General features: G+C 75.5%; 193 protein-coding genes and 4 tRNA genes (2 of these 197 cut by a window edge). 91 read left to right on the plus strand and 106 right to left on the minus strand.

The genetic code is table 11. From position 1 onward, the window contains the following. Window positions 1–116 carry the beginning of an ABC transporter ATP-binding protein gene (locus E4A51_RS13550; RefSeq protein ID WP_134852093.1) on the minus strand. The gene continues 577 nt to the left of window position 1, outside the view, so the window shows 116 of its 693 coding nt (coding positions 1–116); the start codon lies at window positions 114–116; its stop codon lies beyond the left edge, outside the window. Between the two features lie 17 nt (window positions 117–133). Next, window positions 134–1,228 (minus strand): FtsX-like permease family protein, encoded by a 1,095-nt coding sequence (locus E4A51_RS13555; protein WP_070318554.1) that lies wholly within the window; start codon window positions 1,226–1,228, stop codon window positions 134–136. A 151-nt stretch (window positions 1,229–1,379) separates the two neighbouring features. On the opposite strand from E4A51_RS13555, the gene E4A51_RS13560 reads away from it, so the two are divergent. The 12 genes from E4A51_RS13560 (at window position 1,380) to E4A51_RS13615 (ending at window position 13,942) form a co-directional block, all read left to right on the plus strand. Beyond that, window positions 1,380–2,690 carry a sensor histidine kinase gene (locus E4A51_RS13560; protein WP_070318555.1) on the plus strand — a complete coding sequence of 437 codons (1,311 nt, stop codon included), beginning with the start codon at window positions 1,380–1,382 and terminating at the stop codon, window positions 2,688–2,690. After that, window positions 2,687–3,313: a response regulator transcription factor gene (locus E4A51_RS13565; RefSeq protein WP_070318556.1), complete on the plus strand. Its 627-nt coding sequence runs from the start codon at window positions 2,687–2,689 to the stop codon at window positions 3,311–3,313. The genes E4A51_RS13560 and E4A51_RS13565 overlap by 4 nt, the downstream gene beginning before the upstream one ends. Before the next feature lie 321 nt (window positions 3,314–3,634). Then, entirely contained in the window at window positions 3,635–3,910 is a 276-nt protein-coding gene (locus E4A51_RS13570) for a type II toxin-antitoxin system Phd/YefM family antitoxin (protein ID WP_070318557.1), read from the plus strand. Continuing rightward, entirely contained in the window at window positions 3,907–4,173 is a 267-nt protein-coding gene (locus tag E4A51_RS13575) for a type II toxin-antitoxin system RelE/ParE family toxin (RefSeq protein WP_070318558.1), read from the plus strand. The genes E4A51_RS13570 and E4A51_RS13575 overlap by 4 nt, the downstream gene beginning before the upstream one ends. 500 nt (window positions 4,174–4,673) lie before the next feature. Next, window positions 4,674–6,533, plus strand: coding sequence for a molecular chaperone DnaK (gene dnaK, locus E4A51_RS13580; RefSeq protein ID WP_134852094.1), 1,860 nt, complete (start codon window positions 4,674–4,676; stop codon window positions 6,531–6,533). After that, window positions 6,530–7,165, plus strand: a complete 636-nt coding sequence (locus E4A51_RS13585) for a nucleotide exchange factor GrpE (protein ID WP_134852095.1) — start codon at window positions 6,530–6,532, stop codon at window positions 7,163–7,165. Before dnaK ends, E4A51_RS13585 begins: the two co-directional genes overlap by 4 nt. A gap of 150 nt (window positions 7,166–7,315) precedes the next feature. Then, window positions 7,316–8,299, plus strand: coding sequence for a DnaJ C-terminal domain-containing protein (locus E4A51_RS13590; protein ID WP_134852096.1), 984 nt, complete (start codon window positions 7,316–7,318; stop codon window positions 8,297–8,299). A gap of 43 nt (window positions 8,300–8,342) precedes the next feature. Beyond that, window positions 8,343–8,771, plus strand: a complete 429-nt coding sequence (locus E4A51_RS13595; RefSeq protein ID WP_070318562.1) for a heat shock protein transcriptional repressor HspR — start codon at window positions 8,343–8,345, stop codon at window positions 8,769–8,771. Between the two features lie 300 nt (window positions 8,772–9,071). Further along, window positions 9,072–10,457 (plus strand): hypothetical protein, encoded by a 1,386-nt coding sequence (locus E4A51_RS13600; protein ID WP_134852097.1) that lies wholly within the window; start codon window positions 9,072–9,074, stop codon window positions 10,455–10,457. 55 nt (window positions 10,458–10,512) lie between these two features. After that, entirely contained in the window at window positions 10,513–12,024 is a 1,512-nt protein-coding gene (locus E4A51_RS13605) for a hypothetical protein (protein WP_070318564.1), read from the plus strand. A 125-nt stretch (window positions 12,025–12,149) separates the two neighbouring features. Next, window positions 12,150–13,115 (plus strand): ATP-binding cassette domain-containing protein, encoded by a 966-nt coding sequence (locus E4A51_RS13610; protein ID WP_070318565.1) that lies wholly within the window; start codon window positions 12,150–12,152, stop codon window positions 13,113–13,115. Next, window positions 13,112–13,942 (plus strand): ABC transporter permease, encoded by an 831-nt coding sequence (locus tag E4A51_RS13615; protein WP_070318566.1) that lies wholly within the window; start codon window positions 13,112–13,114, stop codon window positions 13,940–13,942. Before E4A51_RS13610 ends, E4A51_RS13615 begins: the two co-directional genes overlap by 4 nt. On the opposite strand, the gene E4A51_RS13620 is transcribed toward E4A51_RS13615, so the two are convergent. Then, entirely contained in the window at window positions 13,924–17,367 is a 3,444-nt protein-coding gene (locus tag E4A51_RS13620; RefSeq protein WP_167748921.1) for an AAA family ATPase, read from the minus strand. The two genes, E4A51_RS13615 and E4A51_RS13620, sit on opposite strands and share 19 nt — an antisense overlap. A gap of 275 nt (window positions 17,368–17,642) precedes the next feature. Between E4A51_RS13620 and E4A51_RS13625 the strand changes: the two genes are divergently transcribed. Both E4A51_RS13625 and E4A51_RS13630 read left to right on the plus strand, forming a co-directional pair. Beyond that, the gene (locus E4A51_RS13625) at window positions 17,643–19,499 is read left to right on the plus strand and encodes an AAA family ATPase (RefSeq protein ID WP_134852099.1); all 1,857 of its coding nucleotides are present in this window, start codon (window positions 17,643–17,645) and stop codon (window positions 19,497–19,499) included. Window positions 19,500–19,629: 130 nt separating this feature from the next. Continuing rightward, window positions 19,630–19,851, plus strand: coding sequence for a chemotaxis protein CheW (locus tag E4A51_RS13630; protein ID WP_134852100.1), 222 nt, complete (start codon window positions 19,630–19,632; stop codon window positions 19,849–19,851). Window positions 19,852–19,930: 79 nt separating this feature from the next. Here the strand turns inward: E4A51_RS13630 and E4A51_RS13635 are convergent, their stop codons facing one another. Then, complete coding sequence (locus tag E4A51_RS13635; RefSeq protein WP_134852101.1) at window positions 19,931–22,249, minus strand: serine protease; 2,319 nt, start codon at window positions 22,247–22,249, stop codon at window positions 19,931–19,933. 65 nt (window positions 22,250–22,314) lie between these two features. After that, a complete protein-coding gene (locus E4A51_RS13640; protein ID WP_070320214.1) occupies window positions 22,315–23,007 on the minus strand; it encodes a response regulator transcription factor in 693 nt (230 codons plus the stop codon). A gap of 418 nt (window positions 23,008–23,425) precedes the next feature. On the opposite strand from E4A51_RS13640, the gene nrdH reads away from it, so the two are divergent. The 4 genes from nrdH (at window position 23,426) to nrdF (ending at window position 27,433) form a co-directional block, all read left to right on the plus strand. Further along, entirely contained in the window at window positions 23,426–23,671 is a 246-nt protein-coding gene (gene nrdH, locus E4A51_RS13645; protein ID WP_046529924.1) for a glutaredoxin-like protein NrdH, read from the plus strand. Between the two features lie 198 nt (window positions 23,672–23,869). After that, window positions 23,870–24,286 (plus strand): class Ib ribonucleoside-diphosphate reductase assembly flavoprotein NrdI, encoded by a 417-nt coding sequence (gene nrdI / locus E4A51_RS13650; RefSeq protein ID WP_046529925.1) that lies wholly within the window; start codon window positions 23,870–23,872, stop codon window positions 24,284–24,286. Continuing rightward, a complete protein-coding gene (gene nrdE / locus E4A51_RS13655; RefSeq protein WP_134852102.1) occupies window positions 24,256–26,403 on the plus strand; it encodes a class 1b ribonucleoside-diphosphate reductase subunit alpha in 2,148 nt (715 codons plus the stop codon). Before nrdI ends, nrdE begins: the two co-directional genes overlap by 31 nt. A gap of 49 nt (window positions 26,404–26,452) precedes the next feature. Beyond that, window positions 26,453–27,433 carry a class 1b ribonucleoside-diphosphate reductase subunit beta gene (gene nrdF, locus E4A51_RS13660; RefSeq protein WP_046531059.1) on the plus strand — a complete coding sequence of 327 codons (981 nt, stop codon included), beginning with the start codon at window positions 26,453–26,455 and terminating at the stop codon, window positions 27,431–27,433. 85 nt (window positions 27,434–27,518) lie between these two features. Here nrdF and E4A51_RS13665 read toward each other — a convergent pair whose 3' ends face one another. Beyond that, window positions 27,519–29,000, minus strand: coding sequence for a hypothetical protein (locus E4A51_RS13665; RefSeq protein ID WP_134852103.1), 1,482 nt, complete (start codon window positions 28,998–29,000; stop codon window positions 27,519–27,521). A gap of 428 nt (window positions 29,001–29,428) precedes the next feature. Here E4A51_RS13665 and E4A51_RS18875 point away from each other — a divergent pair, with 428 nt between their 5' ends. Continuing rightward, window positions 29,429–29,560, plus strand: coding sequence for a hypothetical protein (locus E4A51_RS18875; protein ID WP_255430650.1), 132 nt, complete (start codon window positions 29,429–29,431; stop codon window positions 29,558–29,560). A 429-nt stretch (window positions 29,561–29,989) separates the two neighbouring features. Here E4A51_RS18875 and E4A51_RS13670 read toward each other — a convergent pair whose 3' ends face one another. From E4A51_RS13670 to E4A51_RS13690, 5 genes are all read right to left on the minus strand, one after another. Further along, window positions 29,990–31,003: an aminoglycoside phosphotransferase family protein gene (locus E4A51_RS13670; protein ID WP_134852104.1), complete on the minus strand. Its 1,014-nt coding sequence runs from the start codon at window positions 31,001–31,003 to the stop codon at window positions 29,990–29,992. A gap of 94 nt (window positions 31,004–31,097) precedes the next feature. Then, window positions 31,098–33,239 (minus strand): RNA polymerase recycling motor ATPase HelR, encoded by a 2,142-nt coding sequence (helR, locus tag E4A51_RS13675; RefSeq protein ID WP_134852105.1) that lies wholly within the window; start codon window positions 33,237–33,239, stop codon window positions 31,098–31,100. A gap of 196 nt (window positions 33,240–33,435) precedes the next feature. Next, window positions 33,436–33,807, minus strand: coding sequence for a carboxymuconolactone decarboxylase family protein (locus tag E4A51_RS13680; protein WP_134852106.1), 372 nt, complete (start codon window positions 33,805–33,807; stop codon window positions 33,436–33,438). A gap of 185 nt (window positions 33,808–33,992) precedes the next feature. Beyond that, window positions 33,993–35,813, minus strand: coding sequence for a family 43 glycosylhydrolase (locus E4A51_RS13685; protein ID WP_134852107.1), 1,821 nt, complete (start codon window positions 35,811–35,813; stop codon window positions 33,993–33,995). Then, on the minus strand, window positions 35,810–37,501 hold the full coding sequence (locus tag E4A51_RS13690; RefSeq protein WP_134852108.1) for a ricin-type beta-trefoil lectin domain protein: 1,692 nt from the start codon (window positions 37,499–37,501) through the stop codon (window positions 35,810–35,812). Before E4A51_RS13690 ends, E4A51_RS13685 begins: the two co-directional genes overlap by 4 nt. Window positions 37,502–37,877: 376 nt before the next feature. On the opposite strand from E4A51_RS13690, the gene E4A51_RS13695 reads away from it, so the two are divergent. Beyond that, window positions 37,878–39,839 (plus strand): right-handed parallel beta-helix repeat-containing protein, encoded by a 1,962-nt coding sequence (locus E4A51_RS13695; RefSeq protein WP_070320220.1) that lies wholly within the window; start codon window positions 37,878–37,880, stop codon window positions 39,837–39,839. A 133-nt stretch (window positions 39,840–39,972) separates the two neighbouring features. Here E4A51_RS13695 and E4A51_RS13700 read toward each other — a convergent pair whose 3' ends face one another. The 4 genes from E4A51_RS13700 to E4A51_RS13715 all read right to left on the minus strand — a co-directional run bounded on the left by E4A51_RS13700 (window position 39,973) and on the right by E4A51_RS13715 (window position 43,010). After that, a complete protein-coding gene (locus E4A51_RS13700) occupies window positions 39,973–40,770 on the minus strand; it encodes an anti-sigma factor (RefSeq protein WP_240696491.1) in 798 nt (265 codons plus the stop codon). A 7-nt stretch (window positions 40,771–40,777) separates the two neighbouring features. Then, the gene (locus tag E4A51_RS13705; protein ID WP_240696504.1) at window positions 40,778–41,344 is read right to left on the minus strand and encodes a sigma-70 family RNA polymerase sigma factor; all 567 of its coding nucleotides are present in this window, start codon (window positions 41,342–41,344) and stop codon (window positions 40,778–40,780) included. Window positions 41,345–41,406: 62 nt separating this feature from the next. Continuing rightward, window positions 41,407–42,144: a class F sortase gene (locus E4A51_RS13710; RefSeq protein WP_240696492.1), complete on the minus strand. Its 738-nt coding sequence runs from the start codon at window positions 42,142–42,144 to the stop codon at window positions 41,407–41,409. A gap of 17 nt (window positions 42,145–42,161) precedes the next feature. Beyond that, window positions 42,162–43,010, minus strand: a complete 849-nt coding sequence (locus E4A51_RS13715) for a DUF4397 domain-containing protein (protein ID WP_134852111.1) — start codon at window positions 43,008–43,010, stop codon at window positions 42,162–42,164. A gap of 330 nt (window positions 43,011–43,340) precedes the next feature. Here E4A51_RS13715 and E4A51_RS13720 point away from each other — a divergent pair, with 330 nt between their 5' ends. Then, window positions 43,341–43,637: a DUF1540 domain-containing protein gene (locus E4A51_RS13720; protein ID WP_046529937.1), complete on the plus strand. Its 297-nt coding sequence runs from the start codon at window positions 43,341–43,343 to the stop codon at window positions 43,635–43,637. Window positions 43,638–43,826: 189 nt separating this feature from the next. Here the strand turns inward: E4A51_RS13720 and E4A51_RS13725 are convergent, their stop codons facing one another. Both E4A51_RS13725 and E4A51_RS13730 read right to left on the minus strand, forming a co-directional pair. After that, window positions 43,827–44,576, minus strand: a complete 750-nt coding sequence (locus E4A51_RS13725) for a phosphotransferase (protein ID WP_070320987.1) — start codon at window positions 44,574–44,576, stop codon at window positions 43,827–43,829. 120 nt (window positions 44,577–44,696) lie between these two features. After that, complete coding sequence (locus E4A51_RS13730) at window positions 44,697–45,770, minus strand: hypothetical protein (protein WP_240696493.1); 1,074 nt, start codon at window positions 45,768–45,770, stop codon at window positions 44,697–44,699. Window positions 45,771–45,987: 217 nt separating this feature from the next. Here E4A51_RS13730 and E4A51_RS13735 point away from each other — a divergent pair, with 217 nt between their 5' ends. Beyond that, window positions 45,988–50,052 carry a sigma-70 family RNA polymerase sigma factor gene (locus E4A51_RS13735; protein ID WP_134852112.1) on the plus strand — a complete coding sequence of 1,355 codons (4,065 nt, stop codon included), beginning with the start codon at window positions 45,988–45,990 and terminating at the stop codon, window positions 50,050–50,052. A 168-nt stretch (window positions 50,053–50,220) separates the two neighbouring features. On the opposite strand, the gene E4A51_RS13740 is transcribed toward E4A51_RS13735, so the two are convergent. Then, window positions 50,221–50,553 carry a hypothetical protein gene (locus E4A51_RS13740; RefSeq protein WP_046529940.1) on the minus strand — a complete coding sequence of 111 codons (333 nt, stop codon included), beginning with the start codon at window positions 50,551–50,553 and terminating at the stop codon, window positions 50,221–50,223. A gap of 380 nt (window positions 50,554–50,933) precedes the next feature. Beyond that, window positions 50,934–51,569, minus strand: coding sequence for a uracil phosphoribosyltransferase (gene upp, locus E4A51_RS13745; RefSeq protein ID WP_087510596.1), 636 nt, complete (start codon window positions 51,567–51,569; stop codon window positions 50,934–50,936). A 297-nt stretch (window positions 51,570–51,866) separates the two neighbouring features. Here upp and E4A51_RS13750 point away from each other — a divergent pair, with 297 nt between their 5' ends. After that, window positions 51,867–52,289, plus strand: coding sequence for a nucleoside deaminase (locus tag E4A51_RS13750; protein WP_134852245.1), 423 nt, complete (start codon window positions 51,867–51,869; stop codon window positions 52,287–52,289). A 120-nt stretch (window positions 52,290–52,409) separates the two neighbouring features. Here E4A51_RS13750 and E4A51_RS13755 read toward each other — a convergent pair whose 3' ends face one another. Then, window positions 52,410–53,279 carry a Sir2 family NAD-dependent protein deacetylase gene (locus E4A51_RS13755; protein ID WP_134852113.1) on the minus strand — a complete coding sequence of 290 codons (870 nt, stop codon included), beginning with the start codon at window positions 53,277–53,279 and terminating at the stop codon, window positions 52,410–52,412. A gap of 117 nt (window positions 53,280–53,396) precedes the next feature. Between E4A51_RS13755 and E4A51_RS13760 the strand changes: the two genes are divergently transcribed. Further along, window positions 53,397–53,486 (plus strand) — tRNA-Ser (locus tag E4A51_RS13760). Window positions 53,487–53,581: 95 nt separating this feature from the next. Here the strand turns inward: E4A51_RS13760 and E4A51_RS13765 are convergent. From E4A51_RS13765 to E4A51_RS13790, 6 genes are all read right to left on the minus strand, one after another. Beyond that, the gene (locus E4A51_RS13765) at window positions 53,582–55,105 is read right to left on the minus strand and encodes an FAD-dependent oxidoreductase (protein ID WP_134852114.1); all 1,524 of its coding nucleotides are present in this window, start codon (window positions 55,103–55,105) and stop codon (window positions 53,582–53,584) included. 100 nt (window positions 55,106–55,205) lie between these two features. Then, entirely contained in the window at window positions 55,206–56,504 is a 1,299-nt protein-coding gene (locus E4A51_RS13770; protein WP_062101187.1) for an ABC transporter substrate-binding protein, read from the minus strand. 86 nt (window positions 56,505–56,590) lie between these two features. Then, window positions 56,591–57,487 carry a carbohydrate ABC transporter permease gene (locus E4A51_RS13775; protein WP_134852115.1) on the minus strand — a complete coding sequence of 299 codons (897 nt, stop codon included), beginning with the start codon at window positions 57,485–57,487 and terminating at the stop codon, window positions 56,591–56,593. Then, on the minus strand, window positions 57,480–58,421 hold the full coding sequence (locus E4A51_RS13780; RefSeq protein ID WP_046531067.1) for a carbohydrate ABC transporter permease: 942 nt from the start codon (window positions 58,419–58,421) through the stop codon (window positions 57,480–57,482). The genes E4A51_RS13775 and E4A51_RS13780 overlap by 8 nt, the downstream gene beginning before the upstream one ends. A gap of 21 nt (window positions 58,422–58,442) precedes the next feature. After that, on the minus strand, window positions 58,443–59,309 hold the full coding sequence (locus E4A51_RS13785; protein WP_134852116.1) for a dihydrodipicolinate synthase family protein: 867 nt from the start codon (window positions 59,307–59,309) through the stop codon (window positions 58,443–58,445). Next, window positions 59,306–60,013: a GntR family transcriptional regulator gene (locus E4A51_RS13790; RefSeq protein ID WP_070320592.1), complete on the minus strand. Its 708-nt coding sequence runs from the start codon at window positions 60,011–60,013 to the stop codon at window positions 59,306–59,308. The genes E4A51_RS13785 and E4A51_RS13790 overlap by 4 nt, the downstream gene beginning before the upstream one ends. Window positions 60,014–60,181: 168 nt before the next feature. Between E4A51_RS13790 and E4A51_RS13795 the strand changes: the two genes are divergently transcribed. Further along, window positions 60,182–61,219 carry a LacI family DNA-binding transcriptional regulator gene (locus tag E4A51_RS13795; RefSeq protein ID WP_134852117.1) on the plus strand — a complete coding sequence of 346 codons (1,038 nt, stop codon included), beginning with the start codon at window positions 60,182–60,184 and terminating at the stop codon, window positions 61,217–61,219. A 155-nt stretch (window positions 61,220–61,374) separates the two neighbouring features. After that, a complete protein-coding gene (locus E4A51_RS13800) occupies window positions 61,375–63,012 on the plus strand; it encodes a fucose isomerase (RefSeq protein WP_134852118.1) in 1,638 nt (545 codons plus the stop codon). A gap of 114 nt (window positions 63,013–63,126) precedes the next feature. On the opposite strand, the gene E4A51_RS13805 is transcribed toward E4A51_RS13800, so the two are convergent. Further along, window positions 63,127–64,152 (minus strand): 5'-nucleotidase, encoded by a 1,026-nt coding sequence (locus E4A51_RS13805; RefSeq protein ID WP_134852119.1) that lies wholly within the window; start codon window positions 64,150–64,152, stop codon window positions 63,127–63,129. Between the two features lie 344 nt (window positions 64,153–64,496). Continuing rightward, window positions 64,497–65,489, minus strand: a complete 993-nt coding sequence (locus E4A51_RS13810; RefSeq protein ID WP_240696494.1) for a LacI family DNA-binding transcriptional regulator — start codon at window positions 65,487–65,489, stop codon at window positions 64,497–64,499. Between the two features lie 121 nt (window positions 65,490–65,610). Here E4A51_RS13810 and E4A51_RS13815 point away from each other — a divergent pair, with 121 nt between their 5' ends. From E4A51_RS13815 to E4A51_RS13845, 7 genes are all read left to right on the plus strand, one after another. After that, window positions 65,611–66,834: a Gfo/Idh/MocA family protein gene (locus E4A51_RS13815; RefSeq protein WP_134852121.1), complete on the plus strand. Its 1,224-nt coding sequence runs from the start codon at window positions 65,611–65,613 to the stop codon at window positions 66,832–66,834. Next, window positions 66,831–67,523 carry a ThuA domain-containing protein gene (locus E4A51_RS13820; protein WP_070320619.1) on the plus strand — a complete coding sequence of 231 codons (693 nt, stop codon included), beginning with the start codon at window positions 66,831–66,833 and terminating at the stop codon, window positions 67,521–67,523. Before E4A51_RS13815 ends, E4A51_RS13820 begins: the two co-directional genes overlap by 4 nt. After that, a complete protein-coding gene (locus tag E4A51_RS13825; RefSeq protein WP_134852122.1) occupies window positions 67,520–68,653 on the plus strand; it encodes a Gfo/Idh/MocA family protein in 1,134 nt (377 codons plus the stop codon). The genes E4A51_RS13820 and E4A51_RS13825 overlap by 4 nt, the downstream gene beginning before the upstream one ends. Window positions 68,654–68,968: 315 nt before the next feature. After that, window positions 68,969–70,645 (plus strand): extracellular solute-binding protein, encoded by a 1,677-nt coding sequence (locus E4A51_RS13830; protein WP_070320621.1) that lies wholly within the window; start codon window positions 68,969–68,971, stop codon window positions 70,643–70,645. Between the two features lie 83 nt (window positions 70,646–70,728). Further along, on the plus strand, window positions 70,729–71,757 hold the full coding sequence (locus tag E4A51_RS13835; RefSeq protein WP_082131587.1) for a sugar ABC transporter permease: 1,029 nt from the start codon (window positions 70,729–70,731) through the stop codon (window positions 71,755–71,757). Continuing rightward, window positions 71,751–72,686: a carbohydrate ABC transporter permease gene (locus E4A51_RS13840; RefSeq protein ID WP_370297504.1), complete on the plus strand. Its 936-nt coding sequence runs from the start codon at window positions 71,751–71,753 to the stop codon at window positions 72,684–72,686. Before E4A51_RS13835 ends, E4A51_RS13840 begins: the two co-directional genes overlap by 7 nt. A gap of 226 nt (window positions 72,687–72,912) precedes the next feature. Beyond that, window positions 72,913–77,265, plus strand: coding sequence for an Ig-like domain-containing protein (locus E4A51_RS13845; protein ID WP_134852123.1), 4,353 nt, complete (start codon window positions 72,913–72,915; stop codon window positions 77,263–77,265). A gap of 117 nt (window positions 77,266–77,382) precedes the next feature. Here E4A51_RS13845 and E4A51_RS13850 read toward each other — a convergent pair whose 3' ends face one another. After that, window positions 77,383–78,378: a pirin family protein gene (locus E4A51_RS13850; RefSeq protein WP_070320624.1), complete on the minus strand. Its 996-nt coding sequence runs from the start codon at window positions 78,376–78,378 to the stop codon at window positions 77,383–77,385. Between the two features lie 83 nt (window positions 78,379–78,461). On the opposite strand from E4A51_RS13850, the gene E4A51_RS13855 reads away from it, so the two are divergent. Next, on the plus strand, window positions 78,462–78,683 hold the full coding sequence (locus E4A51_RS13855; protein ID WP_134852124.1) for an SCO4848 family membrane protein: 222 nt from the start codon (window positions 78,462–78,464) through the stop codon (window positions 78,681–78,683). Here E4A51_RS13855 and nrdG read toward each other — a convergent pair. Continuing rightward, complete coding sequence (gene nrdG / locus E4A51_RS13860; RefSeq protein WP_134852125.1) at window positions 78,667–79,317, minus strand: anaerobic ribonucleoside-triphosphate reductase activating protein; 651 nt, start codon at window positions 79,315–79,317, stop codon at window positions 78,667–78,669. The two genes, E4A51_RS13855 and nrdG, sit on opposite strands and share 17 nt — an antisense overlap. A gap of 8 nt (window positions 79,318–79,325) precedes the next feature. Next, the gene (nrdD, locus tag E4A51_RS13865) at window positions 79,326–81,611 is read right to left on the minus strand and encodes an anaerobic ribonucleoside-triphosphate reductase (RefSeq protein WP_240696495.1); all 2,286 of its coding nucleotides are present in this window, start codon (window positions 81,609–81,611) and stop codon (window positions 79,326–79,328) included. Window positions 81,612–82,008: 397 nt separating this feature from the next. On the opposite strand from nrdD, the gene E4A51_RS13870 reads away from it, so the two are divergent. After that, complete coding sequence (locus E4A51_RS13870; protein WP_134852126.1) at window positions 82,009–82,614, plus strand: dihydrofolate reductase family protein; 606 nt, start codon at window positions 82,009–82,011, stop codon at window positions 82,612–82,614. Between the two features lie 174 nt (window positions 82,615–82,788). Here E4A51_RS13870 and E4A51_RS13875 read toward each other — a convergent pair whose 3' ends face one another. Genes E4A51_RS13875 through E4A51_RS13885 form a run of 3 tightly spaced genes read right to left on the minus strand, consistent with a single transcriptional unit; the run spans window position 82,789 to window position 86,008 of the window. Next, window positions 82,789–83,553, minus strand: a complete 765-nt coding sequence (locus E4A51_RS13875; RefSeq protein ID WP_240696496.1) for a glycosyltransferase family 2 protein — start codon at window positions 83,551–83,553, stop codon at window positions 82,789–82,791. Next, window positions 83,550–84,983, minus strand: coding sequence for a PIG-L family deacetylase (locus E4A51_RS13880; protein ID WP_134852127.1), 1,434 nt, complete (start codon window positions 84,981–84,983; stop codon window positions 83,550–83,552). Before E4A51_RS13880 ends, E4A51_RS13875 begins: the two co-directional genes overlap by 4 nt. Beyond that, complete coding sequence (locus E4A51_RS13885) at window positions 84,977–86,008, minus strand: acyl-CoA dehydrogenase (protein ID WP_134852128.1); 1,032 nt, start codon at window positions 86,006–86,008, stop codon at window positions 84,977–84,979. The genes E4A51_RS13880 and E4A51_RS13885 overlap by 7 nt, the downstream gene beginning before the upstream one ends. Before the next feature lie 120 nt (window positions 86,009–86,128). Here E4A51_RS13885 and E4A51_RS13890 point away from each other — a divergent pair, with 120 nt between their 5' ends. The 4 genes from E4A51_RS13890 (at window position 86,129) to E4A51_RS13905 (ending at window position 89,731) form a co-directional block, all read left to right on the plus strand. Beyond that, window positions 86,129–86,551, plus strand: coding sequence for an NUDIX hydrolase (locus E4A51_RS13890; protein ID WP_046529957.1), 423 nt, complete (start codon window positions 86,129–86,131; stop codon window positions 86,549–86,551). A 255-nt stretch (window positions 86,552–86,806) separates the two neighbouring features. Then, window positions 86,807–87,115, plus strand: coding sequence for a hypothetical protein (locus E4A51_RS13895; RefSeq protein ID WP_046529960.1), 309 nt, complete (start codon window positions 86,807–86,809; stop codon window positions 87,113–87,115). Window positions 87,116–87,175: 60 nt separating this feature from the next. Continuing rightward, window positions 87,176–88,258 carry a hypothetical protein gene (locus E4A51_RS13900; protein WP_134852129.1) on the plus strand — a complete coding sequence of 361 codons (1,083 nt, stop codon included), beginning with the start codon at window positions 87,176–87,178 and terminating at the stop codon, window positions 88,256–88,258. A 195-nt stretch (window positions 88,259–88,453) separates the two neighbouring features. Continuing rightward, a complete protein-coding gene (locus E4A51_RS13905) occupies window positions 88,454–89,731 on the plus strand; it encodes a threonine/serine exporter ThrE family protein (protein ID WP_370297509.1) in 1,278 nt (425 codons plus the stop codon). A gap of 10 nt (window positions 89,732–89,741) precedes the next feature. On the opposite strand, the gene E4A51_RS13910 is transcribed toward E4A51_RS13905, so the two are convergent. After that, window positions 89,742–90,500 (minus strand): TetR/AcrR family transcriptional regulator, encoded by a 759-nt coding sequence (locus E4A51_RS13910; RefSeq protein WP_167748922.1) that lies wholly within the window; start codon window positions 90,498–90,500, stop codon window positions 89,742–89,744. 266 nt (window positions 90,501–90,766) lie between these two features. On the opposite strand from E4A51_RS13910, the gene E4A51_RS13915 reads away from it, so the two are divergent. Together E4A51_RS13915 and E4A51_RS13920 are read left to right on the plus strand one after the other, a co-directional pair. Then, window positions 90,767–90,859 (plus strand) — tRNA-Ser (locus E4A51_RS13915). 199 nt (window positions 90,860–91,058) lie between these two features. Further along, window positions 91,059–91,787, plus strand: coding sequence for a M15 family metallopeptidase (locus E4A51_RS13920; RefSeq protein ID WP_134852131.1), 729 nt, complete (start codon window positions 91,059–91,061; stop codon window positions 91,785–91,787). A gap of 45 nt (window positions 91,788–91,832) precedes the next feature. Here the strand turns inward: E4A51_RS13920 and E4A51_RS18880 are convergent, their stop codons facing one another. The 6 genes from E4A51_RS18880 to E4A51_RS13945 all read right to left on the minus strand — a co-directional run bounded on the left by E4A51_RS18880 (window position 91,833) and on the right by E4A51_RS13945 (window position 98,775). After that, on the minus strand, window positions 91,833–91,961 hold the full coding sequence (locus E4A51_RS18880; RefSeq protein ID WP_255430660.1) for a hypothetical protein: 129 nt from the start codon (window positions 91,959–91,961) through the stop codon (window positions 91,833–91,835). Further along, window positions 91,958–92,224, minus strand: a complete 267-nt coding sequence (locus E4A51_RS13925) for a helix-turn-helix transcriptional regulator (protein WP_046531080.1) — start codon at window positions 92,222–92,224, stop codon at window positions 91,958–91,960. The genes E4A51_RS18880 and E4A51_RS13925 overlap by 4 nt, the downstream gene beginning before the upstream one ends. 60 nt (window positions 92,225–92,284) lie before the next feature. After that, complete coding sequence (locus E4A51_RS13930) at window positions 92,285–93,370, minus strand: 5'-3' exonuclease H3TH domain-containing protein (protein ID WP_134852132.1); 1,086 nt, start codon at window positions 93,368–93,370, stop codon at window positions 92,285–92,287. Between the two features lie 45 nt (window positions 93,371–93,415). Then, the gene (locus E4A51_RS13935) at window positions 93,416–96,781 is read right to left on the minus strand and encodes a hypothetical protein (RefSeq protein ID WP_134852133.1); all 3,366 of its coding nucleotides are present in this window, start codon (window positions 96,779–96,781) and stop codon (window positions 93,416–93,418) included. Further along, window positions 96,778–98,103: an SWIM zinc finger family protein gene (locus E4A51_RS13940; protein ID WP_134852134.1), complete on the minus strand. Its 1,326-nt coding sequence runs from the start codon at window positions 98,101–98,103 to the stop codon at window positions 96,778–96,780. The genes E4A51_RS13935 and E4A51_RS13940 overlap by 4 nt, the downstream gene beginning before the upstream one ends. 96 nt (window positions 98,104–98,199) lie before the next feature. Next, complete coding sequence (locus E4A51_RS13945) at window positions 98,200–98,775, minus strand: hypothetical protein (RefSeq protein WP_070320895.1); 576 nt, start codon at window positions 98,773–98,775, stop codon at window positions 98,200–98,202. Window positions 98,776–99,141: 366 nt separating this feature from the next. Between E4A51_RS13945 and E4A51_RS13950 the strand changes: the two genes are divergently transcribed. Further along, a tRNA-Arg gene (locus E4A51_RS13950) sits at window positions 99,142–99,214 on the plus strand. Between the two features lie 246 nt (window positions 99,215–99,460). Next, window positions 99,461–99,775, plus strand: a complete 315-nt coding sequence (locus E4A51_RS13955; protein WP_134852135.1) for a MarR family transcriptional regulator — start codon at window positions 99,461–99,463, stop codon at window positions 99,773–99,775. A 43-nt stretch (window positions 99,776–99,818) separates the two neighbouring features. On the opposite strand, the gene E4A51_RS13960 is transcribed toward E4A51_RS13955, so the two are convergent. From E4A51_RS13960 to E4A51_RS13990, 7 genes are all read right to left on the minus strand, one after another. Then, window positions 99,819–100,724 carry a CPBP family intramembrane glutamic endopeptidase gene (locus tag E4A51_RS13960; protein WP_134852136.1) on the minus strand — a complete coding sequence of 302 codons (906 nt, stop codon included), beginning with the start codon at window positions 100,722–100,724 and terminating at the stop codon, window positions 99,819–99,821. A gap of 94 nt (window positions 100,725–100,818) precedes the next feature. Continuing rightward, entirely contained in the window at window positions 100,819–101,484 is a 666-nt protein-coding gene (locus E4A51_RS13965) for a response regulator transcription factor (RefSeq protein ID WP_046529968.1), read from the minus strand. After that, the gene (locus E4A51_RS13970) at window positions 101,481–102,707 is read right to left on the minus strand and encodes a sensor histidine kinase (protein ID WP_134852137.1); all 1,227 of its coding nucleotides are present in this window, start codon (window positions 102,705–102,707) and stop codon (window positions 101,481–101,483) included. The genes E4A51_RS13965 and E4A51_RS13970 overlap by 4 nt, the downstream gene beginning before the upstream one ends. An 80-nt stretch (window positions 102,708–102,787) precedes the next feature. Beyond that, on the minus strand, window positions 102,788–103,891 hold the full coding sequence (locus E4A51_RS13975) for an acyltransferase (protein WP_240696497.1): 1,104 nt from the start codon (window positions 103,889–103,891) through the stop codon (window positions 102,788–102,790). Next, entirely contained in the window at window positions 103,888–104,889 is a 1,002-nt protein-coding gene (locus tag E4A51_RS13980) for a D-alanine--D-alanine ligase (RefSeq protein ID WP_134852138.1), read from the minus strand. Before E4A51_RS13980 ends, E4A51_RS13975 begins: the two co-directional genes overlap by 4 nt. Beyond that, window positions 104,886–106,118 carry an alanine racemase gene (alr, locus tag E4A51_RS13985; RefSeq protein ID WP_206120058.1) on the minus strand — a complete coding sequence of 411 codons (1,233 nt, stop codon included), beginning with the start codon at window positions 106,116–106,118 and terminating at the stop codon, window positions 104,886–104,888. The genes E4A51_RS13980 and alr overlap by 4 nt, the downstream gene beginning before the upstream one ends. Then, window positions 106,115–106,756, minus strand: a complete 642-nt coding sequence (locus tag E4A51_RS13990) for a M15 family metallopeptidase (protein ID WP_070320960.1) — start codon at window positions 106,754–106,756, stop codon at window positions 106,115–106,117. Before E4A51_RS13990 ends, alr begins: the two co-directional genes overlap by 4 nt. A 361-nt stretch (window positions 106,757–107,117) precedes the next feature. Between E4A51_RS13990 and E4A51_RS13995 the strand changes: the two genes are divergently transcribed. Further along, window positions 107,118–108,458, plus strand: a complete 1,341-nt coding sequence (locus tag E4A51_RS13995; RefSeq protein WP_134852139.1) for a lectin — start codon at window positions 107,118–107,120, stop codon at window positions 108,456–108,458. A 95-nt stretch (window positions 108,459–108,553) separates the two neighbouring features. On the opposite strand, the gene E4A51_RS14000 is transcribed toward E4A51_RS13995, so the two are convergent. Beyond that, window positions 108,554–108,937, minus strand: coding sequence for a hypothetical protein (locus E4A51_RS14000; RefSeq protein WP_134852140.1), 384 nt, complete (start codon window positions 108,935–108,937; stop codon window positions 108,554–108,556). 285 nt (window positions 108,938–109,222) lie between these two features. On the opposite strand from E4A51_RS14000, the gene E4A51_RS14005 reads away from it, so the two are divergent. After that, window positions 109,223–109,951, plus strand: a complete 729-nt coding sequence (locus tag E4A51_RS14005) for a GAF and ANTAR domain-containing protein (RefSeq protein ID WP_070320132.1) — start codon at window positions 109,223–109,225, stop codon at window positions 109,949–109,951. A 33-nt stretch (window positions 109,952–109,984) separates the two neighbouring features. On the opposite strand, the gene E4A51_RS14010 is transcribed toward E4A51_RS14005, so the two are convergent. The 5 genes from E4A51_RS14010 to E4A51_RS14030 all read right to left on the minus strand — a co-directional run bounded on the left by E4A51_RS14010 (window position 109,985) and on the right by E4A51_RS14030 (window position 113,126). After that, the gene (locus E4A51_RS14010) at window positions 109,985–110,629 is read right to left on the minus strand and encodes a PAS and ANTAR domain-containing protein (RefSeq protein ID WP_070320133.1); all 645 of its coding nucleotides are present in this window, start codon (window positions 110,627–110,629) and stop codon (window positions 109,985–109,987) included. A gap of 154 nt (window positions 110,630–110,783) precedes the next feature. Then, window positions 110,784–111,035 (minus strand): CDGSH iron-sulfur domain-containing protein, encoded by a 252-nt coding sequence (locus E4A51_RS14015; RefSeq protein ID WP_134852141.1) that lies wholly within the window; start codon window positions 111,033–111,035, stop codon window positions 110,784–110,786. Beyond that, window positions 111,032–112,102: an iron-containing redox enzyme family protein gene (locus tag E4A51_RS14020; RefSeq protein ID WP_082740177.1), complete on the minus strand. Its 1,071-nt coding sequence runs from the start codon at window positions 112,100–112,102 to the stop codon at window positions 111,032–111,034. Before E4A51_RS14020 ends, E4A51_RS14015 begins: the two co-directional genes overlap by 4 nt. Before the next feature lie 85 nt (window positions 112,103–112,187). Continuing rightward, on the minus strand, window positions 112,188–112,481 hold the full coding sequence (locus E4A51_RS14025; RefSeq protein WP_167748923.1) for an STAS domain-containing protein: 294 nt from the start codon (window positions 112,479–112,481) through the stop codon (window positions 112,188–112,190). A 192-nt stretch (window positions 112,482–112,673) separates the two neighbouring features. Then, complete coding sequence (locus E4A51_RS14030) at window positions 112,674–113,126, minus strand: MarR family winged helix-turn-helix transcriptional regulator (RefSeq protein ID WP_070320137.1); 453 nt, start codon at window positions 113,124–113,126, stop codon at window positions 112,674–112,676. A gap of 64 nt (window positions 113,127–113,190) precedes the next feature. On the opposite strand from E4A51_RS14030, the gene E4A51_RS14035 reads away from it, so the two are divergent. The 6 genes from E4A51_RS14035 to E4A51_RS14060 all read left to right on the plus strand — a co-directional run bounded on the left by E4A51_RS14035 (window position 113,191) and on the right by E4A51_RS14060 (window position 119,197). Continuing rightward, entirely contained in the window at window positions 113,191–113,559 is a 369-nt protein-coding gene (locus E4A51_RS14035; protein WP_134852142.1) for a VOC family protein, read from the plus strand. 148 nt (window positions 113,560–113,707) lie between these two features. Then, window positions 113,708–115,381, plus strand: coding sequence for an FAD-dependent oxidoreductase (locus E4A51_RS14040; protein ID WP_134852143.1), 1,674 nt, complete (start codon window positions 113,708–113,710; stop codon window positions 115,379–115,381). After that, entirely contained in the window at window positions 115,378–116,901 is a 1,524-nt protein-coding gene (locus E4A51_RS14045; RefSeq protein WP_240696498.1) for an ATP-binding protein, read from the plus strand. Before E4A51_RS14040 ends, E4A51_RS14045 begins: the two co-directional genes overlap by 4 nt. Further along, window positions 116,898–117,245, plus strand: a complete 348-nt coding sequence (locus E4A51_RS14050; RefSeq protein ID WP_134852144.1) for a UBP-type zinc finger domain-containing protein — start codon at window positions 116,898–116,900, stop codon at window positions 117,243–117,245. The genes E4A51_RS14045 and E4A51_RS14050 overlap by 4 nt, the downstream gene beginning before the upstream one ends. A 254-nt stretch (window positions 117,246–117,499) precedes the next feature. Further along, window positions 117,500–118,672 carry an iron-containing alcohol dehydrogenase gene (locus E4A51_RS14055; protein ID WP_070320140.1) on the plus strand — a complete coding sequence of 391 codons (1,173 nt, stop codon included), beginning with the start codon at window positions 117,500–117,502 and terminating at the stop codon, window positions 118,670–118,672. A gap of 72 nt (window positions 118,673–118,744) precedes the next feature. Further along, window positions 118,745–119,197 (plus strand): GatB/YqeY domain-containing protein, encoded by a 453-nt coding sequence (locus E4A51_RS14060; RefSeq protein WP_087510520.1) that lies wholly within the window; start codon window positions 118,745–118,747, stop codon window positions 119,195–119,197. Window positions 119,198–119,296: 99 nt separating this feature from the next. Here the strand turns inward: E4A51_RS14060 and E4A51_RS14065 are convergent, their stop codons facing one another. Beyond that, complete coding sequence (locus E4A51_RS14065) at window positions 119,297–120,721, minus strand: MFS transporter (protein ID WP_134852145.1); 1,425 nt, start codon at window positions 120,719–120,721, stop codon at window positions 119,297–119,299. 346 nt (window positions 120,722–121,067) lie between these two features. Here E4A51_RS14065 and E4A51_RS14070 point away from each other — a divergent pair, with 346 nt between their 5' ends. Both E4A51_RS14070 and E4A51_RS14075 read left to right on the plus strand, forming a co-directional pair. After that, on the plus strand, window positions 121,068–122,036 hold the full coding sequence (locus E4A51_RS14070; RefSeq protein ID WP_070320143.1) for an ATP-binding cassette domain-containing protein: 969 nt from the start codon (window positions 121,068–121,070) through the stop codon (window positions 122,034–122,036). Next, complete coding sequence (locus E4A51_RS14075) at window positions 122,033–122,836, plus strand: ABC transporter permease (RefSeq protein WP_046529981.1); 804 nt, start codon at window positions 122,033–122,035, stop codon at window positions 122,834–122,836. The genes E4A51_RS14070 and E4A51_RS14075 overlap by 4 nt, the downstream gene beginning before the upstream one ends. A 39-nt stretch (window positions 122,837–122,875) precedes the next feature. Here E4A51_RS14075 and E4A51_RS14080 read toward each other — a convergent pair whose 3' ends face one another. Genes E4A51_RS14080 through lysX form a run of 3 tightly spaced genes read right to left on the minus strand, consistent with a single transcriptional unit; the run spans window position 122,876 to window position 128,373 of the window. After that, complete coding sequence (locus tag E4A51_RS14080) at window positions 122,876–124,018, minus strand: esterase family protein (protein ID WP_167748924.1); 1,143 nt, start codon at window positions 124,016–124,018, stop codon at window positions 122,876–122,878. Between the two features lie 46 nt (window positions 124,019–124,064). Continuing rightward, window positions 124,065–124,922, minus strand: coding sequence for a hypothetical protein (locus tag E4A51_RS18415; protein WP_167748925.1), 858 nt, complete (start codon window positions 124,920–124,922; stop codon window positions 124,065–124,067). A gap of 25 nt (window positions 124,923–124,947) precedes the next feature. Next, entirely contained in the window at window positions 124,948–128,373 is a 3,426-nt protein-coding gene (lysX, locus tag E4A51_RS14085; RefSeq protein ID WP_206120059.1) for a bifunctional lysylphosphatidylglycerol synthetase/lysine--tRNA ligase LysX, read from the minus strand. 303 nt (window positions 128,374–128,676) lie between these two features. On the opposite strand from lysX, the gene E4A51_RS14090 reads away from it, so the two are divergent. Continuing rightward, window positions 128,677–131,157 (plus strand): glycogen/starch/alpha-glucan phosphorylase, encoded by a 2,481-nt coding sequence (locus tag E4A51_RS14090; RefSeq protein ID WP_046529982.1) that lies wholly within the window; start codon window positions 128,677–128,679, stop codon window positions 131,155–131,157. Window positions 131,158–131,370: 213 nt separating this feature from the next. Here E4A51_RS14090 and E4A51_RS14095 read toward each other — a convergent pair whose 3' ends face one another. The 5 genes from E4A51_RS14095 to E4A51_RS14115 form a co-directional block, all read right to left on the minus strand. Next, complete coding sequence (locus tag E4A51_RS14095) at window positions 131,371–132,942, minus strand: methyl-accepting chemotaxis protein (RefSeq protein WP_134852147.1); 1,572 nt, start codon at window positions 132,940–132,942, stop codon at window positions 131,371–131,373. Between the two features lie 155 nt (window positions 132,943–133,097). Then, window positions 133,098–134,882: a choice-of-anchor G family protein gene (locus tag E4A51_RS14100; protein ID WP_134852148.1), complete on the minus strand. Its 1,785-nt coding sequence runs from the start codon at window positions 134,880–134,882 to the stop codon at window positions 133,098–133,100. Window position 134,883: 1 nt separating this feature from the next. Next, window positions 134,884–135,660 (minus strand): hypothetical protein, encoded by a 777-nt coding sequence (locus tag E4A51_RS14105; RefSeq protein WP_134852149.1) that lies wholly within the window; start codon window positions 135,658–135,660, stop codon window positions 134,884–134,886. Between the two features lie 44 nt (window positions 135,661–135,704). Beyond that, the gene (locus E4A51_RS14110; protein WP_070320968.1) at window positions 135,705–136,358 is read right to left on the minus strand and encodes a hypothetical protein; all 654 of its coding nucleotides are present in this window, start codon (window positions 136,356–136,358) and stop codon (window positions 135,705–135,707) included. Next, window positions 136,355–137,074 carry a SipW-dependent-type signal peptide-containing protein gene (locus E4A51_RS14115; RefSeq protein WP_134852150.1) on the minus strand — a complete coding sequence of 240 codons (720 nt, stop codon included), beginning with the start codon at window positions 137,072–137,074 and terminating at the stop codon, window positions 136,355–136,357. The genes E4A51_RS14110 and E4A51_RS14115 overlap by 4 nt, the downstream gene beginning before the upstream one ends. A gap of 267 nt (window positions 137,075–137,341) precedes the next feature. On the opposite strand from E4A51_RS14115, the gene E4A51_RS18770 reads away from it, so the two are divergent. After that, window positions 137,342–139,723: a LuxR C-terminal-related transcriptional regulator gene (locus E4A51_RS18770; protein WP_240696499.1), complete on the plus strand. Its 2,382-nt coding sequence runs from the start codon at window positions 137,342–137,344 to the stop codon at window positions 139,721–139,723. A gap of 34 nt (window positions 139,724–139,757) precedes the next feature. Here the strand turns inward: E4A51_RS18770 and E4A51_RS14125 are convergent, their stop codons facing one another. The 12 genes from E4A51_RS14125 to E4A51_RS14180 all read right to left on the minus strand — a co-directional run bounded on the left by E4A51_RS14125 (window position 139,758) and on the right by E4A51_RS14180 (window position 151,817). Further along, entirely contained in the window at window positions 139,758–140,549 is a 792-nt protein-coding gene (locus tag E4A51_RS14125) for a LysR substrate-binding domain-containing protein (protein WP_240696500.1), read from the minus strand. Between the two features lie 11 nt (window positions 140,550–140,560). Further along, on the minus strand, window positions 140,561–141,286 hold the full coding sequence (gene trmB, locus E4A51_RS14130; protein ID WP_134852152.1) for a tRNA (guanosine(46)-N7)-methyltransferase TrmB: 726 nt from the start codon (window positions 141,284–141,286) through the stop codon (window positions 140,561–140,563). Between the two features lie 137 nt (window positions 141,287–141,423). Next, window positions 141,424–142,005 carry a hypothetical protein gene (locus E4A51_RS14135; protein WP_134852153.1) on the minus strand — a complete coding sequence of 194 codons (582 nt, stop codon included), beginning with the start codon at window positions 142,003–142,005 and terminating at the stop codon, window positions 141,424–141,426. Continuing rightward, entirely contained in the window at window positions 142,002–146,444 is a 4,443-nt protein-coding gene (locus tag E4A51_RS14140) for an FtsK/SpoIIIE domain-containing protein (RefSeq protein WP_134852154.1), read from the minus strand. Before E4A51_RS14140 ends, E4A51_RS14135 begins: the two co-directional genes overlap by 4 nt. Window position 146,445: 1 nt before the next feature. After that, a complete protein-coding gene (locus E4A51_RS14145) occupies window positions 146,446–147,084 on the minus strand; it encodes a hypothetical protein (RefSeq protein ID WP_134852155.1) in 639 nt (212 codons plus the stop codon). Continuing rightward, window positions 147,081–147,653 carry a hypothetical protein gene (locus E4A51_RS14150; RefSeq protein ID WP_134852156.1) on the minus strand — a complete coding sequence of 191 codons (573 nt, stop codon included), beginning with the start codon at window positions 147,651–147,653 and terminating at the stop codon, window positions 147,081–147,083. The genes E4A51_RS14145 and E4A51_RS14150 overlap by 4 nt, the downstream gene beginning before the upstream one ends. Next, entirely contained in the window at window positions 147,650–148,180 is a 531-nt protein-coding gene (locus E4A51_RS14155) for a hypothetical protein (protein ID WP_134852157.1), read from the minus strand. The genes E4A51_RS14150 and E4A51_RS14155 overlap by 4 nt, the downstream gene beginning before the upstream one ends. Beyond that, window positions 148,177–148,779 carry a hypothetical protein gene (locus E4A51_RS14160; RefSeq protein ID WP_134852158.1) on the minus strand — a complete coding sequence of 201 codons (603 nt, stop codon included), beginning with the start codon at window positions 148,777–148,779 and terminating at the stop codon, window positions 148,177–148,179. Before E4A51_RS14160 ends, E4A51_RS14155 begins: the two co-directional genes overlap by 4 nt. After that, on the minus strand, window positions 148,776–150,050 hold the full coding sequence (locus tag E4A51_RS14165) for a hypothetical protein (protein WP_134852159.1): 1,275 nt from the start codon (window positions 150,048–150,050) through the stop codon (window positions 148,776–148,778). The genes E4A51_RS14160 and E4A51_RS14165 overlap by 4 nt, the downstream gene beginning before the upstream one ends. 95 nt (window positions 150,051–150,145) lie before the next feature. Then, window positions 150,146–150,436, minus strand: coding sequence for a hypothetical protein (locus E4A51_RS14170; RefSeq protein WP_134852160.1), 291 nt, complete (start codon window positions 150,434–150,436; stop codon window positions 150,146–150,148). 84 nt (window positions 150,437–150,520) lie between these two features. Next, window positions 150,521–150,814, minus strand: coding sequence for a WXG100 family type VII secretion target (locus tag E4A51_RS14175; RefSeq protein ID WP_070320292.1), 294 nt, complete (start codon window positions 150,812–150,814; stop codon window positions 150,521–150,523). A 226-nt stretch (window positions 150,815–151,040) separates the two neighbouring features. Beyond that, a complete protein-coding gene (locus E4A51_RS14180; RefSeq protein WP_134852161.1) occupies window positions 151,041–151,817 on the minus strand; it encodes a VOC family protein in 777 nt (258 codons plus the stop codon). A gap of 109 nt (window positions 151,818–151,926) precedes the next feature. Between E4A51_RS14180 and E4A51_RS14185 the strand changes: the two genes are divergently transcribed. Then, entirely contained in the window at window positions 151,927–152,982 is a 1,056-nt protein-coding gene (locus E4A51_RS14185; RefSeq protein ID WP_134852162.1) for a cation diffusion facilitator family transporter, read from the plus strand. A 19-nt stretch (window positions 152,983–153,001) separates the two neighbouring features. Here the strand turns inward: E4A51_RS14185 and E4A51_RS14190 are convergent, their stop codons facing one another. Then, window positions 153,002–154,000, minus strand: a complete 999-nt coding sequence (locus tag E4A51_RS14190; protein ID WP_226237239.1) for an alpha/beta hydrolase — start codon at window positions 153,998–154,000, stop codon at window positions 153,002–153,004. Between the two features lie 206 nt (window positions 154,001–154,206). Here E4A51_RS14190 and E4A51_RS14195 point away from each other — a divergent pair, with 206 nt between their 5' ends. Further along, complete coding sequence (locus tag E4A51_RS14195; protein ID WP_370297505.1) at window positions 154,207–154,737, plus strand: PAS domain-containing protein; 531 nt, start codon at window positions 154,207–154,209, stop codon at window positions 154,735–154,737. A 1-nt stretch (window position 154,738) separates the two neighbouring features. Further along, on the plus strand, window positions 154,739–155,620 hold the full coding sequence (locus E4A51_RS14200) for a methyl-accepting chemotaxis protein (RefSeq protein ID WP_070320290.1): 882 nt from the start codon (window positions 154,739–154,741) through the stop codon (window positions 155,618–155,620). A 98-nt stretch (window positions 155,621–155,718) separates the two neighbouring features. On the opposite strand, the gene E4A51_RS14205 is transcribed toward E4A51_RS14200, so the two are convergent. From E4A51_RS14205 to E4A51_RS14215, 3 genes are all read right to left on the minus strand, one after another. Beyond that, a complete protein-coding gene (locus E4A51_RS14205; RefSeq protein WP_134852164.1) occupies window positions 155,719–156,375 on the minus strand; it encodes a histidine phosphatase family protein in 657 nt (218 codons plus the stop codon). 117 nt (window positions 156,376–156,492) lie between these two features. Further along, on the minus strand, window positions 156,493–156,894 hold the full coding sequence (locus tag E4A51_RS14210) for a type II toxin-antitoxin system VapC family toxin (protein ID WP_134852165.1): 402 nt from the start codon (window positions 156,892–156,894) through the stop codon (window positions 156,493–156,495). Then, window positions 156,891–157,163, minus strand: a complete 273-nt coding sequence (locus E4A51_RS14215; protein WP_070320287.1) for a type II toxin-antitoxin system VapB family antitoxin — start codon at window positions 157,161–157,163, stop codon at window positions 156,891–156,893. The genes E4A51_RS14210 and E4A51_RS14215 overlap by 4 nt, the downstream gene beginning before the upstream one ends. A gap of 170 nt (window positions 157,164–157,333) precedes the next feature. Here E4A51_RS14215 and clpB point away from each other — a divergent pair, with 170 nt between their 5' ends. Both clpB and E4A51_RS14225 read left to right on the plus strand, forming a co-directional pair. Further along, window positions 157,334–159,937 (plus strand): ATP-dependent chaperone ClpB, encoded by a 2,604-nt coding sequence (gene clpB / locus E4A51_RS14220; RefSeq protein ID WP_134852166.1) that lies wholly within the window; start codon window positions 157,334–157,336, stop codon window positions 159,935–159,937. A 57-nt stretch (window positions 159,938–159,994) separates the two neighbouring features. Then, entirely contained in the window at window positions 159,995–160,717 is a 723-nt protein-coding gene (locus E4A51_RS14225) for a DedA family protein (protein WP_370297506.1), read from the plus strand. Between the two features lie 31 nt (window positions 160,718–160,748). On the opposite strand, the gene E4A51_RS14230 is transcribed toward E4A51_RS14225, so the two are convergent. The 7 genes from E4A51_RS14230 to E4A51_RS14260 all read right to left on the minus strand — a co-directional run bounded on the left by E4A51_RS14230 (window position 160,749) and on the right by E4A51_RS14260 (window position 171,222). Further along, window positions 160,749–161,222 (minus strand): septum formation family protein, encoded by a 474-nt coding sequence (locus E4A51_RS14230; RefSeq protein WP_226237237.1) that lies wholly within the window; start codon window positions 161,220–161,222, stop codon window positions 160,749–160,751. A 113-nt stretch (window positions 161,223–161,335) separates the two neighbouring features. Then, a complete protein-coding gene (locus tag E4A51_RS14235; RefSeq protein ID WP_134852167.1) occupies window positions 161,336–162,679 on the minus strand; it encodes a DUF4190 domain-containing protein in 1,344 nt (447 codons plus the stop codon). A 105-nt stretch (window positions 162,680–162,784) separates the two neighbouring features. Then, window positions 162,785–163,579, minus strand: coding sequence for an exodeoxyribonuclease III (locus tag E4A51_RS14240; RefSeq protein WP_046529996.1), 795 nt, complete (start codon window positions 163,577–163,579; stop codon window positions 162,785–162,787). A 105-nt stretch (window positions 163,580–163,684) separates the two neighbouring features. Then, window positions 163,685–166,747, minus strand: a complete 3,063-nt coding sequence (locus E4A51_RS14245) for a fibronectin type III domain-containing protein (protein WP_134852168.1) — start codon at window positions 166,745–166,747, stop codon at window positions 163,685–163,687. 240 nt (window positions 166,748–166,987) lie between these two features. Continuing rightward, entirely contained in the window at window positions 166,988–168,508 is a 1,521-nt protein-coding gene (gene glpK, locus E4A51_RS14250) for a glycerol kinase GlpK (RefSeq protein ID WP_134852169.1), read from the minus strand. A gap of 45 nt (window positions 168,509–168,553) precedes the next feature. Continuing rightward, the gene (locus E4A51_RS14255; protein WP_134852170.1) at window positions 168,554–169,291 is read right to left on the minus strand and encodes an MIP/aquaporin family protein; all 738 of its coding nucleotides are present in this window, start codon (window positions 169,289–169,291) and stop codon (window positions 168,554–168,556) included. A 116-nt stretch (window positions 169,292–169,407) separates the two neighbouring features. Next, window positions 169,408–171,222, minus strand: coding sequence for a glycerol-3-phosphate dehydrogenase/oxidase (locus E4A51_RS14260; RefSeq protein WP_134852171.1), 1,815 nt, complete (start codon window positions 171,220–171,222; stop codon window positions 169,408–169,410). Window positions 171,223–171,397: 175 nt separating this feature from the next. On the opposite strand from E4A51_RS14260, the gene E4A51_RS14265 reads away from it, so the two are divergent. After that, a complete protein-coding gene (locus tag E4A51_RS14265; RefSeq protein ID WP_082131594.1) occupies window positions 171,398–172,384 on the plus strand; it encodes a sugar-binding transcriptional regulator in 987 nt (328 codons plus the stop codon). A gap of 221 nt (window positions 172,385–172,605) precedes the next feature. Continuing rightward, entirely contained in the window at window positions 172,606–173,121 is a 516-nt protein-coding gene (locus E4A51_RS14270) for an amino-acid N-acetyltransferase (protein WP_046530001.1), read from the plus strand. 184 nt (window positions 173,122–173,305) lie between these two features. Here E4A51_RS14270 and E4A51_RS14275 read toward each other — a convergent pair whose 3' ends face one another. Continuing rightward, window positions 173,306–174,235 carry an A/G-specific adenine glycosylase gene (locus tag E4A51_RS14275; protein WP_134852172.1) on the minus strand — a complete coding sequence of 310 codons (930 nt, stop codon included), beginning with the start codon at window positions 174,233–174,235 and terminating at the stop codon, window positions 173,306–173,308. 338 nt (window positions 174,236–174,573) lie between these two features. Between E4A51_RS14275 and E4A51_RS14280 the strand changes: the two genes are divergently transcribed. Continuing rightward, entirely contained in the window at window positions 174,574–175,215 is a 642-nt protein-coding gene (locus E4A51_RS14280) for a hypothetical protein (protein WP_134852173.1), read from the plus strand. 58 nt (window positions 175,216–175,273) lie between these two features. Here E4A51_RS14280 and disA read toward each other — a convergent pair whose 3' ends face one another. Together disA and radA are read right to left on the minus strand one after the other, a co-directional pair. Further along, window positions 175,274–176,350, minus strand: a complete 1,077-nt coding sequence (disA, locus tag E4A51_RS14285; RefSeq protein ID WP_046530004.1) for a DNA integrity scanning diadenylate cyclase DisA — start codon at window positions 176,348–176,350, stop codon at window positions 175,274–175,276. Between the two features lie 87 nt (window positions 176,351–176,437). After that, window positions 176,438–177,868 (minus strand): DNA repair protein RadA, encoded by a 1,431-nt coding sequence (radA, locus tag E4A51_RS14290; protein ID WP_087509323.1) that lies wholly within the window; start codon window positions 177,866–177,868, stop codon window positions 176,438–176,440. Between the two features lie 93 nt (window positions 177,869–177,961). On the opposite strand from radA, the gene E4A51_RS14295 reads away from it, so the two are divergent. From E4A51_RS14295 to E4A51_RS14310, 4 genes are all read left to right on the plus strand, one after another. Continuing rightward, window positions 177,962–178,642: a TetR/AcrR family transcriptional regulator gene (locus E4A51_RS14295; RefSeq protein WP_240696501.1), complete on the plus strand. Its 681-nt coding sequence runs from the start codon at window positions 177,962–177,964 to the stop codon at window positions 178,640–178,642. Beyond that, entirely contained in the window at window positions 178,639–179,559 is a 921-nt protein-coding gene (locus E4A51_RS14300; protein WP_070319771.1) for an ABC transporter ATP-binding protein, read from the plus strand. Before E4A51_RS14295 ends, E4A51_RS14300 begins: the two co-directional genes overlap by 4 nt. Continuing rightward, the gene (locus tag E4A51_RS14305; RefSeq protein ID WP_167748926.1) at window positions 179,556–181,193 is read left to right on the plus strand and encodes an ABC transporter permease; all 1,638 of its coding nucleotides are present in this window, start codon (window positions 179,556–179,558) and stop codon (window positions 181,191–181,193) included. Before E4A51_RS14300 ends, E4A51_RS14305 begins: the two co-directional genes overlap by 4 nt. A gap of 79 nt (window positions 181,194–181,272) precedes the next feature. Continuing rightward, window positions 181,273–182,073 carry a hypothetical protein gene (locus E4A51_RS14310; RefSeq protein WP_070319769.1) on the plus strand — a complete coding sequence of 267 codons (801 nt, stop codon included), beginning with the start codon at window positions 181,273–181,275 and terminating at the stop codon, window positions 182,071–182,073. 31 nt (window positions 182,074–182,104) lie between these two features. Here the strand turns inward: E4A51_RS14310 and E4A51_RS14315 are convergent, their stop codons facing one another. The 4 genes from E4A51_RS14315 to E4A51_RS14330 form a co-directional block, all read right to left on the minus strand. Further along, window positions 182,105–182,503: a VOC family protein gene (locus E4A51_RS14315; protein ID WP_070319768.1), complete on the minus strand. Its 399-nt coding sequence runs from the start codon at window positions 182,501–182,503 to the stop codon at window positions 182,105–182,107. 44 nt (window positions 182,504–182,547) lie between these two features. Next, on the minus strand, window positions 182,548–184,137 hold the full coding sequence (locus E4A51_RS14320; RefSeq protein WP_134852175.1) for a cell wall metabolism sensor histidine kinase WalK: 1,590 nt from the start codon (window positions 184,135–184,137) through the stop codon (window positions 182,548–182,550). Then, window positions 184,134–184,886 carry a response regulator transcription factor gene (locus E4A51_RS14325; protein WP_046530012.1) on the minus strand — a complete coding sequence of 251 codons (753 nt, stop codon included), beginning with the start codon at window positions 184,884–184,886 and terminating at the stop codon, window positions 184,134–184,136. Before E4A51_RS14325 ends, E4A51_RS14320 begins: the two co-directional genes overlap by 4 nt. Window positions 184,887–184,979: 93 nt before the next feature. Then, window positions 184,980–185,627 carry a TetR/AcrR family transcriptional regulator gene (locus E4A51_RS14330; protein WP_070319766.1) on the minus strand — a complete coding sequence of 216 codons (648 nt, stop codon included), beginning with the start codon at window positions 185,625–185,627 and terminating at the stop codon, window positions 184,980–184,982. A gap of 100 nt (window positions 185,628–185,727) precedes the next feature. Here E4A51_RS14330 and E4A51_RS14335 point away from each other — a divergent pair, with 100 nt between their 5' ends. The 8 genes from E4A51_RS14335 (at window position 185,728) to E4A51_RS14370 (ending at window position 196,005) form a co-directional block, all read left to right on the plus strand. Next, window positions 185,728–186,681 (plus strand): phosphatase PAP2 family protein, encoded by a 954-nt coding sequence (locus E4A51_RS14335; RefSeq protein WP_233421132.1) that lies wholly within the window; start codon window positions 185,728–185,730, stop codon window positions 186,679–186,681. Between the two features lie 80 nt (window positions 186,682–186,761). After that, window positions 186,762–189,491: a type I DNA topoisomerase gene (gene topA, locus E4A51_RS14340; RefSeq protein WP_134852177.1), complete on the plus strand. Its 2,730-nt coding sequence runs from the start codon at window positions 186,762–186,764 to the stop codon at window positions 189,489–189,491. Window positions 189,492–190,233: 742 nt separating this feature from the next. Further along, window positions 190,234–191,238 (plus strand): hypothetical protein, encoded by a 1,005-nt coding sequence (locus tag E4A51_RS14345; protein WP_134852178.1) that lies wholly within the window; start codon window positions 190,234–190,236, stop codon window positions 191,236–191,238. A gap of 156 nt (window positions 191,239–191,394) precedes the next feature. After that, window positions 191,395–192,408: a Gfo/Idh/MocA family protein gene (locus E4A51_RS14350; protein WP_070319763.1), complete on the plus strand. Its 1,014-nt coding sequence runs from the start codon at window positions 191,395–191,397 to the stop codon at window positions 192,406–192,408. 61 nt (window positions 192,409–192,469) lie between these two features. After that, the gene (gene tmk / locus E4A51_RS14355) at window positions 192,470–193,144 is read left to right on the plus strand and encodes a dTMP kinase (protein WP_370297507.1); all 675 of its coding nucleotides are present in this window, start codon (window positions 192,470–192,472) and stop codon (window positions 193,142–193,144) included. Then, on the plus strand, window positions 193,141–194,277 hold the full coding sequence (locus E4A51_RS14360; protein WP_070319761.1) for a DNA polymerase III subunit delta': 1,137 nt from the start codon (window positions 193,141–193,143) through the stop codon (window positions 194,275–194,277). The genes tmk and E4A51_RS14360 overlap by 4 nt, the downstream gene beginning before the upstream one ends. 56 nt (window positions 194,278–194,333) lie before the next feature. After that, window positions 194,334–195,854 (plus strand): alpha/beta hydrolase, encoded by a 1,521-nt coding sequence (locus E4A51_RS14365; protein WP_134852179.1) that lies wholly within the window; start codon window positions 194,334–194,336, stop codon window positions 195,852–195,854. A gap of 78 nt (window positions 195,855–195,932) precedes the next feature. After that, window positions 195,933–196,005: transfer RNA gene (locus E4A51_RS14370), tRNA-Thr, on the plus strand. Between the two features lie 96 nt (window positions 196,006–196,101). On the opposite strand, the gene E4A51_RS14375 is transcribed toward E4A51_RS14370, so the two are convergent. The 3 genes from E4A51_RS14375 to E4A51_RS14385 form a co-directional block, all read right to left on the minus strand. Next, window positions 196,102–196,443 (minus strand): helix-turn-helix transcriptional regulator, encoded by a 342-nt coding sequence (locus E4A51_RS14375; RefSeq protein WP_046530018.1) that lies wholly within the window; start codon window positions 196,441–196,443, stop codon window positions 196,102–196,104. A gap of 46 nt (window positions 196,444–196,489) precedes the next feature. Next, a complete protein-coding gene (locus E4A51_RS14380) occupies window positions 196,490–197,794 on the minus strand; it encodes a hypothetical protein (protein WP_134852180.1) in 1,305 nt (434 codons plus the stop codon). A gap of 448 nt (window positions 197,795–198,242) precedes the next feature. Then, on the minus strand, window positions 198,243–199,490 hold the full coding sequence (locus E4A51_RS14385) for an MFS transporter (protein ID WP_134852181.1): 1,248 nt from the start codon (window positions 199,488–199,490) through the stop codon (window positions 198,243–198,245). A gap of 357 nt (window positions 199,491–199,847) precedes the next feature. Between E4A51_RS14385 and E4A51_RS14390 the strand changes: the two genes are divergently transcribed. Both E4A51_RS14390 and E4A51_RS14395 read left to right on the plus strand, forming a co-directional pair. Then, window positions 199,848–200,045: a hypothetical protein gene (locus E4A51_RS14390; protein WP_134852182.1), complete on the plus strand. Its 198-nt coding sequence runs from the start codon at window positions 199,848–199,850 to the stop codon at window positions 200,043–200,045. 51 nt (window positions 200,046–200,096) lie between these two features. Beyond that, the gene (locus tag E4A51_RS14395) at window positions 200,097–200,807 is read left to right on the plus strand and encodes a LiaI-LiaF-like domain-containing protein (RefSeq protein WP_046530023.1); all 711 of its coding nucleotides are present in this window, start codon (window positions 200,097–200,099) and stop codon (window positions 200,805–200,807) included. 23 nt (window positions 200,808–200,830) lie between these two features. Here E4A51_RS14395 and E4A51_RS14400 read toward each other — a convergent pair whose 3' ends face one another. Next, complete coding sequence (locus tag E4A51_RS14400) at window positions 200,831–201,169, minus strand: hypothetical protein (RefSeq protein WP_070319756.1); 339 nt, start codon at window positions 201,167–201,169, stop codon at window positions 200,831–200,833. Between the two features lie 32 nt (window positions 201,170–201,201). Further along, on the minus strand, window positions 201,202–202,557 hold the full coding sequence (locus E4A51_RS14405) for a hypothetical protein (RefSeq protein ID WP_134852183.1): 1,356 nt from the start codon (window positions 202,555–202,557) through the stop codon (window positions 201,202–201,204). Between the two features lie 218 nt (window positions 202,558–202,775). On the opposite strand from E4A51_RS14405, the gene E4A51_RS14410 reads away from it, so the two are divergent. Next, window positions 202,776–203,798 (plus strand): D-alanyl-D-alanine carboxypeptidase family protein, encoded by a 1,023-nt coding sequence (locus tag E4A51_RS14410; RefSeq protein ID WP_134852184.1) that lies wholly within the window; start codon window positions 202,776–202,778, stop codon window positions 203,796–203,798. Window positions 203,799–203,810: 12 nt separating this feature from the next. Here the strand turns inward: E4A51_RS14410 and E4A51_RS14415 are convergent, their stop codons facing one another. Genes E4A51_RS14415 through E4A51_RS14430 form a run of 4 tightly spaced genes read right to left on the minus strand, consistent with a single transcriptional unit; the run spans window position 203,811 to window position 209,528 of the window. Continuing rightward, the gene (locus E4A51_RS14415) at window positions 203,811–205,277 is read right to left on the minus strand and encodes an MFS transporter (protein ID WP_134852185.1); all 1,467 of its coding nucleotides are present in this window, start codon (window positions 205,275–205,277) and stop codon (window positions 203,811–203,813) included. Window positions 205,278–205,299: 22 nt separating this feature from the next. Then, window positions 205,300–206,364, minus strand: coding sequence for a non-homologous end-joining DNA ligase (gene ligD, locus E4A51_RS14420; protein WP_134852186.1), 1,065 nt, complete (start codon window positions 206,362–206,364; stop codon window positions 205,300–205,302). Window positions 206,365–206,367: 3 nt separating this feature from the next. Beyond that, the gene (locus E4A51_RS14425; RefSeq protein ID WP_134852187.1) at window positions 206,368–209,319 is read right to left on the minus strand and encodes a helix-turn-helix transcriptional regulator; all 2,952 of its coding nucleotides are present in this window, start codon (window positions 209,317–209,319) and stop codon (window positions 206,368–206,370) included. After that, window positions 209,316–209,528, minus strand: coding sequence for a hypothetical protein (locus E4A51_RS14430; RefSeq protein ID WP_134852188.1), 213 nt, complete (start codon window positions 209,526–209,528; stop codon window positions 209,316–209,318). The genes E4A51_RS14425 and E4A51_RS14430 overlap by 4 nt, the downstream gene beginning before the upstream one ends. 265 nt (window positions 209,529–209,793) lie before the next feature. Here E4A51_RS14430 and E4A51_RS14435 point away from each other — a divergent pair, with 265 nt between their 5' ends. The 6 genes from E4A51_RS14435 to E4A51_RS14460 all read left to right on the plus strand — a co-directional run bounded on the left by E4A51_RS14435 (window position 209,794) and on the right by E4A51_RS14460 (window position 215,685). After that, window positions 209,794–210,027, plus strand: coding sequence for a PspC domain-containing protein (locus tag E4A51_RS14435; protein WP_046530029.1), 234 nt, complete (start codon window positions 209,794–209,796; stop codon window positions 210,025–210,027). A gap of 85 nt (window positions 210,028–210,112) precedes the next feature. Next, window positions 210,113–210,547, plus strand: coding sequence for an ATP-binding protein (locus E4A51_RS14440; protein WP_046531105.1), 435 nt, complete (start codon window positions 210,113–210,115; stop codon window positions 210,545–210,547). A gap of 177 nt (window positions 210,548–210,724) precedes the next feature. Continuing rightward, the gene (locus tag E4A51_RS14445; RefSeq protein ID WP_134852189.1) at window positions 210,725–212,206 is read left to right on the plus strand and encodes a chromosome partitioning protein; all 1,482 of its coding nucleotides are present in this window, start codon (window positions 210,725–210,727) and stop codon (window positions 212,204–212,206) included. Window positions 212,207–212,366: 160 nt separating this feature from the next. Beyond that, window positions 212,367–212,981, plus strand: coding sequence for an RNA polymerase sigma factor (locus tag E4A51_RS14450; protein WP_370297508.1), 615 nt, complete (start codon window positions 212,367–212,369; stop codon window positions 212,979–212,981). 119 nt (window positions 212,982–213,100) lie between these two features. Beyond that, window positions 213,101–214,555 carry a hypothetical protein gene (locus E4A51_RS14455; RefSeq protein ID WP_134852190.1) on the plus strand — a complete coding sequence of 485 codons (1,455 nt, stop codon included), beginning with the start codon at window positions 213,101–213,103 and terminating at the stop codon, window positions 214,553–214,555. A gap of 152 nt (window positions 214,556–214,707) precedes the next feature. Beyond that, entirely contained in the window at window positions 214,708–215,685 is a 978-nt protein-coding gene (locus E4A51_RS14460) for a 5'-3' exonuclease (RefSeq protein WP_134852191.1), read from the plus strand. 39 nt (window positions 215,686–215,724) lie between these two features. Here E4A51_RS14460 and E4A51_RS14465 read toward each other — a convergent pair whose 3' ends face one another. The 4 genes from E4A51_RS14465 to E4A51_RS14485 all read right to left on the minus strand — a co-directional run bounded on the left by E4A51_RS14465 (window position 215,725) and on the right by E4A51_RS14485 (window position 222,340). After that, window positions 215,725–216,279 carry a hypothetical protein gene (locus E4A51_RS14465; protein WP_046530032.1) on the minus strand — a complete coding sequence of 185 codons (555 nt, stop codon included), beginning with the start codon at window positions 216,277–216,279 and terminating at the stop codon, window positions 215,725–215,727. A gap of 115 nt (window positions 216,280–216,394) precedes the next feature. Continuing rightward, window positions 216,395–217,093, minus strand: coding sequence for a DUF3806 domain-containing protein (locus tag E4A51_RS14470; protein WP_134852192.1), 699 nt, complete (start codon window positions 217,091–217,093; stop codon window positions 216,395–216,397). A 136-nt stretch (window positions 217,094–217,229) separates the two neighbouring features. After that, window positions 217,230–221,357, minus strand: a complete 4,128-nt coding sequence (locus E4A51_RS18930; protein WP_134852193.1) for a S8 family serine peptidase — start codon at window positions 221,355–221,357, stop codon at window positions 217,230–217,232. Between the two features lie 401 nt (window positions 221,358–221,758). Then, window positions 221,759–222,340 carry a hypothetical protein gene (locus E4A51_RS14485; protein WP_070320001.1) on the minus strand — a complete coding sequence of 194 codons (582 nt, stop codon included), beginning with the start codon at window positions 222,338–222,340 and terminating at the stop codon, window positions 221,759–221,761. A gap of 228 nt (window positions 222,341–222,568) precedes the next feature. On the opposite strand from E4A51_RS14485, the gene E4A51_RS14490 reads away from it, so the two are divergent. The 7 genes from E4A51_RS14490 to E4A51_RS14520 form a co-directional block, all read left to right on the plus strand. Then, the gene (locus tag E4A51_RS14490; protein ID WP_134852194.1) at window positions 222,569–223,795 is read left to right on the plus strand and encodes a D-alanyl-D-alanine carboxypeptidase family protein; all 1,227 of its coding nucleotides are present in this window, start codon (window positions 222,569–222,571) and stop codon (window positions 223,793–223,795) included. Window positions 223,796–223,812: 17 nt separating this feature from the next. After that, window positions 223,813–224,967, plus strand: a complete 1,155-nt coding sequence (locus E4A51_RS14495) for an AAA family ATPase (protein ID WP_070319999.1) — start codon at window positions 223,813–223,815, stop codon at window positions 224,965–224,967. 94 nt (window positions 224,968–225,061) lie between these two features. After that, complete coding sequence (locus E4A51_RS14500) at window positions 225,062–225,502, plus strand: OsmC family protein (RefSeq protein WP_046531109.1); 441 nt, start codon at window positions 225,062–225,064, stop codon at window positions 225,500–225,502. A gap of 109 nt (window positions 225,503–225,611) precedes the next feature. Continuing rightward, window positions 225,612–225,881, plus strand: coding sequence for a FeoA family protein (locus E4A51_RS14505; RefSeq protein ID WP_087509987.1), 270 nt, complete (start codon window positions 225,612–225,614; stop codon window positions 225,879–225,881). Beyond that, window positions 225,878–227,839, plus strand: a complete 1,962-nt coding sequence (locus tag E4A51_RS14510) for a ferrous iron transporter B (protein WP_134852195.1) — start codon at window positions 225,878–225,880, stop codon at window positions 227,837–227,839. Before E4A51_RS14505 ends, E4A51_RS14510 begins: the two co-directional genes overlap by 4 nt. Further along, complete coding sequence (locus E4A51_RS14515; RefSeq protein ID WP_134852196.1) at window positions 227,836–228,066, plus strand: hypothetical protein; 231 nt, start codon at window positions 227,836–227,838, stop codon at window positions 228,064–228,066. Before E4A51_RS14510 ends, E4A51_RS14515 begins: the two co-directional genes overlap by 4 nt. A 70-nt stretch (window positions 228,067–228,136) precedes the next feature. Next, window positions 228,137–230,686, plus strand: the 5' portion of a protein-coding gene (locus E4A51_RS14520) for an FAD-binding and (Fe-S)-binding domain-containing protein (protein WP_134852197.1). It continues 456 nt past the right edge of the window; only the first 2,550 of its 3,006 coding nucleotides appear in the window; the start codon lies at window positions 228,137–228,139; its stop codon lies beyond the right edge, outside the window.

The following is a 230,686-nucleotide window of genomic DNA, read 5'->3' on the forward strand; positions in this document are numbered from 1 at the left end:
CCCAGCAGGGCAGTCGTGGTGCCCGACGGGATGGTCAGGTCGAGGTCCTCGACGGCGGTGAGGGTCGAGTCGCCGTCCGGGTAGACGAGGGTGACGGCGTCCAGGTGCAGGTCCATGGTGTGTCCTCCGGTGCTCAGCGCGCGGCGAGAGCGGCGTGGGGGTCGATGGTGGTGATGCGGGCGATGGCCATGACTGCGCCGATCAGACCGAGGGAGATCAGGGCCGCCGCCGGGATCAGCGTCGTCGTGGTGGTGACGACCACGGGGACGACCCCGGACAGCAGGGTGGCGCCGACGGTGGCCAGCCCGGTGCCCAGGCCGACCCCGAGCAGCAGGACGACCAGCGCTTGGCCGATGGCGTCGCGCAGCAGGTAGCGGGTGGAGGCGCCGAGCGCCTTGAGGACGGCGATGTCGCCGAATCGGCTGATGGTCCAGACGGTGAAGAACGCGCCGACCACCAGCGCCGAGATCGCGATCAGGAACGCCTGCATGGTCAGCAGCGAGCCGTTCTCGGACGAGAACGAGCTGATCGCGGCGCGTGCCTCGCCGACACCCAGCGTCGTGGTGCCCGCGCCGGCGTCGGTGCGGCGGACGGTGTCGTCGTCGACGGCCCCGGTCACCGCGACGACGGTCGCGGTGTCCCCCTCGTCGGACGCGGGTGCTCGCCCGCCGATCGTCTGCCAGTCGGCCAGCGCGACCCACACGACGGGGGTGTGGGCGTAGGAGGCGTCGACGTCCAGGACCCTCTCCACGCGCAGGTCATGGCCCCCCAGGCTCACCGTGTCGCCGGCGGCCACCGACAGGGTGTCGGCAGCGCCCCGGGACACGGTCACCGTCGCACCGGTCGGCGCGGGCGTGTCGGCGGGCAGCAGGGTCGATCCCGGCTCGACGCCGAACGCGGTGACGGCGGCCGTCGTGGCCGCCGACTGCGCGCGTGTGGTCGCCACGCCGAGGAGCTCGGCGCCCTCGACACCGGCCGCTGCGGACCAGACGTCCCTCTGGGCGGAGGTGACGGTGGACGCGGTGAAGTCCGGGCTGCCGTCCGCCTCGGGCGTCGTGAACGCGAGGTGGTCGACCGGCAGGTCTGTGACGGCCGACGTCGACTCCCGAGCGAGGCCGGCGGTCAGCGAGGAGAGGAACGTGACGAGGAACGTGATCAGCGTGATCACGACGAGCATGAGGGCGAAGCGGCCACGGGCGTGGCGCAGGTCGCGCAGCGCGACGAACATGGGACCTCCTGGTCTGCGGGCTGCCACCAGCCTGCGCGGATCGGCGGTCCGGTCCATCGGCCCCCGGGGCGCACGTCCGCCGACGAAGGGTGGCCGCCCGGCTCCACCTTTCGGCCGATGCCTCACGCCTGGCCGTGGCTACCGTGGGGAGATGCGTGCGCAGACCCTGCCGTCGGTGACCCGGCGCCTGCTCGTCGGGCTCGACGTCCTGGTGGCCGGCCTGCTCGTCGTCGCGGTGCTGCGGACCTCCGACCCGGTCCCGCCGTGGGTCACCGTGCTGCCCATCGCGGTGTTCGCGGCCCTGTACGGGACGGGACGCGCCACGATCCGGGTCCACGACACCCCCCTGGACGCAGCTCGGGGCCGCTGGTGGCCGGCGGGCGCCTGGATCACCGCGCTGATCGTCTCCTGGGCCCTCCTGCTGCAGCTGAGCGAGGGTGCCCTGTGGATCGCCTTCCCCCTGATGCTGCTGCAGATGCACGTCCTCGGACCGCGCCGCGGGGTGCTCGCGGTGGTCGTCACCACCGTCGTCGCGGGCATCGACGGCATGCTGCAGCGCGCGCCCACGGACGCCTCCGTCGCCCCGGTGATCGGCCCCGTCGTCGGGGCGGGCGTCGCCGTGGCCGTCGTCCTGGGCCTTGAGGCGCTCGTGCGCGAGTCCCAGGAACGGCAGCGGATGCTCGAGGAGCTCGCCCGCGCCCGCGACGACGTCGCCGCCGCCGAGCGGGAGGCCGCGGTCGCGACCGAGCGGGAACGCCTGGCACGCGAGATCCACGACACCCTCGCGCAGGGCTACTCCGCGATCGAGCTCCTCCTGCGGGCAGCAGGGGGGAGCGTGGGGCACGACGCGACCCGCGCGCGCGCCTACATCGACCAGGCGCGCAGCACCGCACAGGAGAACCTCGCCGAGGCCCGCCGGTTCGTCCGCGCGCTCGCCCCGGCGGACCTGGACGGCACGACACTCCTCGCGGCGCTGCACCGCATCGCGGACAGGACCCGGGCGGCGGCGGTCACGTCCCCGGCCGCCGAGCACGAGCCTGCGGGGGCGGCGCCGGGATCGCTGATCGTGCGTGTCCGGACCTCGGGCAGGCCCCGGCCCCTTCCGGTGCAGGTCGAGGCCGCGCTGGTGCGCGTCGCCCAGTCGGCCCTGGCCAACGTCGTCCAGCACGCCGCCGCCCGGCACGCCACCCTCACTCTCAGCTTCCTGCCCGACGAGGTCATCCTGGACGTGGTCGACGACGGGCGCGGCTTCGACCCGGACCGGCAGGCCCCACCCGACCGGCCCGGCGGGTTCGGCCTCACCGCGATGCACTCCCGGGCGCGCGAGCTCGGCGGCTCCCTCACGGTCGAGGCCGGCCCGGGTGACGGCACCGCCGTCGCCGTCCGCATCCCCGTCCACGACGAGGACGACGCCGATACGGCCGCACCCACCCGCGCGACGCAGCACCAGGGGGACCGGTGATCGACGTCGTGCTCACGGACGACCACCCGGTCGTGCGCGCCGGCCTGCGGGCGGTCATCGAGAGCGAGCCCGACATGCACGTCGTCGAGGAGTTCAGCACCGCCGAAGCGCTCCTGGCCCACATCCGCAGCGGCGGACGGGCCGACGTGCTCCTCCTCGACCTCCAGTTCGGCCCGGGCCACCTCGGCGGCGCGGACGCCACCCGGCAGATCGTCCAGGCCGGCGGCCCACCCGTGCTGATCCTGACGACCTACGGCTCCGACACCGACATCCTCACCGCCGTCGAAGCGGGAGCGACCGGGTACCTCCTCAAGGACGCCCCCACCGACGAGCTCACCTCCGCCGTCAGGGCCGCCGCCGCCGGATCCGTGACGCTCGGCCCGGCCGTCCAGGCGCGGCTCGTGGACCGCATGCGCCGCCCTGGCGTCTCCCTCACGCTGCGCGAGCTCGAGATCCTCCGCATGGTCGCGCTCGGCCGCTCCAACGACGCCATCGCGCGGGAGCTCTTCATCTCCCGTGCGACCGTGAAGTCCCACCTCGCCCACACCTACGACAAGCTCGGCGTCCAGTCGCGGACCGAGGCGGTCGCTCGTGCTCGCGAACGCGGCATGCTCCCGGGCTGACGCGGGCACGCAGCGTCTGGGGTCCCCTCGGCGTCGGGGCCATGACCTTCGCCCTGACACGGAGGTGAGACGGCGGCACGATCACCCTGGTGATCCTCAACCGCTCGACCAGCGCGGTGAACGGCGCCGTCGTCCAGGTGCCGCAGCTGGTCAGGTCGGCGCTCCACACGATGACGTCGTAGTGCTCCAGCCGGGCGCCCCGCACCACGGCCGTCAAAGGCAGCCAGGTGACGGTCGACGTCCACGACGGCTCGACGTGGAGCATCGTCGCCGGGTCGGGCGTCTTGCCGCCCGCCCTCGATCAGACTAAATTCTTGGTCTATGGATCAGGTCTCGCTCTCGGACGCCAAGGTCCACCTGAGCGCATACGCGCTTGATGTCGTGAACACGCACAACAGGCTCTCGATCACACGTCACGGACGCCGGGAGCTCGTTCTCATCAGCGCAGACGACCTGGACGCGCTCGAGGACACCCTCGAGATCCTGGCGTCCGAGCGGCTCATGGCGGACGTGGACCGCGCGCGTCAGGAGCTTGCGCGCGGCGAGGTCGACTTCGAGCGCCCGGACTGGTCCGACGTCTCCGACGACGCCACGTGAGCTACCGCGTCGGGTGGACGCCGACGGCGAAGAAGGGCATGAGGGGGTTGCCGCCGAAGATCAGGGACGCGGTGGACTCCTTCATCTACGGGCCGCTGGCAGACAACCCGCAACGTGTCGGCAAGCGCCTGCGTTCACCGCTGGAGGATCAGCACAGCGCCCGGCGTGGTGAGTACCGCGTGCGGTACGTCATCCACGAGGACGAGCGCACGGTCACCATCATGGGGGTCGACCACCGACGCGACGCGTACCGCCCGCACTGACCCGAGTCACGCGAGAAGGTGCGCCTCTGACCACTGGCCGGCCGATCGACATGGGTCCCCGTTGCTCACGCCCCCACGGGAGAACCGCCTCGACCTCGCAGTGACCAGCGCATGGGCCTGATGCACGAGTGGGCGACAGGCGGTCTCAGGCGGCGAGTGCGACCTGAGTGGTCATGATGGTCTCGAGCTCGATGGGTGCCAGCCGTCCGAGTAGGCGTTGTCGCCGGCGGAGGCGACGTGGCCCATCGATCCGATCAGGTCGTGGCCGCCCAGGACGCGGGCCACCTTGCGGCTGCGGAACTGGCTGCGGCCTTGGTCCCGGGATCCGACCGAGCGGGAACAACGACAAGTGCGTCAAGGTTGAGCCCAGCAGACTCAACTTTTCCCGCCTCGACTTGTCGAACGACGCGACGCCGTCGCAGACTTGAGCCAGGCGGGCTCAAGACGTCGAGCACTCCACGCAGCAGGAGCCCGCGAGGTTCCGGAAGGAAGGCACGCACATGGCACGAGCAGTCGGCATCGACCTCGGCACCACCAACTCCGTGGTCGCCACCCTCGAGGGCGGCGAGCCCACGGTCATCGCGAACGCGGAGGGGTCGCGCACGACTCCGTCCGTGGTGGCGTTCTCCAAGACCGGCGAGGTGCTGGTCGGCGAGGTCGCCAAGCGTCAGGCGGTCACCAACGTCGACCGCACCATCTCGTCCGTCAAGCGCCACATGGGCACGGACTGGACGACCACGATCGACGACAAGAAGTACACCGCGCAGGAGATCAGCGCCCGCATCCTCGGCAAGCTCAAGCGTGACGCGGAGGCGTACCTGGGCGAGCCCGTCACCGACGCGGTCATCACGGTCCCGGCGTACTTCAACGACGCCGAGCGCCAGGCCACCAAGGACGCGGGCACCATCGCGGGCCTCAACGTCCTGCGCATCATCAACGAGCCCACGGCCGCCGCGCTCGCGTACGGCCTGGAGCGCGGCAAGGAGGATGAGAACATCCTCGTCTTCGACCTCGGCGGCGGCACGTTCGACGTGTCCCTCCTGGAGGTCGGCAAGGACGACGACGGCTTCTCGACCATCGAGGTCCGCGCGACCGCCGGCGACAACCGCCTCGGCGGCGACGACTGGGACGCCGCGATCGTGGCGCACCTGGTCACCGAGGTGAAGAACACCACGGGCGTCGACCTGTCGAAGGACAAGATCGCGCTGCAGCGTCTGCGCGAGGCCGCCGAGCAGGCCAAGAAGGAGCTGTCGTCCGCGACCAGCACCAACATCTCGCTGCAGTACCTCTCGATGAGCGAGAACGGCCCCATCCACCTCGACACCAAGTTGACGCGCGCGCAGTTCCAGCAGATGACGCAGTCGCTGCTCGACCGCGTGAAGGCGCCGTTCCACCAGGTCATCCGCGACGCGGGCATCTCCGTGAAGGACATCGACCACGTGGTCCTCGTCGGCGGCTCGACCCGCATGCCCGCCGTGTCCGAGGTCGTCACCGAGCTCACGGGCGGCAAGGAGCCCAACAAGGGCGTCAACCCGGACGAGGTCGTGGCCGTCGGCGCCGCGCTGCAGGCCGGCGTCATGAAGGGCGACCGCAAGGACGTCCTGCTCATCGACGTCACCCCGCTGTCGCTCGGCATCGAGACCAAGGGCGGCGTGATGACCAAGCTCATCGAGCGCAACACGGCCATCCCCACCAAGCGGTCCGAGATCTTCTCGACGGCCGAGGACAACCAGCCGTCCGTGCTGATCCAGGTGTTCCAGGGCGAGCGCGAGTTCGCGCGGGACAACAAGCCGCTCGGCACGTTCGAGCTCACCGGCATCGCGCCCGCGCCGCGCGGCGTCCCGCAGATCGAGGTCACGTTCGACATCGACGCGAACGGCATCGTGCACGTGTCCGCCAAGGACCGCGGCACGGGCAAGGAGCAGTCGATGACGATCACCGGCGGCTCGGCCCTCCCCAAGGAGGACATCGACCGCATGGTCAAGGACGCCGAGGAGCACGCCGCCGAGGACAAGAAGCGCCGCGAGGAGGCCGAGACCCGCAACTCCGCGGAGCAGCTCGTCTACCAGACGGAGAAGCTGCTGGCCGACAACGGCGACAAGCTGTCCGACGACGTCAAGGGCGAGGTCTCCGGTGCGGTGACCGCCCTCAAGACGGCGCTCGAGGGCACCGACCTCGACGACGTCAAGGCCAAGCACTCGGCCCTGCTGACCGCGAGCCAGAAGATCGGCGAGGCGCTCTACGCCCAGCAGGACGCCCCCGCCGCCGACGCCCCCGCGGGTGACGCGGCCGGGTCGACGGCGTCCGACGAGGACGTGGTCGACGCCGAGATCGTGGACGACGAGGACGACAAGAAGTGACCGACGACAAGCACACCTCGGGGTCGGGCGCGCCCGACCCCGAGGAGGCCCCCCGCGTGACCGACAAGCGCCGCATCGACCCGGAGACCGGGCAGCTGCGCGAGCCGACCCCCGAGGAGGCGGTCCTGGCCGAGGCCGAGCAGGCCGCGGCCGCCGCCGAGGAGGAGGTCGTGCTCGAGGGTCTCGTCGAGGCGCAGAAGCTCGCCGCCGAGCGGCTCGACGACCTGCAGCGCGCCCAGGCGGCGCACTACAACCTCGAGCAGCAGTACAACGCGTACGTGAAGCGGTCGAAGGCCGAGGCCCTGGCCTCGCACGACCGCGGCGTCGCGGCGGTCGCCGAGGCGCTCATCCCGGTGCTCGACGACATCGAGCTGGCCCGCCAGCACGGCGACCTCACGGGGCCGTTCGCGTCGATCGCCGAGAAGCTCGAGGGCACGCTGCAGCGGTTCGGCGTCGAGCGCTACGGCGCCGCCGGCGAGCCGTTCGACCCCGAGGTGCACGAGGCGCTCATGCACGCGCACTCGGCCGACGTCACGGAGCCGACCGTGCAGCAGGTGCTGCAGCCCGGCTACCGCACGCCCGACCGGATCCTGCGCGCGGCGCGCGTCGCCGTGGTGGACCCCGAGGGCTGACGGCACCATCATCGTCACCACGCCCGGGGCGGCGGCCGGTCCGCCGGCCGCCGCCCCCGCAGCACCACGACGGAGCACCACCACGCACACCGCACGCACCACGCACCGACCGCCGCGCGGCGGTCCGCACCACGTCAGGAGGGAGGCGCCGTGACCGGCCAGGACTGGCTCGAGAAGGACTTCTACGCCGTGCTCGGCGTCCCCAAGGACGCCGACGCGGCCGCGATCAAGAAGGCGTACCGCAAGCTCGCGCGCCAGCTGCACCCCGACCAGAACCCCGGGGACGCGGCCGCCGAGGCGCGGTTCAAGGACATCGGCGAGGCGTACGCGGTCCTGTCGGACCCCGAGCAGCGCCAGCAGTACGACCAGCTGCGCGCCATGGCCGGCGGGGCCCGCTTCACGGCGGGCGGCCGTCCCGGCGCGGGCGGCGCGCAGGGCTTCGAGGACGTCTTCGGCGGCATGTTCGGCGGCGCCAACGGCCCCGGCGGGCGCGTCCGCTACTCCACCGGCGGTGGTGGTGGCGGGTTCGAGGACATCCTCGGCGGGCTGTTCGGCGGCGGCGGGTTCGGCGCGCAGCGCGGCCCGCAGCCCGGCGCCGACCTGACCGCCACCACGACCCTGCCGTTCCGCACCGCTGCCGAGGGCTCGACGATCTCGCTGTCCGTCGAGGGCCGCACCGTCAACGCGCGCATCCCCGCGGGCGTGCGCGACGGGCAGAAGATCCGGCTGCGCGGCAAGGGCCGCCCCGGCGACCCCGGTGCACCCGCCGGCGACCTCGTCATCACGGTGCACGTCGAGCCGCACCCCGTGTTCACGCTCGACGGCAGCAACCTGCGCGTCACCGTGCCCGTCGCGTTCGACGAAGCCGCGCTCGGCGCGACCATCGACGTCCCGACGCTCGACGGCTCGACCGTGCGCGTCAAGGTGCCCGCCGGCACGCCGTCGGGCCGCACGCTGCGCGTCAAGGGCAAGGGCGTCACGACGTCGTCCGGCACGGGCGACCTGCTGGTGACCGTGCAGGTCGTCGTGCCGCAGAAGCTGTCCGCCGCCGCCAAGGAGGCCGTGCAGGCGTTCGGCATCGCGACGTCCGGCGAGGACGTGCGCGCCGACCTCATGGCGCAGGCACGCCGCTGACCGCAGGAGACACCAGGGGGAGAGGAGCGAGGGGAGGAGGACGATGGACGAGGACGCCAAGGTCTACGTGATCTCGGTCGCCGCGCAGCTCGCGGGCATGCACCCGCAGACGCTGCGGCAGTACGACCGCCTCGGACTCGTCCAGCCCGCTCGCACGCGCGGCCGCGGCCGTCGGTACTCGATGCGCGACATCCAGGTGCTGCGCGAGGTGCAGCGGCTCTCGCAGGACGAGGGCGTGAACCTCGCGGGCATCAAGCGCATCCTCGAGCTCGAGGCCGAGGTGCGCGCCGCGCGCCGCCAGGTCGAGTTCCTGCGCACGCTCGTCGACCCCGGGCGCCGCGTGTTCCGCGCCGACCCCACGGGCAACGTCGTCGCCGACCGCCTCCACCCCCTCGCCGAGGCGGCCCCGAACCGTCGCACCGTGCGCTGGGCGCCCCGCCAGCTCACGCGCGGCCCGTCCCGCGCCGACTGACCCTCCCGCCGTCACGCCGCTGCCGGCCGTGGTGCTCGGGCGGCCCCGGTGGTCAGGGCGTCGGCTCACCCGCTACGCCTACCGGGTGACACCCGCACGGACGGTCCCTGCCGGGCGTGCCCCGGCGGTACTGTCGGCCCGGCGCGAGCCCGTCGCGTCGTGGTCTGCCACGAAGAGGTGCCCGTGCGCGCTGCCCGAGCTGTGCCGACCGTGCTCGCGGTCACCCTCCTGCTGACTGCGCTCGGGGTCGCGCCCGCGACGGCGGGCCGTCCGTGCGTCGTCACGTTCCACGGTGAGACCGTGGAGGGCACGATCTCGTCGCCACCGCTGCCCGGCATGACCGTCGACGTGGTCGGGACGTACGACGACGCCGACCTCGGCGTGGTGGCCACGACGACCTCCGACGCCGGGGGCGGGTTCGCATTCGCGTTCCCGTGCGTCGCCGCCTCCGCGGTGGTCCGCGTCACCGATCCCACGGGCTACTACCCGGTGACGTACGGCACGGCGAGCTCGGACGTCGAGCACGCCGAGGGCATGTGGCTCGGGGAGGGCGTCGACCTCGGCGCGAGGAGCGTGCGGCTCACCCCTCCCGGGCGCTTCGTCCCCGTCGAGCCCACCCGGGTCATCGACACGCGGGACGACGCCGAAGGGCCCCTCGGCCCGGGGGAGCGGGCGCGGTTCCTGCTCGACGACCTCCCCGACGACGTCAACGCCGTCGTCCTCAACCTCACCGCCACACGGGGCACCGCGCCGACGAGCTTCGTCTCCGCGCTCTGGTACGAGCACGCCGAGCCCGACACGAGCGTCCTCAACCCGTCGGCGGGCCGCGACGTCGCCAACCTCGTGACGCTCCCCGTGAGCAGGTACAGCGAGTCCGGCCAGTACGAGGTGATCCTCTACAACAACGCCGGATTCACGCACGTGGTCGCCGACCTCGCCGGCTTCTACTCCATGGTCGAGGGTGCGGGCTTCGAGCCGGTCTCCCCGCAGCGGGTGCTCGACACGCGGTCGACGACGCCGCTGGGTCCTCGCACCACGCGCGACCTCGTGCTCGCCGGCCCGGGTGGGCACGCCCCGCCAGGCGCCGTCGCCGTCGCGGTCACGATCACGAGCACGCGTGCGACAGCGCGCACGTCGTACGTGTCCGCCTACCCCAGCGACGCCCTGCACGGCACCTCGACGAGCGTCCTCAACGCCTACCGCGGCGACGACGTGCCCAACCTCGCCGTCGTCCCGCTCGGCGCGGACGGCGCGATCACCCTCTACAACGACCAGGGGACGACCCACCTGGTGGTCGACGTCGTGGGCTGGTTCGTCGAGACGGGCGGAGCCGACTACTACCCGATCATCGCGCGCCGGGCGGACGGCTCGGGGCCCGCGGGGCCCGGTTCCACCCTGAGGTTCTCGGTGCAGGACGTCGGGGCGACCGTCCGCGACGACGCGGTGGCCATGGCGCTCACGCTGACGACCACACGGGCGCGCACGCCCTCGTTCCTGACGGTCCACCCCACGGGACAGGCGCGGCCGTGGGCCAGCAACGCCAACGCCCGGCCGGGCGCCGACGTGGCGACCGGCGTCCTGACGGCGCTCGGGCCGGGATTCTCCGTGTACAACGACCGGGGGCCGCTCGTGGCGCTCGTCGACGTCAGCGGCTACTTCGCCGTGAACGGGCCAGCCGGTGACTGACACGGCCCCGTCGCCGCGTCCACGCGGCGCACCAGCGGGTGACGAGAGGTGCGACGTGCGTGCGCGGCGGTGGTGGGCGAGATGCCTCACGGTCCTGCTGGTCACCGCGGCCGGCGTCTCGGGTGCGTCGACGGCCACGGCGGCGGGCTGCGTGGTGACCGTCACGGGGACCCTCACCGATGCCATCACCGGCGCGCCCGTCAGCCGCGGTCACGCCTGGATCGTGAACGCGGACGGCTCCGGCTACTTCGGGCCGGGCCCCGAGTTCGCGTCCGCCGAGGCGGACGCCTCCGGCCGGTACAGCGTGACCCTGCCGTGCCGTCCCGGGGACGCGGTCGTCGCCGCAGCCGGCGGGTACGAGAAGGCGGGGTACTACTCGACGCACTACGGGCGCAACGCCACCGACATCGCGCACGCGCAGCTGTTCTCCCTGCGGACGAGTCGCACGATCGAGGGTCAGGACGTACTGCTGACCCCTCCGGGCTGGTTCGTCCCGAAGACGCCCACCCGTGTCGTCGACACCCGACGTGACGCGTCCGGTCCTCTCGGTCCGGCGAGCTCCCGGAGCTTCCCGCTCCCCGGGCTGCCCGCCGACACCACGGCCGTCGTGCTGAACGTGACCGCCACCCGCGGCACCGCCCGGACGTCGTTCGTCTCGGTCGTCGACGAGGGCAGCCGTACGGTCCCGACGCAGAGCGCCCTGAACACGGTGGCGGGCCGAGACGTCGCCAACCAGGTCACCGCACGGGTCGTGCCGCCCCGGATCAGCGGCCGGACGGAACCCCGCGTGACGCTCTACAACAACGCGGGCTCGACCCACCTCGTCGCCGACCTCGTGGGCTACTACGCGACGTCGGCGGGAGCGGGCCTGGTCACGGTCGACCCCCGGCGTGCGCTCGACACCCGCAGCACCACGCCGCTGCGTGCGGGCGAGACCCGAACGCTGCCGCTGGCGCCGCCGCCCGGCGCGGTCGCCGCGGCGGTCACCGTGACGTCGACACGGGCCACGGCGCCGACCTCCTACGTCTCCGTCTTCCCCGCCGGTGATCCCGGCGGCCCGTCGACCAGCACGCTCAACGCCTATCGCGGTGACGACGTCTCCAACCTCGCCGTCGTCCCGCTCGGGGACGACGGCGCGATCGCCCTGCGCAACGACCAGGGCACCACCCACCTCGTGGTCGACGTCGTCGGCTGGTTCGTCGAGGGCGAGGGGGCCGCGTACTACCCGATCAACCCCAAACGGGCCGACCAGCCGATGGGGGTGGGGCCCGCCCGCTTCGTCATCACCAACCCGGACGTCGAGATCAGCAAGTTCCCGGCGGCGCTGCTGCTGAACCTGACGAGCTCCAGGACGACCCTGCCCACCTACGTGGCGGCGTGGGACGACACGTACCCCCGACCCGCGACGAGCGTCGCCAACGCCCGTCCGGGCGCCGACGTCGGCACCGCTGTGCTGCTGCGGTCGAGCAGCGCGACGAACGCCACGGTGACCGTGGGCAGGGGGTACTCGCTCGTCATGATCGACGTCACCGGCTACTTCGCGGTCCCCGGCGGGGAGCCGTCGTAGCGGCCGGCCCGGCGGGCCTGAGAGGGCGCCGACGCGTGTGACCTCGCGCGCGCCGCCGGACGGGCCGGGCGGCCGTGTCAGCGGCGTGTCGGCGCCGTGTCGGCGACCCCGCGCACGGTGGGGCCATGACCACAGACCTGGTGATCGAGGCCGAGGGCCTCACCAAGCGATTCGGGTCGACGCAGGCGCTCGCCGGTGTCGACCTCGTCGTGCCGCGCGGCACCGTGCACGGCGTGCTCGGGCCCAACGGTGCCGGCAAGACGACCGCCGTGCGCATCCTGTCCACCCTGCTCACGCCCGACACCGGCACGGCGCGCGTCAACGGGCTCGACGTCGTCCGCGACGCCGCGCGCGTGCGACGCAGCATCGGCCTGACCGGCCAGTACGCGTCCGTCGACGAGGACCTCACCGGCCGGCAGAACCTCGTGCTGTTCGGCACGCTGCTCGACCTGGGGCGCACCGGCGCCCGCGCCCGCGCCGCCGAGCTGCTCGCGTGGTTCGACCTGGCCGACGCCGCCGACCGTCCCGCCAAGACGTACTCGGGCGGCATGCGCCGCCGCCTCGACCTCGCGGCGTCGCTCGTCGGCCGGCCCGACGTGATCTTCCTCGACGAGCCCACGACGGGCCTCGACCCCGCGAAGCGCGAGGACATGTGGGACGTCGTGCGGCAGCTCGTGGCCGACGGCTCGACCGTGCTGCTCACGACGCAGTACCTCGAGGAGGCCGACGCGCTGGCCGACGAGATCACGGTCGTCGACCACGGGCGCGTCATCGCGCACGACACCCCCGACGGGCTCAAGCGCGTCGTCGGCGGGCAGACCCTCGAGGTGCGGCCCGCGGACCCCGCGCGGCTCGCCGACACCGCCGCGGTGCTCGCGCACGTCACGACCGGCGCCCGCCCGGACGAGATCCGCAAGGGCGTGCTCGCCGTGCCCGTCGCGGACGACGCCGCGCTCACGGCGACGGTCGAGCGGCTCGCCGCCGCGGGCGTCGCCGTCACCGAGCTGTCCCTGCACCTGCCGAGCCTCGACGAGGTGTTCTTCACGCTGACCGGCCGCACCACCGCGGCCACCGAGGAGGTGGCCGCATGAGCGCCACGACCCTGACGCCCGCTCCCCGCACCGCCGGCCCCGACGCCGCCGCGGCGCCCCACCACCGGCCGTTCGCGCTGGTACGCCACTCGGCGGCGCTCGCGAAGCGCTCGCTCATCAAGACGTGGCGCACGCCCGAGGCGCTCATCGACGTCACGCTGCAACCGATCATCTTCCTGCTGATCTTCGTGACGATCTTCGGCAACGCGGTGGCCGGCAGCACGAGCGACTACCTGCAGTTCCTGCTCCCCGGGATCCTCGCGCAGACCATCGCGCAGGGCGCCATCGCGATCGGCGTGAACCTCAACGTCGACCGCGAGAAGGGCATCTTCGACCGCTTCAAGTCGCTGCCGGTGCCGCGCAGCGCACCGCTCATCGGTGCCGTGCTGGGCGACGTCGTGCGGTACGTCATCGTCGCCGTGGTGACCCTCGCGACCGGGTACGCGATGGGCTTCCGCATCGGGACCGACGTGTGGCACGCGGCCGCCGGGTGCCTGCTCGCGGTGCTGTTCGCGCTGTCGCTCAGCTGGGTGTCGGTGTGGGTCGGCATGCTGGCCCGCACGTCCGGCTCGGTGCAGGGGATCATGTTCCTGCTGGTCATGCCGTTGACGTTCGGGTCGAACGTGTTCGTGCAGACCGGTGACCTGCCCGGCTGGATGCAGGGGTTCGTCGACGTCAACCCGTTGACGCACCTCGTGGAGTCGATGCGCGGGCTGTTCCTCGGCGCGCCCCTGGGCGACCACGTGTGGTGGACGCTCGCGTGGTGCGTCGCCATGGTCGCGGTGTTCATGCCGCTCGCGCTGCGGGCCTACCGCCGGCGCGTCTGAGGCGGCTCGGCGGCGGGCGGCGCCGCGGTCGGCACCCAGGGGGCCGTGAGCTCCCGGAGGCGGGCCGCGGTCGCCGTCGCCGTCGTCCCGGCCAGCGCGCGCTCGCGGGCCGCGACGGCGTCGCCGTCGCCGAGCGCGCGCGCCAGGGCGGGGCTCGGTGCGCGCGGCAGCAGCATCCGCGCGCCCGCGCCGAGCCGCCGTCCGAGCGCCACGAGCTCGACGGCCGTCGCCGGGTCGCCGTCGGCGGCTGCGAGCTCGGCGCACGCGAGGCCGAACGTGCCCAGCACCGGCATGTCGGACGTCGCACCGACGTCGTCGAACGCCTCCGCGAGCAGCAGCCGCGCCCGTGCGAGGTGCGCCGCGCGGGCGTCGCCCGCCGCAGCGCCGGCACCCCCGCCGGTCTGCGCACCTGCGGCACCCGCGCCTGCCTCCGCACCCGCGCCGTCCGCCCCGGCGACCTCGCCCGCGGCTCCCGCGTGCAGCACCACGGCCGCGAGGCGGAACAGCGCGCGCGCCTGCGGGGGCGCGACGAGCTCGGGCACGGCGGCGCGCACGGCGGCCTCGGCGTGCGCCACGGCCTCGGCCGCGCGGCCGCCCACCCACGCGACGTGCGCGAGCCCCACCGACGCCTGCGCCGCGAGGGTCGGCTCGGACTGCTCGGACCCGGCCGCGTCGGCGAGCCGCGCGAGCGCGTCGGCGTCGCCCGTGGTCGCGAGCTCGATGTCGAGCAGCAGCCGCGACGAGCGCGCGTCGAGCGTCGCGCCGACCCGCTCCAGGTGGTCGGCGCTGCGCGCGAGCCAGCGCGCGGTCTCGTCGTCCTCGTCGGACGCCCACTGGCCGACGCCCTGCGCGGCGGTGCCCATGAGCCACTCGTCGCCGGCCTCCTCGAACGCGGCGTACGCGGCGCGCGCGTCGGCGTCCGAGCGGCAGCCGTCGCCCGCGTTCTCGTCGACCGCACCGCGCAGGAACAGCCCGATGCCGCGCACGTACGGGTCGTCGTGGCCGACGAGCGCCTCGATCGCCCCGCGTGGCGGGACGGGGTTCGTGAAGAGCGCCGGCAGCACGCCGACGAGCGCGCGCATGCGCGGCGAGAGCGCGTCGGCGCGCTCTGCGGTGAGCCTCGTCGCGGCGCGCAGCGCGACGGCCGTCAGGCGCTGCGGCTCGACGACCGTGCTGGTCAGCGCCCCGAGCACCGTGACCGTCGCGGTCGCGTCCGGCGGCGGGAGCGGGCGCCCGGCGGCGTGGCCCCGCACGGCGCCCGAGCGCAGCCGTGCCGCGGGGTCGTGGACGTGCAGCACGCGCTCCGCCCAGGTGACGACCTCGAGGTGCGCGCCGCGCACCGACCACAGCCACCCGAGCGCCGCGAGCACCTCGACGGCCGCGGGCTCGTCGTCGGTGCGCAGCGCGTGCCGCAGCGCCTCGACCAGCAGGTCCTGGTCCCGCGCGAGGGCGTGCAGCGCCCCGACCTGGCCGGGGCCGACGAGGTCGGGCAGCAGCCCGCGCGCGAGCCGCGCGCCCCAGGCGACGAGGCCGCGCACGGCGTCCGCGCGCCCGCCGACCGCGTCGAGCCGTGCCTCGCCGTACTCCCGGACCGTCTCGAGCATGCGGTACCGCGGGCCGTCGGCCTGGTCGTCGAGCGCGAGCAGCGAGTGCTCGACGAGCGCCGCGAGCCCGCGCCGCACGTCGTCGACCCCCGCGACGGCGGCGGCCGCGTCGGCGCCGAACGGGCCCGGCAGCACCGCGACCCTCTCGAGCAGGTGCTGCTCGGCGGGGGCCAGCAGCGCGCGGCTCCAGTCGACCAGCGCCCACAGGCTCGCGTGCCGTTCGGGCAGGCCGCGCAGCGCGTCGTCGAGCAGCCCGAACCGGTCGTCGAGGCCCGCGAGCACGTCGGCGACCGGCATCGACCGCAGGCGCGCCGCCGCGAGCTCGAGCGCGAGCGGCAGGTGGTCGAGGCGCCGGCACAGCTCGCGCGCGACCGCGTCGTCCCACGCCAGGCCCGGCCGCGCCGCGTGCGCGCGGGCGTGCAGCAGCGCGACGGCGTCGTCCTCGGCGAGCGTGTCGATCCGGTGCACGACCTCGCCCACGAGGCCCAGCGGCGCCCGGCTCGTCGCGAGCACCGTGACGTCGTCGGGTGCGGCCTGCAGCAGGTCGGCCACGGTCTGCGCGGCGGCGTCGAGCACGTGCTCGCAGTTGTCGAGCACGAGCAGGCCCTCGAGGTCCTGGCCCGCGACGCGCAGCCGGTCGACGGGGTCGAGCGCGCGCCGCTCGGTGGTCACCTCGACGCCCGACGGCGCGAGGTCGGCGCCGCCGACGGCGTGCAGCACGGCGGGCAGCACCTCGTCGGGTGCGCGCAGGCCCGCGAGCTCGACGACGCGCACCGTGCGGCCCTCGGCCTCGGCGCGCGCGACCTCGGCGGCCAGCCGCGTCTTGCCGCTGCCGCCGGGTGCGACGAGCGTGACGACCGGCGCGGTGCGCAGCGCGGCGCGGACGGCGGCGACGTCGTCGTCGCGACCCAGCAGGGGGGTGGTGGAGCGTCGCCACGACGCCGGGAGGGTGACGGCGCGGGGCGCGGCGGTGTGCGGCGCACCGCCCGGGGCCGCGGGCGACGTCGTGGCGTCGGGTCCCGGGGGCGGGACGACGGGCGACGCGACCCGGGCGGTCGTGCCGGTCGCGGCGCGGGCCGCGGTCGCCGACGGCGCCGTGCCGCCCGGAGCGGTGGTCGGGGGCGTGTCCGCCGGTGCGGGCCGCAGCTCGCCCCGCAGCAGCGCGAGGTGCGCGGCGACGACGACGGGCGACGGGTCCGCGCCGTACCGGTCCGCGAGCTCGGTCCGCAGGTCCTCGACCAGCGCGAGCGCCTCGGCGTCGCGGCCCTGCGCCGCGAGCACGCGCACGAGCAGCGCCGCGGCGGGCTCGTCGGGCGGCACGCGCGCGGCCAGCAGCCGCAGGTCGGCGGTGTCGAGCGGACCGCCGCCCGCGAGCGCCGCCTCGGCCGCCGTGCGCGCGATCTCCGAGAGCAGGCGTGCCGTGGTCGGGTCGGCGAGGTCGGGCGCGGCGGGCAGCAGCGCGCGGGCCGCCGCGGCGGCGGCCCGCGCGTCGTCGGGGCGCCCGGCGGCCAGCGCGGCGGCCGCGGCGGCCGCGAGGTCGTGCGCACGGGCGGTGTCGACCTCGAGGTCGTCGAGGGGCAGGCGGTACCCCCCGGTCGTGCCCTGCACGGGCAGCCCGGTGCGCCGCAGCCGTGACACGAGGGCCTGGACGGCACCCGTCGTGTCGGCCGGCGGGGCGTCGGGCCACACCGCGTCGACGAGCGCGGCGACGGACACGACGCGGCCCCGGGCGTCGAGCAGCTCGCGCAGGACCGCGCCCAGCCGCTCGCCGCGCACGGGCCGCCCGTCCACCGCGAGCTCGCCCAGCGTCGTGATCCGCACGCCCCCAGCATCCCGCACCGACGCCCCGCCCCGCCGCCCCGCCCCGCCCTTCCGCCGAGTGCGCCGGCACGCGCTCGAGCGCACCCGTTGCTCGTGGCGCACTCGACGGCGTCGGGGTGCACTCGGCGAGCGGGGGCCGGGTGCGCCACGTTGGGCCGGACGGGTGACAGCGGGCGTCACCCGTTGTCCGATTCGGACAATCCGGACGACGATGGGCTGACCACCGCGGCCGCGGCGGTCGCCCGCGCGGCCGTCGCCCGACGAAGGGGACGCCCGTGACCGACGCACCCGCGCCCGCCCGTCCGCTGGCCAGCCACGACATCGCGGTCGACCGCGAGCGCGTGCGGCGTCGTCGCGTGGTCCGCCTGTGCCTCGTCGTGCTCGCGCTCGAGGCGTACGTGGTGTGGGCCGCGGTGACCGGGCGGCCGCTCGTGGTGCTGCCGTCGGTCGACCCGATGGTCGTCGCGCCCGTGCTGTTCTTCGTCGCCCTCATCGCGCTGCTCGTCGGCACGCAGGTGGGGGCGGGGCGCTCGCCGCACGTCACGTACCGGCCCGAGCAGGTCGACGTGACGCTCGACGACGTGGTCGGCATCGACCCGATCGTCGACGACGTGCGCCGCTCGATCGACCTGTTCCAGACGCACCGGCGGTTCGCCGACCAGATGGGCGGCACGCCGCGCCGCGGCCTGCTGTTCGAGGGTCCGCCGGGGACGGGCAAGACGCTCACGGCCAAGGCGATGGCGGCCGAGGCGGGCGTGCCGTTCCTGTTCGTGTCCGCGACGAGCTTCCAGTCGATGTACTACGGCGCGACGGCCCGCAAGATCCGCACGTACTTCCGTGCGCTGCGCACCGCGGCCCGCAAGGAGGGCGGCGCGATCGGCTTCATCGAGGAGATCGACGCGATCGCGCTGCGCCGCGGCGGGCTGCTCGCGGCGGAGCCGACGGCCGCGTTCGTCGGGCTGCCGTCGCCGTCCGCGGTGCTCGCGGGGCAGGGCGCCGGGGTGGTGCGCAACGCGATGATCTCGGAGGGCACGGGCGGCGTCGTCAACGAGCTGCTGGTGCAGATGCAGTCGTTCGACGAGCCCGTGGGCGGCGACCGGCTGTACAACCGGCTCGTCGCGGCGGTGAACCTGCTGCTGCCCGCGCACCGGCAGCTCAAGCAGCGGCGCCCCACGCGTGCGCCGATCCTGCTGATCGCCGCGACCAACCGCGCCGACCACCTCGACCCGGCGCTGCTGCGCCCGGGCCGGTTCGACCGCCGTCTCACGTTCAACCCGCCGGACGCGCACGGGCGGCGTGCGCTCGTCGACCACTTCCTCGCGCGGCGCGCGCACCACGCCGAGCTCGACGAGCCCGCGACGCGGGACCGGCTCGCGGCCGCGACCAGCGGGTGGACGCCCGTGATGGTCGAGCACCTGCTCGACGAGGCGCTGGTCAACGCGCTGCGCCGCGGCGACGACGCGATGCGGTACGTCGACGTCGAGCAGGCGCGCATCACCGAGCTCGTCGGCATCGGCCACCCCGTGACCTACACGAGGACCGAGCGGACGCTCATCGCGACGCACGAGGCGGGGCACGCGGTGACCGCGTGGCTCGTCGCGCCCAACCGCACGCTCGAGGTGCTGACGATCGTCAAGCGCGGCTCGGCGCTGGGGCTGCTCGCGCACGGCGACTGCGAGGAGGTCTACACGCACACGAGCGGCGACCTGCGCGCGCTCGTGCAGATCGCGATGGGCGGCTGGGTCGCCGAGGAGCTGTTCTTCGGCCAGACGACGACGGGCCCGGCCTCCGACCTCGCGGCGGCGACCCGCACGGCCGCGCAGATGGTCGGTGCGGCGGGCATGGCGGGGTCGCTCGTGTCGTTCGCGGCGACGGACAAGGACCTGGTCTCGGCGGTGATCGCCGACCCGCGGGCGCGCGTGCAGCTCGAGGACGTGCTGGACAGCGCGCGGGCGACCGTGCGGCGGCTGCTCGCGAGCAACCGGGACCTCGTCGAGGCGCTGCGCGACGCGCTGCTCGACCGGCACGAGCTCGTGGGTGAGGAGATCACGTCGGTGCTGGAGAAGGCCGTCGCGCAGCGGCCCGACGGCGCGCGGCCCGAGCCGCCGGCGGAGCACCTGCGCATCGCGTGAGCCGCGCGGGCGGCGCCCGTGGTCAACGGCGTCGACGGGGCCCTTCGTCCCCGTCCCGCCATCCACATCGTGAGACGATGGTGGGGCCGGAGACCCCGGCCGCATCGCCGTCACCCGTAGGAGCGTCCCCGTGTCCGCCGTCACCTACCGCCGTCCCGCCGTCGCCCTCCCCGTCCGTGCGCGCGTGCGCCACGTGGTCCACGCCGTGCGCTGGGCGCCCGCCCCGTACTTCGAGGGCACCGCACGTCAGCGCCTCGGCTACGTCGCCTACGTGCTGGGCTCGATGCTCGCCTGGACGGCCGTGAGCCTCGGCGTGCTGGCGCTCGTCGGGCGCGCGCTCGCCGCGGTCTGACGGCCCGTCGCACGGCACGTGCCGGGCGCGCGACGAGGCGCACCCGGCACGTGCCCGCCCGCTGGGGGACGGACGGCTCTCAGGCGGGGAACGCGCGGTGGTAGAAGGCGCCGACCCACGCGGCGAACTCGGGCCCGACGTTCGTCCGCGCCTCCGGTGCCTCGCTCCAGCTCTGCAGGCCGTTGACGACGGGCGTCCCGGGCTCGAACCACGGGCTGCCGCTCGCGCCGCCCGTCATGTCGCCCTCCTTCGCGATCGTCGAGACCGCGTGCCACGGCACCCGCGCGCCGGCTGACGACCAGGGTCGTGCGCCGTCGAACGGGAACTGCGGGGTCGGCTGCGCCGGGTAGCCGACGTCGTCCCACGACCCCGCGACGGCGCCCCACCGCAGGGCGGCCCAGCCCACGACGTCGCCGACGCCGCGCCCCTGGCCGTCGGCGCGGACGAGCCCGACGCCGACGTCCCACGCGGGCACCTGCTGCGCCGCCCACGCGTCGGGCCAGCCCACCGCGTCGACGGCCCACGCCCCGAACGGGGCCTGCCCGTCCTGGTACGCGGGCACGAACACGATCTGCGTGGACCGGTGGCCGTCCATCAGCAGGCAGTGCGCGGCCGTCATGATCCCCGACGTGTGCACGACGAAGGCCGAGCCGGTGCGGGGCTGCCCGTCCTGCAGGAAGAAGAGCCGCCCGACCGTGCGGTACGGGAAGTCCTGCGGCTGCGCGACGGGCTGCGTCCGCGGCGCCCACAGGTCTCCCTGGGAGCCGGGTGTGCCGCCCGCGACCACGCCCGGGCCGCCGACCAGCGACCGTGAGCCCTCGTGCGTCGGCGGTGCCGGGAACGTCGGCTCCACGGGCACCGCCGCGGCCATCCGCTCGGGCGTCCAGTAGGCGACCGGGTCGTCGTCGACGGCGAGGACCTGCAGCGCGGGCGCCTGCGCGCCCGTGCCCACGTGCACGCCCGTGGCCGTCCAGGGGCCGGGCGGGTACTGGCTCGCGTCGACCGAGTACCAGGTGATCGACCAGTCGTAGCCGCGGTCGTAGTCGCTCTTGACGTACACGTCCCCGCCGCTGCGGCCGATGATCGTGTCGCTCACCTTGTGCCAGTCGCCGCCGGTGCCGTCCGACCAGTTGCACACGACGTCCCAGCCCACGAGCACGCGGGAGGAGTTGCGGTACGAGAACACGTGCTCGCGCCAGCCGATGTGCCAGTCCTGACGGACCCGGTCGGACTCGGCGGTGACGACGACGCCGGGCGCGGTGCCCTGCTGGAAGCCGTAGCCCCACCGCACCTGCCCCGTGTCGGCGTCGAAGTTCTGCCCGGCGGGCGGCTCGGTCTTGGCGGCGCTCATCACGCGCGAGTAGAACGCCTGCCGGTTCTGCACCTGGTGCAGCGAGTCGAGCAGCTCGAGCGTCTGCGCCGTCAGCTCCTCGATCTTCGGCACGTCGGTCGCCAGCGAGGCCTGGTTGGCCTCGACGGTCTTCTGGAGCTTGGCGTAGGTGTCCTCGACCGGCCTGCGGCCGAAGTCGGGGCACGTCCGCACGTACGCGCGCGCGAGCCAGAACCGGCCGTACAGGTACCCGAGCTGCGCGAACACGTCGGGGCTGACGGGCACCTCGCCCGACAGCGACGGGTCGATCAGGCGATAGGCCATGAGGTAGCTCTCGAGCGGTTCGTACGCGAGCGAGGAGTTGAACCACGGCACGAGCACCGACACGACCGACGCGGCCGTCCAGCCGGACGCGGGCGGGTCGGGGATGACGCTCGAGACGCCCTGCGCGCGGATCCGGACGCTCACGCTCGCGCTGCTCTCCTTGGCGATCCGCTCGAAGCTCGAGCTGCCCTCGGCGCTCAGCACCTGCGGGACGTCGGCCGCGAGCGAGGCCGAGAACTTGGTGCGCTGCTCGCTGCTGGTGAACCGGCACTGGTAGACGACGTACAGCGACGAGCCACCGCGGTAGCCGGCGACGAAGTAGTCGCCGTACTTCGTCCGGAAGTCCTCGCCCGGCGTGAGCGCGAGCTCGTAGGACGGTGCGAGCGCGTAGCGGCTCTCCTGCACGGCGACCCGCGCGACGAGCGTCACGGCGAGGTCGGACACCGCGATCTCCTCGAGGTACGACGTGCTGCCGGACACCGTGACGCCCTCGAGGTTGTACGACGCCTTGAGCGAGGCGCTGATGAGGCTCTGCACGTCGCTCTCGGACTGCACGAACGAGTACTCGTACTCGGGCTGCAGCGACGGGCTCGGGGTGACGGTGAACGGCTTGACCGCGGTCGCGCGCAGCTGGCCCGTGACGGCGTCGACGCCCGCGCCGAGCGTCAGGTGCGGCTGCCAGGGCTGCCCGACCACGGTGGTGTCGAGCAGCGTCGTGAGCGTGTCGCTGGATGTCTGTCTCATGGTGCGCCCCCTCGTGAGGCCCGGGCGTTGTCGCCGCGGGCGGTGGCCGGAACGTCCGGTCCCTCTCACTGTGGGCCACCGCGGCGCGCCGCGGCCTCACCAGGATTGGTGAGGTCCGGGTCGGTGAAGTCGGGTGCGGTCCCGGCGACGTCCCGCGCCGACCGGTGCGCGACGGCGACCGCCTCGAGCTGCGAGCGTGCGCCGAGCTTGCCGAGGATCGCGCGGATGTGGCTGCGGACCGTGTTCATCGACAGGTGCCGCAGCGCGCCGATCCGGTCCGGCCCGACGCCGGCGACGAGGAGCGTGAGCACGGCCCGCTCGGTGGCGGTCAGGCGCGCGAGGCCGACCGCCTCGGCCTGCCGCCGCGCCAGTGCGGCGTCGACGAGCGCGGCGGGCGGTGCGTGGGGCGGGGGTCCCAGGCGACGTTCGATCGCCGGCACGAGCACGAGCAGGGGGACGTCCTGGTCGAGCACGCCGGCCCCGCGGCGCAGCAGGTCGCGCAGCTCGTGCGCGGACCGCGCCGACGCGACGACGACGCACGCGTGCAGCGCGAGGCGCGGCGGGACGTGGACGGTGGGGCGCCCGGTGTCGTCCTCGAGCAGCAGCACCACGCCCGTGCGCAGCAGCTCGCGGGTGGCGCGGGCCACCCGGACGTCGTGCACGTGCCAGCCGCGCTCGCTCAGCGCGGCGCTCACGGCCGCCCCGAGGGTCGCGCCCGGGGGCGCGACGACCGTCACGTCGCCCCCGCGCGCCCCCATGTCCGATGTCTGGCACAGGGCGACCGGCTCCGCAACGCTCCGTGCGTCCAGGTCGGGTGCCGCGCGCCCGAGGATGCGGACAACCCGGGCGCGGGCCCTGTGGACGGGGGTGGGGACGGCGCGGCGCGCCCTGTGCACGGACGTGTGGGCGACGGCTCCGGGCACCGCCCAGGCCGCGCATCGCTGCACGTCAGGGGCCGTCGGAGCCGTCCACAGGCGGGGGACGGGCGGGTCCCCAGGGTGAAGAACGACACACCTGTAACACAACACCTAGTGGTGGGTTGCGTTGTCAGACCCCAGGTGTAGTGTCTTCCCGGACGGCTCGCCCCGACTTGCTCGGGTGCCTCGACGGCACCCGCCCCCGGGTGTCTCGGCCGTCCAGGGGATACACGAACCACGAGCTCGGGGGAGCAGACGAATGACCATCACGGTGTACAGCAAGCCGGCCTGCGTGCAGTGCACGGCGACGTACCGCGCCCTCGACAAGCTCGGCCACGACTACACCGTGGTCGACATCTCCGAGGACGCCGACGCGCGCGACTACGTCATGTCGCTCGGCCACCTGCAGGCGCCGGTCGTCGTCGCCGGCGGTGAGAACTGGTCGGGCTACCGCCCCGACCGCATCAAGGCCCTGGCCGAGAAGCTGGCGACGCAGGTCGCCTGACCCACGGGCGGGCCGCGTCCCGCCCCGCAGACGCCCCGGGTCGGCGCCGGCACCGACCGCTCCGACCCGGCGGGCACTCGAGAACACAGGCCGGCCGGCATCCACGGGTGCCGGTCGGTCTGCACCCGGCACCCGTGGCCGGGCCTCGGCATGCCCGGGGTCCGGTGCGGCACGCGACACGAGAGGGAGGGGTCGACCATGGCTGGCCTCGTCTACTTCTCCTCGGTCTCGGGCAACACCCACCGGTTCGTCCAGAAGCTCGGCCTGCCGGCGCAGCGCATCCCGCTGCGCGCGACCGACGAGCCCCTGCACGTGACCGAGCCGTACGTGCTCGTGCTGCCGACCTACGGCGGCGGCAACGAGGGCGGCGCGGTGCCCAAGCAGGTCATCCGGTTCCTCAACGACGAGACCAACCGGTCGCACGTCCGCGGCGTCATCGCCGCGGGGAACACGAACTTCAACGAGGCGTACTGCATCGCGGGCGACATCGTGGCGCTCAAGTGCCGCGTACCGCTGCTGTACCGCTTCGAGCTCATGGGAACCAACGAGGACGTCACGCGCGTGCGTGAGGGATTGGGGCAGTTTTGGCAGCGACGGTCGCAGATACCCGCGTAGAGCTGACGGGGCTGGACTACCACGCCCTGAACGCGATGCTCAACCTGTACGACGCCGACGGGAAGATCCAGTTCGACGCCGACCGGCAGGCCGCGCGCGAGTACTTCCTGCAGCACGTGAACCAGAACACGGTGTTCTTCCACGACCTCGACGAGAAGCTCGACTACCTCGTCGAGAACAAGTACTACGACCCGGCGGTGCTCGCGCAGTACGACCGTGCGTTCATCAAGTCGCTGTTCCAGTACGCGTACACCAAGAAGTTCCGGTTCCAGACGTTCCTGGGCGCGTTCAAGTACTACACGTCGTACACGCTCAAGACGTTCGACGGCAAGCGGTACCTGGAGCGCTTCGAGGACCGCGTGTGCATGGTCGCGCTCGCGCTCGCCGAGGGCGACCAGGACTTCGCCATGAGCCTGGTCGACGAGATCGTGTCGGGGCGCTTCCAGCCCGCGACGCCCACGTTCCTCAACCTCGGCAAGGCGCAGCGCGGCGAGCCCGTGTCCTGCTTCCTGCTGCGCATCGAGGACAACATGGAGTCCATCGCGCGCGGCATCAACTCGGCGCTGCAGCTGTCGAAGCGCGGCGGCGGAGTGGCCCTGCTGCTGTCGAACATCCGCGAGCACGGCGCGCCCATCAAGCACATCGAGAACCAGAGCTCGGGCGTCATCCCCGTCATGAAGCTCCTCGAGGACTCGTTCAGCTACGCCAACCAGCTCGGCGCGCGCCAGGGCGCCGGCGCCGTGTACCTGCACGCGCACCACCCGGACATCTACCGGTTCCTCGACACCAAGCGCGAGAACGCGGACGAGAAGATCCGCATCAAGACGCTGTCGCTGGGCGTGGTCATCCCCGACATCACGTTCGAGCTCGCCAAGAAGAACGAGCCGATGTACCTCTTCTCGCCGTACGACGTCGAGCGCGTCTACGGTGTGCCGTTCGCCGACGTGAACGTCACCGAGAAGTACTACGAGATGGTCGACGACAAGCGCATCCGCAAGACGAAGATCAGCGCGCGCGAGTTCTTCCAGACCCTCGCCGAGATCCAGTTCGAGTCCGGGTACCCGTACGTCATGTTCGAGGACACGGTGAACCGGGCCAACCCGATCGAGGGCAAGATCACGCACTCGAACCTGTGCTCGGAGATCCTGCAGGTCTCGACGCCGTCGACGTTCAACGAGGACCTGTCGTACGCCGAGGTCGGCCGCGACATCTCCTGCAACCTCGGGTCGATGAACATCGCGCTGTCGATGGACTCGCCCGACCTGGGCAAGACCGTCGAGACCGCGATCCGCGCCCTGACGGCCGTCTCCGACCAGACGAGCATCGAGTCGGTGCCGTCGATCAAGAAGGCCAACGCCGGCGGGCACGCGATCGGCCTGGGGCAGATGAACCTGCACGGGTACCTGGCGCGCGAGCGGATCTTCTACGGCTCCGACGAGGGCCTCGACTTCACGAACATGTACTTCTACACGGTCGCGTACCACGCGATCCGTGCGTCGAACCTGCTCGCGCAGGAGCGCAAGGCGTCGTTCTACGGCTTCGAGCGCTCGACGTACGCGACGGGCGAGTACTTCACGAAGTACGTCGAGAAGGAGTGGAAGCCGCGCACCGAGCGCGTCGCCGCGCTGTTCGCCGACGCGGGCGTGCACATCCCCACGCAGGACGACTGGCGCGAGCTGGCCGCCCTGGTGGCCGAGCACGGCCTGTACAACCAGAACCTGCAGGCGGTCCCGCCGACCGGCTCGATCTCGTACATCAACCACTCGACGAGCTCGATCCACCCGATCGCGTCGAAGATCGAGATCCGCAAGGAGGGCAAGATCGGGCGCGTCTACTACCCGGCGCCCTTCATGACGAACGACAACCTGGAGTACTACCAGGACGCGTACGAGATCGGCTTCGAGAAGATCATCGACACGTACGCCGAGGCGACGCAGCACGTCGACCAGGGCCTGTCGCTCACGCTCTTCTTCAAGGACACCGCGACGACGCGTGACCTCAACCGCGCGCAGATCTACGCGTGGAAGAAGGGCATCAAGACCATCTACTACATCCGCCTGCGGCAGATGGCGCTCGAGGGCACCGAGGTCGAGGGCTGCGTCAGCTGCATGCTGTGACGCCCCGACACCGCGACGCCCTCCGACGAGACCAAGGACGAACGACATGATGAGCCCCACGGGCAAGCTGAAGCTGGTCGACCGCGTGTCGGCGATCAACTGGAACCGCCTCCAGGACGAGAAGGACCTCGAGGTCTGGGACCGCCTGGTCGGCAACTTCTGGCTGCCGGAGAAGGTGCCGGTCTCCAACGACATCCAGTCCTGGGCGACCCTCACCGACGCCGAGAAGCTCATGACGAGCCGCGTGTTCACCGGCCTCACGCTCCTGGACACCATCCAGGGCACGGTCGGCGCGGTCAGCCTCATCCCCGACGCGCTGACCCCGCACGAGGAGGCCGTCTACACGAACATCGCGTTCATGGAGTCGGTGCACGCCAAGTCGTACTCCTCGATCTTCTCGACGCTCATGTCGACCAAGGAGATCGACGAGGCGTTCCGCTGGTCGGAGGAGAACCCGAACCTGCAGCGCAAGGCCGAGATCGTCCTCAACTACTACCGGGGTGACGAGCCGCTCAAGCGCAAGGTCGCCTCGACGATGCTCGAGTCGTTCCTGTTCTACTCGGGCTTCTACGCGCCCATGTACTGGGCGTCGCGCGCCAAGCTCACGAACACGGCCGACCTGATCCGCCTCATCATCCGCGACGAGGCCGTGCACGGGTACTACATCGGCTACAAGTTCCAGAAGGGCCTCGAGCTGGTGTCCCCGGCCGAGCGCGCCGAGCTCAAGGACTACACGTTCGAGCTGCTCTTCGAGCTGTACGACAACGAGGTGGAGTACACGCAGGACCTCTACGACGAGCTCGGCCTCACCGAGGACGTCAAGAAGTTCCTGCGCTACAACGCCAACAAGGCCCTCATGAACCTCGGCTACGAGGCCCTGTTCCCGCGCGACGAGACGGACGTCAACCCGGCGATCCTCTCGGCGCTGAGCCCCAACGCCGACGAGAACCACGACTTCTTCTCCGGGTCGGGCTCGTCGTACGTCATCGGCAAGGCCGTCAACACCGAGGACGAGGACTGGGACTTCTGATCCCACGCGCCGGCAGGGGCCCGACGGCTGTCGGACCCCTGCCGGCGGCATGATGCCCGGCGGTGCGACACCGCTCCGGGCGGGGTCAGCTCAGATCGACGGCCGCTGACCCGCTCGTGACCGTGGTCCACTGGGCGCCGAGCGAGCCCTCCTTCACGACGAGGTTCCCGTTGGCCGTCACGACGCCGATGCGGTCGTTCGTGACCGACAGCGATGTCGTCGGCCCCGTGAGGACGGTCGTCCACTGGGCGCCCAGCGGGCCTTCCTTCACGATGACCTTGTCGGCCGTCCGGACGGCGACGCGTCCGCCGCCCAGCTCGGCGTCGATCGCCCCCGCCCCCAGCACCGTGGTCCAGCCGGCACCGAGCGAGCCCTCCTTGACGTGGACGGCCCCGTTCTTGCGGACGGCGAGCCGGTCGCCGTCGAGAACGAGCTCGTCGACGTTGCTCGAGACCGTCGTGAACATCGCACCCACCGGTCCCTCCTTCACCAGTGCGTCCCCGTTGACGAGCACACCGATGCGGTTGTCCGTGAGCTCGATCGCGGAGGCGCCCCCCGCGGCGACCGTCGTCCACGCGGCGTCGAAGGGTCCCTCCTTGATGCTGGCCTGACCCGTCGACCAGACGACTCCGATCCGGTCCTCGCCGAGCGCGATGTCGACGACTCCCGTGGCCACCTCCATCCAGGGCGCTCCGACCGGTCCGTCCTTCAGCAGCAGCCTCCCATCGCCGGTGAGGACTCCGACGCGGGTCGGCGTGGTGATCGCCTCGACCACCTCGACGCCGTCGATCAGGCGTGACCACCCCGCGTTCAGGGGCCCCTCCTTGAGGTCGACGTCACCCGTGCGCACCGCGAGCAGTCGCGACGGGAGCGCGGGTACGGGTGTCGTCTCAGCCACTCCGGTGGGGCTGTCACGGTGACCGTCCATCGCCGGCTGCCACCACGAGGTGGCGCGCTGCCCGCCCGCGTCGCTCAGCGAGATGTGCATGTGTCGCACGTGCCTGCAGTCGGCGGTGGAGTACTTCGCGAAGCAGCTCGCGGAGTCGTAGTTGCGCCACGTGCTCACGTTGGACGAGACGCGTCCACGGTCCGTCGCGTTGCTCGCGCTCCAGATCTTGTTGTCCCAGATGATGTACGAGATGCCCAGGCGTCGAAGGCGGACGTGGGCGTTGCCGCCGCCGTCCGACTCGAACAGCCAGTCCAGGACCTGCTGGCCTGCCGCAGAACCGGCGGGCGCGCTCCAGTCGATGGCGAGACCGCGGCTGTGGTCGCTGATGTACTGGTCGGTCGTGCACGAACGGATCGATGTGCTCGCGGGGATCACCGGGTAGGAGCGGCGCAGGATGTCCGCGAGGCCGGACGTCCCGGGGCGCGTGACGGTCGCGCACGGCGCGCCGGACAGCGGGGCGTAGCCGTCGACGCCGCCGACGGACAGCGGCGACGCGGTCGCCGCCGTCGGCAGGACCAGCGCCAGCGCGGTCAGCGCGACCGCCAGCGCACGGCCGGCGACCGTCGCCCTGCTGGGCGAGCGAGGGGCCCCTCGCGACGTGACTCGATTCTCTGGCATGACGGAGCCTCCTGCGTGTGCGAGTAATGCTGACTCGATGAGCAGCGAGCGACCGGTGAATTCCTGTCGCAAGTGGTCCGAACCTAATGGAGGGATCCGTGCACGCGTGGGACCTGTGTCGCGAGGTCTTTTGGCAGAGATGTGCCGCGTCGTCCTGCTGGTTTTTCGGCCGGGCGACGCGTACCCGGTGGTTGCGTCTTCCCGCGCCGCCTCAAATCATGGGAATGCGCGGGGGCAAGGGGCAAAAGTCTGTCGTCGATGGGCGGTTCACGTGTCGGCCCTCGGTCGGTCTCGGCCGGAGGCGTGGCGGGTCGGGCGGCCGACGGGTGGGGTCAGGGGGGAGGTCTGCTCGTCCGCGTGCGGGACCCGGTGGGCGCTGGCAGCGTCAGGGCGACCAGACCATTCGACGACGCGATCGTGGAGGACGCATGAGCGAGCAGCACCCTGAGCCCGTCGACGGCACGCCGGACGTGCTCGAGCGACTCACCGACCCGGAACCCGAGCCCACCGACGGCGAGGACAGCCGCCCCGACGACGCGGGCGACGCAGTGGTTCCCTGAGGCGCAGGCGAAGGATCGGGTCAACGGCGACGCAGCCGATCCACATCCGCACGCCTCCGTCTAGGGTGGGGCCATGGCCATGGCCACGGCGCGGAACCGGGACGTCGGGCGGAGTCCCCGGGCGGTGCGGCGCCCGGTCCTGGACTCTGGCAGGCCCGCCGAGGGGACGAGCCTTGGGCGACCAACCGCCGCCGCACTCGTGCCTCCTGCTTCAGATCGGCACCCGTGGGTGCGCGGGGCAGAGCTGGCGGCCATCACTCCGCTGACGGCCGACGCGGCACAGCGGCTGCACGAGGACCTCGCCGCGATCGACCAGGGCTCGGCGCCACCGTCCTGACGGCGAACCTCGACGACTTCCTGCCGTTCGCGCACGTCGTCCAGGTCGCGGCGCCGGTCCGCCGTTGACGCGGCGGCGGCGGCCGGAGCGCGTCAGACCAGCGACGCCCGCAGCGTCTTCAGCTCGCGCTTGAGCTTCTTGCGCACGTACACCGCTGTCGCGACGGCCTCGGCGCCGCTGTAGCCGCGGGGTGCGGCCTCGATCGTCATGATCAGGTACAGGTAGGTGCGGTAGAGCGCGAGCCGCAGCCGCGCCCGGTCGTCGAGCACGAGCGGCTCGCCCGCGGCCTGCGCGTACCCGTCGAGGAAGTCGAAGTCCTTGGCGGGGTTCGCGAACAGCGCGGTCGACGCGAGCTCGGCCAACGGGTCGCCCCAGAACGCGCGCTCGCCGTCGATGAGCGCCTCGAGGCGCGCGGTGCCGCCCGACCGGGCGACGAACACGTTGCCCGCCCACAGGTCGAAGTGCGTGAGCACGGGCACCTCGACGGTGTCGAGCTCGGGCGCGGACGCCGCGACCCGCTCTGACAGCCCGGCCGCCGAGCGCGGCAGGCGCACGCCGTACCGGTCGGCGTCGGCCAGCAGCGCGTCGACCATCGCCGCGAACGCGGCCGACCAGCGGTCGGCCGACAGCGCACCGTCGGGCCGGTCGTACCCGAACCGCGTGCCCGTGACCGTGCGCAGCCGCGCGACGGCACCGCCGAGCTCGCGCCGCACGGCGGCCGTCTGCTCGGGGCTCAGGTCGCGGCGCAGGTTGTGCAGCGGCGCCCCGTCGAGGTGCTGCAGCACCAGCACGTCGCGATCCACGTGCCGGCGGGTCAGGTCGACGCCCAGCACCTGCGGCACCGGCACGACGCCCGCCGCGCGGCGGAAGAAGTCGACCTCCGCCGGCATGAGGTCCTGCTCGTACGTGAGCAGCGGCGTGCCCGCGGGCGGCGCGACCTTGACGACCGCGCGCGACCCGTCCGCCAGCGTGACCGCGTACGCGGCGTTGAACATGCCGTCGGTCAGCGGCCGGACGTCCGCGACGGGTGACTCCGTGCCCAGGACCTCGCGCACGAGCGTCTCGAGGGTGGGGCGGTCGACCTCGACCTTGGTGGCGCTGCGCATCGGGGGGAGTCCTCGCGTCTGTCCTGGGCCGGGGGCCGGCCACGTGTCCTCGTCACCCTAGCCAGCGTCGCGGCCGCCCCCGGCACGCGGGTGCTCACGCCGCACCCAGCACCACGAGCTCGGACGTCGCGCGCGTCATCGCGACGTACCGGTCGACCGTCGCCGCGACGTCGTCGCCCCACGCGCCCGGGTCGACGAGCACGACGAGGTCGAACTCCAGCCCCTTGGCGAGCGTCGGCGTGAGCGGCCGCACGCGGTCCCGCTCGACGGTCGCGTCCGCCCCGATGACGCACGCGACGCCCGTGGCGTGCGCCGCGAGCCACGCGTCGAGCACCGCGTCGAGGTCCGCCACGGCCCCGTGCCGCACGGGCACGCCAGTCGCGCGGATCGACGTCGGCACGTTCGCGTCCGGCACGGCCGCGCGGATCACGGGCTCGGCGGCGGCCATGACCTCGGCGGGCGTCCGGTAGTTGACCGTGAGCGTCGCGACGTCGACGTCCCGCAGGCCCACGCGCGTCAGCCGCTCGGCCCACGGCTCGACGAACCCCGCGCGCGCCTGCGCACGGTCGCCCACCACGGTGAATGACCGCGACGGGCACCGCGCGAGGAGCATCTGCCACTGCGCGTCGGTGAGCTCCTGCGCCTCGTCGACCACGACGTGCGCGAACGGCCCCGCGAGCCGGTCGGGCGCCGGCCGCTCGACCGTCTCGTGGTCGACCAGCGCGTCGCGCAGGTCGCCCTGCGCGAGCGACTTCATGAGTCCCAGCTCCGAGTCGTCGTTCGACGCGAGGTAGTCCACGACGTCCGCCATGTACTCACGGTCGGCGGCCTCCGCGGCGTCCCGCTCGCGCGCGCGGCGCGGTGCCTCGGGGTCGCCCACGCGGCGGCGCGCGGCGTCGAGCAGCGGCAGGTCGGCGTCGGTCCACGCGTGCGGGTCGTCGCGCTGCAGCGCGCGCACCTCGTCCGGGATCAGCCACGGCGCGCACAGCTGCAGGTAGGCGGGCACCGACCACAGGTCGGCGACGACGTCCGGGCCGTCGAGCAGCGGCCAGTGCCGCCCGAACGTGCGGGTCAGTCCGCGGTCGCGGGTCAGCGCGCGGCGCAGCTCGGCGGTCGGCACGTCGGCGTCGTGCCGCTCGATCACGAGCGTGGCGAGCGTCTCCCACACCTGGTCGCGCGCCTCGTCGTGCGGCGTGCCCGGCTCGACCGACGCGAACGCGTCCGCCCAGTCGGCGGCGGTCAGCACGACGTCCGCCCACGGGGTCTCGACCACCAGGTCGGTCGTCGGCGGGCGCTCCGAGAACGCGACGGCGGGCTCGACCGCGTCGACCATCGCGACGGTCGACTTCAGCGCCGCGACGCGCGGGTCCGGCTCGGGCCGCGCGTCCGCGCCCTCGGGCACGAGGTCCCGCAGCGTGCACGTCACCACGCCGTCCTCGCCGAGGCTCGGCAGCACGTCCGCCACGTAGTCGAGGTACGGCCGGTGCGGGCCGACCACGAGCACGCCGCCGCGCCGCGCGAGGTGCGGGTCGGCGTGCAGCAGATACGCCGCGCGGTGCAGCGCGACGACGGTCTTGCCGGTGCCCGGCCCGCCGTCGACCACGAGCGTGCCGCGCGCGTCGGCGCGGATCGCGGCGTCCTGGTCCGCCGCGATCGTCGTGAGCACGTCCCGCATGCGGTCCGAGCGGTCCTCGCCGAGGCTCGCGAGGAACGCCGACTGGTCGTCGGGCGCGACGCCGTCGGCGTGCGCGTCGGGCGTCAGCACCTCGTCCCAGTAGTCGACGACCCGCCCGCCCGACCAGCGGTAGCGGCGCCGGCTCACCAGCTCGAGGGGGTGCGCGACCGTGGCCGCGAAGAACGGCGCCGCGAGCGGCGAGCGCCAGTCCACGAGCAGGCGCGTGCCGTCGAGGTCGGTCAGGCCGATGCGGCCGACGTACGTGCGCGTGCCGTCGGCCGCGACCGTGCGGCCCAGGCAGACGTCGGGCCCGAACCGGCGCAGCAGCCGCACCCGCGCGGTGAGCCGGTGCACCTCCTGGTCGCGCTCGAGCGCGGCCGTGCCCGTGCGGGTCGGCGTGCGGCGCGCGGCGTCGAGGCGGGCGCTCGCGTCGGCGAGCTGCGCGCGCAGCGCGTCGGCCACCGCGGCGAGGTGTGCCGCGTCCTGCGCGACGAGCGCGGGGTCGGCCTTGGCGGACAGGGTCGTGGGCAGGGCGAAAGGGCTGGTCACGGGCGTGTTCACGGCATCGTCTCCGCAGGGTCGGCCGCTCCGCGCGCGGGTCGGGGCGCGGGCACGGGCGGACGATCCTGCGCCCTGCAGGGGGCCTTGCCGCAAGCCCCCCACCCGGACGTATGGTGGACGTGGCGGGGAGCTCGACGAGCACGGCACGGGTCGGTGCCGCAGCCGCCCACGTGAGTCCCGGGCGGGCGTGCGGGCCTCAGGCGGGCGAGGGCTCCGTCGTGCCGTCGCGTCCCGCCGTGCCGTCGGAGCCAGTCGTGTCGTCGCGCGCGGGGCACGCGGCGAGCACGGACGGCAGCGCCGACGTCACGCGGTTGCCCGCCGCGGGCAGCCCGACGAGCACGGCCGACAGCACCTCGTCCCGGCTGGCGCCGAGCTCGAGCGCGCGCCGCGTGTGGAAGTCCAGCCCCGAGTGCAGACCCGTCGCCGCGAGCACCGCCAGGTAGGCGAGCTCCTGCGTGCGCTCGTCGAGCGCGCTCGCGTCGCCGAGCTCGCCGACCGCGCGCACCCACACGCCGAACTGCTCGGGGGTCTCGCGCGCGAACGCCTGGAAAGCCTCGGACACGCTCATGACGCCGTCCCTCCGTGGTGTCGGGCGGCGTGCTGCCGGCCCGCTGCACCGCGAACGTACGACCGGCCGCCCGTGGCGGCGGCGGACGTAGGTCCCCGGCGACCTGCCCGCGACCCGCGAGGCCGCCGGGAGGGCGGGTCGCGGCGCCACCGCCACGACCCGCCCGCGGAGTCACCCGGGCCGCCTCACGACGCGCGGCTCCACTGGAACGTCGCGGCCGACGTGCACGTGCGCTGCTCGAGCGCCGCACCGTCCGCGGTCGACGCGCCGACGACGCCGACGCACCGGCCGCTCGCCCGGTTGACGAGCTGGTCGTACCCGTCGCCCGTCGACCGCCAGGAGAACTGCTGGTTGGTGCGGCCGTGGCACGTGTACTGGATGAGCCGGGCGCCGTCGGCGGTCGACGCGCCGGTCACGTCGAGGCACTTGCCGCTGTTCACGGACCGCAGCGACACGTACCCGCCGCCGGCGTCCACCACCTGCCAGCGCTGCCACGGCTGCCCGTTGCTCGCCCACTGGCCGACCACCGCGGCGTCGTCGCGGTTGGGCTGCTGCACGTCCATGACCTTGCCGCTCGCGCGGTTGACGACCCGCACGTCACCGGCCCCGGGCGTGGGCGTCGGGGTGGGGGTCGGCGTCGTGCCCCCGCCGCGCGTGAACTGCCAGCTCCCCACGTTGAACAGCTCGCCGCTGCCGCCCGCGAACCGCAGCACGAGGTCGCGCGTGCCGGTCGCGCCGCTGACGGGGCACGTGACGGTCGTCCACGTCTGCCACCCGCCCGTGCCGGGCACCGTGCACGTGCCCACCACCGGCCCCGACGCGCCGTCGAGCCGCACCTCGATGCGTCCGCCGCTCGTGGCCGACGCGACGCGTGCGCTGAACGACGCTGCCCCGGACCCGAACGCGACGCCCTTGACGCGCACCCAGTCGCCGTTCCCGATGAACGCGAGGTTGAGGCCGCCCTCGGTCGCGCGCTCGGTCTCGACGCCGCTCGCCCAGGCCACGGTCTCGGCCTGCTGCGTGACGTACGGGTCGAGCGGCTCGATCTGCGGCGGCCCCGCGGTGGTCATGTTCATGAGCGGGATCGACCCGTCGGCGCCGTACGTGAACTGCTCGACCGCCACGGACCGCGTGAACCCGCCCCCGCCCGGCAGTGCGCCGTTGTGGTAGAAGAAGTACGACCTGCCCCGGTAGTCCACGACCCCCGGGTGGTTGGTGAAGCTGCTGCCCTGCTTCGGCATGACGGTGCCGCGGTACGTCCACGGGCCGGTCGGCCCGGGCGCCGTCGAGTAGCCGATGAACTCGCTGCAGCACTCGGCCGCGAACACGTTGTAGTAGGTGCCGTTGCGCTTGTAGACCCACGGCCCCTCCTCGTAGAGCGTGGGCCGGTTGGCGACGTTCCCCGGGCGGGTGCCGAACCCGGCCGTCGTGAGCGGGATCCGGGTGGGGCTGCCGGAGTACGACACCATGTCGCGGTTGAGCTTGACGTACCAGAGGTTCGGGTTGCCCCAGTAGAGGTACGCCTGCCCGTCGTCGTCGATCATCACGGTCGGGTCGATCTCGCCGTTGCCGACCAGGGGACGCCCGATCGCGTCCCGGAACGGCCCCGTCGGGCTGTCGGACACGCCGACGCCGATGACCATGCCGCCGCCGCGCTGCTTGACGGGCACGTAGAAGAAGAACTTCCCGTCGCGCTCGACGACCTGACCGGCCCACGCGTCGGCCTCGGCCCACGCGAACGTCGCCAGCCCCATGGGGGAGCCGTGGTCGGTCCAGTTGGCCATGTCGGTCGTCGAGAAGACGCGCCAGTCCTTCATCGTGAAGTACGTCGAGCCGTCCTCGTCGTGGCTCGTGTAGACGTACAGGCGCCCGTCGTGGACGAGCGGCGCGGGGTCGGCCGTGTACACGGTCTGGACGATCGGGTTGTCGGCCGCCGCGGGTGACGTGAGGGCCACGGGCAGCAGCAGCGCGACCGCGGCCAGCGCCGCGGCCCGCCAGCGCCTCATCGCCGGCTCCACACCTGGTTGGCCGCGCCGGTGCACGTCCACAGCAGCACGCCCGTGCCGTTGGCGGTGAGGTTGCGGTCGACGTCGAGGCACAGCCCGGACGCGACGCCGCGGATCGTGCCGTTCGCCTGGGTGGTCCACTGCTGGTTGGTGCCGCCGTGGCAGTCGTACAGCTGCACGGCCGTCCCGGCGGTGGCCCCGGGCGGGGCGTCGAGGCACCGGCCGAGCACGCGCAGCGTCGCGCCGTCGGCCGTCCACCGCTGGTTGGTGCCGCCGTTGCAGTCCCAGATCACCGGGCGCGTCCCGTTGGCGGTCGCGCCGTTCGGGGCGTCGAGGCAGCGGCCCGACGCGGCGCTGACCAGGGTCGTCGTCGACGTGCCGGGCGACGTCGTGCCGGGCGTGACGCGGTAGAGCGCGACGCCGTGCGCGGGGACCGTCGCGGTGATCCGGTCGGACGTCTGGCCCGCCGCGCCGGTCCACAGCTCGCGGTAGGACGCGGTGCCCGCGCCCAGACCCGCCTCGGCGAGCGTCGCCGAGATCGAGCGCTGGCCGTTGCCGCGGTTGAGCAGCGCGACCGCCGCCGAGCCGTCGGCGAGCGGCTTGACCCACACCTCGGCGTCGCCGTCGTCGCGCACGCGGTCGGCCTGCCGCACGAGCGGGTCCTGGTCGATCGCGAGCACGTCGCGGTTGGTGAGGGCCGACCGCACGTCGGCGGTCATGTTGCGGATGTCGTTGCCGGCGATGAGCGGCGCCGAGAGCATCGCCCACATGCTCATGTGCGCGCGGTTCTCGGTGGCGTCGAGGCTGTTGCGCACGCCGACCATGAGCATGTCGGGGTCGTTGTACTGCCCCGGCTTCGTCCACTCGCGCATCGGCTCGATGATGTCGAGAGCCTCGGTGATGCCGACGAAGCACCACTGGTCGGACGGCGGGCAGCCGGTCGACCACGCGTCCTTGAGGTCCTCGGACGTGCGCCACATGTCGGCGAACGCGCCCCAGCCGGAGTAGGTCGGTGCGGTGTTGTCGTGCGCGCTGTTGGGGTTGATCGAGTAGACGATGGGCCGCCCGGTGGCCTTGAGCGCGTCGCCGAACTTCTTGAACAGCGCCGCCTGCTCCTGCACGGTGCCGCGCGGGTCGCACCAGTCGTGCTTGACGTAGTCGACGCCCCACGACGCGAACAGCTGCGCGTCGCGCGTCTCGTTGCCGTTGGAGGACGTGCCGGGGCGGTTGTTGAAGTACTGGTCGCACGTCTTCTCGCGCGGTGCGTGGTACAGGCCGAACTTCAGGCCCTTGGAGTGGATGTAGTCGCCGAGCGCCTTCATGCCGGACGGGAACCGCGTGGTGTTGGGGCGCAGGTTGCCGTCGGGGCCGCGCGTGTCCTGCATCCAGCAGTCGTCGACCACGACGTACTGGTAGCCCGCGGCGGCCATGCCGGAGCTGACCATCGCGTCGGCCGCCTGACGGATCATCTGCTCGTTGATGTTGCAGTAGAACGTGTTCCACGAGTTCCACCCGAGCGGCGGCAGCGGGGCCGGCTCGTCGACGGTGGGGGCGGGTGCCGCGGCCACGGCGGCGGGTGCCGCGGCCGCGGGGGCGGGCGGGGCCGCGAGGCCCGCGAGGGGTGCCGCGAGCAGCGCGAGCGTGAGGGCGAGCGCGCGGGCGCGGGCGCGTGGGCGGGTGCGGGACACGGGCGTCTCCTGGGCGGACGGGGCCCGCGCGCGGGCCGGACCGACCCGGCGGACGTCGGTGTCCGTCGGGCGTCACGGCGGCGACGGGTGCCCGGGCTCCGTCGCCCGGGACGCCGCTCACCGACCGTGAACGTTCACAACCACGCCTGACGATGCTGCTCCGGCGGGGCGCCGTCGAGGGGTTGAAACGCTTCGAGCGGCGTCGGACGCGTGGCCGGCGGGGTGTGCGGGCAGCGCCGTGGCGGGCCGCGCGTGGGTGCCTGGGCCGGACGCGCCGCGCGGGTCCCGGGTCGCGCGGCGCGCGCGTCGCTACAGTGGTGAAGCGGTTCGCCGACGACCTCTGGGAAGTGGCCGTGCGCGCAGGTAGTGTCAGCGCATGGCAAACGTTCTCCACGTCTCCATCGACGGCTCCGACGACGCAGCCGGCACGCACGACGCGCCGCTGCGGACCATCGACCGCGCCGCGCAGCTCGCGCGGCCCGGCGACACGGTGACGGTCCACGCCGGCACGTACCGCGAGTGGGTCCGCCCGCGCCGCGGCGGCACCGGCGAGCACCGTCGCATCACCTACCAGGCCGCACCCGGCGAGCACGTGCGCATCACCGGCGCCGAGCAGGTCACCGGCTGGCAGCCGCTCGGCGGCGGCGTGTGGCGGGTCGAGATCCCGAACGCGCTGTTCGGCGACCTCAACCCGTTCGCCGTCGAGATCGACGGCGACTGGATCGTGCGCCCCGGGCGCGACGACCCCAAGCAGCACCTGGGCGCCGTCTACCTCGACGGCCGCCGCCTGCACGAGGTCGCGACGGCCGACGCCGTCGCGGACGCCCCGCGCCGCACCGAGCAGGTCGACGACTGGACCGGCACCGTCGTGCCCGTCCCGGACCCCGACTGGACGCCGCGCGTCTGGCACGCCGAGGTCGGCGCCGACGTCACGACCGTCACCGCGAGCTTCGGCGACGCCGACCCGAACGCGTCGCTCGTCGAGGTCAACGTGCGCCCCGCGGTGTTCTTCCCCGCCGACCACCACGTCGACTTCATCACCGTGCGCGGGTTCGAGCTGTGCCAGGCCGCGACGCAGTGGGCCCCGCCCACCGCGAACCAGCCCGGCCTCGTCGGCCCCAACTGGGCGCGCGGCTGGGTCATCGAGGACAACGACATCCACGACGCGACGTGCTCGGCGGTCTCGCTGGGCAAGGAGGCGTCCACGGGTGACAACTACGCGACCGACCGCGGCGACAAGCCCGGCTACCAGTACCAGCTCGAGTCCGTGTTCTCGGCGCGGCAGATCGGCTGGGACCGCGAGCACATCGGCTCGCACGTCGTGCGCAACAACCACATCCACCACTGCGGGCAGAACGCCGTGGTCGGGCACCTGGGCTGCGTGTTCTCGCGCATCGAGGGCAACCACATCCACGACATCGCGAACGGCCGCGCGTTCTACGGGCACGAGATCGCGGGCATCAAGCTGCACGCGCCCATCGACGTCGTCATCGCCGACAACCGCATCCACGACTGCTCGCTCGGCATCTGGCTCGACTGGCAGACGCAGGGCACGCGCATCACGCGCAACGTGCTGTGGCACAACAGCCGCGACCTGTTCGTCGAGGTCAGCCACGGCCCCTACGTCGTCGACCACAACGTGCTGACCTCGCCCGTCTCGGTCGAGAACCACAGCCAGGGCGGCGCGTACGTCAACAACCTGCTCGCGGGCACGGTCGGCCTCAAGCAGATGCTCGACCGTGCGACCCCGTACCACCGGCCGCACTCCACGCAGGTCGCGGGTTACGCGATCATCGTGTGCGGCGACGACCGCTGGGTCGGCAACGTGTTCGTCGGCGGCGACCTCGACGCCGCGTACTCCGACGAGTCCTGGGGTCGCATCGGCGCCGGTGCCGGCACGGTGGCCTACGACGGCTACCCGACGTCGCTCGAGCAGTACCTCACCGAGATGGGCGACCGCTGGGACGGCGACCACACGCGCTTCACGGGCCGCGTGCAGCCGTACCTCGCGCGCGGCAACGTGTACGCGGGCGGCACGCGCCCGGCCGACGTCGAGAGCGACGCGGTCGTGCTCGACGGGCCCGCGCGTCTCGAGGTCGTCACGTCGGGCGACGAGGTCTGGCTCGAGGTCGACGTGCCCGGCGCCGACGCCGCCGTGCTCGACGTCGTCACGGGCGCGGACCTGCCGCCCGTGCGGTTCGTGGGCGCCGAGTTCGAGGACCCGGACGGCTCGCCCGTCCGCCTCGGCACCGACCTCGAGGGCACCGAGGTCACCGGCCCCACGCCGGCCGGCCCGCTCGCGGGCGGTCTGAGCGGAGCGCGCGTCCGCGTGCTCTGACCGCCCCCACCCGCCCCGCCCCCCGGGGTGACGGTGCGGTCCGGCCGCCGCCGGACCGGCGGGAGTGCGACCCGGTCCCTCGATCCCGACCGGGTCGCACTCCCGTGCCCGGGCGTCCTCCGGCGCGGCGGCGTCAGACGTCGAGCGCGCCGCGGACCACCGAGACGCCCGAGTGCGCCGGGTCCCCGTCCAGCGGCTCGTCGCTCACGTCGACCACCGGGAACTGCGCGAGGTCCAGGTCCGCCGGCAGCGCGAACGTGCCGCTCGTGCCGTCGAGCGTGCCCAGGCTGACCAGCCCCGACACGTCGGGCTTGAGCAGCCAGACCTCGAGGTAGCCCTCGACGCCGGGCTCGTCGTCGAGGTCGACGACGAGCGAGCGCGTGCCGTCGGGCGCGGTGCGGACCTGCGCGCTGCCGGTCTCCGACCAGCCGGGCAGCGGCTCGAGCGTCGCGCTCGCGAGCACGGTCTCGGGCGCCGACGCGCGCCACCACATCGTCGCACCCGCGCCGCCCAGCACGAGGCCCGCGGCCGCAGCGACCGCGAGCCAGCGCCCGCGCACGCCGCGCGAGCGCGGTCGCAGCGGGACGACGACGGCCGGGCCACCGGCCGCGGCGGGTGCCGCGTCCGCGGGGGCGGTCGCACCTGAGCGCACGGCGGCGGTCGCACCCTCGTCCGCGGCGTCGGTCGCACCCGCGTGCGCCGCGGCGTGCGCACGCTCACCGAGCCCGAGCTCGGCCGCGACGCGGTCCCAGACGTCCGGTGCCGGCGCCACGAGCTCCGCGGCCGGGCCCGCCTCGCGGGCGAGGTCGGCCACGTCGCGCAGGTCCGCGAGCTCGTGCGCGCAGCGCTCGCACGCGGTCAGGTGGGCGGCGTCGTCGGGCGTGCCCGCCTGCTCGCCGAGCGCGAGGAGGGCGAGGGTCTCGTCGTCCACGTGCAGGTCATCGGACGGCACCATCCACCTCCCATCGCGTGCGCAGGCGTGCCAGGCTACGCCGCACGTGGCTCTTCACCGTGCCCAGCGGCAGGCCCAGCCGGGCGGCGATCTGGTCGTGCGTCAGGTCGTCGAAGAACGCGAGCCGCAGGATCGTGCCCTGCGGGTCGCCGAGCCCCGCGAGCGCGTCGGCGACCACCACGCGGTCCACGACGCGCTGGTCCACGCCGGGCGCCGGGGCGGGGTCGGCGTCGGCCGTGACCGCGGGCGTCTCGGCCAGCCGCCGGTCGCGCGCGCGGCGCTCGTGCGCGTCCGCCACCGCGTGCCGCGTGATGCCGACGAGCCACGCGGGCAGCCGTGCGCGGTCGGGGTCGAACCGGTGCCGGCCGCGCAACGCCTCGACGAACACCTGCTGCGTGACGTCCTCGGCCTCGGTGCGGTCGCCCAGCGAGCGCAGCGCGACCGTGTGCACGAGCGCCGACCAGCGGCGGTACGCCTCGCCGACGGCCGCCTCGTCGCCCGCGGCGAAGGCCCGCCCCACGGCGTCGACGTCGTCAGGCGCGGCGGTGGGCACGCTCACCCCGTCTCCCTCCGACGTCGCGGCGACGCCGGTCGGCCTCGCCTGCAGCACGACGCTCATCCACCCGGTGCGGGCACGGCGGTGACGGCGACGTTGTCGGCATAGTGCCCTACCTCGCGGTCGAACGCCCCTCCGCACGTCACGAGCACCAGGCGGGGCGACCCGGCGCGGTCGAACCACTGCTCGACCGGCGCGTCGCCCTTGGGCACCTGCGCGACGTCCTGCACGACGTACGCGTGCACCGTGCCGTCGGCCGTCGTGACCTCGACGCGCGCGCCGACCGCGACGTCCCGCAGCCGCGAGAACGGCCCGATGCCCGTGGTCCACGAGTCGACGTGCGCCGCGACGACCGTCGCACCCGCGGGGTCGGCGGGCGCGGGGCCGAACCGGTACCAGCCGGCGCGGTCCGCGCCGTCGGGGATCTCCATGGTGCCGTCGTCCTCGACCCCGACCGGGTCGACCGGCATGTCGATCGCGAGGTCCGGCACCGCGACGCGCGTGGGCGCCGGGGCCTGGACCGGGGCGGGCTGCGCACCGAGCGCGGCGTCCTGCACCGGCACCGTCGGCCCGGGGGCCGGGGTCGGCTCGGGGGTCGGTGCCGGTGCGGAGACCGACGGGGTCGCGGCCGACGTCGCCGCCGCGCCCGCGTCGGCCGGGCCGCCGCACCCCGCCAGGACGGCGACCGTGACCAGCGCCGCCGCGTGCCGGGGGAGCACGCGGCGGCGCCGGGGGGCCGCCGCCCCCGGCGCCCGGCCGGCGGGGGCGGGCCGGGCGCCGAGGACGTCGGTGGTCACGGTGCGCGTCGCCCGGGTCAGCGGTGCGTGGCCGCGCGGCGCGCGACCACCTGACGACCCGCGAGCGTCGCACCGGCGACGCCGAGCGCGACGAGCATCGTCAGCGCGACCGGCACGGCCGGCGACGGCCGGTCCGCGGCGAGGCCGACCTGACCCGCCTGCACGCCCGACGGACCGGAGTGCAGCCCGCCGATGGTCTGCGTCGCGAGCGCGAGGTTGCCCGCCTCGGCCGAGCCCCACGCGTAGACGATCGTGCTCGTGCCCTCGGTCACCGGGACGTCGGCCGGGCCGAGCAGCGCGGGCTCCGTGGTGCCGGTCGCGACGACCGACGCCGAGACCGTGCCGGCCGGCAGGTCGAGCGACTTCTCGTTCGGGTTGGTCAGGTTCGAGATCACGGCCTGACCGCCCGCGAGGACGTCGACGCCCGGTGCGGCGGCGACGTGGCGGACCGTGAGACGGCCCTGCCCGGCGGCCGTGGCCGACGTGTCGTTGGTGAACAGGGTCGCGGTGGGCTGGCCCGACGCGTCGAGGTGCGCGACGGCGGTGTAGTTCTTGCCGCCCTCCAGCGGGAGGTCCACGGGGCCGATCGCGGGCGAGGACGCGTCGGCCGCGTCGGCCGCCGTGATCGCGACGCTGTACGTGCCCGCGGGCAGGTCGAGCGGGCCCGCGAGCGTGCCGGGCGTGAAGTCGTCGAGCGTGCGCTCGCCGTTGACCCACACGTCGACCGTGAGGTCGGGGACGCCGTGCAGCACCGAGAGCTTCGCGGTGCTGCCGGTCGCGGCGCTCGCGGGCAGGGCGGTCAGGGTCGCGGTCAGGCCGAGGGCCAGCGCGCCGGCAGCGGTGCCGGCCAGGAGTCGTGCGCGCATCGGTGGGGTCCTTCCGTTCGGCCCGCCAGGGCGGGCGAGGACGTGCTGACACGACTACTTCCCCCGGGGGTGCGCGCGCGGATGCACCTCGTGCGGACTTTCTTCCCGGACCGTCCGCGCGCGGGGGCGTCGCGGGTCGGCACGCGCCGTCCGCCCGACCTGCGGCGACGTGCTTTCCGCAACACGCTCCTTGCGTAAAAAGGGCCTCTGACCTGCGGCTTAGCCAGGCCTGGCTTGGTGGCGGGATGCCGTGGGCGGGTCTAGCGTCGAGGAGAGGGCGCAGCCGCCAGGTCGTGCCCGACAGGTTGTCCCGACCTACCGGAGGTACCGATGAGCACGCTCGCAGAGCTCCCCGCCGTGGCCGAGTGCTCGGTCGCCGGCTGCTCGTACAACGACCACTCGTCCTGCCACGCCGCGGCCGTCACCATCGGCGGCGCCGGCGACGCGCAGTGCGCGACGTTCATCCCCCTGAGCGTCAAGGGCGGTCTCGACCGCGTCGTGTCGCACGTCGGCGCGTGCCAGCGGCAGGACTGCACCCACAACGAGCACCTCGAGTGCGGCGCCCCCGCGGTGCGGATCGGCGCCGGGCACGACGTCGCCGACTGCCTCACCTTCGCCGCGCGCTGAGGCGCCGGCCCCCGGGCCCGACGGCCGCACCCCGACTCGCCGGGGTGCGGCCGTCGTCGTGCAGGGGTCGCGGTGGAGCGGGTCGTGGCTCCGCCGTGCTCGTCGGCGGCGCCGGTGCCGGTGCTGTCGACGTCGGTGTGCGTCGTTGCGGCCGCTGGGCAGCCGGAACGCCGCACGGGCCGCCCCGGGTCAGCCGGCCGTGAGCTCCAGCAGCGTGCGCACCAGCCCCGCGGCGTCGGGGACCAGCTCGCGCTCGCCCGGGACGAGCGCCGGGTCGACCGCACGCATCGCCGACGCGTCGTCGAGCGCCGCCAGCGGCGACACGTCGGACGCGTGCAGGAACGCCGCGAGCAGCGCGCGCGCCGCCTGCGAGTAGTCGCCACCCGCGTCGACCGCGACCTCCGCGAGCATCACCGCCGTCACCGCGACGTCGAGCTCGGGCGTCCCGGAGCGCGCGGTCGCCCAGTCGACCAGCGCGGGGCCGGGCTCGGCGAGGATGACGTTGCCCGGGTGCAGCCCCAGGTGCACGACCACGGGCCCGCCGGTCAGCACCGGCCAGTCGCGGTCCGACGGCGCGACCCACGCGGGCGGCGCGGGGATCGCGTGCAGCCGCGCGTGCAGGTCGGCCAGCACGCGCGCCGCGTCGGAGATCGACACCTCGCCCGCACCGAGCGCCTGCAGCAGCGTCGGCCCGTGCACACGCTCCATGACGATGTCCGAGCCGGACGCGCCGAGCACCGCCGGCGCCGGGAAGCCGTGCGCCGTCACGTGCTGCAGCAGCGCGACCTCGGGGGTCGCGTCGCGGCCCTCGCGGTACCGGCGCAGCACGCGGGCGTCGTCGAGCGCGTAGACGTCCGCCGACGTCCCAGACGTCAGCAGCGGTCCGGGGTCGTCCGCGGGCACCTCCGACTCGGGTGGGAGCACGTCGGCGGGAGGCATACCGTCGACCGTAGCGCCGCGCCCGGGCACTGTCGCGGCGACGGGTGAGGTCCGTCCGCGCCCGGGCGCGCGGGCGTGCGGCGCGGCTTCGGATGCGGTCCGCGCGGTCGGTCGGTCCGGTCAGTCGGTCGTCGTCGCGGGGTCGTCGGGCGTCCCGCGGTCGCGTGGGTCGTCGGGCGCCGCGCGGTCGCGCGCGTCGTCGTCAGGGGCCGCGGGTGCGGGCGGGGTGTCGCGCACGGGCGGCCCGTCGGGCCACAGCGCCGCGAGCAGGCCGGGCGGCAGCGCCGACCCGGGCCCCGCGAGGCCGAACCCGCCCGGGTGGCGCGGCGGACCGGCGGACGCGGAGGGCTGCGGTCCGGTGGTCGGGCCACCCGGCTCGTCGTGCAACGCGTGGTCGCGCGGCACGGACGGCGGCGCGGGCCGGGGGATGCCCACCCACGGCTCGGGACGCGCGAGCTGCGCGAGCCGCTGCACGGCGGCCGCGTGCGTCGCGGGCAGCGGCTCGACCCACACCCGAACGGGCTGGCGCGTCGACACCCGGACGTCGACGTCCTCGCAGCGCCGCGCGACCTCCGCCCGCAGCACCGCGATGCGCGCGTCGGTGTCGTCGCCCGCACGCGTCAGCACCGCGAACACGCCGCCGCCGAGCGTCGCCGCGGGGTACCCGGCGCCGAACGCGTCGCGCAGCGCGGCGCCCACCGCCGCCGACCGCGCCGCCCGCAGCAGGCCCGTGACGTGGCCCGCCGCGACGTCGACCAGCACGAGGCCGTGCCGCACGGCGTCCAGGTACGCCTCCTCGAGCCGGACGGCGAGGTACTGCCGCGTCGGCAGGCCCGTCTCGGGGTCGGTGCACGCACCCGTCACGAGCAGCGCGGCCTGCGCGTCCGACCAGCCCTCGGTCAGCGCGCGCACCGCGTCGACCGGCGGCGCGGGGACGCCCGTCGAGCGGTACAGGCACACGAGGTCGTCGAGCGCCTCGCCCACGCCCACGCCGTGCTCGCCGCGCGCCCGCCCCAGGTCCCACGCGGCGGCCGTCGGGTCGCCGTGGTCGAGCACCGCCGCGGCGAGCGCGTCCACCGCGGGGTGGTACCAGTCGGACGGTCGACGCCAGACCGACGTGACGCTCTCGTGGCGCCACCGCTCGCGCAGCCCTGCGGGGAGGGCGCGCCCGTCGTTGCCGAAGTCGGTCGTCACACCGGGTGAGAGTGCGTTGCACACGGGTCATGACGGCGGTCCGGGTGGTTTTCACCCACTCGTTCGTGGGGGCGTCCGGAAGGTCGCGTGCGTCCCGACCTGGGCGGAGACGTCCTGACTGCGGTTCCTGGGGCTCGACGCACCGTTCATCCCTTCGGTCTGATATGGCACCCTGTCGAGGCGAGATCGTGCGGACGAGGACCTGACGGGAAGACGCGTGGCTGCAGGCACGGAGGTCGACGGGGTCATCGAGGATGACGCCGCGCTGCTGCGCGCCACCCGGGCGGGGGACGCGCAGGCGTTCGGGCACCTGTACGAGCGGCACGCGGGCGCCGCGCTCGTGGTCGCGCGGCAGTACACGGACGGCCCGGCGGACGCCGAGGACGTGGTGGCCGACGCGTTCGCGAACGTGCACCGCGCGATCCTGCGCGGCGGCGGGCCCGAGGTCGCGTTCCGTGCCTACCTCTTCACGGTCGTGCGTCGCGTCGCCGCGGTGCACCGCACGGCGGGCCGGCGCACGCAGCCGACCGACGACGTCGCGACGCTCGAGACCGCCTCGACCCCCGTGGAGGCCGCCGAGGAACCGACGCTCGCCGGGTTCGAGCGCGGCGTCGTCGCGCGCGCGTTCCGCTCGCTGCCCGAGCGCTGGCAGGCCGTGCTGTGGCACAGCGAGGTCGAGGGCCTGACGCCCGCGCAGATCGCGCCGCTGCTCGGCCTGACCGCCAACAGCGCGGCCGCGCTGGCCTACCGGGCACGCGAGGGCCTGCGCCAGGCGTACCTGCAGATGCACCTGCAGGACCCGCTCGACGACGGCTGCCGCGGCGCGTCCGGCAAGCTCGGCGCGTACGTGCGCGGCGGCCTCGGCGCGCGCGACACGCGTGCCGTCGAGCAGCACCTCGACGCGTGCGGCGAGTGCCGTGCGCTCGTCCTCGAGCTCGGGGACGTGAACCACGGCATGCGCGCCGTCGTGGCGCCGCTCGTGCTGGGGCTCCTGGGGCTCGGTGCGCTCGCGCACCGGTTGCCGGTCGGCGGCGGGCTGGCCGCGGGTGCGGCGACGCTCGGGCAGGGCGTGGGCGCCGGGGCTGCGGGCGGGTCGTCCGCCGGCACGTCGTCCGGCGCGTCGTCCACCGGCGGTGCGGGTGGCACGGGGGCGGCGGCCGGGGGCTCGGCGGTCGGCGGGACGGGCGTCGGCGGCGCAGCGGCGGCGGGCAGCGCGGCGGCGGTCACGGCGGCCGGCGGCAGCGCCGCCGTCTCGACCGCGGGTGCGGCCTCGGCGGGCGGCGTGGCGGCGACCACGGGGCTGGCCGGGCTGCTGGCCGGTGCGTCGACCACGGCGATCGCGGCCGTCGCCGCGGCCGTGGTGGTCGTCGCGGTGGCCGTGGTGGGGGCGACGCAGCTGCTCCAGGGGCGGGACGAGGCGGGGGCCCCGGGCGCGCAGGTGTCGGGCGCGACCGGTGACGCGACGCCCCGGGCGACGCCGCGTGCCACGGGCACGGCGACGCCGACCGACGTCCCCTCCGCGACCCCGTCGGACGCGCCCACGGCCACGCCGACCCCGGACGCGTCGGCCACGCCCGGCTCGAGCACGCCCGACACGGCGACGGCCGAGCCGCGCCCCGCCCCGACCGGCGTCCCCGTGATCGACCCGGGGCCGGACCCCGACCCGACGGCCGACCCGCCGCCCACGGCCGAGCCGACCTCCGAGCCCACGCCCGAGCCGACCTCCGAGCCCACACCCGAGCCGACCGCCGGGCCGACACCGACCCCCACGCCGCCGGGCCCCGCCCAGGTCGTGGTCGGCGGCCCGACCGGTGGCTTCTCGCTCGCGGCCGGCGCCGACGGGCAGGAGCTGTCGTTCACGGTCGAGAACACGGGCGGCGTGCCCACGGCGGGTCTGACCGCGCAGGTGGACGTGCCCGCGGGGGTGTCGCTCGTCATCGGCGGCGGGCCCGGCGCGGTGGCCTTCGGGTTCGGGCCGGCGACGGGGTGGCTGTGCGTGGTCGGCGACGCCGAGACCACGGCGACGTGCACGCTCGAGGGCCTCGCGCCGGGCGCGTCCGCGACGCTCGACATGGGCGTGCGGATCGACGAGGCGTTCCGGCCGTCCCCGGGCGACGCGGTGCGCGTCGCGGTGACCGGCGACGGCGGTGCGTGGGACCCGGTCGCGATCCCGCTGGTCGTCGCGGCGTCGCCCGCGCGCGTCGTCCCCGGCGCCGGCATGCCGACGGCCGTGCAGCTCGTGGCCGGTCGCACGACGACGCTCGACGTGCCCGTGCGCAACGCGGGGGGCACGGGCGTGACGGGTGACGCCCCGGCGACGGTGACGCTCGCGCTGCCCGCCGGTGTGACGGCCACGGGCGCCGCGCCCTGGTCGTGCGACCCGCCGCGGTCCGGCTCGACGACGTGCCGTCACGGTGCGCTCGGCGCGTTCGACGCCACGACGCTCGCGCTGACCCTGGCCACGGCGCGCGACACCGCCCCGGGGGCGGGGACGGTGGCCCTGCGGTTCGGCCCGTCCGCGTCGCGACCCGTCGCGACGGCCTCCGTCGCGACGACGGTCGTGCGCCCCGCGACGCTCGTGCTCGACGCGCCCGCCGCGGTCGACGTCGCACCCGGCACCGCCGCTCCCGTCACGGTCCGCGTCACCAACACCGGCGACCTGCCCGCCACCGGTGCGGCGCTGCGGTGGCAGGTGCCGCCCGGCGTCACCGTCGCGGACGGTTACGCCCCGGGCTGGCGGTGCGACCAGGCGGAGGGCGTGACCGCGTGCGTCGGCGACCTCGCGGCCGGTGCGCACGTCGACCTGACCGCGCGCCTGTCGGCCGCGCCCGGCGCCGTCGGCGAGCTCGCGCTCACGCTCGACGGGCGGGCGGCCGACGCCGACGTCCCCGCGACCCGCGGCGTCGTGGCCGTGACCGTCGTGCCGCCGCAGCTCACGGTGGGCGACGCCGCCGCCGTGGTCGACCTCAAGGGCGGCGGTGTCGCGTTCGTCGTCCGCGTCGCGGGGGAGCGGTCCGACGGCCGACCCGCCGCCGCGGCGGCGGACGTGACCGCCACCGTGACCCTGCCGCCGGGCGTCACGGCGGACCGCGCGGGCGTCACGTCCGCGGGGTGCGCCGGGACCGGTCGGGTGGTCACGTGCGCGCTGGGCGACCTCGCCGCGGGCGCGTCGGTGCCGGTGCAGGTGGGTGCGCGCGCCGCGGCCGCCGTGCGCGGCACGGTCGACGTGCGCGTCACCGCCACGGGAGTGCCGCCGATCACGACGTCGGCACCGGTCGTCGTCTCGTCGGCGAACCTCACGCCCGTGTGGTCGGGCGTCGGCGACCTCGACGTCGTGGAGGTCGGTGCGCCGCTGCTCGTGTGCCACGACCCCTACGCCGGCCAGCCGTGCGGGGCCGTGCGCCAGGACCGCGACAACAACGGGCTCGACATGCGACCCGTCGACCAGGCCCCGCCGCCCGGCGAGCGGCCCGGCGCGCCCGTGTCCTCCGAGACGCGCCTCGACGTGCCCGACGGGCGCCCCGTGGTCTTCGCGGGGCTGTACTGGTCGGGTGTGCGCGGGCCCGCCGACGCGTGGAGCACGGCGCTCGGCACGGCGCGGCTGCGCGGCCCCGACGGCACGTGGACGACCGTGACGGCCGACCCGGACGACGTCGTGCGCGTGACCGACAACAAGGACCGCCGCTACTACCAGTCGGCCGTCGACGTCACGGACCTCGTCGCCGCCCAGGGCGCGGGCACGTGGGCGCTCGCGGACGCCGCGGTCAGCCAGACGCGCACCGACCGCGAGCCGACGTACTACGCCGGCTGGGCGCTCGTCGTCGTGCACGGCACGGTCGGCGCCGACACCGCCGCTGGCCGCTCCGCCGTGACCGTGCACCAGGGCGGCTCGTGGGTCGGCACGTCGAGCACCGCGCCCGCGTTCCTGTTCACCGGTGCGCCGGGCACGCGTACGCGCATCGGCGTCGTCGGGTGGGAGGGCGACCGCGCGACCACCGGCGACCGGCTGACCCTGTCCGGCGTCGGCGCGCTCACGCCACGACGCTGGAACGGCACCGCGGTCGTGGGCGGCGGGTCGGCGGCCAACGCGTTCGACTCGACCGCGACCGGCTGGCGGTACCCGAACGCGCTCGGCGTCGACGCGAAGGGCTTCGAGGAGGTCACGATGCCCGCGTCGGGCGTCGGGACGCTCACCGCCTCGACGGGCGGCGACCAGTACCTGCTCGGCGTGGTGACGGTCCGCACGGGTGCGCCCGCGGCGGCGCCGACGCCCCTCGGCTGACGGTCCGCCGGGCCGGGGACCAGCCGCCTGACGGGCGCCCGCGCGGCGCGCGCGGCTGCCGCTGCGCACGACGAAGGGTGCGCTGCCGGGCCGGGGCGGAGTCCCCCGACCCGGTGCCGGCCCGGCAGCGCGTGTCCTCGCCCGGCGTCCCCCGAGCCGGCGAGGACGTCAGGGGGTGCCCGGTGCGTCGTCCTCCACGGGCTCCAGCAGGCGCAGGTGCGAGATCCGCTCGCCGATGCTGCGGACGTCGCCGGTCGTGCCGGGCACGAGCGACAGCGCCGCGAACGACTCGGCGCCGGGCAGCGCCTCGGACGCGAGCTCGCGCAGCAGGTCGGCGGTCTCGGCGATGTCGGCGGCCGACGCGCGGGGCGTGCCGTCCTCGGCGTCGCCCTCGGGCAGGCTCACGTACAGGACGAACCCGGCGCGGGGCCCGCGCGGCGCGGGCGCCGCGGCGGCGGGCCGCGGGGCGGGGGTGCGGGGGAGCCGTGCGGGTGTGGTCATGGGAGGTCTCCGTGAGGCGAGGGTGACCGGCGGCGGTGCCAGCGGCGGTCGGTGGGTGGTCCGGCGGGTCGGCGTCAGACGCGACAGCGGTGCGGATACCACCCGGACGTGGGTACGCCGGACGTGCGCGTGCAGGGATGCACGTGCACGGGCGTCGTCACGGGACTCACCGGACGATCGTGGCACGGTGCGCACGGTCGACCAAGGGATATCGGAGGCCGTCTCAGGGCGTGGGACTCGCGTGTCGCATCGCGGACGGGCGCGGTCGTGCAACGGAAGCGGACGGACTCATCAGCCGACGGTCGAGGCGGTCGAGTCCCCGAGCGCGCGGCGGTGGCGGGGCGAGGTGGCGCGCAGGCGCCGGGGCGTGGCGCCCTGCGTCAGACGATGCCGTAGAGGCGGTCGCCCGCGTCGCCCAGGCCCGGGACGATGTACGCGTGCTCGTCGAGCCGCTCGTCGACCGACGCCACGACCACCTGCACGTCGGCGCGGTCGCCCACGAACTCCTCGACGACCTTGATGCCCTCGGGCGCCGCGATGAGGCAGACGGCCGTCACGTCGCGCGCGCCGCGCTGCAGCAGGTAGTCGATCGACGCGACCAGCGTGCCGCCGGTCGCGAGCATCGGGTCGAGCAGGAAGCACTGGCGGCCCGTGAGGTCGTCCGGCAGGCGGTTGGCGTACGTGATCGCCTCGAGGGTCTCCTCGTCGCGCTGCAGCCCGAGGAACCCGACCTCCGCGGTCGGCAGCAGGCGCGTCATGCCGTCGAGCATGCCGAGGCCCGCGCGCAGGATCGGCACGACGATCGGGTTCGGGTCGGCGAGCTTGATGCCGGTGGTCGTCGCGACCGGGGTGGTCACCTGCACCTGCGTCGTGCGGACGTCGCGCGTCGCCTCGTACGCCAGCAGCGTCACCAGCTCGTCGACGAGCTGACGGAACGTCGGGCTCGGGGTGCTGGCGTCCCGCAGGACCGAGAGCTTGTGGGCGACGAGCGGGTGGTCCGCGACGTGCAGGCGCATGACCGTCACACTAGTGCGCGGACGCCCCCGCCCGCCGGGACGGTGGTCGGGGGCGACGGTGTCGTTCGTCGCACCCGCACCGGGCCGGGGTGGGCAGGGGCGGGTGAGACGGTGGCGGGCCCGGCGGGCCGAGCGGGACCGGGGTGTGCCGGATGGGCGAGCCCGGGCCGGGGACCATGTGACGGATGCACGACGGGTGCGCGGGACGACGACGAGCGGGAGGTGCGGGTGGACGGGACGCCGGACGTCGTCGTCGGGCCCGCGTCGCCGTACGCGACCACCGCCGACCGCGCCGCGATGGACCTCGCGCTCGCCGAGGCGCGTGCCGCGCTCGCGACGGCCGACGTGCCGGTCGGGGCCGTCGTGCTGGGGCCCGACGGTGCGGTCGTGGGTCGGGGGCGCAACGTGCGCGAGGCCGTCGCCGACCCGACCGGGCACGCCGAGGTCGTCGCGCTGCGGCAGGCCGCGGCCGCGCTGGGCCGGTGGCGGCTCGACGGCTGCACGCTCGTCGTGACGCTCGAGCCGTGCCTCATGTGCGCGGGTGCCGTGCTGCAGGCGCGCGTGCCGCGGCTGGTGTTCGGCGCGTGGGACGACAAGGCCGGGGCGTGCGGGTCGCAGTGGGACGTCGTGCGGGACCGCCGCGCGCTGCACCGCCCCGAGGTGGTCGCGGGCATCGCCGCCGCCGAGGCGGCCGAGCTGCTGCGCACGTTCTTCCGCTGACGGGCGTCCGGCCCGCTCTCATCGCCGAGTGCGCCAGAACGCCACCGAGTGCGCCTGTTGCTTCGACCGCACCCGGTCGCGTTCTGGCGCGCTCGGCGGCCTTGCCGGCGCGGGCGCGGGTCAGAGGGTGGCGGCCAGGGCCTGCAGGGTCTCGGTGGTGCCGGCGTGCAGCACGACGTCGGCGTACCGGTCGCCGCGCGTCTCGCCGCGGTTGACGACGACGACCGGCCTGCCCGCGTCGGACGCGTGCTTCACGAACCGGCGCCCCGACAGCACGGTCAGCGACGACCCGGCGACGAGCAGCGCGTCCGCGGCGTCGACCAGCGCGAACGCCCGCGCCACGCGCTCCGGCGGCACGTTCTCGCCGAAGTAGACGATCTCCGGCTTGAGCACGCCGCCGCACTCACCCGGGCCGCCGTCGGGGTCGGGCTGCCAGCAGGCCTGCACGCGGAAGTCCGCGGTCTGCTCGACCACCGCGTCGGCGTCCGGCGCGATCTCGACGTCCCCGACCACGCCCACGCGCTCCGCGAACCCCGGGTTCAATGCCTCGAGCCGTTCGGCGAGCGCCGCGCGCGGCACGACGCGCCCGCACCGCAGGCAGATCACGCGGTCGTACCGGCCGTGCAGGTCGATGACGTTCCGCGACCCCGCGGCCTCGTGCAGCAGGTCGACGTTCTGCGTGATGACGCCCAGCACCACGCCGCGCGCCTCGAGCGCGGCCAGCGCGCGGTGCCCGCCGTTCGGCTGCGTGCGGTGCACGTGCCCCCACCCCACGTGGTTGCGGGCCCAGTAGTGCCGGCGGAACGCCTCGTCACCCACGAACTGCTGGAACGTCATGGGGGTGCGCGGCGGGGAGTCCGGCCCGCGGTAGTCGGGGATCCCCGAGTCCGTCGAGACACCCGCCCCCGTCAGCACCGCGAGGCGCCGCCCCGCGAGCGTGGCCACCACGGTCGCGAGCGTGCCCGCGCGTGCCGTGCCGGTGGTGCTCACGTCTCCACGGTACGACGCGGGCGGACGCTGCTCGTGGCGGGGTGGCCTGGGTGGCGCGGGGTCCGTGGTGGAGCGGATTGGGTGCTGGGGCTCCGAGCGGGTACTCTCAGTCGCCGAGGTAGCGTGTCCGAGCGGCCTAAGGAGCACGCCTCGAAAGCGTGTGTGGGTGAAAGTCCACCGTGGGTTCAAATCCCACCGCTACCGCCACGGCCGAGGCCCCGGGTCTCTGACCAGCGTCAACGCTGGCAAGAGACCCGGGGCCTCGCTGTTTCCTCGTGCCTCGGCGCCGAGGGCGCCCGACCTCAGAGCCGCGGCGCCCGCCCGCTGAACGTCTCGGCCTCGGCGAGGTACGCGGGCGAGATCTCCCCGGCAGCCAGCGCCGACGAGACGGCGTCGACGGCGAGCCGGCGCTCGCGCTCGACGGCGGCGGGGTCGCGGCGCAGGGACGCGCCCTGGTCGAGGAGCTTCGCCTGCACGTCGCGGTGGTCGACGTCGCGCGGCATCGTGTCGGTCCTCGCGGCGAGGGCGGCGAGCGTGCCGGCGGCGTGGCCGATGGCCATGACGCCGCCCTGCGTGCGGAACGAGCCGTGCGCGGCCTGGTCGGCGGAGATCGCGCGGCCGGCCATGACGAGGCCGTCGAGCTCGACGGGGACGAGCGCGCGCTTCGGCACGTCGTACGTGTCCTCGAGGTCCTGCCACGTGCCGCCGCCCGTGTACCCGGACTTGCCCTTGAGGTTGTGGATGTCGATCGGGAAGTACCCGCGCGACACGACGTCGTCGAACGTGCGGCCCGCGACCACGTCCTCACCCGTCAGCACGTACTCACCGGTGACGTGCCGGCTCTCGCGGATGCCGAGCTGCGTGCCGGTGCCCGCGAGCTGCGCGTGCTCGAACCCGGGGACCTTGCGGACCAGGAAGTCCGACAGCGACATCACCTGGCGGCGTGCGTCGATCTCGGCGCGCGTGAGGGACTCGGCGTCGGTCGCGTCGACGCCGGCGACGCGCGTCGAGTTGAAGTGCAGCACGCCGCGGTGCGTCGTGGTGAGGAACAGGATCGAGTCGCGGCCCAGGTACAGGTCGTCGTCGGCCATGGCCTTGCCGACCATCTCGACGAACCCCTGCCCCACGAAGTGCTCGCTGGGCCGCGGCAGGCGCGGCGAGTAGTCGGACACGGCGACGAACTCCGACGCCCACTCGAAATCCTCGGGGTGCTCGTCCATGTACCGCTTCACGGCGACCGTGTCGACGCCCTCCATGTCGAACATCAGCGTGGCCGGCTGCGACAGGCCCGAGCCGTTGCCGACCGTGTGCTCGGCGCCGGCGCGCGCGGCGACGTCGCCGTCCCCCGTCGCGTCGACGACGACCTTGGCGCGGATCTCGCTGCGGCCGCCCTTGTTCTCGACGACCACGCCGCGCACGGCGCCGTCCTCGACGATCGTGCCCGCGATCCACGTGTGCAGCAGCGGCGTGCCGCCGGCCTCGAGGAACAGCGACATGGCCGACCACTTGTACGTCTCGCGGTCGTAGAAGCACAGGTAGCTGCCGCTGCCGTGCGGGTTGGTGCAGCGGATGTGCCCGGTGCTGCCGCCCGCCGCGACCATGTGCTTCACGAAGTCGTAGGGGATGCCCGCGATGACGCGCTCGTCCTTGAAGTAGAACGGCGAGATCGGGCCCAGCCAGCCGGACGTCGCCATGCCGCCGAGGAACCCGTACCGCTCCACGAGCAGGGTCTTCGCGCCCGTGCGGGCCGCGGCGATCGCGGCGACGAACCCGGACGGCCCGCCGCCGCAGACGATGACGTCGAAGTCGGTCGAGGTGGTGCGCATGGGTGCTGCTCCTTCGCAGGTGGTGCGGGGGTGGTTGGGGGAGAGGGCCGCGTGACGCGGCGCGCCCGGGCCGGCGGTGCACCGGCCCGGGCGCCGCGCGTCAGCCGCCGTACGCGGACGCGGCGGCCGTGAGCGCGGCGAGCGGGTCCTCGCCCTGGAAGACGGCCTTCTGCCCGGCCGAGACCAGCGCCGAGCTCAGCTCGTTGAACCGCGTCGAGGTGACCTCGGCGCGGCCGTGCTCGGCGATGTACTCGCGCCAGCCGCGCAGCTCGTCGGCGTTGCCCAGCGCGGAGAACGCGTCGGTGTCGTACACCGACGACCGCGAGGGCAGCACGCCCGCCTCGGCGAACGCCGTCGCCGACTCGACCGACGTGTAGTACTCGATGAACTTCCACGCGCCCTCGGGGTCGGCCGAGTTCGCACCGATGCCCATGGTCTGGCCGGCCACCGCGGTGGGCAGCGGGCCCGACGCGTCGAACGGCGCGGGCGCGACCTGCAGGTTGTCGCCGATGCCGTCGCCGGCGCGGGCGGCGCCCACGCGCTGCGTGCCCTCGATGGCCATCGCGATGGTGCCCGCGGCGACGCCCTGCACGACGTCGTCCGCGGTCATGGACAGCGCCTCGTCGCCGAACGCTCCCGCGTCGTGCAGGTCGGCCATCATGCCGAGCGCCGCGACGCCCGCGTCGTCGGCGAACACGGGCTCGCCCGCGCCGTCGAGGACCTCGCCGCCGTTGGCCCACGTGAACGGGATGAACTTCTCCACGAAGTCCGCACCCAGGCCCTGGTCGGAGAACCCGATCGCGAGCCCCGTGGTCACGTCCGTCTCGGCGACGAGCCGCGCGGCGACGTCGGCCAGCTCGGCGCTCGTCGTCGGCAGCGACGCCCCGATCTGGTCCAGCAGGTCCTGCCGGTACCAGAGCATCCACGCCCGCACCTCCCACGGCACGGACATCACCTCGCCGTCGAACGTGACGCCGTCGAACGGGAAGATCGAGTCGTCCTTCAGGGTGTCGAGGTCGGCGCCCGCGACGTCCGCGAGCGGCTGCAGCGTGCCCGCGTCGACGTGCGTCGCGAGCTGCGTGGAGTACACGTTGAGGATGTCGGGGCCCTGCCCCGAGCTGGTGGCGCGGATGACCTCGGCGTCGATCTGCGCGTAGTTGATGGACCGGACGGTGACCTCGACGTCGTCCTGGCTCGCGTTGAAGCCCTCGACGACCTGCTTGAGGGCCTTGCCGCGCGCGTCGTCCGACGCGGGGTCGAGGAACGTCCACAGCTCGAGCTGCGACGTGCCGCCGGGCTCGGCGCCGCTGCTGGTGCCGCACGCGGCGAGGGGGACGGTGAGGGCGACGGCCGCCGCAAGGGCGACGGCGGCACGCCGCGCGGTGAGGTGGGTGCGCATGAGTTCCTTCTCCTTTGAAGTGAGTTCTGCGACGAGGTGCGTGCGGTGCCGGTGCGACGGACCGGGGACGGCGGGGCCGCCCCGGTTCACCCCTTGGTCGCGCCGGCGGAGAGCCCGGAGACGATGCGCTTCTCCATGAGGACGAAGAGCAGGATCATCGGGACGACGGTGACCACGACGGCGGCGGTGAGCTGGCCCCACTCGATGCCGTACTGGGACAGGTAGTTGTAGAGCCCCACCGAGACCAGGCGCTTGTGGTCGGAGCTGACCATGGTCGAGGCGATGAGGAAGTCGTTCCAGACGGCGACGAACGCGACGACGGACGCCGCGGCGATGCCGGGCTTCGCGAGCGGCAGCACGAGCTGCACCATGATCCGCAGGTCGCCCGCGCCGTCGATGCGGCCGGCCTCCTCGAGCGACGCGGGGATCGACTGCAGGAAGCCCCGCAGCATCCACAGCACGGTCGGCACCTGCCACGCGGTGTAGACGACGATCATGCCGAGGTACGTGTCGTACAGGCCCGTGCGCACCGCCAGGAAGTACAGCGGCACGAGGATCGCGATGCCCGGGATCATCGACGTCATCAGGATGAGGAACAGGCTCGCGTCGCGGCCGCGGAACTGGAACCGCGCGGTCGCGTAGGCGCCGAGCAGCGCGAGCACGATCGTCAGGGCCACCGACCCGCCCGCGACGACGATGCTGTTGAGCAGGTACCGCGGCACCTGCGAGTCGAACAGCACGGTGGCGTAGTTCTGCAGGGTCGGCGCCGCCGGGACCCAGCCGCCGTCGGACAGCACGGCGCCCTTGCTCTTGAGCGAGGTCGACAGCGCCCACAGCAGCGGCAGCACCGCGAACGCCGACGCGGCGACGAGGCCGACGTACGCGAGCGGGCCGGCGGGCTTGTGGCGGCCCCGCCCGGGCACCCGGCGCGCGGCCGGGCGGGCGACGGGCGCGACGACGCGGGCCGTGGTGGTCTCAGACATCGCGGTCACCTCGCAGCATCCTGATGTAGGCGAGCCCGAAGACGACGTTGAAGACGAACAGGATCACGCTGTACGCCGCGCCCAGGCCGAGGTTGAAGTAGCTGAAGGACTGCTGGTACGCCTCGAGGCTCACGAGCTGCGTCGCGCTGAACGGGCCGCCGCCGGTGAAGGTCAGCACGAGCGTGACCATGTTGAAGTAGAGGAGCGTGAGCATGATCGCGACGACGAACACGGTGGGCGCGATCATCGGCAGCGTCACGGACCGGAACCGGCGGAACGCGGTGGCGCCGTCGACCTCGGCGGCCTCGTGCAGCTCGGCGGGGACGCCCTGCAGCGCCGCGAGCACGAGGATCGTCGCGAGCGGGTAGCTGAGCCACACGTTGACGAGCACGAGCGCGACCATCGCGAGCACGGGGTCGGCGAGCACGTCGACCCGCTGGCCGCCGAGGCTCCCGAGCCCGAGCGGCCCGTAGTCGGGGTTGAGCAGCCAGCGCCACAGCAGCGCGGCGACGGTCTGCGAGATCACCCAGGGCATGAGGATGAGGACGCGGAACACGCGGCGCAGCCGGGCGGGCCGGTCCAGCAGGTGCGCGAGCCCGACCGCCAGCGGCAGCGCCAGCACGAGCGAGCCGACGACGTAGACCATCGACCGGCCGATCATGGCCCAGCCCTGCGCGGTGGCCAGCACGCTGAGGTAGTGCTGCAGCCCGACCAGGTCGCCGACCTGCGTGTACCGCGTCTCGTGCACGGACAGGTTGAGCGCGAACAGGATCGGGAACACGGACACGAGCGCGACGAGCGCGACGGCCGGCGCGAGCAGCGCGAGCGGCAGGCGCGAGGACCGCAGCGACCGGCGCCGGGTGGCGGGGACGGCCGCGGGGGGCCGCGGCGCGCGGGACGGCGGCGGTGCCGTCGGCGGCGTGGTGAGGCTCATGGTCATCATCGACCTCCGGGGTCAGACCTGCGCGACGGCGGGTGCGACGGGGGCGGGACGCGGGTGGCGTGCGGCGGGGACGCGGACGACGGCGGTCCGGAACAGCCCCGCGTCGACGAGTCGCTGCTTGGTGGCGCGCAGGCTGGGCCCGACGGCGGCGACGAGCGGGTCGACGTCGGCGCGCGCCGCGAGGGCGGCGGCACGGTCGCCCGCGCGCAGCGCCTGTGCCTGCCGCAGGAACGGCGCGGGCCCGACCTGCATGACGCCCGAGACGACGCCCGCGCCGCCCGCGTCGAGCACCTCGGGCAGCAGCGCGTCGTTGCCCGAGTAGACGGGCACGTCGTCGGGCAGGGACGCGACGAGGTCGGCGACGTAGCGGGTGCCGGGGACCGACACCTTGACGCCGTCGAGCCCGGCGGCGACGACGACGTCGGCGAGCCGTTCGGGGTCGACGTCGACGCCGGTGCGCGCGGGGAACACGTAGGCGAACAGCTCGTCGTCGCCGTCGAGCACGTCGCGCAGGCGCACGTAGTAGTCGAGCAGCGCGTCGCCCGGCACGTCGGTGTAGTAGGGCGTGACGGCGGCGAACCGGGTGGCGCCGGCGTCGCGCGCACGGTGCGCGAGCGTCACGGCCTGGTGGGTGGACGCGGCGCCGACGTGCGCGAACACGTGCGCGGTGCCGATCTCCTCGACCGCGGCCTCGAGGACGGCGATCCGCTCGTCGTCGGACAGCGCGACGAACTCGCCGGTGGTGCCGGCGACGAAGTGCGCCTCGACGTCGAGGTCGGCGACGTGCGCGAACAGCCGGCGGCAGGACGCGAGGTCGAGCGTGCCGTCGTGCGCGAACGCGGTCGCGAGGGCGGGCAGCAGGTGGGGGCGGGTGCTCATGCGGTCTCTCCGTCCGGTGGGGTCGCGGCGCGACCGGTGTCGAGGCGGCTCAGCGCGTGCACCATGCGGGTGCGCGCGCCGAGCAGGTGTCCCTGCAGCTCGACCACGGCCTCGTCGACGCGCCCGGCGCGGGCGGTCTCGAGGATCGCGACGTGCGACGCGAGCGACGGGCCCAGGTCGACGTCCTCCGCGTTGGTGATCTCCAGCAGGACGGCGAACGTCGGTTCGTACTGTCGCCAGATGTCGAGCAGCCGGCGGCTGCCGGACAGCGCGTAGAACGACGTGTGGAACGCGAGGTCGGCGTGCGCGTAGTCGGTGTAGCGCGCCGCGTCGGCGGCCCGGCGCATGGTGGCGAGCGCGTCGAGCGCCTCGCCCCAGTCGGCGTCGGCCGCGCGGTCGTGCGCGAGGCGCAGCGCGAGCGTCTCGACGGCCTCGCGGATGGCGTAGAGCTCGACGACGTCGTCGGTGGTGAGCCCGGCGGCGAACATCTTGCGACGCCGCACGACGACGAGCCCCTCGGACTCGAGGCGGCGCAGCGCGTCGCGCACGGGGCCGCGGCTGACGTCGAACGACTCCGCGAGGCGGGGCTCGGCCAGGTGGGCGCCCGCCGGGACGTCGCCGGCGATGATCATGCGGCGCAGCCGCTCGGTGATGACGTCGCCGAGGGCGGTGGCAGGCACCGGTTCGAGCGAGGACCAGGTCATGCGACGTTCTCCCTTGAACGTTGCGTCAACTGTTAACAGGTGACTGTAATCGATTACTGGACGGTCGGCCAAGACCCCCGAACCCGCCCGGGCGGGTGAAGTCCGGACCTACGATGTGGCGGGCCCGGCCCGCGCCCCGCGCGCCCGCGGCCCCGACCGAGGAGGACCGTGCCCCGCATCGTCGACGTCGCCCGCCGCGCGGGCGTGTCCACCGCGACGGTCTCGCGCGCGCTCAACGGCAAGCCCGTGCGCCCCGAGCTGCTCGCCGCCGTCACGGCCGCCGCCGCCGAGCTCGGCTACACGCCGGACCGCACCGCGCGTTCCCTGCGGCGCCGGTCGAGCGACGTCGTCGCGCTCGTGCTGCCCGACGTCGAGAACCCGTTCTTCACGGCCGTCGCGCGCGGCGTCGAGGACGTCGCGCAGGCGCACGGCGTGTCCGTCGTGCTGTGCAACACCGACGACGACGCCGCCAAGGAGGCGCGCTACCTGGCCGTCGCGCAGGACGAGAACATGGCCGGCGTCGTCATCGCCGCCGCCTCCGGGCGCCCCGCGCTCGCGCCGCTGCTCGCGCGCGACCGGGCCGTGGTGGCGGTCGACCGCGCCGTGGCCGACGACGTCGACCTCGTGACGTTCGACAACGTCGCGCTCGGCCGGGCCGCCACGCAGGGTCTGCTCGCGCGCGGGTTCCGGCGCATCGCGTGCGTCACGGGCCCGGCCGCCACGAGCACGGCGGTCGAGCGTGCGCAGGGGTGGCGCGACGCGCTCGCCGACGCCGGGCTGCCCGCCCCCGACGACCTGCTGGTGCGCAGCGACTTCCGCGTGGCGGGCGCGCACGACGCGGCGGTCGCCCTGCTCGACCGCGAGCCGCGGCCGGACGCGGTGGTCGCGACCAACAACCTCGGCGGCGTCGGCGTGCTGCGCGCGCTGGCCGAGCGCGGCGTGCCCGTCGCGGCGTCGGCGCACGTGGCGGGCGGGGTGCCCGCGGGGGCGGCTGCGGCGGGGGCAGGGAGCGGCGGCGTCGCGGGGTGCGGCGTCGCGATCGTCGGCGACCTGCCGTTCGCGACGTCGAGCACCGACGGCGTGCTGCTCGTGCCGCTCGACCCGCGCGACCTGGGTGCCGCGGCGGCGCGCATGCTCATGGAGCGCATCCGCGGGCTCGACGTGCCCGCGCGGCGCGTGGTCCAGCGCGTCGCGGCCCTGACCTAGCGGCCGGCCGCCCCACCGGGCCGGGCGGGGGCGTTGCGTCTGTAATCGATTACTGCGACAGTGGCGCCACGGTCCGCGGACGCCGACGACGGCGCACGGACCGCGCGAGCGGGACACCGAGGTCCCGCCGCTGCGTCGCGCCCCGAGGAGTCGCCATGCCCACGTACGTCCTTCCTGAGGTCACCCCTGAGCCGGTTGCTCCGCCGCAGACGGCGTTCCTGGTGGCGTCGGGTGATCTGCGGGAGTCGGCGAACGTCGCGGGGTGGGCGACGCAGGTGGCGTTGGAGCGGGTGGTGACTGACGCGTTCGCGGAGCAGGGGTGGGATCTGGTGCGGGCGAACGGGGTGGATCCGGTGACGGGGCATGGGTTCATCAGCTCGCAGCGGATGGGTCTGGAGGTGTTCGCGAGCGTTCCGCCGGATGCGCCTCTGGTGGTGGCGGAGGCGGTGTGGCAGTACAGCCATCACGTGCTCGCCGGTCTGCGGACTCACCGGGGGCCGGTCCTCACGGTGGCGAACTTCGCGGGGGACTGGCCAGGGCTGGTCGGCCTGCTGGGCCTGAACGCGGGGATGACGAAGATGGGTCGGGAGTACTCGACGATCTGGACGGTCGACGGCACGGACGCGTGGTTCCGTGCGGGGGTCGCGTCGTGGTTGACCGAGTGGCGGATCGTGCACGACGCGTCGCACGTGCGCCCGCTGCCTGCCCTGCCGGACTCGCCCGAGCGGGAGCTGGGGGAGGCGCTCGCGGCGCAGCTGGTGCGGGACAAGGCGATCGTCGGGGTGTTCGACGAGGGTTGCATGGGGATGTACAACGCGATCTTCGACGACGAGCTGCTGAACCCCACGGGGATCTACAAGGAGCGGTTGTCGCAGTCGGCGTTGTGGGCGCAGATGCAGCAGGTCCCCGACGACGTCGCCGACGGGGTGCACGAATGGTTGCTGGACGCGGGGATGACGTTCCGGCTGGGCACGGACGAGGCCACGGAGCTGACGCGTGAGCAGCTGCAGTGGCAGTACAAGATGTACGTGGCGGCGTTGTGGATCGCCGATGACTTCGGGCTGGACGCGGTGGGGATCCAGTACCAGCAGGGGTTGAAGGACGTGTGCCCGGCCTCGGACCTGGCCGAGGGGTTGTTGAACAACGTGGCGCGTCCGCCGGTGCGTTCGCGTGACGGGTCGCGGGTGCTGTGGGACGGGCGGGCGTTGCCGCACTTCAACGAGGCCGACGAGGGTGTCGCGGTCGACGCGCTGGTGACGAACCGGGTGTGGTCGGCGATGGGTCTGGACCCGGCCACGACGTTGCACGACGTGCGCTGGGGCGAGGACTTCGACGGGGACTTCGTGTGGGTGTGGGAGATCTCGGGGTCGGTACCGGCGTCCCACCTGGACGGCGGGTACGCCGGGGCCGAGGGGTGGCGGCAGGACCCGGTGTTCTTCCCCGCCGGCGGGTCGACCCTCAACGGCGTCTGCAAGGCCGGGGAAGTGGTCTGGTCCCGCATCTACATCGCCGACGGGCGTCTGCACGCCGACCTGGGCCGGGCCACCGCGGTGGACCTGCCCGCTGCCGAGACGCAGCGGCGCAAGCAGGCCACGAACCCGGAGTGGCCGATCCTGCACGCCGTGCTGCACGGCGTGACCCGCGACCAGTTCATGGCCCGCCACAAGGCCAACCACCTCAACGTGGCCTACGCCCCCGACGCGGCCACCGCCGACAAGGCCCTGACCGCCAAGGCCGCCATGCTCCACGGCATGGGCATCCAGGTCCACCTCTGCGGCGACATCCAGATCTGACCGCGAGGGTGCATTCCGAGGACAGGGAGAGTGCGAGTGTCTGTGATCAGCACGAGAAGCGCCTGAGTTTGGACACTCGAAGCCGGCTAGGGCTTGGGTCCGGAGCGCTTCAGATTATCCTCTTCGCAGGCGCCTTGCCAGTCGGCCGACAATTGATCGCGCCCGACTGCGAATCGCCGACGATACGCGAGATGTGTCCTGGCTGCTTTTTCCATCATCACCTACATAAGGAACCAGCACGGCCGCGATCTCCTCGGCAACACCCTCGAGATGGTCTAGTTGATCGTCGAAAACAATGTGGGGTCGCAACACCCTAAGCACGCGCGCTTTTTCTATACCGCCAAGAAAAAAGGCGTCGTTGAACTGCACGTCCCAGTCGCGAAGCGTGCGGATTGCGCGCTCGTGAGCTGGCGCCTGTCGTGCCGTAACTAGTGCGATCCGGACGCGCGGGGCGTAACCTGGATCTGAATTATGGCGCTCGATCTCCTTGCGTTGGATCTTCCCGAGGGCACGGACCAGCTGGGCCATCGGGCCTGGCTGGTGGGGCTCAGAGGCGTGACGCACCTCATGCGCGAGGAAGCCCGGCAGTTTCTCGCGGTCGTAGACCTTCTGCGCCTCGAGGTCCGCCAGTACGCCGTCGAAGTCAAATGCGACGCGGAGCGCTCCGGGCGCTTCGTCAGAGTGCTCCTCACTTCTCGCTGTCCTGCCCAGAACGAGTCCGGCTGGGAGGCCGTTCGAGACTGCGCGAGCGACGTCAGAGCGGTTTCCAGAGAGATACAAGCATATGTTCAACTCCTTGATGTAACCCGACGGTGCGCTCCCCTCTGTGAACACCGCACGCTCGATCTTCAAGCCATAAAATGCTAGAGACTTCAGGTGGCGGAGTCCCGTGACGGCGTCATCCTTCGCAAGGAGGATCACCTCCACGAGGGGGTCTCCGGGGGAGAGGTCGTTGAGGCCAAGTAATCTCTCAATAAAGGGAAATGCCGCCCCCTTGGGCATCGGTTTGTCAATGTTCTCATCCTGAAAGGACCTGTATGCATCAATGCTTGTTTTGAAGGCTGCATCCGACTCGCGCAGATCGAAAAGTGCGCTCGGCGCTACGCCAACCACCAGACGGTGATCGAGCTCGTACGGCATGTCGGGTTCCTCCGATTCGCCCATGGCGGGCTGCCGATGTGCTGCCCTCTAACATCAGATATAGCAAACCTGGAGCGCCCAAGTGCCCGAATGCGGCGCGAAGGCAGGTGAATCTGCCTAGATGCTTCCAGAAACAGGAGGGCTCGATGAGCGGCCGGACCTGTGTGCCGGTTCGCTTTCGGTCAGTCCGCTACTCCGCGGGTGACCAGCGGGTCTGCCAGTCCATCGGAAGCAGCTGAGTTGTCTAGTGACATGGCTGCTGGCCTCCAGAGGTGGTCGCTTGCCGTCACACGGGTTATGAAGGATCCGCAGATCCATGGTGCTCCAGGCGCGCTGGTTCACCCTCACCCCGCGCGCGTCGACCCCCGCACCACGAGCGACACGGGGTTGACGACGTGCTCGGGCGGCGCGTCGTCGCCGGACATGCGCTGCTCGAGCAGCCGCATGGCGGTGGCGGCGAGCTCGCGCGAGTGCGGGTCGACGGACGTGAGGCGGGGGCTCAGGAAGTCGGAGAACAGCAGGTCGTCGAAGCCGACGACCTGCACGTCCTGCGGGATGCGCAGGCCGTGCTCGGCCAGCGCCGACATCGCACCGAGGGCGACCATGTCGGTCACGGCGAAGACGGCGTCGAACGGCACGCCGTCCGCGATCAGGGCCGTGAGCGCGGCGCGTGCGTGGCGGACGTCGTAGTCCTGCACGGGGACGACGAGCCGCGGGTCGGCCGGGACGCCTGCGTCGGCGTGCGCCTGCCGCCAGCCGACGAGGCGCGAGTGCGAGATGCCGAACTCGGCGCCGAGCGACCCGCCCAGCACGACGACGCGGCGCGCGCCGTGCTCGAGCAGGTGCGCGGTGGCCAGGCGCCCGCCCTCCTCGTTGGCGAGGCGGACGTGGTCGACCGTGGCCGGCATGGGGCGCTCGCCCAGCACGACCAGCGGGGTGCGGCGGCGGGCGCGCTCGACGTCGTCGTGGTCGAGCCCGACGGCCGAGAGCAGCACGCCGTCGAACATCTGCAGGCGCTGGAACGTGATGGCGGCGCGCTCGGACTCGGTGAGGGCGGACGTGCGCTCGAGCACGAGGTGGCGGCCGGTGGCCTCGGCGAGCACGGCGAGCTTGTCGGCGATCTCGCCGAAGTAGTCGTGCACCGACGGCACGATGAGCGCGATCGTGTCCGAGCGGCCCACGCGCAGGTGGCGCGCGGTGAGGTTGACCTCGTAGCCCAGCTCGTCCGCGACCGCGAGGATCCGTGACCGCGTGGCGTCCGAGACGCGCCCGCGGGCCGTCAGCGCGTTGGACACGGTCGTCACGGTGACGCCGGTCCGCTGCGCGATGTCGCTCATGGTGACCATCGCAACCTCCGCTGGGGATCATGGCAGACGCGCCGCGGGCGGTTGACGGGTTCGACGTCCCGTGACAGCCTGCGGAGAACGGATTGATCGATAAACCAACGCGGGAGTCCCATTGTCGCGACCCTCCACGTCCGAGCTGCGCGTCGCCCTTGTCGGCACCGGCTTCATGGGCCGGGCCCACTCGCACGCGTGGCGCACCGCCGGCGCCTTCTTCGACCTGCCCCGCCGCCCGCGCCTGCAGGTCGTGGCCGGCCGCGACGCCGGCCGCACGCGCGACCTGGCCGATCGCTTCGGCTGGCACGAGGCGCAGACCGACTGGCGCGCCGTCGTCGAGCGCGACGACGTCGACGTCGTCGACATCTGCACGCCGGGCGACACGCACGAGCCGATCGCCCTCGCCGCGCTCGCCGCCGGCAAGCACGTGCTGTGCGAGAAGCCGCTCGCCAACTCGGTGCCCGAGGCCGAGCGCATGGCCGCCGCCGCGCGCGACGCCCGCACGCGCGGCGTGCTGGCCATGTGCGGGTTCAGCTACCGCCGCACACCGGCCCTCGCGCTCGCGCGGCAGCTCGTCGCCGAGGGCTTCACGGGCGAGATCCGGCACGTGCGGGCCCAGTACCTGCAGGACTGGCTCTCCGACCCCGACGCGCCCCTGACGTGGCGGCTCGACGCGACGCGCGCGGGCAGCGGCACGCTCGGCGACATCGCCGCGCACTCGGTCGACACCGCGCAGTGGCTCACCGGCAGCCGCATCACCGACGTCTCGGCCGTGCTCCGCACGTTCGTCACCGACCGTCCGGTGGGCGGCGAGCACGTCGGCCTCGGCGGGCGCGGCGACGGCGGCGAGCGCGGCCCCGTCACCGTCGACGACGCCGCGGCGTTCACCGCCTCGTTCGACGGCGGCGCGCTCGGCGTCTTCGAGGCCACGCGCCTGGCGACGGGCCGTCGCAACGCCAACCGCATCGAGATCGACGGCGAGCTCGGCTCGATCGCGTTCGACTACGAGCGCAGCAACGAGCTCGAGGTCTACGACGCGCGTGACGACGCCCGCACGCAGGGCTTCCGCCGCGTGCAGGTCACCGAACCCGTCCACCCCTACATGGCGGCATGGTGGCCCGCCGGGCACGGCATCGGCTACGAGCACGGCTTCACGCACCAGGTCGTCGACCTGGTGCAGGCGATCGCCGACGGCACCGACCCGTCCCCGACGTTCGACGACGCGCTCGACGTGCAGCGCGTCCTCGACGCCGTCGCCGTCAGCGCGGCCGACCGCTCGGCCCGCACGCCCGTCGCGCGCCCCGACGTCGCGCGTCCCACGAACGAGGAGGTGGGTGCGTGAGGCGCGCCCTGGTCGTCCGCGGCGGATGGGACGGGCACCAGCCCGTCGCCGCCACCGAGCTGTTCCTGCCGTTCCTGCGCGCGCAGGGCTTCGAGGTCGCCGTCCACGAGACCAACGAGGTCTACGCGGACGCCGAGGTCATGTCCGCCACCGACCTGGTGGTGCAGAGCGTGACGATGTCGAGCATCGGCCACGACGAGCTCTGGGGCCTGCGCGGCGCCGTCGAGGCGGGCACGGGCCTGGTCGGCTGGCACGGCGGCATCGCCGACTCCTACCGGAACAGCTCGGACTACCTGCAGCTGGTCGGCGGGCAGTTCGCGACCCACCCCGGCAAGGAGCCGTCGCTGCGCGTCGGCGACGAGACCGACAACTACCTGCCCTACACGGTCGAGATCACCGACCTGGGCCGCGAGCACCCGATCACCGCGGGGCTCGACGACTTCGAGCTCGAGTCCGAGCAGTACTGGGTGCTGCACGACGACCTCGTCGACGTCCTCGCCACCACGACCCACCCGACGCAGCCGTACCACCCGTGGCACCGGCCGCTCACGTCGCCCGCGGTGTGGACGCGGCACTGGGGGAAGGGTCGGGTCGTCGTCGCGACGCCCGGCCACACGCCCGAGGTGCTGCAGCACCCGTCGGTGCGCGCGATCGTGGAGCGCGGCATGCTCTGGGCGGCGCGCGCGTGAGCCGCGTCGGCGTCGGCGTCGTGGGCGTCGGGGTCATCTCGCGGACGTACCTCGAGACGCTCACGGCGCACGGCGGCGTCGACGTGGTCGCCGTCGCGGACCTCGACCGGGACCGCGCCCGGCACGTCGCGGACCAGCACCCCGGCACGCGCGCGGTCGACGTCGCGACCCTGCTGGCGGACCCCGCGGTCGACGTGGTCCTCAACCTCACGGTGCCGCTCGCGCACGAGGAGGTCGCGCTCGCCGCGATCGGTGCGGGCAAGCACGTGTTCGGGGAGAAGCCGCTCACGGCCACGCCCCAGGGCGCGCGGCGCGTGCTCGCGGCCGCCGACGCCGCCGGCGTCCGCGTCGGGTGCGCACCGGACACGGTGCTCGGCACGGGCGTGCAGACGGCGCGCGCCGTCGTCGAGGCGGGCACGATCGGGCGGCCGTCGAGCGCGCTCGCCACGTGGGTGTCGCCCGGGCACGAGGGCTGGCACCCGCAGCCCGACTTCTACTACCGCGCGGGCGGCGGGCCGCTGCTCGACATGGGGCCGTACTACCTGACGGCCCTCGTGCACCTGCTCGGGCCCGTGACGCACGTGCAGGGCGCCGCGGGGCGGGCGCGCGACGAGCGCGTCATCGGGTCCGGCCCGCGGGCCGGCGAGCGGGTGCCCGTCGAGGTCGCGACGCACGTGACGGGCCTGCTGGAGCACGCGGACGGGGCGATCTCGACCGTGACCGTGAGCTTCGACGGCGGGCGCTCGCGCGCGCGGCCCGTCGAGGTGCACGGCGAGCGCGGGTCGGTGTCGGTGCCCGACCCCAACGCGTTCGACGGCGAGGTGGAGGTGTGGACCCCGGACGCGGGCTGGCACGTGGTCCCGCCGGGCGCGGGGTACGCGGGGTCGGCGCGCGGGATCGGCCTGCTCGACATGGTCGACGCCGTCGGGCCCGGCGGCGGGGCGCACCGGGCGAGCGGCGAGCTCGCGGCGCACGTGCTCGAGGTGATGACGTCGCTGCTGGCGTCCGCCGAGGGTGCGGGCCGTGTGCCGGTCGCGTCGCGGCCCGTCGTGCCGCCGCTCGTGCCCCTCACGGCGCGCGACGCGTGGTGCGCGCCGCAGCCGCGGGGGGTGGTCGCCGCCGAGCGCTGACGTCCGGTCGGCGCCCGCGCGGCGGTCGACGCACCGCTGTCGAAACTATCGACAGCGACGTCGTCGCGACCCCGACCTGGGCGTCCGTCCACTGTCGCTTAATCGTTACTTCACAGGGGCTTCGCGGGTCTTGACGGGGTGAATGTCGGGACCTAGCCTCCTGAAACTATCGGTCCCCGGTCGCGTCAACCTGTTTTTCGTGCATCGACCGGGGTCCCGCACGAGGACCTGCACCACCGCCCGACGGCGGACGGTGGCGGCCGGTCCGCGGCCCGGTCGGCGTAGCCCGGGCCTGGACTCGATGAGGAGACCTACATGCTCAACGGCGGGACGTACACGGGACGCACGGCGCGACGCCGGCGCGCCGGGGCCATCGGGGCGGCCGCGCTCGCGGCGACCCTCGGGCTCGCGGCCTGCGGCAGCGGCGACAGCGGCGGCGGCGGGGGCACGGCGAGCGGCGAGGACCTCGAGTGCTCGGTCGACGCGGTCGCGGACCAGCCCTGGAAGGCCTCCGAGCCGCGCGAGTTCTCGGTCCTGTGGACCGACTGGCCCGACTACCCGGTCACCGACTCGTGGCAGTTCTTCGACGAGATCGAGAAGCGCACCAACGTCAAGCTCAACCTGACGAACATCCCGTTCAGCGACGCGACCGAGAAGCGCAGCCTCCTCATCAGCGCGGGCGACGCGCCGCAGATCATCCCGCTCACCTACACGGGCGACGAGCGGCAGTTCGCCGCGTCCGGCGCCGTGGTCCCCATGAGCGACTACGTCGACTACATGCCCAACTTCCAGAAGTACGTGGAGGAGTGGGACCTGGGCGACATGATCGACAACCTCCGCCAGGCCGACGGGAAGTACTACATGGTGCCGGGCCTGCAGGAGGTCTCGGTCCCCGTCTTCACGCTGATCATCCGCCAGGACGTCTTCGACGAGGTCGGCGCGCCCGCCCCCGAGACGTGGGAGGACCTGCAGACCGGCCTCGAGATGATCAAGGCCAAGTACCCCGACAGCAAGCCGCTCGCGGACGGCTTCGAGGGCCAGTCGATGATCAACTACGCCGCCCACTCGTTCGGCACGGTCGGCGGCTGGGGCTTCGGCACCGGCGCCTGGTACGACGAGGACGCCGACGAGTTCGTCTACGCGCCCACCACCGAGGGCTACAAGCAGATGGTCGAGTACTTCAACGGCCTCACCGAGGCCGGGCTGCTCGACACCGAGTCGTTCACCGACTCGAACGACGGCGGCGGCACCGTCACCGAGAAGATCGCCGCCGAGACGGTCTTCGCCGCGTCCGGCGCGTCCGGCACGGTCCAGGAGTTCGCGACCGCGCTCGACGCCGCGGGCGTCACGGACTACGAGCTCAAGCAGATCGCGCCCCCGGGCGGCCCCGCCGGCATGGTCGTCGAGCCCCGCAACTTCTGGAACGGCTTCATGCTGACCCAGGACGCGGTCAACGACCCGAACTTCTGCGACCTGCTGCAGTTCACCGACTGGCTGTACTACAACCCCGAGGCCCGCGACATGATCCAGTGGGGCGTCGAGGGCGAGACGTACACCAAGGACGGCGACACCTACACGCTGAACCCCGAGTACACGCACAAGCAGCTCAACCTCAACCCGAGCGGCACGATCGACATCAAGAAGGACCTCGGCTTCGCCAACGACGTGTTCGCCGGGTCCACCGAGTCGCGGGCGCTCAAGGAGTCGTACAACGTCCCCGCGTTCGTCGAGTACATCGACTCGGTGCTCTCGACCCGCACGCCGCGCGACCCGTTCCCGCGCGCACCCCTGGACGAGGCCGAGCTCGAGCAGTCGTCGCTCCTGGCGACACCGCTCAAGGACTCGGTCGACACCGCGACGCTCGAGTTCATCCTCGGGCAGCGTGACCTGTCGCAGTGGGACTCCTTCCTGAGCCAGCTCGAGGGCCAGGGTCTCCAGCAGTACATGGACCTGATCAACGGTGCGCGCGAGCGCGCCGCCGAGAAGGGCTGACCCCGCCCTCCCCGCCCGGTGGGCCGGCCCCGACGTCACGGGGCCGGCCCACCGGGCACCACCTGCTCACGAAGGAGTGAGACATGAGCGCAGCTCAAGTGACGGGCGACGCACTCGTGACCGAGGACCCGCGGGACCGGCGCGTGCCCGCGCCCGGCGGCGCAGGGGGCCGCCCGGCCGGCCGTCCCCGCCGGGGCAGGGCCGCGGGCAAGGTGCCGTGGCGCGCGGCGCTGCGGCGCGACTGGCCGCTGTACGCGATGGCGCTGGTCCCCGTCCTGTTCCTGCTGGTGTTCCGCTACGCGCCGATGTTCGGCAACGTCATCGCGTTCCGCCGGTTCCGTCCCGGCGGCAGCATCATCGGTGACGAGTGGGTCGGCCTGCGGTACATCGAGATGTTCCTGTCCGACCCCAACTTCTGGAACGTCTTCGCCAACACGGCGATCCTCGGCGGCCTCACGCTGCTGTTCTGCTTCCCGCTGCCGATCGTGCTCGCGCTGTCCCTCAACGAGGTCCGCAAGCGCGCGTTCAAGCGCACGGTGCAGTCGATCTCCTACCTGCCGCACTTCCTGTCGGTCGTGATCGTCGTCGGCATGACCATGCAGCTGCTGTCGCTGCAGGGCACCGTCAACCAGGTCATCGAAGGGTTCGGCGGCGAGGCGATCCCGTTCCTGCAGCGGGCCGAGTGGTTCCGCACCATCTACGTCGGGTCCGAGATCTGGCAGACCGTCGGCTGGGGCACGATCCTCTACCTCGCGGCGCTCACCACGGTCGACGCGTCGCTCTACGAGGCGGCGCGCATCGACGGCGCCAACCGCTGGCGCCAGACCTGGCACGTGACGCTGCCGGGCATCCGCCCGACCATGGTCACGCTGCTCATCCTCAACATCGGCACGTTCCTCAACGTCGGGTTCGAGAAGGTCCTGCTGCTGTACAACCCGCTGACCTACTCGACCGCCGACGTCGTCTCGACCTACCTGTACCGGGTCGGCCTGGTGTCGAACAACTTCAGCTACGCGACCGCGATCGGCCTGTTCCAGGCCCTCATCGGGCTCGTGATGGTGCTGACCGCGAACTTCGTGTCGCGCCGAGTGGTGGGAGCAAGCCTGTGGTGACGCAGTCCGCCCTGACGTCCTCGACGAGCCCCGCCGGGGGCACGTCCGTCGGCCCGCGCGACTCGCGCGGGTACCGGGTCTTCACGTGGGTCAACGGCGCGTTCCTCGTGCTGCTGTGCGCCTTCATGCTGTACCCGTTCATCACGGTCATCGCGCAGTCGTTCTCCAGCCCCGGCGCCGTCAAGGCGGGCCTGGTCAACGTGTGGCCCGTCGGCTTCAACCTCGACACGTACGAGGCCGTGTGGCAGAACAAGATGTTCTGGCGCTCGTACCGCAACACCGTGGTCTACACGGTCGTCGGCACGACCATCGCGATGGTGCTGACCACGCTGCTGGCCTTCGTGCTGTCGAAGCGGCACCTGCGCGGGCGCACGGGCCTCATCTGGGTCGCGATGTTCACGATGTTCTTCAACGGCGGCCTGATCCCCAACTACGTGCTCATCCAGACCCTCGGGCTGAAGAACACGATGTGGGCGGTCGTGCTGCCGGGCGCGATCTCGATCTTCAACCTGCTGGTCATGAAGTCGTTCTTCGAGAACCTGCCGGCGGAGATGGAGGAGGCCGCGCAGATCGACGGCCTCGGGTGGTTCGGCATCTTCGGCCGCATCGTCATCCCGCTGTCCAAGGCGGTGATCGCGACCATGATCCTGTTCTACTCGGTGGCCATCTGGAACGACTGGTTCGCGGCGTTCCTCTACATCGACAAGCAGGAGCTGTTCCCGGTCACGCTGTTCCTGCGCAACCTCATCGCCGGTGCGTCGTCCGCGGCGTCCGAGGGGGCCGCCGTCGCGGGCACGACGTCCGCGGCGATCGCCGCCAACATCCAGTCGGTCACGATGATCCTCACGATCATCCCGATCCTCTGCGTGTACCCGTTCGTGCAGCGGTACTTCGTGTCCGGCGTCATGCTCGGCTCCGTCAAGGGCTGACACCCGCAGGGGTGGTGGCACCCACGGTGCCGCCGTCCGGGGGTGCCCGCAGCGCCGCGGCCTGGGTCCTGGTACCCAGGCCGCGGCGCTGACCTGTTTCTTCACCCGGTCCGGTGCGTCGCATTCGCCCCGCGCCGTCACCAACGGCCCCTTGCGGCTCTCCCTACGTTGCGTGCTGGACGGGCGTCTAGAACGCACGTCCGTCCACCACAGCGGGGAGAGGGTCGTGGCACAGACGCAGGAGGCGCGCGGGGCGCGCAGGGGGACGGGTGCGCACGCGTCGCGCCGAGGGCGGCGCGGGTCCGCGGCCCTCGCGGCGGCGGTCGTGGCGGCGCTGCTGGCACCGCTCGCGCTCGTGGGCCTCGCGGCACCCGCCGCGGCGGCGGAGTACCGGCCGTTCGGCTCGGTGTTCTCGACCAACACGAACGGCGAGATCCTGCTCTCGGCCAACACGCTGATGACGTGCACGACGGGCGCCAACAACTGCGCCGCGGTGCGTGACGGGTCGTCGTCGACGAACCTCAGCAACAACGACCACACCATGCGCTACGTGGACGTCGACGGCGACGCCTCGACGTTCAACTCGTCGTCCGCCGAGCTCGCGATCCCCGCGGGCGGCAGTGTGCTGTGGGCCCGGCTCTACTGGGGCGGCCGCACGGCCGCGGCCAACACGGCCGGTGCCGACGCGACGCTGCGCGACCGCGCGGTGCTGCGCGTGCCCGGCGCCACGTCCTACGCCACCGTCACCGCCGCGCACGTCGACGTCGCGCCCGACCGCGCGTACCAGTCCTTCGTCGACGTGACCGACCTCGTCACGGCGGCGGGCAGCGGCTCGTACATGGTCGGGAACGTGCAGTCCTCGGCCAACGGCACCAACAACTACGCCGGCTGGACCCTCGTCGTCGCGGTCGCCGACCCCGCCGCCCCGGCCCGCAACCTCACGGTCTTCGACGGCTTCGGCTCGGTCGCCAACGGCGACCCGCTGCCCGATTTCACGGTCGACGGCTTCATCACGCCGCCCACGGGTGACATCCGCACGTCCGTCGGCGTCGTCACGTACGAGGGCGACCGCGGGCTCGTCGGCGACCAGCTGCTGCTCAACGGGCTGCCGCTCACGGACGCCGAGAACCCCGCGAACAACGCCTTCAACTCGACCATCACGCGTGCGGGGGTCGACCGCGCGTTCCTGGCCGGTGCGGCCGCCGACGGCAGCCGGCGCAACCCCGCCTACCGCAACCAGCTCGGCTTCGACGCCGACGTCTTCACGGTCGGCAGCGACTACATCCCGAACGGTGCCACGAGCGCGCGGTTCCGGCTCACGACGGGCGGCGAGCAGTTCTTCCCCGGCGTCGTGACGTTCTCGACCGAGCTCTACGACCCGACCCTGCTCGGCCACAAGTCGGTCACCGACCTCAACGGCGGCGACGTGCGTCGCGGCGACGTCCTCGAGTACTCGGTGCCCGTGAGCAACATCGGCCTCGACGTGGCGTCCGACAGCCGGTTCTTCGACGCGATCCCCACGGGCACCACGTACGTGCCCGGGTCGCTGCAGGTCGACGGCCAGCCCCTCACGGACGCCGAGGGCGACGACGACGGCTACTACGCGCAGGACCCGAGCGGCCACGTCGTGGTCCACCTGGGTACGGGCGCCGACGCCTCGCGCGGCGGCGACATCCCCATCACCGTCGGCTCCGACCCCGCGCACGTCGTCACCTTCCGCGTGCGGGTCGACGACGCCGCCCCCGCGGGTGTCGAGCTCGTCAACGCCGCCGCCATGACCTACCGGGGGCACACGACGCGCGCCGCGGCGTCGTCCGCCACGAATGTCGTGCAGCGTCCCGTCGCCGAGCCCGCGACCGCGGGCCAGACGCCGCCGGTCGCGCAGCCCTACGTGCGGACGTTCACGCCGCGCAGCGCGACGCCGGGCCTGCGCGTCGACGTGCTCGCCGACGCGCGCGACGCCGAGGGCGGCCCGCTGCGGACGGTCGCCGTGACGGACGCCGCGGGCGGCTCGGTGACGATCGGCACCGACGGCGCGCTGACGTACACGCCGCGCGCCGACTTCGCCGGGCGCGACGTGTTCACGTACACGATCGAGGACCCGACGGGCCTGCGGTCGACGGCGGCCGTGCAGGTCGTCGTCGTCAACGAGGCGCCGGTCGTCGGCGACGACACCGCGACCTCCACGGGCGGCCCGGTGACGATCGCCGCGCTCGCGAACGACTCGGACCCCAACGGCGACGCGATCGCCTACCGCTCGGTGCCCACGACCACGCCGCACGGCACCGTGACCGTCGACGACCAGCAGCGGCTGGTGTACACGCCGACCCCCGGGTTCCGCGGCACGGACGCGTTCGACTACACGGTCGAGGACTCGCGCGGCGCCGCGACGACCGGACGCGTGACCGTCACGGTCGGCAACGGGGCACCGGTCGCGCAGGGCGAGACGCTGCGGGTCAACCCCGGCAGCAGCACGCCGATCGCGCTGCTCGCCAACGACTCCGACCCCAACGGCGACCCCGTGCGCGTCGAGGTCGTCACGCCGTTCACGCAGGGCACGGCCACGGTCGACCCCGCCACGGGCGTCGCCACGTACGTCGCGCCCGCGAACCCCACGGGCCCCGCGACCATGACGTACCGCGTGGTCGACGACCAGACGCCCGCCGGGCGCTCGGACGTCGTGACCGTCACCGTCACGTTCAACGGCGCACCGCTCGCGGGCGACCTCACGGCGGACGTCCCCGAGGGCGACGCGGACGTGGTCGTCGACGTGGCGGGCGCCGCGAGCGACCCCGACGGCGACGCGCTGACGTTCGCCGTCGGCACCGCACCCGCGCACGGGTCCGCCGTCGTGACGGGGGCGGGCGGCGTCCGCTACACGCCCGCGGCCGGCTGGGCGGGCACGGACACGTTCACGTACACCGCGACCGACCCGATGGGCCTGACGGCGACCGGCACGGTCAGCGTCACGACGCCCAACGTCGCGCCGACCATCACGACGTCGGGCGCGTCGGTCGCGACCGACGGCCTGCTCGCGGGCGTCGACGTGCTGCAGCACGCGTCCGACGTCAACGTCGGGCCCACCGACCAGGTGCTGCGCGTCACGGGCGCCACGGCCGACCACGGCGCGCAGGTCACCGTGAACCCCGACGGCACGCTCGACGTGCGGCCGGCCACGGGCTACCGCGGGACCGTCACGGTCACGTTCACGGTGTCCGACGGCGCGGGCGGCAGCGTCGACGGCACGCTCGTCGTCACGGTCGCCAACGCCGCACCGCGCGTGCTGCCCGACACCGCCGCGACGGACACGGACACCGCGGTGCTCGTCGACGTGCTCGGCAACGACGACGACGCGAACGGCGACGTCCTCACGGTCGTGCCCGCGTCGCTCACCGTGCCCGTCGACGCGGCGGGCACGCCCCGCGGCGGCGTCGAGGTCGTCGACGGTCAGGTCCGGTACACGCCGCCGGCCGGCTGGGCGGGCGTCGTGACGTTCTCCTACGACGCGACCGACGGCCTCGCGGCCGGCACCGCGTCGGTCACGGTGACGGTCCGCAACGCCGCGCCGGTCACGCAGGCCGCACACGTGACGACCCCGGCGGGCGTGCCCGCGACGGTCGACCTCGTGGCGCGCACGACGGACGCGAACCTCGGTGCGACCGACCAGCAGCTGGTCGTCACCGGGGCCGCCGCCGACGCGGACGCGCAGGTCGTGCTCACCGACGACGCACGCGGCGTCGTCGTCACGGGCGCACCCGGGTTCAAGGGCGACGTCACCGTGACGTACACGGTGTCCGACGGCGCGGGCGGCACCGCGGACGGCGTCCTCGTCGTCACGGTCGCGAACGCCGCCCCGGTCGTGCCCCCGCGCGGGCCCGACGCGACGCCGTACGGCACGCCCGTCGTCGTCGACGTGCTCGACGGCGTCACCGACGCCAACGACGACGCGCTCACCGTCACCGAGGTGGGCACGGCGGTCGACGCCGACGGCACGCCGCGCGGCACGGTCACGCTGGTCGACGGCGTCGTGACGTACACGCCGCCGACCGGCTGGTCGGGCGACGTGACGTTCGAGTTCGCCGTGTCCGACGGCACCGACACGACCCGCGGGACCGTCACGGTCACGGTCGGCAACGGCGCACCCGTCGTCCCGGCGACCACGGTCACGGTCGGCAACGCCGGCCCGTCCGCGATCGACGTGCTCGCGGGCGCGAGCGACCCCGAGGGCGGCGAGCTGACGGTCGTCGACGTCGAGCAGCCCGCCACGGGCACGGTGACGGTCGTCGACGGCAGGCTCGTCTACACGCCCGAGCCCGGGTTCGTCGGCACCGTGACGATCACGTTCACGGTCGCGGACCCGCAGGGCGCGCGCACGGTGTCGACCGTGACGGTCGAGGTCGTCGCGGCCGCCGCGGGCGGGACGACGCCCGTCGCGGTCGAGGCGGTGCCGGCCCCGGCCGGTGACGCGCTCGCGGTCACGGGCGCGCAGGTCGCCGGTGTCGGCGCGGCGGCGGTCCTGGTGCTGCTGGTCGGCGCGGGGCTGGTCGTCGCGCGCCGTCGCTGGACGCACGCGGGCTGACGCACCTCACGGGCCCACCCGGGCCGTGCCGCCGCGACGCCGTCGCAGCGCGCACGGACCGGGTGGGCCCTGCGCGTCCCTGCGGCGGTGCGGCGCGCTGCGGGCCGGGTGCGCGGCTCAGCGCGCGCGGTCGCGGGGGCGCAGCCGCACGTTCGGCAGCTCGGGTGCGGGCAGCGCGGGGCCGTCGTAGCCGTGCACCTCGCCGTACCGGCCCAGGCCGGCGGCGTCCCCGGCGATCGCGGCCTGCCACTGCGCGCGCGCCTCGACGACCTCGTCGTGCGTGCGGCCCACGAAGTTCCACCACATGAGGACGGGCTCCTCGAACGGTGTGCCGCCCAGCAGCACCGCGCGCACGGGCCGGTCGCCGGCCTCCAGCACCAGCACGTCGCGCCCGGGCGGCGCGTACGCGAGCCACGCCGGGTCGACGTCGTGGCCCTCGAACCGCAGCGCACCGGAGTCGACCAGCACGCCGTGCTCGAAGGACGGGTCGACGGGGAGCCGCACGCGCGTCCCGGCGGGCACGTCGACCTGCGCGGCGACGAGCGGCGAGTACGCGCGCGCCGGGGACTCGACGTCGCCCAGACGCCCCAGGAACACCTGCAGCACCGCACCGTCGACGGTCAGCCGCGGCACGTCGGCGACGTGCTCGAACGCGCGGTCGCCGTGCCGCGCCGACTCCGGCAGCGCCGTCCACAGCTGCACGCCGTGCAGCACCGGGCGGTCGGGGAACGTCGCGGGCGTCGACTCCTCGGAGTGGCAGATGCCGCGCCCCGCGGTCATGAGGTTGAGCTGCCCGGGCGTGATGGTCTGCTCCGAGCCCAGCGCGTCGCGGTGCAGCACCGCGCCCTCGAACAGCCACGTCACGGTCTGCAGCCCGGTGTGCGGGTGCGGCGGCACGTCCATGCCGCCGGTCGCCGCGACGTCGTCGGGGCCGTAGTGGTCCGCGAAGCAGAACGGCCCGATCAGCGAGCGCGCACGCGACGGCAGCGTGCGGCGCACCGTCATCGCGCGCGGGCCGCCCAGCGGCACGTCGCGCGGCTCGACGAGCTCGACGTCGGCGGCCGGGCCCGCGACGCACACCTGCTCGGTCGGTCGGGCCTCGAGGTTCGTCACGCGGTCAGGCTACGGGGGCTCCCGGCGTCGGTCGACGACGGTCGGCACCGAACCGGCGCCGGCGGGTGTGCCAGCATCGGCACGTGGAGCTCCCCGTCGCCTGGTCCGTCCTGCTCGTCGTCGCCGGGCTGTGGAACCTCGTCGTGTGGCCGGCGTTCCTGCGTCGCGTCGCCAAGGACCCGCGGGCGCGCGACGCCGCCGGGCGCGCGACCCGGTTCCTCACCGTGCACGTCGTGCTCGTCGTCATGTCGCTCGCGCTGGGCCTCGCGGTCGCGACGGCCGGCGTGCTCACGCTCGTGGGCTGACCGCCGCTGCGGCCCCCGGCGGTGCGCCGACGCCCGCCCCGTCGGGCTGCGTCGGGCCCGCCGCGCTCGGGGGCACCCGCAGCCCCGCCGCGTGCCACGTCGCGCCGCCTGCCGCGAGCGACGCCCGCACGTCCAGCACGCGCTGGTTGCGGCTGCCGCGGAACGCGAGCGTCAGGTCCCGCTGCGCGAGCTCGAACCGGCCGTCGACCAGCACGTCGACCTCCGCGAGCAGCGCGCGCTGGTCGTCGTGCCCGGCCGCGAGCTCCTCGAACGTGTACCCCGTCCACGCCCACACGTCGCGCGTGGCCCCGAGCTCGGCGCGCAGCCGCCGCACGAGCTGCAGGCACACCTCCGTGTTGAGGAACGGCTCGCCGCCCAGCAGCGACAGCCCCTGCACGGCCGGGTGCGCGAGGTCCGCGAGCACGCGGTCCTCGAGCGCGGCGTCGTACGGGCGGCCGTAGCGGAAGCTCCACGCCGCCTCGTTGAAGCAGCCCTCGCACGCGAACAGGCAGCCCGACACGTACAGGCTGCACCGCACGCCCTCGCCGTCCACCATGACGAACGGCTTGTAGTCGGCGACGTACCCGTGGCTGACCTTGTCCGACACCCAGCCCGGGCCCGGGTCGCGCGCCACGGCGCGCCTCAGCCCCGGGACGTCGGCGGCGCGTCGGCCGCGTCGAGGGACGTCGCGCCCGGCAGGTGCTTGACGCGCGACGAGATCTCGACGTGCCGCCCGTGCACCATCGGCCGCTGCTGCGGGTTGCCCAGGTAGCCGCACGTCCGCTTCACGACGTCGCACGTGCGCGGGTCGGTGTTGCCGCAGCCCGGGCACGCGAACCCGCGGGCCGTCGGCGTGAAGTCGCCGCAGAACCCGCACTCGTGGCAGCGGTCGATCGGCGTGTTCGTGCCCAGGTACCCCACGCGGTCGTACGCGTAGTCCCACACGGCCTCGAGCGCTGCCGGGTTCTGCTGCAGCACCGGGTACTCGCAGTAGTGGATGAACCCGCCCGACGCGTGCTGCGGGTAGTCCATCTCGAAGTCCAGCTTCTCGAACGGCGTCGGCGCCTTGCGCACGTCGTAGTGGAAGCTGTTCGTGTAGTAGTCCTTGTCGGTGATGTCCGGCACCGCGCCGAACTTCTCCTTGTCGAGGCGGCAGAACCGGTCCGTCAGGCTCTCGCTCGGCGTCGAGTACACGCTGAAGTGGTAGCCGGTCGCGGCCTTCCACTCCCGGGCCCGCTCGGCCAGCGTCCGCAGCACGTCGAGCGTCAGCCGCTTGGCCTCCGGGTCCTGCTCCCACGCACCGCCGTAGAAGGCGGCGGCGACCTCGTACAGGCCGATGTACCCGAGCGACACCGTCGCGCGGCCGTCGCGGAACAGCACGTCCACGTCGTCGCCCGGGTTCAGGCGCTGCCCGAACGCGCCGTGCACGTACAGGATCGGCGCGTTGCCCGGCGTCGCCTCCTTGCAACGCTCCACGCGGTACATCAGGGCGTCGCGCGCGATGTCGAGACGCTCGTCGAGCAGCGACCAGAACCGCGCCAGGTCGCCGCGCGCCTCCAGGGCGATGCGCGGCAGGTTGAGCGTCACGACGCCCAGGTTCATGCGGCCCTCGACGACGTCGTTCCCCTCCGCGTCCTGCCAGCCCTGCAGGAACGAGCGGCAGCCCATCGGCACCTTGAACGAGCCCGTGAGCTCGACGATCTTGTCGTAGCTCAGCACGTCCGGGTACATGCGCTTGGTCGAGCACTCGACCGCGAGCTGCTTGAGGTCGTAGTTCGGGTCGGACGGCTCGAGGTTCACGCCGCGACGCAGCGTGAAGATCAGCTTCGGGAAGATCGCGGTGCGACCCTCGCGGCCCAGGCCCCGGATGCGGATCTGGAAGATCGCGCGCTGGATCTCGCGCTCGAGCCAGCTCGTGCCCAGGCCGAACCCGACCGACGTGAACGGCGTCTGCCCGTTGGACGTGAAGAGCGTGTTGATCTCGTACTCGAGGCTCTGCATCGCGTCGTAGATGTCCTTGGTGGTGCGCTCCCGCGCGTACTCCTCGTGCAGCGACGCGTCGGGGATCCACCGCGCCGCGTCCGCGAGGTGCTTGTCGAGGTTGCGCTGCGCGTACGGCGCGAGCAGCTCGTCGATCCGGTTGACCGAGCAGCCGCCGTACTGCGACGACGACACGTTCGCGATGATCTGCGAGATCTGCGCGGTCGCGGTCTGGATGGACCGCGGCGGCTCGACCTGCGCGTTGCCGATGCGGAACCCGTCCGCGAGCATCGTGCGGAAGTCGATGAGGCAGCAGTTCGTCATCGGCGCGTACGGGTGGTAGTCGAGGTCGTGGTAGTGGATGTCGCCCTTCTGGTGGGCGTTCGCGACGTGGGCGGGGAGCATCCGCAGGCCGATGGCCTTGCCGACCGTGCCGGCCGTGAGGTCGCGCTGCGTGTTGAAGACCTCGGAGTCCTTGTTGGCGTTCTCGTTGACGACCGTCTGGTCCTTGTCGATGAGCCGCACGATCGAGTGGTTGAGGTCGGTGGACCGGCTGCGCGCCAGGTCGCGCTCGACGCGGTAGTCGATGTACGCGCGGGCCACGTCGTACTCGTGCGACTCGAGCAGCACGTGCTCGACGACCGACTGGATCTCGTAGATCTTCACCGTCGAGGTGAAGCGCGCCGCGAGCTCGGCGTCGACCCGCTCGACGAGCGCGGCGACCGCGTGCCGGTGCACGACGTTCGGCTCGCCGTGCACGGCCGCGTACGCCTTGGTGAGGGCCGCGCGGATGCGCGCGTCGTCGAACCGCAGCAGGCGGCCGTCGCGCTTCTCGACCTGCAGGACGCGGGTCCCGGTGGTCCCGTCGGTCGCGGCGGCCTCGCCCGTCCGCACGGCCTCGTCGGCCTCGTCGTCGCGCGTCTGCGGCTCCAGCTCCACGATGCTCACGGACTGCCCCTCCCACGGCTGCGCCGGCGCCGCCGTCGGGGCGGCACCGGCTGATCTCTGCTCGGTGTCTGCGGTGCGTGCCCGGGCCCGCACGGCTCGCGCCGGGGTCCGCGCCGCGGCGTCCCACGGGACGGCGACGTCCGTGGGGTTTTCCACGGCCAGACACAACATGTTGTGTGAACTACACGGCCGTCACACTATTTGTGGGGGGTGCGGGTCAGTGGGCCGAAGGTCCCGGGACCGCCCGACGCACCTGATCGCGAGGCCGGCGCGACCTGTGCGTCACGGCGTGTCGTGCACACCGGTGCGACCCGCGCGATGATTCCCGGGGCCGGGCCAGGTCGGCACGGGCAGGCGCCCCGCCCGCGGGGCGCACCGACCCCCGAGGGAGCACCGCGTGGCCACCATCGTCTCGACCCTGTTCATCGCGCTCGACGGCGTCGCCGAGGTCGACCCGGCCTGGCACTTCCCGTACTTCGACGAGCGCATGGGCGCGGGCGTCGGCAGCGACTACGAGGACGTCGACGTGCTCGTGCTCGGCCGCGTCACGTACGACTCGTTCGCCGGCGCGTGGCCCGAGCGCGAGACCGCGGGCGGCGAGGACGCCGGGTTCGCCGCGCAGCTGGGGGACGTCCGCAAGCTCGTCGCGACCCGCGGTGACGCCGACCTCGGCTGGCGGAACGCCGAGCGCACCGCCGACGTGGTCGCCGCGGTGCGTGCGCTGCGCGACGACGCGGACCTCGGCACGGTCCTCGTCGCCGGGTCGCTCTCGGTGGTCCGGCAGCTGCTCGACGCCGGCCTGCTCGACGAGCTGCGGCTCTACGTGCACCCCGTCGCGGCGGGCAGCGGCGAGCGGCTCTGGGGCGACGGACCGGTGCGCCCGCTGCGCCTCGTCTCCTCGGAGGCCTACCCCACGGGCGTGCTGCGGCTCGTCTACGCGCCCTCCGAGCTGCCCGGCACCGCCGGGTACGACGACGCCAAGGAGCACCTGCCCGCGTCCTGACGCCGCCGGTGGCTCGAGATCCTACGACCCGCCCGCACCCCCGACGGCCTCACCCCTCTCGCGAGTGCGGTAGATGTCGCGCGAGCGCGGTGCTCGTGTGTCCCGCGCTCGGCGCACGAGTGCCGCGCTCGGCGCATGAGTACCGCGCTCGTCGCACGAGTACCGCGCGCCCGGTCAGTTGCGCAGCAGGGTCGCGCGGAGGTGGCCCGCGTAGCCGCCGGGCGTGCGGCCCACCGCGCGGCCCGACGTCAGCACGTCCACCGCGTCGGACGCGACAACCCGCGCGCCGGTGGCCCGCAGGCGCGCCACGAGGTCGACGTCCTCGTGCTCGGGCGCCGGGGCGAACCCGCCCGCCGCGAGGTACGACGACGCGCGCACGCCCAGGTTCGCGCCGTGCACGTGCCCGTTGGGGCGCCCGGGCTCGTGGGTCGCGCGCCAGGTGTCCCACTGGGACGCCGTGAGGTCGGCAGGGTCCGGGTGGACGGTCCCGACGACCACGTCGGCGCCCGCGTCCGCGAGCCGCACGTGCTCGAGCAGCCAGTCCGTCTCGACGGCGGAGTCGGCGTCGGTGCACGTCAGCCACGTGCGCTCGGCCGCCACGGGCCGCACCGCGAGCGCCGAACGCACACCGGCGGCGCGCGCCGCACCCACGTCGCCGGCCGCGGTCTCCAGCACCCGCACGCTGCCGAACCGCGCGACGACGTCGGCGCTCGCGTCCCGGCACGCGTCGAGCACGACGACCACGTCGACCGTGCACCCGCCGCGCTCCAGCAGCGCGCGCCGCGCCGCGCGCACCGAGGCCAGGCAGCGCGCGAGCAGCAGCTCCTCGTCGCGGACCGGCACGACGACGGCCACGTGCGCGACCGGTGCCGGCACGGTCGTGCGGCGCGCCACCACGCTCTCGCCCGCGGCGGCCGCGACGCCGAGCTCGGCCCTCACCGCAGGCCCGTCCGCTCGGCGACCGACCGCGGGTCGCGGCTCCACACGTCCAGCAGCAGGTCGGCCTCGTGGTGCTCGACGAGCCGCGTGAGCCCCGCGGCGCCGGCCGCGCGCGCGAGCGCCCGGTGCACGGCGTCGCCCGGCAGCGGGTAGTCCTCGACGGGGTGCCGCCAGTGGCACGCGAGCAGGGTGCCGCCGCGCGCGAGCCGCGTCAGCAGGTCCGGCAGCGCGGCCGCCAGGTCAGACGCCGACAGGTAGTAGCCGACCTCGGACAGCACGACGAGGTCGAACGGGCCGCCCGGCAGCGCGTCGTTCCCGGCGCCGCCGAGCGCGCCGCGGACGAGCCGCACGTGCGGCTCGTCGTCCCCGAGGCGCGCACGGGCCCGGTCGAGCGCGGCGTCGGCCACGTCGGTGGCGGTCAGGGCGTCGGCGCGCCGCGCGAGCTCGACCGTGAGGACGCCGATCGAGCAGCCCACCTCCAGCACGCGCGCGTACCGCTCGTCGGGCAGTGCGGCGAGCGTCAGCGCGCGCTTGCGGGTCTCGTACCAGCGGTCGGTGAAGCCCCACGGGTCGTCGTGCCGCGCGTACGTCGCGTCGAAGTACGACGCGGGCAGGGTCGTCGCGCCCGCGCCCGCGCCCGGGTCGGCCGCGGGCGCGTCGTCGGGTGCGGCCGACCGGGCGGGCGCGTGCACGACGAACGGCTCGACGTCCCGCGTCAGGCCGCGCACGAACCGCGGGTGCAGCACGGGCGCGTCGGCCGGGTGGTCGGACAGCGGCTCGACCTGCGTCTCGTGCGCCGCGACCGCGCGCTGCTTGAGCACCACCGCATGGTCGGACAGCGGCAGCCCCCGCAGCGCGTCCCACGGAACGGCCGGGTCGTCGGGCGTCGCCCAGTGCCACAGCCACAGCGGCGCCTCGGCGAGCGTGCAGCCCAGGTCCGCGGCGAGCTCGGCGCACACCTCGGCGACCACGCGGTGGTCGCGGTGGCCGTCGCCGCGCCACGTCGTGACGAGGGTGGCGACGCGCGGCCCGGCGGACAGCACGCGCCGCAGGTCGGCCGCGACCTGGTCGCGCGCCTCGCGCAGCCCCCCGTCCGGGTGGCCCAGCAGCGTGACCGACGACGCGGGCGACAGGACCTCGACCGCGCGGCGCACCTCGTCGACGCGGCGCCGCACGAGGTCGGCGGGCCCGAGCGTCGGCGACCCCGGGTGCGAGCCCGCGCCGTCCGAGACCACGACGACCTCGGCGGGCCGGCCGACGGCCGCGAGCTCGGCGAGCAGCCCGCCCGCCGTGAGCGTCTCGTCGTCGGGGTGCGCCGCCACGACGACCGTGCGCCCCGTGCGCGGCAGCGGCCACGTCGGCAGGGCCGCGAGGCGCTCGTCCCACACGTGCGGCGGCGTGCCCGGGGCGCGGCCGTCGAACGTCACCACGGCGCGCGCTCGCGGGCGGCCACGGTGGTCCCGAGCGACGCGTCGTCACGCTCGGCGTGCTGCTGACGCACGTACACCTGCAGGTCGGCGACGCGCTTGGCGTGCTCGGCGTCGAGCGCGAGCGGTGCGGGCCCGAGCGCGTGCCCGACGCGCGTCAGCACGTCCTCGCACGTGCGGGCCACCGTCGCGCGCACGCGCTTGGCCAGGAGCGTGCCCGGGAGCCCGAGGTCCAGCGTGCCGTCGACGACGCGCGCGGCCTCGGCGAGCGCGCGGCGCGCGTCGGCCAGCGCGACGTCGACCGCGCCGAGGTGCATCGCGACGAGCCGGTCGTCGGTCGTCGTCGCGTGCCGCCACAGCGTGCGACCCAGCGCGACCGCACCGCCGTACCAGCAGGCCGCGACCCCGATGCCTCCCCACCAGAACCCCGGCCGCTCGAGGTACCAGCCCGGTGCGCCCACGGCCGTGGCGGGCACGTCGTCGAACGCGACGGGCGTCGACGGGATCTCGCTGAGCCCGCGCGCCGCCCACGGCTGGTCGACGAGCGTCACGCCGGCGTCGGCGAGGTCGACCGCGAAGAGACGACGGGTGCCGTCGGGCAGGTGCGCCGTGACCAGCGCGGCGTCCAGGCGGTCGGCCAGCGAGCACCACGGCTTGGTGCCGGTGAGCCGCCACGCGTGCTCGCCGTCGTCCTCCGCGGGGCCGTCGGGGTGCCGCGTGGCCTCCAGCCGCACGCCCGGGCCCTCGGCGGCGAACACGCCCCACGTGCGCTCGTCGCCCGCGGGCGACCACGCCTGCTCGAGGATCGCGAGCGCGTCGAGGTGCGGCTCGACCGCGCGCGCCACGGCGAGGTCGTGCGCCGCGAGGGTCGCGAGCGTCGACCACAGCGCGGCCGTCGCGCCCGCGCCGGGCCGCAGGTGGTCCGGCCAGGTGCGGACGGCCGCGAGCGCGGCGTCGACGTCGGCGGGCAGCGGGTCCGGCAGCCACGGGTCGGCGGTGCCGACACGGACCGGGGCGGTGCTGGTCACGGGCCTCCTTCAGCGGGACGACCGTCCGATCATCGCCGCGCGCGCCGCCCGCGGCGACCGGGGACGTAGGACGTGTCCGCGGCCCGGCGCGGCCGGTGGCGCGGGGGTAGCGTGCACGCCGTGGACACCCGGGTCGCCGCGTACGCCGTCGTCGTGCGGGACGCGCGCCTGCTGCTCGCGCACTGGTCGGAGGGCGGGCGCACCGGCTGGTCGATGCCCGGCGGCGGCATCGAGGGCGGTGAGCACCCCGAGCAGACGGTCGTGCGCGAGGTCCGCGAGGAGACCGGGTACGACGTCGTGGTCGACGAGCTGCTGGGGATCGACTCGCTCGTCGTGCCCGGCGCCGACCGCATCGAGCCGGGGCCCGACCTGCACGCGCTGCGCATCCTGTACCGCGCGCACGTCGTGGGCGGTGCGCTCGCGCACGAGGTCGACGGTTCCACCGACGAGGCCGCGTGGGTGCCCCTCGCCGACGTCGACGCGCTGGACCGCGTGGGGCTCGTCGACGTCGCGCGCCGGCTCGCGGGTCTGCTGCCGGGCTGAAGGGTCGGCGGTGGCGCGGTGCGCCGCGGGTCGCGAGGCCGCGGCGCACGCCGGGACCGGTGTGGGGTCGGTCAGCCGAAGAGCTGCCGGGCCGCGCGTCGCGTGAACGCCTCGAGGTCTGCCTCCAGGGTCGAGTCCTCGGCGGCGAGCGTCGCGATGCCGTGCACGAGCGCCCACGCGGCACGGCGGGCGTCGTCCTCCGCGAGGCCCGCGCGGGCCTGCGCGGCACGACGTGCGGGCGGCTAGCGTCGTCGCGTGCCGTCCTACCGCGTGACCGCGAACGTCGGGCTGCTGCGCCCCGGGACGTCGGCGCCGGCCGTGCTGCCCGCGGCCGTCGAGGCCGCCCGGGCGCTCGCGACCGTCGAGGCGCACGACGTCGGCGTGGTCCGCGGGCAGGCGCGCGTGACCGTGCGGTTCGAGTCGCCCGGCGACGGTCAGGCGCGCCGCGTCGCGTGGGCCGTGCTCGAACGCCTCGACGAGCTCGCCGAGATCAGCGACGGCAGGCTCGTCCGCCGCTACGGCAACCGCTGGTACCCGCCGCGCCGCCGCGAGCCCGGGACCTGACGACCGGTCGGCCGCTCCCCGTGGGTGGTGGGGGTTCGCGCGGACGGGCACGCTGGGGCGGTGGTGAGCCTGGACGACGTCGTCGACGACCTGTACGGCGGGCCGCTCGACGACTTCGTGGCGCGCCGTGACGCCGCCGTGCGCGCGGCGCGCGCCGCGCAGGACCGGGACCTCGCGCGGCGCATCGGCGCGCTGCGCAAACCCACCCTCGCCGCGGGTGCCGTGAACCTGCTGGTCCGGGACGACCCCACGCTCGCGGGCACGCTGCGCGACCTCGGCGAGAGCCTGCGCGACGCGGAGCGGTCGCTCGACGGCCCCGCGCTGCGGGACCTGGGCAGGCAGCGTCGCGCGCTCGTCGCCGGCTGGGCCGCGCAGGCGCGCCGGCTCGCGGCCGCGGCCGGGCAGCCGGTCTCGGCGGCCGCCGCCCAGGAGGTCGAGCGGACGCTCACCGCCGCGCTCGCGGACCCGCGCGTCGCCGCCGCGGTCGCCGCCGGGACGCTCACGCACGGCACCGAGCACGTCGGCTTCGGCGGCGTCGGGTCCGGGGGCGACGACGACGCGGGCGCGGACGGCGGGGGTGCCGACGGCGGGGCTGCCGACGGCGTCGGGCTCGCCGGCGACGCGCGGACCGCTCGTGCGGCGGGCGCGGACGGCGGCGCCCGGCGCCGCGCATCGACGGCGCCCGGACGGGACGCTGACGCGCCCGACCGTGCGTGGGCGGCGCGGGACCGTGAGCGTGAGCGCCGCGAGCGGGAGGCCGCCCGCGCGCGGGAGCGCCACGAGCGTGCGGTCGCGGCCGTGGCGGCGGCCGAGCGCGACCTCGAGCGCGTCACCGAGCGGCACGACGCCGCCGCGACGGCCGAGCGGGACGCGACGACGGCGCTCGAGGACGCCGAGCGGGAGTCGGCGCAGGCGTACGCGGCCGAGGAGGAGCTGGTGCGCGCGCTGGCCGACGTCCGGCGTCGGCTCGCCGAGGCGCGTGCCCGGCTGCCACGCGTCGACGAGCAGCTCGTGGCGGCGCGCACGCGCGCGCGTGAGCGGGAGAAGGCGCTGCGCGCCGCGGGGCGCGAGCTCGACCGGGCGTCGTCGGCCGCCGAGCGCGCCCGCGACCAGGAACGCCGCGCGGCGGCCGACCTGCCCTGACGCGCTCGCGGGTCGCGCGGAGCACGCGAGCGGTTCGGCCGACCCTGTGATCGGTGACGGGTCGGTGTGCTCGGACGCGACGGACGACGGGCTCGGCGGGGGTGGGAGCGGGTGAGAGGCGGTGGTGGGCGGGCGGGTCGGACGGGTGTCCGCGTAGGGCTGACGTCCCGCCGCGTGCCGACCGTCCCCGTCATGATGGGGGCCGTGCCCACCGAACCTGACGACGCCGAGCTCGAGCTGATCCGCCGCTCGGGCGTCGTGCTGCGCGTCGGACGCCTCAGCCTGTCCGCCGGCACCGGCTCGTACCGCGTCAAGGCGTCGATGGGACGGATCGCGCACGCGCTGGGGATCGAGCGCCACCACGCGCACGTCACGCTCACCGAGATCACCACGACGTCCCACCGGGGTCGCACGTTCCGCACCGAGGTCACCGAGGTGCGGACCGTCGGCGTCAACACCGACCGGCTCGCCGAGCTCGAGCTGCTGGCCCAGCGGGTCGAGGCGCGCGCACCCGTCACGGTCGAGGACGTCGGCGCCGAGATCGACCGCATCACCGCCAAGCCGCCGCTGTACCCCGTGGCGCTCAACGCGCTGTGGGCGGCGATCGCGTGCGCCGCGTTCGCGTTCCTCAACAACGGCGGGCCCGTCGAGGTCCTCGGCGCGTTCCTCGGCGCGTTCCTGGGCCAGGGCCTGCGGCGCGTCATGCTGCACCGCGGCTTCAACCAGTTCGGCGTCACGATGCTCGCGGGCGCGCTGTCGAGCCTCGGGTACCTCGGGTTCGTGCAGGCCCTGCACGCGCTCGGCGTCACCGGCCCCGTCCACGAGGCCGGGTACGTGGCCGCCGCGCTGTTCCTGGTCCCCGGGTTCCCGCTGGTCACAGGCGCCCTCGACCTCGCCAAGCTCGACTTCTCGGCGGGCGTCGCGCGGCTGACGTGGGCGGTCATGATCTTCGTGTCCGCGGCCTTCGCGGTGTGGGTCGTGTCGATCGCCGTCGGTCTGAGCCCCGACCCGCCCACCGCGCTGACGCTCGACCCGGCGCTCATGACGACGCTGCGGCTCGTCGCGTCGTTCGTCGGCGTGCTCGGTTTCGCGCTGATGTTCAACAGCCCGTGGCGCATGGCGCTCGCGGCGGCGAGCGTCGCCGCGGTGCCGAACCTGCTGCGCGTCGAGGCGGTGCTGCTGCTCGAGTGGCCGCCGCAGGCCGCCGCCGCGATCGCCGCCTTCCTCGTCGGGCTCGGTGCCGCGTGGGTCGCGCCGCGGCTCAACATCCCGCGCATCACGGTGTACGTGCCGGCCGTGACGATCATGGTCCCCGGCGTGCCCGCCTACCGGGCCATGTACTACCTCAACAACGGCGACGTCCCGCAGGCCCTCACGTACGGCGTCTCGGCGGCGCTGGTCGTGACAGCGCTCGCGGTCGGCCTGGCCGTCGCGCGCATGGTGACCGACCGCGAGTGGGGCTTCGAGCACTGAGCCGCACGGCTCAGACGGCGGGCGCCGCCGGGTCCTCGGGGGCCGGGACGGCCGGGGCGACGGGCCCGTCGGCGTCCGCGGGCGGGTCCGGGACGACCGTGCCGGACGCGACGTCGGGCTCCGCGGCGGCCCGCTCCCCGGTGACGGGCTCGGCCGCGGCCTCCTGCGGCGCGGCGGGCGTCGCGAGGCTCGCGAGCATCCGCGCGTGCAGCTCGATCGTGGTGCGGGCCGCGAGCGTGTCGCCGTCGGCCAGCCACGTGGTCGTCAGACCGTCGACCGTCACGACGAGGAGGCGCGCGACCTGCTCGACGGGCAGCGTCCACGTGCACCCGCACGACGTGGCCGCGTCGGTGAGCACATCGGCGGCCATGGCGTAGTACGTGCGGTACAGCGGCAGGGTGCCGCGACCGTCGGAGCGGCGCATGCTCCACAGGAACAGGTCGAGCAGCGCGGTCTCGCGCGAGGGCTCGGCGCACAGCAGGTCGAGGTAGCGGCCGAGCCCGGTGACGACGTGCGCGCGCAGCAGGTCGGTGCCGGGCGCGCCCGTGGGGAAGCCGGCGCGCTCGATCGCCTTGAGCTCGCCCTCGAGGGTGTGCGCGAGGACCGCGTCGAGCAGGGCCTCGCGCGACCCGAACGCGTAGTGCAGCGAGCCGAGCGGGATGCCGGCCTCGGCCGTGACCGCACGCGTCGACGCGCCGGCCACGCCGTCGCGCGCGACGACCCGGACCGCGGCGGCGACGAGCTGGCGGCGGCGGTCCTCGATGCTCATGCGCTCGCTCACGCCGCGGCCGCCCGGGGGTGGTCGGGGCGGCGCCCGCCGCGCGCGGCGACGGACCGGCAGGTGGCTGCGGGCACGGCTTCCCCTCGTCCGGTCGCACTTGGTCGATCGACCAAGTGAGCACACCGTGGCGGACGGAAGGGTGTCCTGACAAGGGGGGACGCCCCACCGTCGCCCGGACGCACGGCGTGGCGGCCCCGGCGTGTCGGGGGTCGCTTTGGTGGCGGGGCGGCAGGCCGGTAGCCTGTGCTCGTCCTGGAGACGTCGCATAGCCAGGTCTAGTGCGCGGCCCTGCTAAGGCCGTGAAGGGGTCAACCCTTCCGTGGGTTCAAATCCCACCGTCTCCGCCAGATGGTGTCGACAGACGCCGACGAACGGGCCGGACCCCTCGGGTCCGGCCCGTTCGTGCGTCCGCAGGGTGGGTGCCCGGTTCGGCACGCGGAGGCGAGCGGCCGATCCGCCGGACCGGTCGAGAGTCGTAGGGGTGGGCGGGCGAGGTCCACCCACGAACCGACGCCGACGCTCCGCCCGGGGCCCTAGCGTCGACGCATGTCGAACCGGCAGGCGGCAGGGCGGGCGGACGACGCGCGGGTGCGCACGGCCGTGACGACGGTGCTCCCGGCGGCGGCCTCGCGCCGTCCCGTGCCGCCGGGTGGTCCGCGGGTGCCGTCCCCGCCGCCGGGCCGTCCGGTGCCCGCGTGGGCGGTCACGGCGGGCGTGCTGGTGGTCGTCGTCGCGATGCTCGTCGGTCTCGGGTTCGCGCTGCGCGACGCGGCCGCCGACCCCGCCGCCGGACCCGTGGCGGGGCTCGCCGCGGCCGACGCGGACGGGCCGGTGTCGCAGAACGGCTGGCCCGTGATCCTCGACCCGTACGACGAGCGGCTCGTGGCGCTGCCGGGCGTGACCGGTGGCGTGCGCGCGGGCGACGTCGCGACCGTGCTGGGTCACGTCGTCGCGCGGATCGACGCCGAGATCGCCCCCGTGGAGGAGACGAGCTCGTGGGGCTGGGCGCACCGCGAGGTGCGCGGGGGCGGCGACGTGTCGAACCACGCGTCGGGCACGGCGGTGGACGTCAACGCGCCGCAGCACCCGATGGGGGAGGAGGGCACGTTCGCGCCGGACGAGCTCGCGACGCTCCGGTCGATCCTCGAGGACGTCGCGCCGGCGGTCGTGTGGGGCGGCGACTTCGGCGGGCGGAAGGACGAGATGCACTTCGAGGTCGTCGGCGGGCCCGACGTCGTCGCGGAGGTCGCGGCGCGGCTCGCCGCGGGCGGGTGAGCCGCGCGCAGGCGCCCCGGGCCCGGCCGCGGGTGGCGCGACGTGTCAGACGTCCTCGCCGAGGGCCGTGACGACCGCCGGCGGCATGAGCGCGAGCTGGACCGTCAGCACGCCGACCAGCAGGACCACGGCGCGCGGTGCGTCCCACCACGACGACGTCGCGGCGAGCGTCATGACTGCTCCTTGTACAGCTGGTCGACCATGGGCGGGAACGGCGTGAGCGCGAACAGGGCCGGCAGCGGCGCGTCGAGCTCCTCGGCGATGCGCAGCGCGAGCACGAGGCTCGGGCTGTACTCGCCGCGCTCGAGGTACGCGATGGTCTGGTAGTGCACGCCGACGCGCTCGGCGAGCTCCTTGCGGCTGAGGCCGCGCTCGGTGCGCACGACCGTCAGCCGTGAGTACAACCGCGGCTTGCCGGAGTCCGAACCCTCTCGCATGGAGCAAATGCACTCACTCTGGGGATGCGCAGGCGCCACGCGATGCGCAGCGCGCACCCGTCAGAAGAGGGTGAGGACGTCGTCCTCCGCGGCCGCCGCCGGGGCCGGCACAGGGGCCGGCGCCGCCGCGACGGGTCCGGGCGCGGCAGGGGGCGCCGCCGGGGCGGGGCCGACGCCCGGGGCCACGCGCGCACCCGACGTGCGCCACGGCGGCTCGGCGTCCCACGACACGAGCGTGCGGTGCGCGAGCCACTGCAGCGAGTCGAGCTCGGCGCCCGCGAGCGCGCGGTGCAGCGTCGTCGCGTCGAGCGGCAGCACGCCCGGGCACGGCGACGCCGCGAGGTCGAGCCGCAGGTCGAGGTCGGTGCGCATGGTCATGAGCTCGACGTTGCGCCGGTAGGCCGCGCGGCCCTCGGGGTCCGCGAGCTTGCGGACGACGGCCTTGCCGACCTCCGCGGCCACGCGTGCGCCGTCGTGCTCGTCGACGTCGGCGAACGCGGCCTCGACCGTGCCGAACGCCGTGAGGAGCGCGACGCCCGTCTTCTCGCCGATGCCGCGGATGCCCGCCAGGTTGTCGGAGGCGTCGCCGCGCATCGCCGCGAACTGCCGGTACTGCGCGGGGTCGATGCCGATCATGAGCCGCAGCCGTTCGGGCGTCAGCACGGGCGAGGCCTCGACGCCCCCGTTGATGAGCCGCAGCACCGACGTCGTGGGGGTGATGAGCGCGAACGCGTCGCGGTCGGACGTGCACACGACCGTGCGCCAGCCCGCCGCGTCGGCGTGCGCGGCGGCCGACGCGAGCACGTCGTCGGCCTCGTGCCCCGGCGGCGTGACGACGTGCAGGCCCGCGTCGCGGAACACGTCGGCCGCGAGCGCGAGCTGCTCGACCAGGTCGGTCGGCTTCTCGGCGCGGTGCGACTTGTACTCGGGGTGCACGGTCTTGCGGACGTTGTGGCTCGCGTCGTCGAACCCCACGACGACCGCGTCGGCGGACACCCGGTCGCACGCGCCCAGCACCTGCGACAGCGCGCCCCGCACGGCCCACGTCGGGCGGCCGTCGCGCGTGCGCGTCCCCGACGCGGCCCCCGCGTGGTACGCGCGGTGGATCAGCGAGTTGCCGTCGACGGCCAGCAGGGTCTTCGTCATGGCGGGCGGTCGCCGGTCCTCTCGTGCGGGGGCGGTGCCGCCGCGTCAGCCGGGCAGCACCTGCTCGACGAGGGTACGTGCCTTGCGGCGCACGGTCGGCGAGCCGCCGCGCTCCGCGAGGTCCCGCAGCCCCGGCCACGCCGCGGCGTCGGCGGGCAGGAGCCCGCGGTCGGCGGCCTCGCGCAGCAGCGGCGCGTGCAGCAGCGCGACGTCGAGCACGCGGTTGAGCCACCGCGGCGCGGGCCCGTCCAGGCCGGCCGCGTGCCGCACGGGCTCGACCAGCAGGGGCCACAGCACGGGCAGCGTCGTCGGGTCGGACTCGAGCAGCTTCATCATGCGTGCGGGCGACACGTCGGGGTGCGGCAGCAGCGCGCGCACCGCGACCGTGACCGCCGCGGACCCGAGCAGCCCCTCGCGGACCACCGTCTGCACGGACCACACCGCCGCGTCGTCGTGGCACAGCGACGCGAGCACGACCGCCGCCATGGACGTCGTGAGCGGCGGCACGTCGCCGCCGGTGAGCGGGCCGTCCGCGCCCGTGCGCCAGTTGCGGTGCGGCGAGACGACCAGGCGCCCGGCGGCCGCGTCCCAGTGCAGCCACGCGTCGTGCCCGTGGTGGTTCGCGCCCGCGGCCCGCGCCGCGGCCGACCGCGCGGCGCACTGCCCCTCGCGCTCGAGGTCGTAGAACCAGCCCTTGGTCACGCGGAACGGCCCGCCGAGCGCGCCGGGCACGTCGACGTCGACCGCGAGCATGCGCGACGACGCGTCCGGGTCGTCCCACGCCGCGGTGACCTTCGCACCGTCGACGACGGCCGGCAGCGTCCCGGCGCCGTCGGGCCAGACCTCGGCGAACGCGCGCGTCGGTCGCGTCGTCGCGGACGCGGGTGCGGTGGCGGCGGGCTCCCCGGCCGCAGCCGCGGGCGTCTCCGCCTCGGGGGCGGTCACCGGCTCCGGCAGCCGCGCGACGACCGCCCGCGCCGCGACGACCGCGCGCGACGACCCGCCGCGCCCGGCCAGCGCGCGCACGCCCGGCAGCGCGAGCACGCCGGCGTCGGCGACGCCCGCCGCGACCGCGGCCTCGACCTCGGGCAGCAGCGCCTGCACGGCCTCGGCGACGTCGGCCGTGCCCGCGAGCATCCGCGGTGCGCGCAGCGACGCCGCGACCACGTCGTCCAGCACGGGCCACACCACCGCGAGCAGGCCCTCGTCGGCGAGCTCGCGCAGCGCACGGGCCAGCGCCGCGAGGCTCGACGGCGTCTCGGCCCAGTCCAGCAGGCGCACGTCGGGCACGCCGGGGCGCAGCAGCCCGCGCTCCCAGGCCTCCATGACGGCCGTCGTGCCGTCGGGCGCCGCGACCGCGTGGAACCCGCGCTGGGCGCCCAGCAGGTTGACGGCCGTGCCGGGCGGCAGCGGCGTCGCGCGCCGCACGGCCTGCCGCAGCACGAGCCCGGACGCCGCGTCCTCGGCCGCCCCCACGGCACGCCCCGCGGCGTCGCCCCAGGTCGGGAACGTCTCGAACCCCGGGTGGGAGTGCCGGTTGGCGCCGACGCGGCGGGGGAACGCGTCGAGCGACGCGGGCACGGCCGGCGTCGCGGGCGTCCAGCGTCGCCACTGCGGGTCGATCTCGAGCGCGGGCTCGCGCACCGGGTCGGTGAGGTGGCGGCGCAGCGCGGGGCCCGCGGTGACGCCCGCGTCGGTGCCGTCCTGCAGCACGACGGGCACGGGCAGCGCGTCGAGGGCCGCGAGCACGTCGTCCGTCACGAGCGTGACGTCGGCGCGCAGCATCGCCAGGAACAGGTCGGCCTCGGCCGCGGTCGCGCCGGCGTCGGCGTACGCGCGCAGCCGCACCACCAGGTCCGCGGGGTCGATGCGCAGGTCCACCCACGTGGGCGTCGACAGCAGCACGGGGGCCGCACCCAGGCGCGCGACCACCGACGCCTCGCGCGCGTGCAGCACGTCCCAGACCAGCGGCTGGGCGTTCCACCGCTCGGGGTCGGCGGGCCGGTCGGCCAGCGGGGACGGCTCGCCCGCGACCCACGACGGCACGCACCGCAGGCCCGCGACCCAGGACGTGCGGACCCCGCCGAGCGCGGTGCGCGCCGCGGCGACGTCGGCGTGCGCGACCGCGTTCGCGAGCGCGAGGAACCGCTCGACCTCGACGTCGACCACGCCGTCGGGCCGCCCCGTGAGCGTCGCGGCCGCGGCCGTGAGCGCGGCGGCGGACGGCTCGCCGACGTCGAGCCGCGGCACGTCCCACACGGGCGGCGGGTCCTGCCACAGGCCGCCGACGGGCGCGTCGTCCGAGGCGTCGTCCGGGTCGGGCGCCATGCCCCACGCATCGGCCAGCGCGGTGGCCGCGCGCGCGAGCGTGCGGTCGGTGACGCCCGCGTGCGGCAGCGCGAGCGGGGCGACGGCCGCGACCACGTCGTCCGACGGCCGGGGGCGCCGTGCCGCCTCGGCGAGCAGCAGGCGCAGCACCTTCTTGGTCCGCACCAGCAGGCTCACGGTCAGCACGTCGGCCAGCAGGTCGTCGGTGACGCCCGCGACGAGCGCGGGGGCGATCGCCTCGACGACCGCCGAGTCGCCGTGCGCGAGCGCCGGCACCAGCGCGTCCGCGTGGGGCACGAGCGCATCACCCGTGACGCCGAGGGGACCGGTGAGCACCTGCGCCCACGCCTTGCGGTCGCCGGGGCGCTGCGCGGAGTCCAGGGCCGCGAGCACGAGCGTCACCGCCTCGTCGTGGTCCAGCAGCCCCTGCTCGACCGCCGCGGGCACCACGGCGCCGAACGGTCCGGTCGCGGGCACGCCCAGCGCGACGGCCTGCCGCACGTGCTCGGGCAGGCGTCGCGTCACGACCCGCGGCGAGCACCAGCCGCGCTCGCGCGGGAACAGCTCGCCCTCGCCCGTCAGCGCGCCCTGCGCGTACACGGCCCAGTCCCGCAGGTACTCGACCGACGCCGGGACGGGCAGGTCGTGCAGGTCCACGAGGCGCACGACGGCGCCCGCGTGCACGCTCGTCGAGTGCTCCCACAGCCGCCGGTCCGCGCGGCACGCGGCGTCGACGAACCGCTCGGCGAACCGCGGCCCGCGCGCCGCGAGCAGGCGCGTCGCGCGCTCGTCGTCGACCGCCTGCGTGCCCGGCAGCAGCGCCGCCGACCGCTTCGCGTCGACCCCGACGCGCACGGCGAACACCGCGAGCATCGTCCGGTCCACGTCGATGCCGCTGATCCAGCCGTACGTGTTCCCGTCGAGGTGGCCCCACGCGCCCCACTCGCCCGTCGCGAGCCCGGCGCGCGCGACGCGCTGCTGCTCGGGCGTCCCCAGCGGCAGGGTCTCGGCCTCGTCGAGGGTCGCGCGGTCCCAGCCGAGCGTGCGGAACACGTCGACGGCGGCGGCGAGCGCGGGGTTCATGCGGGGTCCTCCGTGAGGATCTGGACGGCCAGGACGTGCGCGCACGGGCCGCGGCCCGTGCCGTGCGCGAGGAACCACGGGCACGTGCAGCGCGCGACGCCGCCGTCCCGCGCGACGTGGTGGTCGGGGGAGCCGGGCGTGCGGCTGCGCACGGTCCAGCCGTCGTCGACGCGCACGACGGCGCCGTCGGCCACGAGCCGCCGGGCGCCGACCAGGCGCGGGTTGTCCTTCTCGACGCGTGCGGGGTCGTGCGGCAGCTCGCGGTGGAACCAGGCGGCGTCGTGCAGGTCCCAGCCGATGCGGCCGTCGGCCGCGAGCACGGCCAGCGCGGCGCGCACGCGCGCGTCGTCGAGCGCGGACTCGCGGGTCAGGCGCGGCACGTCGACCACGGGCTCGAACGCGAGCAGCGCCGCGACCAGGTCGGCGTCCTCGACGACCGACGCGCCCGCGAGCGCCGCCAGCAGCGACCCCTCGCCCGAGTGGCCGCGCCACGCCTCGTCCGTGAGCCCCAGCACCAGGCGCGCCCCGGGCAGCGCGAGCTCGACGGCCGCGGGGCCCGGCTCGGACGTGCCGTGCACGGTCATGCCCGTGACGTGCGTGAGCAGCCGCTTGGCCGCGCTCAGGCGGTGCAGCCCGGCCACGTGCACACCGCCGCGCGTCGGTCGCGCCGCCACCCGCACGCCGGTCGGCCCGGCGACGAGCCAGCCCGTGCGACCCGTGCCGGTCGCGGCGGGGAGCGCCGCGACGAACGCGCGCGCGTGCGCGGCGCCGACCGTGAACGCGGGCGCGAGCCCGTGGTGCAGCTCGGCGACGTTCCCGAGCGCGCGCACCCAGCGCCCGGGCATCTCGACGGGCCGCTCGGCGACCGTCTCCTGCGGGCTCGACACGCTCAGGCCGCCGCTGCCGACGTCGAGGTGCAGCAGCCGCGCGCGGCCCACGCGGGACAGCGCCGTGCGCGTCGCGAGGCCGATGTCGACGTTCGTCGTGCCGTGCGACGCCTCGCCCGAGTCGAACGCGTCCGGCAGCAGGTCGAGCCGTGCGTACACGCTGTTGCACGCCGAGAAGCACTCGGCGCGCAGCCGGTCCCCGTGCGCCGTGAGCACGGGGTCGCGCTGCGTGGTGGGCGTGTACTGGAAGTACCGGGTCGCGGTGACGTCGGCCAGCGTCAGCAGACCTCGCGCGAGCACCTGCGGGTGCGCCGCGAACCCGTGGAAGAAGCTGGGGTCGGCGACCAGCCCGGCGGGCGTCAGTGCGGGGGCCAGGCCGAGGGTCAGACCGTCCTCGCCCAGGTGGGAGGCCTGCGCGAACGTGCGGGTCGTCACGGCCGCGAGTCTAGGGAGCGGCGCCGACACCGCCCAGGGCGGGGCCGCGCGTTCACCCGCGCGACGCGGCCGCCGCCGCCACGTGGGGCGCCGCGGTCACGTGAGGTCCTGCCGGTGCGCGTGCGGCACCGCGGGCAGGTGCGTGAGGTCGACGTCCCACGTGCCGTCGCGCGCGACGCGCCACGTGCCCGTGTCGACCATCTCGTGCCAGCGCGCGACGCGCTGCGCGAGCGTCGAGCGCGCGACGTGCAGCGGGTGCGCGTGCGGGTCGTGGCGGAACGTGTCCGGGCCGGGGCGCGACCCGTCGAGCACGAGCGGCAGCGCGTGCCCGTGCACCGCGACCACCCAGTGCGCCTGCCACGTGCGGCGGTCGCCGCGCGCCTCGGCGAGCGACGCCTCGTGGTACTCCCGCGAGCGGCGCAGGCTCGCGTCGAGCGGGGCGAACTCCTGCCCGGGCGCGAGGTGCGCGGGCGGCAGCCCGGGGGTGGTGCCGTCGTGCCACGTCCACAGCGCGACGAGGTCCTCGCCGGCCTCGTAGCCGTGCCGCGCGGCGAGCGCCACGGCCTCGGGGTACGTCAGGGCGGGACGCAGGCGCGGGACCACCGCGGCGCCCAGCGAGGCGAGCCGCGCAACCCAGCCCTGCAGCGCGGCGTGCACCTCGGCCGCGCTCACCGCGAGCCGTCCCCGGGCGTGCCCGTGCGGCGGCGTGGGGCGTGGTGCCGACGACCCTCCACCCGGGCACTCCTTCGCGCGCGTTCGTGACGTGCGGGACGTCGTCGGCCGCGCAGCGGGACGACACCGTGGCACACGGGCCGACCCGCGCGGAGCCGGTTCGCGCGGGAGCCACCCGGACGGGGCACGGGCGGGGGTGCCAGCGCCTACCCGAACGGTCTCTTTCTGGACGGTCAGCACGCTGCGCGTCCCGTCCGCGCGCCCGGCGGCGGCGCGGCCCGACGTGATCCGGGCCACGTCAGGCTGGATCGGTTTGGGCTCCCGGCCGGTGGGCCTGTACAGTTCTCGACGGCTCCTCGGGGCCGTGCGCCCGTAGCTCAATGGATAGAGCATCTGACTACGGATCAGAAGGTTGGGGGTTCGAGTCCCTCCGGGCGCGCAGTTCGGATGCGAGCCCGGCACCGATGGTGCCGGGCTCGTGTCACGTCCAGCAGGCTCTCCACGGTCCGCGCCACCGGCGCGACCGGTCCGCCCCCGACGTCGGGTGCGCGGTGAACCGCCTGCGACCGGCCGCGACCCGCGCGCACCCCTGCGCGCCGTGGCCACGCCCGCGGCACCCCGCCGCCGGGCACGCACAGCACCGCGCGCCGCCACGGCGAGCGCGCGCAGGAACGGAATCACCCCCATGAGCACGACCGTGGCGCGACCGCGCCCGACCACCCCCGCACGCCCGGGCCGCCGCTCGGCGTACCACCGACCCACCCTCCGTCACGTCTCGCAGGACGCGGGCGCGCGCCGCGCGCTCGTGCTGCTCGAGCTGTCCCAGCACGGCCCGTGCGACGTCCCGACGCTCGCGGAGCGCTGCGCGCTGCCCGCCGAGACGGTCACCGCGCACCTGCGCGACCTCGCCGAGGCGGGGTTCGTCGTCGCCGGCGGCCGCCGCTGGGCGGCCGTGTCCCTCGTCGAGCGCGAGCGCGCGCGGGGTCTGCCCGTCGGGTGACGACCGGACGCCGGCCGTCGACGGGCAGCCCCGCGCCGGCCGGCTACGCCCGCGCCGCCCGCCGCGCCGCGGCGCGCAGCAGCAGCGCCCCCGCGCCGCCCAGCACGAACCACGTCACGGCCTGCAGCGCCCAGAACGCGCCGTCGCCCAGCTCGGCGGCGGGCGTCACGAGGTTGGACGACGCGTACACGAGCGTCGTGTTGAGCAGCGCGTGCGCCCACGCCGCGGGCCACACGGACCCCGACAGCGCCCGCGCGGCGCCGATCACGAGCGCGGCCACCAGCAGGTTGACCATCGAGGCCACGACGTCGCGCCCGGTCATGGCGCCGCCCGCGCGGTAGGCCAGCAGCAGCGGCAGGTGCCACAGCGCCCACAGCGCGCCGATGCCGACGGTCGCGCGCACCAGCCCGTACCGGGCGAGCGTGGTGTGCAGGGCGCCGCGCCACGCGATCTCCTCGCCCGTGACGGTGAGCATCGCGACGAGCGCGAACGGCAGCACGAGCGGTGCGAGGGCCGCGGCGTCGTCGGTCGGGCGCCACGCGACGAGACCCGTCGCGACCCCGACGGCCGTGGTCACGGCCGGCACCGCGACGAACACCGCGAGCAGCAGCCCCGCGGTGCGCAGCACGCGCCCGGTGCGCAGCGGGCGGACCGCCGCCCACCGCCAGAACGGCGTGCGACGCCCCGTGCCGAGGTGCGCGACGAACGCCGCGAGCGTGGGCGCCCACGACAGCAGCGGCACGGTCGCGTTGAACGCGTCGGCGTCCGCACCGGCCACGGCCAGCGGCACGAGGACGGCCGCCGTGATCGCCGTGAGGGTGCCGACGAACCACGTGAGCACGCGCCGCGGGTCGCGGGCCGGTGTCGGGGTCGCGCCGGGCGCGGAGTCGCGCTGGTCGTCGGGGACGGGCGCGGTGCCCTCGGGTGCGCGGGTGTCCCGTGCGGTCATGGTGCTGCTCTCCTCGCCGGGCCGCGGCGGCCCTCGCGGTCGACGCTCGCAGTCGCGCACCGGCCCGCACCTCACCCCGCGCGGCGGGCGGCCCTCACCCCGCGGGGTGAGCGGGCCCGGCCAGGCCGTTCTCGTACGCGTAGATCACGGCGTGCACGCGGTCGCGCAGGTCGAGCTTGGTGAGGACCGCGCGCACGTGCGTCTTCACGGTGTTCTGCGTGAGGTGCAGCGCGGCACCGATCTCGCCGTTGGACCGCCCGGCGGCGATGAGGTCGAACACCTCGCGCTCGCGGGGCGACAGCCGCGCGACCGCGTCGGGCCGGGGCGCCGGCACGCGCCGCACGTGCTCGACGAGCGACGCGGCCACGGTCGGCGCGAGCGCCGCGCTGCCGGCCGCGACGTCGCAGATCGCCTCGACGAGCGTCTCGGGGCGTGCGTCCTTGGTGAGGTAGCCGCTGGCCCCGGCGCGCAGCGCGGCCAGCACGAGCTCGTCGAGGTCGAACGTCGTGAGCGCGAGCACGCGCGTGCGCGGGCGCAGCCGCACCACCTGCGCGGTCGCCGCGATGCCGTCGAGCACGGGCATGCGCACGTCCATGAGGACGACGTCGACGTGCTCGCGCAGCACCGCGTCGACGGCGGCGCGCCCGTCCCCGACGGTCCCGACGACCTCGACGCGCGGGTCGGCGCCCAGCACCGTCGCGAGCGACAGCCGCAGCAGCTCCTGGTCGTCGGCCAGCAGCACGCGCACCGGGCCGGTCACGCGGCACCCACCGTCGGCAGCCGCGCGCTCAGCGTCCAGCCGCGCTCGTCCCCGCGCTCGACGTCGAGCGTGCCGCCCGCGGCCGTGACCCGCCGCTCCGACGCCGCGAGTCCCGAGCCCGTGCCGGCGCGCACGCCGGCGTCGTCGGCCGCGCGCGGTCCCGCGCCGCCGTCGTCGCTCACCCGCACCCGCACGGCGTCGGCGTCGCGCTCGGCGTCCCAGTCCACGTGCACCTCCACGGTCAGCGGCGGCGCGACGTGCCGCAGCGCGTTGGTCAGGCCCTCCTGCACGAGCCGCACGAGCGCCGACTCGGCGTCGGCCGGCAGCGCGCGGCGCTCGCCGTGCTCGGTCAGCGTCACGCGGTGCAGCGGCGTGGCCGCGGCCGCGACGAGCGCCGGCAGCCCGTCGAGCGACGGCACGACGTCACCGGCGGCGGCGGGCGCCGCGTCGAGCACGCGCAGCATGCCGCGCAGCCCCAGCAGCGCCGAGCGCGCGGTGTCCGCGACCTGCGCGAGGGCCTGCGCGGTCGCGGGCTCGCGCGTGCCGACGCGCGCCGCCTCGGCCTGCGCGACCACGAGCGTGAGGGAGTGCGCGACGACGTCGTGCAGGTCGCGGCGGATCTCGGCGCGCTCGGACCGCCGCGCGAGCTCGAGCCGCCGCGCCGCGTCGGCCGCCGCGCGCTCGCGCTGCGCGCGGGCGGCCCGCGCGAAGCCCCACACAGCCACGACCGCGGCCAGCAGCAGCGCGGCCTCGAGCACCGGCAGCCACGCCGACCACGCGCCGTCGTCCGCCGCGCCGTCGCCGTCCGTGCCGCCGGGGGCACGGAGCGCCGAGGCACCCGCGGTCAGCGCCACGCCCGCGACCCCGACCGCGAGCACGCGGCGCACCCACGGGCGCGGCCCGGCGACGACCAGCCGCCACGCCGCCAGCAGGTAGCAGGCCGACGACGGCAGCCACACGCCGCTCGACCAGCCCGGCATCGGCACCAGCGCGAGCACGGCCATCGCCCCCGCGGCCGCGACGAACGCGCCGACGGGCCGCCGGTCGGCGCGCCACGCCGCGACGTGCAGCACGGCCGCCGCCGCGGCCACGACCACCACGGGCACGACGCCCGAGCCGCTGAGCGCCATCGCCACGAGCAGCGCGGCCGTCGCGCACGGCGCGACCGTCGCCGACAGCAGCACGAGCAGCCGCCACACGGGGTCCGGGGGTCGGGTGCGCACGGCACCAGTGTCGCGTCCCGCGCGCCGCGCCCCCGTACCGCCGCTCCCGTTCGTCGCGCGACGGGAGCCCGCCCGCCGCGTCAGCGCGCCGCGACCGCCGCGTCGCGACGTCGCCCGTGCTCGCGCACCGGCCGCTCGACGAGCCACCAGCTCACGGTCGCGGCGGCCACCGACGCCACGGCGCCGACGGGGCCCGCCCACACGCCGAGCTCGGGGCGCAGCCACATCGTCAGCGGGTAGTTCCACAGGTAGGCGGCGTACGACACGGTCCCGAGCGCCACGAGCGGCGCGAGCCAGCGCGGCAGGTGCACGTGCCGACGGCCCGCGTGCACCAGCACGACCGTCGCGACCGACACGGCCGGCGCCGCCACGAGGTACGTGGCCGCGTGCCCGCGCACGTCGACGACCGACAGCGCGGCCAGCAGCACGGCCGCGGCGACGACCGCGACGCGGCCTGTCGCGGCGCGCGCCCAGCGGTCCTGCGTGACGCGCGCCAGGCCCCCGACGACGAAGCACACGAGCCACGACGTCGGCAGCGGGTACGCCGCGTCGGGCGCGTCGCGGAACCACAGCACGGTCGCGGCGGTGAGCGCGAGCGCGACGCCGCCCGCGACGACCAGGCCCGTGACCGTGCGCCGCGCGCGCACCGCGAGCAGCACGACGAACGGCCACACGAGGTAGAACTGCTCCTCGGTCGCGAGCGTCCACAGGTGGTAGATCGCCGGGCTCACGCCCACGAGCCCGACGTACGGCAGGTTCGCCGTGTAGGTCAGCGCGACCGCGACGGTGCGCGGCAGGGTGGCCCGGTCGCCGACGTCGGCCAGCGGGTCGATCGTGAGCGTCACGAGCACGAACACCGCGACGAACGCCAGGAGCGCGGGCACGAGCCGTCGCACGCGGCGCCACCAGAACCGCCTCAGGTCGACGCGGCCGGTCGCGCTGGCCTCGTCGACGAGCAGCCCGGTGATGAGGTGGCCCGACAGCGCGAAGAACATGACGACGCCGACGACGCCCGCACCGGGGAACACCTCGGGCCACGCGTGCCGCAGGATCACGAGCCCGACGGCCACGCCGCGCAGCGCGTCCCACGCGGCGACGCGCGCACCGCCGCCGGCGCCCGTGCCGGTGCCGCGCGTCAGGACCCCGCGCGCGCCCGCGACGTCGGCGCCCGCGCCGCCGCTCACGCGGCCGGTGCCCGGTGCCGTGCGAGCGCACCCGCCACGAGGTCCGCGAGCAGCTCGGCGTACGGCAGGCCCGCCGCCGCGAACATGCGCGGCACCTGCGAGTGCGCGGTCATGCCGGGCATCGTGTTGACCTCGTTGAGCACGGGCCCGTCGGCGGTGAGGAAGAAGTCCACGCGCGCCACGCCGTCGCAGCCCAGCGCGTCGGTCACGGCGAGCGCCGCGTCCGCGAGCGCGCGCGCCTCGTCGTCCGTGAGCGCCGCGGGGACCACGAACCGCGCGCTGCCGTCGTACTTGGTCGTCGTGTCGAACACGGCGCCCGCGTGCAGGATCTCCAGCGGCGGGGACGTGACGGTCGTGCCGTCGGCGCGGCGCAGCACGGCGACGTCGACCTCGCGGCCCACGACGACCTCCTCGACGAGCGCGCTCCGGTCGATCGCGAGCGCGGCCTCGACGGCGTCCGTGAGCTCGTCGCGCGTCCTCACGCACCGCACGCCGTGGCTCGACCCGGACGCGACGGGCTTGACGACCGCGGGCAGCGGCACGCCGTCGAGCGCGGGACCGGTGCCCCGCACGACGCGCCCCGCGGCGACCGCGACCCCCGCGGCGGCCGCGACGAGCTTCGTCACCGCCTTGTCCATCGCGATCGCGCCCGCGCCGACGCCGGAGCCCACGCACGCGACGCCGATCACGTCGGCCAGCGCCGCGAGCGTGCCGTCCTCGCCGTGCGGGCCGTGCACGGCGGGCAGCAGCACGTCGCACGCGGCGATCACGGCGACCGCCTCGTCGACCGGCAGGTCGACGTCGTCCACCGACCAGCGCCCGTCGCGCCCGATCGTCAGGCGGATCACGTCGTGCGTCGGCGCGAGCGCGCTCGCGGCGGCCGCGGCGCTCGCGAGCGACACGTCGTGCTCGACGTTGGCGCCGCCGCCGACCACCGCGACCCGCGTGCGCCGTGCGCCGTCCGTCGCGGGTGCGGTCGGTGCGTCGGTCGTGGTCATCGGGTCTCCTCGGGGTGGGGGTCGGGGTGCGCGGCGGCGCGGGGTGCCGCGAGGGGTGCGGCGGGCACGGTGCGCCGCACGAGGCGCGGGCCGAGGCCCGTGAGCACCTCGTGCGGCAGCGAGCCGGACCAGCGCGCCCACTCGGCGAGCGTCGGGCCGGCGTCGGGGGTCGGTACGGCGCGGGGGTCGGCGTCGGGCGGTCCGGCGGCGACGACGGTCGCGACGTCCCCGGCGGCGACGGGCAGGTCGCCCGCGTCGACGACGACCTGGTCCATCGAGATCCGCCCGACCAGCGGGCGGCGCCGGCCGTGCAGCAGCACCTCGGCGCGCCCGGACGCCGCCACGGGCAGGCCGTCGGCGTACCCGAGGGGCAGCAGCGCGAGGCGCGTGGGCCCGGGCGTGCGGTAGGTGTGGTCGTAGCCGACGCCCGTGCCCGCGGGCACGTCGCGCACCTGCACGACGGGCGCGGTCACGTGCGCGACGTCGCGCAGCGCCGTGGACCGCCCGCTCGGGTCGATGCCCACGAGCCCCGCGCCGACGCGTGCGAGGTCGAGCACGGCGCCCGGCACGCCGAGCACGCCGGCGGTCGCGGCGAGGTGCCGCAGGGTCGGTCGCAGGCCCGCGGCGCGGGCCTGGGCGAGGCCGTGCACGAACCGGGTCACGGCGGCGGCGTTCTCGGGGTCCTCGGGGTGGGCGGCGCACGCGAGGTGCCCCATGACGCCGACGACGTGCACGGCGCCCTCGCGCTCGGCGGCGGCCGCGGCGGCGCACAGCGCGGGCCACCGCTCGGGCGGGCAGCCGTCGCGGGCGGTCCCGCAGTCCAGGTAGAGGTGCACGACGACCGCCCGGCCCAGCCGGCGCGCGGTCGCGCGCACGGCGTCGAGGTGCGCGACGTCGGGCACCGCGAGGTCCACCGTGTGGAGCACGGCGGCGTCGAGGTCGGCGTCCGCCGCGTCGAGCCAGCTGAGCACGGGCGCCGTGAGGCCGGCCGCGCGCAGCGCCGCGGCCTCCGCGAGCGTCGTGACGCCGAGCGAGCGGGCGCCGTGCGCGAGCGCGGTGCGTGCCAGGTCGACCGCGCCGAGCCCGAACCCGTCGGCCTTGACGACGGCCATGAGGTGCGGCACGCGCGCGGCGAGCACGCGCGTGTTGTGCGCGACGGCGTCGAGCCGCACGGTCAGCACGGGGCGCCCGGTGACCGGCGGCACGGCGGCCGGTGGGTCGGCGATCACGGGCCGACCGGGCCGTGGAGCGCGGCGGGCGCGCCCGTGACGAGGGCCCAGTAGCGGTCGCCGTGGCTCCAGTGCCACCACTCGGTGGGGTAGTTGACGAAGCCGGCGCCGGTCAGCGCGGCGGCGAGCGTGTCGCGCAGCGCGCGCGACGTGGGCGGGACGTGCGCCGCGGTGAAGCAGCGGCCGTCGCTGTCCTCGGGCGTCGCGTCGAGCGGGCAGCCGAGGTCGAGCTCGACGCCGTCGTCGTCGACGAGGGTCACGTCGACCGCGGCGCCGGCGACGTGCGGCGCGACCTCGACGGGGGACACGTAGCGGCTCGTGAGCCGCGCGACCTCGGCGGCGTCGGCGCCGGGGTGCGCGGCCTCGACCGTGGCGGCGTACCTGGCGACGATCGCCGCCTGGGCCGTGGGGCTGCGCCAGCCCTCCGAGAGCGCGAGGTGCAGGCCGGCGGGCAGCGCGCGCTGGGCGGCGGCGAGCCGCCGGGCGACGTCCGCGCGCACGCGCAGCGCCGACGCGGGCGTGCCGGGGCGCAGCGCGCGGATCCCGGCGGGGACGAGCGGCTCGCCGCGGTCGGCCACGGGGACGGCGGCGACGCGGGGGTCGCTCAGCAGGAGGGGGTGGTCGCTGACCAGGGGCATGGTGACGACGCTAGGGAGCGGGGGCCGTCGCGAGGATCCGCCCGCGGTCGCGCGCCGGACGCGGGTCCGGGAGGACGCGGCGGGGGTGCGGTCCGCCCCTGCGGCGAGGGCCACGGGTGGCGGATCCGCCCCCGGGTGGACGCGCCACGGCGCCGTCCGGCGCCGTGGCGGAGGCCTGTGTCAGCAGTCATGTGACCCCTTGACTCGCCGCGCCGGGCATCGGTAGCGTCGAAACGCTGACAGACCGGTCAGCATCGGGTGGCGTCGACGGCGACGTCGGGCCGGGGGAGCGCGAGGGCCCGCGCGCACGGCACCACCGTCGCCCTGCCGGCCCGCGGGCCGGCCGTCACCGGAGGTCGCCGTGCACCCACCCGCCCGTTCCGCCCGCGCCGCAGCACCCGCCCGCCCGTCCCGGCCGGCGCCGCGCGTCCGACCGGCCGGGCGGCGCGTCGCCCGGCCCGCGGCGCTGCTCGCGGCCCTCGCCCTCGCCGTCGCGGGCGCGGCGACCACGACGCCCGCCGCCGCGCGCGGGCCCGCACCCGCCGCCGTCGGGGACGTGCTGTGGTCGCAGGAGTTCGACGGACCCGCCGGCGCGGCCCCCGACCCCGCCGTGTGGTCGTACGACACGGGGGCGAACGGGTGGGGCAACGCCGAGCTCCAGAACTACACGACGTCGCGCGCCAACTCGGCCCTCGACGGTGACGGGAACCTCGTCCTCACCGCGCGCCGCGAGGCCGACGGCTCGTACACCTCGGCCCGCCTGCACACGGACGACAAGGTCGAGCTGCGCTACGGGCGCGTCGAGGCGCGCATCCAGATCCCCCGCGGGCAGGGCATCTGGCCCGCGTTCTGGATGCTGGGCGCGTCGTTCCCGCAGACCCCGTGGCCCGGCTCGGGCGAGATCGACGTCATGGAGAACGTCGGCAAGGAGCCGCACCTCGTGCACGGCACCGTGCACGGCCCCGGGTACTCGGGCGGTGCCGGCATCACCGGGTCCGCGATGCACCCCCAGGGGTGGTCGTACGCCGACGACTTCCACACGTTCGCGGTGGACTGGAAGCCCGGTGAGATCACGTGGTTCGTCGACGGGCAGCAGTTCCACCGCGTGACGCGCGCGAGCGTCGGGTCGAACGCCTGGGTGTTCGACCAGCCCTTCTTCCTCATCCTCAACGTCGCGGTCGGCGGCCAGTGGCCCGGGTACCCCGACGCCACCACGACCTTCCCGCAGCAGATGAAGGTCGACTGGATCCGCGTGACCGACAACGGCGCGACGAGCGGCGGCGACCCCGGCACGCCCGGCGGCGGCACGCTCCCGACGGGCACGGGCACGATCCGCGCCGACGGTCGCCTCTGCCTCGACGTGCCCTGGGGGCAGACGCACGACGGCAACCCCGCGCAGATCGCCACCTGCAACGGCGGCGCCGCGCAGCAGTGGACCCGCGGCGCCGACGGCACGGTCCGCGCGCTCGGCAGGTGCCTCGACGTCGCGGGCGGCGGCACCGCCGACGGCACGCGCGTGCAGCTGTGGACCTGCAACGGCACGGCCGCCCAGCGCTGGACCTACGACGCGGCGACGCAGACCCTGCGCAACCCGCAGTCCGGCCGGTGCCTCGACGCCGACGGCGGCAACCCGATCCACGACGGGCAGAAGCTCGTCGTGTGGTCGTGCCACGGCGCCGCCAATCAGCGCTGGGTGCTCTGACCCGCGGCGACGTGCTGCGTCGCGACGGTCACGGGTGGTCGCGGTGCGCGGCGGTCGTCCGTGACCGTCGCCCCGCGCCCCTGGCCGGGGACGGCTCAGCGGCGCCCGGTGAGCGCGGGCCGGCGCTGCGCTGCGGTGCGCTGCGACGGCCACGCGAGCATGACGAACATGGTCCGCTCGCCGCGCGGGCCCACGAGGGACGCGCGCACGACCGGGGTGACGCCCTCGCGCGCGCAGCGCCGCAGCTCGTCCTGCAGCAGGCGCGGCCACGGGCCGCCGACGTGCCCGATGCGCCGCCCCTCGAGGTCGAGCAGGTCGAGCGTGCCGTCACCCGCGGCCACCTGGACGCGCAGGCGCCCCAGGCCGTCGGGCTTGACGAACGTGCCGGTGCCCTCGACGTACCCCTCGACGCGGACGGTCACGTGGCCGCCGTCGCTCGGCACGACGCGCCACGGCTCGGGCAGGTAGCGGCGCGTCATCCCGCAGCCCCCGACGGCGGGGTGGCGGGCACCGCGGGCGGTGCGGGGCGGGCGGGTGAGGCGAGCGAGTGCGGTAGCACGGTGTCCTCCGTCGCGAGAGCGGAGGGCCGCTGCCTGACCCGTCTTCTCACGTTACCCGCGGACCCCGTCGAGCGCGCGGCGGGACGCCGGGTGCGCGCCGTCGGGCCCGGACGTGGCTCCCGCGGTCGCGGGTGCCACGCGCCCGGCCTACGGTTTTCCGGCGAGCACCCCCGTAGGCCCCGGGGTGCGGGGAGGGGCGCTGACATGCTGGACCAGCCGCTCGGCGACACGCTCGGACGCCTGCACGACGCGGTGCGCGAGGCCACCGACGTGCAGGCCGTGGTCGACACCGTCGCCGCGTCCGCGCGCGCGACGCTGCCGGGCGTGGCCGAGGTGAGCGTCACGCTGCGGCGCGACGGCGAGGCGCGCACGGTCGGCGCCACGGGCGAGCGCGCGCGGCGCTGCGACGAGGTCGAGTACGCGGGCGACGCGGGCCCCTGCCTCACGGCCGCCGACGAGGGGCGCACCGTGCTGGTCCGCGACGTCGAGACCGACGGCCGGTGGCCCGCGTGGGCGCTGGCCGCCCGCGCCGAGGGGTTCGTCGGCGCGGCCGCGTTCCCCGTCGCGACGCGCGCCGACGTCTCCGTGTCGCTCAACGTGTACAGCGAGCGGCACCTCGAGTGGCAGGACTCCGCCGTCGTGCTGGGCGAGCGCTACGCGGCGGGCGTCGCGCACGTGCTCGGGTGGTCCGTGCGCCTCGTCGACCTCGCGCAGACCACGGCCGACCTGCGGGCCTCCCTCGAGTCCCGCGCCGTCATCGACCAGGCCATCGGCATCGTGATGGCGCAGAACCGGGTCGGGCCCGACGAGGCGCTCCGACTCCTGCGGCAGGCGTCGCAGGGCCGCAACGTCAAGCTCCGCGACCTCGCGCGTGACGTCGTGGTCGCCGTGGGCGGCAGCGAACCGGAGAGCGTGTTCGTCCCACGACGCTGAAGCACCAGCCGTCCGGACCCGCCGTGCGCCCCGTCACGAGTCGGCGACCGCCTCGTCCGTGCCGACCGACGACGGCGCGAGCACCTGCCCGAGCTCGTCCGCGAGCTCGGCCACCGGGCGGCCGCGCGCGGCCGCCCGCTCGACCACGAGCTCCGCGAGCCGCCGCAGCGTGACGTTGTGCTGCATCGACGCGCGGCGCAGCATCTCGAACCCCTCCTCGGGGTTCACGGCGAACGCGCTCGCGAGCATGCCCTTCGCCTGCTCGATCGTCGCGCGCGACGTCGTGGCCGCCGCGATCTGCTCGGTCGCGACGCGCGCGCCCTCCGAGCGCACGACCGCGCTCACGTCGACCAGCGCGGCCTCGACCACGTCGTCCTCGCGGTGCACGAGCCCGAGCACGTGCCGCGTGCGGCCCTGCGCGTCCCGCAGCCGCACGTGCGAGTACGTGCCGGCCCGCGTCGTGCCCAGCAGCGCGCTGCGCCAGCCCTGACGGTCGTCGGGGTGGACGTGCGCGAGCACGAGCTCGGTCGTCGGGACGACCTCGCCGACCTCGAATCCGTGCAGCTCGTACGTCGCGTCGGACCACCACCAGGTGCCGTCGCGCAGCCCGTGCCGCAGCAGCGCGGTACCGGGCGGGAGGGGGAAGGTGTGGCGCGTCTCGCGCGAGGGGGCGGACACGGGGGGATCCTCCGAGTGTGACGACCGGAGGGCCGTGTCCTGACCCGAGACGGAAACCTAAGTGCCTTTCGCGGACGAAGCAAACGACGACCGTCGATACGGACCCGTCCGGACCCGTGCGGGTGCGTCCGGACGGGTCCCGGCGTGCGTGACGTCACCCGGGCGCGCGGAAGCCGTTGACCTTGTGCGTGCCGTCGCACCACGGCGGGGTCGCCGTGCTGCCGCAGCGGCACAGCGCCACGGTCCGGCGTCGCACCGGGACGGGCACGCCGTCGGGCCCGACCAGCTCGAGCGGGCCGCGCACCAGCAGCGGCCCGTCGGGGCACGGGGTGACCCGGACCGGGCCGCGACCTCGTGGCGCGTCGGTGCCGGCGTCCGCGTGCGTCCCCTCGTCGGCTCCCGTCATCGCACCGGCCGGCGCAGCGACGACGCGCCCGCCTCCCACGCCGCCAGCACGTGCCGGGCCCACCAGCCGTCGAGCGCGAGGCACACGGCCGCGCCCCACATGACGTCGGGCCCGAGCGCGGGCTGCTGCTCGACCAGGCGCCCGGCCATGTCGCGCGCGGCGATCTGCTCGTGCACGGCGTCGGCCTCGACGTGCTCGTCGAAGTACTCCGTGACGTCGTCGCCGAAGCCCAGGCGGCGCAGCCCGTTGCCGTACAGCCGGTTGGGCACCGACGACGTCATCTCGAACGCCGCGAGGTGCCCCACGATCGCGCCGCGCAGCCGCCGGTTCAGGCCCAGCATCGCCATGACGTTGGGGTGCGCGAGCGTGATCGCGGGGACGTGGTCGACGTACCGGCCGTACGTGTCGTCCAGGCCGACGCCGCGCATCGCCGCCGCGAACAGGGCCGCGTGCTGGCGCGCGGGGTCGCCCGCGCCGTACTCGTCGGACTGGATCTCCACCAGTGCGACCTTCGGCGCCCCCGTGAGGCGCGGCACCGCCCACGTGTGCGGGTCGGCCTCCTTGAGCTGGTACACCGACCGGTGCACCAGGAGCTCCTCGACCTGCGGCTGGGTCGCGCGGCGTGCGAGGTGCCGCGACACGCTCGGCGCGTCGTCCGCGGCGGCCGTGGCGAACAGGGTCGCCGCGACGTCCGCCGCGGTCGCGCCCGGCGCCGGAGCGGTCACGCGGTCGCGCAGCTCGGCCTCGACGCGCCGCTCCAGCAACGACCGCGCGACCAGCACGTCCGGGTGCCACTCCCAGTCGTCGTCGACGCCCTCGAGACCCTGGTGGTGCAGCTCGTACATGCAGGTCAGGGCGATCTGCAGGTCGTCGTGGTCGAGCCACGAGCGGGTCGGCCCCGGCACGGCCGCGGCGACCGCGGCGTGCAGCGGCGCGGGGTCGAGCGTCGCGCCGGTGAGCAGCCGCAGCAGCGCCTCGCCGATCCGTCCTCGGGGCGTCGGCAGGGGCATGGGGGACGCCTGCAGCGGTGCGGGGCCCGTCGTCCTCGACGGTGTGGCGGTGGTCATGGGCGTGCTTCCTCGCGACGAGCCACGCCGCTGCTGGACGTGGGCCAATCGTCACCCTGCGCCGGTGGCGTCGCCACCGGAGCGCTCACGCGTCCGTGGCCCCGGGCGCCAGCGGCACCTCGACGGCGTCCGCGACCGTGCGCACCGCGCGCGGCACGGCACCCAGCACGCGGCCGCCCGGCCCGCCGGTCCCCGCGCCGTCCAGCGCCTCGAGCACGAGCCGCAGGCCGCGCGCGTCGAGGAACGTCACGCGCGACAGGTCCACGTCGGCACCGGCGGGGGCCGCCGCTGCGACGGCCGCGATGACCTCGGGCCCCACGAGCGCGGCGTCGACCTCGCCCGTCACCTCGAGGCGTGGGCGCGCGCCGGGGCGCAGCACGACGCTCCCGCCCGGCGACGACCAGCGTGCGGGCGTGCCGTCGTGGCGGGTGTCGGGCCGTGGTGCAGCGGGGCGCGGCCGGGGCATCGAGCCGGACCTCTCGGACGTGCGACGGGCCGTGGCTTGACCCGTTCGCAACGTAGGAGAGGTCGGTGGGCTGCGCAAACGCTGGCGTGCGTGACGCGCCCGGGGTCAGCGGGGGGTGTCGCGCAGCGCGCGGACCATCGCGCGCAGCACCCGGAGGGCGTCCGCGCGCTCGGTCGTGGTGAGCCCGGACAGCATCCGGTCCTCGACCGTCCGGACGGCGGCGCTCGCCTGCGCGAGCCGTCGCCTGCCGTGCGCCGTGAGCTGCACGGGCAGGACGCGCCCCGTCGGCGCCGCGGTCGGGCGGGCCACCTCGCCGTCGCGCTCGAGCGCCTGGAGCAGCACGTGCATGGTCTGCCGCGTCACGAAGGTGCCGCGCGCGAGGTCGGCGCTCGACGCGCCGGGCCGCTGGGCGAGGAGCTCGAGGCACGCGTAGTGCGTGACGCTCATGCCGAGCGGGCGCAGCACGTCGTCCATCGCGGTGCGGAGCGCGCTGGACGCCTCCTTGAGGAGGTAGCCGAGCGAGGTGTCGAGGTCGATGCCGGCGCCGTCTTGACCCATGTCAGCATCCTGACATACGGTCGTCATGTCAGAAAACTGACAACCCCTCGCCAAGGAGCGCACCGTGCCCGTCACCGGCCCCGACTTCCTCTCCCTGCAGGTCAGCGACCTCGACGCGGCCCGCGCGTTCTACGAGCGCTACCTCGGCCTCGTCCGCTCGCCCGCCGGCCCGCCGCACGCGGTCGTGTTCGCCACGTCGCCCGTCGCGTTCGCGCTGCGCGAGACGCTGCCGGGCCTCGACCTGTCCGCCGTCGACCAGCCCGGCCTCGGCGTGGCCCTGTGGCTGCACGCCACCGACGTCCAGGCCGTCCACGACGCGCTCGTCGCCGACGGCCACCGGATCGTCACCGCGCCGTTCGACGGCCCGTTCGGCCGGACGTTCACGTTCGCCGACCCCGACGGCTACCACGTGACCCTCCACGACCGCGCCTGAGCACCCGCGCCGCGGGGCGTCCCGCGGCGCGCTCCGCCGGGCGGACCGGGTGACACGCGCGGCCCACGGGCGCACACTGTGGCCGTCGAGCCGGCCGACCGACCGGCCGTCGACGTGGCCGTCGATCCCGCCCGGCACGGAGGTCCGTGTGGCACCAGACGCAGCAGCCCGTCCCGCCCTCGTCACCGTCGACGACGACGCCGCGGTGTCGCGCGCCGTCGCGCGCGACCTGCGCCGCCGCTACGGCGAGCAGTACCGCGTGGTGCGGGCCGAGTCCGGGGCCGAGGCGCTCGACGTGTGCCGCGAGCTCAAGCTGCGCGGCGAGCAGGTCGCCGTGCTGCTCGCCGACCACCGCATGCCCGGCATGAGCGGCATCGAGTTCCTCGAGCAGGCGATGGACCTGTTCCCCGCCGCGCGGCGCGTGCTGCTCACCGCGTACGCCGACACCGACGCCGCGATCGACGCCGTCAACGTCGTCGACCTCGACCACTACCTGCTCAAGCCGTGGGACCCGCCCGAGGAGAAGCTCTACCCGGTGCTCGACGCGCAGCTCGACGCGTGGCGGGCGGCGGCGCCGTCGGCCGTGCACGGCCCCAAGGTCGTGGGGCACCGGTGGTCGGCGCGGTCGTCGCAGCTGCGCGAGTTCCTGGCACGCAACCAGGTGCCGTACCGCTGGTTCGCGTCCGACTCGCCCGAGGGCGCCCGGCTGCTCGAGGCCGCGGGCGTCGACGACGCGCGGCTGCCGGTCGTCGTCACGTCCGACGGCGACGTGCTCGTCGAGCCCGACGACGCGACCGTCGCCGCGCGCGTCGGCCTCGAGGTCCAGCCCGCCGAGGACTTCTACGACCTCGTGGTCGTCGGCGGCGGGCCCGCCGGGCTGAGCGCCGCGCTGTACGGCGCGTCGGAAGGCCTGCGCACCGCGCTCGTCGAGCGCACCGCGACCGGCGGGCAGGCCGGGCAGAGCTCACGCATCGAGAACTACCTGGGCTTCCCCGACGGGGTCTCGGGCGCGCAGCTCACCGAGCGCGCGCGCCGCCAGGCGCAGCGGTTCGGCGCCGAGATCGTCATGACGCGCGACGTGTGCGGGCTCGACGTCAACGGGTCGGCCCGCGCGGTGCGGTTCGCCGACGGCAGCACGCTCGCGGCGCACTGCGTCATCCTCGCCAACGGCGTGTCCTACCGCGAGCTCACCGGCCCGGGCCTGGGCACGCTCACGGGCCGCGGCGTGTTCTACGGCTCGGCGCTCACCGAGGCGCCCGGCTGCCGCGACCAGGACGTGTACGTCGTCGGCGGCGCCAACTCGGCCGGGCAGGCCGCGATGTACCTCGCGCGCGACGCGCGGTCCGTGACCCTCGTGGTGCGCGCGGGCGACCTGCGCGCGTCGATGTCGCACTACCTCGTCGAGCAGGTCGAGGCGCACCCCCGCATCCGGGTGCGCACCGGCACCGAGGTCGTCGAGGCGATCGGCGACGAGCACCTCGAGCAGGTCGTGCTGCGCGACGCCGCGACGGGCGACAAGCAGACCGTCGACACCGGCTACCTGTTCGTGTTCATCGGCGCCGCGCCCCTCACCGCGTGGCTCGACGGCACGCTCGACCGCGACCCGCGCGGGTTCGTCCGCTCGGGACCCGACCTCCTCGTCGACGGGCGCCCCCCGGCCGGCTGGCCGCTGGACCGCCCGCCCTACCACCTCGAGACCAGCGTCCCGGGGGTGTTCGCGGCCGGCGACGTGCGCGCCGAGTCCGCCAAGCGCGTCGCGTCCGCCGTGGGCGAGGGCGCGATGGCCGTCATGCTCGTCCACCGGTACCTGGAGCAGCTGTGAGCGCACCCGCCGACGACCTGCGCGCGTCCCCGCCCGACGGCGCGCTGCCCTGCGACGTCGAGGAGCTGCGGACCCTCTTCCTGTTCGAGGCGCTCGACGACGACCAGCTGCGCTGGCTGTGCCGGCACGGGCACGTCGAGCACCGCGAGCCCGGACCGCTGTACGCCGAGGGCGAGCCCGCGCGCTGGTTCTACGTGCTGCTCGAGGGGACGGTCGCGATGTCGCGGCGCGTCGGCACCGACGACGTCGAGGTGTCCCGCACGTCGCAGCGCGGCGTGTACGGCGGTGCGACCGCCGCCTACCTGGGCGACCGGACGCCGCAGCGCTACTCGCAGACCATGCGGGTGCTCGCGCCGTCGCGGTTCTACGCGCTGCCCGCACCGGACTTCGCCCAGCTCATGACGTCGTGGTTCCCGATGGCCGTGCACCTGCTGGAGGGGCTGTTCGTCGGGCAGCGGACCACGCAGCAGGCGGTGGGTCAGCGCGAGCGGCTGCTCGCGCTCGGTGCGTTGTCGGCGGGCCTCACGCACGAGCTCAACAACCCCGCCGCGGCCGCGAACCGCGCGACCGCGGCGCTGCGCGAGCGCGTCGCGGGCATGCGGCACAAGCTCGCGATGATCGCCGACGGGCCCTACGACGCGACGACGCTCGGCACGCTCGTCGACCTGCAGGAGCAGGCCGTCGAGGCGCTCGCGAAGTCCCGCGCGCCCGGGGCCCCGCCGCCGCCGACGGCGCTGCAGCGCACCGACGCCGAGGACGCGGTCGCCGACTGGCTCGACGCGCACGGCATCGCCGGCGGGTGGGACCTCGCGCCGACGTTCGTCACGGCGCGGCTCGACCCGCCGTGGCTCGACCGCGTCGCCGACGCCGTCGCGCCGGGCATCCTCGAGGGCGCCGTGCGGTGGCTGTCCTACGCGCTCGAGACCGAGCAGCTCATGAACGACGTCGAGGACGCCACCTCACGCATCTCCTCGCTGGTCGGCGCCGCCAAGCAGTACTCGCAGATCGGCCGGGCGCCCGACCAGACGCTCGACGTGCACGAGCTGCTGGACTCGACGCTCACGATGCTCGAGCGGCGGCTCGACGGCGTCGACGTCGTGCGCGACTACGACCGCACGCTCCCGCCCGTGCACGTCTACGGCGCCGAGCTCAACCAGGTGTGGACCAACCTCATCGACAACGCCGCGCAGGCCATGGACGGGCACGGCACCCTGACGCTCACGACGCGCCGCGTCGACGACTGGCTCGAGGTCGAGATCGCCGACACCGGCCCGGGCATCCCGCCCGAGATCGCCGACCGCGTGTTCGAGCCGTTCTTCACGACCAAGCCCGTCGGGTCCGGCACCGGCCTGGGCCTCGACATCGCGTGGCGCATCGTCGTGACCAAGCACCACGGCGACCTGTCGGTGCGCTCGACACCGGGCGACACCCGGTTCGTCGTGCGCCTGCCCTACGCCCCGGCCGACGCGCCGGGTGACGACCCGGCCGTGCCCGGCCCCGACCCGGAGGTGACCGCGTGAGCGAGACCGCCATCGACCCGACCGTGCCGCCCAGCGGCCCCGGCTGCGTCGACTGCGACGCGTCGGGCGGCTGGTGGTTCCACCTGCGCCGGTGCGCCGCGTGCGGGCACGTCGGCTGCTGCGACTCGTCGCCCGCGCAGCACGCCACCGCGCACTGGCGCGACACCGGGCACCCGCTGGTGCGCAGCTACGAGCCGGGCGAGGACTGGTGGTGGGACTACTCGGCGGGTGCGTACGGCCAGGGCCCCGACCTGGCCCCGCCGCAGGCGCACCCCGCCGACCAGCCGGCCCCCGGCCCGGCGGACCGCGTCCCGCCGGACTGGCGCTCCCGCCTGCACGCCTGACCCCGCCGCCGCGCCGACCACTGGTCACTTCGGCGCCGATCCAGGGTCCAAGCTGCACCCGTTCAGACCACTGGTCGCCGGGCGGGCCGCCGTTGTGACCAGTGGTCAGTTCGGTGCTGGTTCTGGGCGTGCGCCGCTGTCGTTCTGACCAGTGGTCGCCGGGCGGGCTGCAGTTGTGACCAGTGGTCGCCGGGTGGGGTGCCGTTGTGACCAGTGGGCGGCGTGGGCGGGTCGGTCGGGCCTAGCCTCGGGGGATGAGCACGTTCGCGACCGCCGGCCGGATCGTCGTGGGGGCGGGGACCTCTGCGCAGGTGGGTGGGCTCGTCGACGAGCTCGCCGGTGCGGAGGGCGGGGTCGGCGGCGGGTCGCGGCGCGCGCGCCTGCTCGTCGTCGCGGGCGGCTCGGCCGACGTCGACGCGCTCACCACCGGGCGTGACGCGCACGTGTGGCGACACGGGGGCGAGCCCGACGTCGAGGCGGTGCGCGCGGCGGTCGCGCACGCGCGCGAGGTCCGGCCGGACGTCGTCGTCGGCTGGGGCGGCGGGTCGGTGCTCGACCTCGCCAAGTGCGTGGCCGTGCTCGTGCCGGGCGACTCCGACGTGCTGGACCACCTGGAGGTCGTCGGCCGCGGGCTGCCGCTGCCGGACGGTGCGCTGCCCGTCGTCGCGGTGCCGACGACGGCCGGGACGGGTGCCGAGGTCACGGCCAACGCACCGGTGCGCGTGCCCGAGCGCGGCGTCAAGGCGAGCCTCCGGGGCCGCGCGATGCTGCCCGCCGTCGCGGTCGTGGACCCGGAGCTGACGTTCGGCTGCCCGCCCGCGCTGACGGCGTCGTCGGGTGCGGACGCGCTCACGCAGTGCCTCGAGGCGTTCACGACCCCGCAGGCCACGCCCCTGACCGACCCGCTCGCGAGCGACGGGCTCGTGCGTGCCGCGCGCAGCCTGGTCCGCGCCGTCCACCACGGCGACGACGCCGGCGCGCGCACCGACCTGGCGATCGCGGCCCTGCTCTCGGGCATGGCCCTCGCCAACGCGAAGCTGGGTGCCGTGCACGGGCTCGCCGCCGCGCTCGGTGGGCGCCTCGGCGCGCCGCACGGGCAGGTGTGCGCCGCGGTGCTGGCCGCGACGACGGCCGCCAACGTCGCGGCCCTGCGCCGGCTCGGCGACGCGGGTGCGGCCGGGCTCGCGCGGTACGACGACGCCGCGGCCGCGCTGACCGGGCACCCCGCCGCGTGCGCGGCCGACGCGGTCGCGTGGCTCGCCGAGACCGTGACGGCGCTCGACGTGCCCGGGCTCGGCGCGCTCGGGCTGGCCGAGGAGGACGTGGCGGCCGTCGTCGCGGACGCGCTCGCGGCGTCCAGCACGCGCGGCAACCCCGTGACGCTCACCGTGGAGGAGATGACGGACGTCGTCACGGCGTCCTGGTGACGGTGCGACCTCGGGCCGCCGTCCGCCCCGAATCATGAGGCGACGCCGCGCACGCACCGCGAGGATGGGGGCATGAGCACCCTCGACCGACTGACCGCCGACCTCACGACCGCCCTCAAGGCCCGCGACGCGCTGCGCACCAGCACGCTGCGCCAGCTCATCGGCGCCGTGCGCCACGAGGCGAAGGCCGGGCCCGTCGAGCGCGAGCTCACCGAGGACGACGTGCTCGCGGTCCTGGCGCGCGAGGCCAAGAAGCGCCGCGAGTCCGCGCAGATCTACGCCGACGCGGGCGCAGCCGACCGTGCCGCGACCGAGACCGCCGAGGCCGACGTCGTCGACGAGTACCTGCCGACCCGGCTCACGCAGGACGAGCTCGTGGCCCTCGTGGACGCCGTCGTCGCCGACACGGGGGCGTCGAGCATGAAGGACATGGGCGCCGTCATGAAGGAGGCGACGGCCCGCGCGCAGGGCCGTGCGGACGGCAAGGCCCTCAGCGCGCTCGTGCGCGCCCGCCTCGCCGGCTGACGCCCCGCCGGGCCGGAGCCCCGGCCGGCTGCTCCGGCTGACGCCCCGTGCGGTGCGACCCCCTCGGGGCCGCACCGCACGGGGCGCTCCCGCGCCCGGTCAGCGCTGCGACGCGGACGCGTCGGCCGGCGTCCCCTCCGCGCCGGTCCCGTCGGGGGCGGGACGTGCGGCGCCGTCGGACGCGTCGGCCGCGGCCATCGCGCGCCGGCCCGACGGCAGCGCGACGCTGACGACCACCACCACGAGCAGCGCGACGCCGGCGGCGACCAGGAGCGACTCGACGGAGTGCCGGTCCGCGAGCGGCCCGAACACCGCCATGCCCAGCGGCATCGCGACGGCCATGACGACGCCGACGAACCCGAACACGCGGCCCTGCCGCTCGGGCTCGACCGTCTCCTGCAGCACGGTCATCGTGGGCGTCGAGAAGAACGGCACGCCCAGGCCGATGAGGAACATGAAGCCGAAGAACGCCCACATGTTCGTCGACAGGCCGAGGCCCACGTTGAGGACGGCGAACAGCAGGGTCGTCAGCACGACCATGTGCACGCGGTTGCGCAGACCGCCCCACCACGCGACCGCGACGCCGCCGAGCGTCATGCCGACGCTGAACGCCAGCTCGTTGGCGGTGAGCTTCCAGACCTCGTCGCCGAACGACCGCACGACCATGAGCGGCGTGAGGAACGACGGCGCGACGATCAGCACGAACACGACGCCCCACAGCAGCAGCACCCACCGCACGAACGCGTGCGTGACGACGTACCGGACCCCGCCCACGAGGTCGGCGACGTAGCCGCGGACCCCGGCCTCCTGGTCGGTGCGCACGAGACGCGGCACGGGCACGAGCAGCAGCAGCCCGATGCCGACGAGCGCGGTGACGACGTCGACGAAGAAGATCGCCTCGATCGACGCCCACGCGTACAGACCGGCCGCGACCGCGGGCGCGAGCAGCATCATGGCCGACTGGATGGTGCCGTTGACCCCGTTGACGCGCATGAGCTTGTCGGTCGGCACGATCTGCGGCAGCAGCGAGCTGACGGCCGGGGTCTGGATCCCGGCGCCGGCGGAGCGGATCGCGGCGGCGACGTACAGCAGCCACAGCTGGTCGTAGCCGGACAGCATGAGCACGGCGAGCGCGAGCGTGGTCGCGGCGATCGTCGCGTCCGCGCCGATGATGAGCCGGCGCCGGTCCAGCCGGTCGGCCCACACGCCGCCGAACACCGACACGACGGCCTGCGGCAGGAACCCGACGGCGGCGTACACCGCCATGACCGTGCCCGAGCGCGTCTGCAGCGTGAGGTGCCACATGATCGCGTACTGCACGAGCATCGAGCCGAACAGCGAGAACGTCTGGCCGGTGAGGAAGACCGTGACGTCGCGGCGCCAGCGCGGGCGGGCCGCGGCCGTGAGGGGGGCGTCGGCGAGCGGCGCGTCCGGCGCGACGGCCGGGGCGTCGGCGTCGGTCCCGGCACCGGTGGGCGTGGCCGGTCGGTCGTCGGGCGGCGGTGCGGTCGCGGGCGTGGTCATGGGGCGTCCTCGGTCGTGGCGGTGCGGTCGCGGCAGCGTCGGCCGTGCCGGGCGGCGGGGCGGGAGGTGGTGGGCGGTGCCGGTGGGTGTGCAGTGACGGACCCGCGGCGGCGCCGGGACTCACCGGGCCGTGCCACCGCGTCCGCGGCGCTTCCGTGGTGCGCCCGTGGTGGGCCGCGCCGCCGCGGGGTCGTCATCCTGGCCCACCCGGGCCCGCGCTGTCAGCGCCTTTCGCCGCGTCGGTGTCGGTGGTCCGCGCGACCATCGTGCGCAGGGCCGCGGGCCCGACGAGTTCGGGGTGCGGCACCGGTCGGTACGCACGTCACGACGACCGACGAGGAGAGCGATGACGGCGACCATCACCGCGCGGGGACTGGTGAAGCGGTACGGCCAGGTCGAGGCGCTGCGCGGCCTGGACCTCGACGTGCCGCAGGGCACCGTGCTGGGGCTGCTGGGGCCCAACGGCGCGGGCAAGACGACGGCGGTGCGGATCCTCACGACGCTGCTGCGCCCCGACGAGGGGACCGCGACCGTCGCGGGTGCGGACGTGCTGCGCGACCCCGAGGAGGCGCGCCGCCGCATCGGGCTGTCGGGGCAGTACGCGGCGGTCGACGAGAACCTCACGGGTGCCGAGAACCTCGAGATGATCGGGCGCCTCTACGGCTTCCCGCGGCGCCGTGCGCGCGACCGTGCGCACGCGCTGCTCGGGCGGTTCGACCTGGCGGACGCCGGCGGACGCCCGGCCAAGACGTACTCGGGAGGCATGCGCCGCCGCCTCGACCTCGCGTGCGCGCTCGTCGCCGAGCCGCCCGTCGTGGTGCTCGACGAGCCGACCACGGGCCTGGACCCGCGCAGCCGCCTGCAGATGTGGGACGTCATCGCCGACCTCGTGCGTCAGGGCACGACGCTGCTGCTCACGACGCAGTACCTCGAGGAGGCCGACCGGCTCGCGGACGACATCGTCGTCATCGACCACGGCCGTGCGATCGCCCGTGGCACGGCCGACCAGCTCAAGGCCCAGGTCGGCGGCCAGCGCGTCGAGGTGCTGCTCGCCGACGCCGCCGACTCCGGTGCGGCCCGCGCGGCGCTCGCGGCCGTCGCGGCCGCGGACGACGACGTGCACGCCGACGGTGACGGTCGCGCGCTGTCGGTCGCGGTGGCCGACGGCACGCGCGTGCTGCGCGCCGTGCTCGACCGGCTCGACGCCGACGGCGTGGCCGTCCTCGAGGCGGGGCTGCGGCGCCCGACGCTCGACGACGTGTTCCTCACCCTCACGGGCCGCACGGCCGACGACGTCCAGGAGGAGACGCGATGAGCTCGCTCGCCCGCACGGTGACCGACACGCACGTCGTCGCCAAGCGCAACCTCATCAAGATCCTGCGCGTGCCCGAGATCCTCGTGGCGGTGCTGATCTCGCCCATCATGTTCGTGCTGCTGTTCGCGTACGTGTTCGGCGGTGCGATCGACCCCGGTGACGGCGTGAACTACCGCGAGTTCCTCATCCCCGGGATCTTCGCGCAGACCGTCGTCTTCGGTGCGACGTTCACGGGTGCCGGCATCGCGGAGGACATGCAGAAGGGCATCATCGACCGGTTCCGCTCGCTGCCGATGTCGCAGTCGGCCGTGCTCGCGGGGCGCACGCTGTCCGACGTCGTCTACAACGTGCTGTCGCTCGCGATCATGGCGCTCACCGGCCTGCTCGTCGGGTGGCGCGTGCGGGGGTCGTTCGTCGACGCCGTCGCCGCGTTCGCGCTGCTGCTCGTGTTCGCGTACGCGGTGAGCTGGATCATGGCGCTCGTCGGCGTCCTCGTGCCCAGCGTCGAGGTCATCAACAACGCGTCGTTCATCGTCATCATGCCGCTCACGTTCGTGTCGAACGCGTTCGTGCCGCTCGAGTCCTTCCCGGCCCCGCTGCAACGGGTCGTGGAGTGGAACCCCGTCTCGACGCTCACGCAGGCCTGCCGCGAGCTGTTCGGCAACACCAACCCGAACGCTGCCGTGCCCGACGCGTGGTCCATGCAGCACCCGGCGCTCTACACGCTGCTGTGCGTCGTCGTGATCCTCGTGGTGTTCGCGCCGCTCGCGATCGCCCGCTACCGCCGCACGTCGCGCTGACCGCGCCGCGACGGGCCGTCAGCCCGCACCGACGGGCCGTCAGCCCGCCGTGGCGGTCGGCGACGGCGCGGGCGTGGCGGGCGTGGTGTCGGCGGGGGACGTCCAGCCCACCTGCTGGACGATCCACGTGATCGCGTCGGGTGCCATCGCCTGGGCGGTGCTCCAGTCGTGACCGCCGACGTAGTCGCCGACCTTCACGGGCAGACCCTGCTGGGTGAGCGCGTCGGCGATGCGGTGCCCCTCGGTGACGTCGTCGCCGCTGGGGATCCCGACGAAGACCGGCAGCCGCTCGGAGTAGGTCGTGCGGCCGATCACCTCGAGGGGCTCGTTGGCGGCCAGGGCCGAGGGCGAGGCGTGCAGCGCCGGCGCCTCGGGGACCAGGTAGGGCATGAGCGAGACGATGCCCGCGAACGTGGACTGGTGACGCAGTCCCACGAGCAGCGAGCCGAGGCCGCCGGCGCTGATGCCGCCGATGACCCGGTGCGGCTGGTCCGGGACCGTGCGCAGGTGGGCGTCGGCCCACGGCACGACGTCGGAGACGAGGAACGTCTCGTGCAGCGCGCCGGGTGCGGGCATGTCCACCGGCTCGTCCGCGGCACCCAGGTCGAGGTCGGGCGACACCACCACGACGGGCGGGATGGTGCCGGCGTCGATGAGCCCGTCGAGCACCTGGTCGAGGTGCGCCGCGGTGAACCAGTCGGCGCTCGTGCCGGGCGCCCCGTGCATCATGTAGAGCACCGGGTACCGCGCACCGGTGTCCTGGGAGTAGCCCGGGGGGACGTACAGGTACGTGTCGGAGTCGGGCACGCCGCGCGAGTGCGACGGGATCGTCACGTCCCACGTGCGCCCGGCCGTCGCCGTGGTGGGCGTCGGCGGGTCCGCGGGCTGGCCCGCGGCGAGCGCGTCCGGTGCGTCGCCGACCACGGTCGCCCCGACGGTGGCGATCCCGTCCCAGTCGGAGACGTACCCCGTCCCGACCCCCACGGCGAGCAGCCCGGTCGCGGCCACCAGGGTGAGGCACAGCAGCCCGCCCGTCACGGCGAGCAGAGCCGCGGGATGGTGCCGGCGGCGTCGGCGCCGCACGGTCCGGACGAGCGCGACGACGCAGACGACGACGAGCAGCGCGCCGAACCCCACCGCTGCCCAGCCCTGCCACGAACGGTCGAGGATCGCGACGTGCACGGCCACCTCCGAGACTCCGGGGCCCCCGGAGCCCCGAGGACGACGCTCAGGGTGCGCCGGTCGTCTGGGAGCCTCCTGGGTGCTCCCCGGGAAGGTCCTGCGCGGGTGCCTCGGCCGCGACGCTCGCGGGACTCGTCGCGAGGACGACGCACGCAGCGATCGCGAGCACCAGCGCGGCCACCACCGGGGCGGCCCACCCGGTGCGCACCGTGTCGCCCAGCACGGCGACGCCGACGGCGCCGGGCACGACGACCTCGGTGACGGACAGCACGGCCGCCATCGACCCGGCCGACCCGCGCTCGAGGGCCCGCAGGTACGCGAGCACGCCGACCGCGCCGCACGCGACGATCGCGATCGCGAGGGGCTGCAGCACCGTGTCGAGCAGCCCGCCCGACGCGTGCGCGCCGCGCGCCGCGATCGCGGCCCCCGAGTACCCGAGCCCGCCCAGCGTCGCGAGCAGCAGCGCGCCCCCACGTGCGTACGCGGCGACGGTCGCGGCGACCAGCACGCCCGACGCCACGAGCATGCCGGTCGTGAAGCCGGCGGGCGGCGTCACGGCGGGCTGCTCGCCGGACCCCGCGGCGAGCACCACGAGCGCGCCGACCACGGCGACGATCGCGCCGACGTCCCGGCCACGCGTCGGCGCGCCCAGCACGGTGCGCGCGAGCAGCACCACCACGACGACCGACGACGCCAGCAGGGCCTGCACGACGAACAGCGGCAGCCGGTCGAGAGCCACGAGGGACAGCAGCCACGCGGCCCCGTCGATGAAGAGCGCGCCGACCACGAGCGGCTGGCGCAGCGCCGTCAGACCCTGCGCGCGGCGCGTCGCGACGGCCTGCATGACCGTGCTGACGCCGTAGCCGACGGCCGCGACCGTCGCGGCGAGCAGAGCGAGCACCATGGGGGTCCTCCTCCCGTGCGCCGCGTCAGCGCCGGCCGGACGGCCGGACGAACGGGAACGCGAGCGTGTCGCGGATCGTCCCGCCCACGAGCATCATCACGACCCGGTCGACGCCGATCCCGACGCCGCCCGTGGGCGGCATCGCGAACTCCAGCGCCGACAGGAACTCGTCGTCGACCTCCATCGCCTCGGGGTCGCCCGCGGCCGCGAGGATCGACTGCTCGGTCAGCCGGCGGCGCTGCTCGACCGGGTCGACGAGCTCGGAGTACGCGGTGCCGAGCTCGGCGCCGAACGCGACGAGGTCCCACCGCTCGGCGAGCCGCGGGTCGTCGCGGTGCCGGCGGGTCAGGGGTGACGTCTCGACCGGGAAGTCGGTGTAGAACGTCGGCTCGACGGTCTGCCCCTCGACGAACCGGTCGTACAGCTCCTCGACGAGCGCGCCGTGCGTCTCGTCGTCGTCGAACGCGACGTCGTGCGCACGGCACAGCTCGCGCAGGTCGGCGAGCGGCAGGTCGGGCGTGACGGGAGTACCGAGCGCACGGGACACGGCGTCGTGCACGGTGAGCACGGGCCACTCGCCGTCGAGCCGCACGACCGTGCCGTCGGGCCGGTGCGCGACCGGTTCGCCGTGCACCGCGACCGCGGCCGCGACGACGAGCTCCCGCGTGAGGTGCCGCATGGTCGTGTAGTCGCCGTACGCCTGGTACGCCTCCATCGAGGTGAACTCGGGGTTGTGGGTCGCGTCGACGCCCTCGTTGCGGAAGTTGCGGCCCAGCTCGAACACGCGACCGACGCCGCCGACCATGAGCCGCTTGAGGAACAGCTCGGGCGCGATGCGCAGGTACAGGTCGAGGTCGTACGCGTTGATGTGCGTCGTGAACGGCCGTGCGTTCGCGCCGCCGTGGATGCGCTGCAGGATCGGCGTCTCGACCTCGATGAACCCGCGCTCGACGAGCGAGGACCGGAGGGACCACACGGCGGCGGCGCGCGCCCGCAGCAGGTGCTCGGCGCGGTCGTTCAGCGCGAGGTCCATGTGCCGCAGCCGCACGCGCGCCTCGGGGTCGGCGAGGCCGCGGTGCTTGTCCGGTGGCGGCGTGAGCGCCTTGGCGGCCATGCACCACGAACGCGCGAGCAGCGTCGGCTCGCCCGACCTGCTGCGCACCGGGACGCCCGTGACGGACACCTGGTCGCCGAGGTCGACGGCCCGGCGCCACAGCGCCAGGTCGGCCGACCCGGAGGCGGTGAGCATGACCTGCAGATCGGCCCCGCCCTCCCGCAGCACCGCGAACACGACGCCCCCGAGGTCGCGCAGGCGGACGACTCGCCCGACCACCGCGAGCTCGTCCGCACCCGCGGCGGGGCTCGTGGTGCCGGGCGGCACGGCGTCGAGCACGGCGCGCGCCGCGGCGACCGCGGCCGTGCGGGGCACGGTCACGGGGTACGGGTCCATGCCGGCGGCGTGCAGCACGTCGAGCTTCGCGTGGCGCGTGCGCTGCTGCTCGGTGAGGCGGCGCGGTGGCGCGGTCACCGCGAGGGCCTCGTCCTCCTGCGCGACGACCGCCGCGACGAACGCGGGGTCGTGCAGCTCGGGGGAGCGGTCGGAGCGGTCGTCGGCACCGGTGAGCCAGCGCGGGTTGCGCGGCAGGAAGCCCTCGGCCTGCCCGAGCGCGAACACGACGCGCGTGAGCTGCCCGGCCGCCTCGTAGCACATGAGGCGCGGCTCCCAGTCGGGCAGGTACTTCTCGTTCGAGCGGTAGAGCTGCTCGAGCTGCCAGAACCGCGACGCGAGCAGCAGCACGCGGCGGTTGAACCGCTGCACGGGGGTCGCACCGACGCGCTCGCCGACCTCGAACGTCGAGCGGAACATCGCGAAGTTCATCGAGACCTTCTCGATCCCGAGGTCCCGCGACGCGGCGGCGAGCTCGGCGACCATGAGCTCGGTCACGCCGGCGACGGCGTCGGGCGAGCGGCGCATGACGTCGAGCGACAGCCCGCGCCGGCCCCACGGGACGAACGACAGCAGGCCGCGCACGGCACCGTCGGCGTCGTGCGCGGTCACGACCACGATGCGCGGGTCGACCGGGTCGCCGAGCCGCTCGAGCGCCATCGAGAAGCCGCGCTCCTCGCCGTGCCGCCAGCGGTCGGCGTCGCGCACGAGCTCGGCGAGCTCGTCGGCGGGGATCGCGGACTGGCGGCGCACGCGGACCTCGTACCCGGCGGCCTTCCCGCGCTCGACCGCACGGCGCACGGGGCGCAGGGCGGGGTTGGCGAGGTCGATGCGGCGGGTCACGACGACGGCCTCGTCACCCATGGGCACGGGGTGCAGGCCCGCGTCGCGGTAGGTGCGGGCGCCGGCCTCGGTGGTCGACGTGACCGCGGGGATCCAGCCGTGCTGCCGCGTGTGCAGGAGCCAGCGGTCCACGGCCGCCGGCCAGGACTCGCGGGCCCCGACGGGGTCGCCGGCGGCGAGGCTCACGCCGGACACCACGCGGTACGACACGGCGGCGCGACCGTCGGGGGAGAACACCGCCGAGCGGTCGTCGCGCGTCGCGAAGTAGCCGAGCGAGTCGTGCTCGGGGTCCTCCAGCAGCAGGCGCCGCACCGCGAGCGCGTCGGCCGCGCGCTCGCCCGCGGGGCTCGCCGACGAGCGCAGGAACACGGCGATGCCCAGCAGCAGGCCGGCCGCCGAGACGAGCCCGACGAGCGCGCCGACCCACGCGGGGCCGTGGCCGCTCGCGACGACGCTCGAGTGGATGCCGAGCACGTGCGACAGGCTCCAGCCGAGCCGGTCGCCCTGCGTGGTGAGCCCCGCGGGGTCGAACTGCAGCAGCGTGTAGGCGAGCGTGGCCGCGGCGAGGGCCGTGGCGCCGGTGACGAGCACGGCGCGCCACCACGCGCCGCGTCGCAGCCGGGCCGGGAACGCGCGCCGCGCCGAGACGAGGACCACGATGATCGGCAGCGAGAAGCAGAACGCGACGACGTCGCGCGTGGTGACCTCGAGCTCGGCGAGCGTCGCCGACCCGGTCGCGACGAGCACGAGCGTGAGCAGGCCGATGAGGGCGACGGGCAGCTGCCACACGACCACGACGAACCACACGGCGGCCCGCAGGCGGCGCAGCACGCCGGACGCGACGACGCCGACGAGGATCGCGGAGAACAGCCCCGGCTGCGCGGGGACGTTGGTCATCGACAGCACGTGGCCGACGGCGCGGACCTGGTGCGGCCAGAACGGCAGCAGCACGAGCGCCACGAGCAGCCAGATCGCGTACGCCTGGAGCACGCGGCCCGTGACGTGCGCGACGCCGCGCGCCCAGGGCGACGCGTGGGGCGTGCCGGCCGGGGCGGCGTCCCCCGCGTCCCGCGTCGGGCGGGCGTCGCCGCGCGGCACCGGCCGTCGCGGGTCGACGTCGGTGCCCGTCGACGGTGCCGGCTCGGTCGACGTGCGCGCCATGCGCGGTACCCCGCAGGTTCGTCAGCCCGGGGCGCGGTCGCAGGGCTGCGCACGTCGGTCCCACCGGTGGGCGGCCCGCTGCGCGGACGGCCGTGAGGGCCAATCTGCCCCTCGGGGCGAACCTGTGCAACGAGACGTCCGCCCAGGTCGGACGCGCACGGCGCCCGCGGGCCCTGCGCGTGGGCCCCCGCACTGCCCGCGGGTGCCCGGGACGTCCGGTCCGTGACGAGCGTCCGGTTCGCCGGCGGATCCGCCGGGCGCACGGCCTGGCCGTGGGACCACGGGGCAACTACCGTTGCGCAAGTGACTGAGAACCGTGCCAACGGCACCGCGCCGGTGACCGCCCCCCAGCACTCCGTCGAGGGCTTCGTGAAGGAGTTCCTGCGCGAGCTCCACTTCGGCCAAGGGGTGACGCTCGCACGCGCGAGCGACAACGACCAGTACCTGGCGCTCGCGCGCACGGTGCGCGAGTACCTCATGGCCCGGTGGCTCGAGACGCTGCGGCGGCAGTTCGACGCGCAGGCGAAGTCGGTCGCGTACCTGTCGGCCGAGTACCTGCTGGGGCGCCAGCTCGACAACGCGCTCATCGCGACCGACCTCACCGAGATCGTCGAGGAGGGGCTCGCGTCCCTCGGCATCGACCTCGCGACCCTGCGTGAGCAGGAGGTCGAGCCGGGTCTCGGCAACGGCGGCCTGGGGCGTCTCGCCGCGTGCTTCGTGGACTCGCTCGCGACGATGAGCGTGCCGTGCATCGGCTACGGCATCCGCTACGAGTACGGCATCTTCCGCCAGACGTTCGTCGACGGCTGGCAGGTCGAGCAGCCGGACACGTGGCTGTCGCTCGGCGCGCCGTGGGAGTTCCCGCACCCCGAGCACTCGGTGCCCGTGCACTTCGGCGGCCACACCGAGACGTACGACGACGGCGGCGTCGAGCGCACGCGCTGGGTGCCCGCGTGGGACGTGCTCGGCGTGCCCTACAACTACATGGTCCCCGGCTACCAGAACGGCCGCGTCAACACGCTGCGCCTGTGGAGCGCGCGCGCGACCAAGGCGTTCGACCTGCAGATCTTCAACTCCGGCGAGTACGTCGACGCGGTGCGCGCGCAGACGTTCGCCGAGAACATCTCGAAGGTCCTGTACCCCGAGGACTCGACGCCGCAGGGCAAGGAGCTGCGCCTGCAGCAGCAGTACTTCTTCGTCGCGTGCTCGATCCGCGACTTCGTCGAGAACGTGCTGCCCGAGGACTTCGACCTGCACGACCTGCCCGAGCGCATCATCTTCCAGCTGAACGACACGCACCCCGTGATCGCCGTCCCGGAGCTCATGCGCATCCTGGTCGACGAGAAGAAGTGGGACTGGGACGAGGCGTGGGCGGTGACGCAGAAGTGCTTCGCGTACACGTGCCACACGCTGCTGCCCGAGGCGCTCGAGGTGTGGCCGGTCGAGCTGCTGGGCCGGCTGCTGCCGCGGCACCTGGAGATCATCTACCGCATCAACGACGACTTCCTCGCGGAGGTCGCGCAGCGGTTCCCCGGCGACGAGCTGCGCCTGCGCCGCATGTCGATCATCGCCGAGCACCCCGAGCGGTCGGTGCGCATGGCGTACCTCGCGACCGTGGCGGGCGCGAAGGTCAACGGCGTCGCCGAGCTGCACAGCCAGCTGCTGCGCGACAAGGTGCTCCCGGACTTCTCGGAGTACTGGCCGGACAAGTTCACGAACGTCACCAACGGCGTCACGCCCCGGCGGTTCGTGCGCCTGGCGAACCCGGCGCTGTCGGAGCTCATCACCGACGCGGTCGGCCCGGGGTGGGTCACGGACCTCGAGCGGCTGCGCGAGATGGAGCCGCTGGCCGACGACGCCGAGTTCCGCGAGCGGTTCCGTGCGGTCAAGGCGCACAACAAGGACCGTCTGAACGCGCTGCTGCAGCGCCGCGACGGCATCACGCTGCCGGCCGACGCGATGCTCGACGTGATGGTCAAGCGCCTGCACGAGTACAAGCGGCAGACCCTCAAGGTGCTGCACATCGTGTCGCAGTACGAGCGCATCGTCAGCGGCGAGCTCGACCCCACGAGCATCCCGCGGCGCGTGTTCGCGTTCGGCGCCAAGGCGGCCCCGGGCTACAAGATGGCCAAGCAGATCATCGGGCTCATCAACCACGTGGGCGCGGTCGTCAACACCGACCCGCGCGTGCAGGGTGCGCTCACGGTCGTCTTCCCGCCCAACTACAACGTCACGCTCGCCGAGACGCTGATCCCCGCGGCCGACCTGTCGGAGCAGATCTCGCTCGCGGGCAAGGAGGCGTCGGGCACCGGCAACATGAAGTTCGCGCTGAACGGCGCCCTGACGATCGGCACCGACGACGGCGCGAACGTCGAGATCCGGCAGCTCGTCGGCGACGACCACTTCTTCCTGTTCGGTCTCCTCGAGCCGCAGGTCGAGCAGGTCGTGGCCGCCGGGTACGAGCCGTCCCGGTACTACGAGGAGAACCGCACGCTGCGCCGCGCGATCGACCTCATCGCGTCGGGTGCGTTCGCGAACGGCGACCGCAAGGTCTTCGAGCCGATCGTGTCGAACCTGCTGCACGAGGACCGGTTCCTGGTGCTCGCGGACTTCCAGTCGTACGTCGAGGCGCAGGAGCGGGTCGACGCCGCGTACCTCGACACCGAGGGGTGGACGCGCTCGGCGATCCTCAACGTCGCGCGGTCCGGGTTCTTCTCGTCCGACCGGTCGATGTGGGACTACATCGACCGCATCTGGCACGCGCAGCCGGTCGTCGCGCGCTGACGCGACTCCCCGGTCGCACGACGGTCCCGCACCCACCGGGTGCGGGACCGTCCTGCGTCCGGGGCTCTCTGCCGCCACCCACCCGGCCCCACCCACCCCCCCCGCCGAACGCGGGGTTCGGCCGGTTCCGAGGGTCCAGAAGCGGCCGAAGTCCGCGCTCGACGGCCGTGACGGGGCGGTGGCGACGGGGCGACGCGGGGACGGGTGCCGGCGTCAGGCGCGCAGCGCCGCGACCGACTCCTCGAGGCGGCGCGCGGTCCCCGAGAGCTCGTCGGCCGCCGAGCGGATCGTCGCGATGCCGTCGAGCGAACGCTCCTGCCGCTCCTCGACGCCGCCGATCCCGGACTCGATGCCGCGGCCCGCGCGCGCGGCCTCCGCGACGGCCTGCGCCATCTGCGCGGTGGTCGCGGTCTGCTCCTCGACGGCGCCCGCGATGGTCGTCTGGTAGTCGTCGATGCGGGACACGACGTCGCTGATCCGCGAGATCTCCTCGACCGCGCGGCCCACGGCCGACTGGATCTGCTCGACCTGGTCGCCGATCTGCCCCGTCGCGCGCGCGGTGGCCTGCGCGAGGTCCTTGACCTCGCCCGCGACGACCGCGAACCCCTTGCCGGCCTCGCCCGCGCGGGCCGCCTCGATGGTCGCGTTGAGCGCGAGCAGGTTCGTCTGCTCGGCGATGCCGGTGATGACCTTGACGACCGACCCGATCTGCGCGGACGACTCGCCGAGCTCGGCGACCGAGCGCTGCGTCTGCTCGGCGATCCGCACGGCGTCGGCGGCGATCGCGGCCGCGTCGGCCGTGGTGCGGGAGATCTCGCCGATCGACGCGTCCATCTGGTGCGCGCCCGCCGCGACGGACTCGACGCGGTCGGCGACCTCGCCGGCCCCGACGGACACGCCGCGCAGCTGGTCGGTGGACTCCTGCACCGCGACCGTCAGCTCCTGCGAGGACCCGACGAGCGTCGCGGCGGCCTCGGCGACGGCGCGCGCCGACGTCGTGACCTCGGTCGTCGCGGCCGTCGTGCGGTCGAGCGTGGCGTTGAGCGCGACCGCGAGCCGGTCGAGCTCGGTGCGCTCGCGGCCCGTGTCGAGGCGCGCGGAGGAGTCGCCCGACGCCAGGGCGTCGGTGGCCTGCGCGAGCGGCCGCACGATCGAGCGCTGCACCGCGATGCCCGCGCCGGCGAGCACGAGCAGCACCGCGAGGGACACCCCGATCACGGGTACCGCGTCGGCGAGCGCCGCGGCCTGCACGTCGTCGACGTAGATGCCCGAGCCGACCACCCAGCCCCACGGCTCGTAGCCCGCGACGTAGGAGATCTTGGGCTGCGGGTCCTCGGCGCCGGGCTTGGGCCACTGGTAGGCCACCGTGCCGGCGCCGTCGGCCTCGACCACCTCGACCATGCGCACGAACAGCCGGAGCCCGTCCGGGTCCTCGTAGTCGCCGAGCGGCGTGCCGTCCATCTCGGGCTTGATCGGGTGCATGAGCATGGTCGGGGTCATGTCGTTGACCCAGAAGTACTCGTCGCCGCCGTAGCGCATGGTCCCGAGGGTCGCGAGCGCGCCGGCCTGCGCCTCCTCGACCGTGACCTCGCCCGCCTGCGCCCGTGCCGCCCACGCCTCGACGACCCCCAGAGCGGACTCCACGACGTGCTGCGTCGCGGTCGAGCGCTCGGCGAGGATGCGTCGTTCGACGCCGCCCACCGCGACCGCGGTGAGGACGAGCAGGCCGATCGCGGTGAGGAGCACGAGGGCGGCCATGCGGGTGCGGATGCGGAACTGGCTCATCGGGCGACCTCCGGTGCGTCGGCGCCCCCTGCCGGCGGCCCGGGCTGTCGGACGACGGCCCGGGTGCCAGTCCGTCGGCCGCGCGCGGCGGAAGGTGAGACGAAGCACAGGGTGAAGCTCCGTGCGTCCGGGACGTCGGTCCCGTCCGTGCCCGCTCAGGGAGCGGAGACCGGCCCCGCCGTCGAGGTCGCGAACCGCACGTGGGCGACGTCCGCGCTGCTCGTGTACCGCGCGAGTCCCAGCCGCAGCGCGGTCACGCGGTACTCGGGCGTGCTCGTCGCCGTCCCGGGCGTGTACGGCTCGCCCGGTGGTGCGCCGGGCCGGTCCGGCTGCACGTTGAGCATGAGCGACACGACACTCGGCAGCACCGTGACCAGCGACGACAGCGCCGTCACGAGCGTGCCGGACAGCGTCGCGAGCGTCGCGCCGAGGGTCGTGACCGGTACGACGAGCGCGGTGCGCAGCACGGGTGCGACGAGGCCCAGGAGCGCCGCGCCCGAGCCGTTCAGCGCCCCCGTGATCGAGCTCAGCGAGAGGCCGAGGACGCCGAGGACGGTGTTGACGAGCGTGCCCGTGAGCCCGGTCGCCGTCACGGTGACGGCCGCGGTCGGCGGCACCGCGGTGCCCGCGGCGGAGTCGAGGATCGCCCCGACGGGTGCGGTGAGCTGCACGCGGACCCCCGCGACGTTCACGGTGACCGGACCCGTGACGGGCACGGTCGCGCTCGCCGCGACCGTGGTGGTCAGGTCGACGGTGACGGTCGCGGACCGGACCGCCGTGAGGAGCGCCTGGACCACCTGCCCGGTCCACGTGTCGAGCAGCGCCCCGACCCGCGTCAGCAGAGGGTTGAGCACCGTGGCGCTCAGGACGACCTCGGTGTTGGGTGGTTGGCTGCTGAGCGCGCCCGGCGCGTAGCCGAGCAGCGCGTCGAGGTCGACGTCGATGACGCCGGACGACAGGTTCAGCGTCACGACGCCGTCGGTGAGCGGAGCCGTGAGCAGCGGGGCGACCGCCCCGGCGACGTCCGGCGTGGTGACCGTGACCGTGCCGGACAGCGGCGCGAGCGACAGCCCGGCGCCGAGCTGCCCCAGCAGCCCGGTGCGGATCGCCGCGGCGATCGGCCCCGACGTGCCCCCCAGCGTCCCGAGGTTGGTCTGCAGCGTGCCGACGGTCGCGTTCACGGCCTGCACGAGCTGACCGAGCACCGGGCTGCTGGTCCGCAGCCCGACGTCGGCCACCCCGTAGCTGCGCACGGCACCCGTGGCCGTGCCGTCGCCCCACAGCAGCGCTCGCAGGTCGGCGCACCCGTCGAGCTGCGCGCTGGAGGCGACGGCACCCACGCGCAGCTGCGCGTCGGCGAGGTTCGTGATCGCCGGCAGCAGCGTGCCGAGCGACACGTAGGCCGGCCCGGGCAGCTGGTCGGACGGAGTCGTCGGCGTGACCTGCACGCCGCCGCTGTCGCTCACGAGCCCCGCGGCGCCCGCCGCGGTGCCGTACCCGGACACCTGGGCGTACTGGTTGAGCGCCCCCGCCGAGCCGACCGGGAGCCCCACGCCGAGCCCCGTGAGGTCGAGGCCGACGACGCTCAGCGCGCTCGCGGTCAGCGGGTTGAGCCGGGTCGCGGTCGGTGCCGACGAACCGGGGTCGATCGCCGTCGGCGGCGTGACCGTCAGGGCGCCGTCGGCGGCGCGCACCAGGCGCACGCCCTGCAGCGCGGCGACCGGGTCGAGGTTGGTCCCCAGCAGGCTCCCGGACAGGAACCGGCCCGCCGAGGTCGCGGTGAACCCGTCGTCCTGGCCGCAGCGCAGCGACGACGTCGCGGTCAGCCCGTGGGTCCACTCGTCCTCGCGCCACGCGGCGGTCGACGTCGAGACGACGGCGGGGGCGGCGACCGCGGCCGCCGCGGCGGCGGCCACGAGGGCCCGGACGGCAGCACGCATGTCAGCCTCTCCTCAGGGTCGGCGGGGCGGGTCGGCGGGCCGCACCGAGCAGCCCGGCGCCGAGCGCGAGCGCCGCGGCGGCGGCGAGCGCGAGCAGCACGGGGTCGGCACCCGTGCGCGGCAGGCGCCCCGGCGGGCCGGCGACGACGGGCGGTCCGCCGGCGCCGGGTGCGCCCGGTGCTCCGGGCGCACCCGGTGGCTCGGACGGGGACGGCACCGGCACGTCGTCGATCGCGACCGCGCGCAGGCCGAGCCCGACCTCGTTCGTCAGACCCATGAGGGTCTCGTCGGCGGACGCGGCCGCCGAGTCCTCGACGGCGAGCGACACCAGCAGGTGCTCGGGCGCGCCGGGCGCGATCGGGTCGAGCTCGAACCGGGGGCCGGCGCCCGGGCCCGCCGTGCTGGTCCCTGCGTATGTCGCGACGGCGCGTTCGCCCGCACCGCACGTGGGCGCTCCCGCGCCGTCCTGCCACGGGGCGTCGCAGCTGCGGACGACGAGCACCAGGCCGCGCGGGTGCTCCGTCAGCGCGCCCACGCTGTGCAGCTCGACCTCGAGCTCGGCGCGCGCCGCGTCCTCGAGGCGGGCGTCGACCCGCCAGTGCGCCGGCTCGCCCGGCGTCAGCACGAACTGCGCCGGGTACGGCGCCGAGGACAGCACCAGCCGCCCCGTCGTGCCCGTCTCGGGCACGTCCTGCATGGCCGTCGCGGCCGATCCCGCCCCCAGCACGAGACCGACCACCACGGCCGTCGTCCCCGTCAGCGCGAAGCCCCGTCGCATCGTCGCCCCCTCCCGGTCGTCGCTCGGCCCTGGCGGCCGTCCCGTCACGCGGTCCGGCGGGCCGTGGCCCCCCTCGCACCCACGGCCCGCCGGTCGTCGTCGCGCGGTCGCTCGGGCCACAGGGCCCACGCCACGAGCACGGCGACGAGCAGCACCCCGGCACCGGCCACCGCCGGCTGCCGGACCGTCTCGAGCACGCGCCCGGCGCCCGGCAGCGACGCGACCACGCGGCCCGCGGTCGCGACCCGGTACGGGTCGCGGTCCGTCGTCCGGTTCGCGTCGCCCTGCAGCGTCAGGAGCCGCTCCTGCGGCTGCCCCGGCACGTCGTCGATCGCGACGACGCGGTGGGTGACCCGCGCGCCGTCGCCGCGCGGCACGGTCACGACGTCACCGACCCGCAGGTCGGCCGCCGGGGTCGTGCGGACCACCGCGGCCGTGCCGGCCGGCATGCCCGGTGACATCGACCCGGTGACCAGGACGACGAGCGAGGCCGACAGCGCCCAGGAGGCCACGAGCCACCCGGCCACCAGCACGCCGGGCGCCCCGACGGCCACGAGCGCGACGTCGCGCAGCGACCACCCGGTCCGGGCGTGCCCCGGCGCCCGGTGCAGGGCCCGGTCCTGCCGGTGGGCCGCGGCGGTGCGGTGGTTCCGAGCCCGCACCGCGACGGCCGCGCCGCCGACCTCGCCCGTGGTCACGCCGACTCGCCCGCGAACGCCCAGGCGGGCGCGATCGACCGGCCCATGTAGTCGTCGGCCGTGGTGCCCGGCGCGAGCGGCAGCGGGTCGGGCAGCTCGAGCTCGAAGCAGTAGTACTGCACCGAGCCGGCCGCCGCCGCGAGCGTCTGCGTCGCCGAGCCGCCGGTCGTGCCGAGGTCGCCGTCGGCGATGAGCGTCGGCGCGCCCGGTGCGCCCGAGAACGCGGTCGCGTCGCACGTGAACGGCGCGTCGTCGGTGACGACCCGCACGTCGATCGCGTCGAACAGCAGCCCGCCGGGGTCCGTCGCCGTGATGCCCGACGCCGTCACCGCGGCCTGCAGGTCGACGTCGCCCGCGATGGACGTCGGCGACGTGCGTAGCGCGACGGGTGCGTACGTCGTGTCGCCCGGCGTGAACGCGGACGCCGCGGCCGAGAACACCATCTCGCCACCGGGGTTGTCCTCCTCGTCGGTCCACGCGGCCGCGTCCACCGCCGCCGTCGTGTTCTGCTGCACCTCGAACGTCGACGTCGAGACGCCGGGGCCGCCGGCGCCGTCGCCGCCGAACACCCACTCCACGTCGGTCCACGCCGCGAGCGTCGCGACGCCGCCCACGCCCAGGACGGTCCCGGCCGCCGTGAGCGCGAACGCCTTGCGACGTCGCTGCGTGCGCCTGCCCTCGTCGACCACCTTCGTCGTCGTCCCGTGCTTCACCATGTCCCACCCCACCGGTCGTCGGTCCTCTCGGAGCCGTGGGCGGTGCTCCGTCCACGACGTCCTGGACGCTAGGTCCGCACCGGGGGACGAATCGGACGCACCGTGACGGTTCCGTACCTGACGGGCGTACGGAACCGTATGCGCAGGTCCGGCATGGGTGAAGGAACCCAGTAGCGGTCGGTGGTGAGGCCCGCGACTACGTACGGTGGGACGGACGCACCTCCCCCCGGGTGCGTCGGCAGGGGGCAGGGGGGCCAGGGGGACGGCATGACGACGGCACGGCACGACGGCCACGACGGGACGGTGATCGGCGAGGACCGCGACGCGCGCGCGGTGCTCGACGACGCGACGACGGGCCGCGGCGCCCTGTTGGTGGGGCCGCTGGGCTCGGGCAAGACGCACCTCGTGCGGGCGGTCGTGGCGCTCATGCGCGACGCGGGAATGGACCCCCTCGTGCTGCGTGCCGCCGCACCGCTCGCGTCGCTGCCGCAGGGCGTGCTCGACGACGAGGGGGTCGCACGGCTCGACGCCGCGTCGCCCGCGGCACCGCTCGTCGTCGTCGTCGACGACGCCGAGGACCTCGACGACACGACCGCCGACCGCCTCGTGCGGGGCCTCGCGCGCGGCAGCGTGCACCTGGTGCTCGCGATCGCGCCGCGCCGCGACGGCGAGCCGGCGCACGCCGTGGCGGTCCGCGCCCGGCTGGTCGACCTGTGGCTCGCGCACCGGCTGGTGCGTCACGACCTGCGCGAGCCGGAGCGGGCCGACGCCGACGCGCTGGTCGACGCGTTCGCCGGCGGGCACCCGCTGGACCGCGCGACCCGACGCATCCTCGTCGCGCGCGCCCGGGGGTCGCGCACCGTGCTGCGCGAGCTCGTCGCCGAGGCGGTGCGCCGCGACCGCGCCGGCGGCGACCCGCTGGAGCTGCCGCTGGACCTCGTCGAGGTGCCGGGCCTGCGCGACGCGCTGACGGCGGAGGCGGGGACATTCGGGCCGGGCGTGCAGGAGGCGCTGGTCGTGCTGCGGCACCTGCCGGGCCTGCCCTACAGCGAGGCGTGCCTCGTGCTCGGCGCCGAGCGGGTCGACGGCCTGGTGACGCGGCGGCTCGCGATGGTCGACGACGGCCCGCGGCGCGGCCTGTACGTCCGCCGGCTCACCGCCCTGGTCGTCGAGCAGCAGCTCGACGACGCCGCGGTCGAGGGCGTGCTGGCGGGCGTCGAGCGGTACGTGCTGGAGCGGGCCACGGGCCCGGTGTCGGACGTGCTCGCGTCGTTCGTGGTGGCGCGCGCGTCGGTGCGCTCGCCCGACGAGGGGTGGAACGCCGCCCACCCGTCGACGTGGGCGCGGCTGGTGGTGGGCGCGGCGCGCTACGCGAACAGCACGGGGCGGCACGAGCGGTCGCTCGCGTGGACGACCATGCCGGGCGTGCCCGCCACCGCGCCCGAGGTGCTGCTCGAGCGCGCGGTCGCGCTGCTCGCGCTGCGCGAGGACGCGCGGGCGCGCGTCGAGCTCGAACGCGTCGAGCCCGAGCGGCTCGGGCCGTCGAGCCTCCTGCGGTACGTGCGCTGCTGGACGGACCTCGTGCGGTGGGTGCCTCCCGACGCGCGCGTCGAGGTGCCGACCTTCCCCGAGCACGTGCGGGGCGTCGCGCGGGCCGAGCTGGTGCTGCTGCGCGCCGAGCGGGCGGCGCTCACGCTCGACTGGGACCGCGCGCTGATCGCGGCGCGCCACGCGCTCGACGGTGCCGCGCACCCGCGGACGGCGGTGCGCGCGGCCGCGCTCGCGACGTTCGCGGCCGTGGTGCTGGGCGCGCACCCCGAGGCCGAGCGGCTCGCGCGGGAGACGCGCGCGCTGCTGCGCGACCCGGTCGGCGGGCGCACGGTCGGGCTCGACGACGAGCTGTGGGCGCTGTGCGCGCTGGCGGCCGCCGCGGCGCTGGGCGGTCACCACCCCGACGACCTCGAGGACTGGGTGGTCGCGTGCACGCTCGCCGCCGGGGTCCGCGGCGGCCCGGCCGAGATCGGGCTCGCCAACGTCGCGTGGGCGTGCCTCGCGTTCGACCGTGGCGACGGCGCCGCGGTCGTCGAGGAGCTCGCGGCGGCGGCCTCGCGCGTGCCCGCCGGCCGGGCCGGGGTGCTGCGGGCCCTGCTGGTCTGCGCGCTCGGGTCGTCCCGCGCGGCGCTCGGGGACGACGCCGGGGCGCGTCGCACGCTCGCGACGGTGCCGGCCGAGCATCGCGCCTTCCCGCTCGTCGACATGGCGGCCCGCGTGGTCGAGGCGTGGCCCGCGGCGCGGGACGCGACGCCGGTCGACCTGACACCCGTGCGTGCGGCCGTCGCGGCGGCGCCGCGACTCGAGCGGATCGTGCGGCGGCTCACGGTGACGGGCGGGCGGGTCGCGATCGCGCCGGACGCCGACGCCGGGGCGTCCGTGCCGGGCCGCGTCGACGCCGTGCTGTCGGACCGCGAGCTCGAGGTCGCGCTGCTCGTGGGCCAGGGCCTGACGAACCGTGAGGTCGCGGACCGCCTGGTGCTGTCCGTGCGGACCGTCGAGTCGCACGTCTACCACGCGTGCCGCAAGCTCGGGATCCCGTCGCGGCGCGAGCTGGCACGGGTGGTGGTGACCACGGGGGTCGGCCAGCGGGGGTGACGGTGCTGCGGTGCCGTGGCCGCCGGCGCGCACGTCAGCGCGTGCGCCGGCCCCCGCCGCCGCGCGGTCGTCCGTCGCCGCGCCCCGGCGTGCGCGGCGTGGGGCGGCCGGTGCGGCGCGGCGGAGGTGCGTCGCCGCCGCGCCCGTCCCGCCCGCTGCGCCCGTCCCGCCCGGTGCCGCGCCCGGCGCCGGGCGCGGCCGTCGCGTCCCCGCGCGAGCTGCCCGCGGTGCGGCCGCGCACGATCCCGACGAGCTCCTGCGCGTGCGGGTGCTCCGCGTCGGTGCGCCACACGAGCGCGAGGCGCGACCCCGGTGCGTCGGGCACGGGGCGCACGGTCGTGCCGCGGCGGTCGTGCAGGCGCGCGAGCGCGTGCGGCACGACGAGCAGCCCTGCACCGCTCGCGACGAGGTCGGCGCCCGTCGCGGCGTCCGGCACCTCGACGACGTCGACGCCGGCGGGGGTCCACCCGAGCACGTCGTCGGCGGGGACCAGCAGCGTCTCGCCCGCGAGGTCCGCGACGTCGACCTCGTCGACGACGGTCAGCACGTGGTCGGCGGGCACGACGACGACGGTCGTCTCGGTCCACAGCGGCACGACGGCCCAGCCGTCGCGGGTCGTGGGCGTCGTCGTGGGCAGGCCCGGCGGGGGCGTGAGGGCCGCGCCGTCGGCGGGTGCGGGCGGCAGGCGCAGCACGGCCGCGTCGACGTCGCCCGCGAGCACCGCGGCGACCGCGGCGGCGGGCTCGGCGTGCACGACGTCGAGCGGGTCGTCGGGCAGGCGTTCGCGCCACACGCGCGACCACCGGTCGGGGCTGGTGCCGGGCACCAGGAGCAGCCTCACCGGACGCGCCGCACGACGACGTCGGTGACCTCGTGGCCCAGGTCGAGGCCACGCTGCTCGAAGCGCGTCACGGGCCGGTGCGCGGGCCGTTCGACCGCACCGCCGGCCAGGTCGGGGTCGGCGGTGAGCACGTCGACCATCTGCGCGGCGTAGTCCGCCCAGTCGGTCGCGACGTGCAGCGTGCCGCCGACGCGCAGGCGGTCGCGCAGCAGCGCGACGTGCGCGGGCTGCACGAGGCGCCGCTTGTGGTGGCGGGCCTTGGGCCACGGGTCGGGGAAGAAGGCGTGCACCGCGTCGAGCGACCCGGGCGCGACGGCGGTGCGCAGCAGCCGCAGCGCGTCGCCGTGCGCGACCCGGACGTTGGTCAGGCCCGCGCGCTCGACGAGCAGCAGCAGCGCCGCGACGCCCGGCAGGTGCGCCTCGACCGCGAGCCAGTCGCGGTCGGGGTCGGCGGCGGCCATCGCGGCGGTCGCGTCGCCCATGCCCGAGCCGATCTCGACGACCAGCGGCGCCGTGCGCCCGAACAGCGCGGCCGTGTCGAGCACACCGTCGGGCGTGCGCGGCGGCGGCACGCGGTCGTCGTCGACCGAGAACCCCCAGCGGTCGAACAGCCGCTCGAGCGCGTCGGTGCGGTCCCGCCCCAGGGGTGCGCGGCGCGGGTGGAACGTGCGCAGCGGCTCGTGGGGTCGCGACGCGCGGTGGGTGAAGACGTCGGGCCGCACGGGCCCACCCTACGCAGCCGCTGCCTGCGCGCGGTCTCGCGTCGTGCCGTGCGTCGGGTCCGGGCGCGGCCCGCGGTGCCCGGACCGGTCGGGCACGCACGTCTTGCGCACCGGTCGGACGTCGCGCCGCGCGCCGGTCAGGCGTCCCGCGCGGCGCGCACGCGGTCGACGAGCGCGGTGACCGCGCGCGGTGACGCGGGCGCCACGCCGCCCTCCTGCTTGACGGTCGGCACGAGGACCAGCTGCGCGCCCGCGTCCGTCGTCAGGCAGACGGCCGGTCGGGTCGCGCCGCCGGCCTGGCCCGTGGCCGTGGTGACCGACGCGACCTGCGCCCAGTCGAGCTCGACGAGGACGTCGGCGCCGCGCCAGAGCTCGACGCCCGCGCCCGACCAGGCCAGCGTGAGCCGGGACCCGCCCGACGGGCGCAGCCGCTCGACGTGCCAGCCCTGGCGCCGCAGCTCACCGCCCAGGCCGGCGTCCGACCACACGGCCCACGTCGACCAGTCGGGTCGGGCGGCCGCGGCGGCGCGGCGGCGCGCGGCGTCGCGCCGTGCCCCGAGGACCACGAACCCGACGACGGCGCCGACCACGAGGACGGAGACGGCGAGCGTCAGCGGCAGGTCGGAGCGCGGCTGGGTGAGCGTGCGTCGCCAGGCCGCGACCGACAGGGCGACGACCCCGACCGCTCCCAGCACGAGTCCCCAGCGGTCGTTCTTCATCGGTCGGCTCCTTGGAGGTGGTGGTCGTCGTGGTGATCGGGCCGGGGCGTGAGCGGCCACGCGTCCGGGTCAGGGAGGGGCACCTGCACGCGTCGGATCCGTCCGGACTCGACGACGACGCCGCGCCCGGGTGGGAACTCGGAGCGCGCCATGCGCGGGAAGGGCGTGCGGAACAGCGGGTCGCCGTCGAGGTGGTCGGGCTGCAGGACCAGGCCGCGGCGGCCGTTGCGGACCTCGGCCACGAGCTGCCACGACGAGCCCCACGCGGACGTCTCGGCCTCGGCGACGACGAGGTGGTCGTTGCGCCGCGCGGCGCGGACCGCCTCGGTGAGCGGCTGCTCCGCGGGCGTGCCGAGCAGGTCGTTGAGCGACTCGACGACCAGGACGACGCCGAGCGCGCCGGTCGCGGGCTCGGCGAGGTCGGGCAGCAGCGACCGCGCGAGCGTCGCCGCCTCGTCGGGGGACACCGCGACGTCCGTCCAGACGTCCGCGGCCCGCACGGGCGAGCGTCGGTTGCCCACGTAGTAGAGGCGGCCGTCGGGTGCGAACCGGCGCAGCGACGTCGCGAGCGCGGTGAGCACCGTGGTGCGGCCGCTGCCCGGTAGACCGGCGAGCAGGAACGAGCCGTGCGGGTCGAAGCCGACGGGTGCGAGCGTGTCGTCGGCGACGCCGAGCACGGGCCGCCCGTCGACGGCGGTCGGCAGCGTCGACTGCGCGACGACCGCGGGCAGCCGCCGCACGGCGGGCGCGTCGGCGACGCCGGCGGCCCGTAGCCGCTCCGCGAGCCGGGCGATGTGCTCGGCCTGCTCGGCGGGGTCCTGCGTGCCGCCCTCGACGGCGAGCTGGAGCTCGTGGCTCGCCCCGACGGGCACGGCGCGTCCCGGTGGGGAGGTGGGCGACAGCACGTCGTCGGGCACGTCGAGCACGCCGTAGGAGCTGTCGTCGGCCTGCCGCAGGACGATCCGCTGCGGGACGCTGCCCGCGAGCGCGGTCGGCAGCGCCCCCGGTCGTTCGGCGGCCATGACGACGTGGACGCCGAGCGGGCGGCCCTCCGACACGACGCGGCGGAACGCGGCGAACGTCGCGGCGCGTCCGGGCTCGGACTCCCACGCGTCGCGGAACGCGCTCAGCCCGTCGACGAGCAGCAGGACGCGCGGCTCGTCGTGCCGTCCGGTGAGCGAGCGGTACTGCGTGATCGACCCCGCGCGGGCCTGCGCGTACCGGGCCGCACGCTCCTCGACGGTGTCGAGCAGCGTGCGGACCAGGCGCGTGACGCGCTCGGTGTCCGAGCCGTCGACGACCGAGCCGACGTGCGGCAGCGGGTCGAGCATCGCGAGGCCGCCCGCGCCGAGGTCGAGCCCGTAGACGCGCACGGGGTGACCGGCGGCGCACGCGCGCCCGGCCGCGACGGCGATGGTCCGCAGCGCGGTCGACGTGCCGGAGCCGCCCGTGCCGTAGAGGACGAGCGCGCCGTCGTCGGGCCGGTACGGGTGGGTGGCCTGGCGCTGCTCCTCGGGCAGGTCGACCACGCCCAGCGGCAGCGTGGCGTCGTCGGTCACGGGCAGCTCGGCGAGGTCGTACACGGCCCGCAGGTCCGGGAGCCAGGGGCGGCGCGGCGGGGCGACGCCGGCGGCCTGCGCGGCGCGCGACACGGTCGCGACGACCCGGGCGATGTCGGTAGGCCCCTCGGGGCCGTCAGGCGCCTGCTCGGGCGCGGGGACGACCCACGCCTCGCCGGGCCCGAACCGCAGGGACTCGACCTCGACGGTGCCCGTCGCGGCGACGGCCGAGCGCCCGCCGACGTAGGCGCTCTGGAAGAGCGCGATCCGCCCGGGACCGGTGCGGACCGCGCCGCGCCCGGGCACGGCCGGGTCGAAGTGCGCCGACACGGGGGACCCGAGCACGTCGGTGGAGTCCTGCTCGTCCGCGGTGCGCAGCGCGATGCGGAGGTTGGTGTTGGCGCGCAGGTTGTCCTTGATGACGCCCGCGGGGCGCTGCGTCGCGAGGATGAGGTGCAGGCCGAGCGAGCGGCCGCGCTGCGCGACGTCGACGACGCCGTCGACGAACTCCGGCACCTCGGACACGAGCGCCGCGAACTCGTCGACGACGATGACGAGCGCGGGTGGGGTCTCCGGGTCGCCCGTGCGTTCGAGCGACAGCAGGTCCTTGGCCTTCTTGCGCTGCAGCAGGTGCTCGCGCCGTCGCAGCTCGGCCCGCAGCGACGTGAGGGCGCGCCGCACGAGGTGCGGCGTGAGGTCCGTGACGAGGCCGACGCAGTGGGGCAGCTCGACGCAGTCGGCGAAGGCCGCTCCGCCCTTGTAGTCGACGAAGAGGAACGTGACCCGGTCCGGGCTGTGCGCGGTCGCGGTCGCCAGCACCCACGCCTGCAGGAACTCGCTCTTGCCCGAGCCGGTGGTGCCGCCGACGAGCGCGTGCGGCCCGTCGCGCCGCAGGTCCAGCACGAGCTCGCCGGCGACGCCCTGGCCCAGCACCGCGCGGAGCGTGGCGTCGCTGCGGCGCGGCACCGGCGGGGCGGTGCGGTCGACGAGCGACCCGGTCTCGCGCCACCGCGCGACGACGGCCCGCGGGTCGTCGGCGACCTCGGGGCCGGTCAGCGTGAGGAAGCCGACCGTGCGCGGCAGGTCCGACTCGTCCTCGACGGGGGCTCCCGCGTCGACCACGCCCGCGAGGTGCAGCGCGAGGGCGGCGGTCGTCTCGTCGTCGACCGGCTCGGCGAGCACGTCGTGCCAGGTGCGGTCCGCGACGGCCCCGGCGCGCACGCCCGCGTCGGTGCACAGCAGGAAGGTGCGGCACGCCGCGGGCAGGCGCGGCAGCAGCGGTGCGCACCACAGCACGTGCACGCCCGCCGCGGGGCCGTCCTCGGCGATCCGGACGAGCCGGCCGCGCTCGACGGGTGCGTCGTCCTCGACGACGAGGAGCACGGCGGGCAGGGCGCGTCCGCCGTGGCGCTGCGCGGTGCGGGCGGCGACGAGCTCCTCGAGCCCGGCGACCACGGCGGTGCCGCTGGCCGCGTTGTCCCCGAGGTGCAGGCCGAGGGGGCTGTGCGGGCTGGCGGTGTGCGGCAGCCAGGTGAGCCACTCCCACGTCCGGGCGCTGCGCGGTGACGCGACGGCTGCGACGACGAGCTCGGCGGGGGAGTGCAGGCTCACGAGCTGCGCGACGAGGCCGCGCGCGACGGCCTCGGCGTGCTGCGGCGCGCCGGCCACGCCGAGACCGCCGACGTCGCGTAGCCGCGCCACGAGCGGCACGCCGGCCACGTCCGTGAGGCCGGCGACGGTGCGTTCGAGGTCGTCCCACTGCGCGCCGTCGGCCTGGCCGCGTGACGGTGTGCGGATCGTCGTGCGGGACGCGGACGTGCCGGTGCCGAGGCGGACGCTGAGGAAGTCCTCGTCGTCGGGGCGACGGCACCACAGCACCGGGCTGAGGCCGAGCGCCGCCCCCACGGCCTCGGCGGTGGCGGGGTGCTCGCGCAGCCGGGTGGCGACCTCCTCCTCGTGGTCGGCGCGCACCTGCGCGGCGAGCCGGTCGAGGTCGGTGCGGAACTGCGCGGTCTGGGTCCGCACGCGCGCGCGTTCGCCCGTGCGCCGGTCCAGCCAGGACCCGAGCAGGAGCAGGGGGCTCAGCCCGACGAACGCGAGCGTGAGCGGGTTGTGCGTGAGCAGGAACAGCGCGACGCCGAGGACCGCCGGCGCGAGCATCGCGAGCCACGGGAAGCGCTGCGGCTTGGCGGGCTCGGGCGGTGACGGGGCCTCCACGGTCCGCTCCGCGTAGCGGGGCACGACCAGCGGCGGCCGGTTGAAGGGCACGACGCCCCCGCCGGCGGTGGTGGTCGCGGTCCGCAGCCGCTCGAGCCGCAGCGTGGTGTCGCCGAGGCGGACGACGTCCTGCGAGCCGACCGTGGTCCGGGTGACGAGACCGCCGTCGACGAGGACGCCGTTGGCCGATCCGTTGTCGACGATCTCGACGTCGTCGGTGACGACGACGCGCGCGTGGCGCTGCGACACGGTGCGGTCGGTGAGCCGGACGGTGGCGTCGCGGCCGCGTCCGATCGTGGAGACGCCCGGCGCGAGCAGCGCCTCCGTGCCGGCGTCGGGCCCGTCGAGGACGACGAGGCGCGCGGCTGCGTCGGCGGGGGTGGCGTCGGGGCGGACGAACCGGCGGGCGCTGCGCGCCACGGCCACGGTCGACCCGGGTCGCAGACCGGCGTCGGCCACGACGGTCGAGCGCGGCAGCGGCCGCAGGTCGGCGCTGCCGACGTCGCCGACGTGCAGCTCGACCTCACCCGGCGGGCCGCCGAGGCGTGGGTCGGCGCGCACGAGGGTGTCGGCGACGTCGCCCACGGTGGTGACCGTGTCGGCGCCCAGGACCACGGGAGTCGTGACGCCGTCGGGCCGCCGCAGCAGCAGCCGGGTCCGCACGTCAGCCCTCCGCGTCGACCGGGACGGCGTGCACGCTGCGGGTGACGGTGTCGAAGAGCGTGACGAGCGCGTCGCGCGCACCGAGGAGCGGGCTGGCGAACGTGAGCTGCACGAGGTCCTGCGTGCCGGTGGGCTCGACCCAGTAGTCGACGACGAACGTCTCGACCGTCGTCCCCTGCTCCGTGAGGTCCGAGAGGTCGTGGGACAGGTGTGTCGCCCGGACCCGCCGCAGGGCCACGCCGTGGGGCGTCTCGCCCAGGTCGACGCTCTGCCCGGGTGCGGCGTCGGCGCGGGAGACCTCGGCGATCACGGCGCGGCCGTGGTCGTCGAGACGCGCCCCGGGCAGGTGGTGCACCGTGACGGACGCGGGCACGGGGACCCCGTCGACCTGCATGAGCGAGATCGCGAGCAGGAGACCGTGGGCCTGCGCGGCCCGCGCCGTCTGCGCGAGCAGGTCACGCGTGAGGTGCTCGCGCAGCGGCGCGAGCTCGTCCGAGTCGCCGAGCTGCTGCGCCACGAGCGCCGTGACGTCGGCGACGCGCTGCTCGTCGTCGGTGAGCTCGACGACGAACCAGTCCTCGGGGAGCACCATCGCGATGCCCGCGTGCGGGATCGCCGTGGTGGCGGTGTCGTCGGTCACGGGTGCAGTGGCTCCAGGGGTGTGGCGGTGTCCTCGGTGTCGCCGCAGGTGACGGTGTAGTGGCCGTCGGTGGTGGCGAACCAGCAGGTGGTCGGGGTGCCGTCGGCGAGGGTGACGGGTTGCTCGCTGGGCCAGTCCCGCGGAACGACAGGAACGAACGGTGGATTCTGGGTCAGCGTGATGCCGTAGGCGTCCTCGATCTCCGCGATGGTCGCGACGACCGTGGCGTACTCCAGGTCGCCCCACGACCTGATCCGTTGGTCGCTTGCTCGGCGTTGGGCGGTGTCGACGATGACCATCCCCCCGATGAGGGTGACGAAGAGCGCGCAGAGCAGCAGGCTGGTGCGCAGCGAGCGCAGGGTCTGCGGATGCCCGAACTCGACGCGGATGACGCGGACGACGAAGACGGTCGCGACGATGAGGCCGAGCGCTCCGAGGGTGAGGGCGAACGGTGAGGAGAACGTCATCGGCTCGGGCTCCGGCGGCAGGTCCGGGACAGGGACGCGCGCGCTCGCGGTCATGTGGTGCCCCAGCCCGGTCGTGAGCGCGGCGAGCGGCTGGACGGTCACGGTGCCACCGGTTGCAGGGGTGTGGCGGTGTCCTCGGTGTCGCCGCAGAGAACGGTGTAGTGGCCGTCGGTGGTACCGAACCAGCAGGTGGTCGGGGTTCCGTCGGCAAGGGTGACGGGCTGGTCGGTGGCCCAGTCCTGCTCGACGACGGGCACGTAGGCCGTCGTCCGGTCGAACGTGAACCCGTACACGTTTTCGAGTTCAGCGACTGTCTCGCGCATCGCTGCGTACTCCAGGTCGCCCCATCGGTCGATCTGCTGGTCGCGCAGGTGGCGTTGCACGGTGTCGGTGATTCCGGCAGCGATGACGAGGGCGATGGCGGGCGTGCCGAGGAGGATGGCGGTCCGGAAGGCGTTCTGGGAGCGGGAGCGCCCGATGATGACGGCGCACACGTGCCAGGTGAAGACGATGATGAGGGCCGCGGCCAGCCCGCCCATCACCAGAACCGGAAGCTGCGCGAACTCGATCTGCTCTGGGCGAGGAGGCAGATCGGGGACAGGGACGCGTCCCCGCAGGACGCTGATCATGCGTCCTCCAACGTGACGACGAGGGAGTCGGTGACGAGGTTCGTCTGGTCCCCCAGGGGCTCGAACGCCCACGCCTGATCAGTCTCGAACTGGCACATGAGGGTCTCGTCGGTGCCCGGTGGCAGGACGAACCAGGTGTACTCGCGCACGATGCGTCGAGAGAAGCGCGCGGTCAGGTCGGTGACCAGCAGCACCGCGGGCCCGGCCGCTAGCTGACCCGGCGCTGCCGAGGACTCCAGCACGCGTAGCCCCTTGCGACGCGGAGGGTCCTGCGCGAGCGCGAGCAGCGCCTCGGGGCTCAGGCGACCATCGGGGTCGGGCGAGATCAGGCGGATCACCAGGGACCCCGCGACCACACCCGCGGCCGGGTGCGGGAGCCACGCACCCATGATGACGGGTGCACCCGCGGGATCGGACCACGCGGTGTCCAGGGCACGCAGGCCCGCCGCGACGCCAGGAATGACGGCGGGGTCGTCGGTGACCTGAGCAGCGAGGGCCTCCGCGTCGGCCTGCGCGGCGCCCGGCACCCACCCGACCCACTGCGGCGGTGGCGTCCAGGTGACGTCGCTGATCGGGCGGCGCGTCGAGGATCCGGTCACAGCGCGAGCCTCTCTCGTGCGGTAGGACGCGGCGGACGCATCGCGTCGTCGATCTTCCCGGTCACCCATTCGCCCGCGAGGCTCGCATCGACGCCGACCAGCATGAGCGCCCGGGCCTGCAGCTCGTATCCTCGTGTGGTGAGCGGGACGATCTGCTCCAGTGCCTTCGGCCGTCTCGTCACCGACTGGAGCAGGGCGTACGCGCTCGTGTCGGCGACGAGTTCGCCGTGGCCGGCCGCTGCGAGGAGACTGTGCGCCGGCGAGGCCGCGCCCAGGACCTGCGCGCGGGCGGCCCGGAACGCACTCATGTAGGTGTCGGTGACGGCGCGCCACCCGTTCGCGAAGGCGCCTCTCACGGTCACGACGCTGATCGGCCTGTTCCTGATCGTCGCCTTGAGGTCCTTGACCTGCGTCAGGACCGCGTTGATGACCGGGGATCTCGAATTGCCCGTCAGTCGGACCGCGGCCGAGGCCGTCGGCTTGAGCGACGTCCTCAGGATGTTCGCTCCCCGTGCGACAACGTTGCCCGCGCCGAAGGTGACGACTCCCACGATGCCGAAGACGACGGCCATCCAGTCCTTCTCGCCGTCGAACGCGAGGCCGATGTCGGCGACGAGTGCCAGCGCACCGGCGATCGCGGCGGTGAGGGCGAGTGCCTGCCCGAGGATCGGCACCCAGCCCAGCAGCAGAGCCCCGATGCCGCAGGCTCCGGCGACGTTGCCCGCGACCTCCGAGACGCTCCGGGCGAGGTCCAGCCCCCAGTCCTGCCACCAGCCGTCGTCGAGACGGTCGGCCGCCTGCGCCGACCCGATGGCGTCGATCGCCCGTTGCGCGGCGGCGTCGCGGTCGCGCACCACCTGCTCGAGCTCGTCCCGCAGGTGCTGGAGCTCGACCTCCGCGTCGCTCACGGTCGTGCGGGCGGTCGTCAGGCGTCCCTGGACACGTCTCCTGTCCGCCTCGGTCGCGCTCGGGTCCAGGCTCGCCAACGCGCGCGCGGCGAGGGTGCGCTCGGTGGTCGCGTTGTCGATCCGGTGCTGCACCGCCACGGCCCGCGCGAGCAGGTCGTCGGCGGCGTCTTGCGCGGCACGCAGCGAGCGGGCGTACTCGCCGAGCGCCTGGGCGATGGCCTCGTACCGGCCCTTTGCTCTTGTCACCTCGGTGCCGAGGTCTTTCGCCCTCGAGCGGACCGCGTCAACTGCGGCTGACTGCATGTCGGGCGACTTGATCAGTTCACCGATGCGGCTCGCGGCCGTGCCGATGTGCTCCGCCACCTCCCCGTACCGCTCCGCGGCACGCTGCACCCCGTCCGGGTCGCCCGGCACGGGGTCGGAGGTCGCGAGGGGGAACCACGAGACGCAGGTGGTCCTCACGCCTCACCCCGCAGGGCGGCCGCGAGCTCGGTGTCGAGGTCCTCGAAGCCGTCGGCGATGCCCGTGCAGGCGTCCGACAGCGCGGCGATGTTCTCGACGATCTTGGCGCGGCGGCCGTCCCAGCCGTGCGCGAAGTCCTCGACCGCGGCGGCGAGGCCCGCGTGGCCGACGTGCTCGGCGGCGCGCGAGCTGCGGGCGTTCGCCTGGTCGAACTCCTGCGCGACGGCACGCAGGCTGGTGCCCGCGTCCCGCAGGACGGTGGTGTCGATGCTGAGCTTGCCGCTCACGGGGCCCCCTTCGGCGGCGTGGTCGGGACGCGCGGACGCGCTGGCCTCCGCCGGCGGGAGGGGTGCCGGCGGAGGCCGCGGTGGTCAGCGCAGACCGGCGGCGAGCTGGGCGTCCGCGTCCTCGAGGGTCGTCGCGGCGGACGTCAGGTACTGGCCCAGGCTGGTGAGCGCCGACACCGTGTCGGTCGCGCCCTGCGTGAACTGCCGGTAGGACTCCCCGAACGCGACGGATGCCTGGTCCGTGACGAATCCCGAGGAGATGAGCGACTCGATGAACGCCTTGAGCTCGTTGAGCTTGGTGGTGATCTCGTCCTGGCCGGAGGTCAGCCGCGTCGCCGCGTCACGCATCTCCTGGTAGGTGACATTGAGGTTCGCCATGGTCCCGTCCTTCGTCCGGCCGGCGGTCTCCCGCGCGACGACTCGTTTCGACGGCGGTGACGGTAGCCAGGTCGGGAGGGGCCCCGTGGGCGTTTTCCACAGGTTCACCCGAGTGCCGGGCCCGTGCGGTGCACCACGCGACGGCACGGCGGACGGGCTTGCGCGCCGGACTCCGCGCGCACCGGGCAGGTCGTGGGCGCCGAGCGGGGTGACGACGCGACGGACGTCAGACGGTCGCGTCGTCCGCCTGCTCGACCAGGGCGAGGACCTCGCCGGCCGGCCCGCGGACCAGCAGCACGCGCCCGTAGGGCGTGTCCTCGGGGCCGCTGATCACCTCGCCGCCGAGCGACGCGACCAGGGGCGCGATCGCGTCGGCGTCGGCGACCGCGACGTACCAGGTCCACGCGGCGGGCACGTCGCCCGCCCCGGGGCCGTAGCCGCCGACGCCCGCGGCGGGCGAGCCGCCGATGCCGAGCGACGTGTACGTGAAGTCGGGCGCGCTCATGTCCTGCTGCTCGTACCCGAACAGCGCCGTGTAGAAGCGGCGCGCGGCGGCCGGGTCGTGCGACATCTGCTCGGCCCACACGAACGCGCCGGGCACGTCGGTGACCTCCCAGCCGGTCTGCCGGCCGGACTCCCACAGCCCGACGGTGGCACCGGTCGGGTCGATCAGCACCGCGCGGCGGCCCAGGTCGAGCTCGGTCGTGGGGCCCATGACGACGGTCGCGCCGGCCTCGACGGCCCGCGCGGTGGTCGCGCTGACGTCGTCTGTCGCGAGGTACACGCACCACCCCGCGGGGCTCGGCACGTCGGCGACCGCGAGGCCCGCGACCGCGCAGCCGTCGAGCGTCGCCGTGACGTACCCGCCGGTCTCGGGCCCGCCCACCACGAACTGCCAGCCCAGCAGGCCGCCGTAGAACCGCTGCGTGGGCGCGAGCTCCGTGACGACCATGTCCGCCCAGCCGGGGACGCCGGCGGGCCACGGGCTGGGGCTCAGGGTCACGGCATGGCTCCTGCGGGTCGACGGCCGCGCGCGGGACCGCGGCGGCGGAGCACAGCCAACCACCCGCGCCCGCGTCGCGCACCACGGGTCCGCGTGCTACGCCAGGACCATGACCGACGTCACGCGCCCGTCACCGCCCGACCGCGACGCCCCCGACGGTGCCGCGGGCGGCGACGCGTCGCCCGCGGGCGACGCGCTCGACGCGCTGACGCCGCCGGGCGACGACGAGCCGGGCGGCGAGTCCACGCTCACGGTCGTGCTCGCGCTCGCGGCCAACGCGCTCGTCGCCGTGGCCAAGACGGTCGCGGCCGTGCTGACGGGCGCGGCGTCGATGCTCGCCGAGGCCGCGCACTCGTGGGCGGACACCGGCAACGAGGTGTTCCTGCTGGTCGCGCAGCGCCGCGCCGCGCGCGCACCGGACGCCGCGCACCCGTTCGGGTACGGCCGCGAGGTCTACGTGTGGTCGATGTTCGCGGCGATCGGGCTGTTCGCGGTCGGAGCCGGGGTGTCGGTCACGCACGGCGTGCAGGAGCTCCTCCACCCCGAGCCGGCGACGGACTTCCCGGTCGCGTACCTGGTGCTCGCGATCGCGTTCGTGCTGGAGTCGGTGTCGTTCGTGCAGGCGTGGCGGCAGTCGCGCGCCGAGGCGCGGCGCCGCGAGCGGGGCCTGCTGGAGCAGGTGCTCGCGACGTCGGACCCGACCGTGCGGGCCGTGTTCTTCGAGGACGCCGCCGCGCTGGTCGGCATCGTCATCGCCGCGGCGGGCATCGCGGCGCACGAGGTCACGGGCTCGAGCGTGCCCGACGCGGTCGGGTCGGTCCTCGTCGGGCTGCTGCTCGGGTACGTGGCGTTCGTGCTGATCGGCCGCAACCTGCGCTTCCTGGTCGGCGAGACCGTGGACCCCGTGCTGCAGGCCGCCGCGCTGCGACGCCTGCTCGCGCTGCCGCAGGTCGCGCGCGTGACGCAGCTGCACATCGAGGTCGTCGGTGCGCGGCGCGTGCTGCTCACCGGGGCCGTCGACCTCGTGGGCGACCCGGGGGAGGAGGAGGCGTCGCACCTGCTCGCCGCGGTCGAGCGGGACGTGCGCGCGATCCCCGGCGTCGTCGGCGTCGTGCTGTCGCTGGCCGAGCCGCACGAGCCGTCGCTCGTGCCGCCGCCCGCCTGAGCCGACGGGGTCGGCGGCGTCAGCCGACGCGTTCCTGCAGGAACGTCACGACCTCGCGCAGGTACCGCTCGCGCACGTCCGGCGCCGACAGGGCGAGGTCGTGCGCACCGCCCGGCACCTCGACGAACGTCACGTCGGTGCCCAGCAGGTGCGCGCGCGCCGCGATCTGCGCGGGGTCGAGCACCGAGTCGGTCGACAGCAGCGCGTCGTGCGCGACGTCGTCGGGCCCCGCGGCGTCGGACGCGAGCACGAGCACGGGCACGTCGATCGCGAGCCCGCGGGCCACGCGCGCGTGCCCGCGGCGCACGGTGCGCACGAACCCCGCGCGCACCGGGAAGCCCTCGTGCGGCTTCCAGGTCAGGTCGTAGTCCCACTCGCCGCCCGTCGCGGCGTGCAGCGCGCGGCCGTAGTGCGGTGCGAGGCCGCGCAGCCGGACCTGCGGCGCGACGCGTCCCACGCGGTCGATCGCGCGCGTGACGACCGTGCGCTCGGCCCACGAGCCGCGCAGGTCGAGCCACGGCGAGTTCAGCACGAGCGCGTCGACGAGCCCCAGCCCGCGCCGCGCGTCGGCCCACAGCGCGGCCGTGAGGCCGCCGGTCGAGTGGCCGAGCAGGACGACCTCGTCGTGGTCGAGCCGGACGGCGCGCACCGCCGCGTCGATCTCCTGCGCGTACACGCCGAGGTCGGTGGTCTCGTTGGGCGGACGCCCGGGCCGGATCGACCGGCCGTGGTCGCGCAGGTCGAGCGCGTAGGTGTCCCAGCCCGCCGCGGCGAGCGCGTCGCCCACGTGCGTCTGGAAGAAGTAGTCGACGAACCCGTGCAGGTAGAGCACGGCGCGTCGCGACGGCGCACCGTCGGGCACGCGGCGCACGAGCGTCGCGACGGGGTCGACACCGGTGCGGCGCGCGACGTCGTCGGGGCGCAGGTGCAGCGTGCGCGCGCGCCAGCGGTCGCCGAGCACGTCGGACGTCTCGCGGTCCCACAGGTCGCGCCTCGGGCGCGCGTCGTCGTCGGCCACGTCCCCGATCCTGCCACGCGGCGTCGCGGTCGGCCGGGGTGAGGTCCGGGGTGACGGCAGCCCTGGACGAGCGTCCAGGAAGATCGGGTGAACCCCGGGTGAAGTGGACTTACGTCCCCTCCCGGCGGCCCTCTCGCTGCCGATGGACCCACCGGCCGGGAGGCGCCCGACCACGGAGAGGCGGTCGCATGCACGCGGTGCCGGTGGTGCCCAGCGGGGTCGAGCGCACGTTCGGGCGGGACGAGATCATCGTCTCCAAGACCGACCCGCGGGGTCGGATCACGTACGCCAACGACGTGTTCCTGCGCGTCAGCGGCTACGCCGAGGCCGACCTGCTCGGCCGGCCCCACAACGTCATCCGGCACCCCGACATGCCGCGCGCCGTGTTCCATGTGCTGTGGGACGCGATCGGCGCGGGTGACGAGGTGTTCGCGTACGTGCTCAACCTCGCGGCCGACGGCGCGTCGTACTGGGTCCTGGCGCACGTGACGCCCACCTTCGGTCCCGACGGCACGATCGTCGGGCACCACTCCAACCGGCGCTGGCCGCAGCCCGCGGCGATCGCCGCGGTGCGGCCGCTGTACCGCCGCCTGCTCGAGGTCGAGCGCGCGCAGCCCACCGCGAAGGCGGCCGTCACGGCGTCCATGGCCGCCCTGCGCGAGCACCTCGCGGGCGCGGGCACGACGTACGACGAGCTGGTGTGGTCGATCATCTCCGACTCCGAGCGGGAGGCCTGACGTGGCACGACGCGCACCCGTCGCCGACGCGGCGCCGACCGGCGTCCCGTTCGCGACCCTCGAGCTCATCACGCAGGTGCTGCACGCCGCGGCCGACGGCGACCTCGAGCGCCGCGTCCCCGCGGTGGGACCCGAGCTCGAGGACCTGCGCACGGCGCTCAACCGCGTGCTCGACGTCGTCGACGCCTACGTGCGCGAGTCCGGCGCGACGCTCGAGGCCGCGTCGCACGGCCGCTACCACCGCCAGCTGCTCACGCGCGGCCTGCCCGGCACGTTCCGCGGCGGCGCGCGACGCATCGACGGCTCGCGCGAGCAGCTCGCCGGGGCCGCCGCGGCGCTCGCCGGGCAGCAGGAGGTGCGCGACCAGGTCGTCGACCAGGCGGTCGAGGTGTCGTCGCACGTCGCCGCCGCGTCGGTCGAGCTCGGCGCGTCGGCGGCGACGCTCGCGGAGTCGTCGCGGGCGGGTCTCGCGCAGGTGGAGGCCGCGGGCGCCGCCGTGCAGGCGCTCGAGGACACGTCACGCCGCATCGGCGAGGCCGCGGGCGTCATCCGCGACGTCGCGGCCCGCACGCGCCTGCTCGCGCTGAACGCGACCATCGAGGCGGCGCACGCCGGGCACGCGGGTGCGGGGTTCGCGGTCGTCGCGGGCGAGGTGCGGCGGCTCGCGGACGAGGCGGCCGCGTCGTCCGACCGGATCGCGGCCGACGTGGCGGCGGCCCAGCAGGCCGCGACGCACGGCGTCGAGGTGCTCGCGGGGCTCGGCGAGGTCATGCAGGAGATGGACGGCCAGGTCGTCGCGATCGCGCAGGCCGCCGGCGACGCGGGGCTCGCGCGGCTGGCCGAGCAGCTGCGTGACGAGGTCGGGCGGGTCGCGGAGGTCTGAGGGGTCGGTGCCGTCGACCCGAGCCCGGCCGGGCCGAGGTCGGTGACCGGGGCCCGGCCGGGCGGGCCGACCGTGCGGCTGCTGCCGCGGCGGCGCCGTCAGGCGACGGACGGGACGGGCACCTCGACGCGCATCGGCCGCGCGGCGACGTGCCCCTGCTGCGCGACGTCGACCGCGACGCTCGTCAGCCGCACGGACCCGTCGCGCTCGACCTCGACGGTCGAGACCGACGCGTTCGGCAGCGGCACGAGGCCCACGTCGTCGACGGTCGCGAGGTACGCGCCGAGCGCGAGGCCGTGGCCCACGACGAGGACGTGACCCTCGTGGTGCGTCGCCGCGATGCGCGCGAACACGTCGCGCGTGCGGTCCATGAACTCGCGGCCGCTCTCGCCGCCCGGCAGGCCGGGGTGGGTCCCGGCGAGCACGTCGGCGACGAGGTCGGGCCACGCGACGACCTCGTCGAGCACGCGCTCGGCCTTCTGCTCGTACACGCCGAACGCGTACTCCAGCAGGCCGGGGTCGGTGCGCAGCGGCACGTCGGGGTGGTGGCGCAGCAGCTCGACGGCCGTCGCGACCGCGCGCCCGGACGGCGACGCCCACGCGGCGCGGAACGGCGTCGCGGCGAGGTGACGCGCGGTGGTCCGCACGCCCGCGCGCCCGTCGCGCGTGAGGGGGGAGTCGCAACGGCCCTGCAGGATGCGGCGTGCGTTGAAGTGGGTCCGCCCGTGGCGGACGAGGGTCATGGTGAGGGTCATCGGTGCCCTGCTCTCTGCTCGTCGGTCGCGCCCGACGCTAGGAGCCGCCGGTGGCGGGGCGGTGACGACGACGTGACAGCGGGCCGACGCGTGGGCGGCGGGCACCCGCGAGCTCCGTCAGTCCGGCGTCCACGCCGGGCGCAGGTCGGTCCGTGCGAAGTCGTCGCCGACGAACAGCAGGGGCTCGTCGAGCGCGGACGCGAGGGCGTAGGAGAAGCAGTCCCCGAGGTTGAGGCGCGCCGGGTGCCCGCTGCCGCGGCCGAACTCGCGGTACGCCTCGGCCGCGAGGCGCGCGTGCTCGGGCGTCAGGGCGACGACCTCGACGCCCAGGCGGTCGAGGACGTGCTCGACGCGCCGCCGCTGCTGCGGGGCGTCACGCTGCGTCACGACGGCCGACAGCTCGACGAACGTCGCGGCGGACATGCGCGCGTGGGGGGCGCTCAGGGCGGTGCGGGCGAGCGCCTCGGCGTGCGGCTCCCCGAGCAGGATCGCGACGACGGCCGACGTGTCGACGATCACCGGGGCAGCCCCCGCTCGTCGTACAGGTCGGCGTCGGCGTCGGCGATGCGGGCCCGGTCCTGCGGTGTGAGGTCGGCCCGGTACTCGACGAGCAGGTGCTGCACGTCGACCCAGCGGGTGTCGACGTGCCCCGTCGGTGCCAGGGACTCGACCTCGGCCAGGCGCCGCGCGACCGCGTCCTCGACCGCCGCGGTCTGCGACTGGCCCGTGAGGTGCGCGAGGCGGCGGACGAGCGCATGGGTCCGCTCGTTCTTGATGTTGAGCGACATGGTCGGAGTCTACCCCGGTGTATCGCACTGTCTACCGTGGTGGAGACGCTCGGGCGCCGTCACACGCCCGACGTGCTGCGTGAAGTTGAGCGGAATAGACTCAAGTTCGTCAGCGGTTGGGACTGGCAGACACATCCCGACGACGTGCGTCACCCGCACAGGAGGAACCCTTGGACGCGAAGTTCACGACCCGCTCGCAGGAGGCGCTCGGCGACGCCATCCAGTCCGCGAGCGCCGCCGGCAACCCCCAGCTCGAGCCGGCCCACGTCCTCGACGCGCTGCTGCGCCAGGACGGCGGCGTCGCCAACGGCCTGCTCGACGCCGTCGGTGCCGACCGCGGCGCGCTCGGACGCGCCGTGCGCGGCATCCTCGTCAACCTGCCGTCCTCGACCGGCTCGTCGGTCGCGCAGCCGAGCGCGTCGCGCCAGACCGCCGCCGCGATCGAGGCCGCCAACGCCGAGGCCCGCTCGCTCGGCGACGACTACGTGTCCACCGAGCACCTGCTCATCGGCCTCGCCGCCGGGCAGTCGGGCGTCGCTGACGCGCTGCGCGCCGCGGGCGCCTCGCGCGACGCGCTCGTCGCCGCGCTGCCCGCCGTGCGCGGCAACGGGCGCGTCACGAGCCCCAACCCCGAGGGCACGTACAAGGCGCTCGAGCAGTACGGCGTCGACCTCACGCAGCGCGCCCGCGAGGGTCGTCTGGACCCCGTGATCGGCCGCGACGCCGAGATCCGCCGCGTCGTGCAGGTGCTCTCGCGCCGCACCAAGAACAACCCCGTGCTCATCGGCGAGCCCGGTGTCGGCAAGACCGCCGTCGTCGAGGGCCTCGCGCAGCGCATCGTCGCGGGCGACGTCCCCGAGTCGCTGCGCGGCAAGACGCTCGTCTCGCTCGACCTGGCCTCGATGGTCGCCGGCGCCAAGTACCGCGGCGAGTTCGAGGAGCGCCTCAAGGCCGTGCTGGCCGAGATCACCGGCTCCGACGGGCAGATCATCACGTTCATCGACGAGCTCCACACCGTGGTCGGCGCGGGTGGCTCGGGCCCTGAGTCGTCACTGGACGCGGGCAACATGCTCAAGCCCATGCTGGCCCGCGGCGAGCTGCGCCTGGTCGGCGCCACCACGCTCGACGAGTACCGCGAGCGCATCGAGAAGGACCCCGCGCTCGAGCGCCGCTTCCAGCAGGTCTTCGTCGGCGAGCCGTCGGTCGAGGACACCGTCGCGATCCTGCGCGGCCTGCGCGAGCGGTACGCCGCGCACCACCGCGTCGAGATCTCCGACGGTGCGATCGTCACCGCCGCGACCCTGTCCGACCGCTACATCACCGGCCGTCAGCTGCCCGACAAGGCCATCGACCTCATCGACGAGGCCGCGTCGCGGCTGCGCATGGAGCTCGACTCCTCGCCCGTCGAGATCGACGAGCTGCAGCGCGCCGTCACGCGCCTGGAGATGGAGGAGCAGTTCCTCGAGACGGCCGACGACCCCGCGTCGCGCGACCGGCTCGAGAAGTTGCGCGCCGACCTCGCCGACCGCCGCGAGGAGCTCGCGGCGCTCAACGCGCGCTGGGAGAAGGAGAAGGCCGGCCACAACCGGGTCGGCGACCTGCGGGCGCGGCTCGACCAGCTCCGTGCCGACGCCGACCGTGCGCAGCGTGACGGCGACCTCGCGACCGCCGGGCGGATCATGTACGGCGAGATCCCCGCGGTCGAGAAGGAGATCGCCGACGCCGAGGCGTCCGAGGCGGCGCTCGACGGCGAGCTCGCGACCGAGCAGACCCCGATGATCGCCGAGAAGGTCGGGCCCGACGAGGTCGCCGAGGTCGTCGCGGCCTGGACCGGCATCCCCGCGGGCCGCCTGCTCGAGGGCGAGACCCAGAAGCTCCTGCGCATGGAGGACGTGCTCGGCGAGCGGCTCATCGGTCAGAAGAAGGCCGTCGCGGCGGTGTCCGACGCGGTGCGCCGCGCGCGGGCCGGGATCTCCGACCCCGACCGTCCGACCGGCTCGTTCCTGTTCCTCGGGCCCACGGGCGTCGGCAAGACCGAGCTCGCGAAGTCGCTCGCGGACTTCCTGTTCGACGACGAGCGCGCCATGGTGCGGATCGACATGAGCGAGTACGGCGAGAAGCACTCGGTCGCCCGGCTCGTCGGCGCGCCCCCGGGGTACGTCGGCTACGAGGAGGGCGGTCAGCTCACCGAGGCCGTGCGGCGCCGGCCGTACTCGGTCGTGCTGCTCGACGAGGTCGAGAAGGCGCACCCCGAGGTCTTCGACGTGCTGCTGCAGGTGCTCGACGACGGGCGCCTGACGGACGGCCAGGGCCGCACGGTCGACTTCCGCAACGTCATCCTCGTGCTGACGTCGAACCTCGGCTCGCAGTTCCTCGTCGACCCGACCCTCGACGAGGCGTCGAAGCGGGACGCCGTCATGGGCGCCGTGCGGGCGGCGTTCAAGCCGGAGTTCCTCAACCGGCTCGACGACGTCGTGCTGTTCGACGCGCTGACGATCGCGGAGATCGGGCGGATCGTCGACCTGCAGGTCGACGCGCTCGCGCAGCGGCTCGCGGACCGTCGTCTCACGCTCGACGTCTCCGAGGGTGCGCGCGAGTGGCTCGCGCTCGAGGGCTACGACCCCGCGTACGGGGCACGTCCGCTGCGCCGCCTGGTGCAGAAGGAGATCGGCGACCGGCTCGCGCGCAGCCTGCTCGCGGGCGAGGTGCGCGACGGCGACACCGTCCACGTCGACCTCGCCGACGGCGGCCTGACGGTGCACGCGACCCGCTGACCGCCGCGCGCCGACCCCGCCCGTGCGGCGGGGTCGGCGCGCGCACCGGTGGTCCGCGTGGCAGCATCCGTCGACATGCTGCCGCTCGCGCCCGCCACCGTCCTGCACGCCGCCGGCGGCGGCGAGCTCACCGGTCTCGCCGGGTGGGTCGTGTCCGTGATCGACGCGCTCGGACCCGTCGGCGTGGGCCTGCTGGTCGCGCTCGAGAACCTCTTCCCGCCCATCCCGTCCGAGGTCGTGCTGCCCGTCGCCGGGTACGTCGCGTCGCAGGGCGGCATGTCGCTCGCCTGGGCCGTCGCGGCGGCCACGCTCGGTGCGCTGGTCGGCGCGTGGGCGCTGTACGGGCTGGGCGCGTGGGTCGGGCGCGCGCGCATCCGCCGCTGGCTCGAGCGGCTGCCGCTCATGGAGGTCGACGACCTCGACCGTGCCGAGGGCTGGTTCGAGCGGCACGGCGGCGTCGCGGTGCTGGTCGGGCGGTGCGTGCCCGTGGTGCGCAGCCTCATCTCGATCCCGGCCGGGGTCGAGGGCATGGCGTTCTGGCGGTTCTCGCTCTACACGCTGGTCGGATCGGCCGTGTGGAACGGCGGCCTGGTGTGGGCCGGGTACCTGCTGGGCTCGCAGTGGGAGGACGTCGGCCGGTACAGCGACTGGCTCAACGCGGTCGTGTACGTCGTCATCGCGGCCGTCCTCGTGCACTTCGTGTGGGCGCGCACGGGTGCCCGGGGCGAGCGCCGGCGCGCCGCGAGCGCGGCACGGCGCGGCGAGCGCACGGACGCCTGAGGGACGTCGTGCACCCGTCCGGGGCGCGGGGTCAGGGTGCCGGTGTCGCCGAGCCGTCGAGGAACGAGCCCGTGACCGGCGACGGCGGCACCGCGAGGCACAGCCCCGTGCGGTCGCCGCGGCCCCACCCCTGCTCCGTCGGCGCCCACGTCACCACGCGCACGCCCGCCGCCTGCTCGTCCTCGCTCAGGACGCACGCGCGGGCCACGCGCGCGTCGGCGCCCGCCTGACCGGGCCACACCGCCGCGGGGTCGAACGCGTACTGCGCGACGACCTGCGCCGCGTGCGGCTGCGCGCACGGCACGACGTCCACGCGTGCGACCTCGCCGTCGGCCGGCAGCGCGGCGACGCACGACCCGGTGACGAGCTGCACGACGTGCGCCGACGTCGGGGCCGTCACGTCGGCCGGCAGCGGCCGGCTGCGCGCCGCCGTGACGGCGCGCGTCCCGACCACCGCCGCGACGGCGAGGACGACGAGCGCGCCCACGCCCGCCGCGACCAGCACGGTGCGTCGCCGCGCGCGGGCGTGGTCGGCGGCGGCCTCCTGCCACCCCGGGGCGCGGTACGTCGGGGCGTACAGGTCGTCCGGGACGTCACCGCCCGGCCCGTCGGCGGAGGTCAGGGGGTCGCCCCCAGCAGCGACCCGGTGCGCGGCGCGTCGTCCTCGACGATGCAGTACCCGACGAGCTGACCGGCGGCGACCTGGTCCGGGTGCGGCAGCCACACGTCGGCGTAGCCGCGCTCGAGCAGGCCGGGGTCGATCGCGTCGATCGCCGCGGCGCACTCGTCGAGGGCCGTGGTCATCACCGGGTCGTCGGCCGAGAGGTCGGTCGCGGGCGCACCGGTCGCGGTGACGAGCGCGACGACCTCCGCGTCGTGCTCGACGTCGCACGGCAGCGGGATCGCGTCGGACAGGTCGTAGTAGCCGGGGAACGTCGAGTAGCAGGTCCCCGCCGCGACGTCCTGGGGCAGCGTGTACTGCGGGAGCGTGCCCGACGCGTCGGAGCCCGTGCCCTGGTCGAGCTGGTCGAGCTGCTCCTGCAGGTCGTCGAACAGTCCGTCGAGCTCGCCCGAGCCCGACGAGCCGCTGCCGCTCTGCAGGTCCTCCAGCAGCTGCTCGAGGCTGCCGCTGCCCAGCGCGTCGGACGCCTGCTGGGCCTGGGTCTGGCCCCAGGCGACGAGCGTCACGAAGAGCCACACCATGAAGCCGAGCACGAGGGTGCCGACGGCACCGAGCACGATGCCCGTGATCGCCAGGCCGCGGCCCCGGGCGCCCGTGCGCTTGATGCGCGCGAGCGACCCGATGCCGAGCCCGATGCCGATCGGCCCCGGTGCGCCGAGCATGAGCAGCAGCCCCGCGCCCGACGTGATGACCGACGCGATCGCGAGCCCGTCGACCGGGGTCGCGGGCGGCCCCCACGGTCCGGGGCCGGCGGGGGCGCCGTAGCCGGGGCCCGCGGGCGGTGCCGCACCGTAGCCGGGGCCGGGCGGCGGGGGCGGCGTGCCGTACGTCGGCGCGGCGCCGCCGACACCGGGCGGCGGCGTCGCACCGCCGGACCCGAGCGGCGGCGGCGTCGGTGCGGCGCCGTAGGGCGACGCCGACGCGCCCGAGGTCGCGTCGGCGCGGACCGCCCACGGGTCCTGCGGCGCGGACGCCGGCGCCGGTGCACCGGTCGCCGCGGGCAGCGGGGCCGTCGGCGCCGGCGTGGCCCACGTGAGGGGCTGCGTGTCGCCCGCGGGCGGCAACGGCTGCGTCGGGGCGGTCCCCGCGAGCGGCTGGGTGTCCTGGCCTCCGTACACGGGCGACGCGGACGTCCCCCACGTCGCGGACGCGGTCGCGCCCGGTGCGGCGGGCGGCTCGGGCGCCGGCGGCTCGGACACGGTGGGCTCGGCCGCGGGCGGCTCCTGGACCGGACCGGCCCCGGCGGCGGGGGTGTCGCGGTCCTCGGGGGTCGACGTCATGGTGCCGAATCTAGTGGAGCGGGATGACGGGTTCGTCCCGGGGGCCACGGGCCGGGGGCGCGACCACCCGTGCGGGCGCGCCGACGCACCCGCACGGGTCGCCCGTCACGGCTCGGCGATCTCCAGCACGACCGGCACGTGGTCCGACGGCTGCTTGCCCTTGCGCTCGTCGCGCTCGATCCGCGCGCCCGTGACGCGCGCCGCGAGCGCCGGGCTCGCGTACGTGAGGTCGATGCGCATGCCCTCGTCCCGCGGGAACCGCAGCTGCTGGTAGTCCCAGTAGGTGAACGTGCGCTCGGCCGGCAGGTGCACGCGCGAGACCTCGGTGTAGCCGGCGTGCGCGAACGCCGTGAACGCGTCGCGCTCGGCGGGCGTCACGTGCGTGCGTCCCGCGAACCAGCCGACGTCCCACACGTCGGTGTCGAGCGGCGCGACGTTCCAGTCGCCGACCATCGCGACCTGCGCCCGCGGGTCGGTCGCGAGCCAGCCCTGCGCCGCGTCGCGCAGCGCCGCGAGCCAGTCGAGCTTGTACGTGTAGTGCGGGTCGCCGACCTCGCGCCCGTTCGGCACGTACAGGCTCCAGACGCGCACGCCGCCGCACGTGACGCCGAGCGCGCGCGCCTCGGCGACGCCCGGGTCGCCCCACGTCGGCTGCCCGGGGAACCCGCGCTCGACGTCGGCGACGCCCACGCGGGACAGCACCGCGACGCCGTTCCACTGCGAGTACCCGTGCGTGACGACCTCGTAGCCGAGGGCCTCGAACGGCTCGCGCGGGAACGCCTCGTCCTTGACCTTCGTCTCCTGCAGCGCGAGGACGTCGACCCCCGTGCGCTCGAGGAAGGCCACGGCGCGGTCCACGCGGGCACGGATCGAGTTGATGTTCCAGGTCGCGAGCAGCACGGGGCGGAACGCTACCCGCCGACGCCGACGCCGACACCGCCGGCCCCGGACGTGGGTCGGGCCCGCCCCCCACGGGGGAGCGGGCCCGACCGGGTGCGGGCGGCGTCAGCCGCGCCCGCCCCGGCGGCGCGCCGCGAGCAGCGCACCGGCGCCGAGCAGCAGCAGCGCGAGCGCGGCGAGCGCGAGCGGCGCCGTCGACGCACCCGTCACGGCCAGCGCACCCGCGTCGGCCGCGGGGCCGCCGGGCGCGGCGCGCACGACCAGCCCGGTCGCGACCGAGCGCAGCGAGCCGTCCGCCGCGGTGCCGTTGAGCTGGGCCGTGTGCAGCCCCGCCGGGATGCCCGCCGGCAGCGCGAGCCGCGCGGCGAACGTCCCGTCGGCGCCCACGGGCACGGTGCCCAGCAGGGTCGGCGTCGAGAACAGCCAGACGTCGACCTCGCTGCCCGGCGCGAACCCGTGGCCGGTGACGGACACGAACCCGCCCTGCTCGACCACGAGCCGGCCCTCGCCGTCCACCGCGAGCGGCGAGCCGTCGGTCTCGAACCCGCGCAGCGACACGCCGAACCCGTCGCCCGCGACGGTGACGCCCTCGGGCCCGGTCGTGAGCGTCGCGGCCACGGGCCGGTCGTCCGAGCGCACGAGCACGGCGCCCGGTGCCACGGTGGGCACCGTCGGCGTCCCGTCGGTGCCGTCGACCGTCACGGGCACGACCGCCGGGGCCGTGGCCGTCCCGGTCCCGGCCGTGCCGGGCCCCGCCGCCGTCACGGCGCGGACCCGGACGTCGTACGCCGTGCCGTTGGTGAGGCGACGCACCACGAACGGCGACCCGTCGACCCGCACCCACGTCGCGCCGCCGTCGACCGTGTACTCGTAGTGCTCGACCGGCGCGCCGCCGTCGGACCCGGGCGCCTCGAACGTCACCGTCAGCGACCGGTTGCCCGGCACGACCGACGTCACGCGCGGCGCGTCGGCGGGGCGCGCGGGGGCGACCTGCACGGGCTCGCTCCACGGGCCCTGGCCCAGGTCGTTCGTCGCGGCCGCGCGGTACCAGGCGGCACCACCCGTCGCCGGCACGGTGCCCGCCGGGGCGCCCGTCGTCGCGACGTCGGTCCAGGTGCTGCCGTCCGTGCTGCGCTGGACGCGGTAGCCCGTCGCGGTCGGCGTCGGGGACCACGTGAGGGACACCTGCTCGCGCCCGGCACCGCCGGCCAGGCCCGTGACCCGCCCGGGCACGTCGGCGTCCGACAGCACGACGGTGAACCGCGTCGGGCCGGTGAGGACGTGGCGCTCGTCCGCGGCGCGGACGGTGATCTCGTGCGTTCCGGTGAGCGCGTGCTCGCCCGGTGCCAGGACCTGGTCGCCCAGCAGGTAGACGACGCCCGGGACCGTCGGGACCACGACGCGGTCGAGCGCCGTGCCGGGACGGTCCAGGACACCCGGGGCGACGGCCGCGACCGGGGTCACGTCGGTGAACGTGAGCGTGAACGCCGTCGGGCCCGTCAGGACGTAGCCCGGCAGCGCGCTCGCCTCGACGACGACCGTCCCGGTGCCCGGGTGGGTGCCGGCCGCGACGGGCGTGCCGTCGACCGAGTACCGCACGCCCTCGACCGACGGGATCGTGTAGGTGTCGTCGGCGGTGCCCGCGGCGTCGGTCCACCCGGGGGCCACCGCGGTGGCCTGCCGCACGTCGGTGAACGTGAGCACCCACTCGGACGGGCCCGTCAGCACGTGCCCTTCGGCGGCCTCGGCGGTCACCACGACGGTGCCGGTGCCGGGGTAGGTGCCGGGCGCGACGGGGCTGCCGTCGACGAGGTACTGCACGCCGTCGACGGACGGGATCGTGTAGGTGTCGTCGGCGGTGCCCCACGTGTCCACCTGCGCGGGCTCGGTCGCGGCGACCTGGCGGACGTCGGTGAAGACCAGCTCGAACCGCGTCGGTCCCGTGAGGACGTACCCGGGCAGCGCGGACGCCTCGACGACGACGGTGCCGGCGCCCGGGTGCGTGCCGGCGGCGACGGGTGCGCCGTCGACGAGGTACTGCACGCCGTCGACCGACGGGATCGTGTACGTGTCGTCGGCGGTGCCCCACGTGTCGACCTGCGTCGGGGGGACGGCCGTCACGTGGCGGACGTCGGTGAAGACGAGCGTGAACTCGGTCGCACCGGTGAGGACGTACCCGGGCAGCGCGGTCGCGGTCACCACGACCGTGCCGGCGCCCGGGTACGTGCCGGCCGCGACGGGCGTGCCGTCGACCGTGTACTGGACGCCCTCGACGGCCGGCACCGTGTACGTGTCGTCGGCCGTGCCGTCCGCGTCGACCTGCGTCGGCGCCTGCGCGGTGACCGTGATCTCCGACGGCGCCTGCTGCGCGCCGGGCCGGCACTGCGTCGCGACGTCCGCGACCGTGCCGACGCGCAGGTTGTCGATGATCACGGCCGAGTCGAGCGTCGCGTCGCTCTGGTCGAAGACCGTGAAGAACAGGTCCTGCTGCGTGCCGCCCTGCAGCGGGACCGCGGCGGTGAGCAGCGGCGAGGCGCCGTTGAACACGGTGCCCACGGCCTCGGCGGCGGGCGACGAGCCGGCGCCGAACAGGCCGGAGTTGATGCTGAGCACGCGACCCTGCGGGTCGAACGCGAAGTTGTCGGGCGCGACGATCGTGTTGCCGGGCCCGATCGTCCAGGTGCTCTGGCCGACCTCGGCGATGAACGCGTCGTTGTACACGTCGCCCACGTACTGCGGGTACTCCTCGGACAGGAAGCGGAAGCTCACGCCCAGCAGGCAGTTGGCCCCCGCGGGGACGTCGAGCGTCACGCGCAGCGTCGTCACGTCGAACACGCTGGGCCGCACCGCGGTGGACGACCACGCCGTGCTGGCCGCCGTGCCCTGCGCGCCGATCAGCTGGTCCGCACGCCCGGACGACAGCACCACGTACGACCCGCCGGGGCGCGTCGGGAACCCCGCCACCGGGGTCGTCATGACGGCCGCCGACGCGCCGTTCGCCTGGGCGGGCGCCAGCAGCTCGGCCGACGCGAGCGCGTCCGTGCCGCCCAGCAGGGCCGCCGCGAGCTCGTCCGCGCTCGCGGCCTGCGCGGCCGTGGACGTGACCGCCACCGTCCCCGCGGCGAGCACCGTCGCCACCGTCGTCGTGATCCACCGACGCACTCGCATGCGTCCCTCCGCTCCTCGTCGCTCCCCGGGGCTCGAGGTGCGTCCTCGGCCCCATCGGCGGGGCGTGCCCGCAGGTGAAGGGAGTCGAGCAGGACGTTCGTCCTGCACGGCGAAGAGGGGTGGTAGCACCCAGGGGCGGGACCGGACGAACGGGGCGGTCCGGGCAGGGCGAGGGCCCGGAGCCTCCCCGCCCCGGGCCCTCGTCCTCACCGGCGCGCGGGCGCGCCGGTCGTCGTGCGGTCAGCGCACGTCGTCGTCCACCCAGTCGAACGACTTCGTGACGGCCTTCTTCCAGAGCCGGTACTGCCGGTCGCGCTCGTCGCCGTCCATCGACGGCTCCCAGCGCTTGTCCTCGGCCCAGTTGTCGATCACGTCCTGCTCGCCCGACCAGTAGCCGACCGCGATGCCCGCGGCGTACGCGGCGCCCAGCGCCGTGGTCTCCGCGACCTGCGGGCGGATCACCGGGACGCCGAGGATGTCGGCCTGGAACTGCATGAGCGCGTCGTTGGCGACCATGCCGCCGTCGACCTTGAGCTCGGTGAGGTCCACCCCCGAGTCCGCGTTCATGGCGTCGAGCACCTCGCGCGTCTGGAACGCCGTGGCCTCGAGCGCCGCGCGCGCGATGTGCCCCTTGTTGACGTAGCGCGTGAGGCCGACGAGCGCGCCGCGCGCGTCGGAGCGCCAGTACGGCGCGAACAGGCCGGAGAACGCGGGCACGAAGTACGCGCCGCCGTTGTCCTCGACCGTGGCCGCGAGCTGCTCGACCTCGGGGGCGGACGAGATGATGCCGAGGTTGTCGCGCAGCCACTGGACGAGCGACCCCGTCACGGCGATCGACCCCTCGAGCGCGTACACGGTCGGCTGGTCGCCGATCTTGTAGCAGACGGTCGTCAGCAGGCCGTTCTGCGACGAGATCGGCTCGGTGCCCGTGTTGATGAGCATGAAGTTGCCGGTGCCGTACGTGTTCTTGGCGTGCCCCACCTCGAAGCACGCCTGCCCGAACGTCGCGGCCTGCTGGTCGCCCAGGATGCCCGCGATCTTCACGCCCGGCAGGAGACCGCCCTTGCGGCCCTCGCCGTACACCTCGGACGACGAGCGGATCTCGGGGAGCATCGAGACGGGCACGCCCATCTCGCCGGCGATCTCCTCGTTCCACGTGAGCGAGTCGATGTTCATGAGCATGGTGCGCGACGCGTTGGTCGGGTCGGTGACGTGGATGCCGCCGTTGACGCCGCCGGTCATGTTCCACAGCACCCACGAGTCGGTGTTGCCGAACGCGAGCCGCCCGGCCTCCGCCTTCTCGCGCGCACCCTCGACGTTGTCGAGGATCCAGCGGATCTTGGGCCCCGAGAAGTACGTCGCGAGCGGCAGCCCGACCTTGTCCTTGTAGCGCTCGGCGCCGCCCCCCAGCGCCGCGAGCTCGTCGCAGATCTTCTGCGTGCGCGTGTCCTGCCAGACGATCGCGTTGTACACCGGCTCACCGGTCTCGCGGTCCCACACGACGGCGGTCTCGCGCTGGTTGGTGATGCCGACCGCGGCGATCTGCTCGTGCGTGAGGCTCGCACGGCCCAGGGCCATGCCGACGACCTCGCGCGTGTTGGTCCAGATCTCCGTCGGGTCGTGCTCGACCCACCCGGCCTTGGGGAAGATCTGCTCGTGCTCCTTCTGGCCCACCGAGACGACCATGCCGGCGTGGTCGAAGATCATGGCGCGGGTCGAGGTGGTGCCCTGGTCGATCGCCAGGACGAACTGGTCGGTCATGCGGGATCCCTCCGTCGGGGCTGACGTGGTGGTGGGGAAGCGGGGTCAGACGATGTACACGCGCGCCAGCAGGCCCGCGAGGATCCCGCCGACGAGCGGGCCGGCGATCGGGACCCAGGCGTAGGCCCAGTCCGACGAGCCCTTGCCCTTGATGGGCAGCAGCGCGTGCGCGATGCGCGGGCCGAGGTCACGGGCCGGGTTGATGGCGTAGCCGGTGGGCCCGCCGAGGCTCGCGCCGATGCCGACCACGAGCAGCGCGACGGCCAGCGGCCCGAGCTCGGCGGGGGTCTTGCCGAACGCGAGCACGATGAACACCAGGACGAACGTCGCCAGCACCTCGGTGACGAAGTTCCAGCCGTACGAGCGCAGCTCGGGGCCGGTCGAGAACACGCCCAGCTTCACGGCCGGGTCGGCGTCCTGGTCGAAGTGCTTCTTGTACGCGAGGAACGCCAGGCCGGCGCCGATCGAGGCACCGAGCATCTGCGCGGTCACGTAGAGGAACCCGTTGGCGGCGGTCACCGGGATGCCCTTGGCGAACTCGTCCGCGCCGGACGCCCAGATGCCGATGGTCACCGCGGGGTTCAGGTGCGCCCCCGACTTGTACGCCGCGTACACGCCGGCGAACACACCGAGGCCCCATCCGAAGTTGATGAGCAGCCAGCCACCGCCGAAGCCCTTGGTCTTCGGCAGGATCACGTTCGCCACGACGCCGGCACCCAGCAGCAGGAGCAGGGCGGTGCCGAGCGTCTCCGAGAGGAACGCATCACCGATCGTGTAGTCCACTTCGACCTCTTCCGTCGACGTCGTTGTCACGCGGGCCCCCGCCGCGGGTGGTCACCGTCCGCGAGGGGACGGTGGGCCGGGGGTGCGGTGCGGCGGGGCGCCGCACCCCCGGGGTCTCAGGTGCCGGCCGGGCCGGACGTGCCGCGTCCGGCGGGCGAGCCGGGCTTGGTGCCGGGGTCGACGTCGTCGTCCCCCAGCGCCACGAGCGGAGCGACGTCGGTCGCCCGCAGCCGCACGCGCTCGGCCGACGCGTCGTCGGGCTCGGCCGCCGCGGCGTCCTCGGCCTCGGCGCGCGCGACGTACGCCTCGATCTCGCGGCGCCGCGTCGCGTCGTCCCAGCCCAGCACGGGGGCCAGCAGGTCGGCGATCTCGTCGAGCGCGCCCACGCCCTTGTCGGACTGCTCGTAGTTGAGGCGCGTGCGGTGCATCATCACGTCGTCCAGGTGCAGCGCGCCCTCGTGGCTCGCGGCGTAGACGATCTCGGCGCCGATGTACGCGGGCGCGTGCTGCAGCGGGCGAGCGAGCTCGGGGCGCTCGTCGCACAGGTCCGTGAGCTCCTGCAGCAGCGAGCCGTAGCGGTGCAGCAGGTGGTCCATGCGGGGGCGGTCCCAGCCGTAGCGCGCGGCGATCGCGCGGGACTGGCGCTGCACGACGCGCAGGCCCTCCGCGCCGACCAGCGGCACCTCGTGCGTGATCGACGGCAGCGTCGTGGCGCGCGACCCGAGCGCGAAGTCCACCGCGTCCTTGGCCATGACGCGGTACGTCGTCAGCTTGCCGCCCGCGATGACCGTGAGGCCCGGCGTGGGGGAGGCGACCGTGTGCTCGCGCGACACCTTGGCGGACGACGTGCCCTCCTTGGTGCCCGGCTGCAGCAGCGGCCGCAGGCCGGCCCACGTGCCGATGACGTCGTCACGCGTCAGCGGGCGCGACAGCACCTGGTTGGCGTGGTCGATGACGTAGTCGATGTCGGCGCTCGTCGCGACGGGGTGCGTGAGCTCCTGCTCCCACGGGGTGTCGGTCGTGCCGATCACCCAGTAGCGGGACCACGGGATGATGAACAGCACCGACTTCTCGGTCTGCAGGATCAGGCCCGTGTTGCCCTCGATCCGCTGGCGCGGCACGACGATGTGGATGCCCTTCGAGGCCAGCACGCGCAGGCCGCCCTCGCTGCCCGCGAGCGACTCGGTCTGCTCGGTCCACACGCCCGTGGCGTTGATGACCTGGCGGGCGCGCACGGCGATCTCCTCGCCGGTCTCGAGGTCCTGCACGCGCGCACCGGTGACGGCGCCGCCGGCCGTGGTCTCGAGCCCGACGACCTGCGTGCGGGACGCGGCGTGCGCGCCGTAGCTGACGGCCGTGCGGACGAGCGTCTCGACGAGGCGCGCGTCGTCGACGCTCGCGTCCCAGTACCGGACCGCGCCGACGGCCGCGTCGTGCCGCAGGTCGGGGAACAGCCGTTCCATGCCCTTGCGGGTGAGGTGCTGGTGGATCGGCATCGCGCGGCGCGTGCCGGAGACCGACGCGAGGGTGTCGTAGAGCGCGACGCCCGCGCCGACGTACGCGCGCTCCCAGACCCGGTTCTCCAGCGGGTAGAGGAAGCTCACGGGCTTGACCAGGTGCGGTGCGATCCGCGTGATCAGCAGGTCGCGCTCGGTGAGCGCCTCGCGCACCAGGTGGAAGTCGAGCATCTGCAGGTAGCGCAGGCCGCCGTGCACGAGCTTGCTCGAGCGGCTCGACGTGCCGGACGCCCAGTCCTGCGCCTCGACGACCGCGGTCGACAGCCCGCGCGTCACGGCGTCGAGCGCGATGCCCGCGCCGGTGACGCCGCCGCCGACCACGAGCACGTCGAGCTCGCCGCCGCCCTCGGAGCTGCGGCGCAGCGCCGCCAGCGCGTCCTGGCGTGCCTGTGCCGTCAGCGGTGCGGTCCTCATGCGGTGGATCCCCTCCCGGGTGGAGCCGTGCGGTCGGACGCGTCGGACGGCGGTGGCCCCCTCGCCCGCCGGGCGCGTCCCGGTTATCGTCATCACGTCCAGAACGGACGCGCAACCGGAGTGCACGAACGTGCAGGGTTGCCGGGACCATGGTCCGTACGAGGGGTGGCGCCGGGTGTTCGTGGAGCGGGAGCAGGACGTGCTGCGCGCGGCGTCGATGTACTACCTGCAGGACCTCAAGATGGAGGTCATCGCGCGTCATCTCGGTACCTCCCGCTCGACGGTGTCGCGCCTGCTCAAGCGCGCGCGGGAGACCGGGCTCGTCGAGATCACGCTGCGCCCGTCGAGCACGCGCGCGCCGGGCCTCGGTCGCTCGATCTCCGCCGCGTACGGCATCGACACGTACGTCGTGCCCGTGCCCGACTCCGCCGGCTCGGTCGAGCGGCTCGACCAGGTCGCCATGACCGCCGCACGTCTGCTCGCGTCGTGGTTCGACTCCGACATGGTCATGGGCATCGCGTGGGGCACCACGCTCGCGGCCGTGTCGCGGTACCTCGCGCCCAAGCCGACGCGCGGGTCGGCGGTCGTGCAGCTCAACGGCGCCGCGAACATGCGCACGTCGGGCGTCGAGTACGCGTCCGACCTCATCTCGTCGTTCGGGTCGGCGTTCGGCGCGGCCGTGCACCACTTCTCCGTCCCCGCCTTCTTCGACTTCCCCGACACCAAGGCCGCGATGTGGCGCGAACGGTCGGTCAAGCGGGTCCTGGACATGCAGCGCCGCGCCGACATCGCCGTGTTCTCCGCGGGAGCCGTCGCCGGCGCCGTGCCGTCGCACGTCTACTCGGCCGGGTACCTCGACGAGGACGACGTGCGCCGCCTGCACGACGAGGGCGTCGTCGGCGACGTCTGCACGGTCTTCCTGCGCGCCGACGGGTCCTGGCAGGACGTCTCGCTCAACAGCCGCGCGACCGGCCCCACGCCCGACGAGCTGCAGCGCGTGCCGCGGCGCGTGTGCGTCGTCGCCGGCGACAACAAGGTCGCGCCGCTGCTGGCCGCGCTGCGCGCCGACGTCGTCACCGACCTCGTCGTCGACGAGGTCACCGCCACCGCGCTCGTCGAGGCCGCGTCGTCGCGCCCCCACGCGCACCCGCGCCGCCCCTGACCCACCCACCCGCCGGCCCGCTGCACCCGCCGCCCCCGCTGCACCCGCCGGCTCCGCTGCACCCATCCCGCCCCCGGGTCTCACTCCTCCGGCGAACGCGGGGTTCGTCCGGTGCCGGGCCGCGCAGACCGGCCGAACCCCGCGTTCGACCCGTGGGACGGACGGGGTCGGGACCGTGCGGGGCGGCCCGGCGCGTGCACGTCCGTGCGTAGGTTGGGGGCGTGAGCGAACCCGCCCCCGTCGACGTCGTGCCGGCCCTGCCCGCCGACGTCCGCGCGATCCACCGGCTCGTCGAGCCCTACGCGCACGAGCGCATCCTGCTGGCCAAGGAGTGGGTCGGCTACTACGAGGCCGTGCAGGAGTTCCTCGTCGCGCGCCCCGCCGACGGCGGCGACGTGGTCGGCTGCGGTGCGCTGCACGTCATGTGGGAGGACCTCGCCGAGATCCGCACGCTCGCGGTCGCACCCGAGTACCGCGGGCGGGCCGTCGGCCACGCGCTCGTCGACGGGCTCGTCGACCGTGCGCGCCGGCTCGGGCTGCGGCGCGTGTTCTGCCTGACGTTCGAGGTCGAGTTCTTCCGCCGCCACGGGTTCGTCGAGATCGACGGGACCCCCGTGCCGCCCGACGTCTACGCCGAGCTGCTGCGCTCGCACGACGACGGCGTCGCGGAGTTCCTCGACCTCGCGCGGGTCAAGCCGAACACCCTGGGCAACACCCGCATGCTCCTCGAGCTCTGACGGGTCGGCTCGCCCGCCCGGCGCCACGGGTCCGCCCCGCAGCCGCCCGCCGCCGAACGCGGGGTACGGCCGGTCCTCGACGCCCGTCACCGGCGAGACCCCGCGTTCGGCGGTCGGGATCGTGGTGGTGTGTGGGGGCCGCGGGTGGGGTGGCGGTGGTGTGCGGGGTGGTAGGGGGTGACACTCAGCCGGGGAGGCGGTACGTCGTCGCCGACGGGTCCGGGTCGTCGCCCGGTGCGACGTCCCGCGCGACCAGACCGTCCGCGACCAGGCCGTCGAGGCACCGCGCGAGCTGCGTCGCGTCGGGCCACACGGCCGCCACCGCGTCGTGCGGCACGGGGGCGATCGCCTCGCGCAGCAGCGCCATCACCCGGCCGCGGGCCTGCCGGTCGGTGCCCGTCCACGCCTGCGTGCGGCGCCGGTGCGCGTGCGCGTCGACGGGCCGTCCCGCGGCGAGCCAGCGGCAGCGGTCCGCCACCGGGCACGCGTCGCACCGCGGCGCGCGCGCCGTGCAGACCAACGCGCCCAGCTCCATCGACGCGGCCGCCCAGCGGGCCGCCGCGGCGTCGTCGTCGTCGGGCACCCACGCGGCCGCCGCGCGTGTCTCGGCGACCGTCTGGGCCGGTGCCGGGAGCGCCTCGCCGGCCGCCACGCGCGCGAGGACGCGCCGCACGTTGGTGTCGAGCACGACCGAGCGGCGTCCGAACGCGAACGCGCGGACCGCCGCGGCGGTGTAGGCGCCGACGCCCGGCAGCGCGAGCAGCGCCGCCTCGTCGTCCGGGAGGTCGCCGCCGTGCTGCTCGACGACCGTGCGCGCGCACTCCTGCAGCCGCAGCGCCCGCCGCGGGTACCCCAGGCGGTCCCACGCCCGCAGCACGTCGGCCGTGGGCGCGGCCGCGAGGTCCGCGGGCGTCGGCCACCGGTCCATCCACGCGCGCCACGCCGGCTCCACGCGCACCACGGGCGTCTGCTGGAGCATGACCTCGCTCACCAGGACGCCCCACGGCGTGCGGTCGCGAGCACGCCAGGGCAGGTCGCGCGCGTGCACGTCGAACCACGCGACGACGTCGCGTCGGACGTCGGCGGCGAGCGGGTCGGGGTCGGCGGCGAGCACGCCTCATGGTGCCCGGCGGCGCGAGGCGGGCCAACTTCGGCCGCGGCCGAGCGGCACGGCGGCGCGGTGCGGCACCGCGGCGCGCCCGTGCGGTGCGGCGGTCCGGGGACACGCACCTGCCGTGCCGGCGCGGCGCCGTCCTCCCGTGCGGTGCGCGCCACCGGCGGCGGGGAGGCGCTTCACGACGCCGGACCGGTCGTCCACGATGTGGACGACCGTCCGGGCCGGGGCGCGTGTCGCCGCGGCCACGCGCGTCGTGGACGGCGCGCGGGCCGCGGGCCTCGTACCGTGGTCGCCGCAGCCGCGGCCCCGCGGGAGGCGCGACCCGGGAGGACACGATGGACGACCGCGACCGCCGGCGCCCCGCCGGCACGGGTGCGGTGCGCCGCGTCCCGCCGCCGCGCCCGCCCGCGCGCGTGTTCTGGATCCGGCGCCTCGTGGTGCTGGGCCTGCCGCTCGTCGCGATCGTGCTGCTCGTGACGTGGCTGCTCGACCGCGGCGGCGACGACCCCACGCCCGCGGCCGCCGTCGAGCCGCCGGCCGCCACGCCGACCCCGTCACCCACCGCCGAGGACGCCGCGGGCGGCGTCGCCACGTGCGACCCCGCGTCGCTCGCGCTGACCGTCGCCCCGGGCGGCGAGGCGTTCGCGGCCGACGTCGACCCGACGTTCGAGGTGACCGTGACGAACTCCGGTGCGGCACCCTGCCTGGTCGACGCGGGTGACGCGCACCAGGAGGTCGTCGTCACGTCGGGCGAGGACCGCGTGTGGTCGAGCCTCGACTGCGCGGGCGACGACGCCGCCACGCGCACGCTGCTGCTGCCGGCCGGCGAGTCGGACGTGTCGGCCCTGACCTGGACGCGCGTGCGCTCGGCCGAGGGCTGCCCCGGGGGCCTGCCGTCGCCGCAGCCCGGCACGTACTCGGTGACCGTGGCGCTCCAGGGCGCGACGTCACCGGCCGCGGTGTTCGGCCTGGGCTGACGGGTCGCGGGGCGGCACGTCACCGGGTCGGCGTGCCGCGGGCACGGCGCCGCCGCGGTCAGACGTAGCGCTCGAGGATGCTCGACTCGGCGAGCCGCGACAGACCCTCCCGGACCGAGCGGGCGCGCTGCTCGCCCACGCCGTCGACGGCCATGAGGTCCTCGATGGTGGCCGCGAGGAGCTTCTGCAGGCCGCCGAAGTGGTCGACGAGCCGGTCGACCACGGGACGGGGCAGGCGCGGCACCTTCGACAGCAGTCGGTAGCCGCGGGGCCCCACGGCAGCGTCGAGCTCCTCGCCGCCGCCGGGCAGCCCCAGCACGCGCGCGATGTGCGCGATGTCGAGCAGCTGGGTCGAGTCCAGCTCGGCGAGCGCGTCGGGCACGGTCTCGACCGCGCGCCGCGTGGTGTCGACGTAGTCGCGGATGACGAGCTCGCGCTCGGTGCCCACGCCGCCGACGAGCTCGTCGAGCTGCAGCGTGAGCAGACGGCCGTCGCTGCCGAGCTCGACGACGTACCCGGCGATCTCGTCGGAGATGCGGCGCACCATCTCGAGCCGCTGCACGACGGCGGAGACGTCGCGGACCGTGACGAGGTCCTCGATCTCGAGCGCCGACAGCGTGCCGCTGACCTCGTCGAGGCGGGCTTTGTACCGCTCGAGCGTCGCGAGGGCCTGGTTGGCGCGCGACAGGATGGTGGGGGAGTCCTCGAGGACGTGCCGCTGGTCGCCCACGTAGAGCTGGATGATGCGCATCGACGCGGACACCGAGATCACGGGCAGCCCCGTCTGGCGCGCGACGCGCTCGGCGGTGCGGTGCCGCGTGCCGGACTCGGTCGTGGGGATCGACGAGTCGGGCAGCAGCTGCACGGCGGCGCGGACGATGCGGTCGCGCACGGGGTCGATGACCACGGCGCCGTCCATCTTGGCGAGCTCGCGCAGGCGGGTCGCGGAGAACTCGACGTCGAGCACGAACCCGCCGGAGCAGATCGAGTCGACCGTCTCGTCCATCCCGAGCACGATGAGCGCGCCCGTGCGGCCGCGCAGGATCCGCTCGAGACCGTCGCGCAGCTCGGAGCCGGGCGCGACCGCGGCGAGCGTCGACCTCAGCAGGTCGTCCTGGTGGTGCGGGTGCGGCACGCGTGAATCGTATCGGTGGCGCGACGGATCGGCCGAGACCTTGGCCACGGGTGTCTCACCTGCCGACCTGCGCGTGAGGGGCCCGCGTCACCGTGAGCCGTCGGCCGGGTCCTGGGGCGCCAGGCCCGCGAGCACGGCCGCGGCGAGGTCGGGGGCCTCGACGACCCGCAGCCCGTCGGGCACCGCGACCTCGGCGAGCGTGCCCGCGGGCACGACGGCGCGCGAGCAGCCCAGCCGAGCGGCCTCGGCGAGCCGCCGTCCGACGCCGGGCACGGGGCGGATCTCGCCCGCGAGCCCGACCTCGCCGACCGCGACGAGGCCCGCGTGGACCGGGACGTTCTCGCGCCCGCTGACGGCGGCGAGCGCGAGCGCGAGGTCGGCGGCGGGCTCGACGACGCGCGCTCCGCCGACGGTCGACACGTAGACGTCCTGGTCGGCGAGCCGTGCGCCGAGCCGCCGCTGCAGGACCGCGAGGACCATCGCGAGGCGGCTGCCGTCGACGCCGCTCGTGGTGCGCCGCGGGTTGGGCACGACGCTCGGTGCGACGAGCGCCTGCACCTCGGCCGCGAGCGGGCGGCGGCCCTCGAGCGTCACCGTGAGGCACGTGCCCGGCACGTCGCTGACGAGGCGCGAGGTGAACAGCCCCGACGGGTCGGCCAGGCCGACGATGCCGTGCTCCGACAGGTCGAAGCAGCCGACCTCGTCGGTGGGGCCGTAGCGGTTCTTGGTCGCGCGCAGCAGCCGCAGGCGCGAGTGGCGCTCGCCCTCGAACTGGCACACGACGTCGACGAGGTGCTCGAGCGTGCGCGGGCCGGCGACCGAGCCGTCCTTCGTCACGTGCCCGACCAGCACGACGGGCAGCGCGCGCGACTTGGCGGCCGTGATGAGGGCGGCCGTGACCTCGCGGACCTGCGAGACGCCGCCGGGTGCGCCGTCGACCTGCGCGCTCGAGACGGTCTGCACCGAGTCGAGGACCAGCAGGTCGGGGTCGACGGCCTCGACGTGGCCGAGCACGGTGCCGAGGTCGGTCTCGGCCGCGAGCAGCAGCGCCGGGTCGAGCGCGTGGATGCGACCGGCGCGCAGCCGCACCTGCGCCGCGGACTCCTCGCCCGTCACGTAGAGCACGCGCCGGCCCGTGCGCGCGGCGCGCGCCGCGACGTCGAGCAGCAGCGTCGACTTGCCGACGCCGGGCTCGCCCGCGAGCAGCACCACGGCGCCGGGCACGAGCCCGCCGCCGAGCACGCGGTCAAGCTCGTCGACGCCCGTGGGGCGTGCGGCGGCGGACTCGACGTCGATCTCGTGGATGGGGCGCGCGGGGTTGCGCGTGGGGGCGACCGCGACCGTGCGCGGGCCGCCCGAGCCGGGGCCGGCGTCCTCGACGACCGAGCCCCACTCCTGGCACTCGCCGCAGCGGCCGACCCACTTGGTGGCGGTCCAGCCGCACTCGGTGCAGCGGAAGCCGGGGCGCTCGGCGGACTTGTCTGCGGTGCGCGCGCGGCGGGTCGTCGTCTGGCTCACGGCGTGCACGCTACGGCCAGGCGCCGACATCGCCCGCGGGGCTCGGCGTGAGGGGGTTGCCCGCAGGCTGAACCGACGTTTAGCATGCTGAACATGCGATCAGCCGACGACCTCACGGCACGTGCCCGCATCCGCGACGCCGCGATGCTGCGCTTCGGCCGCGACGGCTTCGGCGTCGGCGTGCGGCAGGTCGCGGCCGACGCCGGCGTCAGCCCCGCCCTCGTCCTCCACCACTTCGGCTCCAAGGACGGCCTGCGCGCCGCGTGCGACGAGCACGCGCACGACGCGCTCGTCGCCGCGAAGACCGACGCGATGGCGCAGCCCGCCACGACCGTGCTCGCCCAGCTCGCCGCCATGGACCGGTACGCGCCGCTCGTCGCCTACCTGTTCCGCGTCGTGCTCGACGGCGGCCCCGGCGCCGCGCGGTTCGTCGACGGCATGGTCGACGACACGCTCACCTACCTCGCCGAGGGTGAGCGGGCCGGCGTCGTCCGCCCGACCGGCGACCCGCAGGGCCGCGCGCGCTACGTCGTCGCCGCGCAGCTCGGGCTCCTGCTCGTCACGCAGCTCGACGCCGCGGCCGGGCGCGCACCGTCCCCGACGGCCGAGCCGGCCGCCGCGCTCACGCACATGGCCCGCACCACCGCGCACGCGAGCCTCGAGCTCTACACCCACGGCCTGTTCGCCGACAGCACCTACCTCGACGCGTGGCGCGCCACGCAGGAGCGACCCGAGCCGCCCGTCGACCCCACCACCCACCAGGAGCAGCCATGACCGACGCGATCGCCGTGCGCGGCCTGGTCAAGACGTTCGGGCGCCGCCGCGCGCTCGACGGCCTCGACCTCACCGTCCGCACGGGCGAGGTGCACGGGTTCCTCGGGCCCAACGGCGCCGGCAAGTCGACCACCGTGCGGGTGCTGCTCGGGCTGCTGCGCGCCGACGCGGGCGACGTCGCGCTGCTCGGCGGCGACCCGTGGCGCGACCCCGTGGCGCTGCACCGGCGCCTCGCGTACGTGCCCGGCGACGTCACGCTCTGGCCGCAGCTCACGGGCGGCGAGACGATCGACCTGCTCGGGCGGCTGCGGGGCGGGCTCGACCCGCGGCGGCGCGACGAGCTCGTCGAACGGTTCGAGCTCGACCCGCGCGTGCGCGCCCGCGCCTACTCCAAGGGCAACCGCCAGAAGGTCGCGCTCGTCGCGGCGCTCGCCGCCGACGTCGAGCTGCTGCTCATGGACGAGCCCACGTCGGGCCTGGACCCCCTCATGGGTGCCGTGTTCCAGGAGGTCGTGCGCGAGGCGGCCGCCGAGGGGCGCACCGTGCTGCTCTCGAGCCACGTGCTCGCCGAGGTCGAGGCGCTCGCGGCACGCGTGACGATCATCCGCCGCGGCCGTGCCGTGAGCACCGGCACGCTCGACGACCTGCGCGGCCTCACGCGCACGACCGTCGTCGCGGGCCTCGCCGACGCCGCGGGCGCGCGCACCGCGCTCGACGGGATCGCGGGCGCGCACCACGTGCGGGTCGACGACGACCGCGTGACCCTCGCCGCCGACGCGCCCGCGCTCGACGCCGTCCTGGGTGTCCTCGCGGCGCACGGCGTGCGGTCCGTGACGGCGCACCCGCCGACGCTCGAGGACCTGTTCCTGCGCGAGTACAGCGACGAGCTCGCGACGCTCGGCGTGGGGGAGCGGTGACCACCACGGCGTCGCGGCGGTCGGCACCCGGTCGGGTCGCGCCCGCGCCGCACGGTCCGCTGGCCGGCACGGGACGGCTGCTGCGCCTCGCGCTGCGCGCCGACCGCTGGACCGCCGCCGTCTGGGCCGTCGCGGTCGCGGGCGCGGCCCAGGTCTCGGTCGTCGGGCTCGCCGGCCTGTACGCGACGCCCGCCGACCTCGCGGCCCGGGCCGCGCTCATCGCGTCGCCCGCCGCGACCGCGCTCGCGGGTCCGGGCTACGGGCTCGACGACTACACGCTCGGCGCGATGACCGCGAACGAGCTCGGCGTCTGGCTCGCGGTGCCGGTCGCGATCATGGCCGTGCTCGCGGTCGCGCGGCACCTGCGCGCACCCGAGGAGGACGGGCGTCTCGAGCTCGTCCGGTCGCAGCCCGTGGGGCGCGCGGCGCCCGTCGCGGCCGGTCTGCTCGCGACCGCGTCCGAGGTGCTCGCGGTCGGCGTGCTGCTGCTCGCCGCGCTGCTCACGACCGAGCTCGACCCCGCCGGGTCGGCGCTGCTCGTGGCGTCGGTCGTCGCGGCCGCGCTCGTGGTGGCCGCGGCGACGGCCGTCGCGGCGCAGCTCACCACGCACGCGCGCACGACGAACGCGCTCGGCCTCGCCGTGGTCGGCGTCGCGTTCGTGCTGCGCGCGGTCGGCGACGTGCACGGTCCGCGCAGCACGAGCGCGTGGTCGTGGCTCTCGCCGTTCGGGTGGTCGCAGGCCACCGCGCCCTACACGCTCGACCGCTGGTGGCCGCTGGGCGTCAGCGCCGCGGCGGCGGCCGCGTGCGTGGCGCTCGCGGCCGTGCTCGTGCGACGCCGCGACCTGGGGACGGGTCTCCTGCCGGACCGCCCGGGTCCGGCGCGCGGCCGGGTCGGTGGGCTGGTGGGCCTGACGTGGCGGCGGCAGCGGACGTCCGTGCTCGCGTGGGGCGCGGGCGTCGTGCTGACCGCGGGGCTCGTCGGCGTGCTCGCGTCCGCGGTCGTGCGGTTCGTGCGCGACGAACCGTCCCTGTCGGTGCTGCTGGGTGACCCGGGCGACGCCGTCGCCGCGGTCTTCGGCCTGTACGTCGTGTTCGTCGCCGTGCTGGCCGGCGCGTACGCCGCGACGGCGGTCGGGGCCGCACGCGCCGACGAGCGCGCGGGCCGCGCGACGGCCGTCCTCGCGCTGCCCGTCGGGCGCGTGCGCTGGCTCGGCACGCAGGTCGCGCTCGCGGCCGGCGCCGCGACGACCATGATGCTGCTGGCCGGGCTCGTGATGGGCGCCGGCGCGGCGCTCACGCTCGACGACGCGTCGCAGGTCGGCCGCCTGCTCGGTGCAGCGGCCGGCACCGTGCCGGGCGTGCTCGTCGTGCTGGGCGTCGCGACCGCCCTCGTGGGGCTCGTGCCGCGCGCGTCCGGCGCGGTGTGGTCGTACGTCGCGTACACGGGCACGGTCGGGATGTTCGCCGCGCTGCTGCCCGCGGGCGCCGACGCGCTCTCGCCGTTCGCGCACCTCGCGTCGCGGCCGGGCGAGCCGTTCGACGCCGGTGCCGCGGTCGCGGTCACGGCCGTCGCCGCGCTGCTGGTCGGCGCGGGACTGCTCGGCGTCCGCCGGCGCGACCTCGACGCGTGACGCCGGCGGTCGACGGTGCCTGGGTAGGCTGCGCCCTGGTCCGGCAGCCGTCGGCCGCGACACCGAGGGGGACGCGCGCATGAGCGACACCGGACGACCCGGGCAGCCGGAGCAGCGACCCGGTCCGGCGGCCCCGACGCACCGGCCCGCCGCGACGCCGCAGGGTGTGCCCGGCCCCGGTGCGGGCCGTCCCGCGTGGGCGCCGTCCGGCGCGTCCGCGGCCCCGGAGCCGGCCCCGGCCCGGCACGACGACCGTGGTCGCGGCCGCCCGGCGTGGCTGCTGCCCGTCGTCGTCGGCGTCGTCGTCCTGCTCGTCGCCGGTGCCGTCGCGGGGATCCTCCTGACGCGGGACCGCGGTGCGGGGGCCGCCCCGACCGGCACCGCGTCGACGGTCGTGCTGCCCGCCCCCACGCCCGCGACGGCGCCCGTCGCGCGCGAGGCGACGACGGCGTTCGCGGCGGCCCTGCCGACCACCGTCCTGCAGTACGCGCTCGCGTCGTCGCAGGAGGACGCCGAGCGGCTCGCGGCGGGCGCCGTCGAGGCGTACGTCGAGACGCTGACCGACGGGGCCGGCGGCACCGTCACCGTGCGTGCCGCACAGCTCGAGAGCCCCGAGGCGGCGACCGCCCTGCAGCAGCAGGTCGCGGCGACGCTGCCCGTGCCGGCGCCCGACACCGGCGCGACCCCCGTCGACCCCGACGCCCCCGACCTGCCCGAGTCGGGCGACGTGACCGTCGGCGGCGAGGTCGTCGGCACGTACACGGTCGCCGACGCGGGCGACGGCACCGGTGTCGCTGTCTGGCGCAACGGCACGGCCGTGCTGCAGCTGACCGCGCCCCTGGCCGACGTGCTCGACGCCTACCGCGCCTACGGCCTCTGACGGGTCGCCGCGCGGCGCCCGACGTGCCGCGTCAGCGCCGCAGCACCGCGACGACGTTGCCCGCCGGGTCGGTGAACCACGCGATGTCCGGGCCCGCGTCGCCGCCGCGCACGATCCCGGACGCGTCGGCCTCGAGCCCCGGGTACCGCTCGAACGTCACGCCGCGGGACCGCAGCCACGCGACCACGCCCTCGAGGTCGTGGACCGCGAGGTTGAGGACCGTGAACGTCGCAGGGCGGTGCGCGTCGCCCTTCGGGTAGACGAAGACGTCGGTCGCGGGCGTGCCCGGGGGCTCGTGGACGCCCACCCGCAGCCACAGCCCCTGGGGCGTGCGCTCGACCGGCAGGCCCAGCACGTCGGAGTAGAACCGCTCGGCGGCGTCCAGGTCGTCGACCGAGAAGCCGCTGAAGGCGTGCGCGTCGGTGAGCACGGTCGTCCCCGTCCCTCGTCCGCGGGGCGACGGTCGTCGCCCCGTCAGGTACCGACCGCGCCCGTCGCCGCCGCCGTGTCACCCGGACGGGTGGGACCCGCGGCGGGCAGCCGTGCCGCGAACGTCGTGCGGCCCGGCGCCGATGTGCACGTGAGCGTCCCGCCGTGCGCCGTCACGACCGCGTGGGCGATCGCGAGCCCCAGCCCCGTCGAGCCGGCGGCCCGGTTGCGCGACGCGTCGCCGCGCGTGAACCGCTGGAACAGCGAGCCCGCGAGGTCGGGCGGCACGCCCGGGCCGTCGTCGGTGACCGTCAGCACCACGTCCGCGCCGTCGCGCCGCACGCCCACGTCGACGCGCGTGCCGGGCGGTGTGTGGCGGCGCGCGTTCGACGTGAGGTTCGCCAGCACCTGGCGCAGCCGGTGGTCGTCGCCGAGGACCGTCAGCTCGTCGTCGGCCGCGTCGTCGCCGTCGTCGTCGCTGCCCGGCAGGTCGAGCCGCCACACGTGGTCCGGCCCCGCGGCGTGCGCGTCCGCGACCGCGTCGACCGCCAGCACCCCCAGGTCGACCGGCTCGCGCTCGAGCGCGCGGCCCGCGTCGAGCCGCGCGAGCAGCAGCAGGTCGTCCACGAGCGCGCTCATGCGGACCGCCTCGGCCTCGACGCGCGCGAGCGCCGCGACCGCGTCGGGCGGCAGCGCGTCCGGCGAGCGGCGCACGAGCTCGGTGTACCCGCGGATCGACGCGAGGGGCGTGCGCAGCTCGTGGCTCGCGTCGGCGACGAACCGCCGCACCTGCGACTCCGACGCGTGCCGCTCCGCGAGCGCGTGCTCGACGTGCCCCAGCATGCGGTCGAGCGCCGCGCCGACCTGCCCGACCTCCGTCGACGGGTCGGTGTCCCGCGGGTCGACGCGCGCCACGATCTCGACCTCGCCGCGCGCGAGCGGCTGCTCGGCGACGCGTGCGGCGGTCGCGGCGACGCGTGTCAGCGGCGCGAGCTCCCGGCGCACCAGCAGCGAGCCGCCGACGCCCGCCACGAGCAGCGCACCGGCCGCCAGCAGCACCTCGATGACCACGTACTGGCCGACGGTCGCGTCGACGCCCGACGTCGGCAGCGCGTTGACCACCAGCACGCCGTCGTCGTCGCGCAGCGCGACCGCGCGGTACGTGCCGAGGTCGTCGAGCAGCACCGAGTGCGGCGCGCCGTCCGCGGGGACGCCGCGCAGCGCCGCGACCTGCGCGTCGGTGAGGCGCCGGTAGCCGTCCTGCGCGAGGTGCGCGCCGTCCGTCGTCGTGGCGCCGACCACGAGGCTCACGGTGCCGACGTCCTGGCCGGGCACGAGCAGCGGCGGCGGCCGGTCCCCGTGGCGTCGGTCGTCGTCGTCACCGTCCGGCCGCGGCGGCACCACGCCGAGACCCCCGCCGCCCTCCGTCGCCTGCACCGCGCGCGCCGCGGCCGCGACCGCGCGCTGGTCGACCTGCGCGACGAGCGAGCCGCGCAGCGCCAGGGTCGACACGACGCCCATCGCGACGCCCACCAGCAGGACGAGCCCCAGGACGACCGCCACGAGCCGGCGCCGCAGCGACCAGCGCGTGCGGCGACGGGGTGCGGCGTCCCGGAGGTCGCCCGCCGGGGTCATCTCGCCGGGCGCAGCACGTACCCGACGCCGCGCAGCGTGTGCAGCATCGGCTCGCGGCCCTTGTCGATCTTGCGTCGCAGGTACGACACGTACAGCTCGACGATGTTCGCCTGCCCGCCGAAGTCGTACTGCCACACGCGGTCGAGGATCTGCGGCTTGCTCAGCACGCGGCGCGGGTTGCGCATGAAGTACCGCAGCAGCTCGAACTCGGTCGCCGTGAGGCGGATCTCGTCGTCGCCGCGCCACACCTCGTGGCTGTCCTCGTCCATGCGGAGGTCGCCGACCACGAGCACGGACTCCTCCGACGGCGCGACCGCGCCCGCGCGGCGCAGCAGGCCCCGCACGCGCGCCACGACCTCCTCGAGGCTGAACGGCTTCGTCACGTAGTCGTCGCCGCCCGCGGTGAGCCCCGCGACGCGGTCCTCGACGGCGTCGCGGGCCGTGAGGAACAGCACCGGCACGTGCGGGTGCGTCTGGCGGACGCGGCGCAGCACGTCGAAGCCCGACAGGTCGGGCAGCATGACGTCGAGCAGGATCACGTCGGGCTCGAGCGTCCGTGCCTTCGTGATCGCGCTCTGGCCCGTGAGCGCGTGCTCGACGTGCCAGCCCTCGTACCGCAGGGCCGTGGCGAGCAGCTCGGCGAGCGTCGCCTCGTCGTCGACGACGAGCGCGCGCACGGGGGAGCCGTCGGCGCGCGTGAGCGCGTCGGGCTTGCGCGTCGGGTGCGGGGCGGGGGCCGTGGTCGTCATGCGACCAGCGTCGTGACGGCGGCTGTGGTGCGCCTGGAGCGCGCCTGTGAGTTGGCTGAGTCCCGCTCGACGGGCGGCGGGCGACGCGCCGCCTCAGTCCTCGACGTCGCCCACGGGCCGGGGCGCGTCGGCGCCCGCGAGCGTCGCGGCGAGGATCGCCTCGATCGCGAACGCGGTCGCGTCGGCCAGCTCGACCGCGGAGTCGTCCAGCAGCCACTGCGTCTGCAGGCCGTCCATGACGCCGATGACCGCGTCCGCGGCACGCACGGCCGCGGTGCGCGGCACGTGCGGGCCGATCTCCTGGACCGCGTCCGCGACCTGCCCGCGCAGCACCGCGAACCGCTGCGTCACCCACGGGCGCGCGGGGTGCCCCTCGGTGACGGACTCGCCGACCAGGACCGTGTACCCCTGGACGAGGCCCCGGCGGCCCTCGTTGGCGCGCACCGTGCGCACGAGGTGGCGGAACAGCTCGAGCCCGCCGGGGATGTGCTGGCCCTCGAGGTCCCGCACGCCGTCGTCGTCGCGCTGCTGCAGCACCGCGACCAGCAGCTGCTCCTTCGAGCCGAAGTGGTGCAGCACGCCCGCGTGCGTGATCCCGACCTGCTCCGCGACGTCCGCGAGGGACCCCGTGCGGTACCCCTTGCTGCCGAACGTGCGGGCCGCGGCGCGCACGATCTCCTCGCGACGCTCCTGCGTCGCGGCGCGCGGGCGGCGAACCCGGCTGGTCACGGCCTCGTCCATGGCCCGCAGGGTACGGGCGGTGGGACCGTGGCCACCGCGCGTGACCACCGTGCGGCCGCCACGGGGCCAGGAGATCCCCCGGGTGGCCTACCGTGTGACGGTGCACGAGCGCCCCCCCGCCCCGGACACCCCGGGAACCGTCGTCGCACGACGCCCGCGGTCGCGCGGCTGGACCGTCGCGGCGTGCGCCGTCGTGGCGCTGGCCTGCGCGGTCGGCGTGTGGCTGCTGTGGCGCACGTTCGTCGACACGTGGGCCGGCCAGCGCGTCGAGGACGCCGCGCTCGACGGCGCGACGACCGGCCAGGGGCACCTGTGGCGCGTGGCCGAGCCGGTGCTCGACGTCGTGTCCGTCGGCTTCGTCGCCGGGGGCCTGCTCGCTGCGGCGGGCGTCGCGCTCGTGCGCCGGCGGTGGTCGCTCGCGCTGCAGGTCGCGGTGCTCGTCGGCGGCGCGAACCTCACGACGCGCCTGGTGAAGTACGAGGTGCTGCAGCGACCCGTGCTCGGCGTCGGCGCGGACTACGGCAACACGCTGCCCAGCGGGCACACGACCGCCGCCGGGTCGGTCGCGGCCGCGCTGCTGCTGGTCGTGCCGCCGCGCGCCCGCCCGGCGGTCGCGGTGCTCGGCGCGGCCTACACCGCGGCGACGGGCGTCTCGACGCTCGTGGGCCAGTGGCACCGGCCGTCCGACGTCGTGGCGGGAGCGCTGGTGGTGCTCGGCTGGACGGCCGTGGTGTGCGCCGCGATGGTGCTGCGCCCCGCCCGCACCGCGACCGCGACCGCGACCTTCCGCCGCGTCGACCGGTCCGACCCGTGGCGCGCGCGCACGCGCCGGACCGCCCTCGCGCTCGTCGTGGTGGGCGTCGCGGCCGGTGGTGTCGCGACGGTCCTGCTGACCCGCACGTGGGCGTACCGCGCCGGGGCCACGTCCCGCGCCGACGAGATGCTGGCCTACGGTGGGGGTGTCGCGGGCGTCGTCGCGGCGTGCAGCCTGGCCTTCGCGCTCATGCTCGTGCTGCGGCACGTCGCCGGCGCACGGGCCGAGACGCCCGCTTGACCCCAGCACGTAGAGTCCCCCCGGTACGGGCGGCCGCGGCGACGCGCCGCCCACCCCCCTCGGCACGGAAGGCCGGTCAGATGCCCGCAGGTCGCAAGCTCGTCATCGTGGAGTCGCCCGCCAAGGCGCGCACGATCGCCGGCTACCTCGGCGAGGGCTACGACGTCGAGGCCTCCGTCGGCCACATCCGTGACCTGCCGCAGCCGTCCGAGCTGCCCGCGGACATGAAGAAGGGCCCGTACGGCAAGTTCGCGGTCGACGTCGAGAACGGCTTCACGCCGTACTACGTGGTCGACGCGGACAAGAAGAAGAAGGTCGCCGAGCTGAAGAAGCTCCTCAAGGAGTCCGACGAGCTCTACCTCGCGACCGATGAGGACCGCGAGGGCGAGGCCATCGCGTGGCACCTGCTGGCCGAGCTCAAGCCCAAGGTGCCCGTCAAGCGCATGGTGTTCCACGAGATCACCCGCGAGGCGATCGCGCGGGCCCTGGAGAACACGCGCGAGCTCGACGAGCGGCTCGTCGACGCGCAGGAGACGCGCCGCATCCTCGACCGCCTCTACGGGTACGAGGTCAGCCCCGTGCTGTGGCGCAAGGTCCGGCAGGGCCTGTCGGCGGGGCGCGTGCAGTCGGTCGCCACCCGGCTCGTGGTCGAGCGCGAGCGCGAGCGCATGGCGTTCGTGCCCGCCGACTACTGGGACGTCACCGGCACGTTCGCGGTCGCCGACACCGCCGAGCCCACGTTCTCCGCGCGCCTGACGGGGGTCGGCGGGCAGCGCGTCGCGTCCGGCCGCGACTTCGACGACCGCGGGCAGCTGAAGACGCGCGACGCGGTCGCGCTCGACGAGGCGCGGGCCTCGGCGCTGGTGAGCGGGCTCGACGGCGCCGCGTTCGCGGTGCAGTCGCTCGAGACCAAGCCGTACACGCGCCGCCCCGCCGCGCCGTTCACGACCTCGACGCTCCAGCAGGAGGCGTCGCGCAAGCTCCGCATGGCGTCGCGGCAGACGATGCGCACCGCGCAGTCGCTGTACGAGAACGGCTACATCACCTACATGCGGACCGACTCGCCCGGGCTGTCCGCCCAGGCGATCGACGCGGCCCGCCGGCAGGCCGCCGAGCTGTACGGCGCCGAGTACGTGCCCGACAAGGCGCGGGTCTACACGTCGAAGGCGAAGGGCGCGCAGGAGGCGCACGAGGCGATCCGCCCCGCGGGCGACCACTTCCGCACGCCCGCCCAGGTCGCGCGCGAGCTGTCGGGCGACCAGTTCAAGCTGTACGAGCTGATCTGGAAGCGCACGGTCGCGTCGCAGATGGCCGACGCGCGCGGGCAGACGGCCTCGGTGCGCCTCGCCGCGACCGCGACCACCGCCGACGGCCCCGTCGAGACCGTGTTCTCCGCGTCCGGCACCGTCATCACGTTCCGCGGGTTCCTCGCGGCGTACGAGGAGGGTCGCGACCGCGGCCGGTACGACGACGCCGAGGGCGGCGCCGCGGCCGGCAACGACGACGCGCGCCTGCCGCAGATGGCGCAGGGCGACCCCGTCACGGCGTCCGACCTCACCGCCGACGGCCACCGCACGTCCCCGCCGCCGCGCTACACCGAGGCGTCGCTGGTCAAGGCGCTCGAGGAGCGCGGCATCGGCCGCCCGTCGACGTACGCCGCGACCATCGGCGTCATCCAGGACCGCGGGTACGTCACGAACCGCGGGCAGGCGCTCGTGCCCACGTGGCTCGCGTTCGCGGTGACGCGGCTGCTCGAGGAGAACTTCGACCGGCTCGTCGACTACAACTTCACCGCCGGCATGGAGGAGGACCTCGACGCGATCGCCGCGGGCCAGAAGGCGCGCGTCGACTGGTTGACGGACTTCTACTTCGGTGACCGGTCCGACTCCCCGGAGTCCGGGGGCCTGCGCGGTCTCGTCGACAACCTCGGCGAGATCGACGCGCGCGAGGTCAACTCGATCGACATCGGCGACGGCATCACGCTGCGCGTCGGCCGGTACGGCCCCTACCTCGAGGCGCCCGGCGACGGCCCCGACGCGGACCCGCTGCGCGCGTCCGTCCCCGACGACCTGGCACCCGACGAGCTCACGGTCGCGAAGGCGCGCGAGCTGCTCGAGACGCAGCCCGACGGCGACCAGGTGCTCGGCACCGACCCGACCACGGGCACGCAGATCGTGGCCCGCAACGGCCGCTACGGGCCGTACGTCACCGAGGTGCTGCCCGAGCCCGAGCTCGACCCCGGCCTGTCGGCCGCGGCGCGCAAGAAGGCGCTCGCGGCGCAGCCCAAGCCCCGCACGGCGTCGCTGTTCAAGTCGATGCAGCTCGCGACCGTCACGCTCGACGACGCGCTGCGCCTGCTGTCGCTGCCGCGCGTCGTCGGCGTCGACCCCGAGTCGGGCGCCGAGATCACCGCGCAGAACGGCCGCTACGGGCCGTACCTCAAGAAGGGCGCCGACTCGCGCACGCTCGCGTCCGAGGAGCAGCTCTTCACCATCACGCTCGACGAGGCCCTCGCGATCTACGCGCAGCCCAAGCGCGGCCGCGGCCAGACCGCGACCCCGCCGCTGCGCGAGCTCGGCGACGACCCGACCAGCGGGAAGCCGATCGTCGTCAAGGACGGCCGGTTCGGCGCGTACGTGACCGACGGCGAGACCAACCGCACGCTCCCGCGCGACGTGACGCCCGAGTCGATCACGCCCGAGCAGGCCGTCGAGCTGCTGGCCGAGAAGCGCGCCGCCGGTCCCGCCAAGAAGCGCGGCACGGCCCGGAAGACGACCACGACCCGCAAGAAGTCGACCGCCAAGGGCTGACCTCGGCGCCACCACGCGGGGTGCGCGTCGTGCCGGTGGTCGGCAGGGCGGTCGGCCGCCGCCGACCGTCGGTGGTGGTTGCTCGGCGTCGTGACCGGTCGGTGGTGGCGTGGTCGGCGTCGTGACAGCTCGGTGGAGGCGTCGTCGAAGCCATGACCGGGTGCGGTGCCCGGGTGGCGAGACGGGTCGTTCGCGAGACCGGGCTCAGGACGCGTCATGGACACCGGGGGCGGTGTCCGCCCGGTCTCGCGCGTGGTCGATCCGTCGTGATGCCGCGGCACCGGCGTCGAGGCGTCCCGTCACCCGCCGAGACCCGCGGTGCTGCCTGCCGATGCGGTGCGGCTCGGTCCTCAGCAGGCCCGGGCCGGTCGGCTCGTCGGGTGGACGCGGTGCCGGTCCTTCGTCGAGTGGTGCCGGGACCGTCGTCCAGTCGGCGAGACGCGTCGGTCGCGAGACCGGGCGGAGGGCGCTCGTCGACGTCGAGCGTGACGGTCAGCCCGGTCTCGCGCGGCGCGCGTCCTACGACTCGAGACTTTGCGGGTCCGCTGTCCCGCCGGTGGGGCGGTGGTGCCGGGCTCGTCGGTGGTCGCACGGTGGTCGCACGGTGGTCGCTCGGTGGAGGCGGGGCTCTGGTCGGGGCCCTCGGCTCGCCGAGCCGTCCCCAGGCGTCGCGTCCCGCTTCCCGCGCACGGTGCAGGGTGAGGCGTCCCGTGGCGTGACGGGCGCGTGGTCGGGTGCCGACATGCGCACCGCCGTACCTCTTCCTCCGGGCCTCCTGCGCACGGCGCTCCAGCAGGAGGGGCTCGTCGACTCGGAGCAGTGCGACGCGGTCGGTCTGGGCACGGCGGGGCGTGGTGCGCTGCGCCGTGCCGGCCTCCTCGAGCGTGTCGTCCGAGGCGTGCACGACGTCGCCCCCGCGCTCGACGCCGCGGGCGTGGCGGCGTGGCAGCAGGTCGACCGGTGGGACCGCGCGCGTCGTCGCGCGGCGTGGCTGGGCGTCCTGGCGGTCGGCCGCGCGCGCGGCGTGGCCGTCGGGGCCTGCGCGCTCGCGCTGCTCGGCGTCGAAGGGCTTCCCGCACGGATCCGGCCCGAGGTCGCGCTGCTGGACGGGACGCACCGCGTGCCGGGCGGCGGCGTGCACGTGCGCTGCGGCGTGCCCGAGCGTGTCGAGCGTCTCGGTCCGGTGATGGTCGTCGACCCGGTGACGGCGCTCGTCCAGACGGTGCCGACGCTGGACCGGGAGCACGCGGTGGCGGTGCTGGACTCGGCGATCCATCGGCGGCTGGTGCGGGAGGACGAGCTCGAGGACGTCCGCCGTCGGACCCGGGCGCGACGGGGGAGCGCGCGAGCGACCCGCTGGTGGGACCTGGTCGACGGGCGCGCGCAGTCCCCGCTGGAGACGCGCGCCAGGCTGCAGTGCCGTGATGCCGGGATCGCTCCGCACGACCTGCAGGTCGCAGTGCGTGACGGCAGCGGACGGGTGGTCGCACGCGGTGACCTCGGGTGGTGGCTCGACGACGGTCGGCTGCTGCTGGTCGAGATCGACGGCGCCACGCCGCACGGGGCGCCCGACGCGCTGTACCGGGACCGGGCGAGGCAGAACGCGATCGTCGCCACCGGGGCGCTCCTGCTGCGTTTCACGGCGGACGACCTGCGCCACCACCGCGTCGCGGAGGAGGTCGCCCGTCACGTCACGCCGTCCGCCACGCGGGACGGCGCCGTCGTGAGACCGGGCTCAGGTCGGTGACGCGCCGCTCGAGAGCGTGTGAGCCCGGTCTGGCAGCCGTCGCATCCCAGATGCTGGCCCGGTGCCCGGTGCCCGGTGCCCGGTGCCCGGTGCCCGGTGCCCGGTGCCCGGTGCCCGGTGCCGCACCGCGTCGGCGGCGGGCACTAGGTTGGTGCCATGGCTCGCACCGAGGACCCGCGCACCGCCCCGTCGATCCGTTGGGGCATCATCGGTGCCGGTGGCATCGCCAGCCAGTTCGCCCACTCCGTGCGGGAGTTCACGCGCGCGCAGCTCGTGGCGGTCGGCTCGCGGAACAAGGACCGCGCCGAGCGGTTCGCCACCGCGCACGGCATCCCCACGACCCACGTCGGCTACCGCGACCTCGTCGAGGACAAGCAGGTCGACGCGGTGTACGTCGCGACGCCGCACTCCGAGCACCGCGAGCACGCGCTGCTCGCGATCCGCGCGGGCAAGCACGTGCTCGTCGAGAAGTCGTTCACGCGCAACGCCGCCGAGGCGCGCGAGGTCTTCGACGCGGCGCGCGAGGCCGGCGTGTTCGTCATGGAGGCGATGTGGACGCGGTTCCTGCCGCACGTCGCCGCGCTGCACCAGGTGATCGACTCGGGCGAGATCGGCGACATCGTCAACATCCGCGCCGACCACGGCCAGTTCTTCGCGTTCGACCCCGCGAGCCGCCTGTACGACCCCGCGCTCGCGGGCGGTGCGCTGCTCGACCTGGGCGTGTACCCGGTCGCGTGGGCGCACGACTTCCTGGGCGTGCCGTCGCAGGTGCACGCGTTCGGGCAGCTCACGAGCACGGGCGTCGACGGGCAGGTCTCGATGGTGCTCGAGTACGGCGAGGGCACGCAGGCCACGCTCAGCACGACGCTGTGGTCGAAGACGCCGACGACGTCGTCGATCTCGGGCACCGAGGGGTACATCCGTGTCGCCGGGCCGTTCTACGCGCCCACGTCGTTCCGACTCGCGCGCCGCGACGGCCGCGAGTGGACGTTCGACCAGCCCGCGCAGCGCGGTCTGCAGTACGAGGCCGCCGAGGTCGCGCGCCGCATCGCCGACGGCGACACCGAGAGCCCGCGCATGTCGTGGCAGGGCACGCTCGACGTCATGACGACGATGGACGAGATCCGCCGCCAGGTCGGCGTCGCGTACCCGGGCGAGCCGACGGCCTGACGGGTCGGCAGCGGGTCGGGCCGGTGCCGGTGGTGTCGGCGCAGGCGGCTAGCCTGACGCCGTGACCCCTGACCCTGGTGCCGTGCCCGCCGACGTCCCGCGCGCGCAGGGTGGTGGGCCCACCGGGCTGTTCGTGTCCTTCGAGGGCGGCGACGGCGTCGGGAAGTCGACGCAGGTCGCCCTGCTGGGGCACCACCTGGCCGCGCGCGGGCGCGAGGTCGTCGTCACGCGCGAACCGGGTGGCACACCGCTCGGGCTGGAGCTGCGGCAGGCGATCCTGCACGGCGAGGACCTCGACCCGCGCACCGAGGCGCTGCTGTACGCGGCGGACCGTGCGCACCACGTCGCGTCGCTCGTGCGCCCCGCGCTCGAGCGCGGGGCGGTCGTGCTGACCGACCGCTACCTCGACTCGTCGGTCGCCTACCAGGGCACCGGTCGCGGGCTCGGTGCGGACGAGGTCGAGCGGCTGTCGCTGTGGGCCGCGCGCGGGCTGCTGCCGCACGTCACGGTGCTGCTCGACCTCGACCCGGCGGTCGGGCTCGCGCGCCTCACCGGGGACCCGGACCGGCTGGAGTCCGCGGGCGCCGACTTCCACCGCCGGACGCGCGACGCGTTCCTCGCGCGCGCCGCGCAGGACCCGGACCGGTGGCTCGTGCTGGACGCGTCCCAGCCGGCCGAGGACCTCGCGGCGCAGGTCCGTGCGCGGCTGGCACCGCTGCTGGGGGGCGACGCGTGAGCGTCTGGGACGACCTGGTCGGGCAGGAGCCCGCGGTCGCGGTGCTGCGCCGCGCGGTCGAGGACCCGGCGGCCATGACGCACGCGTGGCTGCTCACGGGCCCCCCGGGGTCGGGGCGGTCCAACGCGGCGCGCGCGTTCGCCGCGGCCCTGCAGTGCGAGCGGGGCGGCTGCGGCACGTGCCACGCGTGCACCACGACCCTCGCGGGCGCGCACCCCGACGTCACGTTCGTCGCGACCGAGGGCGTCTTCATCCGGGTCGACGCGACGCGTCCGCTCGTCGAGCTCGCGCAGCGCTCGCCGTCGCAGGGTCGCTGGCGCGTGATCGTCGTCGAGGACGCCGACCGCTTCAACGACCAGAGCGCGAACGTGCTGCTCAAGGCCGTCGAGGAGCCGCCCGAGCGCACGGTGTGGCTGCTGTGCGCGCCGAGCCCCGAGGACGTGCTCGTCACGATCCGCTCGCGCAGCCGGTCGGTGGGCCTGCGGGTGCCGCCCGTCGACGCGGTCGCCGACCTCCTCGTGCGGCGCGACGGGGCCGACCCCAGGACCGCGCACGTCGCGGCCCGCGCCGCGCAGAGCCACATCGGCATCGCCCGGCGGCTCGCGCGCGACCCGCAGGCGCGCGAGCGGCGCGCCGCCGTGCTGTCGCTCGCGTCCCGCGTGCGCGGCGTCGGCGACGCGGTGCTCGCCGCCGGTGAGCTCGTCGAGACCGCGCAGGCCGACGCGAAGGCCGCCACCGAGGAGCGCGACGCGGCCGAGCGCGCCGAGCTGCTGCGCGGCCTGGGGGCGCAGGGAGCGCAGACGCTGCCGCCGGCGCTGCGGGCCCAGGTGCGGCAGCTCGAGGAGGAGCAGAAGCGTCGCGCCACGCGCGCGCAGCGAGACGTGCTGGACCGCGCGATGGTGGACCTGCTGTCGCTGTACCGCGACGTGCTCGTGGTGCAGCTCGGTGCCGACGTCGAGCTCGTCAACGTCGAGCAGGAGGACGCGGTGCGCGCCCTCGCGGCCGGCTCGACGCCCGAGCAGACCTTGCGCCGCATGGACGCGGTCGGCGTCGCCCGCACGCGCCTCGCGGGGAACGTCGCGCCGCTGCTCGCGGTCGAGGCGATGGCCATCGCGCTGCGACCCCAGGGGTGACGTGCGCGGCACCGCACCACGGTCCGGCGCGCAGGCGGGCGCACTACCGTAGGGGCATGCCGACGCGTCCTGCCCTGCGCCGGTGCGCGCTCCTGGTCCTGGCGGTCCTCACGCTCACGGGGTGCCTCGCGCCCCGTCACCAGGCGACGGCACCCACGTCCGCCGCGTCGTCCGGCACGACGGACCCCGCGCTCGCGCGGTTCTACGACCAGGTCCTGGAGTGGACGACGTGCGGCGAGGAGCAGTGCGCCGACGCGACCGTGCCGCTCGACTGGTCGGACCCCGAGGGCGACACGATCGAGATCGCGTTGCGGCGGGTCCCCGCGAGCGGCGGCTCGCCCGTGGGCTCCCTGCTGGTCAACCCCGGCGGCCCGGGGCGGTCGGCCATCGACTCCATGAGCTTCTTCCGGCAGGTCGTGTCGCGTGACGTGCTCGCGGCCTACGACCTCGTCGCGTTCGACCCGCGGGGCGTGCAGCACTCGGCGCCCGTGACGTGCGTCGACCCGGCGCAGCTCGACGCGCTCACCGCGTGGGTCCCGGACTTCTCGACCGACGCGGGGATCGCGGAGGCCGCCGCGCGCAACGGCGAGCTCGGCCGCGCGTGCCTCGAGCGCACCGGCGACCTGCTGGGGCACGTCGACACGCAGAGCGCCGCCCGCGACATGGACGTGCTGCGCGCGGCGCTCGGCGACGAGGCGCTGACCTACCTGGGGTTCTCGTACGGCACCGAGCTGGGTGCGACGTACGCCGCGCTGTTTCCCGAGCGGGCGGGACGGCTCGTGCTCGACGGCGCGCTCGACCCGACGCTCGACTCCGGCCAGGTGGCCGCGGGCCAGGCGGCGGGGTTCGAGAACGCGCTGCGCGCGTACGTCGCCGACTGCCAGACCGGTGCGCAGTGCCCGCTCGACGGTGACGTCGACGCGGGGCTCGCGGCGGTGTCGACGCTGTTCGACCGGGTGCGGGCCAACCCGCTGCCGACGACGAGCGGTCGCGAGCTCACGGTCTCGCTGGCGTTCAGCGGCGTCGCCGCGGCGCTCTACTCGCAGGCCAGCTGGCCGGTGCTCACGCAGGCGATCGGCGCGGCCGTCGACCGCGGGGACGGCACGGCGCTGCTGCAGCTCGCCGACAGCTACTACGGGCGCAACCCCGACGGCACGTACTCGTCGAACCAGAACGAGGCGTTCTCGGCGATCACGTGCCTCGACGACCGCCCGTCGGCCGACCCCGCGCAGATGCGCGCCGACGCCGAGGCGATCGCCCAGGTCGCACCCACGGTGGGGGAGTTCTTCTCCTACGGGGGTGCGTCGTGCGCGCAGTGGCCCGTGCCGGCCGTGCCGGCGCTCGAGTCGTACGCGGCGCCGGGAGCCGCCCCGATCGTCGTCGTCGGCACGACCAACGACCCGGCGACGCCGTACGCGTGGGCCGAGCAGCTCGCGGGGCAGCTGTCGTCGGGCGTGCTGCTCACCTACGAGGGCGAGGGCCACACCGCGTACGGCCGTTCGAACCGCTGCGTGAAGGACGCGGTCGACACGTTCCTGCTCACCGGCGAGGCGCCCGCCGACGGCACCCGCTGCTGACTTTGGAGGTCGGCCGCCGGGCAGGTACAGTGGGCGCGCTCGCCGATCGACCACGGTCACGCCGTGGTGGACGACGACGCCGCCTTAGCTCAGTCGGCAGAGCGTCTCACTCGTAATGAGAAGGTCAAGGGTTCGATTCCCTTAGGCGGCTCGCACCGAAGGCCCCGCACCTGCGTCACGCAGCTGCGGGGCCTTCGTCGTGCGAGAGGGCTCTCGCGGGGGGCCGGGCGTCGTCGGCGAGCTGTTGCTACAGCTCGCGGCCGAGCACCTCGACGAGCCGGGAGATCCGGTCCTCGTCGCGGCGGTAGTGCGTCCACTTGCCGACGCGCGTCGAGATCACGAGGCCCGCGTGCTCGAGCGTGCTCATGTAGGCCGACACGGTGGACTGCGCGAGGCCGGCCTTCTCGGTGATGTGGCTCACGCACACGCCGACCTCGTCGGGGTCGGCGATGGCGCGCTCCTGCGGGAAGTGCGCGCGCGGGTCGCGCAGCCAGTGGAGGATGCGCAGCCGGACGGGGTTGCTCAGCGCCTTGAACGCCTCGAGCACCTGGGTGTCGACGGCCTCGTCGTCGTTGACGTGCACCGGCATGGAGCAGTCGCCCTCCTCATCGCGATGGTTCGGGATATCTCGATCTTCACGTCGAACCTAGCACCGGCTCGCCGTGCACGCCCACGAGGCGGTGCCGCCCGATCCGGCCGGGCACCGGGGACCCGGGCGGTCGCTGGCGCAGCGCCCACGAGACCAGCGCGTGGTCCAGCATGTACAGCCGCGCGGCCTCGGCCCGGCCCCCGGGGGACAGGTGGTCCACCACGTGCTCGAACGCCGAGGCGCCCCCGTAGGCCGGCCGCGGCTCGTACAGCCGCTCCGCGAGTCCCAGCTCGCCCAGCACGTTGAGCACGTAGGCGAACGGGTACGGCCGGTTCGCCCGGCCCGCGGGCGTCGCCCCCAGCCGTGCGAACGGCGTCACCATGCGCTCGACCATCGTGTCCGTCACGAGGTCGGAACGGCCCGTGACGTAGGCGAGCTGCACGAGGTACGCGTACGAGATGCCGTACAGGAAGTAGTCGCGACCCGGGTCGATCGACCGCCACCGCCCCACGACGTCCTCGACGAAGGCGTCGAGGTCGGGGAGCTGGTCGTCGAGCCGCCCCAGGTTGTCGAGCGCGACGACGTGGTACAGCGCCATGTGGGTCCGCTCGACCGGTGCCATGGCCGCGATGAGGTCGGTCGCCTGCGCGAGCCGGTCACGGCCCGCGTCGAGCAGCTCGAGGTGGCCCGACACCGCGATCGCGTTGAGCATCGTCAGCAACGGGTAGGCCGCGACGAACGCGGGCGACATCGTGCTGGGGAACGCGGGCTGCAGCGCCGCCGGGTGCGGTCGGTCCAGCCACGCGAGCGTCGAGCGCGCGTGCTCCTCGACGGTGGCCGACCCGCCCAGCACCGCCACCGCCGACAGCAGCGTCGAGCCGCCGCGTCCGCGGAAGAACGGTGACGGCACGCGGTCGATCGACGCGAGCGCCGCAGCGACCTGCGCGTCGTCGGGCACCACCGGCAGCTCGTGCGGCTCGAAGTGGGCCAGCGCGAGCAGGAGCGCCGTCCACGCGGCGACGCGCTCGTAGTCGCCGTGCCGGCCCTGGTTCTCGTCGGCGATCTGGTCCGGCCGGATCTCGTCGACCGCCGCGAGCGTCTCCCGCACCAGCGGGCCCACGCGCGCGGCGACGTGCGGGTCGGCGGTCAGGCCCAGCGTGGACACGGTCGTCAGCAGGATCGACGCCGCCGTGACCCGCTCGTAGGGGGTGGTCAGACCGCGGACCGTCGCGGCGACCGCGTCGACCCGCCCCGCGACGTACCCCGCGGGCAGCGGCTCGCCCTGCGTGACCTCGAGGGCCGTGCCGGCGAGCTCCGCCGCGAAGCGCGTGTACGCGTGCGCGTCGTCCACGCGCTCGCGCAGCCGCGCGAACGACCACCGTTCGCCCGGGTGAGCGCGAGGCCGTCGGGGCCGCCGGCGACCTGGAGCGCGTCCGCGGCTTCCTGGTAGACCTCCCGGACGACCGGCAGGTCGGACCCGATGGTCCCGGCGCCCACCTCGCGGTAGGCGTCGCGGCTGCCGAGGCCCGGGAAGAACGCCACCGCCGCGAAGCCGTCCCCGGTGGGGGACGTGCTCCGCGGCGGTGCGGCCTGCTGCTGGACGGCTGGACCCGGCGGCTGCTGGTCCACGGCGTCGTCGGTCGCTACGTCTGTCGTCACGTCGGTTCCCCCCCTGAGATGTGCCGGACGGTGCTGCGGTCCCGCGGTGCGTGCGGGCGCGACCGCGCGCGGCGGGTCGCCCCGCCGCGCGGGAGGTGTGTGGTCGTGCGCGAGGTGGTGCGCGCTCGGGGTGTCGACGCTCAGGTGGTGGGCTGGGCGACGGTCGCGGCGTCGTGAGCGACCGGGGCGTGCCCGGTCCGCGGCGCCGACTCGCGCCGGGCGGCGCGCGAGGTCGGCACGAGCACGGCGAGCGCGGCCAGTGCGAGCGCCGCGCCGACCCACAGCGGCGACACGAAGCCGAGGCCTGCGGCGATCGCGACGCCGCCGAGCCACGCCCCGGCGGCGTTGCCGACGTTGAGCGCCGCGATGTTGGTGCCGGACGCGACGGTGGGCGCGTCACCCGCGAACTGCATGATGCGCAGCTGGAGCCCGGGTGCGGTGGCGAAGCCGACGGCGCCGAGCAGGAACATCGCGACGACGGTGAGCCAGGTGATCGACGCGACGGCCGCGAACCCGACGAGGACGAGCGCGAGACCCCCGATGGTCGCGACGAGCGAGCCGTCGAGGTCGTGGTCGGCCCAGCGCCCGCCGGCGAGGTTGCCGAGGAACGTGCCGACGCCGAAGAGAAGCAGGAGCCACGGGACGGCGCCGGTCGCGACGCCGCTGACCTCGGTGAGCGTGAAGGCGATGTAGGTGTAGGCGCCGACGAGCCCGCCGAAGGTGAGGACGCTGACGAGGGCCGAGAGCAGCACCTGGGGTCGTCGCAGCACGCCGAGCTCGGAGCGCAGCCCGGCGGACGGCGCGGCGGGGGTGTGGCGCACGAGCAGCTGGATGCCGGCGAGCGTCACGACCCCGATGCCGGTGATCGCCCAGAAGGTGGCGCGCCAGCCGAGCTGCTGGCCCACGAAGGTGCCGAACGGCACGCCGACGACGTTGGCGACGGTCAGGCCCGCGAACATCAGCGAGATGGCGGCCGCCTTGCGGTTCTCGGCCACCATGTCGGAGGCGACGACGGCTCCGACGCCGAAGAACGCGCCGTGGCAGAGCGCGGCGACCACGCGTCCGGTGAGCATGACGCCGTACGTCGGTGCGAGCGCCGAGATGAGGTTGCCGGCGATGAACAGCACGACGAGCCCGAGCAGGACGCGCTTGCGCTCGACGCGGGCGAGTGCCGCGGTGAGGGCGATCGCCCCGACGGCGACGCTGAGGGCGTACCCCGAGACGAGGTAGCCCGCGACGCTCTCCGTGACGGCGAAGTCGGCGGCGATCTCGGGCAGCAGCCCGACGATGCCGAACTCGGTGAGGCCGATGCCGAAGCCTCCGAGGGTCAGGGCGACGAGCCCCGGGGGGAGTGCGGCGTTCTTGGCGTCCTGCCCCTGTGCGGCCATGGTGACGTCCTCTCCCGAGTGATATCGATGATTCGGAGATTATCGATGAGAGAGTCGGTGGTCAATGGTCTCCGTGAAGCGTGACCTCCTGCTGTGACGCGCGGTTCGCCCTCGCGTCGCGCAGCACGACGGCCGCGCGCGGGTCTCTCCGCTGCGCCGCGCGCCGCGCACCCGCGTCCGCAGTCATATCGCCAGTGTGCGATTCATCGATGCGTTCGTCCAGGAGGAGGAGCGTCTCGTCGGCGCCCGTCACCCCGCCCCGGACCGAGGTCCCTGGTGCGGGGCGGGACCGGGCTCCTACCTTGCGAGGACAGCCCTGCGTCGTCGGGGCAGGGCGTCATCGGCGAGGAGGCCGACATGCGTGTCCGTCCGTACCACTCCGCCCGCAGCACCGCCGCGCACCTCTACCACGAGGACGACGAGTGCCCGGCCGGCCGGCAGCTCGCCTGGTTCGACAAGGTCGACGGCACCGAGGGCTGCGAGCCGTGCCCCGTGTGCGCGTCCGCCGCGACACCGTGCCCCGAGCACGCCGCCGCGGCCGCGCCTGCCCGCTGACCGGCTGGACGTCCCGGCCGCGACGGCCCGACGATCGGTAGGTTGACCTGCATGGACGGTCGTCGCTCGCTCGGTCAGGTGCTCGTCGGTGTGCTCGTCGTGCTCGCCGGGGTCGTGCTGCTGCTGGAGCGCACCGGTGTCCTCGACATCGACCTCGCCACCGTCGCGAGCACGCTGTGGCCGCTGCTCGTCGTGCTCGTCGGGGTGACGTCGCTCCTGCTCGTGCCTCGCGCGTGGTTCGGACCCGTGGTCGTCACCGCCGCGGGCGTCGTCCTGCTGCTGGACCGGCTGCGCGTGCTCGACGTGAGCCTGTGGGAGTACCTGTGGCCCGTCGCCGTGATCCTCATCGGCCTGGGCATCGTGCTGGGCGCCGCGGCGCGCACCGAGCAGGAGGGGCGTCTGACCGCCATCGCCTTCTGGTGGGGCGCCGAGCGACGTACCCGCACGCAGCGGTTCCGGTGGGCGAGCCTCACGGCGATCATGGGCGGCGTCGAGCTCGACCTGCGCGAGGCCGACATCGAGGGTGCCGCGCGCATCGACGTGTTCACGTTCTGGGGCGGCGTCGACATCAAGGTCCCCCGCACGTGGGAGGTCCGCACGTCGGGCCTGCCGCTGCTCGGCGGCTGGGAGGACAAGACCGAGCCGCCGCTGGGTGGCGGCCCCGTGCTCGACGTGCGGCTCGTGACCATCATGGGCGGCGCCGAGATCCGGCACGGCAAGAGGTCCGCACGCCCCGACGTCCAGGACGCACCCCTCGCCTGAGCCGTCGCGGGACGGCGCGAGGGTCAGCCGCCGACGTGCGTGAGCGCCTCCGCGATCCGGTCGCGCCACACGCCCGGGTCGTCGGACGTGATCGCGACCCACGCGCGCATGGGCGGCCGCCCCTCGGGGAACGGGGCGCCCTCGCCCGCGGCGACGAGCGCCGCGACCCGCGCGGCCGGCAACGTGACCACGAGGTGCTCGCCCGGCGTCATCGCGACGATCGTGCGGCCCAGCCGCAGCGTCGCGGTGCCGAAGTGCCGGGGGCCGTCCGCGGGCAGCACCACGCCGGGCCGCCCGGCGAACGCGGCGGCCACCGCGTGCAGGCGCGACTCCGCGGCCTCGTGGGGTGTGGCGGCGGTCACACCGCGAGCGTAGTGGCGCCCCCGGGCGGCTCCTAGAGGACGGGGGCGGCCTGGCCGACGACCTCGGGCCCGCCGACCTCGCGGGCGCCCAGCTCGTCCTGCGCGAACGCGTGCGCGACCCGGATGCCCGGGCGTCCCGCCGCCGACGCGTCGACCACGACCCGCGGGAACGGGCGCGTGTCGTCCGCCGGGGTGGTCCACGCGATCGCCGCCGCGGACCAGCCGCCGCGCCGCGCGGCCTCGCGGGCCTGCGCGACGCCTGCGTCGGACGCCTCGAACTCGACGACCTCGACCTCGTGCGCCTCGCGGGTCAGCACGAACGGTGCGCAGTCGCCGCGCACGGCGCGCTCCAGCGCGAGCTCGAGGGCGCGCAGCGCGAGGTCCTGCACGCGCTCCGACGGCCGGTACGGCAGGTCGTCGGGCGTCAGCGGACGGTCGCCCGCGCGCACCCCGCGGCCCGGCGTCGCGGGAGCGGCCGCGCGCGGGGCGGCCGGCGCGACCGCGGGCGTCGGGTTCGTGTCGGCGTCGAGGTCGTCCGGGGTGGTGGCCGCGTGGTCGGCGACCGCGGGCGGGACCTCCGTGGCCGGGGGGCCGGCCCACGCGGGGGTCGGTCCGGCGGCTCCGTCGGCGGCGGCGTGCCCGGCTGCCGCCACGGGCACGAGCGGGTCGGTGACGTCCGCGACGCTGACGGGCGCGTCCGTCACCGGGTCGACGACGGCCTCGACCGGGGTCGCGACCGTGTCGGCCGACGTCGGGCGGCGCGCCACGAAGAAGGCGGAGGGGTCGGTGTCGGGCTCCCGGCCGTGGCGCCCCGCGACGGGCGCGGGCTCGGAGGGCCATGTGCCCTCGTCGAGCGGCGCGTCCGGCAGCGCGTGCGCACCGTGCCGCGGGGGCGTGGGTGACGCCTCGGGCGACGGGTGCGGGCTCGGCACGCCCGGCGTCGCGACGTGCAGGTGCGCGCTCGCGCGCGCGACGTAGTCCACCGTCCAGGCCGGCACGCGCGTGCGGCGGCGCGCCTGCGCGTCGAGCACGGGCAGTACCGGCATGTGCGGACGTCGCTCGTGCAGCACGCCCGGCGTCGCGCCCTCGGGTCCCGGGCACATCATCCAGACGACCCCCGGCACCGCGGCGACCAGCAGGTCTCCCACGGCGATCCCGATCGCGGCGGCCACGCCCTCGGCCGCCGGGGCGTCGCCGGAGGTGTCCGCGAGCAGGCGCCCCCAGCGCGCGTCGAGCGCCGCCGCGTCGTGCGGGTCGGTGCCGTCGTTGCGCAGCCACGCGCGCAGCCGCTCGAGGTGCGACCACTCACCGGGCGTCAGGGGGCGCGCGAGCACGGGGCCGTCCGGCGCCACGGACCTCGTCGCGAGCACGGGCGAGACGGTGTCCATGCGGTGGCATCGGCGCTCCGCGGCGCCCTCTTGAGTCCCCGGAACGTGTGATCCCACCCGATGATCCTGCCTCACGGCGATGCGCGGCCCGGGGTCGTCGGGCTCTGCACGACGCTCCCGGGCCGGCGCGCCGCCGCCGGGCTGCGGAGCGCCGCGGCGGCTCCCGGTGGCGCGGCGCGGGGACCCGGTGAGCGTGGTCGGGTCCCCGGGGAGGTGGCATGCGTCGATCCGCCGTCGTGGCCGTGGTGACGGCGTCCCTCGCGCTGGGCGGCGGGGCCGGCGCCGCGGCGTGGGGGACGCAGCAGCGGCAGGCCGCCGACGGTCGCCACGACGCGGCGGTCGCCCGCGTCGACGCCGCGCGGGGCGCCGCCCGGGACGACCACGAGGCGCGCACCGCGCTCGTGGCGACCGCCGACGTGGCACGCGCCACCGACCTGCTCGACGACGCCCGCGGGGCGCTCGACGCGGCGGTCGCGCAGGCGCGGCAGACCCTCGACGACTCGGCCGGTCAGGTCGGCGACGACGACGCGCCGCGCGGCGCCCTGGCGGCGCAGCTCGAGGCCGCCGAGCAGGTCGCGTCGTCGGCGTCGCCCGCCCGGGCGCGCGCGCTGACCGCGGACGTCGCGGGCGCCGAGCAGGCGGTGCGCGACGCGGTCGCGGCGGAGCAGGCGCGCGTGGCCGCCGCGCAGGCCGCGGCACGCGCCGCGCGGGGGCGGGCGGCGCCGTCCGCCGCGCCGGATCCCGGACGGGGCGCGACGAGCGCCCGGTGCACGACCACGTACTCCGGGCCGTCGTTCTACACGTCCGTCCCCACCGAGGGGGGCGACGGGTCCAACGGCCGCCTGCCGGCGTCCGCGCTGACGGCGGTCTCGTGGACCGCGGACTCCCGCGGCACGCCGTTCTACCTGCGGTCCGACGCCGCCGCCGCGCTCGAGCGGCTCAACGCCGCGTTCCGCGCGGCCCTCGGCCACGACCTCGCGCTCGACCTCACCTACCGCGACCTCGACACGCAGGTCGCGATGCGCGCCGCGCTGGGCTCGGTGGCGGCCGTGCCCGGGACGTCGTCGCACGGCACGGGGCTGGCGATCGACGTCCCCGAGCTGCCGTGCGACTACGGCTGGGACTCGGCCGCGCGGGCGTGGCTCGTCGCGCACGGCCCGGCGTACGGCTGGGTGTCGCCGGCGTGGGCGCGCCAGGCCGGGTCGAACCCCGAGTACTGGCACTACGAGTACCGCGGCTGACGCGGGCCGCGGTCAGCGGTCGGTCGCGGGGCCGTCCGCCGCCGGGTCCGGGCGGCCGCCCGCCGCGCCGTCGTCGGCCGGCCGGACCGCGGCGCTGCCGGACGGCACGGTCACCCACGCGACCACGGCGCCGGCGACCAGGAGCCCGGCGCACACGAGCATCGCCGTGCGGTGGGCCGGTGCGAGGCGCGCCGCGTCGGTGAGGGACGCGCCGACGCCCGCGACGAGCGGGAGCACGGCGACCGCGAGCAGGCTCGCGACCCGCGCGACCGCGTTGTTGACGCCGCTCGCGACGCCGGCCAGGTGGTCGGGGGCCGCGGCCAGCGCGGTCGTCGTCAGCGGTGCGACCGTCATCACGAGTCCCACGCCCTGCAGCAGCACGCCCGGCAGCACGTGCGTGACGTACGGAGCCGAGGGGCCGATGCCGGCGAGGAGCGCCGTGCCCGCGCCGGCGACGAGCGGGCCGACGGTCATCGGGACGCGGGGGCCGACCCGCACCCCCCACGCGCCCGCGCGGGGGGAGAACGCCAGCAGCAGCAGCGTCACCGGCAGCTGCGCGACCCCGGCGGCGAGCGGCGGGTACCCCGCCACGACCTGCAGCGTCACGACGAGGAAGAACCCGACGCCGCTGAGCGCGGCGTACACGAGGAACGTCGCGGCGTTGACGCCGGCGAACGGGCGCCACCGGAACAGGCGCGGCGGGACCAGCGGCGCGCGCGTGCGCGACTCGACCCGCAGGAACGCCGTCAGCGCGACGACGCCGACCGCGAGCGCCGCGACCACGACGGCGCGCGACGCGCCCGGCTCGGACCACACCGTGAACCCGTAGGTGAGCCCCGCGAGCCCGAGGGCCCCGAGCGCGGTCCCGGCGACGTCGACGCGCGCCTGCGCGCCCGGGTCGGCGGACTCGGGCACGTGCCGCAGCGCGACCGCGACGACGAGCGCGGCGAGCGGCACGTTGATGCCGAACACCCAGCGCCAGTCCGCGACCTGCACGACCCACCCGCCGAGGAACGGCGCCGCGGCGCCCGCGAGCCCGCCGAGCCCCGACCACGCGCCGATCGCGCGGCCGCGGTCGTCGCCCGCGAACGTCGACTGCAGGATCGCGAGCGAGCCGGGCGTCAGGAGCGCACCGCCGACGCCCTGCAGCACGCGTGCCGCGACCAGCACCCCGACCGTGGGGGCGAGCGCGCACGCGACGGACGCGACCGCGAACCACACGACCCCCACCAGGAACACGCGCCGCCGCCCCAGCCGGTCGCCGAGCGCGCCGCCGAGCAGCAGGAACGCCGCGAGCGTCAGCGCGTACCCGTTGACGGTCCACTGCAGGTCAGCCGTCGTCGCGTCGAGGTCCTCGGCGATGCGCGGCAGCGCGATCGTGACGACGGTCGCGTCGATGAACGCGAGGGCCGACCCGAGCACGGTGGCGAGCAGCACCCACCGGCCCGCGGCGGAGCGGTACGCGACGGTCCCGGTCACGGCCGGGGCGCCCGGGGCGCGGTCATCGCGGCCGGTCGCGGTCCTTGCTCGGCTGCACGCGCTTGGGCTCGCCGGGCATCTTGGGGTACTCGGGCGGGTAGGGCAGGTCGCCGTGGCCGTCGTCGCGCTCCTGGCGGTCGGCGAGCTCGAGCAGCGAGTCGATCCGGTACCGCGGCGCCGCGTGCGCGACGAGCGGCGCGAACAGGTCGCCGACGTCGGCGAACCGCGCGGGCATCGTGGTGACGTCGAAGTCGTCGGGGTGCGCGTCGGCGACCTCGTCCCACGTGAGGGGCGCCGAGACGGTCGCGCGGGGGTTGGAGCGGATCGAGTACGCCGACGCGATCGTGCGGTCGCGCGCCATCTGGTTGTAGTCGACGAAGATCTTGCGGCCCCGCTCCTCCTTCCACCACCTCATGGTCACCTGCTCGGGCAGCCGGCGTTCGAGCTCGCGGCCGAACGCGATCGTGGCGCGGCGCGCCTCGACGAACGTCCACGCGGGCTCGATCGGCACGAACACGTGGAGCCCGCGACCCCCCGACGTCTTGGGCGTGCCCTCGAGTCCGTGCTCGGCGAGCAGCTCGCGCACGTGCGGCGCGACCCGGGCGGCGTCGGCGAAGTCGGTGCCGGGCTGCGGGTCGAGGTCGATGCGCACCTGGTCGGGCCGGTCGACGTCGTCCCGCACGACCGGCCACGGGTGGAACGTCAGCGTGCCGAGGTTCGCGGCCCACGCGACGACCGCGAGCTCGGTCGGGGCGACCTCGTCGGCGGTGCGACCCGACGGGAACGCGATGCGTGACGTCTCGACGTAGCCGGGCGCGCCCTGCGGCACGCGCTTCTGGTAGAACGCGTCGCCCGACGAGTCCTGCCGGGTCGCCATCCGGGCGCCCTCGAACACGCCCTTGGGCCACCGCTCGAGCGTCGTCGGGCGGTCCAGCAGCGCGCCGAGGACGCCGTCGCCCACGGCGAGGAAGTACTCGACGACGTCGAGCTTGGTGATCCCGCGGTCGGGGAACACGACGCGGTCGGGGCTGCTGACGCGCACGGTGCGGCCGCGCACCTCGAGCTCCACCGCCGGGGACTGTGCCATGGCTCACACGGTAGGGCCGGTCGCCGACACCCGCCCCTCGCGCGCGGCAGCCGTGCCGAGCAGGCCGCGGCGGTGCGCGATCGCGACGGCCTCGGTGCGCCCCGACGCCCCGAGCTTCGCGAGCACGTTCGACACGTGCACCGACACGGTCTTGCCGGAGATGAACAGCCGCTCGCCGACCTGCCGGTTCGACAGGCCCTGCGCGACCAGCGTCAGCACCTCGGACTCCCGGGCGGTGAGCACGTCGCCGCCCGGCGCGGCCGGCGCCCCGCCGAGCCGGGCGCGTCGCACCAGGTCGGCGACGGCCTCCGCCAGCGGTGCGGCCCCCATGGCGTGCGCCTCGGCGAGCGCGGCCTGCGCCTCGGTGGCCGCCGCGCCGCGGTCGCCGCGCGCCACGAGGGCCTCCGCGAGGCGCCACCGGACGCGCGCCGTCTCGTACCGGTGCCCGTACGCCAGCTCCGCGAGCGCCGCGCGCCACGCCTCGACGTCGGCCCGGCCCGCGGCGCGCGCGTGCTCGGCGTGCGCGCGTGCCAGCCACGCCCGCCCCTCGGGCCCGAGCGTGCCCCCGCGCGGACGCCCCTCGTCGGCGGTGCGCACGACGCGCGCGAGCCGCGCGTCCGCGTCGGCGACGAGGTCTGCGTCGTCCTGCCCCGCGGCACGGCGTGCGTCCGCGAGGTCCGCGACGGCCGCGAGCGCGAGCGCACCCAGCCAGATGCCGCCCAGGTACTCGGGCGACCACACCGACCGTACGTGCGTGTCGACGCGGTCCGCGTACGCGACGGCCCGGGCGGGCTCGCCGCGCCACGTCAGCGCGTCGACGGCGTTGCCGCCCGCGAGCTGCGTGAGGAGCGGGTCGCGCGGCCACCACGGCTCGAGGGCCAGCGCGCGCTCGACCGCGTCGCCGTCGCCGCGCGCGACCGCCGCGTAGAGCTCGACCGACGTGAGGAACGCCCGCACCTCGCCGCGCCCGCCCGCGACGTCGTCGGGTGCGGGGGGTGCGAGATCGCCCCCCACGTACCGCACGAGCAGGCGGAACATCTGCAGGTCGACGCCGTGGGGTGCCCACGCCATGCCGAGCTCGACCGCGCGGCGGTGGCCCACGTCGGCCTTGTGGGCGGCCCGCACCAGGTCGCCCGCGTAGTACGCGGTCGCCGTGAGGTTGTAGCGCGTGCGCAGCTCGGTCGTGTGGTCGCCCGACGCGACGGCGCGCGCGAGGGCCTCGGTGAGCAGCTGCGCGGACCGTTCGTGGTCGATCTGCTCGCCGACGGCAGCCGTCGTGAGGGCGTCGGACTCCGCGGCGACGTCGCCGACCTCGCGCGCGACCTGCGCCGCGCGCGCCGCGGTCTCGGTCGCCTCGTCCTCGCGCCCGGCGTTGAGCGCGGCGCGCGCGAACGTCGCGAGGGCCCACGCGCGTTCGCGCGACGGTGCGTCGGGCAGCTCGCCGAGGGCCGCCGTCGCCTCCGCGAGCGCCGCGTCGATGCTCTCGGTGCCGAGCAGGTGCCGTGCCAGGTCGGTGCGTGCGCCGCCGCGCGTGAGCGGGTCGTCGCCGGCCTCCGCGACCGCAGCGCGCGCGAGCTGCACGGCACGCTCGGACTCGCCCGCGCGGCTCGCGGCGCTCGCCGCGGTCCGCAGCGCCGTGGCGCGCGACGCCGGCAGGCCCGCGGCGACCTCGGGCACGGCGTCCCACAGCCGCAGCACCACCTCGAGGTGCCGCAGCTCCTCGGCGGGTGCGAGCACGCGTGCGGCCTGCACCGCGGCCTCCCACGACGCGCCCAGCGCGACCGGCAGGTCGGGCACGCGCAGCGCGTGCGCGGCGCGCTGCGCGGCGGCACCCCGTGCGGTCGCGTCGAGCGCGGCGAGGAACGCGCGGTGCGCCGCCGCGGCCTCGCCGGGCAGCAGGTCCGCGTAGACGGCCTCGGCGAGCAGCGCGTGCCGGAACGCGATCCGCCCGTCCTCGACCACGAGCACGTGCTGCGTCACGGCCTCGCGCAGGGCGGCGTCGACGGCTCCCGCGGCGGGCGCCGCCCCGGGGTCCGCCTGCGCCGCGGCGCGCAGCAGGGGCTCGTCGACGCGGCGGCCCGCGGCGGACGCGAGCTGCACGAGGCGCACGGTCGCCGCGTCGAGACGCTCGACCCGCGTGCGCAGCACGTCGGCCAGGGACCACGGCAGCGCGTCGGCGTCCGCGCCCGCCTCGATGAGCTCCTCGGTGAAGTACGCGTTGCCCTCGGCGCGCTCGCGCAGCCGGTGCAGCTGGTCCTCGGGCAGCGCGCGGCCCGCGACGGCGGCCGCGAACTCGCGCAGCTCGTCGTCCGTGAACGGGGCGAGCGCGAGGTGGCTGCTGCGGGGGTGCCGCGCGAGCTCGGCGGCGACGGGTCGCCACGGGTGCCGGCGGTGCAGGTCGTCGGTGCGGTACGTCGCGACGACCAGCAGCGGCTGGTCGGACAGCCGCGACACGACGAACCGCAGCAGGTCGCGGCTCGACGCGTCGGCCCAGTGCAGGTCCTCGAGCACGAGCAGCAGCGGGTGCTGGGGCGACGCGCACGCCGCGAGCACCTCGAGCACGCCCTCGAACAGCTCGCGCCGCTCGTCGGCCGCGTCGGCGGGGCCCGTGTCGTCGACCGCGCGGCCGCCCGTGCCCCCGAGCAGGCGACCCAGCGCGGGGCGGGCCTCCACCACGCGCGCGACCGCGGTCGGGTCGGTGCCGCGCAGGACGCCGAGGGCCTCGGCGAACGGCAGGTAGGGCAGCCCGATCTCGCCGAGGTCGACGCAGTGGCCCGTGACGACGCGCGCCCCGCCGGCCGCGACCACGTCGCCGACGTGCCGCAGCAGGCGGGTCTTGCCCACGCCCGCGTCGGCGCCGAGCAGCACGAGCGTGGGCGCGCCGGTGCGCGCACGGTCCAGCGCCTGGGCGAGCCGGGCGACCTGCTCCGTGCGCGCGACGAAGGGGGTGCTCATCGGGCCGCGTACCACGCACCCGATCCTCGCAGCGACCACCGACGTCCGGGCGGCCGTCCGCCGACCCGGCGCGCCGCGGGCGCGTCGGCCGCCCCCTGGCCGGCCTGCGCGCGGCGTGCGTCGGCCGTGCGTCGTGCGTCCGCCACCAGCCGCTCCCGGCGGTAGGCGACCTCGGCGTCCAGCGCCGGTCCCCAGAGCTCGATGCCCATGGCGTCTCCCGTCCCCGTGGCCCGCTTCGTCGTCGTGCCGGTCGCGGGCCCTCGCCCGGCACACGACCACGCTCGTCCTGAGGCCCCGCCCGGCGCATCGGGCGGCCGCCCACACCCGCGGCGCCCGGAGCGTCTGAGGTACCTCAGACCCTCGGGGCCCGGGGTGGCTCTCGGGGTGCGGACCAGGGGCGCGTGGGGGACGGGCCCGGAGGTGCCGCGGCGGCGGGGCCCGCATGCTGGTGGTCACGACGACGGAGGAGGACGCATGGACGGGGTACGCGCGGCGTTCGCACGGGCCGGGCTGGTGCGCACGTACGAGGGGCGGTGGCTCGCGGGCGTGTGCTCGGGCGTCGCGGCCCGGCTGGGGATCGAGGCGTGGGTCGTGCGGCTCGTGCTGCTGCTCCTGCTGGTGCTGCCGGGCAGCCCGTTCCTGGTCTACGCGGTGCTGTGGTTCTGCATGCCGCCGCAGGGCTGGGTCGCGCCGGTGCGCGACGCGTGACGCGCGCCCGGACGTCGGTGCAGGTCAGGCGTCCGGGTGCCGGTCCGAGCGGCGGGGACGGCCGCGGTCGGGCACCCTGGTGCCCGTGGGTGACGTCCGAGACCTCCGTAGCCGGCGTGGCGCGCCGCCTCCGCTGCTCGACGACGAGCTCGTGGTCGCGGCGGAGCGCAGCGCGCCCCGCGCGGCACGCCACTGGGTGATGCGCTCGGTCGCCGGAGCCGGCGTCGGGGGCGCGTGCAACCAGGTGATCGAGCTGCTCGCGGGCGAGCTCGTGTCGAACGCGGTCGTGCACGGCCCCGCCGGCGAGCCGGTGCGCGTCGCGGTGCGCGTCGACGGCCCGCGGGTGCGCGTCGCGGTGTCCGACCGGGGCGGCGGCGTGCCGCAGGTCCGGCACGCCGAGCCCACCGAGCCCAGCGGACGCGGCATGGCGCTCGTGGAGGCGCTGTCGACCACGTGGGGGACCGCGCGGCTCCCCGACGGCGGCACCACCGTCTGGTTCGAGCTCGACACCGACGAGTGACGCCCTCGCCCGCGACGTCACACGGTCGGCGGTCGCGCGGCGCCCTGCGTCCCCGCTGTGCGTTCGCGACCCGCTGACGATACGTTCGTCCAGGATGTGGCGTGCTCGCGCCTGCGGCGTGACCGGTCACCGGGTGCCGCGGTCGAGCCGCCGTCGAGCAGGACGAAGGAGCGGACCATGACGGACAGCGGCGGCACGGTGGCGGCGGAGCCGGTCACGACGACGGGAACGGTCCCCGCCGTGGACGGCACGGACGCCGCGGGGCGCCTGCCGCAGATCCGGGCGGAGGTCCGGGAGGACGGCACCGGCGAGATATCGGTGGACGGCGTGCGCGAGCAGGTCGCGACGGCCGACCTGGCCGAGGCCGGGGCGGCCATCACGGCGCGCATCGCCGCGCTCGCGGCCGACGCGGGGCGTGCGCTGCCCGTGGAGGTGCGGGACCCGGACGGGCTGTGGGCGCTGCTGATCCACCCCGACGGCCGGGTCGACGAGGCGAACGACGCCGACGTCGCGCCCCTGAGCACGCCCGTGCCCGTGGTCGACCCGGCGTGGTCGGTCGCACCGCCGTCGTCGCCGACGCCCGCGGTGGCGCCCCCCTCGGGCGCCGTGCCCGTCGCCCCCGGCGTCCCGGAGCCCGCCCCGTCCACGGGCGCCGTGCCCGCGGCCTCGCGCGCCGCGACGCGCACCGAGGCCCGCGCGGAGCGCGCACCGTCCGACGGGTCGTCGCTGCCGACGCTCGACGACCTGCTGGCCGCGCGTCACCCCGCGCACGAGGGCCCGGCCGAGCTCGGCTGGCAGCGGGCCGTGCGACGCCTGACGTTCGGTGCCGTCGCACCGCGACCCGGTGCCGCCGAGCGTCGCCGCCGCTCGCAGGTCGACGCCGTGCGACGCACGTTCGACGGCCCCCGCACGGTCGTCGTCGTGAACCCCAAGGGCGGCGCCCACAAGACCACCGCGACGATGCTCCTGGCCTCGACGTTCGGGCTGTCGCGGGGCGGGTACACGCTCGCGTGGGACAACAACGAGACGCGCGGGACGCTCGGCTGGCGCTCGCAGCACGGCGACCACCAGCGCACCGCCGTCGACCTGCTGCGCGCGCTGCCCGAGCTGACGTCGCGCGGCACGATCCGCATCGGCGACCTCGACACGTTCGTCCGGACCCAGCAGGACGAGCAGTTCGACGTGCTCGCGTCCGACGAGAACGCGGCGTCGGTGTCGAGCGTCGACGCGGCGTCGTACCACGCGCTGCACGACGTGCTGTCGCAGTTCTACCGGGTGCTCGTGGTGGACACGGGCAACAACATGCGCGCCTCGAACTGGCAGGCGGCCGTGCAGTCCGCCGACCAGCTCGTGGTCGTCTCGACGCTGCGCGAGGACACCGCGCAGTCGGCGGCGTGGGCGCTCGACGCGCTGCGCGCCACGGGCCAGGAGGAGCTCGTGCGGCAGGCCGTGACGATCCTGTCGTTCCCGGAGCCGAAGGTCGACAAGGACCTGCGTCAGCGGCTGCGCTCGCACTTCGGCGCGCTCACGCGGGGCGTCGTCGAGGTGCCGCACGACAAGGCGCTCGTCGCGGGCGGGCCCATCGACCACGCGGCCCTCAAGCCGTCGACGCGTGACGCGTGGCTGCGGGCGACCGCCGTGGTGGCCGACGGCCTCTGACGCGCGGCGGCGGTCCCCGGCGGGGCGCTCGGCGCGGCGTGCCGGAACTCGTGCGGCTCGGCGTGCAAGATCCCGGCAGGTCACGACACCGGGAGGGTGAGGGCGGTGGCAGCAGCACGCCGCCGCCCGGTCCGCCCGTCCGCCCGCCCCGGGAGCCGCAGTGCCCGCGCACCCTCAGCACGAGCCCACCGCCCGCCCCGCCCTGCGTGCCGTCGTCACGCCCGCGGACGACCTCGACCCCGCCGCCGACGTGACGCGTGACGGGGCGGCGTCGCCGGCCGGGCCCGCGACGCCGCGCGACGCGCCCTGGTTCGAGGCGCTGGTGCGCGACCACGCGACGGCCGTGCACCGGTACCTCGTGCGCCGCGTGCCCGCGTCCGACGTCGAGGACCTCGCCGCCGACGTGCTGACGGTCGCGTGGCGCCGCCGCGACGACGTGCCGGAGGGCGCCGAGCTGCCGTGGCTGTACCGCACGGCGGGCTTCGTGGTGTCGAACCACCGCCGCAAGGGACGCCCGGTGCCGGTCGCGGACGTGCCGGAGGGGGTCGACGCCGACGACCCCGCGCTGCGGGCCGTGCGGGACGAGACCGTGCGGACCGTGCTCGCGGGGCTGTCCGCGCGGGACCGCGAGGTGATCCTCCTGCACGCGTGGGAGGGGCTCACGGGGGACGCCCTGGCCGAGGTGCTGGGCATCGGCCGCGGCGGCGCCGACGCCGCGCTGTCGCGGGCGCGGTCGCGGCTGCGCGCCGCGCTCGACGACGCCGGCGTCGCCTGAGCGCACGGTCGGGCGGCGCGTCCCCGCGCCGCTCCGCGGACCCGTGCAAGACCCGCGCCCCCGGCCACACAGACGGGGTGGAGGGCGGTCACGCCCGGCGACACGCTCGGAGGGACACCATGGACGACACGCGCGAACCCCGCGACACACCCCGTGACGAGGGCACGACGGCCGCCGCCGACGACGCCGCGGTCGCCCGGGTGCGCGCGGCCGACCCGGCCGCGGGCACGACGCCGGACCTGCCGCGCCTGCACGCGCGGCTCGCCGAGACGACGGGCGTGACCTTCACGGCCGCCGCACCCGCCGACGAGCTCGCCGCCGCGCGGCGGCGCCGGTCCGGCCCGGCGCGCTGGGCGCAGGTCGCCGCGGCCGTCGTCGCCGTCGGCCTGGTCGGTGGCGGCGGCTACGCGGTCGGCGCCGCGGGCGGCGGTCCCGCCCCGGCCGCACCGCCGATCGCGCTGCAGGGCGCGTCGTCCGCGTCGGGCGGGGCGCTCGAGGCGGCCGGCGCGAGCGCGTTCGCGGACAGCGCCCGCATCGCGCCGGGCTGGTTCGGGGGGCGCACGGTCTTCACCGCCGACGGCGTGACGGGCGACGCAGGCACCGGCCGCGCGTGGGCGTTCGACGCGACGGGCGCCGCGACGCGTGCGACCGCGGCGCGCGTCGCCGAGGTGCTCGGCGTGACCGGTGAGCCCCGGCAGGAGTGGGGTCAGTGGGTCGTCGGGCCGAACGACGGCTCGGGACCGACCGTGTCGCTCGGCGTCGACGGGCAGGCCGGCATGTGGTTCTACGACCGCGCGTGGGACCCGTCGGTGTGCACGGCCGGAGACCCCGGTGACGCGCCGTCGATCGAGCCGGCGCCGGTGCCCGACGGTGCCGACGACGGGGCGACGATCGAGCCCGGGGTCGGGATCGCACCGGTGCAGCCCGACGAGGTCGCGCCCGCCGACCCGAGCGTGTGCGACCCGACGACGACGCCGCGCGGCGCCGCCGCCGAGTCGGCCGCGCGCGACCTGCTGACGCGTCTGGGCGTCGACCTCGGCGACGCCGAGGTCACGGTCACCGACGACACGGGCGTGGCCGGGCTGGTGGCGGTCACGGCCGCGCAGGTCGTCGACGGCACGCAGACCGGGGTCGTGTGGTCGGTGCAGCTCGCGGGGAAGGGCGTGCAGGCCGTCTCGGGTCCGCTCGCGCCGCTCGTCGAGCTCGGGACGTACGACGTCATCAGCGCCGCCGCGGCGGTCGAGCGGCTCAACGACCCGCGCTTCGGTGCGTCGTACGGCGGGGTCGTGCCGCTCGCGGCGCGCATGACCGACGACACCGCCGAGCCGGCGGTGCCGCAGGTCGCGCCCGAGCCCGACGAGCCGACCGTGCCGCCCGTCCCGGCCGCCGGGGCCGCGGTCCCGTGGCCCGTGCAGCACGTGACCCTCACCGCCGCGCGCCTCGGCGTCACGCTGCTCACCACGCCCGACGGCGCGAGCCTGCTCGTCCCGGCCTGGGAGCTGAGCGACGCCGACGGCGGCACGTGGAGCGTCGTCGCGGTCGCGGAGGACCAGCTCGACCTGAGCGCGGGCTGACGGACGTCCCGGGCCGCGGCCCGGGTGGCACGCGGGCTGAGGGGCCCGTGGACACGGTGGGGCCGGGCGGCGCTGGAGGGGCGCCGTCCGGCCCCGCCGTCGTGCCTGGGCACCCGCGGGTGCCCAGGGCCGGCGATGGGTAGCGTGCCCCCATGGCTGCCACCCCCGGTCCTGCGGGACGTCTGCTGCTGCTCGACTCCGCGTCGCTGTACTTCCGTGCGTTCTTCGGGGTGCCCGACTCGGTGCGCGCCCCCGACGGGACGCCCGTCAACGCCGTGCGCGGGTTCCTCGAGACGGTCGCGCGGCTGGTCGCGGAACGTCGCCCGACGCGGCTCGTCGCCTGCTGGGACGAGGACTGGCGGCCCGCGTTCCGCGTCGAGGCGGTCCCGTCGTACAAGGCGCACCGGGTCGCGCGGGAGGTGCCGGGGACCACGGGCGTCGAGGACGTCCCCGACGCGCTGACGGCGCAGGTGCCCGTGATCGTCGACCTGCTGGCGGCCCTCGGGGTCGCGCGTCTGGGGGCCGCGGGCTACGAGGCCGACGACGTCATCGGCACGCTGGTCGCACGCGAGGCGGCCCGCCCGCCGGGGGACCGGTCCGCGGTGGACGTCGTGACCGGCGACCGGGACCTCTTCCAGCTCGTCGACGACGCCGTGCCGGTCCGCGTGCTGTACCCGGTCAAGGGGGTGAAGGACCTGCTGGTCGTCGACCAGGGCGTCCTCGCGGAGCGGTACGGCGTGCCCACGGGGCGCGCCTACGCGGAGATGGCGGTGCTGCGCGGCGACCCGAGCGACGGCCTGCCGGGCGTGCCGGGCATCGGGGAGAAGACCGCCGCGGCCCTGCTGCGCCGGTACGGCACGCTCGCCGACGTGCTCGCGGCCCGCGACGCCGGCGACCGCGGGCTGACGGCGACGCAGCGGACCCGGCTGACCGATGCGGCCGACTACCTCGCGGTCGCACCGCGCGTCGTCACGGTCGCGCCCGACGCGCCCGTCGCGGAGGTCGACGACCGGTTGCCCGCGGTGCCCGCGGACCCCGACGCGCTCGTGGCGCTCGCGCAGCGCTGGGGCGTGGCGTCCAGCGCGCGACGCGTGGTCGACGCCTTCGCCGAGGCGGCCGCCCCGCGCTGAGGCGGCGCCGTCCCGCGGCGACCAGCTCCGCGGGAGCGGTCAGCCCTCCGCGGGCGCCGCGGGGTCGGCCGGCGGTGCGGGCAGGACCCACACGTTCGCGCCGGCGGCCTGCCAGTCGCCGCCCGACGGCGGCGCGGCGCCGTCCGCGCCGAGGCGCACGCTCGAGCCGTCCTCCGCCGTGGCGGTCGTCACCGCACCGGGCTTGGGCGACGTGCAGGACGTCCGCGCCTGGTCGCCGTCCGGGACGACCACGAGGCAGAGCGCGCCGTCCCAGCGCAGCGCCGCGAAGTGCTGCCCCGCGGCGGTCCGCACCGCGAACCGGGTGGTCTCGGGGTCGACACCGGCCTCCTGCGCGACGGCCGGGTCGACCGCGTCGGTCGGCTGCTGCGCGCGTTCCAGCAGCTCGACGGTCATGCCGTTGGCCTGCGCGGTGACGACCTGCGGGCGCGCGAGCAGGAGCCACGCGACACCGGCGACCACGAGCGCCGCCGCGACCGCGAGCACCACGCCCACACGGCGGCCGTGCGCCGGGTGCGGGTCGTGGTCGTCCTCCTCGACGTGGTCGAAGAGGTCGCGGTCGTCGAACGTCGTCACGGGACGATTATCCGCACACGGCGACCGGCGCGTGAGCCGGACACACCGGACGGACCGCCGCGTCGGCGCGCGCCCGGACGTCCGACCTGCGTGGGCGCACCCCGGACGCCGGTCGTCACGGCGCCGTGCGCTCGTGGTCCGGTGCGTCCTCGCGGGGTGCGACGCCGTGCACGACGTCCGCGAGGTGGCGCACGAACCAGCCCTCGGCGGCCGACTCCCAGTACTGGGCGACCGCGGCGATCGGGTACACGAGCACCTCGGGCACGCGCTGCGCGAGTACGATCTCGGTGCCGTACCGGTCGGAGCAGACGGCCCAGTCGAGCGTGGGCGCCTGGGCGCGTACGAGGTCGCCCAGCGCGACCCCGAACGCGTCGGCGAGCGAGCGAGGGTCGGGCCGGTCCTCGGCGAGGGCCCACTGCCGGCGCACGCGGTCGAACAGGGCGCCGACGGTCCCGGCGTCGGTGGGGTCGTCGCACAGGCCCGCGACGAGTGCCCGCTGCTGCGCGAGGAACAGCAGCTCGGCGGGGTTCAGCGCGTCGATCGTGTGCCGCGTGTCCGACAGCGCGGCGGCCACGGGGCCGACGGCGGTGGCGTCGGCCGCGGGACCGGGCGGACCGTCCGGTGCGTCGCCGGGCGTCGCCGCCTCCTCGTCGGTGACCGGGCGGGCGGCGTCGCCGTCCTCGTCCGGCACGTCCTCGAGGTGCTCGACGACGCGTCGCAGCTCGCCCTCGCCCGGCGTGCGGCCTTCCGCCACGGCTGCCGGGTCCCCGTCGGCGAGGGGTGCGTCGGCGGGTCCGTGCGGTGCGGGCAGCACGGGGCCGCTCCCTCGCGGCGTCCGTCGGTCCAGTGCCATACGCCACGCATCGGCTCGGGCACGAGAGGTCTTGACGCACGCGAGCGGGTGTCGCCCGGACGGACGCCGGGCGACACCCGCTCGTCGCGGGGGGTGGTCAGCGGGCGCTGATCACCTTGGCGGTGACGGTCGGCAGGTAGTTGCCGTCACCGAGGTAGAGCGCCGTGACCACCGACGTCGACCGCAGCGCCGGCAGGGTCACCGTCGCGGCACCGTCCGTCAGGGTGTAGGTCCCGACGGGGCGCAGCCCCAGCAGGACCGTCACACGCCCGGCCGCGGCCGGTGCGCCGTCCCCGCCGCCGACGCGCACCGTCACGGTGGGCGTGCTGCCCCGCGGGACGGTCCAGGACGCGGTCTCGAGCGTCGCGGTCGACGTGCCCGGCACGACGCGCACCTGGGACTGGCCCTCGGAGCGTGCGACGTCCGCCGTGCCGTCGAACACCGCGGTGAGCCGGTGCGTGCCCGTCGCCAGGTCCCGCGGCAGCTCGATCGTGGCCGTGCCGGTGAGGCCGTCGACCGTGAGCTCGCCCGACGCGAGCACCTTCCCGCGCTCGCGCACGGTGACGGTGCCCGACGGCGCCCAGCTCGCGCCGGTGACCGTGACCGTGGCGGTCACGGGCTTGCCGTAGCGCGCGAGCGTGGGGTCGACGCGCAGCGCGGTCGTCGAGGCCGAGGGTGCGAGGTCGACCTCGGTCACCGCCGACTCGGACGCCGTCCACAGCGGCGAGTCGGGCGTGTACCGGACCTTCAGCGCGTGCGCCCCGGCGTTGAGCGTCGACGTCGTGAGCTCCCCGGCGCCGTCCGTCACGGCGGCGGTGCCGAGCTCGACCTCGCCGTCGTAGAACGTGAACGTCCCGGTGGCCTCCGACGGCGTGACCGCCGCCCGCAGCACCGTCTCCCCGCCGGCCGTGCCGGACGACTCGACGTCGAGCGTCGTGGTCGTCGCGACGGCCTCGGGGACCGTCACGTCGACGACCTGCGCGCGGTCGCCCGTGCCGTTGGAGTGGTGCAGCACGAGGACCTTCTGGTCGCCCGCGCCCGGCCCGCCGTGGACCTCGACCGTGGCGCCGTCGAACGTCTGCGACACGAAGTCGGCGCCGATGTTCGAGCCGAACCACAGCGGCGGGTCGTACGGGTCGACCGTGAACGGCCCGACCTCGTCGACGATCCCGTCGGCGGGGAAGGCGTAGGTGCTGCGCATCTGCGCCCACACGCCGACCGGCGTGCCGGGCTCGACGCCGAGCGCGGCGAGCGGCACCGGGACGACGACCGTGCTGTTGTCGAACGCGCCCATCTCGATGTTCCCCGCGAAGGGGTACAGCAGCTCGGGCCCGGCGATCAGCTCGTTGGTGTCGTAGTCGTAGGTCTGCACGACCGTGTAGTCGGTCTCGTCGAGCTTGGCGACGACGGTCGTGACGTCGGGCTCGCCGTCGCCGTCGGTGTCGACCAGGACGTACGGCTTGAGCGCGTGGCCCAGGGCCGCCCAGTCCCCGTCGGTCGCGATGCCGACGCCGAGGTAGCCCTCGGCGGGGTCGCCGCCGTCGGCCGCGAGCGCGGGTGCGGTGGACGCCCACCCGACGTGCCGGATGTCGCCCGCCTTGATCGTCGAGGCCGAGGTCTCGGCGCCCGGCGGCAGCTCCTCGAGCCGCGGCGAGTCGGCCGCGTGCACGAGCGGCGTGGCCAGGCCGTACCAGCCGAGGGACTGCACGTCGCGCCCGCTGAACGCGAGCTCGGCGGTGGCGGCCGACGGGTCGGGGAACGCGAGCGGCGCGGCCTCGAGGTCGGACGTCGGGCGCGGCGTGCCCTGCACGGGCAGGCGCCACTCCTTGCCGCCGGACGTCAGCACGAGCCGGCCGGAGACCTGCGAGACGAACTCGCGCGGCAGGCCCTCGATCTGCTCGGCCTGCATGGTCGGGTCGATCTCGCGCTGCACGGTGGCCGGGTCGGCCGTGAACGTCAGCGTGACGACGCCCGTGCCGCCGGCGGGCACCCGCAGGCTCGCCGGCGCGGCCGTGATGGTCGCTCCGCCGGACGTCGTGCTCGACGTGACCTTCGTGGCGTAGGTGCGCGCCGTGGAGCCGAGGTTCTGCACCGTGACGGCCTTGCGGATCGTCACCGTCTTGTCGGCGAGCGGGACCAGGCCGAAGCTGACCGAGGTCTGCTGAGGGCGCTCGGCGTTGTAGACGAGCGTGTCGTTGGTGACCGCGGCGAGCGTGTCGACGCGGCCCGAGCCGACGCGCGGCGGGCCGAAGAAGACGTCGCCGCCGGGCTCGGTCGCGACGTCGTGCGTCGCGGTGTTGACGATCGCCGCCTTGATCTGCGCGGCCGACCAGCCCGGGTGCGCCTCGCGGACGAGCGCCGCGATGCCCGCGACGTGCGGCGAGGCCATCGACGTGCCGTTGCTGCTGGCGCCGCCGTTGCCGGAGCCGACGTTCGCGGACACGATCTGCTGACCGGGTGCCGCCACGTCGGGCTTGCCCCAGCCGAGCGAGCCGTGCACGCCACGCGACGACGACGTCGACAGCGTGTCGGGCGCGACGTCCTGGCGCGTGCTCAGCGCGAGCGACGGGCCCATCGTCGTGACGAGCGTGCCCGCCTCGATCTCGGGGAGCAGCGCGTCGGTCGAGGCGGCCGTGAGCTGGAAGCCGGGGATCGTCGCGTTGCCGCCGATGCCGGCGGAGAACACCGCGAGCTCGGTGGGCAGGAGCACGCCGACCGCACCGGCGGCCTCGGCGTTGTTGAAGCGCACGCCGGAGCCGCACGCGCGGGTCGCGTCGTCGTCGTCCCACCACAGGTAGGCGATCTTGCCCGCGACGGTCGCGGCCTGCTCGGGCGTGAAGGCGGTGCAGCCGTCGAACGTCGCACCGACGTACGCGACGGGCGCCGTGACGTCGGGGCCGCTGTAGTTGACCGAGTTCTGACCGGCGTGCCGGCCGACGAGCGCCGGGTCGGACGCCTCGGTCACCTCGGTCGCGTCGAACGCGAGGTCCTTGCCCACCGACCACGCGACGGTGAGGCCCGCGAAGCCGTTGCCGGGCGAGCCGCCGACGTCCTCGATGTCGCCCTCGTTGCCGGCCGACAGCACGACGGTCGTGCCGAGCGCGGTGAGCTCGGAGACCTGCAGCGACTCGGGGTCGTCGGCCGGTGCGCCGGCGGCGCCGAGCGACAGGTTCAGCACGTCGATGCGGTCGTCGAACGACCCGTCGCCGTTGGGGTCGGCCGCCCAGTCGAGCGCGAGCGACGACAGGCTCGTGGAGCCCGCGACGTCGCCGAACACCTTGAGCGCGTACAGCTTGGCCATCGGCGCGGTGCCCGGGCCGACGGGCCAGTCGAGGACGGACTCGAGCGCCGAGTAGTCGCCGTCGAACGTCGTGCCGTCGGGCGTCACGCCGTAGCCCGCGGCCGTGCCGGCGACGTGCGTGCCGTGGCCGTGGACGTCGATGGGGTTCTCGTCGGGCACGGGGACGAGCTGCGCGGGGTCGGTGCCGTCCGCGTTGTAGTTCGTCCCCGCGAAGTCGTAGCCGCCGAGGAACTTGTCGGGGTCGAACGCGCCGGCGGGCACCGGGCCCGTGCCGTCCTCGCCGTACGCGGCCTCGTAGGCCTCGACGGTGCCCGGGCCGCCGAAGGCGGCGTGCGTGTAGTCGATGCCGGTGTCGATGACGCCGACCGTGATGTCGGTGCCGAGCACACCCGTGCTCTGCCACGTCGCGAGGGCCTTGGTGAACTCCACCTGCGCGGCGTTGTCGAGCGTGCGCTCGGCGACGAGGCGCACGGACCGGACGTTCGGGTCGTCGGCGAGCGTGCGCAGCTGGTCGGCGTCGCCCAGCACGAGCGCGCCCGAGACGAGGTTCGTGACGGTCGCGAGGCGCTGCGGCTGCGCGGCGGCGGTGCGTGCGCTCGCGCTCGACGCCTCGGCCGGCACGACGTCCGCGGCGGCGGCCTCGGTCGCCGCGGCGGCCTCGCGGACCTGCGCGGGGCTGCCGCCGTCGGCGGCGACCTCGACGCCCGACGGGGTGTCCAGCTCGACGAACGCCGTGACGGTCCCGCTCGCCTCGGCGAGCGCGTCGCCGACGCCCTCGACCTTCGTGACCGGGACGTCGCCCGCGACGAGGAGGCCGGACAGGTCGTCCGGTGGTGGGGCGGCGCTCGCGCCCGACGAGCCGAGCAGGGCGCTGGTGAGGACGACGGACGCGGCGGTCAGGCCGGCGAGCAGGCGACGTGGCATGGGATCCATCCCGGGGGTCGGACGTCGGGGGCACGACGACGTCACGGCAGGCCGCAGACGGCCCCCCCGGACGTCATACCCGAGGTTGGCTGCGGTCACAGCCGCCGGGCACCCTGTGCACGGTACTGACCGGTAGGGGTTTTCGTCACCCCTTCTCCACAACTTCTTCTTCGTCCGCTTCGCCGTCTTCGCGAAGGCTCCACGGCGGAACCCGTGCCGCGTCCAGGACGCGCGTCCGGGGTCGACGGTCCCGCCGGCCGCCGGGTGGGCGCCGACGCGGCCGTGCGGTCGGTGACGCCGTGATCCGTCGCGCCTCGGGCGACGTGACGACGACCGATCGCGGGGTCGTCGCCGGTCGCACGCGCCGACCGGCTCGACGGGACTCCCGCGGGCGGGCGGTGTCAGCGCGAGGAGAGGGCCTCGGTGCCGTGCGGCGGGGTCGGCAGCGGGCCGCGCCGCGACGTCCGGGGGGTGCCGGGCGGGACGACGGGGATGGCGCCGGTGTGCGGGGTGACGACGGGGACGGCGCCCGTGTGCGCGGTCACGACGGGGATCGCGCCCGTGCGGGGCGGGACGACCGGGATCGCGCCGGTGCGTGCGGTGACGACGGGGATGGCGCCCGTGCGGGGCGGGACGACCGGGATCGCGCCCGTGCGTGCGGTCACCACCGGGATCGACCCGGTCCGCGGCACGTCGGCCGCCGCGGGGGCGACCGTGAAGCGCGGCTTGCGGCCGGGGCGGCGGCGGAACCGCCGCTGCTCGATGCCCTCGAGGGTCGTGGCACGCCAGACGGCGCCGCCGTTGAGGCGGCCGTCGGGCGGCGGGAGCCACGGCACCTTGCGCGAGAGCCAGACGCGGATCGTCGCGTGCTCGACGTCGAGCCGGCGTGCGAGACGCGCGATGTCGTAGAGGTCGTCGAGGCCGTTGCCGTCGCCCGCGGGGTCCACGGCGCGCGCCGGGGGGCGGGCGTCGTCCGTCGTCACGGCAGTCAGGGTAGTCGGGGACGGCGCGCGATCGTGTGACGGTCCGGTAACAGGATGTGCACACGATCTTCGCTCGCTCAGCGGCTCAAGACGGATGGACGGGCGTCCGACTCACTTAACGTGTTTCGCGTGAGTGACAGATTGCCGAGCCGTCGGCGTCGGTCGGGCGGCGGCAGGCATGTCGCTCCGCGACCTGACGCCGCCCCCCGCACGCCCCGCACCACGCGCGTGCCCCAGCGAGTCGCCCAGGGTGGTGTCGCGCTCGGGCTCGTGATGAGCATGGGCGCCGTCGTCGCGACCGCCGGCGCCCAGGAGCCGACCGTGGTCGACGACGTCGCCGCCCTCGTGCGCGCCGCGACCACGGACGCCACGGACGCCCAGGACCAGCGCACCGACGAGCTGCGGGCGCAGGCCGTGCAGGCCGCCCAGGGCGTCGTCGAGCAGGTCTCGCTCGTGCGCGCCGACGCCGAGCAGGCCGCGGTCCCGACCGAGGTGCTGGCCGAGCTCGACGCGGCGACCGAGCAGCTGCGGGCCGCCATGGACGACGTCGACGTGCCCGCCGACGTCGTCGACCGCACGCCGAACGTCTCGCGCGACGCCGAGCGCACGTCCGCCGAGCAGGACGGCGCGCCCGCCGCGAGCCCCGACGCCACCGCCACGCCCGACGCCACGGCCGACGACGCGGCCGCCCCCGACGCCGCCGCGGCCCCCGCCCCGAGCTCGGACCCGACCTCCACCGCGACGTCGGACGCGGCGCCCGCCGACGCGTCCGACCCCGCGGCGCCCGCGACCGACGCGCCCGCCACCCCCACCGCCGAGCCGTCCGCGGGCGCCACCGGCGACCCGATCGCCGACGCCACCCTCCCGGACACGTCGGACCCCGCGACGACGCCCCTGCGCACCGCGCTCGACCGCGTCAAGCAGGCCGCCGAGGTCGTGCGGACCACCACCGAGCAGAAGCGGGCCGAGGCCGCCGCCGCCGAGGCGGCCGCCGCCGAGGCCGCGCGCGTCGCCGCCGAGCAGGAGGCGCAGCGCGCCGCGTGGAAGGCGTCCCTGCAGGGCTACGCGAACGGGAAGGTCCCGAGCTCGGCCCTGTGCGGCGTCGGGTTCGACAAGAACGCGCTGCTGCGGTGCGACGCCGCCGAGTCGCTCGACGCGCTCGACGCCGCGTTCTTCGCGCAGTTCGGCACGCACCTCACGGTCTCCGACTCGTACCGGTCCTACGCCGCCCAGGTCGCGTGCCGCGCCAACAAGGGCTCGCTGTGCGCGACGCCCGGCACGTCGAACCACGGCCTCGGCGTCGCGGTCGACCTCGGCGGCAGCGTGCAGAGCTTCGGCACCGCGCAGCACCAGTGGATGCGCGAGAACGCGCCGACGTACCAGTGGACGCTCCCCGAGTGGGCGCGCGCCACGGGTAGCAAGCCCGAGCCGTGGCACTGGGAGTACACCGGCTGAGTCCTACGATCGGCTCCATGACGGAGCCGACGTCACCCGTGCGGCCGCTGGTCGGGCGCGGCGCCGAGCTCGACGACCTCGACGACCTGCTGTCCTCGGTGTCGGCGGGCGGCGGCGCGACCGTGCTCATCGAGGGCGAGGCCGGCGTCGGCCGCACGCGGCTCGTCGAGGCCCTGCAGGGCTCGGCCGCGCTGCTGGGCGTCGGCGTGTGCGCGGGTCGCGGCGCGGGCCCGGGCGCGGCGCCCTACGCGTTGCTGGCGGACGTGCTGCTCGCGCCCGCCGCGCACCGCGAGGCCCGCGGGCCGGTCGTCGCCGAGCTCGGCGCGCTGCTCGACGTGCTGCCCGCCGACCGCGCCGACGCCCCGGCCCGGTACGCGCGCGCCGACGAGCTGTTCGCGGCGCTGCTGCGCCACCGCGGCGAGCAGGGTCCGTGGGTCCTCGTGCTCGAGGACCTGCACCTGGCGGACGCGTGCTCGCTGAGGCTCCTCGCCGCGCTCGCGGGCGAGGGCCCGCTGCCGCACGCGCTCACCGTCATGACGCTGCGGGGCGTGCCGCACCGCGTCGAGCTCGACGCGGTGGTCGCCGCGTGGACCCGCGCCGGGGCCCGGTACCTCGAGCTCGTGCCGCTCGCGCCGGCCGCCACCGTCGAGCTCGCGCAGCACCTGCTGCACGGCGCCGTCGGCCCCGCGCTGCGCGGCGTGCTCGCGACCACCGGGGGCAACCCGCGGCTCGTCGTCGACGTGCTGCGCACCGCGCAGGCGTGCGGCGTGCTCGAGCGCTCGCGCGGCGCCGTCGAGACGGTCGGCTCCGCGTGGCTCGACGAGCTCGACGACGTCGGGCGGGCGCACGTCGCCTACCTCGGTGCGGACGTGCTCGACCTGCTCGGCACCGCGTCGGTGCTCGGGGCGTCGTTCGTCGTCGGGGACCTCGCGGCCCTGGCCGACGAGCCCGTCGCCGACTGCTGGCGCACGCTGCGGCACGCGCTCGCCGCGGGCGTGGTGCACGCGCGCGGCGACCGGCTGGTGTTCCGCCACGACCTCGTCCGCACCGCGCTCTACGCGGGGCTGAGCGCCGAGCGGCGCCGTGCGCTGCACGCGCGCGCGGCGTGGGCGCTGCGGGCGGCCGGTGCGCCGTCGCACGTGGTCGCGGCGCACCTCGAGCGCGCGCGCTGAGCCGTCGCGCCGTGGCCGGGTGGGTCCGCCGCGCAGCACCTAGGCTCGGACGGGGCGCTGCCCGCGCCCGGCACCCGACGCACGAGGAGTGGACATGCCCACGCGCACCGCACGCACCGCCTGGAACGGCACGCTGCAGGACGGCGGCGGCCAGGTCGAGCTCACGAGCTCGAAGGTCGGCACGTACGACGTGTCGTTCCCGAAGCGCGCGGCCGACGAGGCCGGCGGCACGACGAGCCCCGAGGAGCTCATCGCGGCGGCGCACTCGTCGTGCTTCGCGATGCAGCTGTCGGCCGACGTCGCCGAGGCCGGCGGCACGCCCGTCGCGCTCGAGGTCACCGCCGACGTGAGCCTCGGCCCGGACCCGGCGGGCGGGTTCCGTCTCACGGGCATCGCGCTGACGGTGCGCGGCGAGGTCGAGGGCCTGGACGCCGACGGCTTCCGCGCGGCGGCCGAGAAGGCCAAGGCCGGCTGCCCGGTGTCGAAGGCGCTCACGGGCGTCGAGATCACGCTGGACGCCGCGCTCGAGTCCTGACCGCGTCCCGCACGAGGGCGGTCCGGCCGTGCGCCGGGCCGCCCTCGCGCGCGTCGGACGGGACCTGGGTCCCGTGAGGTGAGGCTTGCCTCAGGTCTACGTTCGCGACGTGGACCTGAGCACGCTGCCGCCGGGCACGGCCGCCCGCGTCGTGGCCGTCGACCTCGAGGACGGCGCACGCGTGCGGCTGCGCGAGCTCGGCCTGCGGCCGGGCGGCGACGTGCGCGTCACGCACCGCGCCGCGTTCGGCGGGCTCGTCGTCGCCGTGGGGGCCGACCGGTTCGCCGTCGACGCCCGCACCGCCGCGCGCATCGCGGTCGACCCGGGTCCCGTCGACGTCGCCCCCGCCTCCCCCTCCCCGGCGGGGGCGACGTCGTGAGCTGCCACGACGCGTCCCCGGGTGCGGCCACGACGACGCTCGACGCGCCGCTCGTCGTGCTCGTCGGCAACCCGAACGTCGGCAAGTCCACGCTGTTCAACGCGCTCACCGGCGCGCGCCAACGCGTGGTCAACGCGCCCGGCACCACGGTCGAGCTGCAGAGCGGCACGTGGCGACCGGGTGGCGCCGCAGCCCGCGGCGAGGTCCGCCTCGTCGACCTGCCGGGCGCGTACTCGCTGGTCGCGCGCACGCCCGACGAGCAGGTGACGGCCGACGTCGTCGCGGGCGGCGCGGCGCTCGGGCGCCCCGACCTCGCGGTCGTGCTGGTCGAGGCCGGGGCGCTCGCGCGCTCGCTCTACCTGCTGGGCCAGGTCGCGCGCCTCGGGCTGCGCGTCGTCGTGGGGCTGACGATGGTCGACGTCGCCCGCTCCCGCGGGGTCGACGTGGACGTCGACGCGCTGGCCGACCGGTTGGGCGTGCCGGTCGTCGTGGTGCACCCCCGCAGCGGGCGCGGCACGGACGCGCTCGCGGACGTCGTGCTCGCGACGCTGCGCGACGCCGACGCCGGGCACGTGCGCCTGCCCGTGCCCGTCGACCCCGTGCCCGTCGACCCCGTGCCCGTCGACCCCGTGCCCGACGAGGTCGAGGCGCTGTTCGCGTGGGTCGACGACCTCGTGCGCGCGGTCGGCGGCGTGGCCCCCGCGGGCGTGCGCACGTGGTCCGACCGCCTCGACCGCGTCCTGCTGCACCCGGTCGCGGGGATCCCGGTGCTGCTCGCGGTCATGTGGCTGCTGTTCCAGCTCGCGACCGCGGCCGCCGCACCGCTCATGGACGCGGTCGACGGGTTCGTCACCGGCACGCTCGCGGACGGCGTGACGACCGGGCTCGACACGGTCCACGCGCCCGCGTGGCTCACGGGCCTGCTGGTCGACGGCGTGCTCGCGGGCGTCGGCACCGTCGCGGCGTTCGTGCCGCTCATGGCGCTCATGTTCGTGGCCGTCGCGGTGCTCGAGGACTGCGGGTACCTCGCGCGGGCCGCGTTCGTCGCCGACCGCGCGATGCGTGCCATCGGCCTCGACGGGCGCGCGATGCTGCCGTTCGTCGTCGGGTTCGGCTGCAACCTGCCCGCGCTGGCCGCGACGCGCACGCTGCCGCACGCGCGCCAGCGGCTCATGGTGGGGCTGCTCGTGCCGTGGACGTCGTGCCCCGCGCGCCTCACGGTGTACGTGCTGCTGTCCTCGATCTTCTTCCCCGGGCACGCCGGCACCGCGATCTTCCTCATGTACGTCGCGAGCGTCGCGCTCGTCGTGCTGGGCGGGCTGCTGCTGCGCGTCACGCTCTTCCGCGACCTGCGCCGCGAGCCGCTCGTGCTCGCGCTGCCCGCCTACCAGCGGCCGCGGCTGCGGGCGCTCGCGCTGTCCACGTGGACGCGCGTGCTGTCGTTCCTCACCAAGGCGGGGCAGGTCGTCGTCGTGACGCTCACGCTCGTGTGGGTCGCGCTCGCGGTGCCGGTGGTCGGCGGCCACGCCGTCGGCGACGTGCCGGTGGCCGACTCGCTGTACGGGCGCGCGGCCGAGGCCGTGGCCCCCGTGCTGGCGCCCGCCGGGTTCGGCGACTGGCACGCGTCGGCCGCGCTCGTCACGGGCTTCGTCGCGAAGGAGGTCGCGGTCGGCGCGCTCGCGCAGGCGTACGCGGTCGACGAGCCCGACGACCCCGCCGCCGCGGGGGACCTGGGCGACCGGCTGCGCGCGACGTTCGAGGAGTCGTCGGGCGGGCACGCGGCCGCGGCCGCGGCGGCGTTCATGGTCTTCGTGCTCGCGTACACGCCGTGCCTGGCGACCGTCGCCGAGCAGTGGCGGCTGTTCGGCGCGCGCTGGACCCTCGGCTGCGTGGGCGCGCAGCTCGCGGTCGCGTGGCTGCTGGCGGTCGCGGTGTTCCGGGTCGGGGCGCTGCTGTGAGCCTGCTCGCCGACGTGGTCGCGGCGGCGGGTCGGGGTGCCGGCCCGGCGACCGTCGCGCGCGAGCTCGGCGTCGACGTCGGGCTGGTCGAGACCGTGCTCGACCACGCGGCGCGCGTGGGGCTCGTCCAGACGTCGTCGTCCGCGCTGGGGCGCGCCGCGTGCCCCACGTGCCCGCCGCGCGAGCGGCGCCCGGTGGCCTGCGCGGGCTGCCCGCTGACCCGCTGACGGTGCTCGTGCCGGACAGCGCGTGGACGGAGGTGTCGGGTCCTAGGTGGGGGGTGGGACACTGCCGGGCGTGGCTGTGACGACCGGAACGCCCCCCGTCCGGGACGTCGTGCACGCGCTGCGCGACGCCGTCCGCGGGAGCGTCGACGACTCCTCCCGCCGGCGCGCCGAGTACTCGACCGACGCGTCCAACTACCGCGTCGTGCCGCAGGTCGTGGTGTTCCCCCGGGACACCGACGACGTCGAGGCGACGCTGCAGGTCGCGCGCGAGACCGGCACGCCGCTCACGTCGCGCGGCGGCGGCACGTCGGTCGCGGGCAACGCCGTGGGCACCGGGATCGTCCTCGACTTCTCGCGGCACGTGAACCGCGTCCTCGAGATCGACCCCGAGGCGCGCACCGCGCGCATCGAGCCCGGCGTGATCATGGCGCACCTGCAGCGCGCCGCCGCACCGCACGGGCTGCGGTTCGGGCCCGACCCCTCGACGCAGGCCCGCGCGACGCTCGGCGGCATGATCGGCAACAACGCGTGCGGCCCGCGGGCCGTCGCCTACGGGCGCACGGCCGACAACGTCGTCGACCTCGACGTCGTCGACGGCACCGGCCGGCGCTTCACGGCACGTGCCGGTGCCGGGTCGCTCGACGTCGTCCCCGGGCTCGACGGGCTCGTGCGCGCGCACCTCGACGTGATCCGCACCGAGCTCGGGCGGTTCCGCCGCCAGGTGTCGGGGTACTCGCTCGAGCACCTCGCGCCCGAGCACGGCACCGACCTCGCCAAGATGCTCGTCGGCACCGAGGGCACGCTCGTCACGCTGCTCGGCGCGACCGTGAACCTCGTGCCCGTGCCGTCGGCGCCCGTGCTCGTCGTCCTCGGCTACCCCGACATGCCGACGGCCGCCGACGCGGTGCCCGCGCTGCTCGCGCACGCACCGCTCGCGATCGAGGGCATGGACTCGCGGCTCGTCGACGTCGTGCGGCGCGTCAAGGGCGCGTCCGCCGTGCCCGACCTGCCGCCCGGTGCCGGCTGGATGATGTGCGAGGTCGGGGGCGCGACCCTCGACGAGGCGATGGCCACGGCGCGCGCGCTCGCGGCCGACGCCGGCACCGACGCCGTCGGCATCTTCCCGCCCGGTCCCGAGGCCGCGGCCATGTGGCGCATCCGCGAGGACGGCGCGGGGCTGGGCGGCCGCACGCCGTCGGGGGCCCAGGCCTGGCCCGGGTTCGAGGACTCGGCCGTGCCGCCCGAGCGGCTCGGCGCGTACCTGCGCGAGCTCGAGGCGCTCATGGCCGACCACCGCGTCGACGGGCTCGCCTACGGGCACTTCGGCGACGGGTGCGTGCACCTGCGCATCGACATGCCCATGGAGCGCTCGGGCGGGCCGCTGCGCGCGTTCATGGAGGACGCCGCGACGCTCGTCGCCAAGCACGGCGGCTCGCTGTCGGGCGAGCACGGCGACGGGCGTGCGCGCTCCGAGCTGCTGCCCGTCATGTACTCGCAGCGCGCGATCGACCTGTTCGGCGCCGTGAAGGACCTGTTCGACCCGCGCGACCTGCTCAACCCGGGCGTCCTGGTGCGGCCGCGCCCGCTCGACGCCGACCTGCGCCGGCCCGCGGCCCGTGCGCTGCCCGCCGCGTCGGGGTTCTCGTTCGCGCACGACGGCGGCGACCTGACGACGGCCGTGCACCGGTGCGTCGGCGTCGGCAAGTGCCGCGCCGACAACCACGCGGCGGGCGGGTTCATGTGCCCGTCGTACCTCGCGACGAAGGACGAGAAGGACTCGACGCGGGGCCGCGCGCGCGTGCTGCAGGAGATGGCCAACGGGTCGCTCGTGTCGCGCGGGTGGTCCTCGGCCGAGGTGCACGAGTCGCTCGACCTGTGCCTGAGCTGCAAGGCGTGCTCGTCGGACTGCCCCGCGGGCGTCGACATGGCGCAGTACAAGGCCGAGGTGCTGCACCGCACCTACCAGGGCCGGCTGCGTCCCGTGAACCACTACGCGCTGGGCTGGCTGCCGCGGTGGGCACGCCTCGTCACGGGTGTGCCGGGGCTCGCGGCGCTCGCCAACGCGGTGCTGGGCGTGCGTCCCGTCGCGAAGCTCGTGCTCAGGCTGGGCGGCATGGACACCCGTCGGAAGATGGTGCAGTTCGCGCCCGTGCCGTTCCGCGCGTGGGCGCGGCAGGCGGGGCGGCGCGCGGGCGACGTGCGCGTGGTCGGGCGTCGCGACGCCGAGAGCGTCGCGCTGCCGGTCGAGGCCGCGGGCGCCGGGGGTGCGGCGGCGGCCGACGACGCGACGGGCGGGGCCCGTGCCGAGCGCGGTGCACCGCGTCCGCCCGTGCTGCTGTGGACCGACTCGTTCAGCGACACGCTCGCGCCGTCGGTCGCGCACGCGGCCGTCGCGGTGCTGCGCGACGCGGGCTACGACGTGCTGGTGCCCGACCACGACGCGTGCTGCGGCCTCACGTGGATCAGCACCGGCCAGCTCGACGGCGCGCGCCACCAGCTCGAGCACCTGCTCGAGGTGCTCGGGCCGTTCGCGGTCAACGGCATCCCGATCGTCGGGCTCGAGCCGTCGTGCACGGCCGTGCTGCGCAGCGACCTGGTCGACCTGCTGCCCGACGACCCG

This window comes from Cellulomonas sp. HD19AZ1 (assembly GCF_004535805.1).
GTDB classification, from domain to species: Bacteria; Actinomycetota; Actinomycetes; order Actinomycetales; family Cellulomonadaceae; genus Cellulomonas; species Cellulomonas iranensis.

Coding starts and splice junctions, on each gene's coding strand:
- E4A51_RS13555 (WP_070318554.1), bottom strand. CDS start 1,228: ATGTTCGTCGCGCTGCGCGACCTGCGCCACGCCCGTGGCCGCTTCGCC.
- E4A51_RS13560 (WP_070318555.1), top strand. CDS start 1,380: ATGCGTGCGCAGACCCTGCCGTCGGTGACCCGGCGCCTGCTCGTCGGG.
- E4A51_RS13570 (WP_070318557.1), top strand. CDS start 3,635: ATGGATCAGGTCTCGCTCTCGGACGCCAAGGTCCACCTGAGCGCATAC.
- dnaK (WP_134852094.1), top strand. CDS start 4,674: ATGGCACGAGCAGTCGGCATCGACCTCGGCACCACCAACTCCGTGGTC.
- E4A51_RS13595 (WP_070318562.1), top strand. CDS start 8,343: ATGGACGAGGACGCCAAGGTCTACGTGATCTCGGTCGCCGCGCAGCTC.
- E4A51_RS13610 (WP_070318565.1), top strand. CDS start 12,150: ATGACCACAGACCTGGTGATCGAGGCCGAGGGCCTCACCAAGCGATTC.
- E4A51_RS13615 (WP_070318566.1), top strand. CDS start 13,112: ATGAGCGCCACGACCCTGACGCCCGCTCCCCGCACCGCCGGCCCCGAC.
- E4A51_RS13635 (WP_134852101.1), bottom strand. CDS start 22,249: ATGAGACAGACATCCAGCGACACGCTCACGACGCTGCTCGACACCACC.
- E4A51_RS13640 (WP_070320214.1), bottom strand. CDS start 23,007: ATGGGGGCGCGCGGGGGCGACGTGACGGTCGTCGCGCCCCCGGGCGCG.
- nrdH (WP_046529924.1), top strand. CDS start 23,426: ATGACCATCACGGTGTACAGCAAGCCGGCCTGCGTGCAGTGCACGGCG.
- nrdI (WP_046529925.1), top strand. CDS start 23,870: ATGGCTGGCCTCGTCTACTTCTCCTCGGTCTCGGGCAACACCCACCGG.
- nrdF (WP_046531059.1), top strand. CDS start 26,453: ATGAGCCCCACGGGCAAGCTGAAGCTGGTCGACCGCGTGTCGGCGATC.
- E4A51_RS13665 (WP_134852103.1), bottom strand. CDS start 29,000: ATGCCAGAGAATCGAGTCACGTCGCGAGGGGCCCCTCGCTCGCCCAGC.
- E4A51_RS18875 (WP_255430650.1), top strand. CDS start 29,429: ATGAGCGAGCAGCACCCTGAGCCCGTCGACGGCACGCCGGACGTGCTC.
- E4A51_RS13670 (WP_134852104.1), bottom strand. CDS start 31,003: ATGCGCAGCGCCACCAAGGTCGAGGTCGACCGCCCCACCCTCGAGACG.
- E4A51_RS13680 (WP_134852106.1), bottom strand. CDS start 33,807: ATGAGCGTGTCCGAGGCTTTCCAGGCGTTCGCGCGCGAGACCCCCGAG.
- E4A51_RS13685 (WP_134852107.1), bottom strand. CDS start 35,813: ATGAGGCGCTGGCGGGCCGCGGCGCTGGCCGCGGTCGCGCTGCTGCTG.
- E4A51_RS13695 (WP_070320220.1), top strand. CDS start 37,878: ATGGCAAACGTTCTCCACGTCTCCATCGACGGCTCCGACGACGCAGCC.
- E4A51_RS13715 (WP_134852111.1), bottom strand. CDS start 43,010: ATGCGCGCACGACTCCTGGCCGGCACCGCTGCCGGCGCGCTGGCCCTC.
- E4A51_RS13720 (WP_046529937.1), top strand. CDS start 43,341: ATGAGCACGCTCGCAGAGCTCCCCGCCGTGGCCGAGTGCTCGGTCGCC.
- E4A51_RS13725 (WP_070320987.1), bottom strand. CDS start 44,576: ATGCCTCCCGCCGACGTGCTCCCACCCGAGTCGGAGGTGCCCGCGGAC.
- E4A51_RS13740 (WP_046529940.1), bottom strand. CDS start 50,553: ATGACCACACCCGCACGGCTCCCCCGCACCCCCGCCCCGCGGCCCGCC.
- upp (WP_087510596.1), bottom strand. CDS start 51,569: ATGCGCCTGCACGTCGCGGACCACCCGCTCGTCGCCCACAAGCTCTCG.
- E4A51_RS13750 (WP_134852245.1), top strand. CDS start 51,867: ATGGACCTCGCGCTCGCCGAGGCGCGTGCCGCGCTCGCGACGGCCGAC.
- E4A51_RS13765 (WP_134852114.1), bottom strand. CDS start 55,105: ATGCGCACCACCTCGACCGACTTCGACGTCATCGTCTGCGGCGGCGGG.
- E4A51_RS13770 (WP_062101187.1), bottom strand. CDS start 56,504: ATGCGCACCCACCTCACCGCGCGGCGTGCCGCCGTCGCCCTTGCGGCG.
- E4A51_RS13775 (WP_134852115.1), bottom strand. CDS start 57,487: ATGTCTGAGACCACCACGGCCCGCGTCGTCGCGCCCGTCGCCCGCCCG.
- E4A51_RS13780 (WP_046531067.1), bottom strand. CDS start 58,421: ATGAGCCTCACCACGCCGCCGACGGCACCGCCGCCGTCCCGCGCGCCG.
- E4A51_RS13785 (WP_134852116.1), bottom strand. CDS start 59,309: ATGAGCACCCGCCCCCACCTGCTGCCCGCCCTCGCGACCGCGTTCGCG.
- E4A51_RS13790 (WP_070320592.1), bottom strand. CDS start 60,013: ATGACCTGGTCCTCGCTCGAACCGGTGCCTGCCACCGCCCTCGGCGAC.
- E4A51_RS13800 (WP_134852118.1), top strand. CDS start 61,375: ATGCCCACGTACGTCCTTCCTGAGGTCACCCCTGAGCCGGTTGCTCCG.
- E4A51_RS13805 (WP_134852119.1), bottom strand. CDS start 64,152: ATGCCGTACGAGCTCGATCACCGTCTGGTGGTTGGCGTAGCGCCGAGC.
- E4A51_RS13810 (WP_240696494.1), bottom strand. CDS start 65,489: ATGAGCGACATCGCGCAGCGGACCGGCGTCACCGTGACGACCGTGTCC.
- E4A51_RS13830 (WP_070320621.1), top strand. CDS start 68,969: ATGCTCAACGGCGGGACGTACACGGGACGCACGGCGCGACGCCGGCGC.
- E4A51_RS13835 (WP_082131587.1), top strand. CDS start 70,729: ATGAGCGCAGCTCAAGTGACGGGCGACGCACTCGTGACCGAGGACCCG.
- E4A51_RS13905 (WP_370297509.1), top strand. CDS start 88,454: ATGGGGGCCGTGCCCACCGAACCTGACGACGCCGAGCTCGAGCTGATC.
- E4A51_RS13910 (WP_167748922.1), bottom strand. CDS start 90,500: ATGAGCATCGAGGACCGCCGCCGCCAGCTCGTCGCCGCCGCGGTCCGG.
- E4A51_RS13920 (WP_134852131.1), top strand. CDS start 91,059: ATGTCGAACCGGCAGGCGGCAGGGCGGGCGGACGACGCGCGGGTGCGC.
- E4A51_RS18880 (WP_255430660.1), bottom strand. CDS start 91,961: ATGACGCTCGCCGCGACGTCGTCGTGGTGGGACGCACCGCGCGCCGTG.
- E4A51_RS13925 (WP_046531080.1), bottom strand. CDS start 92,224: ATGCGAGAGGGTTCGGACTCCGGCAAGCCGCGGTTGTACTCACGGCTG.
- E4A51_RS13930 (WP_134852132.1), bottom strand. CDS start 93,370: ATGACGAAGACCCTGCTGGCCGTCGACGGCAACTCGCTGATCCACCGC.
- E4A51_RS13935 (WP_134852133.1), bottom strand. CDS start 96,781: ATGAACCCCGCGCTCGCCGCCGCCGTCGACGTGTTCCGCACGCTCGGC.
- E4A51_RS13955 (WP_134852135.1), top strand. CDS start 99,461: ATGAGCACGACCGTGGCGCGACCGCGCCCGACCACCCCCGCACGCCCG.
- E4A51_RS13960 (WP_134852136.1), bottom strand. CDS start 100,724: ATGACCGCACGGGACACCCGCGCACCCGAGGGCACCGCGCCCGTCCCC.
- E4A51_RS13980 (WP_134852138.1), bottom strand. CDS start 104,889: ATGACCACGACCGACGCACCGACCGCACCCGCGACGGACGGCGCACGG.
- E4A51_RS13990 (WP_070320960.1), bottom strand. CDS start 106,756: ATGCCCCTGGTCAGCGACCACCCCCTCCTGCTGAGCGACCCCCGCGTC.
- E4A51_RS14000 (WP_134852140.1), bottom strand. CDS start 108,937: ATGACGCGCCGCTACCTGCCCGAGCCGTGGCGCGTCGTGCCGAGCGAC.
- E4A51_RS14005 (WP_070320132.1), top strand. CDS start 109,223: ATGCTGGACCAGCCGCTCGGCGACACGCTCGGACGCCTGCACGACGCG.
- E4A51_RS14015 (WP_134852141.1), bottom strand. CDS start 111,035: ATGACGGGAGCCGACGAGGGGACGCACGCGGACGCCGGCACCGACGCG.
- E4A51_RS14020 (WP_082740177.1), bottom strand. CDS start 112,102: ATGACCACCGCCACACCGTCGAGGACGACGGGCCCCGCACCGCTGCAG.
- E4A51_RS14030 (WP_070320137.1), bottom strand. CDS start 113,126: ATGGGTCAAGACGGCGCCGGCATCGACCTCGACACCTCGCTCGGCTAC.
- E4A51_RS14055 (WP_070320140.1), top strand. CDS start 117,500: ATGAGCACGTTCGCGACCGCCGGCCGGATCGTCGTGGGGGCGGGGACC.
- E4A51_RS14060 (WP_087510520.1), top strand. CDS start 118,745: ATGAGCACCCTCGACCGACTGACCGCCGACCTCACGACCGCCCTCAAG.
- E4A51_RS14065 (WP_134852145.1), bottom strand. CDS start 120,721: ATGACCACGCCCGCGACCGCACCGCCGCCCGACGACCGACCGGCCACG.
- E4A51_RS14070 (WP_070320143.1), top strand. CDS start 121,068: ATGACGGCGACCATCACCGCGCGGGGACTGGTGAAGCGGTACGGCCAG.
- E4A51_RS14075 (WP_046529981.1), top strand. CDS start 122,033: ATGAGCTCGCTCGCCCGCACGGTGACCGACACGCACGTCGTCGCCAAG.
- E4A51_RS18415 (WP_167748925.1), bottom strand. CDS start 124,922: ATGGTGCTCGCTCTGCTCGCCGCGACGGTCGCGGCCGTCGGCTACGGC.
- lysX (WP_206120059.1), bottom strand. CDS start 128,373: ATGGCGCGCACGTCGACCGAGCCGGCACCGTCGACGGGCACCGACGTC.
- E4A51_RS14095 (WP_134852147.1), bottom strand. CDS start 132,942: ATGAGCCAGTTCCGCATCCGCACCCGCATGGCCGCCCTCGTGCTCCTC.
- E4A51_RS14100 (WP_134852148.1), bottom strand. CDS start 134,882: ATGCGTGCTGCCGTCCGGGCCCTCGTGGCCGCCGCCGCGGCGGCCGCG.
- E4A51_RS14105 (WP_134852149.1), bottom strand. CDS start 135,660: ATGCGACGGGGCTTCGCGCTGACGGGGACGACGGCCGTGGTGGTCGGT.
- E4A51_RS14115 (WP_134852150.1), bottom strand. CDS start 137,074: ATGGTGAAGCACGGGACGACGACGAAGGTGGTCGACGAGGGCAGGCGC.
- E4A51_RS18770 (WP_240696499.1), top strand. CDS start 137,342: ATGACGACGGCACGGCACGACGGCCACGACGGGACGGTGATCGGCGAG.
- E4A51_RS14135 (WP_134852153.1), bottom strand. CDS start 142,005: ATGAAGAACGACCGCTGGGGACTCGTGCTGGGAGCGGTCGGGGTCGTC.
- E4A51_RS14155 (WP_134852157.1), bottom strand. CDS start 148,180: ATGATCAGCGTCCTGCGGGGACGCGTCCCTGTCCCCGATCTGCCTCCT.
- E4A51_RS14175 (WP_070320292.1), bottom strand. CDS start 150,814: ATGGCGAACCTCAATGTCACCTACCAGGAGATGCGTGACGCGGCGACG.
- E4A51_RS14185 (WP_134852162.1), top strand. CDS start 151,927: ATGACCGACGTCACGCGCCCGTCACCGCCCGACCGCGACGCCCCCGAC.
- E4A51_RS14205 (WP_134852164.1), bottom strand. CDS start 156,375: ATGACCCTCACCATGACCCTCGTCCGCCACGGGCGGACCCACTTCAAC.
- E4A51_RS14215 (WP_070320287.1), bottom strand. CDS start 157,163: ATGTCGCTCAACATCAAGAACGAGCGGACCCATGCGCTCGTCCGCCGC.
- E4A51_RS14235 (WP_134852167.1), bottom strand. CDS start 162,679: ATGACGTCGACCCCCGAGGACCGCGACACCCCCGCCGCCGGGGCCGGT.
- E4A51_RS14245 (WP_134852168.1), bottom strand. CDS start 166,747: ATGCGAGTGCGTCGGTGGATCACGACGACGGTGGCGACGGTGCTCGCC.
- glpK (WP_134852169.1), bottom strand. CDS start 168,508: ATGACCGACCAGTTCGTCCTGGCGATCGACCAGGGCACCACCTCGACC.
- E4A51_RS14260 (WP_134852171.1), bottom strand. CDS start 171,222: ATGAGGACCGCACCGCTGACGGCACAGGCACGCCAGGACGCGCTGGCG.
- E4A51_RS14280 (WP_134852173.1), top strand. CDS start 174,574: ATGGACGACCGCGACCGCCGGCGCCCCGCCGGCACGGGTGCGGTGCGC.
- E4A51_RS14295 (WP_240696501.1), top strand. CDS start 177,962: ATGCGATCAGCCGACGACCTCACGGCACGTGCCCGCATCCGCGACGCC.
- E4A51_RS14300 (WP_070319771.1), top strand. CDS start 178,639: ATGACCGACGCGATCGCCGTGCGCGGCCTGGTCAAGACGTTCGGGCGC.
- E4A51_RS14310 (WP_070319769.1), top strand. CDS start 181,273: ATGAGCGACACCGGACGACCCGGGCAGCCGGAGCAGCGACCCGGTCCG.
- E4A51_RS14320 (WP_134852175.1), bottom strand. CDS start 184,137: ATGACCCCGGCGGGCGACCTCCGGGACGCCGCACCCCGTCGCCGCACG.
- E4A51_RS14325 (WP_046530012.1), bottom strand. CDS start 184,886: ATGACGACCACGGCCCCCGCCCCGCACCCGACGCGCAAGCCCGACGCG.
- E4A51_RS14330 (WP_070319766.1), bottom strand. CDS start 185,627: ATGGACGAGGCCGTGACCAGCCGGGTTCGCCGCCCGCGCGCCGCGACG.
- topA (WP_134852177.1), top strand. CDS start 186,762: ATGCCCGCAGGTCGCAAGCTCGTCATCGTGGAGTCGCCCGCCAAGGCG.
- E4A51_RS14345 (WP_134852178.1), top strand. CDS start 190,234: ATGCGCACCGCCGTACCTCTTCCTCCGGGCCTCCTGCGCACGGCGCTC.
- E4A51_RS14350 (WP_070319763.1), top strand. CDS start 191,395: ATGGCTCGCACCGAGGACCCGCGCACCGCCCCGTCGATCCGTTGGGGC.
- E4A51_RS14365 (WP_134852179.1), top strand. CDS start 194,334: ATGCCGACGCGTCCTGCCCTGCGCCGGTGCGCGCTCCTGGTCCTGGCG.
- E4A51_RS14375 (WP_046530018.1), bottom strand. CDS start 196,443: ATGCCGGTGCACGTCAACGACGACGAGGCCGTCGACACCCAGGTGCTC.
- E4A51_RS14385 (WP_134852181.1), bottom strand. CDS start 199,490: ATGGCCGCACAGGGGCAGGACGCCAAGAACGCCGCACTCCCCCCGGGG.
- E4A51_RS14390 (WP_134852182.1), top strand. CDS start 199,848: ATGCGTGTCCGTCCGTACCACTCCGCCCGCAGCACCGCCGCGCACCTC.
- E4A51_RS14395 (WP_046530023.1), top strand. CDS start 200,097: ATGGACGGTCGTCGCTCGCTCGGTCAGGTGCTCGTCGGTGTGCTCGTC.
- E4A51_RS14405 (WP_134852183.1), bottom strand. CDS start 202,557: ATGGACACCGTCTCGCCCGTGCTCGCGACGAGGTCCGTGGCGCCGGAC.
- E4A51_RS14410 (WP_134852184.1), top strand. CDS start 202,776: ATGCGTCGATCCGCCGTCGTGGCCGTGGTGACGGCGTCCCTCGCGCTG.
- ligD (WP_134852186.1), bottom strand. CDS start 206,364: ATGGCACAGTCCCCGGCGGTGGAGCTCGAGGTGCGCGGCCGCACCGTG.
- E4A51_RS14425 (WP_134852187.1), bottom strand. CDS start 209,319: ATGAGCACCCCCTTCGTCGCGCGCACGGAGCAGGTCGCCCGGCTCGCC.
- E4A51_RS14430 (WP_134852188.1), bottom strand. CDS start 209,528: ATGGGCATCGAGCTCTGGGGACCGGCGCTGGACGCCGAGGTCGCCTAC.
- E4A51_RS14435 (WP_046530029.1), top strand. CDS start 209,794: ATGGACGGGGTACGCGCGGCGTTCGCACGGGCCGGGCTGGTGCGCACG.
- E4A51_RS14445 (WP_134852189.1), top strand. CDS start 210,725: ATGACGGACAGCGGCGGCACGGTGGCGGCGGAGCCGGTCACGACGACG.
- E4A51_RS14455 (WP_134852190.1), top strand. CDS start 213,101: ATGGACGACACGCGCGAACCCCGCGACACACCCCGTGACGAGGGCACG.
- E4A51_RS14460 (WP_134852191.1), top strand. CDS start 214,708: ATGGCTGCCACCCCCGGTCCTGCGGGACGTCTGCTGCTGCTCGACTCC.
- E4A51_RS18930 (WP_134852193.1), bottom strand. CDS start 221,357: ATGCCACGTCGCCTGCTCGCCGGCCTGACCGCCGCGTCCGTCGTCCTC.
- E4A51_RS14495 (WP_070319999.1), top strand. CDS start 223,813: ATGACGGAGCCGACGTCACCCGTGCGGCCGCTGGTCGGGCGCGGCGCC.
- E4A51_RS14500 (WP_046531109.1), top strand. CDS start 225,062: ATGCCCACGCGCACCGCACGCACCGCCTGGAACGGCACGCTGCAGGAC.